Here is a 230,686-nt window from a genome sequence, read left to right on the forward strand (position 1 = left end):
CCGCTTCCATCCACGGCGCAAGCCCCGTTCGGGGGCTTCAAGCAGAGCGGGCTGGGACGCGAGGGCAGCCATTTCGGCATCGAGGAATATTTGGAGATCAAATATATTTCTTTGGGACTATAACCGGCAGCATGTTTTTTGGAAAAACGGGCGGCTTCATGGATTCTACACATTTATAGCCTATACTGGACTCTGGACTCGCGATAAAATCCGGCTGCCGAAAATCCGCGAAGGGCTTGCGGGTGCAGCCGATGGAACGCCTAGAGGGAGCGAACGATGCCAATGAAAAGATGGAACCGGATCGACGTCAAGCTTGGCGCCGTCATGCTGGGCATGTTCGTCGCCGTGCTGCTGCTGCTTGGCGTCGTGATGGGCGGATTGTTTACCAAGTTCACGACGAAACAAAGCCATCACGAAGCGGAAGAGCTTGCGGCTCACGTCGTGCACATGCTGCAAAAGCAATCGGTTGCCGCCAACGATCTGATCGGCACGATGGCCGAATTTTCGAACGTGGACATTTTTTTGCTGCGGGCGGACGGCACGTTTTCCAAGCGGGATGCCGAGTTGATTCGGCAGAGGCAATATCCGGACGGGATTTGGGACCGCCCGAATTTGCTGGCTTCCCGTCAGGTGGAAACGGAATTTTCCGCGAACGGCAAATGGCTGCTGCTGCACGGCAAACCGATGACGGACGAAAACGGCAGGTTCATCGGAGGCGTGTACGTCATCAGCTCGCTGGAGGCGATGAAGCATTCGATCCGCTCGATCCGGACGATGATTGCCCTGACCGGAGCGGGCGCGTTCCTCGTCACGCTGGGCCTTGTGTTCATGCTGTCCAGGAAGCTGTCGCGTCCCCTGCTGCAGATCGAAAGGGCGGCGCGGCGCATTGCCAGGGGAGAGCTTGAAACCCGGCTGCCGGTCACGAGGAAAGACGAGATCGGGTCGCTGATCGGGGCCATCAACGATTTGGCCGGAGAACTCCAGCGGTACAGGGATACGAGAAACGAGTTTTTTGCGAACATCTCCCATGAGCTGCGGACGCCGATTACGTACCTTGAGGGGTATGCCGACGTGCTTTCGAAGGGACTCGTTCATGGCGAAGAGGAACAGAGAAAAACGCTCGACATCATCGCCCAAGAAGCGCGCCGCCTGATGGTTCTGATCCGCGAGCTGTTCGATCTGGCGAAACTGGAAGAAGGCCGGATCGACCTTTGTCCCGAATGGGTGGAGGTCAACGGGTTGCTGGACAAAAGCGCGCTGAAGGTAAAGCTTCGGGCGGAAAGCAAGGGCATCGGCATTCATGTCCGTCATCCGCGGAAGGAGCAATATGTCTGGGCCGACGGCAACCGCATGGAGCAAATATTGATCAATCTGCTGGATAATGCCGTCTCCTTTACGACGAAAGGCGAGATTGTGCTCAGCGCCGCAAACGAAGGGAACCGGATCAGGATCGAAGTCAGCGATACCGGACCCGGCATTCCCGCGGAGGAGCTGCCCTACATTTTCGAGCGTTTTTACAGGGTCGAAAAGTCGCGTTCCCGGCAGCACGGCGGGAGCGGCCTCGGCCTTTCCATCGTGAAAAAACTGGCGGAGCTTCAGGGAGGAACGGTCGAGGTTCGCAGCACGCCTGGAACGGGAACCTCGTTCATCCTCACGTTCCCGGCCGGGGACGCCGCTGAAGGGAAAGGAAACGGAAATGGGAAAAGACCGGGTTTTGATCGTTGATGACGAATGGAACATGCGCAATCTCCTGCGCATTTATTTGGAGCAGGCGGGGTTCGGCGTCAGGGAAGCGGCAAGCGGGAGCGAAGCGCTGGACCTGCTGCGGGCCGGCGCATTCGATGCCGTCGTGCTGGACGTCATGATGCCCGACATGGACGGGTGGCAGGTATGCGAGGAGCTGCGGGGGTTTTCCATGGCGCCGGTGCTGATGCTGAGCGCGCGTTCCGATACGAAGGACATCGTGAAGGGGCTGAAAATCGGCGCGGACGATTATTTGCCGAAGCCGTTTCAGCCGGAAGAATTGACGGAACGGCTTCGCGCCTTGATCCGCAGATCGAGGCAGGCCCGGCTCCAGGCCGGGCATGTCCGAAAGCTGGAAATGCCGGGGTTGACCATCTACCCGGAAGGGCGGGAGGTGCTCGTTGGGCATATGCCGCTGGATTTGACGCAAAAGGAATTCGACATTTTGCTGCTGCTGGCGGAAAACGAACATCGCGTCTACTCGCGGGACATGCTGATCGAAAACGTGTGGGGCAACGATTATGCAGGGGATTACCGGGTTGTGGACACCCATGTCAAAAACATCCGCGAAAAGGTCCAGCGCGCCGGACTTTCCTATACGCCGATCCAGACGGTCTGGGGAGTCGGATACCGGTGGCATAGAGGCTGACGCGAGCCGTATGGCAAAATCCCGAAATGCTTATCCTGAACGCAAAAAAGGATACGCCGCCTGGCGTATCCTTTTTGATGTACCGATTATTTGCTTTCTTCTTTATTGGAAGCTTCCGCTTTTTCCAGGCTGTTCGTAATTTTCGCTTTGGCTTTGATGTCGGCGAGCCAAGTCGGAGCTTTTTGCATGAGCTGCTGGAAGATCAGCTGCTCCTTGATGTCCGCTTTTTTCTCGTCGAGCGTCGCCGCATGGGCTGCTTTATAACCTGTTCTCTTGATGATATGGTAACCGAAGTCGGTCTTGACCACGCCGCTCAGTTCGCCGTCCTTCAGCTTAAACGCCGTATCTTCGAACTCCTTGGCCATTTTGCCGCGAGGGAAGTACCCGAGATCGCCGCCTTGATCCTTGGAGCCCGGATCCGTCGATTTTTCCTTGGCCAGCTTCGCGAAATCCGCGCCGTTTTTCAGCTGCTTCAGGATGTCTTCGGCTTCTTCCTTGGTGGCTACGAGGATATGAGATGCTTTGACCTCTTCAGGCGTGTCGTAGGAAGCTTTGTTTTCTTCGAAATATTTTTTCACGTCTTCGTCGGTGACTTTGACTTCCGGCTCCAGCAGCTTGCGCAGCTTGGCCTGCATTTCCATTTGATCGTTGAAGTCCTCTTCGGACATGCCGCTTTGCATCAACGCCGATTGGAACGTTTCTTCGTCGCCGTATTGTTTTTTGATGAACTCTTTTTCTTTATCGATATCGGCTTGAGCAACCTTGAGGCCTTTTTTGGAAAGCTCCTGGTTCAGAAGCGTTTCCGAGATCAGGTTGTCCAGCGTCTGCGTGCCGCCGACTTTGACCAATGCGCCGTAAAGCTTGTCTTTCGTAATTTTTTCGCCGTTGACCGTTGCGACCGCTTCGCTGCTGCCGCCTTTGGCGAACGGCGGTTTGATCAGCACGACGACCAGCACGATCGCCAGCACCAGGGAAACGACCATCCACAATTTGTTGCCCGAGGCAGGAGCCGGCGTCGGCGGTACGGAACCCGCTTTAGGCGTTTTGGCTGCATGGGCGGAGGCCGGAGCGTCCTTCTCTGTCTTTGCCGGAGCCGGCTTTTCCGCGGCAGGCTTGTCCGAAGACAGCGCGTCCTGCCCTTGGTTTACCCCCGATTGTTCTTCAGGTGTGAGGTTTTCTTCATTCAATGTGTCTTTTTCTTTTTCCGACATTAAATCTAACTCCTCCTTTGATATAACAATAACACTTATGCGTATCACTTTACCAGATTCGGGAGCATTTATCCTTAAGAAGAAATAAATTGTGAACAAAAAATTTTAATGAGGTTTTAAGAAACGGCAAAAAAACATGGCCGTTTTCCGCCATTAGCAGCAAAAACAGCCATGTTTGCCATCCGATTTATTTTTCCCGTTCGATGGACACCGCGTGGGCGATGCACGGGATCGATTCGTTCTGCTGATAAGACAGCGGGGACAGAAGGGCCCCGGTAGCGACGACCAAAATCCGGTTCAGTTCGCCGCGGCGCATCCGGTTCAGCAAATGGCCGTAAGTGACGACCGCCGAGCATGCGCAGCCGCTCGCCCCGGCTTGCACGTTTTGGGTTTTGTAATCGTAGATCATCATGCCGCAATCCGAGTACGTCGTCTGCTCCATCGGGATGTTATGTTTTTTGAACAAATCGCAGGCGATTTCATATCCGACCTTCGACAGGTCCCCGGTAACGATAAGGTCGTAATAACCGGGTTCGATCTGAAGATCGCGGAAATGGGCTTCGATCGTGTCGACCGCGGCCGGCGCCATGGCGGCTCCCATGTTAAACGGATCCGTCATGCCCATGTCGACGACGCGTCCGATCGTAGCCGACGTGACGTACGGCCCGTTCCCTTCCCGCCCTAGCACGGCGGCGCCGGCGCCGGTAACGGTAAATTGGGCCGTCGGCGGTTTTTGCGACCCGTATTCGGTCGGATACCTGAACTGCTTTTCGACGCTTGCGTTATGGCTGCAGGTGGCGGCAAGCGTATGTTTCGCCCCGCCGGAGTTGACGACGTAAGCGGCGAGCGCCAGACTTTCCATCGACGTGGAGCAGGCGCCGAACAGCCCGAAATACGGAATCGCCAGCGTTCGGGCGGCAAAGCTGCTCGAAATGATCTGGTTCATCAGGTCGCCGCCGAAATGGAACTGGATTTGCCCTTCGGTCAATCCGGCATGCTGGATCGCCATTTTGGCCGCTTCCTCAAGGAAGGCCTTTTCGGCTTTCTCCCAGCTGTCCTGCCCGAGATACAGCTCGCTGTGGACGATATCGAAGTCCTCGGCGAGCGGGCCTTGTCCTTCAAAGGGCCCGACGGACGTCGCGGCGGAAAGGATGGAAGGCTTATTGTCAAAAACCCAGCTTTGATGGCCTTTCAGCATGTTCGGTTCAACCTCCTACGATGTTGGGATCAAAGATGATGTGGGCGATGCCGACGGCAAATGCCGCTACCGTGCCGAACACGATCACGGGCCCGGCAACCTTGAAAATGCTCCCGCCTATGCCCAGCACGATTCCGTCCCGGCGGTATTCGATGGCGGCCGAGGCCATCGCATTGGCAAAGCCGGTCACCGGCACAGCCGTGCCCGCCCCGGCCCATTGGGCGATTTTATCGTATACGCCGAGGCTTGTCAGAATGACCGAGATCAGAACCAGCACGCCGACGGTCGGGCTGCCGGCTTCCTTGATGCTGAAACCGCCGAAATGAACGAACAGCTGCTGGATGATTTGTCCCAAAAGGCAGATGAGGCCGCCAACCAGGAAAGCTCTGCATAATTTAATGAAAGCAAATTTGCTCGGCTCGCGTTTTTTGGCCAGGGCTTGATATTCCTGCATGACAGGGGTGAGCTTTTTTTTCTTTTTGCTGACCATGATCTTTTTGTCCTCCTAACGCGTTAATAACGGCTTGACGTCGGAGATGACCTGTTCAAGCTGGTTTGAGCATTGCTCATACAGCGTTTTGGCCTCCGCCCGGTCCGTGGATAATCCGAACATTTCAAGATCCGCTTGGCATTTTTTCAGATTCGCGTACAGCGATGCTTTTTGCTGCGGCTGGGGAACTTTGACCTGATCGTCGAACAAATCGACGTACAGCTGACCGTAGGCATCCACTTGTCCGATAAACACGTTGTCGAGCGAAACCCCGAGTTTTTCAAGCTCCGTATGAAGCCAGCTCCGGTTGAGCCCCCGCGTCGCGAGGGGTTCGTCCATCACCTTGCCGTCGAGAATGACGGTTTGCGGCTCGGATTCGGGCCCGACCTTAATGCCCAGATGCGTCGGCGTAAGCGGCTGGTTTTCCTTTTTGAGGAGAACGTTGATTTCACCGTTGGGTTCCATGAGGGCAAACTCGACTTCTGCCGCTTTGAAGGCATTTTTGGTCCGGAGCAGCTGCATCAGCTCCTCATTGGACAGCCGCTCTTTTTTGAGATTGTCCTCCATGATTTTGCCGTCTTTGATCAGGACGGTGCTTTTGCTGTCGATGAAATCCCGCGCCTTTTTGCTCTTGAGCTGCAAAAATTCGATGCCTAACGATACGAGCACCCAAACGGTCAATGAGATGACTCCCAAATACCAGGCTTCCTTGACGTTAAGCGAGATTGCCGCCGCCAGATCCCCGATCGTAATCCCCGTAATGTATTCGAAGAAGGAGAGCTGGGAAATCTGCCTCTTGCCGAGCAGCTTGGTTAAACCAAACAATACGATGATCGATGCCAGGGTGCGGACAATGACCTCGACCCATTCCGGCATAACATAACCCCCATTTCAGTCTGAATAACCAAATTATTTGCATCGTTCCTTCATTTTATGAATTTTTTCAATCCATGCAGGTTAGATTATGATTCGTACTTTTGCATTCGAAGGAGGTGTGACCGAGATGACAGTAGCTTCCCAGGTTAAAACGACTCTCGCTTCTCTGAAGAGCGCCCAAGCCAGCTTGGAGACGTTTGCGCTCAGCACGCAAAACCAAGAGGCCAAAAACCTGTTCACCGCTGCCGCGCAGCAAACCCAGCAAATCGTGCAGCAGGTGGAAAGCAGAGTTCAGCAGCTTGAAAACGAAGAACCGCAATACAAAGGATTCTAATCCTTTCCATCCAAAGGGTCTTGTTACATACCGGACTCGACCCCGAAACGAAGCAGCGGCCGATGGCCGTTGCTTCGTTGCATTTTAAGGGACGCTTGCGCGTGACAAAAGCATAGGGTTTGTGGATAATAATGAAGGGCTGCAGAAGCCTGATCCAAAAGACGGGAGGAAATTCGAAATATGACATTAAGGCGCGAACGGCTGCGAAAGTTGATTACCGCCGCGTTTATTTTTGCCGTTTTGTTTTTGATCGTGGCCGTTTTGATTGAGACCGGTCATATCGCATGGTTCGACGATGCCGTCATCCGGACCGTGCAGGGGTTGGAGAACGACGGACTGACGCGCGTCATGAAATGGTTTACTTTTTTAGGGTCCTCGCTGATGGCGGTCATCCTTTCCGTCTTGGCATTCTTTTTCCTGATGGTCGTCCTGAAGCACCGGCGCGAGCTGCTGATGTTTTTGACGGCGGTAGGCGGTTCCGAGCTATGGAACCTGCTTCTGAAGTATGCCATTCAACGGGACAGACCCAATACGCACCGGTTGATCGAGATTACGGGCTACAGTTTTCCGAGCGGCCATTCGATGGGAGCCTTTTCGCTGTACGGCGCGTTTGCATTTTTGGTGTGGAGGCACATCCCTTTTCTTGCTGGAAGAATCGCCATGATTGCGGCCGGGGTTGCGTTAACGCTCCTGATCGGCATCAGCCGGATCTATTTGGGGGTTCATTACCCGAGCGACGTGCTTGGAGGATATTTGGCGAGCGCGGCATGGCTGATGGTTTCGATTCTGTTGTTCGAAAAATATTGGAGGCATTCAGGAAACTTGCATGGAAAGCCGGGCCTCGCGTAATATGGAAGCATAGAGAACTTTGCAAGCCAAACATGGAGAGAAACTTTAAAGATAAAAGGAGAATGATTGCAAAGCAATGACGTCGATGAAAGAAGTGCTGCAGCTTCCTGCCGTAAAAAGAGGCGTGGTGCTCATCCTGCTCATCCTGTTCATGTACCTGTTCAGAAGCATGATGAACCTGATCCTGATCACCTTCATTCTTACATACCTCGTGAACCGGGTGCATTCTTCCGTGACCCGGCGTTACACGAACCGGATGGGGATCAGCAAAAAAATCGCGCTCATTCTGATCTACGTGCTGTTTGTGGCCGCATTGTCGATCGGGGCTTACATGTATGCGCCCAAGCTGATCGCGGAGCTCAACGGCTTGATCAACCAGGTCATTTATTTTTACAGCAATCCGTTGGTGCTGACGAACAATGAAGTCATGAATTATATTTTGGATTATATCCACAAAATCGATGTTGCGGCCTACATCAAACAGGGGTTTGACATCGTATCGAGCACCATTTCCAACGTAGGAAAGTTCAGCTTGAATTTGGCGCTTGCCATCATCATGAGCTTGTTTTTCATGCTTGAAAAGGAGAAAGTGACAAGTTTCACGGGAAAATTCAGAACAAGCAAATTATCCTATGTATACGACGAGCTGGCCTACTTCGGAAAAAAATTCACGGATTCGTTCGGCAAAGTGATCGAAGTCCAATTTTTGATATCGGTCATCAACGCGGTCTTTTCGACGTTGTTTTTATGGATCATGGGTTTTCCGAATTTGTTTGCGCTCGGGATCATGATCTTCCTGCTCGGACTCATTCCGGTCATGGGCGTGATCGTTTCGCTTATTCCGCTCTGCGCCATCGCCTTCAGCATCGGAGGGCTTCCGAAGGTCATTTACGTCTTGCTGATGGTGGCCGTTCTGCACGCGTTCGAAGCTTACGTCATGAACCCGAAGTTCATGTCCGACAAGACGCATCTTCCGATTTTTTACACGTTTGCGGTGCTGATCGTTTCCGAGCATTTCTTCGGGGTGTGGGGGCTGATCCTCGGTGTGCCGGTGTTCATGTTCCTGCTCGATCTGCTGGATGTGCCGGTCAACAACCACCTCAGGGAACCGCGAAAAACCCGGCAGAAGACGGACGCGAAAAAAAGGGGATAGCAAAACAAAAAATCCTAACGAAGTCCGTTAGGATTTTATTGTGCCGCAAAAAAGTCAAATCGCGGAGTGGGCGGCCGGCAACCGGCGTTCCTGGCTCGGATGGTACTGATGCTGCGTGAAGCGTTTCAGCATGCCCGGAAGCTTTTTCTTCAGCTGCTCCGCCTGCTGGCTCGTCATTTTGCCGTCTTTTACCGCCTTATCGATTTTGGCGCTTTGCACGGCGGCGAGCTTCTGCACGAACACTTCGGCATCCCAGTTCTTTTTCTCTTTGGCGATTTGCTGGAGCGTTTTGCCTTGCTTCCATTCCTTTTTCAAATCGGTTTCGGTCATATCCAGCAGGGTGGCTGCGTCCTTGAACAATACGAATTTGCGGCCGTGGTGCCCGTTGCGTCTGTGATGCTCCCCATCGCGTTTTTCGGTTTCCGTCCCGGGTTTCACCTCGGAGGGCGTTGTCTGCGCCTGGTCCGCCGCCGCTGTATGCCCGAAGGACAAAGCCCCTCCGGCCAAAATGCAGGAAAGGGCTCCTGCCAATATCGTTTTCCTGAACGGGTTCATCTTGTCACCTCTTTGATGTTATGGTCATTCTTTCATAAGACTCTACTTATTATGGGCCTTTTTGGAAAAAACATACTTTCTTTTTTGGAGGCAATGACCGAGGAAACGGGCTGCATCATAACCAAAAACATCGGGTAACATTTCGTATAGAGGAAAAATGAAACAGAGACCGGTTTTTTATCGTATAAATCATTCAAATTGCGGATTCAAAATGAGGAGGAGATGAAGCCGTGACATTCGGAGCGCGAATGTTAAAGACGGGAATCGCCGTCACGCTCGCATTATACATCAGCATGTGGCTGCATTTATCCTCGCCGGTCATCGCGGCTGTAGCAGCCATTTTTGCGATGCAGCCGTCCATTTACCGTTCCTGGCGTTATTTTTTGGACCAGCTCCAGACCAATACGCTGGGCGCTGTGTTGGCTCTAATTGCGGGGCTGGTGTTTTCGAACGAACCGATCGCGGTCGGACTGGTATGCATTATCGTCATCATGATTTGTTTGAAGCTCAAAATGGGGGATACGATCGGTTTGACCCTCGTCACGGTCATCGTCGTCATGGAAGCTTCCGGCCAGTGGCAATTTGCTTTGACGCGTTTTTCCCTTAGTTTGATCGGGATCGTGTCGGCGTTTTTGATCAACATCCTGCTGTTCCCGCCGAAGCCGAAAGTGCAGTTTACCGCCCAGATCCAAACGACCTTCGACCAGATGTCGCTTCTGATGCGCACGGCGATTTCCGACGAGATCAAGGAAAACATTTTCCGCGACAAAAAGCGGGCGCTCGAAGATTCCATCAAATCGTTGACGGATAAATACAAGCTGCTCGAAGAAGAGCAGAAGAAGATGAAACGGGCTTCGTTCAGCCAAAACCGCCATCTGGTGGTGTACAAGCAAATGCTGAATGCGCTGCGGAAAGGGCGGGAAGTGCTTGATGCGGTGGAGGAGCATTATTTTCAATCGGAACGTTCGGAGGAAACCGATGTTTTGTTCGATACGCAGCTTGAAAAGCTGATCAAACTCCATGAGCACGTGCTGCTGAAATTCGAGGATAATTTGAAGCCGAACAGCGTGGAGGCTAGCCTGCTGCTTCAGGAAAGCGAGGAGTTCGTCAAGGAAGTTCTGAAGTATTCCGCCGAGCAGCCGGAAAGCCGGCTGCGCCTGTCGATCGTCGCGTCGACGATGTACGATTACGGGTATCAATTGGAGCGTCTGAACCGTCTCGTGGAGCATTACCATAAATCGGACGATGAAGCGTTGTGGTTGTCATGGCTGAAAAAATAAGACGAATGCGACCTATAGGAAAGAGGCTGTCTAACGGGGAAAAAATTCCCCGAGACAAGCCTCTTTTTCAATGAAACGGCCGTTTACCCGGATTGAATCGGGAGCCGGGCGATAAATTCGGTCTGCTGCGGATTGCTGACGGCGATGATGCTGCCTTCATGCAGCTCGATGATGCTTTTGACGATGGCCAGTCCGAGGCCCGCGCCGCCCGTATCCAGCGAACGGGATTTTTCCACGCGGTAAAACCGGTCGAAAATGTACGGCAGATCCATCGAAGGGATCGGTGCGCCGAAGTTGACGATTCGCACGACGGCCAGATCGTTTTCCTTCGCGGCGTGAATTTCGATTCTTTTGCCGTCTTTGCCGTAGCGGATCGCATTGGTGATCAGGTTCTCGAAGGCCTGCATCAACTTGTCGCCGTCGCCGTGGACGATCAGCTTCTCCTGCGGCGGATACCATTCGATCTCCATCTTATGGTTCCGAACCTGCAGCGTAAATTCGGCCGTCAATTGCCCAACCAGCTGCACCAGGTCGATGGAGGTGCGGTTGAGCGGAATTTGGCCGAAGCCCATGCGGGTATAATCGAACAGGTCGTTGACGAGCCGGTTCATGCGCTTCGATTTTTCATACGCGATATTGACGTAATAACGAAGCTCGACCTCGTCTTTGTATTTATCCTCCTCGATGAGCCGCAAATAACCGATGATCGACGTCAGCGGCGTCCGCAAATCATGGGAAACGTTGGTGATCAGCTCGTTTTTCGCCTGCGTCGCCATCCGCTCCTCCTGAAGGGAGAGCTGCAGCTGCTTTGCCATCGCGTTGATCTGGTCCGCAAGCAAGCCGATCTCGTCCTTGGAGCGCACCGGGATGCGCTCGCCCAGATCACCGTCGGCCATTTTTTTCACCCCGCGGATGATGCGGGTGAACTTCCGCGTGGTTCCCCAGCTTAGCAGCATGACGTAAAAGATAAAAAGAAAAAGGACTATAACCGACTGCCAAAGCGAAAAGCCGACGTACTTGTTCAAGCCGATGATCCGAATCACGATCGGGTACAGCTGATGAAAATAGCGGTGGTATACGGCGTCCAGTACCTCTACGAGCACAAAAAGCGTGGCAAACGTCAGACCAAGGCTGAAAAAGAACAGCAGGATGATCTTCCACTGCAGTTTATTAAAGAAACTATGCATCGATTTTATAACCTACTCCCCACACGGTTTGAATCAGCTTGTAGCCGAGCTCCTTCTCCAGCTTGTCCCGCAGATTGCTGATATGAACCATGACCGTATTGTTGGATACATAATATTTTTCTTTCCAGACCCGCTGGAAAATTTCCTCTGCGCTGAACACCCGCCCCGGATGCGAAGCAAGCAGGCTCAAAATGTCGAATTCCCTTCCGGTCAGCTGGATGTCGTTGCCGTCGGCGATGACGCGGTGCGTGCTGCGGTTGATTTCGACGTCCTGGATGCGTAGGACGGCGTCATCCTGGCTGCGCGTGTCCGTGTTGTATTGAAAGGTGCGGCGCAGGAGGGTTTTGACCCGAACGGTCAATTCCAGCGGATTAAAGGGCTTGATCATATAATCGTCGGCCCCGGTCATGAGGCCGAGAATTTTGTCCATGTCCTCCGTTTTGGCGCTGAGCATCAGGATCGGGATGACGGAGGCGGTGTCCCGTACCTGCCGGCAAACCTCCAGTCCGTTCATTTTCGGCATCATGACGTCGAGGATGACCAGATCGAACGGCTCGTTCGGATCGTTCAGCAGTTTCAGCGCTTCCTCGCCGTCATGGGCGCAGCGGATGTTAAACCCTTCGTTTTTCAAATAAATAGAGATCAAATTCGCGATTTCTTTGTCGTCGTCCACGACCAATATATTCCTCATTCCATGATCCTCCAAGTCAACAATTCACGATTATTCTGCTGATGCAAACCATCTCCCGACCACGGGAATGCCGCCGCCCTCAAAGGCATAATTGAACATTTTGGCGGCGTCCTCAAACCGTTTTCCGGCATCGGGCGCTCCCATGACGACGGCGACGAACCGCTTTCCGTCCCGCTCGGCCGTTCCCGTAAAGCAGTAGCCGGCCCTTTGGGTATACCCCGTTTTAAAGCCGTCGTTGCCGCCGTAAGCAAAAGCCTCGCCCGGAAGCATGGCGTTGGTCGTATGCAGCGTCATGCGTTTCTCGGGAATATGCAGCTCCGTTTTGGCGGTGACGTCCAAAATCTCCGGATAAGTCCGGATCAGGTAACGCGTCAGGATGGCCAAATCCTTGGCCGTCATCATCGTTTCCCGTTCCGAAGCCGCCGATTTGAACGGGCGCAAATCCTGCGAAGATAACCCTGTCGCGTTGCCGAACACGGTTTGCCCCGATAATCCGATCTCCCGGGCCGTTTCGTTCATGAGCTTCACGAATTCCTGCTCGCTTCCGCTGATATGCTCCGCGAGGGCAATGGCCGCGTCGTTGGCGGAATGGATGGCCATCGCCTCGAACATCGTCCGTAGCGGAAGCGATTCCCCGGGCTTAAGTCCGACCTCCGCCCCGGTCACGTTGGCGGCATACCGGCTGGCCGTGACGGTTTCGTTCCAGGAATGGCGCCCTTCCTTGACGTTTTTCAGCACCAGCAGTTCCGTCATCATTTTCGACATGCTTGCAGGCGGCAGCGCCGCCGATGCGTTATGTTCATAATATACCTTTCCGGTCTTCACATCCATAAGCACGGACGCGGATGCGTCGATTTTGAACGTAGGAAACCGAATGGATGACGCCGAAGCGGCCAGCGCCGCCAAAAACAGCAGCGACAGCGCAAGCACGTGTTTTTTCTTTTTTCTCTTACGAATAACCTTCATTTTCACTCTACCCCGCTTAACTATGTATTTCACAAATTTATTATTTCCATCTTATCCGCGACAGTTTAAGCACCGGCTAAGAAAATCTTAAGAATTTTAAAGAATTGATTTTTGCTTCCGGGCGGATGTATGATGATGAGAATTGGTCGTTACGATGGATTGAGGTTTGGTTAAAGAGAAATGGAGGGTTTACTTTGAAAAAGACAGCATGGGGAAGACGCCCTTTCGCGGATGCGTGCCGGAGCTGGTGGCCGCCGCCCGCGGCGATCTGAAAGCGACTTTGGTCATTCAAAACGTTCGTTTGGTGAACGTCGTATCGGGCGAGATCCTTCCGGGCATGTCGATCGCGGCAAGAGGCGCCCGCATCGTATACGTAGGCCGGGACGTCAGCCACACGATCGGCGAAGAAACGAAGGTCATCGACGGCGGAGGCAGATATGCGGCGCCGGGTTTGCTTGACGGCCACTGCCATATCGAAAGCACGCAAATGACGGCGACGGAGTTTGCCCGGGCGGTGCTGCCGCTTGGCACGACCGGCGGTTTTTTCGATGCCCATGAAATTTCCAACGTGCTGGGACTGGACGGGCTACGGTTTATGCTGGAGGAAGCGAGATCCACTCCGCTTGCGGCGTATATGCAGGTCGCGTCCTGCGTTCCTTCGACGCATCCGGGCCTCGAAACGACGGGGGCTTTCATCGGGCCGGAAGAGGTTGCCGAAGCGCTGGGCTGGGGGGACGACATGATCGGCCTCGGCGAAGTGATGAATTTCCCGGGCGTCGTGTACGGCGACGATAAGATGATCGGGGAGATCCAGGCGACACTGGCCGCGGGAAAATTCGCCGACGGGCATTTCACATGGAAATCGGACGATTGGCGTCTGCCGGTATACGCGGCCAGCGGGGTGAACGGCGACCACGAATGCGTGACCGCCGAAGACGTCATCGAACGCGTCCGGCTCGGCATGTACGCGAAAATGCGCCAAGGGTCGGCTTGGCATGACGTGGCCGCAACGATCAAAGCGCATACCGAAGGCGGTTTGGACACGCGGCGGATGATCCTGGTTACCGATGACCGCAGCTCCGAGTCGCTGATGAACGAAGGTCACATGAACTTCGTCGTCCGGCATGCGATATCGCAGGGCGTCAAACCCGTGACGGCTTTCCAAATGGCCACGATCAACACGGCCGAAAGATTCGGTTTGTCACGGGACATCGGGGCGATCATTCCGGGAGCCTATGCCGACATTATCCTGCTGGACGGGAATTTGGCGGACGTCAACGTGACGATGACGATTGCCGCGGGGCAGGTCGTGGCGGAGAACGGCCGGATGACCGCGGAGTGGGAACGCTATAAGCTTCCCGCGACGGCATTTCATACCGTCAAGCTGAACCGGACGCTGACGGCAAGCGATTTTGCCATTGCGGCGCCTGTCGCCGACGGAATAGCCGTGGCCCGGGCGATCGAAGTCGTCGAAAACCATGTGGACACCCTGGAACGGCATGTAAAGATGAACGTGAAAAACGGAAAGGCGCTGCCCGACCCGAAAGACGACCTGTGCAAGATGGCGGTGTTTGAACGCCATGGCAAAGGCGGCGGGCACGCGCTGGGCATCGTGAAAGGCATCGGGTTCGTGAAGCCGGCAGCGATTGCGATGACGGTCGCCCATGACAGCCATAACTTGACGGTCATCGGCAATGACGACGAGTTGATGGCGCGCGCAGGCAACCGGGTCGCGGAAATGCAGGGCGGCGTGGTCATGTGGACCGAAGAAGGCGTAACGGAGTTTCCGCTAACGGTAGGGGGCATTATGTCGGACAAGCCGTTCGAAACGGTAGCCCGCGAGTCCGAGGCGATCAGCCAAGCGCTCCTTCAGGCGGGGTGCCCGCTGAACAATGCGTTTATGACCTTGTCTTTGCTGGCGCTGGTGGTCATCCCGGAAATTCGCTTGTCGGATAAAGGCTTGGTACGAATTTCGGCGGAAGGCATCGATATCGTGCCTTTGTTCCTGTAACCGCTGAAAGCGGAGTTGAATCGATTCCGGCCATTCAAAAAGGGGAGCCCATCGGCTCCCCTTAAACGTTTGATTTTCATGTTGGTTCTTGATAAAATAGAACATACGGCCCTACAAATGGGGCATTATGCACAGTGATTGCTTCTTCATTATAACATATGGGAAAGATATTGTCAAATATATAAAGGGGATGAAGACAGGCATGGACTTGAACGATCAGGATTGGCAGGACGAACAACGGCGGGTCGATTCGGTTACCCGGAAAATCGCCGTCCGCAAAGAAGCGCTTGAGGCCGACGTGGGCGTCGTCCGGGGCGATGTCGTCGAGCTGCGCAAGGATTTCTGGGACGAAGTCCGGGTCAATTTCAGCAGTTCCGACGATCTGGGAGAAACGTCCACCAGCTTGCGTCAGCAATCCCAAGTGTTGTCCGAGCGCGAACGGGCGCACCTGCAGGCTTCGGAAACGCTGAAGAAGCTACGGCTGCTCGTCAAATCGCCGTATTTCGGACGGATCGATTTTAAGGAAGAAGGACAAACGCGAACGGAAAAAATCTATCTCGGCATCGCCTCGTTCCTTGACGACGATCAGGAAACGTTCCTCGTGTACGACTGGCGCGCCCCGGTATCCAGCCTCTATTACGACTGGGCGCCCGGCCCGGCTTCCTACGAGACGCCAAGCGGGGAAATCAGCGGCCGAATGGAGCTTAAACGCCAGTTCGTTATCCGCGACGGACGCATTAAGGTCATGTTCGACACCGGCGTCACCATCGGAGACGAGCTGCTGCAGCAGGTGCTCAGCCATTCTTCCGACAACCAGATGAAAAGCATCGTGGCAACGATCCAGAAGGAGCAAAACGCGGTGATCCGCAACGACAAAAGCCGGATGCTTATCGTTCAGGGAGCCGCCGGAAGCGGAAAGACCTCGGCCGCGCTCCAAAGGGTCGCCTATTTATTGTATAAATACCGGGAATCGCTAAAAGCGGATCAGGTGATCCTGTTTTCCCCGAACCCGATGTTCAACAGCTACGTTTCGACCGTGCTGCCCGAACTTGGGGAGGACAACATGCTGCAGACCACCTTCCAGGCTTATCTGGAGCACCGGCTCGGCCGGGATTTCGACCTGGAGGACGTCTTTTCGCAGATGGAGACGATTTTGAAGGCCGAGGAAGGTCCGTGGCTGAAGGTCAAACGCGCGTCGATCGCATACAAATCGTCTACGGCGTTCCTCGAAACGATACAGAGATACAAGGACCGCTTGGAGCAAAGCGGCATGAAATTCAAGCCGGTCCGGTTCAAAGGCCGTCTGATCGTTTCCGAGCAGGCGATGCAGGAGAAATTTTACGGCTTTGACCCGAGCGTCCGTCTTGCCAACCGCGTGGAACTGCTCAAGGATTGGCTGCTGAAGGAGCTTGCGCAGTTCGCCAAGCAGGAACGGAAGGAGCCTTGGGTCGACGAACAAATTCAGCTGCTTGACCCCGACGAATACCAGAAGGCATATACGCGCGTCCGCCGTAAGCAAGGGGCCAAAAGCGAAACCTTCGACGACTTTGACCGCGAACGCAGCCTGCTTGCGAAAATGGTCGTCAACGAATGGCTGAAGCCGGTGCGGAAATGGATCAAACGGATGCGGTTCGTGGACGTGAAGGCGATGTATCAGGAGCTGTGCCTGAACCGGGACTTGTTTATGAGCATCAGCGCGGACGGCAAGCTCCCGGAAGAATATGAGGAAATCGGCAGGCAGACGGTCGGGGAGATGAACGAAGGAAGGCTTCCTTATGAAGACGTAACCCCGTATCTGTATTTGCAGGATCTTCTGAAGGGGTTCCAAACCAACAACGTCATCCGCCATGTTTTCATCGATGAAGTGCAGGATTACTCCCCGTTCCAGCTGGAATACGTCAAGCGGATTTTCCCGCGTGCGCGGATGACGGCGCTCGGGGACCTGAACCAGGGGATCTATGCGCATACCGATGCGCTTGAAGGCAGCTTGGAATCGCTCAAAAAGCTGTACGGGGAGGAGTCGACCGAGGTCATCTCCTTGACGCGAAGCTACCGTTCGACGCTTGAAATCGTCGATTTCACGCGGAGCATGATGCCTGGGGGCGAATCGATCATTCCTTTCAACCGGCATGGGGAAAAACCCCGGCTGCATCTGGCGGGCGGCAGGGAAGAGCTGCATCGCGCCATCGTCGAGCATATCCAAAACCTGAACAGCCAAGGCTACGAGCATACGGCGATCATATGCAAAACGGCCGAGGAATGCGAGCAGGTCTACGAGGCTTTGAAAGAGCGTCTTCCGCTGAAAAAAATCGCCAAGACGACGCCGTCGTTCGTCACCGGGACCCTCGTGATTCCGTCCTATTTGGCCAAAGGCGTGGAATTCGACGCGGTGGTCATCTATGACGCCTCGGCGGACTCCTACAGCCGGGAATCCGAGCGCAAGCTGTTTTATACCGCCTGCACGCGGGCGATGCATCAGCTCCGCATGTTCAGCCTGGGCGAGCCTTGCCGCTTTATTCAGGACGCGGACCCGGATAAATACGTCGTCGAAACATAAACAGGCTGACCGAAATGCCGCCGTCCCAGCGTTTGCCGCTTGGGGCGGCGGTTTTGCATAGTTCCGGACAAAAGAAACCACAATATAACGAGTTGTTAACCGAACATAAAAGGTGGTTTAGTCATGGAAGACAAAAAATGGGACTTGGCGGCCTTAGCCTCCATTCCTTTAATCATGACCCTCGGCAACTCCATGCTGATTCCCATTTTGCCGCAAATTTCGCAGCAGCTCCATGTCGGTCCGTTCCAGGTCAGCATGCTGATTACCGTCTACGCGGTGGTTGCCATCCTTCTGATTCCGATCGCGGGTTATCTATCCGACCGCTACGGCCGGAAAACCGTCATCATCCCCAGTTTGATCATTGCCGCCGTCGGTGGAGCGCTTTCCGGAGTGGCAGCTTGGATGACGGAGGGGCTCGCGGCTTATTGGATTATCCTTGGCGGCCGTTTCCTTCAGGGCATCGGAGCGGCCGGAGCTTTTCCGATCGTGCTGCCGCTCGTCGGAGACATGTTCAAGGAAGAGGACGACGTCAGCAAAAGCCTGGGGATCATCGAAACTTCCAATACCTTCGGCAAAGTACTGAGCCCCATCCTGGGAGCGGCTTTGGCTAGCGTGATCTGGTATTTGCCGTTTCTGAGCATCCCGGTCTTATGCGTGATTTCATTGCTGATGGTTCTGTTTTTCGTCAAACCGCCTAAAAAGAAGGATGATGATGATCATTCGATCGGCAGCTTCCTTCGCGATACGAAGGCCATTTTGCACGAAAAAGGAAGATGGCTGTACGCCATTTTTGCGGTCGGCGGCATCAGCATGTTCATTTTGTTCGGCGTCCTGTTTTATTTATCCGAAACGCTTGAAAGCAAATACGGACTGGGCGGCGTCATCAAAGGGCTGGTGCTCGCGATTCCGCTTGCGGTGCTTTGCCTTGCGTCGTTTGTGGCCGGCAAAGTCATCGGGAAAAACAAGAAGCGGATGAAATGGACGGGATTCTGCGGCATGGCCGTACTGACCATATGCCTGGTCATTACCGGCTTCAGCGCCCAAATCATCTTCGTCGTCGCGTTTTTTTCGTTATGCGGAGCCGGAATCGGCACGGTCCTGCCATGCATGGATGCGCTGATCACCGAAGGCATAGACGAGAAGCAGCGCGGAACCATCACGTCCCTCTACAGCAGCATGCGTTTCATCGGAGTGTCCTTGGGCCCGCCGGCGGTTTCCCTTCTCATGAAAACAAACCATTGGGTTTTGTTCGGCGTGATGGCTGCGGTGGGCGCGGTCGGGGGATTGCTGACGCTGTTTGCGGTCAAACCGGAGGAGAATAAGACGGATACCCCGACGGAAAGCAAATTCAAGCCACCCGCAGGCATGGCCGTAAAACGGGCCAAGGCCAGGTAAGCTCTGCGAAAAAAACGCCAAAAGATAGTCATGTCTTCAGGCGCCGCCTTATACAATATAGTGATGTCCCCGTCCCTTGCGCCATTTGTTCCGCGGCTTGGCGTTTCAAGCGGCCGTGGAACGCCGCCCTAACCTTGGCCGGGAGCCGGCCCGCGTCATGGAGGACAACCGGCGGAACTACGAAAACGCACCCGTGCAACGCGGTATCCCATGCCGATACGGACGAATGATGCATCGCTTCAGCACTCTTTCCGCGGCCCCATACGATGGTCGGGCTCCCGTCGTTCCAAGGGAGGGACATCCGGTTCGATGGGAACGGCCCCAAAATGATATTTTGGGGCTTTTTTGCGGTTACATGTTCGGATCGGGCTTATGTTCATAGATCTGCTGCCAATCATTCAAAGACGCGACCGCATTCCGGTTTCCGTCTTTTTTTTGTTTTTTCGTTTTATGCGAATGAATCAAATAAAAGAACAAAAAAATGGGTGCCAAAACAAACGTCATCTGTTATAATCAAGTAAATTCAAACATAAACAAATGAAAACAAAACAATTCGGTACGGGAGGCATCATTCATGGTTCAAAGTCTTTGGAATAACGCAGAAGCATCCAAACATAAAGCGGGCGTGGAAGAGCTCGTATACCGCTCCAACCTGATCGGCAGCGACCGGAGCGTATGCAACTGGGGAGGCGGCAATACCTCGCTGAAAACGGTGGAAAAGGATTTTCGCGGCCGCGATGTGGAGGTCATGTGGGTGAAGGGCAGCGGCTCCGACCTGGCGACGATGAAAGCCCAGCATTTTACCGGACTTCGGCTTGAGGATATCCGGCCGCTGATCGAACGCGACGAAATGCCGGACGAAGAAATGGTCGCATATTTGTCCCACTGCATGATCGACAGCAAACATCCGAGAGCTTCGATCGAAACGCTGCTGCACGCGTTCCTGCCTTACCCGCACGTGGACCATACCCATCCGGACGCCATCATCAGCCTGTGCTGCGCTGATAACGGCAAAGAAATCGCGAAAGAAATTTACGGGGATACCTTCGTGTGGGTGCCGTACATCCGTCCGGGCTTCACGTTATCGAAAATGATCGCAGAAGGCGTCAAAAACAACCCGAACGCCCAGCTCGTGCTGATGGAAAAACACGGCCTCGTCACTTGGGGCGAAACGTCGGAAGCGTGCTACAACCAAACGATCGCGATGATTCAAAAAGCCGAAAGCTACATCAACGAACGGATTCAAGAGGATCGGGTGTTTGGCGGACGCCAAGCGGAAACGCTGCCGGAAGAGGAGCGCAAAGCCATCCTCGCGGAAGTGATGCCGGTCATTCGCGGCGCGGTCAGCGACGGCAAAAAAATGATCTGCACGTACGATGACGGGGACGACGTGCTCCAGTTCGTCAACAGCAAAAACGCCAAGGAGCTTTCCCAAGTCGGCGCAGCTTGCCCGGACCATCTGGTGCATACGAAACGCGTTCCGCTGTACGTCGAATGGGCGCCGTCCACCGGGGCAGCCGGACTGAAGGAGGCCGTTCGCAGCGGAATCGAAGCCTATAAAGAGGAATATAAAGCTTATTTCGAACGGAACAAATACGAAGGCGACGTCATGTTCGAAGCGGCTCCGCGCGTAATCCTCATCCCGGGGATCGGCATGGTGAACACGGGAAAAAGCGTGGCGATGGCCGGCGTCAGCGGCGCGCTGTACCACCGCGCGATTGCCGTCATGAAAGGCGCAACGGCGCTGGGCGAGTTCGTGTCGCTGAACGAAAACGAATCCTATAACGTGGAATATTGGCCGCTTGAGCTGTATAAGCTGACGTTGGCTCCGGCCGAAGCGGAATTTTCCCGCAAAGTCGCCTTCATCACCGGGGGCGCTGGCGGCATCGGCAGCGAAACGGCGCGGCGCCTCGTTTCCGAAGGGGCTCACGTCGTTTTGGCCGACCTCAATCTTGAAGGAGCCGAGAAGGTTGCGGCCGAAATCAACGCGCAGTATGGCGAAGGACGGGCCAAAGCCGTAAAAATGGACGTCACCAGCGAAGAAATGGTGATCGCGGCGCTGGGCGAAACGGCGCTGGCATACGGCGGCGTGGATATTATCGTCAACAATGCGGGGCTGGCGACTTCGAGCCCGTTCGACGAAACGTCGCTCAAGGAATGGAACCTGAACATGAACGTGCTGGGCACGGGGTATTTCCTTGTGGCACGCGAAGCGTTCAAGCAAATGAAAGAGCAGGGGCTCGGCGGCAGCATGATTTTCGTCGGCTCGAAAAACTCCGTTTACGCAGGCAAAAACGTGACGGCCTACAGCTCGGTCAAAGCGCTTGAAGCGCATCTGGCACGCTGCATCGCCGCCGAGGGCGGGGAGCACGGCATCCGCGTCAACACGATTTTGCCGGACGCGATCCTGCAGGGCTCCGCGATCTGGAATTCGAACTGGCGCAACGAGCGCGCCGCGGCTTACGGCATCGAACCGGACCAGCTGGAAGAGCATTACCGGAAGAGAACGACGCTGCTCGTCAATATTTATCCGAAGGACGTGGCGGAAGGCATCGCCTTCTTCGCATCGTCGAAAGCCGAAAAAACGACGGGCTGCATGCTGACGATCGACGGCGGGGTGCCTGCCGCGTTCACGCGCTGATTCCCGGTTTGCGCCTGGCTCACGATTATCTTATGATCCCATGAACAACGCAATCCCCGCCATGTCCGAAAAGAGCGCCGTACACGCCTCGTCTCGGGCATGTGGGGATTGATTTTCTATCCGGGCCATGGGCCGGCTCGAATGTTGCGCTTAGCGCAAAGGAGGAGAATGCTAGGATGAAAGTGTCGCTTTTTATTACCTGCATCAGCGATGCGCTGTTTCCGCCGATCGGCGAAGCGATGACGCAGCTGCTTGCCCGATACGGCGTCAGGCTGGATTTTCCGAAGGTGCAGACCTGCTGCGGCCAGCCGGCCTTCAACAGCGGTTATTGGGACGAAGCAAGAGCTTCGGCCAAAACGATTTTGGAAGCGTTTGACGACAGCGATTTCGTGATTGCGCCTTCGGGCTCCTGCACGGGCATGATCCATCATTATTATCCGAAGCTGTTCGAAAACGACGCCGCGCTGCTTGAAAAAAGCCGCCGGCTTCAAGAAAAGACGTACGAATTTACCCAATTCCTCGTCCAGGTGCTGGGCGTGACGGATGTCGGGGCGTATTTTCCGCATAAGGTGACCTACCATCCTTCCTGCCACGGCACGCGTCTGCTGGGGATCAAGGACGAGCCGATGGAGCTGATGAGCCATGTCGAAGGCATGGAATACGTTCCGCTTCCTTATGCCGAAGACTGCTGCGGTTTTGGCGGGACGTTTGCCGTCAAGATGAGCGAAATTTCCGGGGCGATGGTCGAAGAAAAAAGCCAGCATGTTCTGGAGACGGAAGCCGAGGTGCTCGTCGGCCTGGACATGGGCTGCCTGCTGAACATCGGCGGCAACCTGAAATTCCAGGGCAAGCCGGTCCGCGTGATGCATCTGGCCGAACTGCTGTACGAAGGGGTGAGGAACCGTGAGCAAACCGCAGGGGTCTAACGTCAAGGAGCGCGCAAGAACCGCTCTTCAAGATGAATTTCTGATCGATGCCGTCAAATTTACGACGGAAAGGCTGAAAAACGGCAAAAAAGCGGCGACGGCCGAACACGGCAACTGGGAGGAGTGGCGGGAGCGCGGCCGGCAAATTCGGGCCCACACGGTTGCCCATCTGGATTATTACTTGAGCCGTTTCATCGAAAACGCCCGCGCTCAAGGCGTTCACGTGCATTTTGCGCCGGAGGGGAAGGATGCGGCACGGATCGCCATGGACATCGCGAAGCACCGGGGCGCGAAATCGGTCGTCAAATCCAAGTCGATGGTGTCCGAGGAGGTCCACATCAACGAGGCTTTCGAACAAATCGGCATCGAGTCGATCGAAAGCGATTTGGGCGAATACATCATCCAGCTGGCCAACGAACCGCCTTCCCATATCATTATCCCGGCCATTCACAAAAACCGCCGCCAAATCGCGGAGCTGCTGTCGAAGGAAGCTGGGGAGACGCTGCCGCCCGAGACGCAGGTGCTTGCAGGTTTTGCGAGACGCAAGCTGCGCGACAAATTCCTTGAGGCGGACATCGGGCTGACGGGCTGCAATTTCGGCATCGCCGAGACGGGGACGGTCGTCATTTTCGAGAATGAAGGCAATGCCCGTATGGTCAGCACGGTGCCTAAAATCCAGATCACGCTGATGGGCATGGAACGGCTGATTCCGACATGGGACGATCTGGAAGTGATGGCCACGCTGCTGCCGAGATCGGCCACCGGCCAGAAAATGACCATGTACATGTCCGGCATTACGGGACCCAAGCGGACGGAGGACGGGGACGGCCCGGAGGAGATGCATGTCATCATCGTCGACAACGGCAGGTCGCTGCAGCTCGGGGACCCGGATTTCCAGGAGCTGCTCAACTGCATCCGCTGCGGCGCCTGCTTGAACGCTTGCCCGGTGTACCGGCATATCGGAGGCCACTCTTATCCGGGAACGTACAGCGGCCCGATCGGCGCGGTGCTGACCCCGGCACTGAACAAAAATGCGGAGGAGTGGCATGACATCGCCAATGCGTCCAGCCTGTGCGGCGCCTGTTACGAAGCCTGTCCCGTCAAAATCCCGCTTCACGACATGCTCGTATACCTGCGCAACCGGAAAGTGGAGCGAGGAGTGACCGCGCCCGGCGAAAAAATGGCGATGAGAGGCTTCAAAATGCTGATGGGCAGCCACGCCTGGTTCGAGAGGGCGGTAAAAGCAGGGCAGCTGGGCCAAAAGCTGCTGGTTCGCGGTGGAGTCATCAAATCCAGGATCGGCCCGCTCGGCGGCTGGACGGCGTACCGCCATATTCCGGCGCTGCCTAAAAAATCGTTCCGGGAGCAGTGGACGAAAGTGACGGCGGAGGCCGAAAAGTCGTTCAAGCCGATGACGGATGAAATGAAGTCCCGCATGGAAAAGATCGTTCAGTCGCGGGCGAAGGGAGGGTATTAAACATGGCCAAATCCGATCCGGAATTTCTTGCCCGGTTAGACCGCGAATCGCGGGAGGCGGAAAAGCGGTTTATCGGCAACATCGCAAACAGGCTGGGAAGACCGGCCGCCGGTCCGGCTCCGGTGCATCCGTACCGGGGGGCGCCGGATTTTTGGTCCTCCTATGAGCTGGGGACCGAAGAGAAAATCGGTCGTTTTATGGACAATTGGCGGGCTGCGGGCGGTTATCCCGAGCGAATCGCGTCCATGTCGGGCGTGCCTGAGGTCATCGCCCGCATCGCCAAAGAGCGGCAGGCGCGGTCGACGATCCGGCAAAACCTGCCGGAGCTCGCAAGCCTGCAGCTGGAGAGCGTCCTGCCCGAGCTTTCGCATCACGCCTGGAACGGCCGGGATCCCGAAGGCTCCCTGAACATTTGCGAGCAGGCGGACGTGGGCATCGTCCTCGCGGATCATGCGGTGGCTTATACCGGCACGATCGTCGTTGCGTCCTCCGCGGACAAAGGCCGCTCGGTATCGCTGCTGCCGAACGTGCTTATTGCCGTGATCCCGGCGGAACGCATGTACACTCGGCTCGGCGAGGCGATGAGCCGAGTCGCAAGCATCCCGGCCGAACGTTTCCCGGCCGGAGTCCATTTTATTTCCGGACCAAGCCGATCGTCGGACATCGAAAACGACCTCACGATCGGCGTGCACGGCCCGGGCGCGGCCTATGCGCTGATCGTCGGATAGACCGGTAGCGGGACATGCGCCTGCATCCTGAGATTTGGTATAATAGGTTTTGTTTTCATGAACATTCCAAGTTGTGATTCTGGCTGGCGGGAAGGCCGGCGATGAAAGAGGGTAGCTATGTTAGTTGCGGAAAGATACGATAAAATCGTAAGCCTCGTCAACGAAAGAGGCAGCATCCGGGTATCCGAGCTCAGCGAGCTGTGCGGGGTCACGGAAGAAACGATCCGCCGCGATTTGGACCGTCTGGAGCAGCAGGGCAAGCTTCGGCGCAGCCACGGCGGGGCGGTGAGCGTCAAGGAGACGCAGGCCGAAACCCCGTATTTCGAGCGGGAAGTCATGCACCAGGAAGAGAAAAAGCGCATCGCCAGAGCGGCTGTCGCCCGGATCGAACCGCATGACCGGATCGCGCTGGACGCCAGCTCGACGGCATGGTACATGGCATCGATCCTGCCGGATGTTCCGCTGACGGTGCTGACGAATTCGATCAAGGTAGCGTTGGAACTATCGTCGAAGGAAAAAATCGAGGTGATCTCGACCGGCGGCATTTTGGCGGCAAGATCCCTTTCATATGTCGGTCCGATGGCTGAGCGCAGCCTGGAGGCCTATTACGTCGAAAAAGCGTTCGTTTCGTGCAAAGGGGTGCACCCGGAGCGGGGCATCAGCGAATCGAACGAACTGCAGGCCATGGTCAAGCATAAGCTGATCAAGCAGGCCGCCAGCGTGTATTTATTGGCCGATGCCAGCAAAATCGGCGTGCAGGCTTTTACGCATGTGGCCGGATGGGAAGAGATCGATGCGGTCATTACGGACAGCCAGATCGAAAGCGCCGATGCCAAGCTTCTGCGGGAAAAAGGGATCGAGCTGATCGTCGCGGAGTAAGCGGTTCATGGATTGCATATAAACGAAAGGCTGCGTAAAAAGCGCCTGTTGGGCGTTCTTCGCGCAGCCCGGCTTCCATCAAAAAACACGGGCATCCTTCAAATCGGATGCCCGTGTTTTTTGCGCTGCCCTAAAAAAAGGAAAGGAACGCATCGCCGTTATTCCCGTTTCGGCAGCAGCTTGACGTATTCGTCGGACAATTTCATTTGCGACAGGTTATAGTCGTAATCTGGTTTGTACTTGGCGAAATCGGCGACGGGTTCAAGCGTATCCAAATCGGTCGCGCTGCCGTCCTCGAACGTTTTGCCCGGGACGTACAAAATGTCGTCGTTAAAGAAGGAACCCGTCGGCAAATAATACCGGCTGCCGACGATGTTATGGTCGATGTTCAGCAAATCGTGGCCGAACGCGGTAAAGTTTTCTTCCTTCAGCGAGATGCCGAGGAGGTTGGCGAGCGTCGGCAAGATGTCCACCTGCCCCCCGACCTGCTTCACTTCCTGTCCCTGCACGCCGGGCACGTGGATCAGGAGCGGGATGTTGAACCGGGTGACGCGCGGATCGTATTTGATGCCAAGCGCCTGGCTGATCATCGCCGGATCGTTATCCTGCGGCTGCAGGCCGAAATGATCGCCGTAGATGACCAGGACGGTGTCGTCCCACATGCCGTTTTGCTTCAATTGATCGATCAAGGTTCCGATCGCGTAATCCGTGTAATTGACGGCAGCCAAGTAATTGCCGAGCTGCGTCCCTTTCAAGGCATCCGGGATGCCGATTTTCATTCGGTCCTCGGGCACGTTGAACGGAAAATGGCTGGACACCGTCACGAACTGCGCGTAAAAAGGTTTTTTCTCCCGATGAAGCTTGGAGAGCGTTTGGATGCCGAATTTGTACAATTCCTCGTCCGAAGCGCCAAATTCGTTAAAATGGTCGTTTTTATAATACGGCTTGTCGTAGTAATGGGTAAACTTCAAGGCCGGGTACAGCTTGTCCCGGTCCCAGAACTTGACGTCGTTCACATGGAAAGTGGCCGATTCGTAATTTCTTTTTTCGAGCAGACGCGGCATGCTTGGAAGCACGCGGTCTCCGTAACCCGTCGACATGGCCACGGCCGCCGTCGGATAAATCGAGGTGTTGCTCATGAATTCCGCATCGGAGGTGTTGCCTTGGCCGATCTGCTGGAATACCCGCGAGAAATAGAAGCCGTCCTTGGAAAGACCGTTCAGCACCGGCGTCAGCTCCTGGCCGTTCAGAGACAGATGGATCGGGAAGTTTTGGAAAGCCTCCATCTGAATGACGATGACGTTTTTGCCTTTGGCGGCCCCGAAAAATTTCGGCTGCGCTTGCGGATCGTCCTGGTATTTGAACATGGCTTCCTTCGATTCGATTTTCTTGACCGTATCCTTGATATTGCCGGAAGCGACGGCGACGGCTTCTTCCTTGGCTTTGAGCCCTGCGGCTACCTGGTAATTAAAAAAACCGAGATGCTCCGCTTGGAGCACTTCGTTCGTGATGCCCCGGTCTTTGACGATAAACCATGCCGTCGCGGCAAGGGCGACCACGCCGACGATCGCCGGCCATCTTTTGCGCAAAGGAGCGGACATGCTTGGCTTTCGTCCCATCAGCTTGCCGACGATCCAAACCAGCGTGATGACGACGATATCGGCAAAAAAGAGGTAGTTCGCCGTTTGGATGGTCGACTGCACGCTGTCCTTGATCCCGCCGACCTGCTTCAGCTCGGAAAGGGCTGTATAAGTCGGAACGGTGTTGAAATGCTGGAAGTACACCGCCGAGGCAAAAAAGATCAGCGAGCACAGCACATTGAAAATCCAGTACACGATCCCTTTCGCTTTGGAAGGGACGATGAGCTCCAGCAAGGACAGAAGAACCAGCAGCGAAGCGGCATCGGCCGCGATCCGGCTCCACATGATCTCGTGGAAGAAAAAATAGCGCAAAAGCAGAAGCTTCAGCAGCAAAAGAATGAAAATCCCGACGACGGGCGTTTTTGGTTTTGATGATCGCATGGAAAAGTCTATCATTCGGGCTCCTTTCCTGGAGTTTGTTAATTTTTTCCTGACTCCTTGTTAACCAATACTATATAAGTTTTTTTACACGATGAAAATACTAAATTAACATACAATTTACGTTCTGTTAATCAATTTTGGGACTTGGGACCACATATGCCATAAAAAAACACGTGCACCATTTCCTCGACGAGTTTGTCCAGATCCTCGCTGTTTTGCGTCGATTCGAGCATGCGCGCGGAAGAATCGTAAAGCATGTTCAAATACAAAATGACCGTTTCGACCGATATGCCTTCGGAAATCTCCCCGTTTGCTTTCGCTTTGCCGGCCAGTTCCGCCATGAGCGGCAAACTCCGCTCCTCGTAATTTTTGCGGACGAGCTCCTGGATTTCCGGGTCCTCCTGCACCAACTCCGCCAAGACGGAAGGGTGGAGGGTATGGGTGTTATTTTTCTTTTGCAAAACGATGTATTCGATCTTTTCCTTCAACGAGACGTTCGCGCGGACGACGGATTCGAATTCATCTACGGCGCTTTGGACGTAGTCCCGGAATACCTCGCGGATGAGGGCTTCCTTGCTGCCGAAATAATTGTAGATCGTTACCTGCGAAACGCCGGCTTCCCCGGCGATGTCCGCGATGCGGATTTGCTTGGGGCTGCAGGAGGCGAGCATCTTTAATGCCGTCTCTTTAATGCGGTTTTTAATCTGCTGTGCTCTGCGTTCAAAGCCGTTCACGTTTGTATCAGCTCCATTTTCCGGCTTTCGCCGCCTAATAATGAAATTATAACACATAAATATTTCATAACTCTATTGACGGGAATATCCTTCCGGCGTATGATCTGGTTATGAAATATTCGGGATACAATATTTCATAATTTTATTCCCGAGCGGGAGGCGCTGGCTATGCTTACGGTGTCACATGTAACGAAGGTATTTCCAGGGGGGAAAGGGATATTCGATATTTCTTTCACCGTGGAAAAAGGGGAAGTATTCGGCTTTCTCGGTCCGAACGGGGCCGGCAAATCCACGACGATCCGCCACATCATGGGTTTTATGAAACCGGCACAGGGAACCGTGCGGATACGGGATCTTGATACGTGGAAAGATCAAGGGAAATTTCAAAAGCTGGTCGGATATTTGCCCGGAGAAATTGCCTTTATGGAGGGCATGACGGGGAAAACCTTTCTGGATTTCATGGCGAAGCTGCGCGGCGGGGTTGATCCTAAGCGCAGGGCCGAGCTCGTGGAGCGGCTGCAGTTCGATGACCGCACGCCGATCCGGAAGATGTCCAAGGGCATGAAGCAGAAGGTAGGCATCGTGGCCGCTTTTATGCATGAACCTGAGGTGATCGTATTAGACGAACCGACCTCAGGCCTGGATCCGCTGATGCAAAGGGTGTTCATCGAGCTTGTTCTGGAGGAAAAGGCCAAAGGGACGACGTTTTTGATGTCCTCGCACAGCTTTCCGGAAATCGAGCGGACTTGCGACCGGGCGGCCATAATCAAGGACGGGAAGCTTATCGCCGTAAAAAACATCCATGAACTCCAGGCCGAGCAGCGGAAGCTATTCGAGGTCTCCTTCGAGGATGCCGGGGACCGGGATGCGTTCCTTGCCAGCGGCCTGAAAATCGAATCCTGCAAAGATAACCGGGTGCGCGTCGCGGTACAGGGGGATTATAACCGGTTCGTCCAGGAAACGGCGAAATACCGGATCCGCAGCATCGACGTGGCTTCGCAAAACCTGGAGGACATTTTTATGGATTATTACGACCGGACGGGAGGCAAATGACATGAACGCTGCGCTGTATGGGCAAATGCTCAAAAATCATCTGCAGACGATGACGAGTTACGCGTTTGGTTCGGCTTTTTATATTTTGCTTATGTTTTGGGTTTACCCGAGCATGGCCATGCAATCGGAAAACCTCAATGCGCTCATCGCGTCGATGCCGGAGGGACTAAGCAAGGCGTTCAGCCTGGAAAACGGGTTCGGCAGCGTCGAGTCGTTTATTTCCGGCGAATATTACGGGCTGCTGTTCGTGCTGATCTTGTCCATTTTCAGCATCACCACGTCCACCCAACTGATGGCCCGTCTCGTCGATCAAGGCTCGATGGCCTACCTGCTGGCCGCGCCCACGACCCGGATCAAGGTGGCTCTTACGCAGGCCGTCGTCCTGCTGACGGGATTATTCATCATTTCGCTTGTTACGACGCTTGCCGGATACGGCGGGTATGCCTGGTTTATCGGGGATGTCAGCGAGCTCGACTCCGGAAGGTTTTTGCTGCTGAATCTGGGCGCGTTCCTGCTGTTTTTTGCGGTTTGCGGCATCAGCTTTTTGGTGTCCGCGGTTGCGAATGACGAAAAAAGGGCGCTTGGCATCTCCGGGTTCATCGTATTCGGGTTTTTCAGCTTGAATTTGGCGGGCAAAATCAGCGACAAGCTTTCCTGGATGCAGCATGTTTCCTTGTTTTCTTTAATTGACACCGCGGACATCGTCAATGGAACGCTTCATTGGACGCCGGTGGTCCTTATTTTGCTGGCGGTCGGCTTCGCCGGTTTTGCGGCCGGGATCGTTTGGTTCAGAAAAAGAAATTTGCTGCTGTAATTCCGAACGGGGGATGAAGCACGGGAAAGGAGACGCGGGCGTCGGCGTCGGAGGCGTTCCATTCGGATCTTGCGATACGGTGCGCCCGCTTTCCCGTTATCCCCGATATTTTACGGCCATCTCTGCCATCATTAGCCTTTTGCACGCCCGAAACCAAACAAACGTTCTTGCTTGGTTCCGGATTCGATGGTATGATCAGGAAAGGAATCAACCATTTCTTTCTTTTGACAGGGGGATATTCGATGAATACGAAGCAGGAGAAACTGGAAGCTTTTGCCGAGCTGATCGGGTTCGCCGAATCGCTGGAGCGTTTGAGCGAAGAGCAGTGGGCGGGGCCGGTCGCGGAAGGCAAATGGTCGCCGCGCGACATCATCAGCCATATGATGCTGTGGGACAGATATTTTCTGGAAAATGCGGTACGGCCCATGGCGGAGCATCGGCCGATGACGCTGAAGCCGCTCGATTTCAACGAGTTCAACCGCGACGCCGCGGCTTACGGGCTGACCCAGAGCAAGCAGGATTTGATCCGGCAAACCGTGGAAGCGCGCAGGCAGCTGGTCGAGGTCATCGAGGGCATTCCGGAATCCGAATTCGGCCATAAACATGAAGATAAGCTGTCGGTGGACGAATATTTGCTTGATTTTTTCGAACATGACCGCCATCACATGGCTCAAATCCATACATATTTAGCGAGTTTCGCATGATGCTGTTGTTACATAGCGAGGGCTGCATCCTTGGTCTCCAATCGAGACAAACAAGGGTGCGGCCCTTTTGCCGTTTCAGGCGAACCGGCGGCAAAGATTTAGAGGGTCCGGCGGCCAAATGGCATGAAACCGGTCATGCGGAACGTAATCTAGTAGGGAAGCTTTCTTTCGGAAGGCAGAAGGAGGTTCGCTTGGTATGGATCGCGAGACATGGCTGAAAAAGGCGTCTACGCTCAAGCTGACGGAGTCGCTTCATTTATGCCGGGCGGATGCCCCGGAATGGGAGCGGTACGTTCATGTTTATTATCATCAGGCGACGATCGCCTTCCGATGCCGGGAGAAGGAAAATTTCCTCTCCGGGGGCGATGAGCCTTTTTGGCTCGTAAAAGATCAAACCGTTGTCGGCGGGTTGGCCCTGTCGCCTTGGGCATTCCGGTATTTTTTTACGGTTCCGCCTTTTGGAGGGGGGGCCGAGGTAATTCGGCTGATCGCGCAAACATTGCGGCGGCAAGGCGGCAACGGGCTGCCGATTCAGGCAATGGAGGTGCCGGACGGCGACGCCGATGATTATATTCGGGCCGGCTTTCGGCCGGACCCATGCAGATTCCGGTGGATGCGGCGTCCGACGGCCGTATTCGAAGGCGAGCATCCCGAGATGATTTGGCGCCGGGCGGAAACCGCGTGCGATTCCGGGGAAACGAGGCTGAAGCTGGAGCGCGAAGCCGGGCTGTTTTTGTTTAAGCATGCCCAGGGCGGGGAGAGCGGAGAGAGAGGCGCCGTGTCTTTTCCGGAGACGCTGCTTCGGCTTCGGGAATTTGCCGCCCAAAGCCCGGAAGCCGTGCTGGAAGCCTCGGGCGCAGCGTATGACCGTGCAACGCATGCTTTGATCGGCGTTTGTTTGATCGGGTACTCGGAGGGCTGTCCGGTGATCGAAGCGCTGGCCGTAAGGCCGGGTTTTAGAGGCAAAGGGGTTGCGACAAACATGCTGAGGCGGGCTTTGACCGTTTTGGCACATCGCGGGGAGCCGATGCTCCGCGCCCGAATCGCGCACGGCCATCCGCTCGAATCGTTATGCCATCGGTTGGGCTTTATGCCGGGCCCCCTGTTTTGGCCGGCGATGACGTTTGACCGGTAAAGCAGAAATAGCTTTTCTCCAGGGTGTGACAATAGATATAGTGTTTGATTTTCAAATTAAATACTATATATGGTGTCGGGTGGATTAGCCATCCCATTTTGCGCCTTAAGGAGGAAGTGGAAATGAATGATCTCATCCAGGATCCGGCCGAGCGTCTCTGGCGTTCCTTTGACGATATGCTGCAAGACGGCAACCCGGATTTGCTTCAGGAAAACGCGAACGTGGACGGAAAGTCGCCCATGGGGCTGATGAGCAAATTTGCCAGCGAAAGCGCCAAAATGTACGCTGCCGAACAGTTATTGTCGCCGGAGGCCAAGGAAGCGATCGAACAAAATTTGATTTACCCGCATGATCTTGATTTTTATGCCTCGGGAACGACGACCTGCTGCCAGATTCCGCTCGGCAAGCTGCTCCGGGGCGGGTTCAATACCGGCCATGGCCATATGCGCGAGCCGCAGGACATCAAAAGCGCCATGGCGCTTGCCTCGATCATTTTGCAGGCCAACCAGAATCAGCAGCACGGCGGACAAGCTTTCCCGATGTTTGACGCCGACCTTGCGCCGTACGTGCGCAAAACCTTCGAGAAAAAGCTCCGCTTGCTGCGGGAGCTGCCGCTCCAAGACGATTTCGACCGGGAGCGCGAAGCCTGGAGCATGACCGAACGGGATGTGTACCAGGCCTGCGAGGCGTTCATCCACAATGCCAATTCGATGCATTCGCGGGGCGGCGGCCAGGTTCCCTTCATATCGGTAAATTACGGGACGGACACGTCCGAATGCGGCAGAATGCTGATCAAGCAGCTGCTGCTGGCGACCCAGCGGGGTCTCGGGCACGGAGAAACGCCGATTTTTCCGATCCAGATCTTCAAGGTGAAGTCAGGAGTGAACTTTCATCCGGGAGATCCGAACTACGACTTGTACCGGCTCGCGCTGGAAACGACCGCCCGCCGGCTGTTCCCGAACTTCGCGTTTCTTGATTCGCCGTTCAACAAAGCCTACGACCGGGGAACGAAGGAAAGCGAAGTGTGCTACATGGGCTGCCGGACGCGCGTGATGGGAAACGTGAACGGGGAGGAAACCGCCATCGGCCGCGGCAATTTGTCGTTTACGTCGATCAATCTGGTCAAACTTGCCCTTTTGTCCGCAGGCCCGGAAGAGTTTGACCGCCGGCTTGACGAAGCGATGGACGTGGCGGTACGCCAGCTTCATGAGCGCTTCCGGTACCAGGCGGGCCGGCAGGCCGGGAATTTCCGTTTTTTATATTCGCAGGGCGTATGGAGGGGCGGGGAGCATCTCCAGCCTCACGACCGGCTTGGCGACGTGCTGAAGCAGGGGACGCTGAGCGTCGGTTTCATCGGCTTGGCCGAAGCTTTGACGGCGCTTTTCGGCCGCCATCACGGACAAAGCGAGGAGGTTCAGCGGCAGGGGCTTCGGATCATCCGCCGCATGCGTGAACGGATGGACCGCGAAACGAAGGACAGCGGCTTGAATTTTACGCTGATCGCGACTCCCGCGGAAGGTTTGTCGGGGAAATTCGTGAAAAAGGACCGGATCGCGTTCGGCGCCATACCCGGCGTTACCGACCGGGATTATTACACGAATTCGTTCCATATTCCCGTTTATTTTCCGATCAAGGCGGCGGATAAAATCCGCTTGGAAGCGCCGTACCACGAGCTCTGCAACGCGGGTCACATTACGTACGTCGAAGTGGACGGATCGGTCATTCACAACACGGCCGCGCTGGATCGGATCGTGCGGTGCATGGCGGACAACCGGATCGGCTACGGTTCGATCAACCACCCGGTCGACCGCTGCAAAACATGCGGATTCAGCGGCATCATCGACGATCGCTGCCCGGCATGCGACGGCGTTCAGGTTGAACGGATTCGGCGGATTACCGGCTATCTGGTAGGCGACATGGACAAATGGAATTCGGCCAAACGGGCGGAGGAAGCCGACCGCCTGAAACACGGGAGATAAGGAGCGTGACGCGAGATGGGCAAACATCCGAATGACTCCTCGGCCGTTCTTCCAAACCCGGCGGAATACGTATGGATCATGGACGTTATTCATGACAGCGTCGTGGACGGGGAGGGGCTTCGCACCGTCATTTTTTGCGCGGGCTGTCCGCACCGCTGCCCGGGCTGCCATAACCCGGAATCCTGGCGTTTGCGCAGCGGCGGGCGGTGGAGCGTTGCCGAGCTCGTACTCGAAGCCGCGGGCAACCCGCTGACGGACATCACGCTGTCGGGAGGCGACCCGTTCCTGCAGGCGCGGGGGATGAGCCTGGCCGCCCGTGAGCTGCGGCGCCAAGGGAAGCATATTTGGGCGTATACCGGCTATACGCTCGAAGAGCTGCTTGCAAGCGGCGACCGCCATAAACGGGAACTTCTTGCCTGCTGCGACGTGCTGGTCGACGGACGTTTCGACCTTCGGCAGCGGGATTTGTCCGTTCCGTTCAGAGGGAGCCGAAACCAGCGGATTTGGGAACGGAGCCGCGGAGGTTGGAAAGAGATCTACCCGCTGGATCCGCCTGCCGGGACATCCTTTATTCTGGTAACGTAACTCATTGACGCCCCCGGAAGAATGTTTTAATATTCATTCTTGAAAGCACCAGGATACTTAACTTAAACATGACACGCAGCACCTGTCTTAAACTCCGATTCGTTCGCGAGTGGCGAAATTTTAACGGCGGTTTGAACCCGCCGGTTTCGTTCGCCCCCTGTCTATCCATGACGGGGGGCTTTTGGTTGTTGCGGAAGGCTGCATCAAAGGGGGACATATGCATGAACAAATTCAAATATTCGCTGCTGATATTGATCGGGGCGATCAGCTACGGGGTGCTGTCATCCATCATGAAGCTCGGCATGAAGGAGGGCTTTACGGTCAGCCAGATGCTGGGCGGGCAATACGTGTTCGGCTGGACGTTTTTGCTCATTCTCATGCTTCTGTTTTCGCGCAAAAAACTGTCGCCGAAGCAGTGGCTGACGCTGCTGGCCGTCGGCATCACCATGAGCGGCACGTCGGTGTTTTACGGTAAAGCCGTCGAACGGCTGCCTGCCTCGATCGCCGTCGTGCTTTTATTCCAATTCACCTGGATCGGCGTGCTGCTGGAAGCCGCTGCGGACCGCCGTTTTCCGAGCAAAAGCAAGATCGCTTCCATCATCGTTCTGATCGCCGGAACGCTGCTCGCCGGCGGGGTCATCGGGTCCAGCAGCGGAGCGCTCGACATGACGGGCGTGATCTTCGGACTGCTGTCGGCCTTTACGTTTGCGCTGTACATGTTCGTCAGCGGACGCGTTGAAACGAAGGTTCCCGCCTTCAATAAAAGCTTCTTTATGACGACGGGCTCCGGCGTCATCGTTTTGTCGGTATTTTCGCCTTCGTTTTTGTGGGATGGGGCGCTGGTCGACGGGTTATGGAAATACGGCGTCGCGCTGGGCTTCCTCGGCATTTTGATCCCCGTCGTGTTTTTTGCGATCGGCATGCCGAAGGTCGGCTCGGGAACCGGAGCGATTCTTGGCGCCGCCGAGCTGCCCGCGGCCGTCGTGGCTTCGGTTCTTCTCGTGCATGAACACGTAAGCGCCCTGCAATGGTTCGGCATCGTGCTCATTTTTATCGGGATTGCCATTCCGCAAATCCGGTTTTCCAGGAAAAAAACGCCGCCTCTGTACGAAACCCAGAAATCCGCGGCGAATTTGTGAACCCGCTTGCCGAGGCCCGATTAACGGCCGCCGCGGAGGGTAATGTATAAGTGTAGACATTCTTCTTTTATTTTTGGCTCCGGCTGGTTCAGCCGCGGGCCGTTTTTTTGTATAATGAGAGAAAAAAGGAGGATGTACGGTCATTCCAAAAAAAATCATCGCATTTCCAAACTAACGGAAGGAAAAGGAGGGATCATCTAAATAAGCATTGGAGGAAGCAAATCATGGTCATTAGAGAACTGCAGCTTCATGAATCGGGTTTGATTCGGCAAATCGACAGATCGGAAACGATCGAAAGCATCTATAAAATGAAAGACGGCGTGCTGGAGGCCCTTCCTGCCGGGCATGAATGCCCGTCCTGGGACGAGGAGCACACGCGGGAAATGATCGAACGTTTTGAGACCGAGCTCTGTAGCGGAGGCGCGGCTTACGGCGCTTTTGCCGGGGACACCCTTGTCGGATTCGGCGTGCTTGGGCACCGGTTCCGCGGCGAACAATTGGACCGGCTGCAGGTGGATTTGATGTATGTCAGCCGCGCGTACCGCAGGCAAGGCATCGGAACGAAGCTGATGGAGGAGCTTGCCAACGAGGCTCGCAAGCGCGGAGCGTCCTATTTATACATTTCTTCGACGGAAACCGAATCCGCCGTTCATTTTTATATGGCCAACGGCGGCCGAATCGCCGACCAGGTGGATGAAGAACTGTTCGAACTCGAGCCCGAGGATATCCATATGCTGAAAAAGCTGTAACCGGCAGGCAAGCCGAAAAGAAACGGATGAAGGTGAAGACTTGATTGTTTATATCGGATATGCATTAGGAATACTGATTCTCGCCGGGGCCGGCTTCCTTGCCTGGAGAAATTCCAAACTTATCGCGGAGCAGAAGGAAAAGAAGGGGACCATACCTGCCGTATCGTCCTATACGGTGTTGGTGGAGCGCCAGTCTGCGGCCGGGGAAGCGGCCAACGCGGCAACGCTGCTTGAAGCGGCCTATCGCGAAGCCGAAGGAACGGTAAAAGTCCGTTTAAGCCGGGTTCACGGCACGGTCGGCGAACTGAAGCTGGACCACGCCGTGCAAATCATGGAGCATACCTGCTCCGATCTGGCGTCCAAGGCGGAGATGATCGAGGTCAGGGCAAGCCGCGATGCCGTGATGAACGACGAGGAAGGCCGGGCCTTGGACCGGCTTGAGCAGGGACTGCGGGGTTCACCCGCGAACGCGAACCGGTAAGAAGCAACCAAAAGGGGAGACCTAAAAATGCAATTCCGCCATTTTACGGACCCGTCCGCCTTCCGCGCACATGTGGAGGCGGTACTCATGGAGCAGGAAGCGGTGAACAATCTCCCTCTTGGCGTGTTGTCCAGGCTTGTCCTCGAGGAGAAGGCGGAAGGGCCGTATTTTCTTGCCTCGGTCGACGAAGGGGACAAGCCGCTGCTCGTCATGATGAAGACGCAATCCCACCTGATCCTCGGGGTGCCTGAAGGCATGCCGGCGGGAAAGCTGGAAGCTTGCTGCGCGGCTGCCGCAGAGCATCTGCACCGCCGAAAGGATGTACATATCCCAAGCATCGTAGCCGTTCGCCATGCCGCGGACGCTTTTGCGAAAGCATGGCAGCGGCAGACGGGCCTGGAATCCGTCACTTTGATGGATCAGAGGATTTATCGCTGCACCCAAGTGGAGGAGGTCCCGGACCGTCCGGGATGCTTCCGTTTGGCCGCGCCTGGGGAGGCGCCGCTGATTGCCGGATGGATCGAGGCCTTTTGCGAAGAAGCGCTGGAAAGCATCAGCCGGGATGCCGCCGAACAAATGGCCGCACGTGGGATCGCCAACAAAGCGATTTACGTTTGGGATTACGGCGGGCCGGTTTCGATGGCGCAAAAGACGCGCCCGACCGCAAACGGGGCGGTGATCAACATGGTATTCACGCCCCGCCCGCTCCGCGGCCGGGGTTATGCAAGCTCTTGCGTCGCCGCCTTGACCCGAAGCCTATTGAGCGGCCCGGGGCGGTTTGCATCGCTGTATACGGATCTAAGCAATCCGGTTTCCAACCGGATTTACATGAACATCGGGTACCGCCCGGCGGCGGATTCGGTCGTGTACGGCTTTAAGGGGACGGAGGCAGCGGATTGACAAAGGCCGAATCGGGGGCTACATATGGTAACTGCCGCTCGGTTCGTACAGCACCCATTCCAGCATGCTGATCATATCCTCCAGCCGAAGCAGCTGCGCGTTCAGCGACGCATGCGCCGGAGACCCTTGTTCGGCGGACTCGATGCGGGACATCAGCGATTTTTTTTGCAGCGTAAGTTCATTGATTTTGGATTTGATTTGATTTTCGGTTCTCATGTCGGTACCTCCAAAGATTGTCATCTAATGCCTGATTATATCACAAGAACCGTGACGGACCGGAAAAGGAAATGAATCTCGTTTGAGGAGCGTGGGAACATGAATTTGAAACAGCTGGCCGCCGAAAAAGCGGTGGAATATGTGGAAGACGGGATGCGGATCGGGCTTGGAACGGGTTCGACGGCTTATTGGGCCATCCGTAAAATCGGGGAACGCGTCCGGGCAGGGTTAAGCATTCAAGCGGTAGCCACCTCCAAGGCTTCGGAAAAGCTGGCGCAGGAAGAGGGGATTCCGCTGGTTCCTTTCGACCAAATCGCAGGGCTGGATCTGACGATCGACGGCGCCGATGAGCTCGACCGGGGGCTTCACCTGATCAAAGGCGGCGGAGGCGCCCTGCTGCGGGAAAAAATCGTTGCGTACCACAGCAAGGAATTGATTATTATCGCGGACGAGAGCAAGTTCGTGGACAAGCTCGGCAGCTTTCCGCTGCCGGTCGAAATCGTTCCTTTTGCGAATGAATGGACGATGGCTGCGCTGGAAAAGCTGGGCGCAAAGCCGATGCTCCGAACCGACGGCGAGCGCCTGTTCATCACGGACAACGGCAACTACATTGCCGATTGCCGTTTTGGCGTGATCGAACATCCGGCGGAGCTGCATGCGCAGCTGCTCGCGCTGCCTGGCGTCGTGGACAACGGCCTGTTTATCGGACTCGCAGCCCGGGCCGTGATCGGGCATCAGGACGGCACCGTAACGGTGATGACGCCCGAAAAATAGCAGGCCATTGACAATTGCGCGGGTTTCCACTATCTTTATATTAAGATAGTAGTTTTGGAGGTTTCTCGTATGGCAGACAAAATGAACAATGACGAATTGTCCCTGGAATTATTTATCGTACTCGCACGCGCTTATAATTCGGTCGTAGCCCATTCCTCGCGCGATATCCAAAGCCATGGCCTGAATACCACCGAATTTGGCGTGCTTGATCTTTTGTATCACAAAGGCCCGCAGCCTTTGCAAAAGATCGGCGAGAAAGTGCTGATTTCCAGCGGAAACATTACTTATGTAGCCGATAAGCTGCAGAAAAAAAACCTGCTTGTGCGCAGAGCCTCGCCGGATGACCGCCGCGTCATTTTCGCGGATTTGACGGACGAAGGGCGCGCTTTCTTCGGGTCGATTTTCCCAAGCCACCAAGAGGTGCTCGTCCATGCGGTCGAAGGGCTTAATGAAGACGAGAAAAAGCAGGCCGTCGAGCTTTTGAAGAAGCTGGGGCATGCTGCCGAAGAGAGCTACAAAGCCGGACGCCAAAAATCATAATCCCCTTGTCGGACGTCAAAAGACGGCCCGTCGCCGCGTATCGGACAGCGGACGGCGGGCCGTTTTTCGTTGAATGGAAAGGAAAAAACGCTGGTGATCAGCGGCTTCGAACGCCTTTACAGGTTGAAGCGCTCCAAATGTTCCCAAAGCTTTTCCTCGATTAAAACTTCTTTCTGCTTCGGACCGATCAAATCAAAATGCGGAAAAGGATTCCGGTTGTGGATGTACCGGGAGGGCAGATCATGCGCCTCGCACCATGCCCGGAGCCTTTCCAGGTCCGAGCAGCCCACTTTGGTCACGGTCGTCATGCCGGGGAAACGCGGATCGAGCCAATAATGGGTCAAAAACGCGATTTCGCCGCGGCTGACCGCCTTTTTCCACGCGTCCAGTTCCTTGCGGTTTATGCCAAAAGCCATCGTTCATCATCCCCAGCTTATCATTTGCGTCAATCCGCCGATTGGTTCATCAGCCGCTTCAGCTTGGCTTCCGTCGAGGAGCCGGCGGCAGGCGTATATACGCTGCAGCGGAGGTCGGCGCTGCCTTGCACTTGAAGCGAGGTCAGGTCAAACAGCATTTTCCCCATTTTGGCATGCCGGAATTCGATGACGACCTCGGGCGCGCTGCTGACCTGGCTATGCTTCCATAAGGGCAAAAATTCCGGATCGACCTGCTCCATTTCCTGCAAAAACTGCTCGTACCAGGCGTCTTCCACGTACTGGCCGTAATAGGAACGGAAAATCGAAAGAAATCCCATGACAAAATGCTCCCAGTTCACCGCCAGCCGCCGGAATTCCTTCCGGGTAAACAGCAGCCGGATCATGTTCCGCTGCTCGGCGGGAATGCGCTCGAAGGCAAGGAAGACGTAAGAGGCCGCCCGGTTCCAGCCGACGATCTGGCAGTGGCGGTCGGAGATGATGGTCGGGCAGTAATGCAGCTCGTCCACCATTTTTTGCAGCGCAGGGCTGATCTTGGGCTCCTCCTGCTGCGTCGTTATGGAGCTTGAGGGGGCTTCCATGGCTAAGGCGAACAGATACTTGCGTTCGTCGGGCGTCAAGCGCAGGGCGGCGGCGATGCAGTCGAGCACCGACGACGAAACGTTGATGTCCCGGCCCTGCTCCAGCCATGTATACCAGGTGCTGCTGACGCCGGCCAATTGGGCGACTTCCTCCCTGCGCAGTCCGGGGGTGCGCCGCCTTCCGCCGGCCGGCAATCCGACCGTTTCGGGCTGGATTTTGGCGCGCTGCTCGGTCAGGAAGGCCGACAGCGCCTTAAGGCGGGTATCGCGATTCATGGCGTTCCTCCTCTCTTGTTGCACGGCCAAGCGATCCAAAGTACATGCATAGTATTCATTATACTAGGATAAACAACAACTTGTAATAGGATAACACCTGTGAAAAGATATTTCCATAAAGATTGCACAGGGAGGAATCAGGATATGGAAAGAGTCGTTATTACGGGAGCAGGGCTGGTCTCGCCGCTGGGCAATGACGTGCCGTCTTTTTGGAACGGGCTGCTGCAAGGAACATCCGGGATTACCAAGGTCGATGCCTGGGATACGTCCGTTATGAAAACTTCGCTGGCGGGCGTGGTACGCGATTTTGACGCCGATGCCCGTTTCGGCAGGAAAGAAGCGCGGCGCATGGACCGCTTTTGCCAGTTTGCGCTTGCCGCCGCCGAAGATGCGATTCAGGATGCGGACCTTAAGCTTGATCAGGTGAATAAGGAACGAATGGGAGTTTATGTCGGCTCCGGCATCGGCGGCATTTCGACTTTGATGGAACAGGCGGAGGTGCTTCGTACGCGCGGCGTTTCCCGCGTCAGTCCGCTGCTGGTGCCGATGATGATCTCCAATATGGCGGCGGCGATGATCAGCATTCGCACGGGAGCGGAGGGGCCAACCCTGTCGCCCGTGACGGCTTGTTCGATCGGCAACACGGCCATCGGGGAAGCGTTCCGGCTGATTCGGGCGGGCGGAGCCGACGTAATTCTGGCCGGCGGCGCCGAGGCGGCGATTTCGGAAATTTCGATGGCCGGATTCGGCAACGCGACCGCGCTGTCCGGATGGGATGGCGATCCGGCCCGTGCCAGCAGGCCGTTCGACGCCGGGCGCGACGGGTTTGTCATGGCGGAAGGCGCCGGCATTTTGGTGCTGGAGAGCTTATCCCACGCGCAGCGGCGCGGCGCGCAAATCTATGCGGAAGTGACCGGCTACGGCGCGACCTCCGATGCCTACCATGTGGTGGCTTCCCATCCCGAGGGGAAAGGGGCTTATCTGGCGATGAAGCTTGCGCTTCAGGAGGCCGGCGTCGAGCCGGCCAACGTCGACGTCATCAGCGCGCATGCAACGAGCACGCAGGTCGGCGACCGGTCCGAGGTGGCGGCCATCAAGCGGCTGTTCGGGGAAGAGGCTCACCGGATCCCGGTAACCGCCAACAAATCGATGATCGGCCATATGTTCGGGGCCGCCGGCGGCGTGGAAGCGATCGCGCTGGTGCAAATGATCCGGGACGGCCGCATCCCGCCGACGATCAACCAGGAAACGGCCGATCCGGAATGCGATTTGGATTTCGTGCCGAACGAAGCCCGGAGGAAGGACGTGCGCGTCGGCATATCCAATTCCTTCGGTTTTGGCGGCCATAATGCCGTCATCGTGTTCGAGAAATTCGCGCCCTAAACCGAAAAGGCAGGCGCCGTTTCTACGGAGCAGCCCTAGCCGGATGTTAGGTGACCGGATTTGCATTTTTTTCTGCTGAACAGCAGCGGTTTCGCATGGAAAGGATGACGAGGTTGCCGCGATAACTTGTCCTCTTTTAACATGATATGAACAAAAAGCCGGGTAGAGCGGGCGGTCCCCTTTTCTACCCGGCTTTTTCGCGCCGAAAATCATAGCATAACGGAAACTTAGGCGGCGGCTTGGCGGCGATGGAGGCGGGCAAGCAGCAAAGACAGACACAGGGCGGTTACGAGGAAACCCGCGATCATGTCCACCACGCCATGCCAGCCGTACGCCCCCCAGAACGTGCCGCCAAGCGTCCCCCCGACGCTCGAACCCGCGTAATAAAAAAACAAATAAAGCGAAGAGGCCTGCGCTTTACCGCGTTTGGCCCGGATGCCGATCCAGGAGCTGGCGATCGAATGCGATCCGAAAAATCCGAAGGTGAACATGATGATGCCGGCGATTTTTATGACCAGCAGCGGACTAAGCGTCAGCAGCGCTCCGCACAGAAAAACGGCCAACCCCATCCATAACATAAGCGGCCTGCCGTGCGCGTCGGCCATTTTCCCCATCCAGGTGGAGCTGAAGGTTCCCGCGATATAAACGACAAAAATAAATCCGACCAGCGTCTGGCTGAGGGAATAAGGCGGAGCGATCAGTTGGTAACCGATATAATTGTATAGCGAAACGAAGCTTCCCATAAGCAAAAAGCCAAGCGCGTATAGAATGAGGAGGCCGGGATCTTTGAACTGGCTTCCAAGCGAACGAAGCAGCGATTTGAAGCGCAGCGGGCGGGCTTCAAAATGGCGAGACGGCGGAAGCAGAAACAGGAAAACCAGGCTGAATGCCAACCCGAGCAACCCGATGGCGGCGATGGCGATGCGCCAATCCCACAGATCCGTCAATGCGCCGGTAATGACGCGGCCGCCCATGCCGCCGATGGAGTTGCCGCTAATGTACAGTCCCATGACGGCCCCGAGGCTGCCAGGGGCAATCTCTTCGCCCAGATAGGCCATGGCGATGGCGGGAAGGCCGGCCAACACGGCTCCGAGTAAGATGCGGAAGACGAGCAGCGTATGAAAATTGGGCGCGAATGCAGTGGCAAGCGTCAGAACGGAAGCGGCAATCATGGCGACCGTCATTACCGGCTTGCGGCCCCAAGATTCGCTGAGGGAGCCGACGACGATCATGCTGAACGCCAGCACCAGCGTCGTCAGCGACAGAGACAGGCTGGCCCTCACCGGGGAAATGCCGAATTCCCTGGAGAACTCGGGCATCAACGGCTGGGTATAATAGAGGATGGCGAACGTGTTAAAACCTCCCGCGAAGAGGGCCAAACTCGTTTTGCGGAATGCGGACGTGCCATGCTGGATATAACTCATGCTGCAAAGCCTCTTTCCATGAAAAAAGTTGAAAACGAATCAATTGTTTTCTTAACTCAGTGTACGCCTGTTTGCAAGCTGTTTTCAATATCGGTCCAGCATCGCATTCATGCCTGAAGCTTATCGTTTTCGGGAACCGGGAGAATTTTCAGTATGTTAAAGTTGAAATTTTTGCCGCGGCGGGTTAAAGTAACTCAATGAATTGAAAGATGAAGTGGATGATGTGGAGGTTTTGAACATGCTGTTGAACATTAAATCATACATACGCAAACCGCAGGTGGCCGAGCTGTTTTCCTACGCGGTGTTTCCGGATGACCGGTCGGTCGAGGAGGCCGTCCAAGCCTATGAAAGCAATGACGCCTGGCAGCTGTACGGCTATGAAGACGGCGAACTGCTCGTCGGGATGATCGGATACGAAAAATCGGGGAATGACCTCGTGATTCGCCACATTTCCGTCATTCCCGAAAATCGGGGCCTGGGATATGGCAGAGGGATGATTTTGGAGGCCATGACGAAGGAAAAGCCGGAGCGGGTGATCGCCGAAACGGATGAGGAGGCCGTCGATTTTTACCGGAACATCGGCTTTATCGTGCACAGCTTGGGCGAGCAGTATCCCGGTACGGAGCGCTTCCGCTGCGTATTCGAGGTCGAGGATGAGCCCGAAGAAGAATAATTTGGTTCGGATGGTGTAACATAGCCGGTTCCTCTTGGGGAGCCGGTTTTTGTATTTCATGCAGGGAATCGGATGCTGCGCATTTTTTTTCGGAAACATGCAACCAATCCGCTCCGGGACGCATCATTAATGGCAAGGGGGGAGGAACACGGACTGGATATCATAGCGGGTTTAAAACGGAAGGATGAAGAAGCGCTCGTGCTGCTGATGCAGCAGTACGGCGACGATTTGCTGCGTACCGCCTGCTTGCTGCTCCGGGATCGGCAGGAAGCGGAGGAAGCGGTGCAGGACAGCTTTATCGCGGCCTTTGAACGGATCGGGCAGCTGCGCGACGATACGAAGCTCAAAAGCTGGCTGCTTCGCATCGTTGTCAACCGCTGCCGCATGAAGCAGCGAACCTGGAGTTTCCGGCATCTGTTTCCGTCCGCCTACGTGGACGGGCGGCTGGCGAAAGAAGAGGAGCCGGGGCCCGAAGAAAGGCTTGTGCAGCGGTGGAGGAGCGGCAGCCTCACGAAAGCGGTGCACCGTCTAAGCTATAAATACCGCGAGGTCATTACGCTTTATTATTTTCAGGAGATGGGCGTTGCCGAAATCGCCGATCATCTGCAGGTGAGCAAGAACACGGTCAAAGCGAGGCTTGCCCGAGGGCGCGCCTATTTAAAACAAACGTTGGAGAAGGAGGGGGAGACCGATTGGACTTGAACCGACCGGACGTAAAACGGGAGCTGGACCGGGAGCTTGCAGGCCTTCGCTTCGGCAATCGGCAAAACGTGCTCGAAAGAACGCATCCGAAATCGCTGCCCGGACGGTTAAGAGCATGGTGGAACAAGGAGCTTGAACTGCCGGTCGTCCCGATTGGCGCAGCGCTGCTGCTTTTATTGACAGCCTCCTTTTTGTATCGCGCGGCACTTTATCCGAAAGGCTCCTTGCAGGGAAGCGAAACCGCCTTCAAGCGGGAACTGGTCGAAGAGGCCGGCAGCGTATATTGGAAGGACGATCTCGAAAGGAGGCTTGCCCTGCTTGAAAATCCGGGTCAAAATTAAACATTTGGCGTATGGGGCAGCCCTGCTGCTGGCCGTCATCCTAGCCGTCGCCGTCATGGGGAAGCCGCCCCAAAACATGGCCGGGGCCGATCAAACCGGCGCGGAAGCGAAGGAGCAGGTGCTTCGTAAAATTGCGGCGGCCGGCGCGGAAGAAAAGCTGAAGCTCATAGAGGAATACATGCTGAAAGATGACAGCGCCGATTTAATCCGGGCATACGACATGTACATCGAGTCGACCGGCATGATGTACGGCGGAGGCGTGGTGGACGTCGCCAAGAAGCCTGTTTTTTCCTTGGACGAAAAGCTCCCCTACTTGGAACGGTATGCTGCGGAGGGTAAACCGGGGCCGGCGCTCGCCGCCGCGGCCAAGCTGCTGTCTTATCATTACCAGGGAGAAGGGCAGCAGGAAAAAGCGGCAGAGGTTTTGGCCGACGCCCGTAAAAGGCTGCGTTCCTCGACAGCCGTTTACGCAAGCAACGAACTTCTGCTCATGCAGGCACAGCTCGCCGCCGGGCAAAAACAATATGATACGCTGCTGAAGTTGTGCGCGGAAATAATCGACAGGAACGCAGCAAACGATGATATCCTTGTGCGCATGTCCGAGCTGCTCGCGCAGTATGCGATCGAAAAAGGGGAGGTTCCCCAAACGCTGGAGCTGCTCCGGTCGGATTTGGAACAAAAAAGCAGCCGCATGACAAGCGGGCAGGCCGTCCAAATCCAAAAAGAGGAGCTTCGGGGCATCACGGACCGTTTAAAAAAGATCGCTTCGGGCCGTCCGGCCGGCTTAACCGACGTGTCGGGCACGATTGCGAAAGCAAACGGGGAGCCTTTGGCTTACGCGGGCGTATTTTTGCGGAGAGACGATGATTTGAATCACAGCATGGCGGGTTTTGAACCCTACCAGACGATCACCAACGAAAAAGGAGAGTACGCTTTTAAAGGCGTGGTTCCCGGCCGTTATAAACTCTATCTTGGGGTGAACGCAAGCCAGTTGAACGGCTGGACGTGGCCGGAACGACGCGATGGAGGCTGGATCGACCTGAACGGGCAGCAGTTGGCGGTGGAGAACGTTACGTTTCAGCCGCTGCTCGAACTGCGGGAACCCGTGAACAATGCCATCGTCAAGGACAACAGCATTGCCTTTGCCTGGGAGCCGGTTCAGGGAGCGGCGTATTATAACCTCAGCGTCGGAATAAAGCTGAAGTCGGGTTCGACGACCCATGTCGTCCGCCGGGGAATATCGGTGCCCGAGGTCCGGATCCAGGCGGATGATCTTTATTATGAATATACGGGGATCAGCGGATTTTCCGAAGGCAGCGGCCAGCTGACGATTGATCCGTTGTCCCTGCTCGGATATGCCAATACGGACAACCAGATGACCTGGGACGTCGCGGCTTACGATGCGGAAGGCCGGATGCTGACCCGCAGCGGCGGATACCGTTTGGACGAACGCTTGACGGACCGTCTGCCGTTTTTTTATTTGAAAGCGCGGAAGATGACGGAGGCCGACAGGACGCTTCTCAGCGGGGACTTGAAAAAGGCGGAAGCGATGTATCGGTCGGATTACCGCAAAAATCCCGACGATGCCCATAGCTTGCATATGATCATCAGGCTGCTGCAGGGAACCATGATGCTGCAGGGGAAAGGAGCGGAGGAGGCGGAAGAGAGCCTGCTGGCGGAGCAAACCCGGCTTTTGCGGCAGTTGGTGAAAATGCATCCCGCTGCCTGGTACTACGACATGTTGGCCCAGCAAGCGTTCGATCAGGCCGATTGGGACGAATATCGCCGGTACGACGAACTTGCGGCGGCGCTGGATACGTCGGAGGATACCGGCTATAGGGACGGAACGCGAGCCATCGCTTTCATGAGACAACAAAAATGGGAAGAGGCAGCGGCTTCTTTTCACAAATCGCTCGAAAACGATCCGTCGCACCGGTTCATCGGCGCGTACATCGCCTTAACGATTGCCCGCGGCAGCTCGCTGGAGACAGCGACGGCCTTGGCGGAAAAGTACCCTGACCGGATGTCCTATTCCGGTCCGGTCCATTGGGATGAGCTGCTCCTTGCCATGAAACGGGAAGCGGCGGGACAAGACGGATATTTCCAGACGCTGCGGCAACGGGCCGGCCTGTACGTTCGCGGCGGGGAAGCGGGAGGGGAGCACTCAAGTTCCTCCGCCCCGGCCATGAACCGGTTTTTCGAGCAGCTGAAGCAAGTCAAATAAACCTGGCGTTTGGGCCTGCGCCGATTTTCGTGAGATCTTTTCCCTGTCCCCGGATATTGTCCCTTTCAACGCCGCTTCCCGGCACATACAATGATGAAGTACGAGGAAACGGGAAGGAGGCGAAGGTTGTGGCGATTTCATACACGGCGATCGGCGACTCGCTGACGGTCGGTTTCGGCGCGATGCCCGGAAACGGATTTGCGCCGGTATACCGGAGATTGGCGCAGCAGAAAATCGGGGAACCGGTGGTCTATGAAAATTGGGGAATCAACGGGCTGACCTCCTCGGAATTGTACGACAACGTGAGGCGCAACCCGAGGCTGCGCAGCTCGTTAAAGGACGCGCAAATCATCACGGTGTCGATCGGAGGCAACGACTTGATCCGGGCGGCAAAAAGCGCGCCTTCCCATCAGGCGGCCTCGCATTTCAACAAGGCGTTGTCGCAGTGCGAGTCCAATTTTTCCGGCATCATGCAGTCGATTTACCAGCTGAAATCCGGCAGCAGAACGCCGTACATCGTTCGGGCGGTCGGTCTCTATAACCCCTACCCCCAGGTGGGGGCAGCCACGCAATGGGTTCAGCAATTTAACGGCTACCTGGGCGGTTATTGGGGAAGCGGGTATGCCGCAGCCAACATATTTTCTTCCTTTTACGGACGGGAAAGGGAGCTTTTGTCTTTCGACCATCTTCATCCGAACGGAAGAGGCTACAAAGTGATTGCCGAACATTTGCACCGGCTTGGGTACCATCCGCTGGGCTGATGTTGCGTCCAATGAAAAACAGACCTTTCCGAGGTCTGTTTTTTGATTATTTTTTTATCATGCTAAGCACGGCCCATTTTCGTTCCTGGCGTTTCTTGTATTTCGGAAGGGAGCGGTAAATGTCGATTGCTTCCTGAAAAGCTTCCTTCGCCTCTTCCTTCCGGTCAAGCGACTTGTACATCATGCCGAGCAGGTAATAACCTTCGCAGGATGAAGAATGGATTTCCTGAAACCGACGTACGTAATCCATCGCCTTATCCCGGTCGCTGTTTTTGTAGACGTCGGCCAAACGAAGGTAAGGCTGTCCGTATTTGACGCGCGGATTCAGCTCCAGCGCTCTCAGAATGGAAGTTTCCCCCTCCGCGATTTTGCCGTGCCGCAAATAAACGGTCCCGAGGTCATCCCAAAATTCGGCCGAATCTTCCGATTGCGCTTGGATCGATTCCAGCAGTTTCAACGCCTCGCCGTCTTTTTTTCGTTCGATCAACAGCCTGGCCAGCTCATGTTTCGAAGACACGTCGCTTGGGTTCATGCCAATTTGGGTGCGGAGTTTGGAGATTTGCCCCATCCGTTTGAACGGTTTGGTCACGCTCGGAAGGATGCCGACAAAACGCCGGTCCAGCAAATAGACGATGACCAGCAGGACAAGGATGGCCAGGAAAGGGTTTCCCAGCAATCTCCATAACAGCACAAAACCTAAAATTTTGCCCATATATAACCTCCATAAGTTCGATGTCGACCGACCGTAACGCCCGGAAGCGATGTTCCGCGCGGTTTGTATTCGTCAATGGCTCCGCCAATTCTCTGATCCATAATGAGTTGTCTTCAAGGGAAAGCGGCAACTCCGGATCCAAGGCATATGTCGCTTTCATCAAAACCTGCCTTTTCAATCGAATTCGGTCGTATAACGGCTCCGTATAAAATAATAGCCTCTTTTTCCAGATTATTCTACATTTTGCGATGAAATTATCCGGGGACGGCGAATGCGAAATGCTCCCAAATGATGATTATTGCCCGAACGGACGCTTTTTTCCCGCGCAGAAATCGAATCGGCCTGTTTTCGGAACCCGCTGCGATATATACTAAACGGTGGATCATTCAATAGAGTAACAACGGGGGGCGGTTCGATTGAACGACCGATTAAGCCGGCAAATCGCGTTTATTCGCGAGGTCGACAAACTGAAGACGATTTTTCGCCAAACCTATTTGATGGATGCGGCACGGCATGAAAACGATGCGGAACATAGCTGGCATATCGCGTTGATGGCCTGGCTGCTTGAAGAGCATCGAGGGTCCGAAAAGCTCGACGTGCTGCGGGTCATGAAAATGCTGCTCATCCACGACATCGTGGAAATCGATGCAGGAGATACGTTTGCATATGATGTACAAGGGCATGAGGATCAATTCGAACGGGAGCGGCAGGCTGCAGTTCGGATTTTCGGGTTGCTGCCGCCCGACCAATCGGCCGAAATGATGGAGCTTTGGCTTGAATTCGAACGGAGGGAAACGGCTGAAGCGCGTTATGCCGCAGCGATGGACCGCATACAGCCGCTGCTGCACAATTATTATACGGAAGGCAAGGCCTGGCGCGAGCACCGGGTGACGTCCGGACGCGTGCTTGAACGGATCCGTTTTCTTGAACGGGAAATGCCGGAGCTGCATGCTTTCGTCGCCGGACTGATCCATGATGCGGTCGAGCAAGGGTATTTGCTGCCATGAATCCGAAGTCATAATTCCAGAGAACGATTCAATAGACAAAAACAAGGAAAATGTATTTGATTTCCAATATAAACAAGGGTCTTTAGAACTATTTGCGTGATAATAATGAAAAAAAACAGGCCATCCGCCGATAAAGTAGTTGAGGTGATACGGATGGCCAAAAAGGGACAGACTTTCTGTTCTTACAGTTTGGATACCAAGAAGAAGGCTGTGGACATGCGTCTTCAAGGAATGACGAAAAAAGAGGTCGCCGAAGCGTTGGGAATTGCCGACATCGGGCGTTTGAAGGTATGGATGAGGAAGTACCGAGAGCAAGGGGATTCCGGATTAATAGACCAACGGGGACGCTCCAAAGGAACGTTCCGTTATTAAACGAATGCGTTTACTTCTTGGGGAAAGAAGCCTTTATTTAAGGGCTTCTTTTTCTATGCTTCAAGCCCTGCTTTTCGCCCGGGATTCGCGAAAAGGGCATGGATCCAATTTCCGGATTCGGCGAGGAAACGTCCAAACGGGGGAATGGGAGCACACATAATTATATATACGCGCAGACCGGGCGGTCTGCAGACCAACGCGGAGGTGTTGCTGTGCAAAGCCGAAACGGCAATCATGCCAAAGGGATCGACGTATCGCATTGGCAGGGCGTCATCGATTGGAAACGGGTTAGAAGCGCAGGGTATTCTTTCGCATTTTTGAAAGCGACGGAAGGGCCGAAGCTGGTGGACGACCGGTTCAGGGTCAACTCGCAAGGCGCTCGGTCGGCCGGCTTGTTAACGGGCGCCTATCACTTTACCCGGGCCCGCAATGAGGCCGAAGTCAACGCGGAGCTGGAACATTTCGTTCAGACCGTCGAAAGCGCAGGGGGCTTAAGCTCGTTCAAGCTGCCGCTGGCCCTTGACGTCGAAACGAAAGAAGGCGGGACCCGGGCGAACATCACGGCCATCGTGCGCGAATGGGTAACCCGATTCAAGCTGCGCACCGGCAGAACGCTTATGATCTACACGTACCCCGATTTCATCGACACTTCCCTGGACGGCTCGCTGGGAAACGTTCCGCTATGGTACGCTTACTACAGCAGCGGGGTCCCTGCGGATAAAGGCGGTTTTACTTCGTGGGAGTTTATCCAATATACGAACAAAGGCCGCGTGCCGGGGATCAACGGAGATGTAGACTTGAACGAATATAAAGGAAGCGAGGCGGATCTGATGGCCGCGTACAACCGGAACGATCCGGGAAAAAGGCCGGACGCGCCGGAATGGAAGGAAGCAGGCCGGCAGTGGCTTATCAAGCATGCAGGGATCAGCCCGGAATGGCAAGCGGAAGATCCGCTCGATATCGGCACGCTGGGCGCGATTTTGGCCAAATATGCCGCGTCCGAGAATAAGTAAACAGGAGGGATAAGATAAGACAGGCATTTGCCCTTGAAATTAGGCTCCCGCGCAGCCCGAATTGGGGAGGAGTCTATGCCAAAAGCCAGGCAGGCCACATACTTTAGAGTATGTTAGATGGAAGGAGGGAATGGAATGAGCGGAGTTGTTGGCGGAGTAGGTTGTTACAATCCTTTCGCTTCTACAGGTGCCATTTTGGTTCTCTTTATTTTGCTGGTTATTATTTTGCGCTCTTGCTGGCTGTAATCGGCTTGATTTCTTCAGCGGATCGCTAATGCCGGAAAGATCGCCTGAATGCGGCTTGATGGGGAGCCTGCTTTCAGGCGATTTTACATAAGCGGCGGCATGGAAAAAAAGCGCAGGCCCCGTTTTCGTACGGGACCTGCGCTTTCGTCACGGTGAAACCTTGCGCGGAACACAGGTGAAGGACGCCCCTGTTGGCCTAACGACGTAACTTTAAGCCTGCAACGCTGGACCTGCCGTCAATCCTTGGCAGACAGGGTGATCAAATTGAGAAGAACAGTTACCGCTCCCAAAATGATGCTGCTCCACATGACATTGGACTCGACGGTGTAAACAAACGGAAAAACGATAAACCAAACGCCGGCAAGCAGGGAAATCCAGTTTTGCCAGGAGCCCCATCCGGACCCGGAAAAAGCCCACAAGGAAGCGATCAATTGAACGGCCCCGACAATGACACTCGTCCATAACGCTCCTTTGTCATCGGAATAACCCGCAATCCACGGCGCAATGATAAACCAGATCCCGATGAGGGCCACAATGGTATTATCGACGCTTCTTAGCTTCATCCAACACACCTCCGTTTATAATCGATGCCAACACGAGGGTACGTAAAAATCATATGCAGCAAAAAAGCGATCATTACAAAAGATGTAACGAAAGTCATGGCCGCGCGAAAAATTTTGGCGTTCCCGCTCGATAAACCGCGATTCGGCCGGATCCGCTCCCGCCGGAGGAGAAGGGATTTGCGGATCAAGGGAGGCGGCTCCAGCCGCCTTCCTTCCTTTGGACTTATGATTTGGCGCGCCGCCCTCCGCCTTTCGACGTCCCGCCGCGATGGCCGCCGCCGTATCCCCCATGACCGCCGTATCCGGGAGAGCCGTGATGTCCTGGGGAGCCATGATGTCCGGGAGAACCATGATACCCTGGATAACCGTGATAGCCGCCATAGTAAAACCACCATGGGAACGAGTAGGGATAAGGGTAGGGGTAATAGGGGTACGGATACGGGTAAGGATATGGATAATAGGAAGAGGATGGAGCGTAAGGGGTGTAAGACACATGCATTCCTCCTGTAAGTTTGCGATTTATTACAGCCTATGCATGGTCTGGAACCCGTGATCATCGCCCGGAAAAAATGGGCGCAGGCGGAGGTTGGCGCGGTCTGTCTGCCGGAGGGACTAACGTTTTAGCTGATTTTATTTCAATTTAATGATCGCATAAGGTTGTTTTCATGTTTCAGGACGCGCCATTCTGTATATTTATATATATAACCCCCCTTTGATATATAGTTCGGATTGGGCCCTGACGATGCGGATCGCCGGGGCCGCTTTTTTTGTGATCGACAGGCCGTTTGTCCGCAGCGAAAAAACGGATATGCCCCAGGGCATATCCGTTTTCCGTTTCGAACCTTATTTCAGGTAAGCTCTCGTTTTTAACCGGTCTTTGTGAAGAAGCGACTTATATAGTTGAGGGTGAATTTTGTACCAGCTTGCGTGCCTGAAAACCAGGGCGTAATCGTTCACCGGGGTTGTAAAGGCGTCCTGCCCTTTTTGCAAATCCTCGCGGTTGATCGCGAGGCAAACCGTTTCCTTGGTAACGTTTTTGCCGTTTGCGGGCTCCGGATTTCCGTACAAGCAGACCTCAACCGTTCCGATGCCTTTGTTCTCGAGCAAGATGCCGCTGTATGAAATCAGCGTAGCCGCCGCATCGCTCATCAATCGGTCCGGATCCGGCGATTCATGTTTGAAGTCGACCGTGACCGTCTTGTTGTTGGCTCCCTGGAGCTGGATGTCTTTGATTTGCGCCGCCGGGATGGCGCCTTCGTCTAAGGGCTTTTCAAGGACAAGCTTGATGTTCTCGCGGGTGACTTCAGCTTGGGACCAGACATCCTTTTTTTGTGCGACGCCAACCTTGGCCGGCTCGGAGTTCCTTGAACAGGAAGCCAGCAGGAAGCACGCCGCCATCATCATGCATACAACCTTAAAAGGCGATCTGGGCTTCAACTTCATCCCCCTTTCTCTAAAGCATGATACAAATGAAGTCTATCAGAACCTTGACGAGAATGGAATAGAATCCCCATTTATGACAATGATGACAAAAAGACGTTACAATTCTTTAATCTGCTTCGGGTCCGCTTTCGTCGTTCAAGCATGGAACATGCCGGGCCGCGTCGAAGTTTGCGCCGACGGTGCGGCACGGTTCACGTCCGGGTTTGGTGCTTCCGGATCCAGTCGAACATCCGGTTGATCGCGTGCATGTGCATTTCGTAAGGCATGTGATGGCCGTATCCTTCGTACCAATGCAGCTCGGCGTCTTTGCCCAGGGCCTGAAGCCGTTCGTACATCCGGATGCCGTGCCCGGGGTCCACCTGTTGATCTTCGCTTCCGTGAACGATGAGGACCGGGCAGCGGATGCGCTCTGCCATGTGGAGGGGGGAGCGTGCTTCGTAAGCCGAGGGAATTTTGCGCGGATGGCCGACGACCCGTTTTAACATCCTCCGCAAATCCACCCGCTCCTCGTACGTTTGGGCGAGATCCGAGACGCCGCCCCAGAGGACGAGCTGCGAGATGAAATCCGTGTCCGCAGCCGCGGACGCGGCGTTTACGGAGCCCCGGGAAAAACCCATGGCCGCTATCCGTGTCGGATCGACGAACGGAAGTTCGGCAAGGAGCCGGCACGCCGCAGGAACGTCCTCCAGGTCGGCGCCGCCGAATTCATCCCGCCCTTCGCCGCCTTGCGTCCCCCGGTAAACCGGGGCGAAAACGATAAAACCGCTTTGTGAAAAACGCTCGAGCCATTCGGTTTTGACCTGCCCGACCCGGCCGATGCCGCCGCGGCAATAAACAAGAACGGGCCATTTCCGTTCATGGATATCCAGCCGCTCTCGCTTGGCGTTGTTCGCGATGACGGTCATGGGAAGCCGCTTCCCGTCGTATATTTTCCGGACATGCGCTTCCAGCGTTTCCGGTTCGATTTTGTATCCATACGGAAGGGAGAGATAACCCTTTACCTTATATTCGCCGGAGCGGTATGTCATATGAATCATCATGGAGATCAGCTGCCTTTTCGTTTGCTTGTCCTTATTGCTGCATGTTCGGATTTCAAGTGCGGCCACCAAAGACTACAGGCAGTCCCAGGTATAATACACGTTCGAAAAATCCAATCGGGCCAGATCCTCGCGGCGGATAAAAAAATTGCCGACGCCGGAATCCCCCCAAGAGACATAGTACTGCTGGTCGTCCCCTTCGATGTCCAACTGAAGAAGAAGCTCCCAATCCCCTTCCGGCCTGGGATCTTCCTGCGCAAAGTAAGGGTACCCTCCGATGCGCGACCCGCTGGAATCCGCCAAATCCCAATATTTCGAGTAGGCGGTTTTGTCCCGGTCGAACGAGGGCAGATCCACCTTTTCGGAAGTCCGATCCACTAGCGGGATGTACTGCTTCTCAAGGTTTCCGGTCAGCTTGTAAGGCCCCCCCAAAACCGGACTGTACAAGTCGGGATCTTCCGGGCGGTAAGGATCGATTTCCTCCGTTTGGGCCGCTTCTTCGGCATGAAGGATGCGGTAGGATTGATCAAAAAGACCGAACGTATCGTCCTGCTTCACAAAAAAACTCGTCAATCCGCGGGTAGGGAACCCTTCCAGAGGCGGCATTTGCGCCCAATTGATTTGGGCGACGAAGAGGTAGTCGTTTCCGTCTTCAGCCCGGGGCCATGCGGATTGGGGCGGAAGCCAAGGCGTTCCTCCCACCTTGCTGTCGGTCATCCGTACGGTTTCTTTCGTGAGTTTCAGCTTCACCGACGGTTTGGCCGTTTTTTCGAGGTATTCCAAAAATTCCGGGGTCCACCCGTTGTTGCCGTCAAGAAATTGCATCTTGATTTTCCCCCTCGGTTCAATAATCATGTATCATTTTTTTCTCGCATGAGGAAACCAAACCTACGAGTATTTTAGCCGAGCGGCAGCATGGCCGCAAACGGGCGGCCGATGCGTATCCGGAACATGAATTACCCGGTTGCCGCTTCAATCTTTTCGTTGCATTTATTAAATTTGTCATTTATATTCATAGTGTAGTTACATAAAAAACGAATATTTTCCTTTTTTCTCAAAATCACAGGTTTTTCCTTCCGCTTTTCCTGCAAGAATCGCGGAAGTTCTATATGATACGACATCGTACGATAATGGCAAACCCACTGAAAAGTGGCGACGCAAAGCTACAGGGGCTAAGGCGGATCCCATCCGCTATGCCAGCCAGTTACCGAATACGACGGAGGCCTCCGTCTATTTCTTCACGCGCATAGACGGGGGCTTTTTGTGTTTTCTATTAAAGTACGGTGTTTCTTATCAGTTCTACATAAAGGGGGGGGGAGCAGTTCTCGTTAAGGTGTTGTCGTAGCCGGTGTCAGTCAGCAAGCCTCAAAACGAACGATAATACAAAGGAGATGGATGATTGTGATTCCAAACCAGGTTAGTCGATTATTGAAGGACAAAATAACGCTTGTTAAACTGCCAGAAGGTCCCGATCTCGCGCTTGTCGGTCCTGTCCGGCTCCCGGTACAATTGGAGGAGCGGGAGGTTACATTCAACTGGTATACTTGGTTAAAAACGGAGAGCGCTTCATTTCAGGTGGAAGATGTTCTCGATACCCTGCCGTTTGCAGATCTTGCCTCATACCAGCAATCATCCGTGCTTGTTTACGGTGATTTTGCCAACGCGGAGCATGCGTTGATTCGGATGCACAGCATTTGCCATACCGGGGACATCTTTGGAAGCAAACGATGCGATTGCGGGTACCAGCTGCGCCGATCCATGAACATGATCGTCGACAACGGCAGCGGGGCTCTCTTTTATTTGGCCAATCACGAAGGACGCGGAATCGGGCTTTTCTCCAAATCGTTGGCTTATCTGCTGCAGGAAGAGGGATACGATACGGTAGAAGCCAATCACGCTTTGGGCTTTCCGGATGATCTGCGGTCCTATGACGAGGCGATACAGGTTCTTCAGGCATTGCGGCAGAAACCGGTAAGCCTCATTACGAACAATCCGCGCAAATTGCAATCATTGCGGGAAAAAGGGCTTGCATCCGATCATCACGTATCGATTTGGGGCGATGTATCGAAACATAATACCCGATATTTGGCAACGAAAATCGAAAAATCGGGCCATATTTACAATCCCCTGAGCGAAACCGTCAAGCTCGGCTAAGGAGGCCCCGCATGAACCCGGATCAACATTATATGAAGCTGGCGCTGGACCTGGCGGCCACCGCAAGCGGAAAAACGAACCCCAATCCCGTCGTCGGCGCGATCATTGTGAAGGACGGACAAGTTGTCGGCGTGGGCTTTCACCGAAAAGCCGGAGAACCCCATGCGGAGGTCCATGCGTTCCGTATGGCGGAAGGACATACCAACGGTGCAACTCTTTACGTGACTCTTGAGCCCTGCTCCCATTACGGAAAAACGCCTCCATGCGCAGAGCTGGTTGCCAGCTCCGGAGTAACGCGCGTTGTGGTGGCTATGCAGGATCCGAATCCGATGGTCGCCGGACGGGGGATTCAACTGCTCCGAGATAAAGGGATTGAAGTCGAAGTGGGCGTGTTGGAAGCGGAAGCCAAAAGACTTAACGAACGATTCGTCCATAATATGACCAAACGTCGGCCGTTCATAATTTCCAAGGTCGCCATGACGCTGGACGGGAAGTTAGCTGCATCTTCGGGCCATTCGAAGTGGGTTACGGGCGAGGAAGCGCGCCAGGAGGTGCATCGGCTGCGAAATGAAGTCGATGCCATCTTGGTCGGCATCAACACGGTGCTGGCTGATAATCCCCGCCTGACTACCAGACTGCCGGAAAAGGGGAAAAACCCTGTACGGATCATCCTGGATTCCAATTTGCGGTTGCCCGAGGATGCCCATATAACCGACTGCACGGCGGCCAAGACCTGGATCGCCACGAAGGAGGATGCGGATCCGGAGAAAGTCAACAGGCTGAAGCAAAAAGGGCTGGAGATTCTTTTCGTTCCTTCGACCCGGCTCGGGCTTGACCTCCGGCGATTATCGGAAATGTTATACGAAAAGGGAATTACCGACCTGCTTGTCGAGGGCGGCAGCGAAGTCAACGCCTCATTCCTTCGCGCCAACCTCATTGACAAATGGTTGATTTATATCGCACCCAAAGTTTTGGGAGGACGCGGTTCCCTCACGCCATACGGCGGTCCGGATTTGGAAACGATGGATGAAGCGTTGAACGTGCGGATTCACTCCGTCCGGCAAATCGAAGAAGATCTTTGCATCACGGCGTATCCGAAGTACGGCTGATGTATGGAGGTCCAGGTCTCCGAACGGGTATTGGCGCTAGCGCCCCCCTTTTTTTAGGCTAGGATTTTTAATATTCAATAAATTTACTTACAATGACAATGACGAGCCGCCATGGCCGTCATTTTTTTTCTCTTCGGAATGAACGGCGGTGAGGGGGATTAAGCGGAAAATGGATCAAGACCGGAAAAATGAAGATGATCATTGCGGAAGGAACAACAACAATTTAAAAGGTGTTTTAGACATAAAATCGGGCGCCCCTTTCGGGACGCCCTTTCATGGGAGAGGAGAAACCGGACGAAGAGCTTATGGGGAAACGTAAGCTTTCCGCGGTTGTCTACGACATTCATTGATGTCGATAGTTAAAGCATTCCCCGTAATCCCCGGTTTATACATCCCTTGCCAAAAAAAATTGTCCGAGGTCTTCGTTTTTCAAATTTGGGGTGATTATGGTACGATATCGTCAGAAATGAGCAGCATTAGACAAATATTCTGATTGACGAAAATGGGTGAAGCAACATGAGAGTAGTATCGGGAAGCGCCAAAGGAAGACCGCTGAAGGCGGTTCCGGGCATGGGGACGCGTCCGACGACGGATAAGGTGAAGGAAGCGATTTTCAGCATGATCGGTCCTTTTTTTGACGGGGGAGTCGCCCTCGATTTGTTTGCGGGAACGGGGGGACTGGCCATCGAAGCGCTCAGCAGGGGCATGGAAAAGGCGATTTTTATCGACATGGACCAAAAAAGCATCGAAACGGTCCGCGCCAACCTGAAGGCGACGAAGCTGGAGGGGCAGGCCGAGGTCTACCGAAATGAGGCGGAACGCGCGCTTAAAGTGCTTGAAAAGCGGGGAGTCGTGCTGGACGTCGTGTTTTTGGACCCGCCGTACCGGATGAAAAACGGGGACAAGCTCATGGAAACGATGCATGAAAAAAACATGCTGGCAAGCGGGGCGACGATCGTTCTCGAGCATGAATCGGGTTACGAATACCCGGCAGAGTTCGGTCCGTTCGCCTGCGTCCGGCATGCGACATACGGGGAAACGGCAGTTTCCATTTACAAATACGACGGAAATAAAGCGGCCTCGCCCGAGAGCGAAGCCGCTAAGGAGGCCGAGCATGGGTTCGACGAATAAACGTATCGCAGTATATCCCGGAAGCTTCGATCCGGTGACGATGGGGCATCTGGACATTATTCAGCGCGCGGCAAGGCAATTTGACGAGCTGGTCGTGGCCGTGCTGATCAACCGGAGCAAGCAGCCGCTGTTTTCGATTGAAGAACGGATGGATTTGATCCGGCGGGTTACTACGCATCTACCCAATGTGCAGGTAGACAGCTTCCAGGACTTGACGGCCAATTACGTGCGCCTGCGGAATGCGCAGGCCATCGTGCGCGGGGTGCGCTCCGTGACGGATTTCGAATACGAGCTTCAAATGGCGTCCGCCAACCATAAGCTGAATCCGGATGCCGAAACGGTCTTCATGATGACGAATCCGAAATATTCCTATTTAAGCTCGAGCATCGTCAAAGAAATCGCCGCCTATCACGGGGACGTGAAGGATCTGGTTCCGCCCGAGGTGGAGGAAGCGCTAAAGCGGAAGCAGCGCGGTTAACCCGTATGTTTGCGGGAAGGTTGAAGCAGCTTGAACAACAGCGAGCAGGCGATCATCGCCGCCAGCAGCGCCCCTTGCCACTGCAGCAACTGCGGCACGGCTTTCCATAGGGAAAAATAGGCGCTCCAATCGGACGAGATCGCTTCGCTGCCAAGGAATGCGTGATCCGCGTTTTTCGGGAAATAGCGGACGAGCGGCCAAACGAGCCAAGCAGCCGCAAAAGCAAGCGCGCCGTGCAGCAAGCGGACAAGCGCAAAGGGAAACCAGCGCATGCCGGCTTTTCTCAGCACCGACATCGACTGCAGCAGGGCGCTGATGCCGCTGAAGCCAAGCAGGGCGGATATGACGGACCACTGCAGCCGTTCGGCGGCGAAAGCGGCCGTGCTCGCATCGTTCGTGCCGAGATGGACCTCGAACGCTCCGGACAGCCAATAAGATGGAAGGCCGGGAGGGAGTAACCGGCCGGCGATTTGGATGACGACCGCAAAAATAATGATATACCCGCCGACCATCATCAAGGTTTGAACGGCATTCGTCACCGAATCGCCCAGCAGCCTGCCGAATCCGCGGCCGTCTTTGGCATGGGCCGCTTTGGCGGCGTACAGGGAGCGGCGCAGCATGGAAGGTTTGTTTTTGCCGTCGTCCGGCTTTTCTGCAGCCTGCAAAGCGGCGTCTTTACCTGTGCCTCTGCGGCCGATCAGGAGATAGGCGAGCAGTCCGGCGAGCCAATGGACGACCAGCACGACATATCCTGCCGCAGGTTCATGCATCAGCCCGGTCGCGATGACGACCAGAATCAGCATCGGATTGCAAAAATGGGAAAGGGCGGCCAATTTGCCGGCATCCGGACCGCTGAGATCTCCTTGGTCGTACAGCTGTTTGGCGGCCTGGGCGCCTCCCGGAAAACCGGTGGTCATGCCCATGGCAAGAACCCACCCGCCGACGCCGGGAAGCTTGAACAGCCGTTTCATCAACGGCTCGAGCCATGTGCCCAAAGCGTGAATAAAACCGTAAGCAGTCAATATTTCAGACAAAACGAGAAAAGGGAGCAGCGCCGGGAAAACGATCTGCCACCATAATTTGAGACCCTGCAGGGAGGCCTGAAAGGCCGGCGATGGGGAACTGACGATGGCAGCCACCAGCGCAAGCGCCCCCGCGCCGAGCGCCAGCGTGGCGGCAGCGGGAGTGAAGCGGAGAGGGGCCTTTTTTTTCATGATTTTCACCTCTTCTGAGTAAACATAGCTAGTACCCAATCTATGCGGGTAAGACAACCATAAGACCAGGGGAGCAGGATGGAATGAGAGAAGCGAATAACATGCAGCGCACGAAAAAGCGGGAAGCGTCCCGTCTGATCCTCTATATTTTTGCGGTGGCCCTGCTGGTTTACGTCACGGTATACATGCCGACGCCGTACATCATTTATCAGCCGGGAAGCGCAGATGAGGTCAAGCCGATGCTTGCCGTGCAAAAAGGGGATCCCGACGAAAAAGGGGCTTTCATGATGACGACGGTGTCGGCGAGTTATGCCAACCTTGTCATGTTGGTGGTTTCCGCGTTTAACCCGAATGCGGAAATCGACAAAAAGGAGGCAAGGCTGGGCGACCGGAGCGAAGACGAATATGCCGCCGAGCAGGTGTATTTGATGAGCGATTCGCAATCTTCGGCGATGGAAGCGGCGTACCACGAAGCGAACGTCCCGTACAGCATCGTTCCGCAGTATTTGTTTATTTTTTCGACGCCGGAAGGGGACGAAGCCCGGAAACATTTCAAGCCGGGCGACCGCCTTTCCGAAGTCGACGGGAAGCCGGTGACCGACAATGCGACATTGACCAACCTGCTGAAAACGAAAAAGGTAGGCGACCAGGTCACGGTCAAATTGATTCGGGACGGCAAAACGCTGGAGGAAAAAGTGAAGCTGATCGAACTCAAGGACAAGGACACGAACCGGACCCGCCCGGGGCTCGGCGTAACGATCGCGACCATGCAAAAAGTCGTCTCCAAAGACCCGGGGCTCCAGGTGAATTTCCAAAATACCCGCGTCGGGGGACCGTCCGCCGGACTGATGTTCACGATGGAAATCTACAACCAGCTGACGGACGGCGATTTGACCAAAGGTTACCAGGTTGCCGGGACGGGGACGATCGACAAGGAAGGGAACGTAGGCCCGATCGGAGGCGTGCAGCATAAAATCGTCGCGGCCGACCGGAAACACGCGGAAATCTTCTTCGTTCCGAAGGACAATTACGCGGAAGCCAAAGCGAAAGCGGACAAAATAAAAACCGGCATGAAGCTTGTGCCGGTAGAGAAGCTGGAGGATGCCATCGCTTACATGGAGAACCTCCGGGTTAAATCTTAAGGCAATGCGCCCGTTTCATTCCCGGGCGTATAACGGATCGGCGCCTCCAGATAATCCCTGAACATGCTTTGCGTATCTGGATGCGGGAAGGCGTTGGCGTAGGCCGCAGAGGCGCGGAGATCGAGCGTGAGCTGAGGGTGCTCGAACGAAGACGGCTTGACGATGACCGGAAGGGCGGCCGTCTTCTTCATTTGCTTCAGCAGCCGCTGCCCCTTGCCGTTAAAGCCGAGCACGCGCAAATACCCCGGTCCCTTGGCCAGCGCCTCGGGCGACATCTCCCGCTTCGTGTGGCGCAGCAAGATCTGGGCGAGCATCCGCTGCAGCTTCGTATGCGTGTACCGTTTCGTTTTGAGCGCTTTCAGCAGCTCGTCCACGTCCGGCTCTTTCAGGCTAAAGACGGCCCTGCGCAGACGGTGCTCCAGCCCTTCCGTGACCTCGTGATACTCGGCGAGGTTTTCCGGGGAGCTGGTGAGGAGGATATGCATGAGCGCCCCGCGGAAGGAATTCCAGGTGACGGGACCCCGGCCTTCGCGGAATTCCCGGTCGAGAATGCGAAACGTGGTTTCGGGCACGTAGGGCCGGACCGCGCCCACTCCCTGCTCGAGGATCATCTTCCGCACGGCCGTCGCGCTGGCGATGGCCGCGTGGGAGGGCTGCTGATCGTGGTAATCGGCATGGATCCTCGGGATGGTGAGCGGCCGGATGGGGCTGTCCAGGCGGTTCAGCGCGATGAGATAATGCAGCCCGAGCGTATGGTTCGGCTGCTGGATGATCCGGAGAACGTCGCTTTTCTCCCGCGGGAGTCCCGCGGCCTCGGCGGCCGCCCTGCTGTAGGCGGCAGGATAATTCATTCCCTCCCCTAGATGGCATGCGATCCGCTCCCGAAGCTCTTGGCTTTCTTCCGACAACGCGCGGGCGAGGGGGAGCAGCAGATCGAGGGAGCCGCTTTCCGTCCCGAAGCAGAGGCTGTCCACGACACCCGTGGCATGAAGGAGGGAAACGGCGCCGTAAGCGAACCATTCCGCCGGCTGCACCGCATAGGCGGCAGGCAGCTCGATGACGAGATCGGCCCCCATGGCCAGCGCCATCTCGGCGCGGGCGAATTTGCTGACGATTCCCGGTTCGCCGCGCTGAAGGAAGGGGCCGCTCAGCACCGCGACGGCATGTTCCGCGCCGGAAAGCCTCTTCGCTTCGTTGTAATGATGGACATGACCGTTATGCAACGGGTTGTATTCGACGATGATTCCGACGGCAGTCAAGGCGATTTCAACTCCATCCGCGTGGTTAGATTTTTATTCAATATAACATAAAAGCCTGCCAACCCTGCAACAATAACCGTGATGGAGCCGTTCTGGATTTGGCGTTTGACCGCAACGCCAAAAAAAGCAAAGTAAAGGTCAAACTATTGACAAAGCTTCGAAGATATCGGTATAATAATTTTTGTTTGTTTGGAGTGATGTTCATGCACTTTCAATTTAGAAAAATGGCAGCCGGCAGTGAGCCGCTGCAGGTCCGACAGCAAGTGGATGTAAGCCGTTTAGTTCAAGGACTTGGCGATATAAGAGCGCCCCGGCCGCTTTTGGCGGAGCTGGAGGCCACTTATGTCGGACAGGATGCGGTGGATGTGCAAGGAAAGCTTACGATCGAGCTGGACATGGCATGCTCCCGCTGCTTGAAACCCGTGCATCAGCATCTGAACATTCCATTCCACGAGCGGTTCAAGCTTATGAAGTCGACTGAAGAGATTCAGGATGAAGATGACGATACCATTTACGTGGACGATGACACGGTGGATCTTGTTCCGTACGTGGAGGAATCATTCGTGCTTCATATTCCGATGACCGCAGTTTGCAAAGAAGATTGCAAGGGCCTGTGCCCGAATTGCGGAACGGACTTGAATGAAGGAACCTGCGACTGCGATACGGAAGCGGTCGATCCGCGGCTTGCGGCGCTAAAAGATTTTTTCAAATGAGTATGCAAGCATTACCGGAGGCTGTGGCCCCCGGTTGATTGAAATAAGGAGGTGGGAACATGGCAGTACCTCAACGGAGAACGTCCAAAACACGTCGTGACAAACGTCGTACTCACTTTAAACTGGCAGTGCCAGGCATGGTGAAATGTGAACAATGCGGAGAATTGAAGCTTGCTCACCACGTATGCAAAGTGTGCGGAACGTATAAATCTAGAGAAATCATTTCGCAGTAATGCGGCAAATCAAGTAGTACTTCATCTATGGTGAGGTGCTATTTTTTTTGTCTCCTCTTCCTTTTTGGCTTGCCATGCTATATACTGTTTTAGTACCAGGTTCTAAAACGATCGGACGAATTTGATACGGAATTCGTTTTTATAACAGGAGTTAACGCCGGATTTTACAAGATGCTAAGGAGGTGCCTCTGATCGAACGGTTGCCCAAGAAACAGCGACATCAGCAGTTATTGAAAATCATTGAAGAAAACCCGTTTGTGACGGACCGCGAATTGACCCGCGAGCTGAAGGTCAGCATCCAAACGATCCGCCTCGACCGAATGGAGCTCGGCATCCCCGAACTGAGGGAGCGCATGAAGCAGATGGCCGAGCATTCCTACGACCAGGTGCGTTCGCTTCCGCTGGATGAGGTTGTCGGCGATGTTGTGGATCTGCAGCTGGACAAGAGCGGCATCTCCATATTCGAAATCCGGGAAGAGCATGTCTTTTCACGGACGCATATTGCCCGCGGACATTACGTCTTCGCCCAGGCGAACTCATTGGCGGTAGCCCTGATCAACGACGAAATCGCGCTGACGGCCTCGGCGGACATTCGCTTTTTGCGGCAGGTGCATTTAGGCGAGAAGTGCATCGCCAAAGCTTACGTCAGATCGATGAACGGACACAGGGGAAAAGCCAAGGTCGAAGTGTTTACCTACGTCGGCGAAGAAATGGTGTTCCAAGGCAATTTCGTCATTTATCGCTCAACAGGGGAAGATCATATTGAAGGAGGAATGTAGTATGCGGATCGCCATTGACGCCATGGGAGGCGACAACGCTCCCGAATGCAACGTCGAAGGAGCTTTGGCCGCTGCTGCCGAATGGAAAGATACGGAAATCGTATTGGTGGGGGACGAATCGAAAATTCAAGCGCTGCTTCATAAAAACGGCGGCCAGCCCCCTTCCAATCTGGGCGTCCGCCATGCGGGCGAAGTGATCGGTCCGGAGGATGAGCCGGTTAAAGCGGTTCGGCGCAAAAAGGATGCTTCCATGGTCGTGGCCGGACGCATGCTCAAGGAAAAAGAAGCCGACGCGATGATTTCGGCCGGCAACACCGGCGCTCTGATGACGACGGGGCTTCTGATCGTCGGAAGGATGGAAGGCATCGAGCGGCCGGCCCTCGCGCCGATGATACCGACGCTGGACGGAGCCGGCGTCCTGGCGCTGGATTTGGGCGCCAATATGGATGCGAAGCCCGAGCATCTCGCGCAATACGCGCTGATGGGGAGCCTGTACAGGCAGAAGGTGATGGGCGTCGAACGGCCGCGCGTCGGTCTTCTGAACGTCGGCACCGAACCCGGCAAGGGGAACGAGCTGACGAAGCAGACGTTTCCGCTGCTGGAGCAGATGCCGATCCATTTCGTCGGCAACGTGGAGGCCCGCGACATCATGATGGGCACCTGCGACGTTCTCGTTTGCGACGGCTTTGCGGGCAACATTTTGCTTAAGGCCGTCGAAGGCACGGCGGGAGCGATGTTCAAACTGCTGAAGGAACAGTTCACGGCCAACCTCAAAAGCAAGCTGGGAGCCGCACTCCTCATGCCCCAAATGCGCGGGCTGAAGGAAAAGCTGGACTACAAGGAACATGGCGGCGCTCCGCTGCTCGGCTTGAGCGGGTTGATCGTGAAAAGCCACGGCTCGGCCGACGGAAACGCGATCAAAAATGCGGTCCGCCAAGCCCGGATTGCCATTCAGAACAAGCTGGTAGAAAGCATTTCAAACGAAATTAGCGGGAAGAGAGTGACGATATGAACACATTGCGGCCAGTAGGTATCATCGGCACGGGAAAGTACGTGCCCGAGAAGATTTTGACAAACGCCGACCTGGAAAAAATGGTGGACACCAACGACGAATGGATCGTATCCCGCACGGGGATCCGCGAGCGCCATATCGCGGCCGAAGACCAGGCGACGTCCGATCTTTGTTATGAAGCGGCGGTAAAAGCGCTGGAGTCTGCCGGAATGACGGCGGATCAGCTGGACCTGATCATCGTGGCGACGATCACGCCGGATACGTTCTTCCCGTCCACGGCGTGCGTTTTGCAGGATAAGCTTGGAGCGAAAAAGGCAGCCGCCTTCGATTTGTCCGCAGCCTGCTCCGGGTTCGTGTACGGGCTGGCGACGGCCAGCAATTTCATCGGCACGGGCATGTACAACAACGCCCTCGTCATCGGCGCGGACTGCCTCTCCCGGATCACCGACTATACGGATCGCAACACATGCGTCCTGTTCGGCGACGGGGCGGGCGCCGTCATTCTCGGCGAAGTTCCCGCGGGCCGCGGGTTCCAATCCTTCGACCTGGGCGCCGAAGGAGCCGGAGGCACCTTGCTTAAGCTGGAAGCGGGCGGTTCCCGATTGCCGGCATCGGTCGAAACGTTGGAAGGCAAAAAGCATTATATCTACATGAACGGCCGGGAAGTCTTCAAGTTTGCCGTCCGCGTCATGAACACCGCTACCGAGGACGTGCTGAAAAAAGCGGGCAAAACGAAAGAGGATATCGACCTGTTCGTGCCTCACCAGGCCAACATCCGCATCATCCAATCCGCGATGGAGCGCCTGGAGCTTTCGGAGGACAAGGTCGTCATTAACGTGGATAAATACGCGAACACTTCGGCGGCGTCGATTCCGCTCGCGCTCGTCGAAGCGGCAGAGCAGGGCCGGATGAAGGAAGGCGACTGCGTGCTGATGGTCGGTTTCGGGGGCGGCCTCACTTGGGGAGCTTCCGTTCTGATATGGTAATCGCCCTTGCAACGATTTAGGGGACGCCGGATGATCACGCGACCCCGTTTCATTACGTAGGCCGAAGCTGCCGCCGGCCGTTGCTTTAAGGGAAAACGCGGCCGGCGCCCGCAAGGCAACACAAGTTAGTGGGAGGAGCGCAAAAGATGGGTAAAACGGCATTTGTATTTCCTGGACAAGGAGCCCAGTCCGTCGGAATGGGCAAAGACTTTTACGAGGCGCATGCCGCCTCGCGCGAAATTATCGACAGCGCGGACCGCGCGCTGGGATTTCCGCTTTCGAAGCTCATGTTCGAAGGCCCGGACGGCGAATTGAAGAAGACGTTTAATACGCAGCCGGCTTTGCTGACGGCGAGCATCGCCGCATTAACGGCGCTCCGCGAGAAAGGAATCGAGCCCGATTACGTCGCCGGCCATAGTTTGGGCGAATACAGCGCGCTTGTCGCTGCGGGAGTTCTTGTCTTCCAAGACGCGGTGAAAATCGTGCGTGCCCGCGGAGAATTCATGGAGGCGGCCGTTCCCGGGGGACAAGGAGCCATGGCGGCCGTGCTCGGCGCGGACCGTTCGGCTCTGGAGCAGCTGTGCCGCACCGTCACGGAGGAAGGCCATCTGGTGGAAATGGCCAACATCAACTGCCCGGGACAAATCGTCGTTTCCGGCACCAAAGAAGGCGTTGCAGCCGTTGGGGAACGCGTGAAGGAAGCCGGGGGCAAACGGGCGATCCCGCTCGAAGTCAGCGGACCGTTCCATTCCTCCCTGATGAAGGAAGCGGCGCAGAAGTTGGCGGCGAAGCTTGAGGAGGCCGCGTTCAGCGAACCCGCCGTTCCGGTCGTTGCCAACGTAACGGCCCGTCCGGCCGAAAATGCTGACCGGATCCGGGAGCTTCTCGTCGAGCAGGTATATTCTCCCGTCCTTTGGGAAGACACGGTGGCTTACCTGATCGCCGAAGGCGTCGACACGTTCGTCGAGATCGGACCGGGCAACGTGCTGACGGGGCTCGTCAAAAAAATGGACAAGACCGTGAAGCTGATCAACATCAATACGCTTGAAAGTCTATCCGCAAGCTTCTAAAAATATGGGATGAAAGAAATGCCCGTATACTAAGAAGAAAGGAGAATTCGCATGTCCAAACCATTGCAGGGACAAGCCGCGCTCGTTACCGGCGCATCCCGCGGGATCGGCCGCAGCATCGCGCTTGCGCTTGCCGAAGCCGGAGCGAACGTTGCCGTCAACTATTCGGGCAGCGAAGCCGCCGCGCAGGCGGTCGTCGATGAGATCAAGCAGCTGGGCGTCGAGGCGTTCGCCGTTCAGGCCAACGTCGGGCAATCGGACCAGGCCGAGAACCTTATCAAAGAGGTAACGAACGTATTCGGCCGGATCGACATCCTGGTAAACAACGCGGGAATTACGAGAGACAACCTGATCATGCGCATGAAAGAGGAAGAATTCGACCAAGTGATCGAAACCAACCTCAAAGGCGTGTTCAACTGCCTCAAATCCGCCAGCCGTCCGATGATGAAACAGCGCTACGGCCGGATCATCAACATCTCTTCGGTCGTCGGCGTGCTCGGCAACGCGGGGCAGGCTAACTACGTGGCGGCGAAAGCCGGCGTCATCGGCCTGACCAAGTCATCGGCGCGGGAGCTTGCTTCGCGCGGCATTACGGTGAACTGCGTGGCTCCGGGATTTATCGACACCGATATGACCCGCGAGCTTTCGGATGAACTGAGAGACAAAATGATTCGGGATATTCCGCTCGCCCGTCTCGGCCGGCCGGAGGAAATTGCCAAGGTTGTGGTTTTCCTGGCCTCCGAAGGGGCATCCTATATGACAGGACAAACTCTTCATGTAGACGGCGGCATGTATATGTAACGCCCGCAAAAACAGGCTAGACGGCCAAAAAGAGAACCGTTTTCATAGCCTCTGGCATTTTGAAAACTTTTCTCGTATAATACCAAGGAGGAGGTGAACCGGATGTCCGATGTATTGGAGCGTGTAAAGCGCATCGTCGTGGATCGTTTGGGTGCTGACGAAGCTGAGGTAACACTGGAAGCATCTTTTAAAGATGATCTTGGTGCTGATTCTCTCGACGTTGTTGAACTCGTCATGGAATTGGAAGACGAATTCGATCTGGAAATCTCTGATGAAGACGCAGAGAAAATTACGACCGTAGGTGAAGTTGTAAATTACATACAATCTCATACCTAAGTCATTTGATAAGTCCCGTACTGCTATACAGGCGGGACTTCTCCTCATTTTGAAAGTGAAATGCGAATGGACATGAATATTTGCACCGGACGGGCTTCTATCGTCCGTGCAATCGATATAGAGGTGAACGTACTTGAAGCATAGAGTGGTTATAACCGGGATGGGCGTTGTGACGGCACTCGGCCATGACCTGGACACGTTTTGGAATAACTTGATGGCGGGCAAATCGGGGGTTTCGAGGATCGAATCTTTCGACGTCAGCGAATATCCTACGCAAATTGCGGCTTCGGTCAAGGATTTTAATCCCGAAGACTTCATGGACAAGAAGGAAGCCCGCAAAATGGACCGCTTCGTCCAGTTTGCGGTAGCGGCCGGAAAAGCGGCGCTTCAGCACAGCGGGCTGGACATCGCGAAGGATGCGGATGCGAATCGCGTCGGCGTGTCCATCGGGTCCGGCATCGGCGGTCTCGGAACTTGGGAAGACCAGCACAACATTCTGCTCGAAAAGGGGCCGAAACGCGTTAGCCCGTTTTTCATCCCGATGATGATCGCCAACATGGCTTCCGGCCAATTGTCCATCATGCTCGGGGCGAAGGGGCCGAATACGACGCCGGTCACGGCTTGCGCCACCGGTTCGCATGCCATCGGCGATTCGTTTAAGCTCATCCAGCGCGGCGACGCGGACGTCATGATCTGCGGCGGTGCCGAAGCGACGATCCGTCCGACGGGGATGGCCGGATTTTGCGCGATGCGCGCGATGTCCACGCGCAATGACGAGCCGGAAAAAGCGAGCCGTCCGTTTGACACGGGCCGCGACGGGTTCGTCATGGGCGAGGGGGCCGGCATTCTGGTTCTGGAATCGCTCGAGCATGCCCAAAAACGCGGCGCGCGCATTATCGCCGAGGTTGTCGGCTACGGCCTGAGCGGCGATGCTTACCACATTACCGAGCCGGATCCGGACGGGCCTGCACGCTGCATGACGATGGCGCTGCGCGACGCCGGGCTTGACCCCGAGGCGGTCGACTACATTAACGCCCACGGGACCTCAACGCCTGTCGGCGACCGTTCCGAAACGATCGCGATCAAAAAGGCGCTGGGCGACCATGCCGCCAAGGTAGCGGTCAGCTCGACGAAATCGATGACCGGCCATCTGCTGGGCGCGGCCGGCGGCGTCGAAGCGGTTATTTGCGGATTGTCGCTCGAACATCAAAAAATCGCGCCGACGATCAATTTGGAAAATCAGGATCCGGAATGCGATCTGGATTACGTTCCGAATCATGCCCGCGACGCGAAGCTGGACGTCGTCATGTCCAACTCTTTTGGTTTTGGCGGCCATAATGCCACGATCATTCTTAAAAAATTCGATGAGTAAGGGGACGATTTGTTGAGTGGAGATCTGAAGCAGTTACAGCAGAAACTTCAAATCCAATTTCACAATCGGCTGCTGCTGAAACAGGCCTTTACCCACGCTTCTTATGTCAACGAACACCGCTTCAGCCAGCAGCAGGATAACGAACGCCTTGAATTTCTGGGCGATGCCGTGCTGGAGCTGACGGTATCCGAATATCTGTACCGGCTTTTTCCGAACCGTCCCGAAGGTGAACTGACAAAGCTGCGCGCGGCCATCGTCTGCGAGCCGTCGCTCGTGAAGTTTGCGGAAAGTTTGGAATTCGGGCAGTACGTGCTGCTCGGAAAAGGGGAAGAGCTGACCGGCGGGCGCACCCGCCCGGCTTTGCTCGCGGACGTTTTCGAATCGTTTGTCGGCGCCCTTTATCTCGATCAGGGCCTGGAAGCGGCCCGTTCGTTTTTGCAGACCTACGTTTTTCCCCAAGTCGAATCCGGGGGCAATCTCCATATGAGCGATTTCAAGACGGAGCTGCAGGAATTGACGCAGCATCATAATATGGGCGCTTTGGAATACCGGATCGTAGAAGAACGGGGGCCGGCGCATGAACGTGAGTTTGTCTCCGAGGTATATATGGGAAATGAGCGCGTAGGAAGAGGAACGGGCCGCTCCAAGAAAGAAGCCGAGCAGCAGGCTGCGGCAGTCGCCCTGAAGCAGCTGAAGCTCGCGGGAACGGACGGCTCCCTGTAAGTATTCAAGGACAAACAAAGAGCAAAGAGCAGTCGCACATGATGAACGGCAGTAGCCTTCAGACTGCTTTTTGCTCTTTCTTCGTTGAAGGCCGGCCGAGCTCCCAATGAGGCGCGGGGTTATGGTATTATAAGGTTTAGAGGTGATTTGGATTATATGTTTTTGAAGCGGATTGAATTAGCGGGTTTTAAATCGTTTGCCGACAAAACCGAAATGGAATTTGTCCGCGGCATCACGGCGGTCGTAGGTCCGAACGGCAGCGGCAAAAGCAACATTTCCGACGGCATCCGCTGGGTTCTTGGGGAACAAAGCGCCAAATCGCTGCGCGGAGGCAAAATGGAGGACATTATCTTTGCGGGAAGCGACGCGCGTAAGGCGGTCAATTTCGGCGAAGTGTCGCTGACCCTCGATAATGAGGACCATGCCCTGCCTCTGGATTTTAACGAGGTAACGGTGACGCGCCGGGTACACCGGAGCGGAGACAGCGAATATTTTATCAACAGGCAATCGTGCCGGCTGAAGGACATCACCGAGTTGTTCATGGATACCGGCATCGGCAAAGAAGCGTACTCCATTATCGGACAAGGCCGGATCGAAGAAATCTTGAGTACAAGGTCCGAGGACCGCAGAGGGATTTTCGAAGAGGCTTCCGGTATCGTCAAATATAAATCGCGAAAAAAAGATGCGGTCCGCAAGCTCGATGAAACCGAGCAAAATCTGCTCCGCATTCACGACTTGGTTACGGAACTAGAAGACCAGATCGGGCCCCTCAAGGAACAGTCCGAAAAGGCCATCCACTATAAACAGCTGCGCGAGCAGCTCAAAACGAAGGAAATTTCGCTGTACGTGCACCAAATCGAGCAGATCCACGCCGCCTGGAGCGAAGCCAACGCGAAGCTGAAGGTGCTGCAGGAGGAGCAGCTTCAGCTGTCCACGGTCGTGTCCGCGCATGATGCCAAGCTGGAAAGCGACCGGGCGGCGCTGCGCAAGCTGGAGTCGGAAGTCGAAACGCTGCAAGGCGAGCTTCTGCAGTACAGCGAGGCCTATGAGAAAAGCGAAGGTTATGCGGAAGTGCTGCGGGAGCGCAAGCGGAACCTGGAAGCGAACCGGGAGCAGCTTTTGAATACGCTGAGCAGCGGAGATGAGCGTTTCGAGGACCGCAAGGCGGAAATCGAACTGCTGAAAATGAAGCTGGAAGCATCGCAGGACGAATTGAAGCAGCTGCGCGAGCAGCTTTCGAACGAAGAGTCCAAGCTGGCCGGCTTGACCGGGGGAATCAGCCAGCAGCAGGAGGAGAGCCTGAAAGGCAACTTGCTCGAGCTGATGAACCAAATGGCTCAGGCGCGCAACGAAATCCGTTATGCGGACCAGCAGCAGGAAGCTTTGGCCCGCCGCATGAGCCGCGCCGACGAGGAAACGGGCAAATGGGAAGGCAAAAAGGAAGAACTGATGGGCCGCAAGCAGCAGCTCGACCAGGCGATCGAAAAAATCGGGCAAGAGATTCGGGATCTTCGCGGCAGTTACATTACCGAAAGCGAACGGTACCAATCGCTTCAGCGGCTGCTGGATGAAAGCCAAAGCATGCTGCGGAAGTGGGAGCAGAAGCGCGAAGCGCAAATTTCGCGCCGGGACACGATGAAGGAAATGGCCGATGATTTTGACGGCTTTATGTTGGGCGTCAAGGAAGTGCTGAAGGCTGCGCGCAAATCGGTGCTGCATGGCGTACACGGGGCCGTCGCCGACCTCATCCGCGTACCGGAACGGCTGGAGCTTGCGGTTGAAACGGCGCTGGGCGCGTCGCTGCAGCATGTGGTCATGGATAACGAGGCGGTGTCCCGCCAAGCGATCGCATTCCTGAAGCAGCGGCAGCTCGGACGGGCGACGTTCCTGCCGCTCGACGTCATCCGCGCGCGGAACATTTCCTCCGGCGACCGGTCCATGATCGAAGGCGTAGAGGGATTTGTCGGCATTGCGGCGGACCTGATCCGATACGAGGACAGATATGCCCCGATCGTCGGCAGCCTGCTCGGCAATGTCATTCTGGCGGAAAGCCTGGAAGTAGCCAACAAAATCGCCGCCCGCTGCCAATACCGCTATCGGGTCGTGACGCTGGAAGGCGACGTCGTGAATGCCGGCGGTTCGATGACGGGCGGCAGCCAGCACAAGAAAAACAACAACCTGCTCGGCCGCAAACGCCAGCTCGAACAGCTGGACCAGGAAATATTGGATACGGAAAATCAGCTGCGCAAGCTGACCCAAAGCATCCAGGACGTGAAAAACCAGCTGGCCGAAACGCAGGAGAAGCTGGATAAGCTTCGCCAAACCGGCGACGAAAAGCGGATCGAAGAGCAGAACCTCTCCGGCGACCTGAAGCAGTTGGAGCATGAGCTTCGGCATGTGCTGGAGCAGGTGCAGCTGGCCGGCCAGGAGAGAACCGGCTTCAATGAAGAAAACGAACAGCTGCAGAAAGCGCGCGATGAAGCCGTCAAAAAGCTCGCGCAGCTGGAGGAGGAAGAAAAGGCGACGCATCAGGCGATCCAGGCTGCCGAATTTGCCCGCAAAGCCAGCGAATCGGCCAAGGAGGAGCTCCAGACCCAGCTGACCCAGCTCAAAGTCCGGGAAGGCAAGCTGGACCAGGAATGTTTCTCGCTTGAGGAACAGCTCCGCCGGATGCAAAACGAATTCAACTCCCACGATAAGGAGCTGCGCCAATCGAAGACGCTGCTGGCATCGATCGAGGCGGATCTCGAAAACAACGCCAAGGAATCGATCCAGCAAATCGAGGACCTGAACCGCTACAAGCTGAAGAAGGAGCAGGCATCCGAGCAGCTGGATTTCAAGCGTGCGGCCCGGATGCAGCTTTCGAAAAAGCTGGAACAGGACGAAAGCGAAACGAAGGAGCAGCGGACGCGCCTGAAGGCGGTGGAAGACCAGCTGCGGCAAACGGAAATCGGCGTGAACCGGCTTGACGTCGAATTGGAGAATATCCTCAAAAAGCTGAGCGAGGACTATGAGCTTAGCTATGAGCTGGCCAAAGCGAGATATCCGGTTCCGGAAGACGTGCCTGCCGTACAGGCCGAGGTCCGCGAATTGAAGCGCGGCATTGCGGCGCTCGGTGACGTCAACTTGGGCGCCATCGAGGAATATCAGCGCGTCAACGAACGGTATCAGTTCCTCAGCGAGCAAAAGGCCGATCTGGTCGAGGCCAAAACGACCCTGTACGAGGTCATCCGGGAAATGGACGATGAGATGTCCAAGCGGTTCAAGCAGACCTTCGATGCCATCCGGCACGAATTCGGCACGGTGTTCGTCAAGCTGTTCGGCGGCGGCCGGGCAGACCTCGTGCTGCTGGATCCCGAGCATCTGCTGGAAACGGGCATCGACATCGTAGCGCAGCCTCCGGGCAAAAAGCTGCAAAACCTGCAGCTGCTTTCCGGCGGCGAACGAGCGTTGACCGCCATGGCGCTGCTGTTTGCCATTTTGCAGGTCAAACCGGTGCCGTTTTGCGTGCTCGACGAAGTGGAAGCGGCGCTCGACGAAGCGAACGTCGTTCGTTTTGCCCAATATTTGCGCGAGTTTTCCGAACAAACGCAGTTTATCGTCGTGACGCACCGCAAAGGCACGATGGAAGAAGCCGACGTGCTGTACGGCGTAACGATGGAGGAAGGCGGGGTATCCAAGCTGGTATCCGTTCGCCTCGAAAACGATGAAGCCGAGATCGCCTGACATCAGGCAATGACGACAGAGATGGAGGAGACATATGAGCTTTTTCAAAAAGCTGAAAGAAAGCATTTCCAGCAAAACCGAGGCGGTGACAAGCAAATTCCGCGACGGCCTGGAAAAAACCCGCAAGGGATTTGTCGAGAAAGTGGCGGACCTGATGATTCGCCGCAAAAAAATCGACGAGGAATTTTACGAGGAGCTCGAAGAGATTTTGATCGGGGCCGACGTCGGCGTCAATACGGTCATGGAGCTCATCGACGATCTGCGCGCCGAGGTGAAGAAACAGCGGATCGAAGACGCGTCCGAGCTGCAGCCGATTTTGTCGCAAAAGCTGATGGAGCTGCTGCGCGGAGACGACGATAACGCCATTCGCATGAACCCGGACGGCATCACCGTCATTTTGTTCGTCGGCGTCAACGGCGTCGGCAAAACGACGACGATCGGCAAGCTGGCCCACCGTTTTAAGCAGGAAGGGAAAAAAGTGATCCTGGCCGCAGGCGACACGTTCCGTGCCGGGGCCATCGAGCAGCTTGAAGTATGGGGGGAACGCGCCGGCGTGGAAGTCATCAAGCAGCATGCCGGATCGGACCCTGCCGCCGTCATGTTCGACGCCGTACAGGCCGCCAAGCAGCGGCAGGCGGATGTCCTCATTTGCGATACGGCAGGACGTTTGCAGAACAAAACGAACCTGATGGAAGAGCTGAATAAAATTTTCCGCGTCATTCAGCGGGAAATTCCGGGAGCGCCGCATGAAGTGCTGATGGTACTGGATGCGACGACCGGGCAAAACGCGCTCAACCAAGCGAAGCTTTTCGGCGAAAAAAGCGGCGTCACCGGCTTGGTGCTGACGAAGCTGGACGGCACTGCCAAAGGCGGCATCGTCGTAGCGATTCGCCAGGAGCTGAACCTGCCGGTCAAATTCGTCGGCCTCGGCGAAAAAATGGAGGATCTGCAGCCGTTTGATTCCGAGCAGTTCGTGCATGCGCTTTTCGCAGGGCTGATTCAAGAGCAGGAGCAAGGCGACGAGACCGAAACAGCTAATGATTAAAAGTTAAGCGACATAGCCAACTAAGCTTATTAGCCAGATAGTAACATAAAAAAGGCTTTGCCATGGAAGGTCCGGGTTTCGGGGAAAACCGCTTCCGTCGCAAAGTCTTTTTTGATGCAGCGAGAAATCTTTTGATTTTATATCATTTATTTGGAATAACTTTGAACCGGACCGCCTTCTCGTTCGCCTATAAAGCATAAGACAAACGCATCATCCCGGGAAACTTTCAAATACTGAAAGTTGCGTTTTTCTATCACAAATTCATGAAATCAAAAGCTTTATACCCATGAGGAGGCAACCAGAATGAAAAAAACGACCATTGCCGTATTAACGACAGCGCTGCTGCTTGGAGGAGCCGTGAACGGATCCGTCCTGCATGCCGCAACAAACGCCCAACCTGCCCAGAATGCACCCGTTTCCGGCACCGGCTTCTCCCTGAACCCCGGAATCGAGAAACAATATGGGGGAGCGGCGTTTACGCTGGAATCGCTGAAGGCCGGTTCGAATGCAACCGAATTTTCCCTTTCGCGGATCGTTCCGGAAAACATCGACAAAGAGATCGACAAAAATATTATGGCGATGAATATTCTGGTCATCGATACCAACGGACGGATTTACGAACGGATTCAAGCCAAAGAGCAATGGCGCCAAAAGCAGGACGGCAGCTTCGACCGGGTGTATACGGAGCAGGTGGCGGCATTAAAAGGAAACCCGAAAACGCTGAAGCTCAAACCGTATGTAGGAGGCAATTACGACGACAACTCCCTTCAATCGGCACAAAAAGCGAACGTGACGGTTCCATTGAAGGGAAAATATCCGATCGTACTCGATCAAGGTAAAATCGGCACCGTGGCCATAACGAGCGTGGAATACGGAAAAGATAAGACGGTTCTGAACGTGACGGCCAAGGGAGAAGTGGCTTCCGTTCAAACGGTTCCGATCTGGCTTGTACAAAACGGAAAATCTCTTAATCAGCTGCGCAAGGAGTTGATCGGAGTTGACAAGGGCGTATATCGCTACCAATTGATATTCCCGGCAGTGGACAAAAAAGCGGCGCTTAGCGCGATGACGAAACGAATGACACCTGTTACCTTTCTGAAGGAACTGGAGATGGAAGTAAATTTGGACCAAAAATGAACCCATCCGAGGCTTGTTTCGCCCATATCCGAAAACGGCGGTCACCGGAATTCATTCCGGCGGATTGCCGTTTTCGTTTTTCGTTCACTTATAAAAAAGGGTTACACCTCGCGAAGCCGAAGCGGGAGCCGCGTTCTCTGGCGCGGCCGGCGTACAGGCACACCTGCGGGGGGATTTTCATAAGCTTTAACAGGCTTAGGCTTAGGCGAAAACCGGTACATAAAAGAATCCTTTCTTGCGGTTCGCTCGAACATGATGTTTTTGGCATCAGGCAGCTGCAGCACCTAAAGATACAGCAATATATACACATCTTTTCATCGTTTTTTTATAGCCATTTTCCCCTTTGAACCGTCCATTGGAACAGCTGAGGACGGCCGGGACCCCGCAAAAGTGGAAATGGCAGAGGAGGGAAGGTTATAATGATAAGTAAAGAAACCATGAGAGGGTTGTTTATGGCGAACACATATACCTACAGCCGGCGGGAAGAAGTGGCCAATGCCATTACCCACGGCATCGGCGCGCTGCTTAGCGTAGCCGCTTTAATCGTTCTGATCGTCTTTTCGACTATGAAGGGAACGGCTTGGCATATCGTCAGTTTTTCCGTTTACGGCACGACGATGCTGATTTTGTATTTGAATTCCACCCTGGTGCACAGCTTTAAGGAAGGAAAAATCAAAGACCTGTTCGAAATTTTCGACCACTCTTCCATCTACTTGTTTATCGCCGGCACGTACACGCCGTTTATGTTGGTGGCGATCCGCGGACCGCTGGGCTGGACCTTGTTCGGGATCGTGTGGGGGATCGCCGTGTTGGGCTGCATTTTCAAAGCTTATTTCACGAAACGCTTTTTATTTATGTCGACGATATTTTATCTGATGATGGGCTGGATGGTCGTCGTTGCCTGGGGGCCGCTTACGGCAGCCGTGGCGTCCGGCGGAATCGTTTTGCTCGCGGTCGGGGGCGTGCTTTATACGCTCGGAACGATATTTTACGTCTGGCGCGGGTTCCCGTTCCATCATGCCATTTGGCATTTATTCGTGCTAGGCGGCAGCATCGTCCACTTTTTCGCCGTGCTGGTTTATTTGCTCCCCTGGTCGTAAAACGCTTGATAGCAAGAGGTTCGAGCCGGTTGGGGGGCCGATGGGAAAAAGATCGGAGGATGACAAGGAATAATGCTTGACATCTTTCTTCGTTTTATGTATGATAATGAACGTTAATGAAGTGTAAAGTGTTTTTCCTTGACGAAGGGAGTGCCCCTAAATGAGTCAGGAGAATCGGCTCGAGAAAACGAACCGGATCAATCTGTTGTTTGACTTCTACGAACTTTTGCTGACGGAAAAGCAGCAGACGTTCCTTAAATATTACTTTCACGATGATTTTTCCCTCGGGGAAATCGCCGCCGAATTCGAGATCAGCAGGCAGGCGGTATATGAACATATCAAACGGGCCGAGCAGGTGCTGGAGCAGTATGAGGAAAAGCTCGGGCTGCTCAAGAAGCACGAACGGCGCGTACAGGATTTAGAGAAGCTGCGCGAGTTGGTGAATGCCAGCGCGATGGCGCAGAGTGATAAAACGAACATTAATGATCTAGTGGATCAATTGGAAGCATGGGAATAAATCAAATGAAGGAGGTGGCGGTTCATGGCATTTGAAGGATTGACCAGCAGGCTGCAGAACGTATTCAGCAAGCTGCGCGGCAAAGGGAAGGTCACCGAGGACGACGTAAACGAAGCGATGCGCGAAGTGCGTCTGGCCCTTTTGGAAGCGGACGTCAACTTTAAAGTCGTCAAGGATTTCGTGGCCAAGGTGAAGGAAAAAGCCGTCGGCACGGAAGTGATGCAAAGCTTCACCCCGGGCATGGTGATCATTGACATCGTCAATAAAGAGCTTACCGAGCTGATGGGCGGAAGCCAGGCGAAACTGGCGAAAGCCAACAAGCCTCCAACCGTGATCATGATGGTCGGTTTGCAGGGTGCCGGTAAAACGACGACTTCCGGCAAGCTGGCCAAAATGCTGCAAAAGCAAAACCACCGTCCGCTGCTCGTTGCAGGCGATATTTATCGCCCGGCGGCAATCAAGCAGCTCCAGGTACTGGGAGAACAGATCCAAGTGCCGGTATTTTCGCTCGGAGACAAGACAAGCCCGGTGGAAATCGCGAAGCAGGGCTTGCAGCATGCCAAGGACAACGGCCATGATTATTTGATCGTCGATACCGCCGGCCGTCTTCACGTCGACGAAGAGTTGATGGAAGAGCTGCGGCAAATCCACGCCGAAATCAAGCCGGACGAAGTGCTGCTCGTCGTCGACGCCATGACGGGGCAGGATGCCGTCAATGTGGCGGACACGTTTAACAAGCAGCTCGAACTGACGGGCGTGGTCCTGACCAAGCTGGACGGCGATACGCGCGGCGGTGCCGCGTTGTCCGTCAAGGCGGTGACCGGCTGCCCGATCAAATTCGCCGCGCTGGGCGAAAAAGTCGACGCGCTTGAGCCTTTCCATCCGGAGCGGATGGCTTCGCGGATTCTCGGCATGGGCGATATGCTGTCGCTGATCGAAAAGGCGCAGTCCAACATCGACGCCGAAAAAGCCAAGGAAATGGAGCGCAAAATGCGCAACGCCGAATTTACCTTCGACGATTTCCTGGAGCAGATGGAGCAAGTGAAGAAGCTTGGCCCGATCGACCAGATCATGGACATGATTCCCGGCATGGGCAAGCTGAAGCAGGTGAAAGACTTGAAGGTCGACGAGAAACAGATGGGCCGCATCGAAGCCATCGTGTTCTCGATGACGAAAGAAGAGAAACAGAATCCGGACATCATCAACCACAACCGCCGCAAGCGGATTGCCACGGGCAGCGGAACGTCGCTCGCCGAGGTGAACCGGCTGATCAAGCAGTTCGACGAGATGCGCCGGATGATGAAACAGTTCTCGGATATGATGGGGCCGAAAGGTCCTAAAGGCAAGGCCTTAAAACAGTTAAAAGGATTGGCCGGCAAAGGCGGACTTCGGTTCCCGTTCCGTTAATCTGAAAGATATATATTTTGTTGAAGGAGGTGAATTTCGTGGCAGTACGTATTCGTCTGAAACGCATGGGTGCTCATAAAGCTCCTTTCTACCGCATCGTGGTATCGGATTCCCGTTCCCCGCGTGACGGCCGTTTTATCGAAGAAATCGGTTACTACAACCCGGTACAACAACCGGCTGAAGTGAAAATCGATGAAGATAAAGCTCTTGCATGGCTCCAAAATGGTGCGCAAGCATCCGATACGGTTCGCAACTTGCTGAGCAAAGCGGGCGTGTTGAAGAAGTTCCATGAGCTGAAGCAACAGAAATAATGACTGATGGTGAGGGTTATCTATGGAAGAATTAGTCGGAGTCATTGCTAAGGCTTTAGTGGATCATCCCGAAGATGTGACCGTGAGAACGGTGGAGAAGGATCATCTGATTGTCTATGAACTAACCGTGCATCCGGACGATGTAGGGAAGGTCATCGGCAAGCAGGGCCGGATCGCCAAGGCGTTCCGCACGGTCGTCACTTCCGCAGCAGTCAAAATGGATAAACGCGTAACCGTGGATATTATATCTTAAAGGTACGAAGGGGGCTAGGATGCATTTCCTAGCCCTTTTTTTCGAATGATCGGATCGATATGTTTCCGGCGGAGCAAAATAGGCAGGAGAGCCGGAAATTTGCCGTTCAAGAAGGAATTATGCCTTATCCGCGGTATTATATAGGATGGAAGCAAATGCCGCCGGGCAAGCGGCGGTTATTTGTTTAAATATTCGGTTTCATTTTTCGAAGGCGCCAAAACGGCGTTTTTGGCTCCGGTCTACGGGACCGGAAACAGCAATGAATGCAGGAGGAAAGTATGCCGCAAACCATGTTAAACGTAGGCAAGATCGTAAACACCCACGGGATCAAAGGCGAGATCAAGGTATTGTCGCACACGGATTTTCCCGAAGTCCGTTTTGCCAAAGGCAGCGAGCTGTTGATCGTCCCGCCGGACGGGAAAGCGCCCTTGCCCGTCACGGTCCAATCCTCGAGATTCCATAAGAATATGTACATCGTGAAGCTGGAAGAGTACGATAATATCAACGACGTTGAAAAATTCAAGGGCAGCATGCTGAAAGTCAACGGCGAGGACTTGGTCGAGCTGCCGGAAGACGAGTTTTATTTCCATGAAATCATCGGCTGTCACGTCATGACGGATGAAGGACAGGAGCTGGGCGTCATTACGGAAATTCTTACGCCGGGAGCCAACGACGTATGGGTCGTGAAGCCGAAAGAGGGAAAAAGCATCCTGATTCCGTACATCGATGACGTCGTTCTGGACGTGAACGTCAAAGACCGGAAAGTGGTCGTTCATTTGATGGAAGGGCTGCTGTAATATGATGAAGGTCGATGTGCTGACATTGTTCCCGGAAATGATGGACGGCGTATTCCGCTCGAGCATACTCGGAAAAGCGCAGGAGAAAGGCATCGTCAGCTTGAATGCGATCAACTTCCGCGAGTATTCCAACAGCAAACACGGGACGGTGGATGATACGCCGTACGGGGGCGGGGGAGGCATGGTGCTGAAGCCGGAGCCGATTTTTTCGGCCGTGGAGGATTTGGTGTCCCGGACGTCCACGACTCCCCGCATTATTTTGATGTGCCCGCAAGGCGACACCTTTACGCAGCGCAAGGCGGAGGAGTTTGCCAAGGAGGAGCATCTTATTTTTATTTGCGGACATTACGAAGGGTATGATGAACGGATCCGCGAGCATCTGGTGACGGACGAGTTGTCAATTGGGGACTATGTGCTGACCGGCGGGGAGCTTCCGGCCATGGTAGCCATCGATTCGATCGTGCGTCTGCTGCCGGGAGTGCTGGGCAACGAAACCTCGGCCGTAACCGACTCGTTCAGCACGGGATTGCTCGAATATCCGCATTATACCCGTCCAGCAGAGTTCAGAGGCTGGAAGGTGCCCGATATACTTCTAAGCGGACACCATGCCAACATTGAGCTGTGGCGCCGCGAGCAGGCCTTGAAACGAACGCTGGAGCGCCGTCCGGACCTGCTGGACAAGGTCGAACTTACCGATCAGGACCGGCAAATCCTTAAACGGCTGCAGAACGAGCGTGAAAGCGGCCGATAGGCCGGTTTCACGCTTGCTTCATCAAAGACGGGGCTCAAATCATCTTATCTTTCGAAGGAGGATCTCCATGGATTACAAAAATTATTTCCAGGGCAATAGAGACAAACATTTGGGCGAATTGAAGGAATGGTTGTCCATTCCGAGCATTTCGGCTTTGTCCGAACATAAACCGGATGTGAAGCGTGCTGCCGAGTGGCTTGCCGAGACGATGACCCGGGCCGGGCTTGAAAACGTTACAATTCATGAAACCAAAGGACATCCGATCGTGTATGCCGATCATCTGCATGCCGAAGGCAAACCGACAGTTCTTGTATACGGCCATTATGACGTGCAGCCGGTCGATCCGCTGAACCTGTGGCAAACGCCGCCGTTCGAGCCGGATATTCGCGACGGCAAACTGTTCGCCAGAGGAGCGACGGACGATAAAGGCCAACTATTCCTACATATCAAAGCGGTCGAAGCGATCCTGGCACAGGAAAAGCAGCTGCCCGTGAACATCAAATTTTGCGTTGAAGGCGAAGAAGAAGTATCCAGCCCGAACCTGCCGACGTTCCTCGAGGAGAATCAGGATCGGTTGAAAGCGGATATGGTGCTTATTTCCGATACTTCCCTGCTCGAAAAAGGAAAACCTGCCATTTGCGTGGGCTTGCGCGGGCTTTGCTCCCTCGAAGTGGCCCTCCACACCGCCAATACCGACCTGCATTCCGGTTCGTACGGCGGGGGCGTTCCGAATGCGCTGCATGCCATGGTCAGCTTGCTGGACTCCCTGCATGACGAAAAGGGACGGGTCAGCGTCGAAGGATTTTACAAAGGCGTGCTGGAATTGACGCCGGAGGATCGCGAAGAATTCAAAAAACAAAACGTGGACGAAGAAAAGCTGAAGCAGGATCTGGGTCTGGACGCCCTGTTCGGGGAAGAAGGATTCACCTTTGCCGAAAGAACCGGAGCGCGCCCAACGCTGGAGCTGAACGGCGTTTACGGCGGCTTCCAAGGGGAAGGCAGCAAAACGGTCATTCCGAAGGAAGCGCATGCGAAAATTACCTGCCGCCTCGTTGGTCATCAGGATCCGCAGGACATTCTCGACAAAATCGAGAAACATCTTTACAGCCATGTACCGACCGGCGCTAAGATCGTCGTGACCCCAATGGAAAAAGGCAATCCGTTTACGATCGACCCTTCTACGCCCGTGCTGCAAAAAGCGGCCGACGCCTATGAGCATGTATACGGCACGCGCCCTGTCTTTACCCGCGACGGCGGTTCGATTCCGATCGTCGAAACGTTCTCGCGCGTTCTTGAAGCTCCAGTCGTGTGCATGGGCTTTGGCCTTCCGGACGAAAATCTTCATGCGCCGAACGAACATTTCAATCTTGAAAACTTCGATTTGGGTCTGCTGACCATCGTTGATTTCCTGAGAAGAGTGTAACCACGTGACAAGCAAAACAGCCTGGCCGCAAAGGAAACCTTTGCAGCCAGGCTGTTTTTCATTTGAATCACTGAAGCTTGGTTTGTCCATTCTGTCCATATTTATTTATCAGGTTTGCAACGACATGACGGATCTCCTGTAGCAGCTCAGGGCTATGTTTCAACGTCGCTTCATCACCCAACCCGACGATGAATTTCGCGAAATAAGGAAGGTCGCTGCTCGGAACGCGGCCTTCAAGCCAGCCGCTGCCGTCCTCCCGGACATGAAGCAGGCTCTCGCTCCACACCTCGGCCTCGCAGATTTGAACCCCCGCCATCGTTAGTTCGGCGTACACGGGAACTTGATCCGGGCTGGTATGTGTCGAGGGATGGTAGTTTTCCAGATGGATATGCCGTAGATTTTCGGGAGGTCTTTCCGAAGGAACGGCAGACTTGATCCGGTCGCAGCGAAACACGCGAAAACTATGGCTATTGAAACAATAGGCGGGACAGTACCAAAAACCGTTCCTCGTGTTGATGCCGATCGGCTGGATGTCGCGCTGCGATTGCTTTTGCCTGGAGGCATAATCGATCGTTAATACCTGCTGGCGAACCGCGGCGTTCAGCAGAATGCCCAGGAAAGGGGAGGACGCTTGTCTTTTTGGCGTGACAAAATCGACCCGATGTTTCATCTGATCGATCCGCTCCCGCGTGTCCTCCGGCATAAAACGGTAAAATTTTTGCAGCGCGGCAGAAGATTCCGCTTCAAACGGCAGCGAGGAATAATGGCGTAACGCATGAACGGCAAAAAACACCGACACCGCTTCCTCTTCGGTGAAAGCGATCGGAGGGAGCATTCGCTGGTTCAGCAATCGGTAGCCGCCGTGGGGACCAACCTCCGAATAAAGGGGCACGCCAAGCTCGCTCAGCTCCTGAAGGTCGCGCAATATCGTTCGGGGCGACACGTTGAATTCCGAGGCAAGCTCCTTGACGGTAAAGCTGCGTTTCCGGTTGACCGCCATCATGAGCTCCATGAGTCGTTTCGATTTGGACATAACATCTCTCCATTCGAGCAGGATCGGAAACGGCTTGTGTTATCCCGCCCTTTGCATAGTACATTTATGATTAAATCATGACAATCCTTGTCACTATTATGGGCTAAACGGAAGTCAACGTCCAGAGGGACGCTGCACCAAACCATCGTTCAAATAAACCAAAGGAGCTGGTCGATGGCGGGAATAAGGTTTCCTGCGATGCTTCTTTTTGATTCATCCGTTTCCAAAGGGAGGCTCGACCTGGTGACGGATCCAGCGGTTTATTTTTGATAAAGGTTGAAGCGAAAGCGAATTTAAAATATAATCACATTATGAAATAAAATTTTATATTTTGATCGTAATTTTGAAATATTTATTCTACTTTTCCGGGGGGACTTCATGTGAACATCATTCCGCTGCATAAGGATTGGCTGGCTGCCATGTGCGAGCTTTGGAATCGGGAGCTTGGCGGGCTTTTTCCGATGCGCGAGCAGCTCATGCGCCAAAATACGTTCCAGGATCAAAACGTTTACGCAGCCGGCTCTAAGCTGGCGGTCGATGACGAGGGCCGTCTAGCAGGTTTCGTCATTGCGAAAATATGGCAGGAAGAGCAGCGCAGCATGAAGCTTGGCGACGGCGGAGGCTGGATTCAGGCGATTCTAGTCCGCAGCGATGTCAGAGGGCAAGGCGTCGGCAGCCGTTTGCTGGAACAGGCGGAGCAGGCGCTCCGTGACGCAGGCGCCCAGCTGGCTTATGTCGGACGGGATCCTTGGCATTACTTCCCGGGGATTCCCCATGAGCTGCCCGACGCCAAAACCTGGTTTGCGCGCAAAGGCTATGAGGTGCTGTACGACGTATATGACTTGGTGAATACATCGGGCGAACACGAAGGACGCCAGCAGTATGTTGACGGGGCTTACGCCCGTCTGCTCGAAGCCGGGGACCGGGACGAAATGCTGCGCTTTTTCAAACGCTGCTTCCCCGGCCGCTGGCTTTACGAAGCGGAAACGTATTGGGAACGCGGCGGTACGGGGCGCGAGTTTGTCGGATTGTTTAAGGACGGCGAAATGATCGGCTTTTGCAGGGTCAATGACGATCAATCTCCGCTGATTGCCCAAAACACGTATTGGGCCCCGCTGTTTGAGAGCCCGCTAGGCGGCATCGGACCGCTTGGCGTGGACGACCGTTTCCGCGGAAAAGGCTACGGGCTGGCGATCGTCAAGGACGGCGTTGCCGAACTCGCAAGCCGCGGCGTCAAAAACCTGGTCATCGACTGGACCGGATTAATCGATTTTTACGCCAAGCTCGGATTTACGGTATGGAAGGGTTATGACCTTGCCAAAAAAGATTTGAAGTAATCGATTCGGGCAGGTGTCAACGCCCGGAACACAAAAAAACCTCGGCATGCCAGCCGAGGTTTTTTCGCATTAAGGCTTCGGGTCAGACCTACCCGCACGGCCGCATGGGAAAACGAAACCCGCCATTCCCAAGCAATCGAAGCGCGTGCGGGGGTGTACCCGTTTAATCGTCCGTCCATTTGGTAATCGTCGTAAAAATATCGTATTTTTCTTGGCCCTCATGTTTGCGTTTATGATGCTCTTCCACGAAACGATTGATTTTTTCGAAGAATTCCTTCGCTTCCTCTTCGGTCAGGTACACTTCGGAATGCGTCAAATTGCCATGGGGCTGATCCATGCTTTGGGCTTTCAAAAATCTTTGCTTGTTTTCTTCGTACAAATCCGAAAGGAGCTTTTGCGTTTCCGAGATAAAGATCTTTTTTGCGGCTTCGTCGGCGCCGTCGTCGCGTTTGATCCGTACCGCCCCTTTGAATGCCTCGTAATATTTGGCGTTTATGCCGTTGATTTCTTTCGTGCTTACCACGTGAATCATCCCGATGCTTTCCAGCTTTTTGGCGTGATAATAGACCTTCGCGGGCACTTCGCCCATGTCGTCGGCAATTTCTTTGATGGTCGCCGGGTGATCCATCCGCTGGAAATGGCTTAATATTTTCATTCGGTAAGGGTCGGAGTAAATCCGTATTTCCTCAATCGTGCTCAGTTCCTTCGTTTCCAATACAATCGCACCTCATTATTTCCTGCTTTTACGATCAGAGCATTTTGTCAATAAGCCTATTATATCGCCCGAAGGGATAAAGCACAAAGAATGTTTGTTTGCCTCCGGCGATTTAGATGCTCATGAAGCTTTTCTGGCTCAGAAGCAGCAGTCCGGGAACGATCATCAGCAGCCCGAACACGAGAAACACCACGTTGGCGCTCAGCAGAGTGCCCGCAAAGCCGGCGATGACGCCGCCCAAAGGGATCATGCAGGTGACGATCATGCTGGACAACGCTCCGACGCGCCCAAGCATATGCTGCGGCGTAACCTCCATCGTATACGTTGACATCGGCGTGTTGACGAACGAAATGGCGAAACCCATGCCGAAGCTGAACAGGGCGGCCGCATACAGCGGGTTATGGGCAAACAAAGGCGGAACGTACAGAAGGCTGTAGGCCGCCCCAAGCAGCAGAAAGCCAAAAACGATGAGGGAGCTTTTTTTGTAACGCGAGCCTTTTTGGCTGATCCATAAACCGCTGAGGATCATGCCGACGACGAGCGTAATGCCGAGCAGGCTGAGCCCGAAGGGTCCGGAGCGGAGCACTTCTTTCACATAGACGGGCTGCAGCACGTTCCAAGGACAAAGGCACAGGTTCACGAACGCGCCGGCCAGCATGGTCATCAGAATGAGCGGTTTTTGCTTAACGAATCGCAGGCCGGAAACAAACTGCTTCCAATAAGAGCTTTTGGCCGTTGCTGCGGCATCCCCGGTTTCTTCGTCCGCCTGTCGGGCTTCCGGCTGCGGCCGCACGAAGAAAAACAGCAGGGCTTCGATCAAAAAAGTGGCGGCATCGACGACCATCGTGCCGGAAATGCCGACCAGGGCAATGAGCCCGCCTGCGGCGGCCATCCCTCCAAGCTCGGCGGTCCGGGAGGCGGAAGAGGTCAGCGAATTTCCGGTCAAAAGCAATTCTTTGGGCAAAAGACGGGGAACAAGCGACATCTCCGCAGGCGTCGAAAAACATTCGAAAGTGGAGTTGATCAGCGTCACGGCAAATAAATGCCAAGGCTCGAGAAGGCCGGTAAAATACAGCAGCGCGGTCAACGATACCATGACTCCCCGTCCGGTGCCGGCGATGATGACGATGCGTTTTTTGGACCAGCGGTCAACCAAAACGCCCGTAAAAGGGCTAAAGGCGATCCCCGGGATAAAATTGACCGCAAACAGCGTGCCCATGAGCACTTCGGACCCTGTCAGCATGTAAACCATCCAGCTGTACGCGATGGAATCGACCGAATCCCCAAAACGCGAAATGATTTTTGCAGCCATCATGACCAGGTAAGAGCGGTGAGCGCTTAACGCCCGAATCCCCTGCCGGGGGAGCGATTGAACCAAAACCGTTTCATTCATGTCCACAACTCCATTCAAAAATTATTGACGATAAAATATTTTTAACGTTAGATTTATTTTATTTATATTCAAGATAATTTCAAGAGGTTTTTGAAAGAACGTCAAAATTTTTTTAATGATTGATTCTAAAGGCTTTGTTGGAAATCACGATGCTTAGATGAAGCGTTCGTAACACGAAAAACCCGCGTAGGTTTGGACACGAGGGGAAACCGGCCGAAGCTTGTTCAATTCATGGTTGCAAACCGGGATGCCGGTATGATACAATTAACGCTGTTGTGTGGAATACGGTGGTCCGCTGCGGATGATGAAGGAAGACGAAGGGTTTTCCGGAAGAGGCAAGAACACCTGTACGGAAGGAGGGAGTCCTAGATGAATATCCTACAAGCGATCACTCAAGAACAGCTTCGTAAAGATATCCCAAGTTTTCGTCCTGGAGACACTTTGAAAGTGTACGTAAAGGTTATCGAGGGATCTCGCGAACGTATCCAGCTGTTCGAAGGTGTTGTTATTAAACGTCGCGGTGGCGGAATCAGTGAGACTTTTACGGTTCGTAAAATTTCTTACGGTGTTGGCGTGGAAAGAACTTTCCCGATCAACTCGCCAAAAATCGATAAAATCGAAGTGGCTCGCCGTGGTAAAGTGCGTCGTGCGAAGCTTTATTATCTTCGTGAACTTCGCGGTAAAGCAGCGAGAATTAAAGAAATTCGCCGTTAATATGCGGTGCAGCGTAAAGGGCTTGATTTCAAGCCCTTTTCGTTTTAGGATAAGAAATGTTACGGCTCCGTATAGGAGCTTTTCTTTTCGGCAAAAAATGAAAATGCGGCAAGCTCATGAAAATGATGCGAGGAGAGGACGGTGACGTATGCAGCAGGACATTCAGAGCGACGGGGTGGAATTGCAGGAGCGGGATCAGAAACCACCCAAAAAAGCGAAAAATGAAGTTGTGGAATGGTTAAAAGCGATCGTCATTGCTTTAATTCTGGTAGCTCTCATCCGCTGGCTTCTCTTTAAACCGTTTATTGTGGACGGGCCTTCGATGAAGCCGAATTTCCATACGGGAGAACGGCTGATCGTCAATGAAATTTTATACGACATCCGGAAGCCGCAGCGCGGAGAAGTCATTGTGTTCCACGTTCCTTCCGAAGGCAAGGATTTCATTAAGCGGGTCATCGCCGTTGCGGGCGATACGGTGAAGGTCGAAGGGGATACGGTAACGGTAAACGGCAAGCCGGTCAACGAAACTTACATACAGGGCGCGATTGAAGAAAGCCACAAAGAGGGCAAACTGTATAACGACAAGGATTTTCCGAACACCGCGTTCCCGGACGGGAAAGTTCCGGAAGGCCATGTGTTCGTGATGGGCGACAACCGTTCCGACAGCACGGACAGCCGGATGATCGGGTACGTGCCGCTTAGCGATATCGTCGGACGCGCGGATTTGATTTTCTGGCCGATCAAGGACATCCAATTGATCAAACATTAAAACCATCTACCGGTCAAGCGGCTGGTTAAGGCAAAAATGAGGTGATGACGGTGACGATTCAATGGTTTCCAGGTCATATGACAAGAGCGCGCCGCCAAATACAGGAAAAGCTGAAGCTGATCGACGTGGTCATCGAATTGATCGATGCCCGTCTTCCGCTGTCCAGCCGCAATCCGATGATCGATGAAATATTGCAGGGCAAGCCGCGGCTGATCATTATGAACAAGGCGGATTTGGCGGATGCCGCGGTCACGAAGGAATGGCAGCTTTATTTCAAGGAGCAGGGGCATGCGGCATTTCCGGTGGACGCTTCCAGCGGAACCGGGGTCAAGGACATTCCGGGCCAGCTGAAGCTGCTTTTGAAGGAAAAAATCGACAAACAAATCGCCAAAGGCATGAATCCGCGGGCGATCCGGGCGCTGATCGTCGGCATTCCGAACGTCGGCAAATCGACGCTGATCAACCGGCTTGCCGGGCGCAGCATCGCGGCGACGGGCGACCGTCCGGGCGTAACGAAAGGTCAGCAGTGGATCAAGGTGGGCGGCGAAATCGAGCTGTTGGATACGCCGGGCATTTTATGGCCGAAATTCGAGGACCAGAACGTCGGTTACAAACTGGCCGTCACGGGAGCGATCAAAGAGGAGATCCTGAACGCCGAGGATATCGCTTTTTTCGCCGTGCAATATTTGGTCAGATACTACTGGGACGCGTTCCGGGAACGCTTTGAGCTTGACGAAAACACTCCGCATAACCCGGATGACAGCGATGAAATCGTGGCCATCATGGAAGCGGTCGGCCGCAAACGCGGCTGCTTGGTGAGCGGGGGAAGGGTCGATCTGGAGAAGGCTTCCAAGACGCTGCTGAGGGAGCTTCGCGCAGGCAAAATGGGCCGCTTTTCCCTGGAATCGCCTTATTGATCTTGATAGCATATTGAAAACGAGCCAGCCGCCGGAAGGCGGCTTTTTTGTGTTTCAAGGGGAGAGCCGGCCAGCCGGCTCTTTTTTTGCCGCGGTCGTTTCCGCGAAGCCAAGGTTTCGTTCCCGTACGCCAGGATGCCGGGCGACTTTTTCTAGCGGACTTTGAATATAAAAATATCAGCAGCGATCAAACGCCAGGAAAAAAGGGCAAGGGCTGCCGGGGATCTCAGGGGTTTACGGGAACAAGCGAAACTAAGGCGCAAGGGGAGAGGCGATTGAAGCGGAAACGGCTGGTGACGGCAGGAGCGGTTGCGGTGCTCATCGGTGCGGCAAGCTGCCTGCCGATGGAAGGGCATGCAGCTGCGGAGGGAGGGCTCGTGCAGCCTGCGCCGAGGATGACGGCGGTTCGGCCGGAAGGAGTGAACGGCCAAGCGCTCAATGCGGCAGCCAAAACGGGAGTCGGGACGGGGCCGGTTCAAAAGGAGCCCGGGGGCGGCGGCATTCCGGCGCCGCTTCGGGATACGTCTTTTCAACAAGAACATCCGGCTAAGGTTTATTACCGCGATAAGGTAATTGCGTTAATGTACCACGAGGTGACGCCCGGTCAAAAAAACAAGCAGAGCTTGAATGCCGCCAAGTTTGAACGTCAGTTGATCCTGATGAAAGAGAATGGCTTCCAATGGATCACGATGAAGCAATACGCGGATTTTGTTTTGCATGGCAAATCCGTGCCCCCGAACGCGGTGCTCATGACTTTCGATGACGGGTACGAGTCGTTTTACGAGTACGTCTACCCGCTCTTGCTCAAGTACCGGGTCCCTGCAACAAGTTTCCTGATCGTCGGCACGATCGATCATCCGCAGCATGCCGGGATTCCGAAGCTGAGCTGGAAGCAGGTGCGGGAAATGCACGCCAGCGGCATCGACTTTTACAGCCACTCCTTCGATTCGCATCAGTATGCGCCGCTGGATGCCGCTGGGAAACGGTCCAAAGCGATTTTAAGGGGGCCGGTTTACAGCAAACAGCTTGGCCGCAAGGAGACGCAAGAGGAATATGCCGCCCGGGTGCGGCGGGATCTGGAAAAAGCCAATGCTGTGCTGCGCGAGAAAATCGGCAACGACATGCATGTCATCGCCTTCCCTTACGGCGTGTTTTCGCCCTCATTGCTTCGGATATGCAAGGACCTGGATATGCGGGTATCCTTCACGGTGCTTTCGGGCATCAACCGGCCAGGGGGGCTCAACGGATACCGCGTAAATGCAGGGGGCGAGGACAATGATCCGGAACGCCTGATTGAAGTGATGAAGCGGGGGGCGGTTCCCGGGGGGGAAACAACAGCCGGCGGCAAAGAGGGGTCAGGGAAACCGGCTGCTTCGCAGCAGAAACCGCCGAACCCGCAAAGCATCCATCTGCGGATTGCCGAGGACTGAACGGAAAATAACGGGAAAGCCATGCAGCTCCGCGTCGAATCCAGTATAATGTGGAGAGCGAAGCTTGAGCGGACAGGGAACCCTGACCGCCTATGGGAGCAGGGAGGAACAGCATGACGGACTTGTTGAAGCATGAAAAAGAATATTGGGAACAATCCTATCGATATATCGCTGGCATTGATGAAGTAGGGCGCGGTTGTTTGTTCGGGGACGTGGTCGCCGCGGCCGTCATTCTTCCGGCCGGGCTGGTGCTGGAAGGCGTGGACGATTCCAAAAAGCTGAGCGAGAAAAAACGCGAGGCGCTGTACGAACAGATCCTGGATCAAGCCGTGGACGTGTCGGTAGGCTATGCGGATGCCGAGACGATCGACCGCATCAACATCAAGCAGGCGGCCAGGCTGGCGATGAAAAGGGCGGTTCTCGGATTGTCCGTGGCGCCGGACGTATTGTTCATCGACGCCGAGAAGGTGGACGTCGACCTGCCGCAGCTTTCCATGATCAAAGGGGACGCCAGCAGCCAATCCATCGCGGCGGCATCGATTGTCGCCAAAGTGACGCGGGACCGGCTTTGCAAAGGGGAATGGGAAGCGAAATATCCCGAATACGGAATCGCGATACATAAAGGTTACGCCACCAAACTTCACCGCGAGCAGATTCTTGCCCTGGGGCCGACGCCGATGCACCGGCGCAGCTTTTTGAAAAACCTGGAGGTCGTGCAGGAAACCTTGTTTTAGGGCGTTTCTTCACAGCCGGAAGGCTGGCGCCGATATATAGAAAAAAGGGTTCGTACGACTGAAGGAGGAAGAGGCGTGAATATCGGTTCGTTGATTCGCGGCATGCTCGGCGACGCCAAGACGGGGGATGCCAAGCAGCTCGAGATGAAAACAGGCCAGGTGGTCAGAGGCATGGTGCTCAGCGTCTCGGAGGACGGCCAGGAGGCCGTCGTGCAGATTCAAGGAGTCAAGGTGAGGGCGATGCTTGAGACGCCGCTGCAGGAGGGGCAGGCGACGCTCCTGCAAGTGCAGCCGCCTGCAGCCGGAGGCATGCTCGTATTGAAGCCGTTGTCCGGCTCGCCCAATGCCTCGCTGCCGGCGAAATCGGTTGCCGACGTGCTGAATGCGCTCGGGCTTGCGGACACGGAAGAAAACCGGACGATGATTCAAGCGATGCAATCAAGCGGGGTTCCGCTGACGAAGGAAAACGCGGAGCTGTTCGGCCGGATGCTGCAGCAAAAGCCGGCGTCCGTGCCAACGGCGGAATGGATTCAGGCCGCTGCGATCGCGCTGCAGCGTGGCCTGCCCGTGACCGGCGAAAGCGTCCGCGGCTTGCAGCAGGCGGTGTTTGGCGCGCCGGTTCACGAACTGCTCTCGGCGCTCGAAGCGCAGCTGGAAGGGGCGCTTGCTTCGGCCGGACAAGCGAAACCTGCGGCGGGAGCGGGGACGCCGGCGGCGCTTGATCAGGCTGCGCTGTCGTCCGGTGCTAACGGCATGGCGGCCGCCAAGGAAACGGAGCCGCAGCAAGGGATCGCTTCTCCGGCGAAAGAAGGCGCAGCCGGGCAGGAACCAGGAGCAGCTGCCGCAAAGGCGGCTGCCCTCCATGCTGCGGATCGCGGGCTGCAGCCGCTGCTGGACAAGCTGCAGCAGGTGCTGCTGCAGCTGCGCGCCGCGCCTGCCCTGGCCGGGCTCCAGGGCAGCGGCGCAGCGGCCGGCGCCGCAGGCGTGCCGGCCGGGGGAGCTGCGCCGCCGCAAGAGCCGGCGGCGCAGGCGGCCTCTGGCGGCCCGGCGGCGCCAGAGGCGAAGCCGCCCCAGACCCCCGGCGCGGAGCCGTGGGTCGGGCGGCTTCTGAAGCTGCTCGGTGCGGAGCACGAGCAGCAGGGCGTGCGCGGGGCGATGCCGCCCGCGCAAACGGCGGAAGCGGGCCCGACCGGGCCGGGGCCCGCAACGGGCGGCGGCGCGGCAGGTGCCGCCGCCGGGAACCCGCCCGCGGCGGTGCACGCGGGCGGAGCGGGCCTGCAGCAGCCTGCGGCCGCGGACGAAGGTCCGGCCGCGCAAGGGCAGCAGGCCCGCCCGGCGGCTGCCGGCATACAACCGGCAGCCGCGCAGATCCCGGCCGCGGAAACGGCCGGGGTTCGCGCCGAGCATGCCTTGCACGGCCCGGGCACGCAGCACGACACGCTGAAGGGCATTTTGCTTCAGCTGGTGAATCACGACGACACGCCGCCGCAGCTCAAAGAAGCGGCGCAGCAGCTCGTTTCGCATTTGACGGGCCAGCAGCTGCTATTGAATACGGACCGTACGGCCCCGTTCGCCCAAGTAACGCTTCTGCTGCCGCTGAACGGGCCGGACGGGCAGGAGACGGCATCCATCCAGATCCAATCCCGCCGGGGGGCCAAAGGCGAGCTGGATGCGTCCAACTGCCGTTTATGGTTCGACCTGCAGATGAAACATCTTGGACAGACGCTCGTGGACGTGCAGGTCGTCGACCGGATCGTTTCCTTAAAAGTGCATAACCGGCACGAATGGGCCGGAGAGCTGCTGGAAAACCACAGGGATGAAATTGCCGGCGCCATCGAGTCGATCGGATATCAGCTGCTGAGCTTAAAGGCGGAGCCCCTGCCCGAAAAGGAACCGGCTTCGCCGTCCGCCATGCAGGCGAAAGCGGCGGTCAGCGAATACGTGCCCCAAAGCTACAGAGGGGTGGATTACCGGGTATGAACGCAAAAGGACAAGAGCCGCCTTATACGATGAAAAAGGCGGTGGCTTTGAAATATACGCCGGATGAAGCCGCGGCGCCCGTAGTGGCGGCCAAAGGCCGGGGCAAAGTGGCCGAGGCGATTCTGGAAAAGGCCAAAGAGCACGGCGTTCCCGTCCAGGAGGATGCCGCGCTGGTGGAGGTGCTGTCCAAGCTGGACCTGGACCAGCAAATTCCTCCCGAGCTTTACCAGCTTGTGGCGGAGGTGCTGAGCTATATTTACCGTACAGAACGCTTGGCACGGGAAAAGGAGAAGGAATGGCTGAACGGATAAAAAGGGAAAAGGATAACCGCCGCGAAAAAGGAGCGGCGGCCGAGCAGGCTGCATGCGAATATCTGGCGGCCCAAGGTTATGCCATACAAGACCGCAATTGGCGCTGCCGCAGCGGGGAAATCGATATTGTCGCCGAGCTCGGGCGTTTGCTGGTCATCGTCGAGGTTCGAAGCCGGAGCGGCAGCCGTTACGGCACCGCCGCCGAATCGGTGGATTACCGCAAAATCCGGCAGGTTCGCGGCATTGCGTCAACGTACCTGCACTATAAACGGCTTGAGGATCGGGATTTGCGGTTCGACGTCATTGCCATCGAAATGGATGCGGCGCGGAACGTCGTCTCGCTTCAGCATATTGAAGGGGCTTTTTGAAGGAGGCTTATCTTCAAAATTCCAATCAGAAAACAAGGAACACCGTGCCGTGCAACATCAAATGGACTTCATCCGCTAAGCATTTTTCGAATTCGGTTCGAAGAATGGATCCCAGCCTAAAAAGACTTCCTGAAACGCATTTCAGGAAGTCTTTTTTCTACACCGGCGTTTCGGTTTGGGGCCGGTCCAGGTTCCGGTACTGGATCGCCTCCGCGACATGGGAGGAGAGGATGTTTTCCTTTCCGTCCAGATCGGCGATCGTCCGGGAAAGCTTTAAAATCCGGTCATAGGCGCGCATGCTCAGTCCCAAGGCCTCGATCGTCCGGTGAAGCATGTCGGCCGTATCCGGATCGAGCTTCGTAAACCGCCGGAGCGCTGTGCCGCTAAGCTCGCTGTTCCAGTTCATCTGGAGCATTCGGTAACGCCTTACTTGCCTTTCATGCGCTTCCAGCACTTGCGCGCGCATGTCCGCGGAGGACAGGCTGAACTTTTCTTTCGTCCATTCCCTGGGCCTCGGCACGTCGACCTGCAGATCGATCCGGTCCAGCAGCGGGCCGGAAATTTTGGAGCGGTAATGCGCGATCCTTGCCGGACTGCATGTGCACGGATGACCGGGGTGCTCGCTGCCCCAATACCCGCACGGGCAAGGGTTCATCGATGCGGCCAGCATGAATCTTGCCGGGAAGGTATGGACCGCCCTTGCCCTGCTGATCGTCACGCATTTGTCCTCCAGCGGCTGCCGCAGCACCTCCAGCACCTGCCGGTTAAACTCGGGCAGTTCGTCCAGAAACAGGATGCCGCGATGCGCCAGGCTGACCTCCCCCGGCTTCGGTATCGTTCCGCCGCCGATCAAACCGCCGGTCGAAATCGTATGATGCGGGGAACGGAACGGCCGGGTCCGCAGCAGGCCCGCCGCCGGTTCCTTCAGTTTTCCCGCGGCGCTGAAAATTTTGGTCGTCTCCAGCGCCTCCTGCTCCGTCATGGGCGGGAGAATGGTGGGCAGGCGTTTGATCAGCATCGTTTTACCCGTTCCCGGCGGACCGATCAGCATGATGTTATGCATGCCTGCCGCCGCGATCGTTAATGCCCGTTTCACGTGATGCTGTCCGAGAACGTCCGCATAATCTTCGGCTTGATGCGTTTCTTGACCGGGCGGATGGCTGTAAACAAACCGCAGGCCCGCCAAAGACGAAATCCGCAGCGGACCGTTCTTGTCCGCGGCCGCCAGCCCGGCCTCCTTTTCCCCGAGAGCGAAGAGCTCTTTCAAGTGGTTGAGTGCATAAATATTCATATTTTCGATGAGGGATGCTTCGGCGGCGTTATCCTTGGGGAGCAGGACGGCGGTAAATCCCTCGCGTTTGGCCCGGTCAACCATCGACAATACGCCCGTCACCGGCCGCAGGCTTCCGTCCAGCGCCATTTCCCCGATCATGAGGAGCTTTTCGTCTCCGGGAAGGACGAGCTGACCGCTGGTGCACAAAATGCCGAGGGCGATGGCCAGGTCGAAGGCGGAGCCTTCCTTGCGCAAATCGGCCGGCGCCAGGTTGATGGTCGTACGCTGCAAGGGGAAGGTGAACCCGCAGTTTTTGATTCCCGCCCGAACGCGTTCCACCGCCTCGCGAATGGCCGAGTCGGGCAAGCCGATGATCGACGTTTGGGGAAGACCGTTCGAAATATCGACCTCAACCTGGATCAGAACCCCATCAATTCCGTATAAACATGCACTGTACATTTTTCCGTACATACGACAAAAGCACCCTTTCCAAACAGATCGGTTCTACTGCCCAAATGCAGCGACGTGTCTGTCGAAAAAAGGTGCTTCCTTATTTTCGAACATCGATATTGATCAAATTGTAATTTTGCGGCAGGGAAAAGTCAAGGCTGCTGTTTAGGGGGACTGCGGATATCCTTCGGGAACGTCATTGCAAAAGCTGCCAAAGGATTAATATTTTCCAAATGTTGTGGTAATATAAGCCGGGAAGCGAGGGAAAAGCGCTGAGGCCTAAGGGGAGCGGCCGGCCGGTCTAAAAGTGTCGATTTTTCAGGCCCGGTTGAAGTAGACAAGCAAAATCCGGAGCCGGAGAACAACAAAACGAATGATTATGGAAAAAAATCCCAAATATTCTCTCAAACGGATTAAACCGATATCAAAAAGCTGTCGATATTCCCTCAGTTTCTTAAGGTAAGCGTTTTAAAAACGTGGTACAATAGCTTGGGTTTATATTATTTTCCAAGAGAAAAGCCCGCCTTGTAGCAGTCATGTTGATAGGAGGATTCCGTAAATGAATATCCATGAATATCAAGGAAAACAGGTATTGAAGCAGTATGGGGTTACCGTTCCGAACGGAAAGGTCGCTTATACGGTGGAAGAAGCCGTCGAAGCGGCGAAAGAGCTTGGCAGCCAGGTCACGGTCGTCAAGGCCCAAATCCATGCGGGCGGACGCGGTAAGGCAGGCGGCGTCAAGGTAGCGAAAAATCTGGACGAAGTCCGCGCCTACGCCGAAGAAATCCTCGGCAAGGTTCTCGTTACGCATCAGACAGGTCCGGAAGGGAAGGAAGTAAAACGTCTTCTCATCGAAGAAGGCTGCGATATCCGGAAGGAATATTACGTGGGCGTCGTCGTCGACCGCGCAACGGGCCGCGTCGTGATGATGGGATCGGAGGAAGGCGGCACGGAGATCGAAGAAGTGGCTGCGAAAACTCCGGAGAAAATCTTCAAGGAAGTCGTTGATCCGGCCGTAGGACTGCAGGTTTTCCAAGCCCGCAGACTTGCTTATGCCATCAACATTCCGAAAGAATTGGTAAACAAAGCCGTTCAATTTATGATGGCCCTTTATACGGCTTTCGTGGATAAAGACTGCTCGATCGCGGAGATCAACCCGCTGGTTGTGACGGGTGACGGCAACGTCATGGCGCTGGACGCCAAACTGAACTTTGACTCCAACGCATTGTTCCGCCACAAGGACATTCAGGAGCTCCGTGATCTGGACGAAGAAAACGAAAAAGAAATCGAAGCATCCAAATACGACCTGAGCTACATCGCCCTTGACGGCAACATCGGCTGCATGGTTAACGGCGCGGGCCTTGCCATGGCAACGATGGATATCATCAAATACTACGGCGGCGACCCTGCCAACTTCCTTGACGTTGGGGGCGGCGCAACCACCGAGAAAGTAACGGAGGCGTTCAAAATCATTCTCTCCGACGAGCAGGTCAAAGGCATTTTCGTCAACATTTTCGGCGGCATCATGCGTTGCGACGTCATCGCCGAAGGCGTGGTCGAAGCGGCGAAACAGCTTGGTTTGACCCGTCCGCTGGTCGTGCGCCTGGAAGGCACCAACGTGGATCTCGGCAAGAAGATTTTGGCCGAATCCGGCTTGAACATCGTTCCAGCCGATTCCATGGCCGACGGCGCGCAAAAAATCGTCTCGCTCGTAAAATAAGGACCTTTAAATAAGATTAGGGGATGTGAACGAATCGTGAGTATTTTGGTCGATAAAAATACAAAAGTGATTACCCAGGGCATCACCGGGAAAACCGCCCTTTTCCATGCAAAAGGAGCCCTTGATTACGGAACGCAAATGGTGGGGGGCACTTCCCCGGGCAAAGGCGGCACAACCGTCGACATCGAGCTTGAAAACGGAACGTCCGTCAGCCTGCCCGTGTTCAATACGGTTGCCGAAGCCAAAGCGGCTACAGGCGCCACGGCGAGCGTTATTTACGTACCGCCGGCATTTGCCGCGGACTCCATCATGGAAGCGGTTGAAGCCGAAATGGAGCTCGTCATCTGCATCACCGAAGGCATTCCGGTACTTGACATGGTCAAGGTTGCCCGTTACATGGAAGGCAAAAAGACCGTCCTGATCGGACCGAACTGCCCTGGCGTCATCACGCCCGGCGAATGCAAAATCGGCATCATGCCCGGCTACATCCATACGCCTGGCCATGTAGGCGTCGTATCCCGCAGCGGAACGTTGACGTACGAGGCCGTCCATCAGCTGACGACCCGCGGCATCGGCCAATCCACGGCGGTGGGCATCGGCGGCGATCCGGTCAAAGGCACGGAATTCATCGACGTGCTGAAGCGTTTTAACGAAGATCCGAATACTTATGCGGTCATCATGATCGGCGAAATCGGCGGCACGGCCGAAGAGGAAGCCGCGGAATGGATCCGCGACAACATGACGAAACCTGTCGTCGGCTTTATCGGCGGCGTTACCGCTCCTCCGGGAAAACGCATGGGCCATGCAGGCGCCATCATTTCCGGCGGCAAAGGCACGGCGAAAGAAAAAATCGCCAAAATGGAAGAGTGTGGCATCAAAGTCGCTCCGACGCCTTCCGAAATGGGCTCCACGCTGGTCGACGTTTTGAAGGAACGCGGCCTGCTGGATAAATGCTTGACACACTAATCTGCATTCGGGTTATTATAGGATCAAAGGTAAGCAACCTTTTATTTCCTCCAGGGGAATAAAGGGTTGCTTTTTTTGCATTTCAATTCGTTGCCTGAGGTGAATCATGATGAATAAGCGCTGGCTGCTGATCGGTCTGCATGAATTCAAAGGGCTGGGCAGAAAAAGCATCGCACGAATCCTGTCGGAAGGTATGCTGACGGAAGAGATGATCCATTTTAATAGTAGGGATTGGGAAAAATGCGGTTTTTCCGCCGGCCTGTCGGAGCGGTTGGCAAAAGAGCTCACGGCCGACTATATTTTGCGGAAACGGGAAGAAAAAGAAAGGGATGCGGGCACCCGCGTGGTCACCATTTTGGATGAGCATTATCCGGCGCTGCTGAAGGAAAGCCCCGATCCTCCGCACGTGCTTTATGGAAAAGGGGATCTCCGGCTGCTCCATGTGCCGTCGGTTGCCATGGTCGGAACTAGGGTTCCGACGGCATACGGGCGGAAAATGGGGGCGGAGCTGGCGCAGGGATTATGCGAAGCGGGACTGGCCGTCGTCAGCGGGCTCGCCAGAGGAATCGACAGCATTTGCCACGAAGCTGCGTTATTATGCGGAGGCAGGACGGTTGCGGTCATCGCGACGGGCATCGATATCGTTTATCCGCCGGAAAACAAATCGCTTTTTGCCAGAATCGGCGATCGCGGATTGATCGTGACGGAATATCCTCCCGGGACAAGACCTCATCCGGGATTGTTTCCGCAGCGGAACCGCATCATTGCCGGCTTGTCGCTGGGCACGATCGTAGTGGAGGCGGATGAACGGAGCGGATCGCTCATTACGGCGGACGCGGCGCTGGATGCGGGGCGCGACGTTTTTGCCGTGCCGGGGCAGGCGAATTCCCCGAAAAGCAAGGGGGCTTTAAACCTGATCCGGCAGGGGGCCAAAATGGCCTGCAGCGCGGACGACGTTCTCGAGGAATATGATTCATGGTTGCCAAACCGGCACGAGAATACATACAATAGGGAACGCCAGGTAAAAGAGGCCGCGAGCGGAACGGGCCATTTGACAACCGACGAGCTGCAACTATACCATATACTGGAGCAGGGGCCGTTCACGCTGGACGAACTGCTGCTACGAAGCCGATGGGATTTTGGACATTTGCATTCAGTTCTGTTATCTTTAATCATAAAAAAGCAGATTACCCAATTACCTGGTGCTATATATAAGATCATCTGAACATTGAACGTTTGAAACGCAGAAAATCAAGCGAAACTTTTGACTGTAGGAGAGGAGGATGAGCCGATGGCTGATTCACTGGTGATCGTGGAATCGCCCGCCAAGGCGAAAACGATCGGCAAATATTTAGGCAGCAAATTTATCGTAAAGGCTTCCATGGGCCATGTTCGCGATTTGCCAAAAAGCCAAATCGGAGTTGAAATAGAAAACGAGTTCAATCCGAAGTACATTACGATCCGCGGAAAAGGTTCCGTGCTCAAAGAGCTGAAGGACGCCAGCAAAAAGGTCAAAAAGGTTTATCTCGCAGCCGACCCCGATCGCGAGGGGGAAGCGATTGCCTGGCATTTGGCGCATGCGCTTGAACTGGACGATACGGAAAACTGCCGGGTCGTATTCAACGAAATTACGAAGCAGGCCGTGAAGGACGCGTTCAAAACGCCGCGCAAAATCAACATGGATTTGGTCAATGCCCAGCAGGCGAGGCGGATTTTGGACCGTCTGGTAGGCTACAAGATCAGTCCATTATTATGGAAGAAAGTCAAAAAGGGACTGTCCGCTGGGCGGGTTCAATCGGTCGCCGTCAAAATCATCCTGGACCGCGAAAACGAAATCAACGCTTTCGTTCCTGAGGAATACTGGTCCATCACCGCCAAGCTTGCCAAGGGCAGCTCGGTGTTCGAAGCGAAATTCCATCAGCTTGAAGGGCAAAAGAAGGAGCTTTCGAAGGAAGAAGACGTCCAGGAGGTTCTGAAGGCCATCAAAGGGGCTACCTTCAAGGTGGCCGAGGTCAAAGAAAAGGAACGCCAGCGGCATCCGTCGCCGCCGTTTACGACAAGCTCCCTTCAGCAGGAAGCGGCCCGCAAGCTGAACTTCCGCGCGGCCAAAACGATGTCCGTCGCCCAGCAGCTGTACGAAGGGGTCGAACTCGGCAAGGAAGGCACCGTCGGTTTGATTACTTACATGCGTACCGACTCGACGCGAATTGCCGCGTCCGCGCAGGAAGAAGCTAAAGGTTACATCGGCGAAAAATTCGGCGGCGATTTCGTGCCGGAAACCCCGCGCGAATATTCGAAAAAGGCGGCAAACGCGCAGGATGCGCACGAAGCGATCCGCCCGACCTCGGTGCTCCGCGATCCCGAATCCGTCAAGGCGTTCATGAGCCGCGACCAGTTCAGGCTGTATAAGCTGATTTGGGAGCGCTTCGTGGCGAGCCAGATGGCTTCCGCGGTTCTCGATACGCTGTCGGTGGATATCGCCGCCGGAACGGCCGTATTCCGCGCATCCGGCTCCAAGGTGCGTTTTCCGGGCTTCATGAAGGTGTATGTCGAAGGAAACGACGACGGCACGACCGAAGAAGAGAAATTCCTGCCCGAGCTGACGCCGGGAGATAAGCTGAAGAAGGAAGACATCGAGCCGAAGCAGCATTTCACACAGCCTCCGCCGCGGTATACGGAAGCGCGTCTCGTGCGCACGATGGAGGAGCTTGGAATCGGACGGCCGAGTACGTATGCCCCGACGCTGGAAACGATTCAGAAGCGGGGTTACGTGGCGATCGAAGACAAGAAATTCGTTCCCACCGAGCTGGGAGAGCTGGTCATCGAGCAAATGGAACAGTTTTTCCCTGAAATTCTCGATGCGGAGTTTACCGCTCATATGGAAGAAGATCTGGACCATGTGGAGGAAGGCGCCGAGGATTGGGTGAAGGTGCTGAAGGAATTTTACGAATCCTTCGAAAAACGCCTGGAAGTCGCCGAGGAGGAAATGAAGGAAATCGAGATCGAAGACGAGGTTTCCGACGAAATCTGCGACAAATGCGGCAGGCCGATGGTTTACAAACTGGGTCGGTTCGGAAAGTTTCTGGCATGCTCGGGATTCCCGGATTGCCGGAACACGAAACCGATCGTCAAGGATATCGGCGTGACTTGTCCGAAATGCAAGGAAGGCCACGTCGTGGAACGCCGCAGCAAAAAAGGGCGCATCTTTTACGGCTGCGACCGTTACCCGGAATGCGATTTCGTGTCCTGGGACCGCCCTTCCAGCGTTCCTTGCCCGAAATGCGGCTCGTGGATGGTGGAAAAGCGGAACAAGCAGGGAGCCCGGCTGCAATGCACCTCCTGCGATCACACCCAGGAAATCGAAGAAAACGATGAAGACACAGTCTAACAGCATGTTGTATGCATAGTAGGAGGTAATGAAATTGACCGAAGCAAAACAGGTGACCGTCATCGGCGCGGGTCTGGCAGGCAGCGAAGCTGCCTGGCAGATCGCGAGCCGGGGCGTACCCGTGAAATTATACGAAATGCGTCCCGTCGTCAAAACGCCCGCCCACCATACGGACAAGTTCGCCGAACTCGTCTGCACGAATTCCCTTCGGGCCAACGGCTTGACCAACGCGGTCGGCGTGCTTAAAGAAGAAATGCGGATGCTTGATTCGATCATTTTGAAATCGGCGGACAAAAACGCGGTTCCCGCCGGAGGCGCGTTGGCGGTGGACCGGGACGGTTTTTCCGGCGATATTACGAACATTCTGCACAACCATCCGCTGATCGAGGTCGTAAACGAAGAAATACAGCATATACCTGAAGAGGGGATCGTCGTCATCGCGACAGGCCCTCTGACATCCCCTGCTCTCTCTGCCGAAATCAAAGCGCTCATGGGCGAGGAGTATTTTTATTTTTACGATGCGGCAGCGCCGATCGTCGAAAAAGATTCCATCGATATGAGCAAAGTGTACCTGGCTTCCCGCTATGACAAAGGCGAAGCCGCCTATTTGAACTGCCCGATGACCGAAGAAGAGTTCAACGCGTTTTACGATGCGCTCGTTTCGGCAGAAGTCGCGCAGCTGAAGGAATTCGAGAAAGAAGTTTATTTCGAGGGCTGCATGCCGATCGAAGTGATGATGAAACGTGGCAAACAGACGGCTTTGTTCGGTCCGATGAAGCCCGTCGGCCTGGTGAATCCTCATACGGGCGAACTTCCGTACGCGGTCGTGCAGCTGCGCCAGGACAACGCGGCGGGAACGCTGTACAACCTCGTAGGGTTCCAGACCCACCTGAAATGGGGCGAGCAAAAACGGGTGTTCTCCATGATTCCGGGACTCGAAAATGCCGAATTCGTCCGCTATGGCGTCATGCACCGCAACACGTTCATCAATTCGCCGCGCCTGCTTAAGCCTACATATCAGCTTAAGACGAACGAGAATCTGTTTTTTGCCGGGCAAATGACCGGAGTGGAAGGATATGTCGAGTCGGCCGCATCGGGGCTTATAGCGGGCATTAACGCCGCCAGAAAGGCCAAAGGCGAGGAGCTCGTCGTTCTACCCGAAACCAGTACGATCGGCAGCATGGCGCATTACGTCACGAATGCCGATCCGAAGCATTTCCAGCCGATGAATGCGAACTTCGGTTTGCTGCCGGCACTGGGCCAAAAAATCCGCAACAAAAAAGAGAAAAACGAGGCGCTTGCCAACCGGGCGCTCGCCAGCATTGCCGAATTCGTCAAAGAATACGGCGCCTCGAAAGCAGGGGCAGGAAGCATAGAGTAGGAGGCTTGACGGACATGGAGATGTCATTTCACGCAACGACGATTTGCGCCGTGCGTCACAACGGGAAGGCGGCCATCGCCGGCGACGGGCAAGTGACGTTCGGCGAGAACATGATCATGAAGCAAACGGCCAAAAAGGTACGGCGGCTCTACAGAGGGCAGGTCGTGGCCGGCTTCGCCGGATCCGTGGCGGATGCCATTACCCTTTTCGAAAAGTTCGAAGGCAAACTGGAGGAGCATCACGGCAATCTGCAGCGCGCGGCGGTGGAGCTTGCCAAAGACTGGAGATCCGACCGCGTCCTCCGCAAGCTCGAAGCCTTGATGATCGTCATGGACAAGAGCGGCATGCTGCTGATCTCCGGAGGCGGAGAAATCATCGAGCCTGACGACGACGTCATCGCGATCGGGTCGGGGGGCAGCTTTGCGCTGTCGGCCGCCCGGGCGCTGAAACGTCATGCGCAGGATCTCGAAGCGAAAGACATCGCGCGCGAGGCGCTGAAAATCGCTTCCGAAATTTGCGTCTACACGAACGGGAATATCATCGTGGAAGAGCTGTAAGGACAGGGGGATGAACATGGTGAATCAGAACATGACGCCAAGACAGATTGTCGCCGAATTGGATAAATATATCGTCGGGCAGAAACAAGCCAAAAAATCCGTAGCCGTCGCCCTTCGCAACCGGTACCGCCGCAGTCTTCTTCCCGACGAGGACCGCGACGAAATCGTTCCGAAAAACATTTTAATGATCGGGCCGACCGGCGTGGGCAAAACGGAAATCGCCAGACGTTTGGCCAAACTCGTCAACGCGCCGTTCGTCAAAGTCGAGGCCACGAAGTTTACCGAGGTCGGCTACGTCGGCCGCGACGTGGAGTCCATGGTCCGCGATTTGATCGAAACGTCGATCCGGATGGTCAAAGGCGAGCGGATGGAAAAGGTCAAAGACCGCGCGGAGGAGCTTGCCAACGAACGCATCGTCAAAATCCTCGTGCCAAGGAACGCGAAAAACAAAAGCCAGCGCAATCCGTTCGAAATGCTGTTCGGGAACGGGAACAACGAGCCGCAGGACCAGGACGAAGACCAGGAGCTTGAAGGCTCGATCGCCGAAAGACGGCGCCAGGTCAAATTCAAGCTGCTGTCCGGCAGCATGGAGGACGACCTGATCGAAATCGACGTGGAGGATACGACGCCGACGATGATGGATATGCTTGCCGGCCAAGGCAATGATCAAATGGGCATGAACATCCAGGAAATGTTCGGCAGCCTGCTCCCAAAACGGACGAAAAAACGGAAGCTTACGATCAAGGAAGCGCGCAAGGTGCTGATTCAGGAAGAAGCGACGAAGCTGATCGACATGGACGACGTCATCGCCGAGTCGGTGTCCCGGGCAGAGCAATCCGGCATCATTTTTATCGATGAGATCGACAAGGTGGCCAGCCAGGGCAAAGGAAGCGGCCCTGACGTGTCCAGGGAAGGGGTGCAGAGGGATATCCTTCCCATCGTCGAAGGTTCCACCGTCATGACCAAATACGGCCCCGTAAAGACCGATTTCATCCTGTTTATTGCGGCCGGCGCTTTCCATATCGCCAAACCGTCCGATTTGATTCCGGAATTGCAGGGACGTTTCCCGATCCGTGTCGAATTGAACAGCCTGTCGCTGGATGATTTCGTGTCGATTTTGACGGAACCGAAAAACGCGATTACGAAGCAATACAAGGATTTGCTGAAGACGGAAAACCTCGAAATCGACTTTTCGCCCGAAGCCATCCGGGAGATTGCCAAAATTGCCGCAACCGTGAACGAAAACATGGAAAATATCGGCGCGCGCAGGCTGCACACCATCCTGGAGAAGCTGCTGGAGGATCTTTCGTTTGAAGCGCCGGAGCTGACGCTGGAGCACATGACGATCACGCCGGAGTATGTGCGGGAGAAACTCGCCGGTATCGCGCAGGACCGCGATCTCAGCCAGTATATTTTGTGATCATAGACATAGGTAACCCGATCGGAAGCCTTAAAGGCTTATATTCTGATCGGGTTTTTGTCGTTAAAACCGGTCGTTTAGTAACGGATCGGGAAAATATGAAATCTTTTTGAAAAATCATACTTTCGCAAATCGGAAAATCCGGGACTAATTCGCCTCGTTTTTGGCGAAAACTGGCGATGCGCAAGGTTGTCCTAAACCTCTAATCCCTTATATGGAGCAGAATTACAAATATTTCGACTCAAATTAAGAAAAAAGCCCCTCTTTTAGTCAAAAGATAGGGCTTTTTTCTTATTGTAATAAATCCCAATCTCTAAGAAACTTAGGATATACGACAAGTTAGTAATTTTTTCTACTTAAGTCCCAAAAATCTTGTTTATTTTGATTGGTTTTGTCGAAAAAGACAGGATTTCGGAGGACGAAGTAGAAAATTTCATATATGTAAGATCTGTAAAAAGGGGGGCAGAACATGGATTTGTTGAACAGCACCAGCTTTCGGCTTATGGAGGCTGGATTGCGTGCGGCTAACATCCGGCAAAATGTCATTTCCAACAACATCGCGAACGAGGAGACGCCTTATTTCAAGCGCTCGGACGTGTCGTTCGAAAATTTGCTGCAGCAGGAAATGAACGGCGGTGCGATGCCTCGGTTGCGCGGCAAAGTAACGGATCCCCGGCATTTTGTCATAGGACCTGCCAATTCGATCCCGGAGCCGGTCGTCACCACGGATCGCTCCACCGCGATGAACAATAACCGGAACAATGTCGATGTCGACAGCGAAATGGCGAATCTGGCGGCAAACCAAATTCAGTACAATTCTTACATCCAGCAAATCAATGAACAAATCAAAATGATGCGCGTAGCGGTAGAAGGGAGATAAGAATAGATGAATTTGAACAGCAGTTTTGGCATCAGTGCATCCGGCCTGACGGCGCAGCGCCTCAGAATGGATGTCATTTCTTCGAATATCGCCAATGCGGAAACGACCAGGGCATCCGTCGTCAACGGAAAAGCCGTGCCTTACCGGCGCAAGATGGTCGTTTTAGCGCCGAATGAGTCGAAATTCGAGAATATGCTGCAAGCACAATTGAATGGGGAGGGGAGCTCGGCTCGGGGAGTGAAGGTCAATGCGATCCAAGAGGACCAGACCCCTTTCAAGCCTGTTTATAATCCGAGCCATCCGGACGCGGATGCAGAAGGGTATGTGTACATGCCTAACGTGGACCTCACCAAGGAAATGGTGGACCTTATTTCGGCGTCGCACGCGTACAATGCGAACGTAACGGCGTTAAACGCCTCGAAAGCGATGATTATGAAGGCTTTGGAAATCGGCCGGTAGTTCCATAGAACCATAAATGCATTAAGGAGGGACATTGATGATACAGAACACCATGTTCAACACGCTCAACGTACAACCGCTTAAACTTCAGGAAAGCACCCCGGGCGGAAAAGATACGCCGGCGGAATCGCTTAGCAAGTTCGGTACATACCTGGAAAATGCCATCAGCCAAATCGCAGACCAGGAAAAAACGTCCAAGGACATGAGCACGAAGTTCATGCTCGGGCAAGTGGATGTGGACCAAGTCATGATTTCCTCGGAAAAAGCGCTGCTGAGCCTGCAGCTTGCCTCCCAAGTCCGCAATAAGGTCATCGAGGCCTATCAGGAAATCATGCGCACGCAAATCTAATCGTAAATGGCTAAGATTCGGGTAGGGTGGGTGACGTTGTGAATGAAAGAATCGCCCAATATAAGGACAGAGTCGTCCAATATTGGAATCAGTTCAGCAAGAAACAGAAAACCATTTTTATTTCAACACTCGCATTAATCGTCATTGCCATCGTGGTATTGACCATTCAGCTTTCCAAAACGGAATACGAGGTCGCCTTCAAGGATTTGAACGCCAGCGATTCCGCAGGCATCATGAATTATCTGGACACGAACAACATTCCGTACAAGCTCGGTCCCGACGGGAAAACGATCTCGGTGCCTAGCGCGCAGGCTGCCCGCATCAAGGTGGATGTCGGCTCCCAAGGCATCATCCAAAACGGTTCGATCGGATTCCGCGCTTTCGACAATTCTTCTTCGATCGGAACGACGGACAGCGAGTTTAACGTAAAGTATAACAACGCTTTGAACGGCGAAGTCGAACAGCTTCTCAAGCAAATGAACGGCATTTCCAACGCGAAGGTGCTCGTCACTCTGCCAAAGGAAAGCGTCTTTGCAGGAATGGACGACCAGGAAAAAGGCAACGCATCCGTCGTGTTGACCTTCAAACCGGGTTACCATCCGAACCAGTCGACGATCGACGGATATTTCAACCTCGTCAAAACGGCGGTGCCGAATCTTCCGATCGAAAACATCACGATGATGGAAGGCGAAAGCAACACGGAGCTTCTTCCGTCCGCCAGAGGCGGGCAAGGAACGCTGAGCAGCTCGGTGGAAGAAAACTTCGCGCTGCAGAAGAAATTCGAAAACGAGGTGCGCCAAAACGTCAAGCAGTTCCTGGGTCAATTTATGGGTCCGAACAAAGTCGACGTGCTGGTCGTGTCGAAGCTGAATTTCGACAAGGTTCAGAGCAAGGAAAACCTGGTCACGCCGGTCGATGCCGAAAACATGAAGGGCATTGAAATCAGCGTGCAGGAAATATCGAAAAACTATACGGGCAAAAGCAGCCCCGAGGGCGGCGTGGCAGGAACCGGCCAAACGCAGGTGCCGTCCTATCCGGGAGACGCGTCCTCAGGCGACGTCACTTCCGAAGATTTGTCCAAAACGATCAATTACGAAGTGAACCGGATTACGAAGGATATCGTCTCGAGTCCTTATACCGTTAAAGATTTAACCATTAATGTAGCCGTTGAACCGCCTACCGGACAAAAAACGGTGGATCAGCAAACGAAAGATGCCATTCAAAACATTTTGGTGAACATCGTCAGGGCATCCCTTGCGGATTCGGGCTCTACATATACAGACGCAGATCTGGCCAAAAAAGTTTCGGTTTATTCGCAACCTTTTGGCGAGGAACAGACCCCGGCGAAAGGCTTGCATCTTTCCAAAGGAGTTCTGTGGGGCATCGGTCTCGCCGCGCTTGCTCTGCTTGCGGGAGGCGCGTTCCTGATTTTCCGCCGTCGCAAACAGAACGAAGAACTGGAAGAGGATCTTCCGCTGCCGGCTCCGACAGAGTTTCCGTCCATCAGCTTGGAAAGCGTGACGAACGAAAGCCAGGTGCGGAAGCAGCTTGAAACGCTGGCAAAGAAAAAGCCGGAGGAATTTGTCAATCTGCTGCGTACATGGCTCGCTGACGAATAGAGGTGAAATGACTTGGTAAAACCAAACAGCCAGGGGCTCAGCGGGAGGCAAAAAGCGGCGATCCTGCTGATTACGCTCGGGCCGGAAGTCTCGGCTCAAATCTTCAAGCATTTAAGGGATGAAGAGATCGAGCAGCTAACTTTGGAAATTGCAAACGTACGGAAAGTGGACAGCGTGGAAAAAGACATGATCCTGTCGGAGTTCCATCAAATCTGTCTCGCTCAGGAATATATATCCCAAGGCGGCATCAACTACGCCAAGGAAATTTTGGAGAAGGCGCTCGGCCCGCAAAAAGCGATCGAGGTCATCAACCGCCTGACGGCGACGCTGCAGGTCAGACCTTTCGATTTTGCGCGCAAAGCGGATCCGAACCAGATTTTGAACTTCATTCAAAACGAAAACGCGCAGACGATCGCGCTTGTGCTGTCCTATCTGCAGTTCGAACAGGCGGCTGCCATCTTGTCGTCCCTGCCGCAAGAAAAGCAGGCCGACGTGGCAAGGAGAATCGCCGTCATGGACAGCACGTCGCCGGAAGTCATTGCGCAAGTGGAGCGGGTTTTGGAACAGAAGCTCTCGGCTACGGTCACGCAGGATTACACGAACGCCGGCGGCATCGAGTCGATCGTCCAAATTTTGAACGGCGTCGACCGCGGCACGGAACGGACTATCCTCGACTCCCTGGAAATCCAGGATCCGGAGCTGGCCGAAGAAATCAAAAAACGGATGTTCGTGTTCGAGGATATCGTCAACGTGGACAACCGTTCCATTCAGCGGATCATCCGCGACGTCGAAAACTCGGACCTGCAGCTTGCCCTCAAGGTGGCGAGCGAAGAGGTGCGCGACGTCATTTTCCGCAACATGTCCAAGCGGATGGCGGAGACCTTCAAAGAAGAAATGGAATACATGGGTCCGGTGCGGCTGCGTGACGTCGAAGAAGCGCAGACCCGCATCGTAAGCACGATCCGCAGACTGGAAGAAGCCGGTGAGATCATCATAGCTCGCGGCGGAGGAGATGACATTATTGTCTAATCTAATCAAATCTTCCCAATACATTCCGGTCGAAGCGCTGAAAAAGCTGGACCTCGGGCATCGTTACGTTCCGCAATCGGAAGCTTCTCCGCTGGAAGAAAAAGCGTCCGAAGAGATCAGGAAAATCGAAGCGGATGAAGAAGCGAAGCGGCTCAGCAAGGAGATGCTCGAGGATGCCCGCGAGTTCGCCGAACGGCAGCTGCGCGAGGCTTCGGAGGAAGCGGAGCGCATGCTGGCGGAAGCAAGCGGGCAGATCGACAGTTGGTGGCAGGAGCGCAGGCTTCAGGACGAACATTTGGTCGAAGCGCTCAAATCCGAAGGTTACGACACAGGGTACCGGGAAGGCTCAGAGAAGGCGATGGCGGATCTTCGGGACCAAATCGGCCGGATGATGGACGAAGCGCAGACGGTGCTGAAGCAAGCTTATTTAATGAAAGAACAGATCATTCAGGAGGCCGAGCCGTTTCTGGTCGAACTCAGCTGCGCCATCGCCGAGAAAGTGATCGACAAACAGCTGACGCTCGAACCGGACTACGTGATCGAACTGATCAAAAACAATTTATCGCGCAAACGGGAGCAGGGCGTTATCACGCTTTGCGTGGCGCCGAAACATTTCGCTTTCGTTCAGGCTGCAAGGGAAGAGCTTGCGGCCGCGATCGACTCCCAGGCGGAGCTTCAAATTTTGCCGGATTCGACGGTTCACGACCAGGGCTGCGTCATTCGCTCGTCCTTCGGCAGCATCGACGCGAGAATCGATACGCAGCTGACCGAAATCAAAAAGGAACTGATTCGGATCGCGCTGGATGACGAGGAGCGGAGCAACCAAGATGAAGATGCTTAGCAGCGAACGATACAAGGAACATCTGCGGAATTTGGACCCGGTCAGAATCAACGGCAAAGTCACCCAGGTAATCGGGTTGATGGTCGAATCGGAAGGACCGGACGCCAGCGTTGGCGATGTCTGCTACATTTATCCGACGAAAAGCTCTAAACCGCTGCAGGCCGAGGTCGTCGGCTTCCGGGACAACAAGGTGCTGCTGATGCCGCTGGGGGAGCTCCATTCCATCGGTCCGGGCTGCGACGTTGTGGGAACGGGCAAGCCGCTTAGCGTTCAGGTCGGCTCCGAGCTGCTTGGCAAAGTTCTTGACGGGCTCGGGCAACCGCTCGACGGATCGCTGATCCCGACCCGGATGCCGTACAGTTCGACGTACAACGAGCCGTCCAATCCTTTGACCCGACCAAGGGTCAAGGAACCGATCAGCATCGGAGTAAGGGCCATCGACGGATTGCTTACGATCGGCAAAGGGCAGAGGGTCGGCATTTTCGCCGGCTCCGGCGTCGGCAAAAGCACGCTGATGGGCATGATTGCCCGCAACACGGACGCGGACGTCAACGTGATCGCCTTAATCGGGGAACGGGGACGCGAGGTTTTGGACTTTATCGAAAGGGACCTGGGGCCGGAGGGGCTGCAGCGTTCGGTTGTCGTCGTCGCGACGTCGGATCAGCCGGCGCTTGTCAGGATCAAAGGCGCCCTGATCGCGACGACCATCGCGGAATATTTTCGCGACCGGGGAATGAACGTCATGCTGATGATGGACTCGGTAACCCGCTATGCCATGGCGCAGCGCGAGGTAGGCCTGGCCGTCGGCGAACCGCCGGCGATGAGAGGCTACACGCCTTCCGTCTTCGCCAGTTTGCCGAAATTGCTCGAACGGGCCGGAACGGGACCGACGGGTTCGATTACGGCCTTTTATACCGTTCTGGTCGACGGCGACGACATGAACGAACCGATTGCCGATGCGGTCCGGGGGATTTTGGACGGCCATATCGTGCTTAACCGCAACATCGCCAATAAGGGGCACTTCCCCGCCATCGACGTGCTCGCGAGCATCAGCCGGGTGATGAAGGATATCGCGCCGAAAGAGCAGATCGAAGCGGCGGACAATTTAAAAAGGCTGATGGCCGTTTATAAAGACTCGGAGGATCTGATCAACATCGGCGCCTACCAACGAGGTTCCAACGAGCAAATCGACGAGTCGATCGATTATATCCAGCAGATATGGGACTTCACCAAGCAGAAGGTGGACGAGAAAGTAACGCTGGAGCAGGTGCAGGAGCGTTTGATTTCCGAATTTTCAAGGAGATGACCTTAAGGGATGAAATTTCAGTATGCGTTCCAGAAAATCGTGGATTTGAAAACCAATGAGAAAACACAAGCTGAATGGATGCTATCCAGCGCGATCGGAAGATTGCAGGAAGAAAAGAAATCTCTTGAAGAGCTGCTTGAAAGCAGGGAACGGATGGCGAAACAGCTCCAGGAGGCTGCCGAACGGCGGGCGCCGGTAGCGAAAATACGCGAGTTCCAAATGTATGCCGACCATTTGCAGCAATGCATCGCCAAAAAATATTCCGACGTCGAGCGGGCGGACAGCAATGTCCAAATGAAAAAACATCAGCTGACCCGCAAAATGCTGGACGAACAGGTCTGGCTCAAAGCGCGGGATAAGGCTAAAAGTTCCTTCCAGCAAACCATGCTCCTGAGGGAACAGAACGAACTGGATGAAATGGCAACAGTCAGGTTCGCCATGAGAGCGAGATAGATGGAACGAATCGAAACGATGCTGTGGCCTCGGGGGTGGATTGATTGTGGCAGATAAAGATTTTGATATAGAGAAAGAGTCTGCGGGAGGGTTTGAAAAGTTTCTGTTTTTCATGATCCCGATCATTTTTACGGTCGTGCTGATCGGCGTGCTGCTCACGCTTTTTAACGTCGATGTTCGAAACAGCGTGCTGGGCATTGCGGATAAAATCCCGGTCGTCAAAAACTGGGTTCCCGATCCCGTCAAAGACCCTGAAAAAACAAAGCTTCAAAACGCGAAAGATCAGGTCAAAAGCGCTAACGCGACGATCGACGAGCTTAAAAACAAACTGGCGGCCAAAGAGGCGGATCTGCAAAAGGCCAAGGAAGAAAAAGCCGAGCAGGAACAGAAAGTGAAAAGCCTGCAGGACCAGCTGGAATCGGCGCAAAACGCGGAAACCGCAGCGCAGGGCGCAAATCCGGAAAACGCCGATCCCTATGAAAAGCAAATCAAGGATTTGGCCAAGATGTACGCCGACATGAGCCCGAGCAAAGCAGCGCCGATCATGCAAAACATGACGACCGAAGAAATGGTATTGCTCCTCAGCAGCATGAAAACCGACAGCCGGACGGCAATCCTGGCCAAGATGGACCCGAAGATTGCGGCGGATGTATCGATGAAACTGAAGGATGCCGTTTCTTCGAGCGATTTGGCGATCGCGGCGCTGCAATCCCGGATCAGCAAGGATGCGGCGGAGGAAAAAACCAGCGCGTCGAGCGGCCTGGACAAAACGCAAATCAGCCAAACCTTTGCGAGCATGCCTGCCAAAAGCGCAGCGGAGCTCCTCCTTGCAACCTACAAAATATCGCCCGACAAAGTATTGAAAATTTTGAACGAGGTGGCCGACTCGACCCGTTCCGGCATACTGGACGCGATGAACGCCAAGGATCCCAAAACGGCGGCCGTCATCTTGAACAAATTGATGATCAAGTAAGATCAGCCCTTTTCGGTTCGTGAAAGGAGGTGAAATCATATGAGTCTCGTTTTTCAAAACGTGGCCGCCGGAAACTCCCCAAGCGGAAAAACAGCGGCTGCCGGCGGTAAGCAGGCGGCGGGAACGGGGGCCGTTGCGGGCGTATTCAATCAATCGCTGGCGCAAATGATGTCGGGGGATGCCCCGCAGCCAAGCGCCGCGATCGTAAATGCGGGCACGCTGCTCGAAGGCCTCCTCCAACTGGCGGGGATGGGCGCAACCGGCGAAGAAGCCGGCGGCGATGAGCAAGGCGTTCTGGACCTGCTGCAAAGCCTGACCGCCGACATGGACAAGCTGGACGAGGCGGTTGCGGCCGATCCTGAGCTGCTTGCGGCGCTTCAAGGCTGGCTGCAGCAAGTTCAAAACCTGCTGAACCAGGCCAATTCGGCAGGGAATGCGGCGCAGGCGGAAAACGCGGATGCGCTGACGGGCCCACTTTCCGAAAGTCCGGCGACGATTCGATTTGTCGTGCAGGACGGGATGGAGCAGCTCGCCTCCCTGCTGCAAAAACGGCAAGGGGCGTCAGGCAAGGTGCAGCATCAGGCGCTTCAGCTTCTCCAGTCGTTCCAGGAGCTGATCAACAACGGGCAGGCGGCGCCATCGAAGCCGCTCGAGGCACAGACGTTTGCGGCCCAGAGCAAAAATGCCGCGCTCGAACGTCATATCGGCGCTTTGTTTAAAGGCGTACAGCCTGCAGGCAGCGAGGGCAGCGAGCAGACGGCTGCCGGGGACCGCCAAGAGCAGCCTAACGACCCGTTTGCTACGCAGCATACGGTAACGGCCGGCCAGCTGGCATTGCGACACGGCATCAACGCTTCGGCGAAAGCTGCGGCACCGGTACCGGTCGAAAAATTTTCGGAAGAGATGAGCGGATTTGTCGTCAAAAATCTGGAATTCGTCAAGCAGCAAGGAATTTCGGAGGCAAGAATCACGCTTTATCCGGAGCGCCTGGGCCAAGTGGACGTCAAGCTGACGATGCAAAACGGCCAGCTGATCGCGCAGTTTTCGACCGAGCATGCGGCCACAAAGGATCTGCTGGAACAACAGATGAGCCAGCTTCGTTCGACGCTGCAAACGCAAGGCGTGCAGGTTGAAAAGCTGGTCGTAACCCAGAACCCGTCGCCGCAATCGCAAATGTACCAGGACGGCGGACGCCAGCCGGGAGCAGGTCAGCAGCAGTCCAACCGCCGCTCCAAGGAGAAGGAAACGCCTACCGACGACGCGATCAAAATCGCGGAACTGGGGGAAGAGCTTAGCGAGTGGCTGGCAGCCCAGGAACAAACGGACGGCGGCAACATGTTTACGGCAAAAGCTTAGCCAGACGGAGGTGAAAACAAATGGCTTCGGAAATTTTCTCCACACCGAATGTATGGCCTAATTATTCGGCTGAAAACGTCGCAAGAGCGAGCAACAAAAAGCAGGAGCTGGGAAAGGACCAGTTTTTGAGCATTCTGATCAAGCAGCTGCAAAACCAGGATCCGATGCAGCCGATGGAGGACAAAGAGTTCATCGCGCAGATGGCCCAGTTTACTTCGGTAGAGCAGCTGATCAACATTTCCAAACAGCTGAATGCGATGAGCCAGTCCCTGGGCAACGTCTCCGGCCTGATCGGCAAGGAGATCAGCTGGATCGACGACGCGAACAAGGACCAGGGCGGCGAAAGCAAAAGCGAGATGAAATCGGGCGTCGTGGACTCCATCATCGTGAAAGACGGCGTTCAGTACGCGTCCGTTGGTTCGCTGGCGATCCCGTTGGACAAGGTCATTGAAATCAAAGAAGCGTCCAAAACCGAGGAACATCCGGCGCCGGATCAAACGCCTCCCGCAGATGATCCGAAAGGTGCGGAACCTGCTGGCGCTGATTCGAATACCGACGCAACCGGAAGCGGTGAATCGGCATGAATGAACGCATAACCATCGGGCAGCTGTATCCTTCCAAGATGTATCCGGCAGTCAAAAACGCCGCTCAGCGAAGCTTGCAGCGGGAAACGCCAACAACCTCGTTTGACCGGCTATTCCAACATGAGCTGCTGAAATTCAGCAACCATGCGGCCAAGCGGCTGGAGCAAAGAGGCATTGAACTGCAGGGAGACCAGTTGGCCAAAATTCAAGATGCCGTTGACAAAGCGGCGGCTAAAGGAAGCAAGGAATCGCTCATCTTGCTGCAAGACATGGCGCTGATCGTCAATGTGGCAAACCGGACGGTCGTGACGGCGATCGACGGAAATTCGATGAAGGACAACGTATTTACGCAGATCGACAGCGCGATCGTTATATCTTAATCTGGCTGGCCCGACAGGAAGCCAGTGGACCGCTGACCGACAGACGCGGTCCTTACATGACGAGGGAGGAATAAAACTATGATGAGATCCATGTATTCCGGCGTATCAGGCATGCGGGGGTTCCAGACCAAGCTTGACGTCATCGGCAACAACATCGCAAACGTGAATACGATCGGCTTCAAATCCGGACGGGTCATGTTTAAGGATGTCATAAGCCAGACCGTTGCAGGTATTACGGCCCCGGAAGACTCTGTTCATGGCGGCGTGAATGCCAAGCAAATCGGCCTTGGCGTATCCGTTGGTTCCATCGATACGATGCATCTGGGCGGCAGTGCCATGATGACGAATAATCCAACGGATTTGCGCATCGATGGGGACGGATTTTTTCTTGTGAAGCTGGATCCGGCGCAGGACCCGCCTTTTTTGACCCGGGCTGGCGATTTTCATATTGATGCTTTGCAGCAGCTCGTTACTTCGGATGGCCTGTTTGTGTGCGATACCGACGGAGCGCCGATCAAGCTGCAAAGTAACACGGTCTCTTTTTCAATCTCTCAGGATGGAACGATCATCCAGAAGCTCGATGACGGAACGACGGACAACGGAACGAAGATCGGCGTGGGCAAAGTGCCCAACCCGGAAGGCTTGGAGAAGATCGGCGGGAACCTGTTCCGGATGACGCTGAACGCCAAGGAAGACGGACTGGTCGACTTCCCGGCCGACGCCAATGACGCCACGAAGGGCACGGGCGCGGTCATCGCCGGGCAGCTTGAGATGTCCAACGTGGACCTGACGAGCGAGTTCACGGAAATGATCGTGGCTCAGCGCGGCTTCCAGGCCAACTCGCGGATTATTACAACGTCCGACGAGGTTCTTCAAGAGGTCGTCAATCTGAAACGTTAGTAAATGATCGTAGCGGGAGAGGGGCCGCCTCTCCCGAATTTCCATAGGAGGCTCTGCTATGATTTCTGTTACCCGGTTAAACGGCTCACCAATATGGCTGAACGCTTTGCTTATCGAAACAGTGGAAGAAACGCCAGACACCTATATTACGTTGGTCACAGGCAAACGCATGATCGTTTTGGAAAAAGCAGCTGAGGTCATTTCCTTGGTGAAACAATACAATCAGGAAATCGGCGTTCACAATGCCACAATCAAAGTGCAACAAATGGAGGAAAACTCATGAAAAAAATGCTGCCCTGGCTGATTACCATACTTCTGGCGATAACACTGATCGTGGTTGCTGCTGTTTTGCTAGCGCCTCAATTCGGAAAAGACTCCAATTCGAATGCTGCGGCTCCGGCGGCCGAGGGGAAAAAATTATCAGCGGATGAACTCGTGGAAATGACGTCTGAAATCAAAGATATCAAAACCAATCTTGCAGATCAGGATTATATCGTATTGATGAATTTTGCGTTCCAATTGAACGATAAGAAATCCAAAGAAGCATTCGACAAGATCAAGGAGTTTAAAATCAAACCGATTATTATCAAAACCCTTGCAGACACCAAGCCGGAAGAATTAAAGGGCTCGGACGGCAAGGACCAATTAAGCGCAAAATTGATCAATCTGATCAATAAGACCCTGACTGAAGGGAAATTGAATCAGATCGAAATCACAGATTACCTGGTAACGCCGATCTAAACGAAGGATTCTCCCTAACATGCTGTAGAGAACCCAAGACAATCCTTTAAGGGGGTGAGATGATTGGTTGACGTATTATCGCAAAATGAGATCGACGCCCTGCTTGCCGCGCTTTCGTCCGGCGAAATGGATGCGGAGGAACTGAAAAAAGAGGATAACCAGAAAAAAGTCCGGTCCTATGACTTCAAACGGGCGGTCCGCTTTTCCAAAGACCATATCCGGAGCCTCACGCGCATCCATGAAAACTTTGCCCGTTACCTGACGACGTATTTTTCGGCACAGCTGCGCACTTTCGTGCAAATTAGCGTCGTACAGGTCGAGCAGCTTCCTTATGACGAATTTATCCGGTCGATTCCTAAAATGACGATTTTGAACATTTTCGAAGCCGAGCCGTTGGAAGGAAGAATGGTGCTCGAGGTTCACCCCAACGTTGCGTACGCGATGCTGGATCGTTTGCTGGGCGGAGTAGGCAATGCGCCCACGAAGATCAATACCCTGACGGAGATTGAGACAACCATCATGGAGAGGATTTTCAGCCGGGCTTTCGACAGCCTCGCTGAGGCCTGGAAAACCGTGCTGGATATCTCGCCCCGGATGGAAGCGATGGAAACGAATCCGCAATTCATGCAAATCGTGTCTCCGAACGAAACGATCGCGCTTATATCGCTGAGCACCAAAATCGGGGATACGACGGGAATGATCAATCTCTGCATACCGCATGTCGTGCTTGAACCGATCATGTCCAAGCTTTCGGCGCACCAATGGTTCGTTTCGGAGAAAAAATCAAGCATCCCTGAAGAAGCCGAATCGCTCAAGTACCGGATCAGTCAGGCGAAGCTGAATATCGTGGCCGAACTCGGCACGAGCCACATTTCCGTATCCGAATTCCTGAGCCTCAGCGTCGGGGATGTCATCAGCCTCAACAAAGCGGTGGGCACCGGCCTGTCGATCCGGGTAGGGGACCGCCTGAAGTTCATCGGAAGCCCGGGAACGCTGAAGGATCGGGTAGCGGTTCAAATCGACGAAATTGTCAGCGAAGGAGTTGAGGAATTTGACGAGTAACGAATATTTGTCGCAAGAAGAGATAGACGCTTTGCTTAAGCAGTCCGAATCGGATTATTCCAAAGGATCGGGCACGATGACGGTGGACGATTATTTGACGCCGCTGGAACAGGACGCGCTCGGCGAGATCGGAAACATCACGTTCGGCAGCGCCGCGACGGCTCTTTCCACGCTTCTCGGCAAAAAAGTGGATATCACGACGCCGAAAGTGTCCATCATCACGCGCGAGCAGTTTGAATCCGAATTTCCCAAACCGCATGTCGCCGTTCACGTGACGTATGTCGACGGATTCGAAGGGATCAATTCGCTGGTCATCAAAACGCGCGACGCCCAAGTCATTGCCGACCTGATGCTTGGCGGCGAAGGGAACCCCGAAGATCAAGAGCTGAACGAAATACATATAAGCGCGGTTCAGGAAGCGATGAACCAGATGATGGGTTCGTCCGCAACCTCGATGTCCACGATTTTCAACCGTTTCGTGAACATCTCGCCGCCGGGGATCGATATTTTGGACGTGGCCAGCGGGGATGGCGTCAGCAGCCTTCCCGCGGACGAGACGCTCATCAAAATTTCGTTCCGGCTGACGATCGGGGACTTGATCGATTCGACCATCATGCAGCTTCTGCCGGTGCAATTCGCCAAGGATATGGTCAACATTTTGATTCACGGCGCCGATTCCGTCGAGCAGCTGATTGAGGAAACGGCCGCAGCGGCCCAGGCTCCCGAAAAGCCGGCTCCGAGCCCGCAGCCGACGCCGGCCCAGCCGCCGCAGCAGCAATCGGTGCCGCAGCAGCCGCAGGCCCCAAGCCAGCAGCCAACGGGCTATCCGGGAGAATATCCGGCCGCAGGCCAGCCGATGCCCGGCTATGAGCAGAACCCGCAGATGCCGCCGTACGGAATGCCTCAGCATTACGGCACGCCGTATAACCGGAACGTGAACGTGCAGCCCGTGCAGTTTTCGAATTTGCAATCCCCGGCCTATGGTCCGGTCGATCAAAATAATTTGAACTTATTGATGGACATTCCTCTGAAGGTCACCGTAGAATTAGGAAGGACCCAGAAGCAAATTAAGGATATCTTGGAAATGTCCCAAGGTTCCATCATCGAACTGGACAAGCTTGCGGGCGAGCCGGTGGATATTCTCGTAAACAACAAGCTGATCGCCAAAGGCGAAGTCGTTGTCATCGATGAGAACTTTGGCGTACGCGTCACAGACATTCTCAGCCAATGGGACCGAATACAAAAATTACAATAGCAAAATTTAGGGAGGATTTTTAATCAATGGCAAACCGTATTCTTATCGTGGATGATGCAGCATTTATGAGAATGATGATCCGTGATATTTTGACTAAAAATGGTTTCGAGGTCGTCGGAGAAGCGCAGGACGGGGCGCAAGCGATCGAAAAATTCAAGGAACTTCGCCCGGACCTGATTACGATGGATATCACCATGCCTGAGATGGACGGCATCGCCGCCCTGAAGGAAATCAAGAAGCTGGATCCGAGCGCGAAGGTCATCATGTGTTCCGCCATGGGCCAACAGGCGATGGTCATCGACGCGATCCAGGCCGGGGCCAAGGACTTCATCGTGAAGCCGTTCCAAACGGACCGCGTCATCGAAGCGATCAATAAAACGTTGGGCGTTTAATCTTCCATGTTCAGCGCCGATATGCAAACGCCCCAAAACCCGGGAAATTATGCGCTTAATCTGGTGTACGTCATCGTTGTTCTCGCGGTCATCGTCGCACTCATCGTGCTGTTGATCCGTTTTCTCGGAAGAAAAAACAAAACATGGTTCACCAGCCGAGCGGTTCGGACCTTGGGAGCCGTCGGACTTGGACCGAACAAATCCCTTCAGATCATTGAAATCGGCAGCAACCTGTATCTGGTCGGCGTAGGCGAGGACATTCGCCTGGTCGACAAGATTACGGATCCGGAAGAAGTGAAGCTGATCATGGAGGCCTTCGAGCAGGAAGCGGGCGCCCGGGCGGGCGCGTTTTCCCCGGTGCTTGAAAAGCTGGCCTCCAGGTTCCGCAAGCAAGGGACGTTGTCGGAAGAGATTACACTCGAGGATTCATCCTCTTTTCACGAAGTCTTCGACGAGAAGCTGCGAAAAATGTCCAGCCGAAAAGAAAAGATGGAGGAGCTTCTTCGCGAAGACAATACTACAGATCGGTTGAGGGATCCATGAAAAAGAAGGTTTTGCTAGCTTTCATCGTTTTATCGGTTATCAGTTTGCTGGCCTTGACGGCGGCATTTGCCGATCCCATTCCCAACATCGATATCCAGGTAGGCGATTCAGGAGGAAAACCGAGCACCAGCTCATTGTCGGTTTTGCTTCTGATCACTGTCATCAGCATCGCGCCGGCGCTGCTGGTGCTGATGACAAGCTTTACCCGGATCGTGGTTGTGCTGGGGTTCGTGAGAACGTCGCTTGGCACGCAGCAAATGCCGCCCAATCAGGTGCTTGTCGGCCTGGCGCTGTTTTTGACGCTGTTTGTGATGACACCAACGTTTTCATCGATCAACGACGTTGCCCTGCAGCCGTATCTGAAAGGCGAAATTACCCAAACGCAGGCGCTGGAAAAAGCGGCGGAGCCGATGAAAAAGTTTATGTTTTCGCAAACGAGGGAAAAAGATTTGCTGTTGTTCATGAAATACACCAAAACGGAAAAACCCAAAACGTACAAGGATATCCCGCTCACCGTCATGGTGCCCGCCTTTGCGATCAGCGAGCTGAAAACGGCGTTTCAAATGGGATTCATGATATTCATTCCGTTTTTGATCATCGATATCGTCGTGTCAAGCACCTTAATGGCCATGGGGATGATGATGCTCCCGCCGGTCATGATTTCGCTGCCGTTCAAAATATTGCTGTTCGTGCTGGTGGACGGATGGTACCTGGTCGTCAAGTCGCTGCTGTTGAGTTTTAATACATGATGGATGAGAAAGGCGAAGGAGGCCGGACATGAATTCTGATTTTATTATCGGCCTTGCGGGACAAGCGGTATATACCGTGCTGAAGGTAAGCGCGCCGATGCTGCTGCTGGGGCTGATCGTCGGCCTGATCGTGAGCATATTCCAGGCGACGACCCAAATCCAGGAGCAGACCCTCGCGTTCATTCCTAAAATCGTGGCGGTGCTGCTGGCGCTCCTGCTGTTCGGGCCTTGGATTTTAACGACGCTTGTCGATTTCACCTATAACATCTTCGACAACTTATATAAGTATATCGGTTAGGCGGTAGCGATCGATGAACATGCTGCTGAATAGCTTGCCGGTTTTCATGCTTATTTTTTGTCGAATCACCTCTTTTTTTGTTGTAGCGCCTGTGCTGTCTTCCAGGGGAGTCCCTAACGTTTTCAAAATTGGCATGTCCTTTTTCCTGTCCGTTCTCGTATTTCTCACGTACGGCGTCCATCATGAGCTGCCGGCCGACCTGACTTACGTGCTGCTCATCATCCGCGAAATCCTTATCGGCTTGGTGCTGGGGTTCGTCGCGTATCTGCTGTTCGTCGTCATTCAGACCGCCGGCGCGTTTATCGACATACAGATCGGATTCGGCATCGCCAACGTCATCGACCCGATGACCGGGGCATCGGCACCGGTTCTCGGAAACTTTAAATACATGTTCGCCCTTTTATTGTTTCTTGCGATGAACGGGCATCATTACTTGATCGACGGGATCATACGGAGTTACGACTGGGTTCCGCTGTCCAACGATTTTTTTATGAAGCTTTACAACGGAAGCATATCCGACTTTTTGGTTAAAACCTTCGGCCAATCGTTTGTGCTGGCCTTTCAGATGTCGGCGCCGATCGTTACCGCGTTGTTTTTGACGGACGTGGGACTCGGTTTTTTGGCCCGGACCGCTCCGCAGTTTAACGTATTCGTGATCGGGATGCAGCTTAAAGTGATTGTCGGCTTGATTGTGCTGCTGCTGATCGTGCCCAGCTTTTCGTATTTGTTCGGCGATTTGTTCGGGATCATGTTCGAATCGATGCAAAATCTGCTGGGGCTGATGGGGCGCAAGCCGGCCTAAGCAGGAATAAAGGAGCGACTGGAGTGTCCTACAGATATCGGCTCGATTTGCAGTTGTTCGCCGGCGAAAAAACCGAAAAAGCAACGCCTAAAAAACGCCAGGATACCCGTAAAAAGGGCCAAGTCGCCAAAAGCCAGGAAATTTCCGGCTCGGTGGTGCTGCTTGCCTCCTTTTTAAGCTTGTTGATGTTCGGCGGATTTTATAAGGAACGGCTGGTAGGGCTGTTCAAGGACGTGTTTTTGCACCGTCTCCAAACCGGCATTTCGATCGGAAACGTGATGAACCTGGCGATGGAGTACTCCATTCAGATTCTCATCTTGATGGCGCCGATGTTTATCATCACGATCGTGCTGGCTCTCGTCGCCAATGTGGCCCAAGTCGGATTCATGTTGACGGGCGAGATGCTCAAACCCAAATTCAGCAAGCTGGATCCGATCAAAGGGTTTAAAAATATTTTTTCGGTCAGGTCGCTTGTGGAATGCTTGAAATCGATTTTTAAAGTTACCGTGATCGGGCTGCTCGTTTACCAGACATTGTCCGGCGCCTTGCCGAAGATCGGCAGGTTGTCGGAGACGAACATCGAGCAAACCTTTCATTTTGTCGCCAGCCTGACGATGAATCTGGGGCTGAAAATCGGCGCCGTCTTGTTTGCGATGTCGATACTGGACTATTTGTACCAACGTTACGAATTCGAAAAAAGCATCCGCATGTCCAAGCAGGACATCAAGGACGAATACAAAAAAATGGAGGGAGACCCGCTGATCAAAGGGAAGATCAGGGAGCGTCAGCGCCGGATGGCGATGCAGCGCATGATGCAGGAGGTCCCCAAGGCGGATGTCGTCATTACCAACCCGACGCATTTCGCCGTCGCCCTGAAATACGAGGGTTCCAAAATGGAAGCTCCGCAAATCATCGCCAAAGGCCAGGATTACGTGGCTTTGCGGATGAAGGAAATAGCCAAAGAACACGGCGTCATAACCATGGAAAACAAACCTCTCGCCCGGGCCCTGTTCCACAGAGCGGAGATCGGGGATTCCATTCCCGCCGATTTGTTTCAGGCCGTGGCTGAAGTTTTGGCATATGTATACAAACTTAAAGGCAAGGTTAAATAAACTCAGGGATCGGAGGCAGTGAAGCCATTGAAAGCAAAGGAAATTACGGTATTACTAGGTGTCATCGGCATCGTTCTCATGATGATTCTTCCGATCCCGACATGGCTTTTGGACGTTCTGCTCGTCATCAACATCTCGCTTGCCCTGCTCATTTTGCTGGTAGCGATGAACACGAAGGAAGCGCTGCAATTTTCGATATTTCCTTCCCTTTTGCTGATCACGACGTTGTTCAGGCTTGCGCTGAACATTTCGACGACGAAACTGATCCTGTCCGAAGGGTTTGCCGGAACCGTGGTATCCACATTCGGCAGCTGGATCGCCAATGGACAAATCGCCGTCGGGTTCATCGTCTTCCTGATCCTCGTCGTCGTTCAATTTATCGTCATTACGAAAGGTTCGGAACGGGTTGCCGAGGTGGCCGCGCGTTTTACGCTTGATGCGATGCCCGGCAAGCAGATGAGCATCGATGCCGATCTGAACGCAGGGCTCATCAACGAGCAGCAGGCGCGGGAGCGCCGTCAAAAGGTCGAACGCGAAGCCGACTACTACGGAGCGATGGACGGTGCCACCAAATTCGTCAAGGGCGATGCCATCGCCAGCATCATCATTCTCATCATCAACCTGGTCGGCGGTTTCATCATCGGGATGTCGATAAACGGAATGGATTTCAAAGATGCTTTGTCCACCTATTCGGTACTGACCATCGGCGACGGCCTGGTCTCTCAAATTCCGGCGCTGCTCATTTCGACGGCATCCGGTTTGATCGTGACCCGTTCCTCATCGGAGGGCAATCTTGCCAGCGATTTGACGCAGCAGCTGATGTCTTATCCGAAACTGCTGTACATCGTAGGCGGCACGGTTGCCATGCTCGGCTTTTTTACGCCTATACATATCATTACGACATTGCCGCTGGCGGCCATCCTGCTGTATGCGGCCTACCGGATGCAGAAGAACATGGAGCGCAAGCAAATCGAAGTGGAGCAGCAGGAGGAGGAACAGCAAATCGAAGAGGTCCGAAGTCCCGAAAGTGTCATCAATTTGCTGCAGGTCGACCCGATCGAATTCGAATTCGGTTACGGCCTGATCCCGCTTGCGGACGTCCAGCAGGGCGGCGACCTGCTCGACCGGATCATCATGATCCGCAGGCAGTGCGCTTTGGAGTTAGGACTTGTCGTGCCGGTCATCCGCATTCGCGACAATATTCAACTAAAACCGAATGAATATGTCATCAAAATTAAAGGGAATAGCGTCGGCGGCGGTGAACTATTACTTAATCACTATTTGGCCATGAGTCCCGGGTATGAAGACGAAAGTATATCGGGTATTGAGACGCAGGAACCGGCCTTTGGCCTTCCGGCCCTTTGGATCGACGAGGCGACGAAAGAAAGGGCGGAATTGTCGGGGTATACCGTGGTGGATCCGCCTTCCGTCGTAGCCACGCATTTGACCGAGCTCATCAAGAAACATGCGCATGAGCTGCTTGGACGCCAGGAAACCAAAACGCTGGTCGACAATTTGCGCGAAAATTATCCGGTGCTTGTCGACGAGCTGATTCCGAACGTGCTGGCGATCGGGGACGTCCAGAAGGTGCTGGCGAAGCTGCTTCGCGAAAAAGTTTCCATCCGCGATCTCGTCACCATTTTCGAAACCTTGGCGGATTACGGGCAATACACCAAAGATCCGGACGTGCTTACGGAATACGTAAGGCAAGCCCTCTCCAGGCAGATTACCCAGCAGTTCTCCCAGGAAGGGGAGACGCTCAAAGTCATTACGGTCGGCCCGACGCTGGAGAAAAAAATCGCGGAAAGCGTGCAGCAATCCGATCAGGGCAGCTATTTGGCGCTGGATCCGGTATCGACCCAGACGGTGTTCCAAAAGCTCAGCGAGCAGGTCAACCGCCTGCTGCAATCCGGGCAGCAGCCCATTCTCCTGACGTCGCCCACGATCCGCATGTATTTGCGGCAAGTGATCGAGCGGACCATGCAGGATATTCCGGTACTATCTTACAGCGAGCTGGAGCCAAATGTTGAAATTCAAAGTGTCGGAGTGGTGAATTTATGAGAGTGAAGCGTTATCTGGTCGATACGATGCCCGAAGCGATGCTCCAGATCCGCCATGACCTCGGCAGCGACGCCGTGATCCTGAGCACGAAGGAAACGAAAATCGGCGGCTTTCTAGGCATGTTCAAACAAAAGAAAATCGAAGTCGTCGCGGCCGTCGAAGAGGAGGCGCAGAAACCTTCTAAAGCCCAGCCTTCCCCGGCCGCACCTTCCCTCGCCGTTCCGAAACAAGCGGTGCCCAAAGCTTACCAAAAAACGGCGGAAATGACTTCGGGCGCAGGGACGCCGCAGAGCCAACCGGCTGCGTTGAAAGCAGCGGATGCGGGGCATCCGGAGACGTTCGCGGAACAAGCGGCGGCAAGCGAAAGCATTGCGCCGCCTGCGGCTAAAGCCGCGGAAACGGGCAAAGACGGGCGCCCGCCGGCCGTTGGGATCATGCCATCGCCGCAGCCGGAAGCGCCGCCCCGCGTGCAGCCTGCCCTGATGCCGGAACGCGCCTTGGATGAAAAGGGAAGATCCGCGGCCGAAGACAAGCTTCTGGAGGAGCTGCGCGAAATGAAGACCTGGATGGCCAAAATCTCGCGCCAGTCCGCCATGCAGCGCACGCTTCCGGACGTGCTGGAAAAACTCCAGGACCGGTTGTTCCGGCAGGATATCGAAGCCTCGCTTATCCAGGAATGGATCGGCGATGCTTTTGAGCATTGGGAGGAGAAGGGCCGGAGCTTAAGCGACGCGGACATGGAGTCGTTTATCCGCGATCGCATCAAGGGGTTTTTGGCGGAACGTTTCGGCGGAGGCATCGCTCCCAGAACCAAAATGGTCTATGTCGCCGGCCCGACGGGGGTCGGGAAAACGACGACGATCGCCAAACTCGCTGCCGAACAACTCTTCCGCTACCATCGCAAGGTCGGATTCATTACGTCCGATACGTACCGCATTTCCGCGGTCGAGCAGCTGCGGACCTATGCATCGATCCTGAACGTTCCGCTGGAGGTGGTGCAGTCTCCGGGGGACATGCAGCGGGCCATGGAGCGTCTGGACTATTGCGATCTTATTCTGATGGATACGGCCGGGCGCAACTACCGCAACGAGCTGCTCGTTTCCGAACTGCAAAGCCTCCTGCCGCCGGTGGAACGCAGCGAGACGTACCTTGTCCTCAGCTTGACTTCCAAAAGCCAAGACATGAAAAAGATCGCCGAGCATTTTAGCAAATACGGCTTGGACAAGGTCATTTTCACCAAATTGGACGAGACCGGAAGCTACGGCCCCATCTTGAATTTGCTGAAGGAATTTCCTTTCCGCCTATCCTACATGACCAACGGACAAAACGTTCCGGATGACCTGCTCCTGCCCGGGGAAAAGCTGCTTAGCGATCTGCTGCTGGGAGAAGAAGGTGCATGACGGATCAGGCACAAACGCTGAGAAATTTGGTCATGATGCGCGAACGCGAACGCGCTGCCCTGGCGAGCGGCGAGCAGCCGCGGCAGGGAGCCAGGCTGATCACCGTGACAAGCGGAAAAGGAGGCGTCGGAAAGTCCAACTTTACGCTTAATTTCGCCTTGTCGCTGCAGTCCATGGGCAAGCGGGTGCTGGTGTTCGACGCCGATATCGGGATGGCTAACATCGACGTGCTGATGGGGATGTCCGCCAAATATAACCTGTATCATTTGCTGCGGCGCGAGAAACGGATCGATGAAATCATCGAACGAGGTCCGGGATCTCTGTCGCTGATTGCAGGGGGTTCAGGTTTGAGCGATTTGTTCTCCTTGTCGCAAAGCGATCTGAATTACTTCATGCAGCAGATCGAAACGGTTGCGGACGGGATGGATTACGTCATCTTCGATACCGGCGCCGGTTTGTCCCAGGAAAACTTCAATTTTATCCAATCTGCGGACGAATGCATCGTCGTAACGACGCCGGAGCCGACATCGATCACGGATGCCTACGCGCTGATCAAGGTAGTCAGCTCCAGGGAGCGCGGCACGTCGTTCAAGCTGATCGTCAACCGTGCAAGCGATGAAAAAGAAGCCGCTCAGACGGCGGACAAAATCAGGGTAGCGGCGCAAAAGTTTTTGAACGTGGACGTTCCGCTGCTTGGATACATAAGCGATGACTCCCATGTCGTGCAGGCAGTAAAAAAGCAAGTTCCTTTTTCCATGGCTTTTCCGGGCTGCGCAGCGGCGCGCGAAATACAGCGGATCGCCAGGCTGTACGCGTCAGTCCCTGCTTCCCCGGAACCGGGCGCCTTGACAGGAATCAAAGGATTTATGCAAAAGTGGCTTCGTCGAACAAAATGATTCTTCTGTAAAAAGGAACAAGGGGTGGAAATGGCATGGCGCCATATAAAGTCCTAGTTGTTGATGACTCGGCATTTATGCGTAAAATTTTTTCGGATCTGATCGAAAAGGATCCCGCGTTTCAGGTCGTGGACACGGCCGTAAACGGGCGTGAAGCCGTGGAGAAAGCCGTCGGGCTGAAGCCGGACATCGTGACGATGGATGTGGAAATGCCCGAAATGAACGGCCTCGAAGCCTTGAAGCTGATCATGGCCAAGCAACCGATGCCCGTCATCATGCTGTCCGGCATCAATGAAGAGGGCATGAAGGAAACGATTAAGGCGCTCGAATCCGGAGCGTTTGATTTTATACGCAAACCTTCCCTGACGTATTCCCAGGACATCGGGCAGGTCGGGGATGCGCTTCTGGAGCAGTTGAAGGCGGCCATGGCCGCCAAGGAAAGAAGGGCTGCCTTTGAAGCCGAGGAAGAGAAGCGGCGCCTCCAGAAGGAAACGCTGCGGCCGTACACCGCTCCGGGAGGAGCCGTTGCCGAGTCGAAAAAGGCTGCCTCCGGGCCGCTTAAGCGGCCGCTGCCTCCTGCCGTGAAACAAGAGCCCCCGCTTGAGAAAACCGGGCGGAGGATCAAGGAGCCGAATAAAGCGAAGCCCGAAGCGCCGCCTCCCGTCAAAGTGGCCGAGACTGCGGCAGCGCGGGAATATATCGCGGCTTCGGCCCCGCTCGAGGAACGCCGCGAAAAGCGTAACGAAAAGCGTCACGAACTGCGCGACGAAAAACGCAACGAAGTACGGCATGCCTTTAACGACATTGTCGCCATCGGATGCTCCACCGGCGGCCCGAGAGCGCTGAAAGAGGTGCTGGAGCATATCCCGGCCGATCTACCTGCTCCGGTCGTCATCGTCCAGCACATGCCGCCGAATTTTACCCGCTCCCTTGCACAGCGGTTGAATTCCTTCAGCCCGCTCGAGGTCATGGAGGCGGAGGACGGCATGAAGCTGCAAGCGGGTTCGGCCTACATCGCTCCCGGCGGGAAGCATTTAAGAATCGTCAGGGACGCCGACGGCAGCTTTATAACGTCGTTGTCCGATGACAAGCCGTTGAACGGCCACAAGCCGTCGGTGGACGTTCTTTTCGAATCGCTGCTGCCGCTTGCCTCCTTGGAGCGCCATGTGGTGCTGATGACGGGAATGGGCAGCGACGGGGCGAAAATGATGAAACGGCTCTATGATGCGGGCGTCAAAAGCACGTTTGCCGAAAGCGAAGAAACGTGCGTTGTCTACGGCATGCCGCGTTCGGCCGTCGAGCTTGATTGCGTGAGCCACGTTTTGCCCCTGCAGGACATTGCGGCCGGCGTGGTCCGTGCCGTGGGCCACGGGAAGTGAACTTATAAAGGAGGTGTCTCGCAATGGACATGAACCAATACTTATCCATGTTTATTGATGAGTCCAATGATCATCTGCAATCACTGAACGAAAATATGCTGCTTCTCGAAAGCAGCCCAAGCGATCTCTCGATCGTGCAAGTGATTTTCCGTTCGGCGCACACCTTGAAAGGGATGGCCGCGACGATGGGCTTCGAGGATCTCGCCGCGCTGACCCACCAGATGGAAAACGTGCTCGATCTGGTCCGCAACGAAAAGCTGACCATGCAGGATTTTATTTTCGATACGCTGTTCAAAGGCTTGGACGCTTTGGAATCGATGGTGCAGGACATTACCGAAGGCGGGGAAGGAAAAGCCGACGTATCCGCGATCGTGTCCGCCCTTCAGGCGATCGTCAGAGGGGAAGACCCGTCCGCCAAGCCGCAAGGGGCAAACGCGCCGAGCGAAGCCCGCGCCTCCGACGTCAATACGGCCCTTAAGCTGGACGAATTCCAGTATGCCGTTCTGAACCAATCCATCGAAGCGGGGCACCGCGTGCTTTACATCGACGTCCATATCCGCGAGAACTGCCAGCTGAAAGCGGTCAGGGCTTACATGGTGTTCGAATTGCTGGAGAGATCGGGCGAGGTCGTCAAGTCCTTTCCGTCGACCCAGGACATCGAGCAGGAAAAGTTTGATTTCAGCTTCTCCCTTTATTACATAACAACCAAAGATCCCGCCGAGCTTCAGCGGCAAATTATCGGCATTTCGGAGATCGAAAAAGCCGACGTGACGGAGCTTGACGCGGAAACGTTGCAGCAAATGAGCGAGATCGGCGCCGCTTCGCAGGAAGCTGCGGCCGCCGTCGCTGCGCCCCCGGCCGCCGAGAAGGGGCAGGAAGCTCCCCCGGCCAAATCCGAGCAGGCTTCCGAGAAGGCGGCCCCGGCAGCCAAAACCCCGGCCAAAACTGGAGGCGCCGTGCCGACCCGTACCATCCGCGTCGACATCGAGCGGCTGGATGTGCTTATGAATTTATTCAGCGAATTATTGATAGACCGCGTTCGCCTGGAACAGCTTGCCAGCGAGATCCAGAACCATGCGCTGACGGAAACGGTAGAGCATATGACCCGTGTCAGCTCCGATCTGCAGGATATCGTCATGAAGCTGCGCATGGTCCCGGTCGACACGGTCTTCAACCGCTTCCCGCGCATGGTTCGCGATTTGGCCAAATCGCTCGACAAAAAGGTCGATTTGATCATTACAGGCGCCGACACGGAGCTGGACCGGACCGTCATCGACGAGATCGGCGATCCGCTGGTGCACCTGCTGCGCAATGCCGTCGACCACGGGATTGAGCCGGTGGCCGACCGGATCAGCGCGGGCAAGCCGGAAACGGGCACCGTGCACCTGCGGGCTTTTCACAGCGGCAACCATGTTTTTATCGAAATCGAAGAAGACGGACGCGGCATTTACCGCGACAAGGTGCTGAAGACGGCGCTCAAGAAAGGCGTCGTGACGGAGGAGCAGGCGGCGGGCATGTCCGATGAGGAAGTGCATCAGCTTTTGTTCGCTCCGGGCTTCAGCACGGCCGAAAAAATTTCGGACGTTTCCGGACGCGGGGTCGGGCTTGACGTCGTCAAGGCCAAAATCACGTCGCTGGGCGGACAGGTCACGATCTATTCCACGCCGGGCAAAGGCACCAATTTCTCGGTACAGCTCCCGCTGACCTTGTCGATCATCGCGGCGATGCTGGTGAAAATGGGTTCGGAGAAATACGCGATCCCGCTGTCGTCGATCGTCGAAACCGGCATCGTCAAAAAAGGGCAGATCCGCGCCGTGCACGGCAATAAAATGGTAGAGTTCCGCGGATCGCTCATTCCGTTAATATCGCTAAGCCGCATTTTCAATATCAAGGATTTTGACGAAAACGAAGAGGAAGAGACGGAAATCATCGTGATCCATAAAGGGGAGCGCTTGGCTGCGTTGGCCATCGACCAATTTATCGGGCAAAACGAAATCGTCCTGAAAAGCCTCGGCAAATATTTGCCGCCGATCAAAGGCATTTCGGGCGCCACGATCCTGGGCGACGGGCAGGTCGCGCTCATTCTCGATCCGAACGTGTTCATCAAGTAATCCCGGCAACGTATAAAAGGAGGTTTTTTTCATGGGAGAAGAAATCAAAGTCATCGTCTTTAAACTCGGCAGCGAAGAATACGGCATCGAAGTGGACAAGGTCCAAACGATCGAGCGCATGCTTCCGATCACCCGGGTTCCCAAAACGTACGCGTTTGTCAGAGGCGTAATCAATCTTCGCGGCGTGGTCATCCCGGTCATCGATCTTCGCGGGCGTTTCGGCCTGGAAGAAACCGAATATACCGACCAGACCCGGATCATCATCGTGGCCGTAAACGAGATGGAGGTCGGCTTTATCGTCGATTCCGCCAACGACGTCATCGATCTGCACAAGGACAAAATCGAAACCCCGCCTGAGGTCGTCGGCGGCATCAAAGCGAAATATTTGGACGGCGTGGCCAAAATCGGCGACGACCGCCTGCTCATCATGCTGAATCTGTCCGAAGTGCTGAACAAAAACGAAATCATTCAATTGGAAAGTTTAGAGGAATAGTCCCGTGGAGGTCTTTAAACATTTCAAGGAGTTCAAAATGGATGTCCTGCGGGAGGTCGGGAACATCGGCGCGGGGAACGCCGCCACCGCTTTGTCCCGCCTCCTGAACAAACCCGTGGACATGGCCGTGCCCAAGGTGCAGCTGCTTCCTTTCGAAGAAATTTCGGAGAAGGTCGGAGGGGCCGAGCAGGTCGTCGTTGCCATCTTCCTCCGCGTCGAAGGGGAGGCTCCGGGGAATCTGTTTTTCATATTAAGCCCTGAGGCCGCCAAAAGCCTGCTGAATCGGCTGGTTGGCTTTCCTCCCGAAACGGACGGCATGTTCAACGAAATGGAGCAGTCCGCTCTCTGCGAAATCGGCAACATTTTGGCAGGCTCTTATTTGTCTTCGCTGGCGGATTTCACGAAACTCAGCATGTACCCCACCGTTCCGGCGCTGGCGATGGATATGGCGGGCGCGATCCTCAGCTTCGGCCTGCTGCAGTTCGGGCATATGGGGGACGATGCCCTGTTGATCGATACGACGTTCCTTGAAGGCGACCACGAGGTGGAGGGCCAGTTCTTCCTGATTCCCGATCCGGATTCATTCGCCAAGATCTTTAAATCCCTGGGAGTACCAATGGACCATGATTGAAGAGCAAAGCATTGTGAAAGTAGGCATGGCCGACCTGAACGTGGTGCAGCATTCGGGAATCATCCGGACGGTCGGCCTGGGCTCATGCGTCGGCCTTACGATGTATGATCCCCAGCTCAAATTGGCCGGCATGGCGCACGTGATGCTGCCCTCTTCGGACATCGCCCGCGAGGGGCAGCTGAACGTCGCGAAATATGCGGACACGGCGCTGCCCGCGCTGCTAGCCAAGCTCCTGGAGCTTGGCGCTTCTCCTTCGCGGATCGTCGCCAAAATGGCCGGGGGTTCGCAGATGTTCGCGTTTGCCGGCGCCGGGGACACCATGAGGATCGGACCGAGGAACGTGGAGTCCTGCAAAGCCAAATTGGCGGAGCTTCGCATCCCGCTTATAGCAGAAGACACTGGCGGCAATTACGGGCGCACCATCGAAATGGATGCCGGCACGGGCATATTGCTTATCCGCAGTGTACAAACAGGTGTAAAGGAAATGTAGCCATGAAAGGAAATCTGCGATTTAATCTGGTATTCGGCGTTATAGGATTGGTTTTGACCCTGTTGTTTTCCCTGATGAACAATAATTTGTTCATGACAAGCTTGATTCGCGCGGTGGTATCGTTTGCCGCATGGTTTGCGCTTGCGTTCGTGCTCCGGTGGGCATGGACGATGGTCAGCGTCCCGCAGGCTGAATCGGAATTCAATGACTGGAAGGCTGAAGACGCGCAGACCGGTACGCGTTTGGACTTGACGACTCCCGACGAGAGTGACGAGCTGAATGAGCTGTTGAAGCCAAAAACCGACCCGCCCCAAGGAGGGGATGCCGGTTTTACTCCACTCAATCCGCCAAAATTGGTCTCGAAAAAGGATCCTGAAGAATTGGCCAAGGCAGTTCGTCACCTGACAGAAAATTAAGGAGGGTGAGGGTAGTTGAGCGAGCGAAAAACTTCACATCTGAACCATGCCGGACTTTGGGAAGAGTGGAAAGAAAGAGGGAACCTGGAAGCTAAAAAAAGGTTGATCGAAAACTATCTGCATATCGTGGACTACGTGTCCAGCAGGCTGGCGATCGGGCTCCCGAAAAACGTTTCCAAGGACGATCTGGCCAGCAACGGCGTGATGGGCCTCATCGACGCGGTCGACAAGTTCGATTACAAGCGCGGGCTTCAGTTCGAAACGTACGCATCCTTCCGCGTCAGGGGGGCGATTCTCGATTCGCTCCGCCAGGGCGACTGGGTTCCCCGTTCCGTCCGCGAAAAGGCGAAAAAAATCGAAGATGCGTACCAGCAGCTGGAACAGAAACATCTCCGGTCCGTAACGGATGCTGAAATGAGCGATTACCTGAACGTCTCGGAAAAAGAGTTCCAACATATGCTTCAGGAAGTGGCGGTGATGTCACTTTGCTCACTTGAGGATCCGATCAGGGAGGAAGAATCCGAAACGAGATTGTCCGTCATGGTGGACGACAAAGCCAAAAACCCTGATTACAAGGTCAACGAATTTTTTTTGAAGGAATCGCTCATCAAAGGGTTGGAAAAGCTTACCGAAAAAGAGCGAACCGTTGTATCATTATTATATTACGAAGATTTATCCCTCAGCGAGATTGCCGAGGTGATGTCGCTTTCACCTTCGAGAATTTCTCAACTGCATTCCAAGGCCATTCTAAGGCTGCGCGGAACGCTCGAAAAACATCGGGAATTGCTGATGCAAAACGATTAACCGCTGTAGAAATGGAAGGGAGGAAAAGGATTGACAGCTCAATTAGGGTTGGACAGCTATCTAAACGTCACGTTTTCCGATGACAAAAGCGTCGCCTACATCCAATTCTCGAAACGTGATGAAAACTTCAAATGCACCGAAGACGATTTGATGCTGTTTTTGCGGAGCCACCAGGTTCAGTTCGGGATTGAAAAAGGGGTCATCAGCCGGATCGCGAGCCATCCCGAAGAGTATATGTTCAACCGCACGCCCGTGGCGATGGGGGAGCAGCCGGTCAGCGGCAAGGACGGATATATCGAATATGCGTTCAAGCTTCAGGACGAGCATCAGCCTCGGCCGCTGGAAACCGAGGACGGCAAGGTGGATTTCAAAGAGCTGCTGAGCCTGAACAACGTCATCAAAGGGCAGCTCATTGCCAGGAGGATCCCGCCGGAGCCGGGAAAACCCGGCACTGCGGTGACCGGGGAACCGATCCCGTTCAAGCCCGGGAAGGAAGCCTATTTTAAAGTAGGCAAAAACGTGGTTCTCGATCCTGAAGGAACATCGATGTATGCAGCCATCGACGGGCTGGTCACGACGACGGATAAAGGCAAGATCAACGTGTTCCCGGTGTATGAAGTCAACGGCGACGTGGACTACAGCGTAGGCAACATCGATTTTGTCGGCACCGTCGTCGTTCGGGGCAACGTGCTGACGGGGTTTCGGGTAAAAGCCGCCGGCGATATCCGCGTCGTGGGCGGGGTCGAAGGCGCCGAGCTGGAGGCGGAAGGATCGATCGAAATTACGAGCGGAATTATCGGGTACAACAAAGGCTTCGTCCGGGCGGGCAAAAACGTCAAAAGCTCGTTCATCCAGGACGGCAACGTCATTGCGGGCGAAGACGTCATCGTCTCCCAAAGCATCATGCATTCGAATATCCGGGCCGGCAAAAACATCATCTGCAACGGAACGAAAGGCCTGATCGTCGGCGGCAGCATCCAGGCGGGGGAACGGGTAACCGCCCGGACCATCGGCAACAGCATGTCGACGACAACCTCGATCGAAGTCGGGGTGCAGCCCGAACTCCGAAACGAACTTGCGGAACTTCGCCAGCGTTCGAGGCAGCTCATGGAAGCGCTTGACAAGGCGGACAAGGCGCTCCATCTGCTTAACCAGCTGGCATCGACGGGACAGTTGTCTTCGGACAAAATGGCGCTCCGGGTGAAGCTAAGCGCGACCAAAAAGTCGACGCAGCGGGAGCAGGAGGAAGTTAAGGGGCGAATTTTGGAGATCGAAAAAACGCTGGAAGAAACCGTCAGAGCCCGGGTGGATATCGTCAAAAGAATTTACGGCGGTTCCAAAATCGTGATCGGAAGGTATACGAGATTTATCAAGGACCCTGTCGAAAGGGTATCCTTTTATTTCCACGAGGGCGACATCACGATGGTCCCTTACGTATGACGGAGATGACGGCTTGCGGGATGCATAACAAATAGCGATTTTTGCAGGCAGGTGAATGTTCGTGAGTATGAAATCGGTAGAGATGCAAATTGCCATCCCCCGAACGACGGAAGCGGGCAGAATACAAAACGATATTCATCATCGGACCTCGCAGGAGCAAGAATTTTTGGCGGGGCAGCAGCAAAAGGAGGCCCAGGAGCTCCGGCAGAAAAGCGCGGGAGTGGACGAAACGGCGAATGCCGCGGTGCGGGACGAAGGCAAGCGCCACCCTTCGGGCCAGAAAGATTCTTCACGCCGGGCGTCCAAGCCCGAGGAGACGGGTGGGCACAAGGATGCGGAACATCCTTATAAAGGGCACCGTCTGGATGTTTCCCTTTGACGAAGAAATCGGACCCGACAGCCGGGCCGTGGCGAAAAACGTATTTAAAGGAGAAAAAAGCTTTGGAACCGTGGATGATTGTCGTTATTTTAGGCGCTGCCGCCATTGTCTATGCTCTCATGCTGCCTAAACGGCAAGTCGGGAAATCGGCGGACAAGGAGCAAATGGTCCGGGAAGTGGAAGCAACCCTGGAGCAGTACATGGCGGATATCGAAAGAGAAAACGAAGAGCTGGTGGAATTGATCGGCCAAATGAAGCAGGACATCACCTCCAAGCAGCTTGCGCATCAGGAACAGCTGAACGAGATGAGGCAGCGGTTGCTGCAGCTCGAGCAGCAAAATGCGTCGCATGAAGCGCGCCTCTCCGACATCGAGCAAAGAGACCGCCAAGCGGCGTCGGCGGTACTTGCTGAACGGGAAGGGGCGGCCGCCGCGGAGACGCAGATCCTCGGGGACCAATCCGTGCAGGATACGGCTACCGAAGAAGAGACGAAGGAGCCGTCCATCCGGGAACGTTACCCCGAGCTGTTCGAGCTTCACGCCCAAGGCAAATCGATCGAAGCCATCGCGAAGTTCACGGGCATGCAAAAAGGCGAAGTGACGCTGATTCTGCAGCTGGCGAAACGGGAGGGGTCGCTGTGATCAAAAATCGTTCCTTTATGATCGGACTCGGCAGCGGGCTGCTGGTCGGCGCTCTTCTTTTGCAGCTTATGAACGCGGGAACCGGGGCGAACGTCGTGCCGCAGGCTTCGGAGGTTGTGAAACCGACAAAAGAGCAGCTGCAGGAACAAGCCGAAGCGTTGGGGCTCAAATTGGTTGAAGCGGACGACAAGCGGATGACCGAAGAAGAATGGAAACGGCAGATGATGGACAAAAGCGCGAAACCGCAAGGAAGTCCCGTAAAAGCGCCCGAAGCCGGCCAAAAGGCCGAAGCGCCCAAGACGCCCGAAAAACCGGCAGCCCCGGCTTCGAAGGCATCCGGCCAGCCTGCCGCCAATGCAGCCGCAGACGGCATAAACAAGCCGAAAACGCCCGAGGCTCCGCTCATTTCCGTCAAAATCGCCAGCGGAAGCAATTTAACCGATGTCGCCGACAAGCTGAAAAAATCAGGGGTGATTTCGGATGCGGCCGCGTTCGTCGAAACGGGCAGGGGACGGAAAATGAGCACGAAAATCCGCTCAGGCACGTATGAATTTGCTAAAGGCGAGGAGTTTGACAGCATCATCGCCAAAATTACGACAAAACCGCCTCGCTGACGTATAAGGCGCAGCCTGACGGTTTTTTGCTGTACCCGGGGGGCTGGTGAGCCTGCCGCACCTAACGGTAACCGGCTTTGATAGGTCGTCCAAGCGAGGGCTCATAATACGCTAATGGCGCGGCTTTGCAGGACGATTCCCTCCGCGGCGAAAATCCCGCGAATAGGCGTTGCATCGGGCATTCACTTATGGTATATTAATTGACGGTGTTAAAACACACGCTGTCGGATTTCGTAAAGGGTGCTTTCCTGATGGAAAGTCTTGACGGAAAATGAAAACAGCGGAGGACACAAAAAAACCAAATTTAGGAGGTGCGTGAAGATGGCAGTCATTTCCATGAAACAGCTTCTTGAAGCTGGCGTTCACTTCGGACACCAAACTCGTCGTTGGAACCCGAAAATGGATAAATATATCTTCACCGAAAGAAACGGTATTTACATTATCGACCTGCAGAAAACTGTGAAAAAGGTCGAGGAAGCTTTTAACTTCGTTAAGAGCGTCGCTGAAGAGAACGGAACGATTCTGTTCGTCGGCACGAAAAAACAAGCTCAAGACTCCGTGAAAGAAGAAGCGGAACGTTGCGGTATGTACTACATCAACCAACGTTGGCTCGGCGGAACTTTGACTAACTTCGAAACGATCCAAAAACGTATCAACCGTTTGAAAGAGCTCGAGAAGTGGGAAGAAGACGGTACTTTTGCCGTTCTGCCTAAAAAAGAAGTCATCATTCTCCGCAAAGAGAAAGATCGTCTTGAAAAATTCCTGGGCGGGATCAAGAACATGAAAGGCCTTCCTAGCGCCCTGTTCATCATCGATCCTCGCAAAGAGCGCATCGCTGTTGCCGAAGCACGCAAATTGGGTATCCCAATCGTTGGCATCGTCGACACGAACTGCGATCCGGACGAAATCGACTACGTCATCCCTGGTAATGACGACGCGATCCGTGCCGTTAAACTGTTGACTGGCAAAATGGCCGACGCCGTGGTGGAAGCTCATCAAGGCGAAGAAACAACTGCCTAAGATCAGCAGAAGCAAGCAATTGACATGAATTAAATGAAAAGGGTGGTTGGTAGGTGTATAACCTCTCACTGCCCTTTTTTTAAGATATAAGGAAGATGGCATCGGTGAATACTCTTCTTATATCGTCCAAAAAAACAACGAATTAACTTTTGGAGGGAAAAATCCTATGGCAGTAAGTGCTAGTGCGGTAAAAGAGCTTCGTGAAAAAACAGGCGCAGGTATGCTGGATTGCAAAAAAGCGCTGGAAGAAGCAAACGGTGACATTACGAAAGCGGTCGAACTCCTTCGCGAAAAAGGCCTCGCAGCGGCAGCGAACAAAGCGGGTCGCGTAGCGACGGAAGGCGTCGTTGAATCTTACATCCACGGCGGCGGCCGCATCGGCGTCCTCGTCGAAATCAACTGCGAAACCGACTTCGTCGGCAAAACGGATCAATTCAAAGAGTTTGCGCGCGACATCGCTATGCACATCGCGGCTTCCAGCCCGCGTTACGTAGCTCGCGAAGAAGTACCGGCCGAAGAGATCGAAAAGGAAAAAGAGATCCTGAAAGCCCAAGCCCTGAATGAAGGCAAACCAGAAAAAATCGTTGAAAAAATGGTTGAAGGCCGCATCGGCAAATACTTCGAAGAGTTCTGCCTGTTGGAACAGCCGTTCATTAAAGATCCGGACAAAACCGTCGCTACGCTGCTGAAAGAAAAAATCAGCACGATCGGCGAAAACATCTCGATCCGCCGCTTCGTTCGTTACGAGCTGGGCGAAGGCATGGAGAAAAAAGTGGATAACTTCGTTGAAGAAGTTATGGCGCAAGTTAAAAACTAAGCAAGTAACATGCGCGGTTGACGCGCCTTTGATGAATATTGCGGGATGAAGAGCGGAACACGCCAGTGTTCCCTCTTTTTTCAGAGATCAGAAAAACAGCAGCTTTGCGTGGAATGCCGCCTGATCTCGTAAGAAAAACATCCGCTGCCAGGCCGCTACAGCCGGCATCGGAAGTTTTTCTTTTGAGTATGAGCATGACATCAGTTCTGGTAGCTCCGCCCCCGCGGAGCGGGAAGCAAAGTCGGTTTTCTAAACGGGCACCAGACAGGTGCTGTCTTAAAGTGGAGGGTAAACATTTTGAAAGAGCCAATTTTTAAACGAGTTGTCTTGAAAGTCAGCGGGGAATCCCTCGCGGGCCAAAACGGATATGGTATCGATGCGGCGACGATCGCATCCATCGCTGAACAAGTGAAGGAAGTTGTGGAGCTGGGCGTTCAAGTCGCGATCGTTTGCGGCGGCGGGAACATTTGGCGCGGAATCGCCGGCAGTTCCAGCGGCATCGACCGTGCAACGGCGGACTACATGGGCATGCTGGCCACGGTGATGAACTCGCTGGCGCTGCAGGACGCCTTGGAACAGATCGACGTTCCGACGCGCGTGCAAACTTCGATCGCCATGCAGCAGATCGCCGAGCCGTACATTCGCCGCAGAGCGATCCGCCATCTGGAAAAAGGACGCGTCGTCATTTTTGCGGCGGGCACAGGCAACCCGTTCTTCTCGACGGATACGACAGCCGCGCTTCGTGCAGCTGAAATTGAAGCCGAGGTCATTCTGATGGCCAAAAACAAAGTGGACGGCGTCTATTCCGCTGATCCTTTCAAAGACAGCACGGCAGAGAAGTATGAGCAGCTGACGTATTTGGACGTACTGAACAAAAACTTGGGCGTGATGGATTCCACGGCATCTTCCCTCTGCATGGACAACAACATTCCGCTTATCGTATTTGCGATTACCGAGCAAGGAAACATTAAACGGGTCGTTCAAGGCGAAAAAATCGGAACGATCGTTAAAGGGAGTGTAGATTAATGCCTCAAACAGTAAAAAAACATGCGGAAGAACGCATGGAAAAGGCGATCTCCGCTTTGAAAAGAGATTTGGCGACGCTGCGCGCTGGACGCGCCGCTCCGGCCCTTCTGGACCGGGTACAGGTTGAATACTACGGAACGATGACTCCGCTGAACCAGCTGGCCAACATCAATACGCCGGATTCCCGGACGCTGTTGATCCAGCCGTGGGATAAATCCTCGCTGGCCGACATCGAAAGAGCCATCCTGAAATCCGATCTCGGGCTGACGCCTGCAAACGACGGGAACACGATTCGTTTGGTCATTCCTCCGCTGACGGAAGAACGCCGCATGGAACTGGTGAAAATGACCAAAAAATTCGGCGAAGAAGCGAAGGTGGCCATCCGCAATATCCGCCGCGATGCGAACGACGACATTAAAAAAATGGAAAAAACCGATATATCTGAAGATGAATCCCGCCGTCACCAGGATGACATCCAGAAAACGACGGATAAATTTATCGCGGAAGTCGACAAAGTGCTCGTAGCTAAAGAAAAAGAGATCATGGAAGTATAAGAGACTTTCGGCCCCTCCTTTTATGGTGGGGTTTATGTCTTTTTTTGCAGAAACCCGCATGGAGGAACTAGAATGATCAAACGAGTTCGATCGTGGTGGACACGGGAATCCAAAGTACAGTCGCCGGAACGATCAATAGACAATGTTCCTGAGCATGTCGCCATCATCATGGACGGTAACGGACGCTGGGCGAAACGCCAAGGGCTTCCGCGTATCATCGGGCATCAAAACGGGATGAAAGCCGTCAAACGGACGACGATTGCAGCGGATAAGCTGGGGATCAAATATTTGACGCTGTATGCCTTTTCGACGGAAAATTGGAAACGTCCGAAGGACGAGGTCGATTTTCTGATGCGCTTGCCGCAGGAATTCCTGGCCCTCGAGCTGGATGAATTGGTGGAAAAAAACGTGCAGGTCCGGATGATGGGCGACCGCGAAGGACTGCCGTCCTACACCATCAGCGCGATGGAAGAAGCCGTCCGCCGCACCGAAGGCAATGACGGGCTGGTGCTGAACTTCGCGCTCAATTACGGCAGCCGGAAGGAAATTACCGACTGCATGCGCGAATTGGCGCGGAAAATCGAAGCTGGTGCGCTGAACCCGGATGACATTACGCCGGAATTGGTGGATCGGCATTTGCTTTCCAGCGGGCTGCCCGATCCGGATTTAATCATCCGTACCAGCGGGGAGATGCGGATCAGCAACTTTATGCTCTGGCAAATGGCATATAGCGAAATGTGGTTCACCGATATCTATTGGCCTGATTTTAATGAACATTATTTATACGAAGCGGTTGCCGAGTATTCGCGCAGAACGCGGAGATACGGCGGCTTGACTTAAGCCATATGGAGGATGGATTATCGTTGAAACAACGACTGATTACCGGAATCATTGCTGGAGTTGTCTTTTTGGGATTATGCCTGATCGGGGGGCTGCCGTACCATCTGATCGTGCTGGCGATGGCCATGATCGGATATTATGAATTCGTGCGCATGACCAAGGTTTCTCCTTTTGGCGGTACGGCATGGCTGGGATATCTGGGCGTGCTTTTGTTCGTTTTTCCGTGGAAACCGCTTGGCATCGATTTTTCGCTGTCATGGGATCACTTCATTTGGCTGCTTTTGTTCCTGTTCATGCTGGTCACGGTCATAACGAAGAATAAAATCGCAATACAACAGGCGGCCATGCTGTTTCTGGGCGCGGTATACATCGGGGTCGGATTTTCCTATATCGCCGGATCCCGGGGCGCGCCGGACGGGCATGGACTGTTTTGGACGTTCCTGCTGCTCGTTTCGATTTGGGCGAGCGATGCAGGAGCTTATTTCGTCGGGAAATGGATCGGCAAAAACAAGCTTTGGCCGGCCATCAGCCCGAACAAAACGATTGAAGGAGCTCTCGGCGGCGTCGTCATTTCCATGATCGCGGCTGCGGCGTTTTCCCTCTTTTCCGGGGGGATCCTGACGTTCGGACGCGCCGTGGCGATCGGACTGGCTTGCGCCGTGACGGGACAACTGGGCGATCTGATTCAATCCGCTTATAAGCGCGTATACGGCATCAAAGATTCCGGCAGTCTGCTGCCGGGGCACGGAGGCATTTTGGACCGCTGCGACAGCTGGATTATCGTCTTTCCGTTCGTACATATCGTGATGCTGATGCCTTATTAAAACGAGAGAAGGTTTCGATATGAAAAAAATTAGCGTGCTCGGCTCCACGGGCTCGATAGGAACGCAGACGCTGGATGTGGCGGCAAAGCATTCGGAGCATTTTCAAATCGAAGGTTTGGCTGCGGGAGGGAACATCGCCCTGCTGCTGGAGCAGGCGCGGCGATTCAAACCGCGGAAAGTTTCGGTGGCTACGCGCGAGCTTGCCGAACAAATCAAAGCCGAGGTTCCGGCCGGCACGGAAGTGTTTTACGGGGACCACGGGCTGATCGAAATCGCCGCCGGGACCGATGCCGATATCGTGGTCACGGCCGTCATGGGGAGCCTGGGGCTCCCTTCGACGCTTGCGGCGATCGAAGCCGGAAAAACGATCGGGCTGGCCAACAAGGAAACGCTAGTGACGGCCGGCCATATCGTGACGGCGCGCGCACGCGAAAAAGGCGTGAAGCTGCTCCCGATCGACAGCGAGCATTCCGCCATTTTCCAATGCTTGAACGGGGAAAACCCCAAGGATTTGGCATCCATTACGCTGACGGCTTCCGGCGGTTCTTTCCGGGACCGGACGCGCGATGAGCTGAAACACGTGACGGTGGAGGATGCGCTTAAGCATCCGAATTGGTCCATGGGGGCCAAAATTACGATCGATTCCGCGACGATGGTCAACAAAGGGCTGGAAGTGATCGAGGCGCACTGGCTGTTTGGCTTGCCCTACGAGCAAATCAACGTGCTTCTGCATCCCGAAAGCATCATCCATTCCTTTGTGGAGTTTCGCGACACCAGCATCATTGCCCAGCTCGGCAATCCGGACATGAGGGTTCCGATCCAGTATGCCCTTACGTACCCGGAGCGGTGGGAATCGCCGTCGCGCCCGCTCTCGCTGGCCGAGGTCGGCAAACTTCAATTCCGCGAAATGGACTTCGAACGCTTCCCTTGTTTAAGACTGGCATATGAATGTGGTAAAATGGGTGGTACAGCCACAACCGCATTTAATGCCGCCAACGAGGTGGCGGTTGCGCGGTTTTTGCGCAAAGAGATTTCATTTTTGCAAATTGAGGATATCATCGAAAGAGTGCTTGATCGGCATCACAACATTCCAGAACCAGAGCTTGCGGAAATCGAAGCGTGCGACAAGCGTACCCGGGAGGCTGCAGCCAAGCTCTGACATTCGGGGAACGCGGGCATAAACCGCAAGAATCCACTCTTCTCCCTTATCTAAAAAATGGCTCAAAAGTGATTCTCTTGTGCGGGTCCGGAGAATAATGATAATCTATATAGACTGAATCGAGACGAGCCTTAGCAGCGAGGCTGCAGGGCAGAAAGGCCGGAACGGCCGGTTACGGACCATCATTCATTCTATGGGGGTCGGCATGGCTTGCCGATTCGCGGATTATGAAGCTTCGGTCTCAGACAATAAAGGGGGATGCGACGAATTGGAAATGGTGCAGGTAGTTTTTTTGACGGTGCTCATGTTTTTCGTCATTGTCACCGTGCATGAGTGGGGGCATTATTATTTCGCCAAACGTGCAGGCATACTGGTTCGGGAGTTTGCGATCGGTTTCGGTCCGAAACTGTTTTCTTATAAACGGGGGGAAACCCAATTTACGCTTCGTCTGCTTCCGTTCGGCGGATATGCCCGGATGGCGGGCGAAGATCCGGAGCTCGTGGAGATCCACCCCGGACAAACGGTTGCCGTGCGGGTCAAGGACGGGGAAGTAAAAAAGATTTATCTGGATCAGCTGGATAACCGCAAAAACGTCATCCGCGGCGAAGTGGAGTTCATCGATTTGACCGACAGCCTGAAAATCCGCCTGAACGTGGACGGAGAAATCCAGCAATATCCGATCCATCCGCAGACGATGCTCGTCGCCAAGTCCCAGGAAACGCAAATTGCCCCAAGGGACCGGCAGTTCGCGAGCAAAACGGTCGGGCAGCGGGCGATGTCCATCTTTGCAGGCCCGCTGATGAACTTTATCCTAGCTTTCATCTTGTTCGGAGTCCATCTTCAAATGGCCGGCATTCCGGTCGAAAATCCGACGTACATCGTGATCGGGGACGTTTCGAAAGGAATGCCGGCGGATGAAGCCCATTTGAAAAAAGGCGACATCGTCGAAACGATCGACGGCGTCAGCATCGGCACGGATTATGAGAAAATGATCGATATGACGGCCAAGTCCGAAGGCAAGCCGATGAAGTGGACCATCCGCCGCGGCGACGAGGTGTTCAATGTGACGCTGACCCCTCGGGCGATGGAAGGGCAAGAGGGAGGAAAAATCGGTATCACCCCCGCACTCCCTACGCGCAAGGCCGGCATTGGAGAGACCTTTACCGGAGCAGGTTCCGCCATGGTTAATGGGACCAAAATCATTTTCCAGGGTTTCGGCAAGTTGATCAAACAGTTCAATATGAACGATATCAGCGGACCGGTAGGGACCTTTGAGATAACGGGCCAGATTGCCAAGCAAGGAATCGCCCAGCTCACGCAATGGGCTGCGATATTGAGTTTGTATCTGGGCATTTTCAATCTGCTGCCGATTCCGGCCATGGACGGAAGCCGTCTCGTGTTTCTTGGCGTGGAAGCCGTCCGCGGGAAGCCGATCGATCCGAGCCGGGAAGGCATGGTGCATTTCGTCGGGTTTGCGATGCTGTTCCTGTTAATGATTGTTGTAACTTATAATGACATCTTGCGTTTAATCAACGGATAATTGACGATACATTGGGAGGAAGTCCATTTTTATGTCAAACGATAAACAATTTGTGACCGAGATAACGCCGCAGGGGGAAGACTTCTCGCGCTGGTACATCGACGTGATTAAAAAAGCGGATCTTATGGATTACTCGCCTGTGCGCGGATGCATCGTGTTCCGCCCGGACGGTTACGAAATTTGGGAGCATATCCAACAAGAGATGGACCGGCGTTTCAAAGAAACGGGCCACCGCAACGCCTATTTCCCGCTGTTCATTCCGGAGAGCTTTTTCCAAAAAGAAAAAGAGCATGTCGAGGGCTTTAACCCGGAGCTGCCTTGGGTAACCGAAGCCGGCGGCGACAAGCTCGAGGAGCGCCTGGCGATCCGCCCGACCTCCGAAACGATGTTTGGCCACATGTATTCGAAATGGATTCAATCCTATCGCGACCTGCCCGTGCTGATCAACCAGTGGGCCAACGTGGTCAGATGGGAAAAACGCACGCTGCCTTTCTTGCGCACGAGCGAGTTTTTGTGGCAGGAAGGCCATACCGCCCATGAGACGGAAGAGGAAGCGCGCGAGGAAACGATGAAAATGCTCGAAGTATACCGCAGCTTCGTGGAGGAATTTTTAGCGATTCCGGTCATCACCGGCCAAAAAACGCCGTCCGAGAAATTTGCGGGCGCGGTCGATACGTTCTCCATCGAAGCGATGATGAAGGACGGACGCGCCGTGCAGGCGGGAACGTCGCATTATCTTGGAACGAACTTTGCGGTTGCTTTCGATATTCAATATTTGAGCCGCGAAAACAAACAGGAATACGTGCATACCACTTCTTGGGGGACGAGCACGCGCCTGATCGGTTCGATGATCATGGTGCACGGGGATGACCGGGGACTTGCGCTGCCGCCGAAAGTGGCTCCGACCCAAGTCATCATGATTCCGATCGGCCCGCCGAAAACGTGGGACGCCGTCGTGGGACGCACGGACGAGCTGTTCGCCGAGTTGAAGAAAGCCGGCATTCGCGTTCGCGTCGATGACCGGAACGACGTTCGCCCGGGCTGGAAATTTAACGAGTATGAAATGCGCGGGGTGCCGGTGCGGCTCGAGATCGGTCCGCGCGACATGGAAAACGGCGTCTGCGTGCTTGTGTCGCGAATTAGCGGTGAGAAAAAAGTGGTTCAGCAGGCCAACCTCGTGGAAGAGGTTCAAGCGATGCTGGATCAGGTGCAGCGCGAAATGTTCGAACGCGCCAAGCAGTTCATGGACGACCATTTTTATTCCGTGAACACGCTGGATGAAATGAAGGCGAGCATGGAAGAAAAACGCGGGTTTACGCTGGCCGGCTGGTGCGGATCGGAAGCATGCGAAAGCAAGGTGAAGGAAGAAACCGGCGCGACAAGCCGGAACATTCCGTTTAACCCTTCCGAAGAAAAGCATACATGCCTCGTTTGCGGACAACCGGCCAAACATACGGTCGTTTTTGCCAGAGCTTATTAAGCCGGTATCATGTGCTTTGCCGCCCAAGCCGGCGGCGGAGCGGTTGTTTCAGGAATAGACGTTGAGGAGCTTCTGCCCAGAAATAGGTCCGGTGTTCGCGAACCCGGTTGATATGACTGGATTCAGAAGCTTTTCATTTTTAGCAGTGGAGCAAGGGGGAAGAGAGCATTGGACAAGACTGGCGAAAAAAGAAAACGGTTCGAGCTTCTGATGAAGCAGGGCGAAATCCCCCCCGGATTGGTCGACCCTTATTTTTTGGACGGTTATATCGAACAGGTCGAAACGAGCCGAAGCAATAAGGAATGGATCATATCGATCGTCAAGGAAACGCTTGTGCCTGCGGAGGTATACCGTAACTTTTGCCTGAAGCTTAGGGAAAAAATGCAGCATATCGCCAAAATTACGTTTATCTTTAAATACGGTCCTGCAGTGGGTCACGGGGAAATCGTCGATACGTATTGGAATCTGTTTTTGGAATGGGTTCACAGGGAAATTCCGTCGGTCAACGGATGGATGGCGAGAGCCGGGCATGAGCTGGACGGGGACATGCTCCTCGTAACGATGTCGGATTCCACTTCGCTTGAACTGGCGCGCAAAAAACAGATCGACCAGGCCATCATCCGTTTCTATCAGCAATATTTTGCGCTCCCGCTCAGGGTAAAGGTTCAGGTCGGGGAAACGAACCGGGAGGCGTACGAAGAATTCGAGCAGAAAAAGCGGGCCGAGGAGCTTGAAGTCATCCAAAAGATGATCACGAGCATGGAAGCCGAAGCGCGCGAGATCGAAGATGACGGAGAAGAAGTCCGCCTGCAGGTCGGTTACGACATTAAGGAGCAGCCTGTGCCGATCCAGGAGATTCAGGACGAGGAGAAAAAGATTACGATCCAGGGAACCATCTTCGGCCTGGACAGCAAGGAGCTCCGCAACGGCAGCACGCTGTTTATGTTCAACCTGACGGACTTTACCGATTCGCTGCAGATGAAGATGTTTGCGAAAACCAAAGAGGATTTGAAGGTTTTGAGCCTGCTCTCCAACGGCAAATGGGTGAGAGCGCGCGGACGGGTGGAATACGACCGGTTCATGCAGGTGCCCGAGCTGGTGATGATCCCTTCCGATTTGGTCGAGGTCCAAGCACCTCCCGCACGGAAGGATACGGCTTCCGAGAAACGCGTAGAGTTTCACCTGCATTCGACCATGAGCACGATGGATGCGGTGACGCCCGTCGACCAATATATCAAAACGGCGGCCAAATGGGGGCATAAGGCGATCGCGATTACCGACCATGGGGGCGTGCAAAGCTTTCCGGACGCGGCCAAGGCGGCGAAAAAGAACGGCATCAAAATGATTTACGGCGTCGAAGCCAACGTGGTCAACGATTCCGTTCCCGTCGTCATGCAGCCGAAACCGATCGAGCTGAAGTCCGCGACGTACGTCGTATTCGATATCGAGACCACCGGCTTGTCGATCACGAACAGCAAGATTACCGAGCTTGCCGCGGTCAAAATGCATGAAGGCAAGGAAATCGGCCGGTACGCCACGTTCGTCAATCCGCATGAAAAAATTCCGTACCATATCCAGCAGCTCACGAACATTACGGATGAAATGGTTAAAGATGCGCCCGACCTGGAGCCCGTCCTGAAGGAATTCGTCGAATTCGTCGGGGACGCGGTCCTGGTTGCGCATAATGCCCGATTTGACGTGGGTTTCATCCAGGCTTCGTTAAAAGAATACGGCATGCCGCTGCTGGAAAATCCGGCGCTCGATACGCTGGAGCTTGCCCGCTTGCTGCATCCGGGAATGAAAAACCACCGGTTGAATACGCTGGCGGATAAATACAAGGTGCTCCTCGAAAGCCATCACCGGGCGATTGACGATACGGTGGCGCTGGCCGGCATTTTGAACGGATTGTTGGCCGATGCGGAGAAAATCAAAGGGCTGACAATGCTCGACCGGCTGAACGATTACGTCGGCAAGGATCTGTCCAATACCCGTCCGTTCCACTGCGGCATTTATGCGCTGAACCCGATCGGCAAAAAAAATCTGTTTAAGCTGATTTCGTTGTCGCATACCGAATATTTCATGCGGGTTCCATGCATACCGAAATCCAAGCTTGTCGAGCTTCGGGAAGGGCTGCTTGTCATCTCCGGCTGCGAAAAAGGCGAATTTTTCGAAACGGTGCTGAACAAGACGGTCGAAGAAGCGATGGAAGTGGCCGAATTTTACGACGTGCTGGAAATTCAGCCGCTGACGATGTATATGCACCTGGTCGACAAAGGGCTGGTCGGAAGCCCGGCCGAGCTGAAAGCGGCGCTGAAGACGATTTGCGATATCGGCGAAAAGATGAACAAACCCGTCATCGCCACCGGCAACGTGCATTACCTCGAGCCGCGGGACAAGCTGTACCGCGACATTACGATCCACGGCATCACGGGGTTCAGCCCGCTGAAGGATATCCGCAAGCCGGACGCGCACCTACGCACGACGGATGAAATGCTGGAAGAATTCGAGTTTCTGGGCAAAGACAAGGCCTTTGAGGTCGTCGTAAAAAACACCAACGAATTGGCCGACCGGTTCGAAGAAATCGAGCTGTTCCCGGACAAGCTTTTTACGCCGATCATCGAAGGCGCGGACGAGGAGATCCGGAATACCTGCTACGAAACGGCCCGGTCGATTTACGGGGACGACCTGCCGGAAGTCGTCGTGGCCCGGCTGGAGAAAGAGCTCGAGCCGATCATCAAATACGGCTTTTCCGCCAACTACCTGATTTCCGAACGGCTCGTAAAAAAATCGAACCGGGACGGATATCTGGTCGGCTCGCGGGGTTCCGTCGGTTCCTCCGTCGTCGCCACGTTCCTCGGCATTTCGGAGGTAAATCCGCTCCCTGCACATTATATTTGCCGGAACGAAGCCTGCAAATACAGCGAATGGTTCCTGGACGGCAGCGTGCCGAGCGGCTTCGACCTTCCGGACAAGGAATGCCCGAAATGCGGGCAGATGCTGAAGGGCGAAGGACAGGACATTCCGTTCGAAACCTTCCTTGGCTTCAAAGGCGACAAGGTTCCCGATATCGACTTGAACTTTTCGGGCGAATACCAGCCGCATGCGCATAACTACACGAAGGAAATTTTCGGCGAAAAATGCGTGTTCCGGGCGGGAACGATCGGTACCGTCGCGGAGAAAACGGCGTTCGGCTACGCGAAAAAATACGAGGAAGACCATCATAAAAGCTGGCGCGGCGCCGAGCTGAGCCGCCTTGCGGCCGGCTGTACCGGCGTGAAGCGCAGCACCGGCCAGCACCCCGGCGGGATCGTCGTCGTTCCGGATTACATGGAAGTGGAAGATATTACTCCGGTCCAATATCCGGCGGACGATACGAGCGCGGAATGGAAAACGACCCACTTCGATTACCACGCCTTTGACGCGAACCTGCTGAAGCTTGATATTCTGGGGCACGATGATCCGACCATGATGCGGATGCTGCAGGATTTGACGGGGGTCGATCCGACCACCATCCCGATGAACGATCCGAAGGTCATGAGCATGTTCAACTCGACCGAGGCGCTTGGCGTTACGCCGGAACAGATCCGGACCCCGGTGGCCACGTACGGCGTGCCGGAAATGGGTACGAAGTTCGTCCGCCAGATGCTGATCGAATCGAAGCCTTCGTCGTTTGCGGACTTGCTGCAAATTTCGGGTCTGTCCCACGGGACGGGCGTATGGCTCGGAAACGCCCAGGAGCTGATCAAAAACGGCACCTGCAACATCAAAACGGTGATCGGCTGCCGCGACGATATCATGCTCTACTTGATCTACAAAGCCGGCATGGACGCCAGCCTCGCCTTTAAAATTACGGAAAGCGTCCGTAAGGGCAAGGGGTTGACGCCGGAATGGATCGAGGAAATGAAGCGATGCAAAGTGCCGCAATGGTACATCGATTCATGCCTCAAAATCCAGTACATGTTCCCGAAGGCACACGCGGCCGCATATGTTATTTCAGCGGTCCGGACCGCGTATTTCAAACTGTATTATCCGATCGAATATTACGCCACGTATTTTTCGGTCCGTGCCGAGGATTTTGACATCGAGCTTTGCTGCCAAGGTTACGAGGCGATTTACCGCCAAATCGAAGAAATCGAGCAAAAAGGCTTCCAGGCTACGACCAAAGAGAAAAGCATGCTTCCGGTGCTTGAAATGGCGCTCGAAATGACCGCGCGCGGATTCACCTTCAAGAACCTGGATCTGTATCGCTCGGAAGCCACGCGGTTTATCGTGGACGGAGATTCCTTGATCCCGCCGTTTTCGGCGATGCAGGGGATCGGGGAAAACGCGGCGCGAAACATCGCCGCCGCCCGCGAGCAGGGCGAGTTTCTGTCGATCGAAGATTTCCAGCAGAAGTCGAAGGCAAGTAAATCCATTATCGAGCTGCTGACCCAGATGGGCTGCTTCCGCGGCCTGCCGGAAAGCAACCAGCTCTCGTTGTTCTAAAGCCCCAAACCGATATATCCGTTTTTTTATCCGCCCTTGACAACTTGACTTAGGACGCGCACCCCTTGCTGCGACTGGAAGCAGTCAAGGAGCGATACTTGTCAGTGTTGCCAGACTATGTTATAATTTTTTTGGCAATCATGGAGATAAAACCGTTGTTTAAAGAGTGGGGCGACCCACTCTTTACTCTTTGGTATATAGGATATTGAAAGTCTTGGAGGTAATAATCTTTGAGCACACCGAAGATCAAGGGAATTGTAGAAGAAATGGTCCAGCCTTACCTGGATGAGCATAACTTTGAGCTTGTCGACGTGGAATACGTGAAGGAAGGCAGCAATTACTTCCTGCGCGTCTATGTCGACAAGGAAGGCGGCATTGACATCGATGACTGCGGCATGATCAGCGAATACCTGAGCCAGAAGCTGGATGAGAACGATCCGATTCCCACCGCGTATTTTCTGGAGGTATCCTCCCCTGGCGCCGAGCGTCCGCTGAAAAAAAGCGAAGACGTGGCTAAAGCCGTCGGCAAAGATGTTTTTGTGACCGTGTACGAGGCGGTTGACGGCCAGAAGGAATTCGAAGGCCGGCTTCTTTCGTTCGAGAACGACGAGCTTGTCATCTCCGCGGGAAAGAAGCAGCACACCATCCCGTACGCAAAAGTTGCCAGCGCCAGACTGGCCATTATTTTTTAAAGTCCAGGAATGGACACCGCTTACTCGAAACGCGGATTCCTGGGTTTTACGTCGCGAAACGCAAACTTCACCTGTCATAGACGGCGAAGCCGTTTACGCTTGGGTGCATGTCATGAAAGGGGGAACTGATTTCCAATGAGTATGGATTTTATCGAAGCAATGAATGAACTGGAAAGAGAAAAGGGAATCAGCAAGGATATTCTGTTTGAAGCGATTGAAGCCGCGCTGATCTCCAGCTACAAACGCAATTTTAACACCGCGCAGAACGTGCGCGTGGATATGAACCGCAATTCGGGCGTCATCAAGGTGTATGCCCGCAAGCTGGTCGTGGAAGAGGTGCTGGATCCGCGCACCGAAATTTCCCTGCCGGCGGCTAGGGAGATCAACCCGCATTTCCAAATCGACGATATCGCGGAGATCGAGGTTACGCCTCGCGATTTCGGCCGCATCGCCGCGCAAACGGCGAAGCAGGTCGTCACTCAGCGCATCCGCGAAGCGGAGCGCGGCTTGATTTACAACGCGTTTGTGGATAAAGAAGAGGATATCGTGACCGGTACGGTGCAGCGCCAGGATCTCCGCAACTTCTATGTGGATCTGGGCAAAATCGAAGCGGTGCTTCCGCTCAGCGAGTTGATGCCGAACGAAAAGTTCAAGCACGGCGACCGGATCAAGGCATACATCACCAAGGTGGAAAACACGACGAAGGGACCACAAATCATGTTGTCCCGTACGCATCCGGGTCTCCTCAAGCGCTTGTTCGAGCTCGAAGTGCCCGAAATTTTCGACGGCGTGGTCGAAATCCGCTCCGTGGCCCGGGAAGCCGGCTTCCGTTCCAAGATCGCGGTCTACTCCCGCAACCCGGAAGTCGATCCGGTCGGCTCCTGCGTCGGGCCTAAAGGCCTCCGCGTGCAGACCATTGTCAATGAGCTGCGCGGAGAGAAAATCGACATCGTTCGCTACTCCGAACAGGTTGAGGAGTATGTGGCTAACGCGCTTAGCCCATCGAAGGTTCTGGAAGTGATCGTGTTCGAGGAAGAGAAGATGGCACGCGTCATCGTGCCTGACTACCAGCTTTCCCTGGCGATCGGCATCAAGGGCCAAAACGCCCGTTTGGCCGCCAAGCTGACAGGCTGGAAAATCGACATCAAGAGCGAAAGTCAGGCGGAACAGGAATTCGGCAGACCGAAAACTTCTTCGGTCGAAATGCATCAGGATTCCGTCTCCGTCGATTGACCGCAGAACGACATTGACGGGGGGGCTGCGCCATGATCAAGCAAAGAAAAGTGCCGCTGCGCAAATGCGTGGCGTGCCAGGAAATGATGCCGAAAAAAGAACTGATCCGCATTGTGAAGACTCCCGACGACGAGGTGCTGATCGACCTGACCGGCAAGAAGTCGGGGCGAGGGGCCTACCTCTGCGGTAAAGTTTCCTGCTTCAAGCTGGCACAAAAAAACAAGTCGCTGGACCGTGCCCTGAAGCACCACGTCAAGCCGGAAATATACGAGCAGCTTGCCGAAGATTTCATTTCGGTGGAGGACGAGTTTCTGGCGGTCAAGGAAAGCACGGCCGATGAATAAATTTTTCTCCCGACTCGGTCTTGCCATGCGTGCGGGGAAGATGCTGACAGGCGACGAGATTGTGCTGAAAGCGATACGTTCTTCGGAAGCAAAGCTAGTTATCCTTGCGGGAGACGCCTCAGCAAATACACAGAAAAAGTTCCGCGACAAATGCGGAACGTACAACATCCCTCTGGTGATCGGATTTGACCGCGAAAGTTTGGGCGCAAGCATCGGGAAACCCGAAAGAGTTGTGCTCGCAATTACGGATCAAGGATTCGCAGAAATGATCTCCAAAAGCTTGGAGATAATGTCGGAGGTGGAGTATATTGAGTAAACAAGACAGTAAAGACAAACTGCGTGTATACGAATATGCAAAATCATTAAATATGAGCAGCAAAGAAATTATTACCATTTTAAAGCGGCTGAACATTCCCGTTAACAACCATATGAGCGTGATGGAGAATGATTCGGTCGCAAAAGTGGAACAATTTTTTCGAGATATCAAATCGAATGCCGCTGCGAAAAGAGAAAGCGGGGAAACTCTTACGACAGTTAATACTTCTTCCATAAAAAACGACAATCGGGCAGAGAAAAATCAGGGGGGCCGGCCGGCAGGCCAGGGCCAATCCCAAAAACAACAGGAAAAGCAGGTAAGTATGAATAATAAATCAAATCAAACCACTCAAAACGGTTCCCAGCGAACCCAAGGCGGGCAGGACTCCCGTCAAGGCCACTCGAACCAGGGAGGCCAGAATAACGGCAGAACGCAAGGACAACATAACGGAGGCGGACGCAGCCAGGGTACAGGCAACCGCAGTCAAGGTTCTTCCCAAGGCGGACGCAATCAAAGCGCAGGCCAAGGAGGCAACCGGAGCCAAGGCGGCGGCCAGCAATCCGGCGGCCAACGCCAGAACCAAAACCAAAACCGTCCGCAGCAAACGAACCCGCGCCCAACCCAAGAGCGTGGAACTACGGATGACAACTTCTCGAGAAACGACAACCGCGGAGGAGGAGCCCGTACTCCAAATCGCGGCAAAGGCGGCGGAAACAAACGGTTTGAAGACGGGAAATCCGGCTTTAACCGGGGCAACAACCGCGGCGGGAAAAACAACAAGGGAAGATATCAGCAGAACCAGCCTCCTCGCGAGAAAATCGACAACACGCCGAAAAAAATCATCGTGCGCGGCACGATGACGGTAGGCGAAACGGCCAAACTGCTTCATAAGGACGCATCGGAAGTCATCAAGAAGCTGATGCTTATGGGCGTCATGGCTGCCATCAACCAAGAACTCGATATTGAGACGATCCAGCTTCTTGCCGGCGAATTCGGCGTAGAGGTCGAGGTCAAGATCGTCGTCGAAGACGACCGCTTCGAGACGCTGGAGGAAAATGACGATCCTGCGGATCTGAGAACCCGTCCGCCGGTCGTGACGATCATGGGTCACGTCGACCACGGCAAAACGACCTTGCTCGACGCCATCCGTTCCACGAACGTTACCGGCGGCGAAGCAGGCGGCATCACGCAGCATATCGGTGCCTACCAGGTGGAGATCAACAACAAAAAAATCACGTTCCTGGATACCCCGGGCCACGAAGCCTTTACGGCCATGCGGGCACGCGGCGCCCAAATCACGGACATCACGATTATCGTGGTGGCAGCCGACGACGGCGTCATGCCGCAAACCGTCGAAGCCATCAACCACGCCAAAGCGGCCGAACTGCCGATTATCGTAGCCGTGAACAAAATCGACAAACCGTCGGCAAACCCGGACAAAGTGAAGCAGGAGCTGACCGAATACGGTCTTGTGCCGGAAGAATGGGGCGGAGACACGATTTTCGTCAACGTTTCGGCGAAGCAAAAAATCGGCCTGGAAGATCTTCTTGAAATGATCCTGCTGGTAGCCGAGGTTAACGAATATAAAGCGAATCCGGACAAACGCGCGCGCGGTGCCGTCATCGAGGCCGAGCTGGATAAAGGCCGCGGTCCCGTAGCCCGCATTTTGGTTCAGCACGGCACGCTGAAGATCGGGGACGCTTTTGTAGCGGGCAACTGCTTCGGACGCGTTCGGGCGATGGTAAACGACAAAGGCCGCCGTCTGAAGGAAGCCGGTCCATCCACGCCGGTCGAAATTACCGGCCTGACCGAAGTTCCGCAAGCCGGCGATCCGTTCATGGTCTTCGAGGACGAGCGGAAAGCACGCTCCATCGCCGAAAAACGCGCGATCACCCAGCGCCAGTCGGATCTCGGCAGCAACGTGCGCGTGACGCTCGACGATTTGTTCCAGCACATTAAAGACGGCGAAATCAAAGACCTGAACGTCATCATCAAGGGCGACGTGCAGGGTTCGGTCGAGGCTCTGAAAGGCTCCTTGGCGAAAATCGAAGTGGAAGGCGTACGCGTGAAAATCATTCACAGCGGCGTGGGCGCCATTACCGAATCGGACATTATTCTGGCGGCCGCCTCGAACGCGATCGTGATCGGCTTCAACGTTCGTCCGGATCCTCAAGCGGGCGCAACGGCAGAGCAGGAGAAGGTCGACATTCGTCTGCACCGCGTCATCTACAACGTCATCGAAGAAATCGAGCAAGCCATGAAGGGCATGCTTGATCCGGAATATAAAGAAGTGGTCGTCGGCCATGCCGAGGTCCGCAACCTGTTTAAAATCAGCAAAGTCGGCACGATCGCCGGCTGCATGGTTACCCAGGGCAAAATCGTCCGCAACGCAGAAGTGCGCCTGATCCGTGAAGGAATCGTCGTTCACGAAGGCAAGATCGATACGCTCAAGCGCTTCAAGGACGATGCCAAGGAAGTAAATCAGGGGTATGAATGCGGAATTACCCTTCAGGGCTATAATGACCTTAAAGAAGGAGACGTTATCGAAGCATTCGTCATGGAGGCTGTCGAGCGCAAGTAGGTAAAGAGGTGAACAGCTATGGCCAAAATACGTGTAGGACGGGTTGGAGAACAGATCAAAAAGGAACTGAGCCAGCTCATCCAAAGTGAATTGAAAGACCCCCGCATCGGTTTCTTGACCGTGACCGGCGTGGACGTAACCAATGATTTATCCCAAGCGAAGGTTTACCTCAGCGTGCTGGGAGACGAAGAACAGAAAGAAAACTCGCTGAAAGCTCTGGAGAAAGCCAACGGTTTTCTCCGCTCCGAGCTCGGCAAGCGGATTCGCCTTCGTCACATTCCCGAGCTTATTTTCAAGTTCGATGAATCCATTGCTTACGGCAGCCATATCGAAAAGCTGCTGGGAGAGATCAGCAAAAACGATTCGAACTAATACAGTTTAAAGGAGAAGGCTATGCAGACCTATGAACAGTCGCTTGAGCAGGCGAAGCAGTTTCTGCTGGAGCATGATGATTATTTAGTAGTGTCGCATATTCAGCCAGATGGAGATGCAGTCAGTTCCACCGTAGCCGTGGGCTGGCTTCTCTCATGTCTGGGCAAAAAATTCACTCTGATCAATGAGGGCCCGATCCCGGAGCGGATGCGTTTCTTGCTGCTGGCAGACCAAATCGTGAACATGGAGGAGCAGCCGCTTGACCGTACCTTCAAGCATGTCGTTTGCGTGGACTGCGCCGATTTTGCCAGGGTGGGACAGACGGCCCGATATTTTGAAGAAGATGCTTTGATCCTGAATATTGACCACCATCCGACCAACAATGGTTACGGGAGCGCGGCTCTCGTGAAACCGGATGCCGCCGCGACTGCCGAGATATTGCATGACCTCGTCGACGCTTTCGGATTCAAGTGGACGACCGATATCGCATCCGCCATCTATACCGGACTTTTGACGGATACGGGCGGTTTTCGTTACTCCAATACGTCGCCGCGGGTGATGAGCATTGCTTCGGAACTGCTCGGCTACGGCGTGAACGGGCCCGAATTATGCGAAACCTTGTTGGAATCGATGACGCTGCCGCAAATGAAAGTGCTTGTGAAGGCGCTCAGCACGATGGAGATGACGCCCGACGGGAAAATTTGCTGGGTTTACGTCACTCCGGAGCATATGAAGGAAGCGGGAGCGGCAAACGAAGATTTGGAAGGGATCGTCAACTATCCCCGGAACATCCAGGGGGTCGAAGTCGGCATTTTATTTAAAGTGATCCATGACCAGGCCGTAAAAGTCAGTCTTCGTTCGGCAGGAAAAGTCGACGTTGCCGCGCTGGCCCAAAGCTTCGGGGGCGGAGGCCATGTTCGCGCCGCAGGCTGCAGGCTTGAAGCTTCCCTGGACAGCTCCATTGAACAGGTAATAGAACGGGTGAAATCATTGTTATGAATCTTGAAGGCATATTGGCCGTTCACAAGCCGGCAGGGATGACTTCCCATGATGTCGTAGCGAAGACGCGGCGCATTTTGAAGATGAAGCGGATCGGCCATACCGGCACGCTCGATCCGGAAGTGACGGGCGTACTCCCGCTCTGCCTTGGCAGGGCGACGAGAGTCGTCGAATACATGCAGGAGCTTCCGAAGGAATACGAAGCGACGTTAAGGCTTGGACTGGCCACCGACACCGAAGACCTGACCGGCAACGTGACGGAAAAGGTCGACCGGGTCACGGTCACGCCGGAAGAGGCGGAGAACGTGCTGCGGTCGTTTCGGGGCAACATCTCCCAAGTTCCGCCGATGTATTCCGCCGTTAAAGTGGACGGCAAAAGGCTTTACGAACTGGCGCGCGAAGGCAAAACGGTGGAGCGCAAAAGCCGGGAAGTGACCATTTACGAAATTGAAATGAAAGGCCATGAATGGCAGGGGCCGTATCTCGATATTTCCTTCAGGGCGCTTTGCTCCAAAGGAACGTATATCCGTACGCTTTGCGTGGATATCGGCAAGGCGCTTGGTTTGCCTGCGACGATGGTTCGGCTGACGAGAACGATGTCCGCGGGAATTCCTGCCTCGGCATGCTTGACGCTGGAAGAGGTGGAGCGCCTGATGCAGGAGGGAAGGCTGCAGGAACATCTGATTCAGATCGACCATGCCGTCAGACATTTGCCGGCGCACACCGTAGCGGACGAGAAGGCTGCCGCGGCGCTGCAGGGCCAGAGGCTCTCCGGCAGGGCCGTTTCCCCGGAAGTGCAGACTTCCGGCTGTATTCGTCTTTACGACAGCGCAGGCGTTTTTCTCGGGATCTTTGAAAAGCAGGAAGAATCAGGCGCCATTGCCCCGGTAAAGGTGTTTTTGCCGGAGGCATAAACGGCTGTAACGGATATTTCTAATCGAATTGCAGGTGAGAAGTGCTGTGAAGACTATACATTTAACCTATCCCTTGTCCGCCGGCATCCTCCGGGAGCATGCGGGTCCGCAAATCGTGGCGATCGGACAGTTCGACGGCGTGCACCAGGGGCATGCAAGCGTGATCGGTTCCGCCGTCCGGCTGGCACGGCAGGAGGGCGTTCCGAGCGCGGTCATGACCTTTCATCCCCATCCGAAGGACGTCATGAAAAAAGGCAACTACGAGGGCAGCTTGACGCCGCTGCCGGAAAAGCAGGAACTGCTCGCAGGGCTGGGCGTGGATGTCTTGTACGTCGTGGAGTTCAGCGAAGCCTTCTCCAAGCTGAGCCCGCAAGAATTCGCCGAGGGCATGCTGTTGTTGCTCGGGGTGCGGACGGCGATCGTCGGCTTCGATTTCCGGTTCGGCCACAAAGGCGCGGGGGACGCGGAAATGCTGCGCGAGCTCGGGCAAGGAAAAATGAGCGTCGAGATCATTCCGCCTTTCGAGCAAGGAGGCGGGAAGGTGAGCAGCTCGGAGATCCGCAAAGCGCTGCACGGCGGAGATCTGGAACAAGCGAACCGGCTGCTCGGGAGGCCGTACCGGCTGCGGGGCGTCGTCATCGACGGGGACAAGCGGGGCCGGACGATCGGATTTCCGACGGCCAATTTGCGCCTGCTCGACCAATACGTCGTGCCGGCCAAAGGCGTGTACGCGGTCCGTTCGTTCGTTGAAGGCGAGTGGATCCCCGGCGTGATGAATTTGGGAGTCAAACCGACGTTCCAAGAGAACGTTGCCGCGCCAAGCTTTGAGGTTCATCTCCTGGATTTTGACCGGGACATCTACGGCGAGCAGATGGTCGTAGATCTGGTGTCCTATATCCGGCCGGAACGGAAATTCCCTTCCATCCAGGAGCTGATCGCTCAAATCCGGTCCGACGCCGAAACGGCCGGAAAGATTTTGAGCCTGTCCAAATAATCGGACATGGAGAACATTTACTTTTGCCGCCCATGTATGTTATACTGATAAACGTCGCTGGGAACAGCGGCAATAACCTTGGCTTGGTTACACGATCTCACCGACGGTAACGAGGCTAACGGCGATTATTTACTTAAGGAGGTGAACAGGATGGCATTGACTCAAGAACGCAAACAACAACTGATCGAAGAGCACAAAACTCATGAATCCGATACAGGATCCCCAGAGGTGCAAATTGCTATCCTTACGGAGAACATTACGAACCTGACTGATCACTTGCGCACGCACAAGAAAGATCATCATTCCCGCCGCGGACTGCTGAAAATGGTCGGTCAACGCCGTAAGCTGTTGGCATACTTGAAAAACAAAGATGTTAAACGTTACAGCGCGCTGATTGAAAAACTCGGATTGCGTCGTTAATATCCGTATGGTCTACTTAAAGCAGCCTGGTTGTTCACCGTTGTCCTTTTCGGAGTGACAGCGGAGCAACCGGGTTGCTTTTTATGCAGGCCTTATATGAATTAACCCAAACCTGGGAATAATGTGTATTGAAAAGGAGGGATTTCATGGAAAGTCGTGTCGAAATGCAGTTGGGCGGAAGACCCCTCGTTTTGGAAACCGGTCGACTCGCCAAGCAGGCCAACGCCGCAGTGATGGTCCGTTATGGGGAAACCGCCGTGCTTTGTACTGTGACTGCTTCCAGTGAACCTAAAGATTTGGATTTTTTTCCGCTGACCGTAAACTATGAAGAAAGATTGTATGCCGTCGGCAAAATTCCGGGAGGTTTTATCAAACGCGAAGGGCGTCCGAGCGAAAAGGCGATTCTTGCCAGCCGTCTTACGGACCGTCCGATCCGTCCGCTGTTCCCTGAAGGATTCCGTAATGATGTACAAGTCCTTAATCTCGTCATGAGCGTCGATCAGGACTGCTCTCCGGAAATCGCTGCGATGATCGGTACCTCGGCCGCGCTGAGCATTTCCGACGTGCCGTTTAACGGACCGATCGGCGGAGTTATCGTTGGCCGCGTGGACGGGGAGTTCATTATCAACCCGACGATCGCCCAGCAGGAAATCAGCGACATTTACGTGGTCGTGTCAGGCACCAAAGACGCCATTATGATGGTGGAAGCCGAAGCCAACGAAGTGCCTGAAGAAGTCATGCTCGAAGCGATCATGTTCGGTCATGAGGAAATCAAAAAAATCGTTGAGGTCATCGAGGAACTGGTGGCCAAAGCCGGCAAGCCGAAGATGGAAGTTAAGCTGCACACGGTGGACGCCGAGGTCAACAAGCAGGTCCGCGAATATGCGGCAGCCCGTTTGGTCGAAGCCGTTCGCATTGCCGAAAAGCATGCCCGCCAAGATGCGATTGACGCCATTAACGATGAAACGGTGGCTTACTTTGAACAGCAATACATAGAGACGCCTGAGCTTTTGAGCGACGTCAAAGAAGTGTTGCACGATATCGTCAAGGAAGAAGTCAGACGCCTGATCACGCATGATAAGGTTCGTCCTGACGGCCGCAAGCTGGATGAAATCCGTCCGATTGAATGCGATACGGGCATTTTGCCTCGCACGCACGGAACGGGCCTGTTTACACGGGGCCAAACGCAGGCGCTTAGCGTATGTACGCTTGGTGCGCTCGGCGACGTGCAAATCCTGGACGGCATCGACCTGCAGGAATCGAAACGCTTTATGCACCATTACAACTTCCCGCCGTTCAGCGTAGGCGAAGCCCGCCCGCTCCGCGCTCCGGGACGCCGCGAAATCGGCCATGGCGCGCTTGGCGAAAGAGCGCTGTCGAAGGTCATTCCTTCCGAAACCGAGTTTCCGTACACGATCCGTCTTGTGTCCGAGGTGCTGGAATCCAACGGCTCCACTTCCCAGGCAAGCATTTGTGCAAGCACGCTGGCCATGATGGACGCGGGCGTGCCGATTAAAGCGCCGGTTGCCGGGGTGGCCATGGGTCTGATCAAAGACGGGGAACATGTCTCCATTTTGACCGATATCCAGGGCATGGAAGACCATCTGGGCGATATGGACTTCAAAGTGGCCGGAACCGCGGAAGGCGTTACCGCCATCCAAATGGACATTAAAATCGACGGCATCGACCGCCAGATTTTGCAGGACGCTTTGAAGCAAGCAAGAGAAGGCCGGATGTTCATCCTGAGCAAAATGATGGAAGCGATCCAGAAGCCAAGGGAAACGCTGTCCCCATATGCGCCTAAAATTATCGTCATGAACATCAATCCGGACAAAATCCGCGACGTCATCGGCGCAGGCGGCAAAATCATCAACAAAATCATCGAAGAAACCGGCGTGAAAATCGATATCGAACAGGATGGCCGCGTATTCATCGCTTCGTCGAACGAAGAAATGAACCAAAAAGCGCGTTCCATCATCGAAGGCATCGTCCGCGAGGTACAGGTCGGCGAAATTTACGTCGGCACCGTCAAACGGATCGAGAAATTCGGGGCATTCGTGGAGATTTTGCCGAACAAGGAAGGTCTCGTTCACATTTCCCAATTGTCCACCGAACGCGTCGCGAAGGTTGAAGACGTCGTGGCGATCGGGGATTCGATTACCGTGAAAGTGACGGAGATCGACCAGCAGGGCCGGATTAACCTGTCCCGCAAGGCAGTTTTGACTGCGGAATCCAAACCGCAAAAAGCTTAACAATCTAAACGAGACCGGGAAGGTCTTGCGAAAGAGGCAGAACGTAACCACTTCTGGCTCTTTTTTTTTTCGGGGATGGAAGGGCCCGGGTCTTCTTTTCCTCCATTCATAATCGGCTGGACTTGCTCATATGATGGGACAAAGCGGGTAAGGGAGATGAGCGGGGGTATGAATGGAAGAAAGGGCGCGGTATTGATGGCCTGTTTTGCCGTCGTCGTAGGGGTCGCGCAGACCGGCGTCGTCGGCGATTATATCAGGGAAGCCAGGCATCAGGCGGCGGAGGTTCGTGCAACGGGGGCCCCGGCGGTAGATCAGGCGCAGGATCCGCTCTACAAAGAGCTTCTGGAAAAGCGGGAGCAGACGAGGATCCAGCCCGTCGACGCGGTTGTGGACCGTGTATGGAAGGCGATTCCCGGTTATAATGGATTAGAAATCGATGTGGATGCAACCTATAAGCAGGCAAAAGCGGCGGGGACGTCCAAGCCGTTTACATACGTGTATCGCCAAATCCCTCCGAAGGTCAGCCTGGATGATTTGGGGGCGGAGCCGATTTACCGGGGAAATCCGAACAAGCCGATGGTCGCGCTGATGATCAATGTGGCTTGGGGGAATGAATTTATCGTGCCGATGCTGGATATTTTAGACGAGGAGAAGGTAAAGGCTACCTTCTTTTTTGATGGAAGCTGGCTGAAAAAAAATCCCGAGCTGGCCAAGGAAATCCAAAAACGCGGACACGAGCTTGAAAACCATGCGTACACCCATCCGAACATGAGCCAGTTGAGCGAATACCGGGCCACGTTGGAGATCAGCAAAACGCAAAAGCTCCTGAAGGAAACCCTGGGCGTCGACAATAAATGGTTTGCCCCGCCGTCGGGGGATTTTAATCAGCAAACGGTGCGTATCGCCGCAGGCCTCGGCCTGAAAACCGTCCTATGGACGCTCGATACGGTCGACTGGAGGAATCCTTCCCCGGAATCGGTCGTAAGCAAAATATCGAAGAAAGCGGAGGCAGGTTCCCTTATTTTGATGCATCCGACGTCTTCGTCATCCAAGGCGCTTCGGGGGATGATCCGGGGCATTAAAGCCAAGGGGCTGATCCCGGGAACGGTGAGCCAGACGCTTTCGCCCGAACGCATTGTTCCGCAAAGCGGTTGAGCGGGGCGTCGTTTTTTGGTAGGATAGGGGATGCGTTGAAGGCAGTGATTGATATTATTTTAGGAGGGCCTAGCCGCGTGAAAAAAATAAAGCTTACCAACGGCCTCAGAGTAGTCATGGAGAAAATCCCGACCTGTCGGTCGGTTTCTTTTGGGATCTGGGTAAAAACGGGTTCGCGTCATGAAACACCCGATAATAACGGCGTATCGCATTTTATCGAGCATATGCTCTTTAAAGGGACGGAGCGTTTCGACGCCAAAGACATAGCGGAGCAATTCGATGCCATCGGCGGCAACGTTAACGCGTTTACGTCGAAGGAGTATACATGTTATTACGCCAAAGTGCTGGATGAGCATTTGCCGATCGCCGTGGACGTCCTTTCGGACATGTTTTTCCGGTCCGTGTTGGATGAAGGCGAACTGGCCAAGGAGAAAAACGTCATTCTTGAGGAAATTTCGATGTACGAAGATACGCCGGATGATCTGGTGCATGATCTGATGGCAAAAGCCGTTTACGGGGAACATCCGCTGGCTTATCCGATTTTGGGCACGAAGCAGCAGCTTGACCCGATGGGACCGGCGGAGCTGCGGGCGTACATGGAGGAGCATTACACGGTCGAAAATACGGTCATCAGCGTGGCCGGCAACATCGATGACGGAGTCGTGGAGCTGCTGGAGCGCCATTTCGGCCATTTCGGGAACAAACGCCGGGTGAAGGAAATTGCGTCGCCGGGGTTCCACAGCGATGTTTTGTTCCATAAAAAGAAAACCGAGCAGAACCACATCTGCCTGTCACTGCCGGGATGTTCGATCCATGACCCGCTGCAGTACGCGATGATTTTGCTGAACAATACGATCGGCGGGGGCATGAGCTCGAGGCTGTTCCAGGAAATCCGCGAAAAGCGGGGGCTTGCTTATTCCGTTTATTCTTACCACAGCTCCAATGAGGACAGCGGCTTGTTTACGGTATATGCGGGCACCGCGCCGAAACAGACCAAGGACGTGCTTGATCTGACCAAAGAGGTGCTTGCGGACGTTGCGCAAAACGGCATTACGGAAGACGAGCTCCGGAAAGGCAAGGAACAGCTGAAGGGCAGCCTGATTTTGAGCCTGGAGGGAACGGGCAGCCGGATGAACCGTCTCGGCAAAAACGAATTGATGCTCGGCAAGCACTATTCCCTGGACGAAATGATTGATAAAATAGAGCATGTCGGCATGAAGGATATCGACGACGTGCTGGACAGAATGTTCGGCGTGCCTTTTGCGCTGGCCATGGTCGGAGCATCGGACAAAGCTATCGCTGGATTAAGAAGGGATGATTTGGTTGCATTACGTTCAAATTCATAAGCTTCCGGGACATGACGACGTGAAACTTCCGGAAAAAATGTCCTCGGGCGCTTCAGGTTACGACCTGCATGCCGCTGTCGAGGAACCTGTCGTACTCCATCCGGGGGAGCGCAAGCTGATTCCGACAGGATTTGCCTTAGCGATGCCGGAAGGGCTGGAAGCCCAAATCCGTCCGCGCAGCGGACTCGCCTTGAAACACGGCATCACTTGCCTCAATACGCCGGGAACGATCGACGCGGATTACCGCGGGGAAGTGAAGGTGCTGCTCATTAACTTGGGACAGGAGCCTTTTGAAATCGCCCGGAACGAACGGATCGCCCAAATGGTATTCCAGGAGGTTCCGCCGATCCGTCTCGAACAAGTGGAACGTTTGTCCGAGACCGTTCGCGGTGCCGGAGGATTCGGCCACACGGGCAAATAACAAACCAAGATCCGCCGCATGTTCGCCGAAAGCGAAGTGACGGCGGATTTTTTTTGCGTTCAATCCCGTTTTTCGGGTCCCTCCGAAAACCGCTGACCAAAAGGCCAAAGCACTGCAACCGCCCCGGGTTTCGGGGTTATTTCCTCCGCGTTCTCACCGAATGATAGGCTGCGGCATAAGATGTTCCATAACAGTGTTTTTTGAAAGGAGTGACATCCTTATGCTGACAGGAGTCCAAATCGTATTCCTAGGCGGGGATGCGCGGCAGATCGAGGTGATCCGCAAATGTTCGGAGATGGATGCCACCGTCAGCGTCGTCGGTTTTGACAATCTGAAGGAAAAACTCCAGGGAGTGACCAGGGATCATCTGACGGCTGAGCTGCTCGCTGCTGCGGATGTGCTGGTCCTTCCTGTCGTGGGCTGTGATGACAACGGCATCATCCATACGCAGTTCTCGAACGAGTCGCTAAAGCTGCAGGATGAGCATATGGCCGCGCTCCGCAGAGGGTGCAAAGTATACACCGGCATGGCCAAACCTTATCTGCGAAGCTTGTGCGCTCATCACGAGATCAAGTTGATCGAGCTGCTGGACCGGGATGAGGTCGCGATCAGCAATTCCATTCCGACATCCGAAGGCGCTCTGGTGATGGCTATTCAGAATACGGATTTTACGATACATGGATCGAACTGCATGGTGCTTGGACTGGGCAGGACCGGGTTTACGATGGCGAAAAGCCTGCAGGGTCTGGGAGCGAAAGTAAAAGTGGGAGTCCGCAGCGAAAAGGACGTCGCCCGGGCGGAGGTGATGGGCTGGGAGCCTTTTCTGACAAGGGATTTGGCGGATCACGTGCGCAACATCGACTTGATTTTTAATACGATTCCGACTATGATAGTCACAGCACAAATCCTGTCTAGAATGCCCCAAAGCGCCGTCATTGTTGACCTTGCTTCCGCTCCCGGAGGATGCGATTTCCGGTATGCGGAGAAGCGGGGGATCAAGGCGCTGCTTGCCCCCGGGCTCCCTGGAATCGTGGCTCCCAAAACGGCTGGTTCGATTATCGCGAACACGTTGGTACAGTTGATTTCGGATGAGTTCAAGACTCGGGGGGATGGACAATGAATTGGCAGGGTAAAACGGTAGGTTATGCAGTTACGGGATCACACTGCACGCTTGAGGAAATCATGCCGCAGGTGAAGCGGTTCGTGGAAGCCGGCGCGAACGTGGTGCCGATCGCGTCGGGTTCGGTGCAGGTAACGGATACACGTTTCGGAACGGCTCAAAATTGGCTTCAGCAATTAAAAGACATTACGGGCAATGACATCATTACGACGATTGTCGAAGCGGAGCCGCTGGGGCCGTCCAAATTGCTGGATGTGCTGGTCATCGCCCCTTGCACCGGAAACACGACGAGCAAGCTGGCAAACGCGATGACGGACAGTCCGGTGCTTATGGCCGCCAAGGCCCAGATGAGGAACCAGCGACCGCTTGTGCTCGCGATTTCGACCAATGACGGGCTTGGACTGAATGCGTCCAACATCGCCAAGCTTTTAATTACGAAAAACATTTATTTTGTTCCGTTTGGCCAGGATAATCCTTTTCAGAAGCCGAATTCGCTTGTGGCCCAGATGGATTTGATTCCCGAAGCCTGCTACGCAGCGCTGGAAGGAAAACAGCTTCAGCCCATGATCCTTCAACGGGTGTTCTCGGCCTAAACCGCCGAACATCCCGTATGGCTTCACCATTTTATTTCGAAGGCTGCCGCATGGCGATCCGGGGCGCTGAATCCGTCCGAAAGGATTCGTCCATGCAACGGCCGCTTGTGCCCGCATTCCTGTCGTTTGCGGTCACATTAAATCTGTAATTGTCGAACTTAAGAGAGACTATGAACTTGAAGACGCGTAATTTTGGAGGAAGCGACGGGAATTTGGCGCGCAGCCGCCCCGCTTCCTGCCCTTATCCGCCTGCGACCCATGCCGCAGGAAGCCGGACGTTTTTGCAGGGCGTTTGCGCCGTGATCTTGTCGCGGGCAACAAAACCTCCAATCGATGCAACGATAATTCCGTGAGGGTGCGACTCTAAACAGTGCTGTCCGAAAGACGAGATTGCTGCAGCCAAACGTTCCGCGCGTTCTTAGTCGTATGGAGGAATGGAAATGAGTATTTTAGTACAAAAATTTGGCGGTACGTCGCTGTCGACGCCGCAGGCAAGAGAGCTTGTCATTGGCCACGTCAAACGCGAGCTGAATGCTGGATACCAGCTCGTTGTCGTTGTGTCCGCAATGGGACGCCGAGGTGAGCCTTACGCTACGGACACGCTCCTTGACTGGGTTGCCCAGAATGGCGATGCGCTGCCTGCGCGCGAAAGGGATTTACTGCTGTGCTGCGGTGAAATCATCTCCGCGGCTACGCTTTGCAGCCTGCTCGAGTCCGAAGGCATTCGTGCAACCGTGCTGACGGGGGCGCAGGCCGGATTCGTCACGGACGATCAATTCGGCAATGCCCGGATCAAGGACGTGCGTCCGGAACGGGTGATTTCCGAGCTGGAGACGCATCAGGTGGTTATCGTGACCGGTTTTCAGGGACAGGCGGAGTCCGGCGACTTTACGACCCTGGGGAGAGGCGGAAGCGATACTTCGGCTACGGCTCTCGGCGCTGCGCTTCATGCGGAAATCGTTGACATCTATACGGACGTCAACGGCATTTTGACTGCGGACCCGAGAATCGTCGAAGACGCCAAACCGCTCCCCGTCGTAAGCTACGCTGAAATTTGCAACATGGCGCAGTACGGCGCCAAAGTGATTCACCCCCGGGCCGTTGAAATCGCCATGCAGGCCCATATCCCCGTTCGGGTGCGGTCTACGTTTTCCGAGGATGAAGGGACGCTGGTGACCCAGCCGGAGGGTTTCAAGGACGTTCAGCTGGGCTTTATGGACCGTTACGTGACCGGGATCGCCTATGTAAGCAACGTGACGCAAATTACGGTCGATTGCGAAGGCGGAGGCCATAATCTTCAGCTTCAGGTATTTAAAGCGATGGCGGAAAATTCCATCAGCGTGGACTTTATTAATGTTACCCCAACCGGGGCGGTCTATACGGTGTTTGACTTCGATTCGGATCGGGCGTTGACGGTTCTCCGGGAGCTTGGATTCGAGCCCAAGGCGTTGTCCGGCTGTGCCAAAGTTTCGGTTATCGGCGGGGGAATCAACGGTGTTCCGGGAATCATGGCCAAAATCGTCGAATCGTTAAGCGAACAGAACATTCAAATCCTGCAATCGGCCGATTCGAACACGACCATCTGGGTGCTCGTGAAAAAAGAAGACATGGTGCAGGCATTGCGTGCTCTTCATACCAAATTCGAACTTCATAGATAACTTTTACTTAAGAAGCGGCCTAGCGGTTAAGGGAGAAACGTTTTGATCAACGGATCTTCCATACCGCAGAGCCGCCTAGCCTGCATATTCATTGGAAATCTCATAAAAAACGGCTTGCAAGAGCGCGTTCCATCGTTTGAGGAGGTTATACAAGTGGATTTCGGAAGATTGATAACGGCCATGATCACGCCGTTTGACGAGCAGGGAAACATCAACTGGTCGGAAACGTCAAACATGATTGAATATTTGATCGAAGAGCAAAAATCGGATTCCCTCGTCATCTGCGGCACGACGGGCGAGTCCCCGACGTTAAGCGATGAAGAGAAGCTGGAGCTGTTTGCTTTCGCGGTGGAGCATGCCAAAGGGCGCTGCAAAATCATCGCCGGGACGGGCAGCAACAATACGGAGCATTCCGTCCAGCTGACCCGGAAGGCCGAAAAATTGGGCGTTGACGCGGCGCTGCTGGTCGTGCCTTATTACAACAAGCCGAACCAGGAAGGGTTGTACCGCCATTTCGAGGCCATCGCTCGCGGCACGAGCCTGCCGGTCATTCTTTACAATGTGCCGGGACGAACCGTAACGAGCCTTTCGGTCGAGACGACCCTCCGCCTCGCCCAGATTCCTAACGTCGTCGGCACGAAAGAATGCGCCTCTCTTGAGCAGGTGACGCTCATCGCCTCGGCCGCCCCCGAACATTTCAAGGTTTATTCGGGCGACGATTCCGTGACGCTGCCGGCCATCGCGGTTGGCGCTTACGGGATTGTGAGCGTGGCCAGCCATTTGATCGGCGCGTCCATGAAGGACATGATTCAAGCGTATTTGAACGGAGAGGCAGCCGAAGCGGCGAAGCTGCATCAGAAGTTGTTCCCTGTTTTCAAGGGGCTTTTCGAATGCCCGCATCCGGTGCCGAATCCTTCTGCATTGAAATATGCCCTGAATCTGCTCGGCCGTCCCGTTGGCGGCGTACGTTTGCCGCTCGTCGACCCCAGCGAATCCGAAGCCGCGTTTCTCCGCGATCTTGTAGCTTCTTTGCAGGCTTGATTTTTATCGACGTCAACAATACGAAAAAAACGATGACAGCGCCCGTTCGGGCGCTGTTTTTTGTGCAAATAGAGGCTTTATTTTTGGGGAACGTTAACACTTACGTGGAGGGTGACTTGTGTTTTGCGTTTTTTATCATGTATAATGAGGTCAAGTGACTGGGTGCGGTATATTTTTGAAATTAAAATACTATAAAATGGTACGACGTCCAACACCATAGGAGGTTTAGATTCATTTGTCTAAAAAAAATAATAACGATAAATTGACGATATTTGCATTGGGCGGCGTCGGTGAAATCGGGAAAAACATGTATGTCATTCAATACGCGAATGATATCGTTGTTGTTGATGCAGGCTTGAAATTTCCCGAAGAGGACATGCTGGGCATCGATATCGTCATCCCCGATATCAGCTACTTGACGGAAAACCGCGACAAAGTGAGAGGCATTTTGCTCACTCACGGACACGAGGATCACATCGGCGGTTTGCCTTACGTCCTCAAACATTTGAATGTTCCGGTATACGGAACGAAGCTGACGCTTGGACTTGTTGAGAACAAGCTGAAGGAAGCCAATCTGCTCGGCGAAACGAAACGGATTTTGATCCATGAGGATTCGGTGGTGCAGCTCGGCTCAACGCTGAAAGCGACGTTCTTCAGAACGAACCACAGCATTCCGGATTCCGTCGGCATTTGCATCGCGACGCCGGAGGGCAATGTCGTTCATACGGGCGACTTTAAATTCGACCATACGCCGGTAAACGGCCAGTATGCCAACCTGCAGCGGATGGCTGCCATTGGCGAAGAAGGCGTACTCGCGCTGCTGTCCGACAGCACCAATGCCGAAAAACCGGGCTTTACGCCATCGGAGAAAAACGTCGGCCTCGTGCTTGAGGATATTTTCCGTAAAGCGTCCCAACGCGTCGTGATCGCCACGTTTGCATCCAACGTTCACCGGATCCAGCAGGTCGTCAACGCCGCGGAATCGACGGGCCGCAAAATTACGGTGATCGGACGAAGCATGGTCAACGTCGTGTCGATCGCCGCCGAGCTCGGCTATCTCCACATGCCGGACGGCATGCTGATCGAACCGGAAGAAGTGAACAAGATGGCCGCCGACCGCGTCGTCGTATTGTGCACGGGCAGCCAAGGCGAACCGATGTCGGCGCTGACCCGCATGGCCCGTTCTACCCATCGCAAGGTCGATATTTTGCCGGGTGATACCGTTATCATCGCTGCAACGCCGGTTCCCGGCAACGAGAAATACGTCGGCCGGACGATCGACGAACTCTTCCGTTTAGGCGCCGAGGTCATTTACAGCGGCTCGAATTCCGGCGTTCACGTTTCCGGACACGGCAGCCAGGAAGAACTGAAGCTGATGCTGAACCTGATGAAACCGAAATTTTTCCTTCCGATCCACGGGGAGTACAGAATGCAGCGCAAGCATGCGCTCCTGGCGGAATCGGTGGGAGTCGATCCCGACAACATCTTTATCACCGATATCGGTGAAGTGGTGGAAATTCAGAACGGCATGGCGCGCAAAGCCGGTAAAGTCACGGCCGGCAACGTGCTCATCGACGGACTGGGCGTCGGCGACGTAGGCAACATCGTCCTGCGGGACCGCAAGCTGCTTTCCCAGGACGGCATTCTGGTCGTTGTCGTTACGCTCAGCAAACAGGACGGCACGATCATGTCCGGACCGGACATTATTTCCAGAGGTTTCGTGTATGTACGCGAATCCGAAGGCTTGCTTGACGAAGCGAACCGGATCGTCTCGAGCACGCTGCAGAAGCTGATGAGCGAGAATGTGAACGAGTGGGCTTCCCTCAAAACGGGAGTCAAGGATGCGCTGGGACGGTTCCTGTACGAACAAACCCGCCGCAGACCTATGATCTTACCGATCATTATGGAAGTGTAATGTTGCAAACATGAAGTGGCAAATGCTTGATATACCAGCACTATCTTTTACCGTGTTCGTCACTTGACCCCATATTGGCCACATTCACTCATCTGTTTTCCTCATATGCAGGCTAAGTTATGGACGAGGCTTCTCCTGCATGCCATAGGAAAAACACCGATAATCAAAGCGCAGTTTTCCGATCAACCGGAAGCTGCGCTTTTTTGCTTCGTCTTTTGAATAACCGGGATTCCAGATGGGGAACAATACGGGGGAATTTCCCATGAGGAGGATCAATAACAATGACTTTAGTTCGCGAATGTATGACAACGGATGTTCAGACATGCGCCCCGCATGATACGGCAACTGCCGCCGCAAAAATGATGCGCGATATCAATTGCGGTTCGCTTCCGGTATGCGAAGGCAAAAAAATCGTAGGCATGATCACCGACCGCGACATCGTGCTGAAATGCGTGGCCGCAGGCAAAGATCCGGACAGCGTACACTGCCACGAGTGCATGACGAAAGACGTCGTGACCTGTTCTCCCGATACCGACGCCCATGAATGCGCACGCATGATGGCCGATCACCAAATCCGCCGCATCCCGGTCGTCGAAAACGGGGAGATCGTCGGCATTTGCGCCATCGGCGACCTGGCTACCATCAACATTCATATCAATGAAGCGGGAGAAGCGCTCAGCGAAATTTCCGAACAGCAGCAGCTTCATTAAGGTTCCAGGGAGAAAGCACCCGTTCCGGCGGGTGCTTTTTTGACGCTTGGCGGAACGGGAGCTAGGCGTCCGTTTTATTTTTCAGGGGCAAAAAGGAATAATACCCGGGTTCGGCCCGCCATACTAAACAGAATGAACGCACCTTTGACGTGAAAGGATGGGGAATAAAAACATGGCGAATGAAACAGGTCATTACCGTATGGAGGAACCGGCCGCGCCGGAGCAGCAGCCGGAAAACCCAACGAAAGCAGCGATTGAGGCCGTGCAGCAGCTTGGCCAGATGAATGTACCTACCGCAAACGAATCCAACATATTTTGTTTGACCATCGTCGGTCAGATCGAGGGACATATGGTTTTGCCGCCGCAAAATAAAACGACGAAATACGAGCATATCATCCCTACGCTCGTCGCGGCCGAGCAAAACAAAAACATCGACGGGCTCCTCATTATTTTGAATACGGTCGGCGGCGACGTCGAAGCCGGGCTGGCCATTGCCGAAATGATCGCCTCGCTGACCAAACCGACGGTGACGGTCGTCGTCGGCGGAGGACACAGCATCGGCGTTCCGATCGCCGTATCATCCACGTATTCGATCATCGCCGAAAGCGCGACGATGACGATTCACCCGATCCGCTTGAACGGACTGGTCATCGGCGTCCCGCAAACGTTCGAATACATGGAAAAAATGCAGGAGCGCGTCGTTCGGTTCGTTACGTCCCATTCGCGGATCACGGAATCGCAGTTCAAGGAGCTCATGTTCCGCACCGGCGAGCTGAACCGGGACGTCGGGACGCCGGTCGGCGGGATCGATGCGGTGAAATACGGTTTGATGGACGAGGTTGGCGGCATCGGGCAGGCGATCATGAAGCTGAACCAGTTGATCGACGAACGCAAGCGAGCCGGCGAAACGGAGGGGATCACGCAATGACGCTCCATACCGTCATGCCGCTGGAAGCCGTTTGGGAAAAACAAGGGGAAGAAACGACGACGACGGAAGTGCGGTTTAAAGGGATTTTGATGGAAGTCAAGCCGCTGGATCATAACCAGGTGCAAATCGTCCGGTTGTTGGACGGGCCGCTGGATTCCTATTTGAATCCGTCATATTCCCCCGGACAGATTATCCGTTATGTCCCGGCGACATAAAGCGAAATTTGCGAAAAACAGAACATAGGTGCCCACCGGGATTATATGGTATAATGGGGTTCCGGGGGTGACATTTCTTGGCTAAACGGAGAAAAAAGAAGAAGGCCTTGCTGACCAATGTTCTGAAATACGAAATATACGGCATCATATTGATCACCCTATCCGTCATTGCCCTGTCCGGCGAAGCAGCGGTAGGGTGGTCTTTATCTAAAATGTTCGGCCTTGTGCTTGGACGGTTTTATTTCGTCATTCCTTTAATCGGCATTTATGTGGGTCTCAGCGTCATGATTCAGCGAAAATGGCCCAACCGGTGGAGCACCCGCAAAAGCGGGATCGTTTTGCTTGTGCTGGCGCTCACGCTCATGAGCAGCGTCGCCTCGCTCGAGAAGAAGCTGTCCCATGTTCCCGGCCTGAGCGCCGGACATATCATTACCCAAATACATAATGATTTGGACGGCTCGCTGTTGTCGTCCGCAGGCTCCAAAGAACGTTCCATGCTGAACAAGGATATTAGCGGAGGGTACGCCGGTGCGCTCCAATACGCCGTTTTGTTTTGGCTGTTCGGCAATACGGGAACGAAGCTGATGCTCATCGTCATGTTCATTATCAGCTTCATGCTGATCACGAACCTGTCGTACGTCGACCTGATGCGGATCTTGCGCAAACGAATGGTTCAAGCGGGAAGCAACGTGCAAAAACGGATAGCGGCACAAAAACCGCAAGCCGTCGCGTCTTCCGCCAAACCGTCGCGAAAACGGGGACATGCCCCGCTGCCGGATGAGGATGAGGAGGACGATCTCGACGATTTCGTCGAGCCGAAGGCGAAGCGGTCCGCGCCGGTATTTTTCCAGCTTTTTGGCAACAAAATCGGCAAACCTCCTGCAGGAGGGGCGGCTCCGGAACCGGACGACGATCTGGACGGAGGCGACATATTGGAGCCTGTAGGCAGGCATTCCAGCCGCGCGGCAAAGCCGATTTACGATGATGTGCCGGAGTATGGCGGAATCGATGCGGATCCTGAACCGTGGAATCGCGGAGAAGCGGAAACGTCATCGCCCATCATTCGCGACTTCTTCGAGCAGGTGAAATCCGAAGGGAGCTTGGAGGAGGAGGATTGGGAGGAACATGAACCCGTGCCGGACGGCGGCGTACAAGCCGTTTCGGGCGAAAGCGGACATGAAGCCCTGCAGCCGATCCCATCCGCCCCTGAAACGAGCGGGGAAGCCCCAGAGGAACATGGTCAAGGGCCGGCCGGTGAAGAGGCGGCAGAACCTCTTGAGACGAAACCACCCGCCCCGCCGCCGAAGCCGTACAAGCTTCCGCCGTTCCGTTTGTTGGCCAAACCGCATAACGGCGGCAAAGCCGGGGACCAGAACGACTATATGCAAACGGCCCGCAAGCTGGAGGCGACGCTCGAGAGCTTCGGCGTTCGGGCCAAGGTGCTTGAGGTCGTGCGCGGCCCGGCGGTGACGCGTTACGAAATTCAGCCGGATATCGGCGTCAAGGTCAGCCGGATCGTCAGCCTGACCGATGATATCGCGTTGGCGCTGGCGGCAAAGGACATTCGGATGGAAGCGCCGATTCCGGGCAAATCGGCCATCGGCATCGAGGTGCCGAATAACGAGGTATCTCTTGTCACGATGCGGGAAGTCATGGAAACGCCGGTGTTCCAGGACGCCCAATCCAAGCTGTCCATTGCGTTCGGCAGGGACATTTCCGGGCAGACGATTGTCGGCAATCTTGCGAAAATGCCCCATTTGCTGGTCGCGGGCGCGACCGGCTCGGGGAAATCGGTCTGCATCAACGGCATTATTACGAGCATTTTGTATAAAGCCAAACCGGATGAGGTCAAATTCCTGATGGTCGATCCGAAGATGGTCGAACTGAACGTATATAACGGCATCCCGCATTTGATGGCTCCGGTGGTGACGGATCCGAAGCGGGCTTCGCTCGCCCTGAAAAAAATCGTCGTCGAAATGGAGAAACGGTATGAGCTGTTTTCCAAATCCGGCACCCGGAACATCGAAGGTTACAACAATCTGATGAAAGACAACCTGCCAGCCGTGCTTCCTTACATCGTGGTCATCGTGGACGAGCTCGCGGACCTTATGATGGTGGCGGCGCATGACGTCGAAGAAGCGATCACAAGGCTTGCGCAAATGGCTCGCGCCGCCGGCATCCACCTGATCATCGCCACCCAGCGGCCTTCGGTGGACGTCATCACTGGGGTCATCAAGGCCAACATTCCTTCGCGGATTGCCTTCGGCGTTTCTTCCCAGGTGGATTCGCGGACGATCCTCGACATGGCCGGGGCGGAAAAGCTGCTCGGCCGGGGCGATATGCTGTTCATGCCGATGGGGTCTTCGAAACCGATTCGCGTCCAAGGCGCTTTTATGACCGACCAGGAAGTGGAAACGATCGTCAATTACGTGCGCGAGCAAGGCGAAGCCCAATACGACGAATCGATCGTCCCCGAAGTGGATGAGTCGCAGCCCGAAGCGTACGAAGAGCTGGACGAGCTGTACGACCAGGCGGTGCAGATCGTGCTGGAGGCCAAGCAGGCTTCGGTATCGCTGCTGCAGCGCAGAATGAGGGTCGGGTATACGCGTGCGGCCCGCTTGATCGATTCCATGGAATCCCGGGGCATTATCGGCCCTTATGAAGGAAGCAAACCACGCGAGGTCCTCGTGTCGCTTGAGCAGTATCAGCAGCAAAACCGGATCAGCTCATAAAGAGCCGGCGAGTCTTCCGTAAACAAAAAACGTGCCGCTGCGGTTTCATACCGCGGCAGCACGTTTTTTCTTTTTATACAGTACGACCCATAATTCCTTTTGGGGCTTAAAAATCGAAGTTGTCCGGATCCGGGCCGACCCGTCGGTTTTGGTTCAGGGCGTCGATTTTTTCCATATCCTCAGGCGAAAGCTCAAAGTCGAAAATCGAAGCATTTTCGATGATGCGATGCTCCTTGATCGATTTCGGAATCGTTACGACGCCTTTTTGCAGGTCCCAGCGCAAAATCGTTTGTGAGACGGATTTGTTATGCTTCGCTGCAATCTCTTGAAGCACAGGCTGGTTTAACAGTTCGCCCTGCATTAGCGGCGACCAGGCTTCGAGCTGGATGCCCTGCTCTTTCGTAAAGGCCAACAGCTCGTTTTGGGCCAGGTAAGGATGGAATTCCACCTGGTCGACCATCGGCTTGATTTCTGCGGCGGACAGAAGATCCTGCAGGTGGTGAACATGGAAGTTGCTGACGCCGATCGCCCGGACGCGCCCGTCCTTATACAGCTTTTCCAGGGCTCTCCACGTGTCTTTATACTTGCCTGCAACCGGCCAGTGAATAAGGTACAGGTCAAGCACGTCCAGTCCGAGTTTGGACAAGCTTGCGTCAAAGGCTGCCAACGTTTCGTCGTACCCTTGGTCCTGGTTCCATACCTTGGAGGTTACGAACAGTTCTTCTCTGGCAAGGCCGTTTTCTTTCAGCGCTTCGCGGATGGCTTGGCCGACGCCGCTTTCGTTCCCGTAAATGGCCGCCGTGTCGATGCTGCGGTATCCGTGTTTGATGGCGGCTTTTACGGCCGCGATCAGATCCGCGCCTTCCTCCACTTTAAAAACGCCGAGGCCAAGCCAAGGCATGTCTACTCCGTTAGCAAGCTTTGTCGTGCTTTGCAGATGTGCTGTCATCCTGTGTTCCTCCTCGAGTTGATCTTTCTTTATTGTGCGTTGAAACGCTTGTTTCTTTTCTTTGCAAAATATAACTCCATCCGGTAAGAATAACGGCGGCCGCAACCATCACGGCACCGACCCAGCCCGTATGGACAAGGCCGATCGAATCCATTACCCGTCCGCCCAAATATGCGCCAAGCGCGATTCCGGCGTTAAACGCGGCGATATTGATCGCCGAGGCGACGTCCACCGCTTTCGGCACATACCGTTCGGCAAGCGTCAGCACATACGACTGCAAGCCGGGTACGTTCATGAATGCAAGCAGGCCCATCAGGAAGACGGTGATCAAAGCCGCGATTTTGAACGGCGCCGTAAAGGTAAGTAGCAGCAGAACCGCAGCCTGCAGAATAAACATGACAAGCAGCGCCGACAACGGCTTGCGGTTGGCCGCTTTCCCGCCGACCATGTTGCCGATGGCGATGGCGATGCCGTACACCAGCAGAATGAGCGCCGTCGTGGATTCCGCGAACCCTGTTATTTGGTGAAGCAGAGGGGATAAATAAGTGAAGACCGCAAAAGTCCCCCCGTATCCCAGGGCCGTAATCAGAAAAGCCAGCAGCAATCTTCCGTTGGCAAACAGCTTAAGCTGCTCGCGAACCGGCGTTTTGACGCCCTTCCGAAGATGCGAAGGGACCAGCGCGAGGTTAGCGAGCAACGCGACCAAGCCGACCGCGGCGATGGAGATGAACGCGGCCCGCCATCCCAGCTGCTGCCCGAGAAACGTCCCGAGCGGCACGCCGGTAACGGTGGCGATGGTCAAGCCGGAAAAAAGGATGGCAATCGCGCTGGCGCGGCGATTTTCCGGAACGATGTCGGCGGCGATCGTCGTGCCGATGGACATGAACACGCCATGGGCAAACGCGGAGATGATCCGCCCCGCCAGCAGCATGACGATTCCGTTAGCCAATGCGGCCATGCTGTTGCCCGCGATAAACACGAGCATGATACCGATCAAAAGCTTTTTGCGCGACATCTTTATGGTCATCGAAGTCAGCACCGGCGCGCCGAAGGTGACTCCGAGGGCATACAACGTTACGGTCAAACCGGTCAGCGTAAGCGAAATATGCAGATCCTCCGCAATCAAGGGCAGCAGGCCTACGCTGATGAATTCAGTCGTTCCGATGGCAAATGCGCTGATGGCTAAAGCCAGAAGCGCAAATATGCTTTTTTTGTTTTCTTGCGGCATTCTTTTCACTCCTGTTCTAGTCATCCCGGCCGGTATATGCTATTATGAATCGGCAGTGATCTTTTGAACAGTACGTACTTCAAAGTGCTATAGGTACTAAAAAGTTCCCATGACGAAACGGAGGGAGGACCTTATGAAAAAATACAACATTTCCGTGGAAGCAACGCTTGAGGTCATCGGGGGGAAATGGAAATGCGTCATTTTATGCCATTTGACCTACGGCAAGAAGCGTACGAGCGATTTGCGCAGGCTCATGCCGGGCATCACCCAAAAAATGCTGACTCAACAGCTCCGGGAACTGGAGGAGGACGGGATCGTGAACCGCATCGTATATAATCAGGTCCCGCCAAAAGTCGAATACGAGCTCACCGAATACGGCTGGAGCTTGAAAAACATATTGGATTCCCTATGTTCTTGGGGGGAACAGCATATTATTCGCGAATACGGCGACAAATTTCTGGTTCTTGAGGATAACGTTTTGAACAGACCCGGGGAACCCGTCACGTAACCAAAAAAGCAATCGCGAATGGCCTTAAGAAAAACCGATTGGCGGCCGCAGTACATTCCAATGTATTGCCGGCCGCTTTTTTGCGTTGGAACGGCTTGAACGTAAATGCCCTGACGGTTTACATCCTTTCTTTTGTAATGTGCATAGTTCATGGTGGCTCTTGTCATAATAACCGTAGCCATCCTAGTCAAACTCACAAGAGAAAGGTAGAGCTGCGAAATGAAAAAAAAGAAATTGTGGATCATGTCAGGACTTCTGGTTCTTTTGTCAGCGGCGGTTATTGCCGGGGCGCAGCCTCTGATGGGGGACCGGGCCGCATCCGATAAAACTAAACCCGTTTCCGAAGAGGCGGTACCTACGTTCGGAACGACGGTGCTGAAATACGGATCCTCCGGCCAGGATATTTACGAACTGCAGGGACGCTTGAAATTTCTCGGTTTCTATAACGGCAACATCGACGGCCAGTTCGGCTGGGCGACGTTAAAATCCGTCAAATGGTTCCAATCCGAATTCGGCATGGAGGTCGACGGCACGGTCGGCGCCAAAACGAAGCTGAAGCTGTACAATGCGACGAAAGATTGGAGACCGTCCGAATCCGCTGCCGGTAAGAGCCAAGCGCCCGCAAACGACACCGGCGCCAACAAATCCGAACCTCTCGCTTCCGCCAACACGATGGGATTGTCCGAAAACGACCTGAAGATCATGGCCAACGCGGTGTACGGCGAATCCCGCGGCGAACCTTTCGAAGGGCAAGTGGCGGTCGCGGCGGTCATTTTGAACCGCGTGAAGTCTCCGAGCTTCCCGAATACCGTGCACGGCGTCATCTTCCAGCCCGGCGCGTTTACGGCGGTAGCCGACGGACAAATTTGGCTCACGCCGAACGAAGTGGCGCGCAAAGCCGTCCAGCAGGCCTTGAACGGATGGGATCCGACGGGGGGATGCCTGTATTATTTCAACCCGAAGACAGCGACCTCGAAGTGGATCTGGTCCCGTCCGCAGGTTAAAACCATCGGACAACATATCTTCTGCATGTAGGCCGTTTTGCCGCCCAGAAAACAGCAACCGGAGGGTTTGTCTTCGGTTGCTTCTTCACTTTGGGATGGTATAGAATGGAACATATTCATATTCGTATCGACAGACAAATTCATGGCTAAAGGAGTTTTGGACCTTGAATAAAACAGCATTCCAACATGGAAACGCAGGCAGAATGCGGATTCACGTTTTGCCGTCGAAACGCTTTAAAACGTTCGCCATCTCGCTTTACGCGGGAATCCCGCTTGCGGAGGAGACGGTAACGGGAACGGCCTTGACTCCGTTCGTGCTGAGACGGGGAACCGCTTCCTACCCGGAAACGCGGCAAATCCGCGAACAGCTGGAGCAAATGTACGGTGCCGGTTTCGGTTTTGACGTATATAAAAGAGGAAATTATCAGATCGTCCAGTTCCGCATGGACACGATCAACGATTCGTTCGTGAAAAGCCAGGAAAGCCTGCTGGAATCCTCCTTCGCTTTTCTGGGGGAAGTGGTGACGCGCCCCGTGCTGGAAGAAGGGCGTTTCCGCAGCAGCTACGTGCAGGCCGAGAAAGAAAACGTGCGGAAAAAGATGGAAGCGATCGTCAACGACAAAATCCGGTACGCGTCGGAACGCTGTATCGAAGAAATGTGCCGGAACGAGCCTTACCGTCTCCATCCGCTCGGACAACGCAAGGATTTGGAAGGCATTACGCCGCAAAGCCTTTACGATGCGTACCGCCAATGGCTGGATCACGCCAGCTTGGATCTGTACGTCGTGGGAGACACGTCGCTTGAAGAAGTCGAAAAGCTGATCGGCAAACATTTCGATTTGAGCGCTGCGGCCGAGGCGTCCTATAAACAGGAGAAGTCGGTCCGCAAAGCCGACGAAGTCCGCACGGTCGTCGAGAAAATGGAAGTCAGCCAAGGCAAACTGAACATGGGGCTCCGCACGTCCGTTACATACGCCGACGACCAATACGCCGCCGCGCTAATGTACAACGGGATTTTGGGCGGGTACCCGCACTCCAAGCTGTTTATGAACGTCCGGGAAAAAGAGAGCCTGGCGTATTATGCGTCCTCCCGTTATGACGGGCACAAAGGCATCGGAACCATCCAGTCCGGCATCGAGATTCAAAATTACGAAAAGGCGCTGGAGATCATTAAAATGCAGCTGGAAGATATGCGCGCAGGCAAAATCACCGAATTGGAAATGTCCCAAACCAAAGCGATGATCCGCAACCTTCTGCTGGAGATCGACGATTCCGCCTTCGAGATGATCGCCTACGATTTCAACCGCCAATTTTCCGGCAAGGACCGGTCGCGCGCCGAGCTGCTGCAGCAGGTGGAAGCGATCGGGATCGAAGACGTCAAGGCGGCCGCTGAAACCTTTGAGCTGGATACGATCTATTTCCTGAAGGGCCAGAAGGAGGAATAAACGGTGGAAAAACTTCAGTTCGACAACTTGCAGGAGACGCTGTACAAGGAAGTGATGGACAACGGGCTTCACGTTTACGTGCTGCCCAAACCCGGATTCCAAAAAACATACGCCACGTTTGCGACCAAATACGGCTCGGTCGACAACCATTTCCGCGTGGAAGGACAGGAAGAGGTTTCCGTGCCCGACGGCATCGCCCACTTCCTGGAGCATAAAATGTTCGAGGAGCCGGAGGGGGACATTTTTGCCACCTTCGCTTCCAACGGGGCATCCGCCAACGCGTTCACAAGCTTTGACCAGACGGTATATCTTTTTTCCGCCACCGAAAACGTCAAGACGAATCTCGAGACGCTGATCAATTTCGTGCAGCATCCTTATTTTACGGACCAAAACGTGGAGAAGGAAAAGGGCATCATCGGCCAAGAGATCAACATGTACCTCGATAACGCGGACTGGCGCGTCTATTTCGGCCTGATCGAAGCGATGTATCAGATCCATCCGGTCCATATCGACATCGCCGGCACGGTGGAATCGATCAGCACCATTACGAAAGAAACGCTTTATACGTGCTACAATGCTTTTTATCATCCAAGCAACATGCTGCTGTTCGTCGTGGGCGGCGTTGATCCGGAGGAAGTGTTTGAGCTGGTTCGTGCCAATCAGGCGGCTAAGGATTACAAACCGCAGGGGAAAATCGAACGCATTTTCGAGCCGGAAAACGTGGAGGTCGCGGAAAAACGCCGCGTCGCCAAACTGGCGGTATCCATGCCGAAATGCCTGTTCGGCTTCAAGGAAAAGACGGTCGGCTTTACCGGAGGCGAGCTGCTCCGCCGCGATTTGACGACGAAGCTGATGCTCGATTTGCTGTTTGGCACAAGCACGGAGCTTTATCAAAAGCTGTATGACGAGGAGCTCATTTCGGACAGCTTTTCGCATGAGTACAACAGCTCGCCTCAGTATGCATTTTCCGCGGTCGGCGGAGACACGCCGGATCCGGACAAATTGCTGGCGAGAGTCCGCGAGGAAGTGGACAACGTGCTGAAAAACGGGTTTAAGGAATCGGATTTCGAACGGGCCCGCAAAAAGAAAATCGGCGGATATCTCCGCATGCTCAATTCGCCGGAAAACATCGCCCATGAATTTACCCGCTACCAGTTCCGCGGCAGCGATTTTTTCTCCGTCGTCCAAGTGTATGAGTCCATTACGCTGCAGGAAGTCAACGACCGCCTGAAGGAACACGTGGATTGGAATCAGATGGCGGTATCGATCGTGGTGAATCCTTAATGGAAAGTCGGGGAGAGGAGAGCTTGGCCAAAGCGCTCGGCGACACGACGGTGCTGGTCACGGGCGCAAGCCGAGGGATCGGAGCGGCCATCGCCGAACGGTTTGCGCAGGTGGGGATGAACGTCGTCATCCATTACGGCGCTTCGCATGAAGCGGCCAATGACGTTGCCCGCCGCTGCATGCAGCACGGCGCCAAAGTGTTGACGGTTTCGGCGGACCTCAGGGACAATGGCCAGATCTCGCGCATGAAGGATAAGCTGGAAAGCCACGGGCTGATGCCCGACATTTTGATCAACAACGCCGGCATTTCGCATTACGGCATGCTTGCGGACGTGACGGAGGAGCAGTGGGATGAAGTCATGGCCGTCAATTTGAAAGGATTGTTTTTGTGCACGCAGGCGTTTATGCCGCACATGGTTTCGCAGCGTTACGGGCGGATCATCAACATGTCTTCGGTATGGGGCATTTCCGGGGCCTCCTGTGAAGTGCTGTATTCCACGACCAAAGGAGGCATCAACGCGTTTACCAAGGCATTGGCCAAAGAGCTTGCGCCTTCGGGAGTGACCGTCAACGCCGTCGCGCCCGGCGCGGTGAACACGGAGATGCTGGGGCATTTGGACCCGGAAGAGAAGCGGATGCTCGAGGAGGAAATTCCGGCAGGACGACTGGCCACCCCGGATGAAATTTCGTCCCTTGTCTATTTCCTGGCGCTGCCGGAATCCGGTTATATCAACGGCCAAGTGATCAGTCCCAACGGGGGCTGGATTACCTGAAGCTGTTAATGGCCAATGGCGTCCTTCCCTGCATAGGCAATGGTTCTTGAGGTTATATTACAACTGTTGATTTTAAATCTCATGCGCCATAGCTAAGGGAGGACTTATCAATGACCGTAATCAAAAATTTTGATACCTGGAAAAAGTTTCTGGGCGAACGCGTCATCCAAGCCGAAAAGATGGGAATGAGCGAAGAAACGATCGCCAACCTTGCGTATGAAATCGGTGATTTTCTGGATGCGAAAGTCGATCCCCAAAACTCTTCGAACCGCGCTCTTAAAGAGTTATGGGAAGTCGGCAACAAAGAGGAACGGCGCACGATTGCGCGCTTGATGATCAAACTGGCGAAGAAAAACGTCTGATCGGTTTGAAGGGTGCTTTGACGCAAACCATCGCTCATCTGAATCCTTGCCACCGAGAAGCCCCCGTAAGGGGGCTTTTTCTCTAATGGTTACAGTATTGAACTTGTTTTTCACAAGCATTTTATATATCATTAACGTGACCCGACATTACGGCATGGAAGCAACATGATCGGAAGCGGCCGAGGCTTGAGTTGAATTTGTCGAAATGTGCGGGAAAAGCTCAGATGGGGTGTCATGGTGGAAGAGAATCAAACGAAACAACCGAAACAGTGGTACATGGAATACCGCATACATAAAAACCGTCCGGGCCTGCTCGGGGATATCGCGTCCCTGCTGGGCATGCTGGAGGTAAACATATTGACGATCAACGGCGTGGAGGGGAAAACCCGGGGCATGCTGCTTGAAACCGATGACGAAGAAAAGATCCGCCTCATGGGGGCGATGCTGAAAAAAGTGGACAACATTACGGTTTGCGCGCTGCGCGAGCCCAAATTGGTCGACATTCTCGCCGTCCGGCACGGACGGTACATCGACCGGGATTCCGATGACCGCAAAACGTTTCGGTTTACCCGGGACGAACTCGGATTACTCGTCGATTTTTTGGGTGAATTATTTAAAAGGAGCGGCAATCAGGTCATCGGCCTGCGGGGCATGCCGCGCGTCGGCAAAACCGAGTCGATCATCGCGGGCAGCGTATGCGCCATGAAGCGGTGGACGTTCGTATCGTCGACGCTGCTCCGGCAGACGGTCCGAAGCCAGCTTTCCGAAGACGAGATGAATCCGGCCAACGTGTTTATCATCGACGGCATCGTCAGCACGATCCGTTCGAACGAACGCCATTATAATCTGCTGCAAAACATTATGCGGATGCCAAGCACGAAAGTGATCGAGCATCCGGATGTTTTTGTGCAGGAATCCGAATATACGTACGACGATTTCGACATTATCGTTGAATTGCGCAACAATCCGAACGAGGAAATCATATACGATACATTCACCAGTTCTTATAATGACGACATATAAACCTATATTTGGATGAGGAGGTGATGGCATGTCCGAACTTGGACAGCAATTGAGAGAAGCCAGACTGCAAAAGGGAATGAGTCTGGACGACGTGCAGGAAATGACGAAAATTAGAAAAAGATATTTGGAGGCCATCGAAGCAGGGGATTATAAGGTGTTGCCCGGGAGCTTTTATGTGAGGGCCTTCATTAAAACATACGCGGAAACGGTGGGCTTGGATCCGGATCTGCTGCTGGAGGGACATAAGCAGGAGGCGCCGGCCGAACCCGAACCGGTCATGGAGCCGGTGATCCAGAAACGGAGCAGTACCCGTTCTTCGGAGCGCAACGTCAAATGGCTTTCCACGACGCTGATGTGGATTTTTCCGATTTTGATCATCGTCGTGATCTATTGGTATGCCAGCAGCGCAACCCATCCGAAGTCCAACGGCGTCGATCCGGCCAAGGTGACCCAAAACCAGCAGGATCCTTCGAAAAACGAGGCCGCCAATACGACCACGACGCCGCCGGCCGGTCAGGACAAAGCGGGTGAAAACAAAGATAACACTGCGCAAGGCCAAAACGAAACCGGCGGAGGAACGGCCGGAGGCAATCAGCAGACGACGCCGCCGGACAACGGGACGGGAACGACGACCGATAACGGCAATACGTCGACCGATAACGGCAATGCCACGACGGACAACGGCGGCACGACGACCGACAACGGTACGGTTGCCCCTCCGGGAAATCAGGCCGTCACGGTTGAAAAGGATCGGAAGAGAGGCAAGGACACCATCTTTAAAGTGGCCGCTCCTGCCGGAACTCCGGTGACGGTCGAAATCAAAGCGTCGGGCGAAAGCTGGGTGGAGGTCTACAAAGGCCAAAACATCCATGGGGAGAAGCTTTCTTTCGGAAAAACGAAAAGCGGCGACGCCATGTCGTTCACGCTTGATTCGGCAGGCCTGTACATCAAATCCGGCTATTCGCCGGCAACGACGATCACGGTGGGCGGCCAGACGGTCACCGACGGCAAATCGGTATCCCGCATATTGCTGAATCTCGTGGATTCCGGCACCGTAAATACGACCGGAGACCAGTCTTCCGGCAGCAATGCCGGCAACGCCGACAGCGGCAATGCGGCGGACGGCGGCGATTCGAATTCCGCGTCCGGCAACGATTGATCCGAACCGCTTTCAAAACGAATAAGCCCGTATCCTCGCGGAGACAATAGAACTATTGGCATAAAGTTCATATCTCCCATGAAAGAGGTGCAGGAACGATGGCAATCAGCTGGATCGTAACCGGTATTGGCGTTATTGTCAGCCTCCTCGGGTACTATTTGACTCCCAACGCTTGGGGGTACGGCATATTGGGTTTTGGACTGGCATGGGTCGTGCTGGGGATTCTCAACATGTTCAGACAACCGGTCCCTGACCGCGACAAGGCATAGCCGCAGGAGACATTTCTTTCGGGCGCACCCCGGAAGGAATGTCTTTTTGGCATTTGACCGCGGGATGTTGGCGGGGTGTTATCCGCCGCCCGGCAAAGATTCGCATAAATACATTAGACTTGTCCGCAACATTTTCATATAATATGACATGAAGTTTTAAGAAAGGACGTGTAGCAATGGCTTCCGAAAATTCATTCGATATCGTTTCCAAGTTCGATCTGCAGGAAATGAACAATGCCATCAACCAGGCGGAACGAGAAATCGAAACCCGCTTTGACTTTAAAGGCAGCAAAAGCAGCCTGAAGCTGGAAAAGGACGCGCTCGTCATCGTTTCGGACGATGAATACAAGCTCAAGTCGGTCATTGACATTTTGCAGTCGAAAATGATCAAACGGGGCCTATCCCTGAAAAACGTGGATTACGGCAAAATCGAACCGGCTTCGATGGGAACGGTCCGCCAGCGCATCGGCTTGAAACAGGGAATCGACCAGGAGAACGCCAAAAAAATCAACGTGCTCATCCGCGATTCCAAGCTGAAGGTCAAAAGCCAAATCCAAGGCGACCAAATCCGCGTGACGGGGAAAAGCAAGGACGATCTGCAGGCTGTCATGCAGCTTTTGCGCAAGGCGGATCTTCCGCTTGATTTGCAGTTCACGAACTTCAAATAACTTCCCAGGCAGGCACGCGCCGGGGATTGGTTCCCCCGAAAGGCGCTCCCCTCAGGCTTTTGACAGGGAATAAAACGTTATATTATACTTGGGGAGAAGTGCATGTGGATGTTTTTACATAGCTGTTTCCGGTACCTCGGTGCCGATCATTTGAATTCATTCATCAAGTTTGCTTGATCCGGGGAGGGTGCACATTGAATTTGCCCAACCGTATTACCATTGCAAGAATTTGTTTGATTCCGATCATGATGGTGTTTCTTTTGGTGGATTTCAGCTTCTATCCTAAACCATTGGTCTGGAATTCTTACGAGCTGCCCTTGAATCAGCTTGTCGCTGCATTCATTTTCGTTTTGGCGGCCAGCACGGACGGTATAGACGGTTATTTGGCGCGGAAGAACAACATGGTTACGAATCTGGGTAAGCTGCTTGACCCTTTGGCGGATAAACTCCTTGTGGCAGCGGTGCTGATCTCCCTCGTCGAGATGGGGAAATGCGATTCGTGGATTGCGGTCGTCATCATCAGCCGCGAGTTCGCGGTGACCGGGCTGCGCCAGATCGCGCTTTTGGACGGATCGGTCGTAGCCGCGAGCAAATGGGGAAAAGCGAAGACGGTTGTTCAAATCGTTGCCATTATCCTGATGCTCATCAACAACTTCCCATTTGAACTGATCGGCATTCCGCTGGACACGATCGCCACTTGGGCGGCTGCGTTGATCACGATTTATTCGGGTATCGATTATTTCGTCAAAAACAAACATCTGCTTCGGCTATCCAATGCGTAAACGGCAATAGGTTCAATCCTATTGCTTTTTCTTTCATCAGACGGAAAGAACTTCCGCTGTTTCTGGTTGCCCGGAGAAGGATATATCTTTTTTATACGGCACATTCGCCGTATCGTGCCAAATTTTTTTAAGCGGGGCGTCTTGGATGCGCCGATTTCTAGGAGGAGTGACAGCATGAAAGCGGAAATTATTGCGGTAGGAACTGAACTGCTGCTGGGACAAATCTTGAATACGAACGCGCAGTATTTATCCCGGGAGCTTGCGGCCATGGGGATCGACGTTTATTTCCAAACGGTCGTCGGCGACAACATGGGGCGTCTGCAGCATGCCATCGAGCTGGCTTCGGAGCGGGCGGACATTCTGCTTCTGACCGGCGGGATCGGACCAACCCAGGATGACCTGACCAAAGATGCGCTTGCAGCCGTGCTGGGGCGCGAATTGCATATCGATGCTGCGGCGATGGAGCAGGTGGAGGAGTTTTTCGTCAGCCGCGGCCGGGACATGACGGAAAACAACCGCCGCCAGGCGCTCGTTATCGAAGGGTGCACGCCGCTTCCGAACGAAACCGGTTTGGCGGTCGGAGTGGCCATCGCCCAGGACGGCAAATTTTACATCGTTCTACCGGGTCCGCCAAAAGAAATGAAGCCGATGTTCGACCGGCAGGCGAAACCATGGCTGCAGCGGCATGCGTTGACGGATGAAATGCCGATTTATTCCCGGATGCTGAAGTTTGCCGGCATCGGCGAATCGCTGCTGGAGGATAAGCTGCTTGATCTGATCCAGGCCCAGAGCGATCCGACCATCGCCCCTTACGCCAAGGAAGGCGAGGTTTCGGTGCGGATTTCCACGAAGGCGGCAAGCGAGGCCGAGGCGGAGAAAAAGCTGGAGGCGATGGAAGCCAAAATTCAAGAGCGCCTTCCGGGGCATATATACGCAAACACGGACATGCCGATCGAACAAAAGATCGTGGAGATCATGTCGGAGCGCGGGTTGACGCTCAGCGCGGCCGAAAGCTGCACGGGCGGGTTGCTGATGGAGAGCATCACGGCGATCCCGGGCAGCTCGGCGATGTTTCTCGGCGGATTCGTATGTTATTCCAACGAGATGAAAGAGAAGCTTCTCGGTGTGCCGCGTTCTCTGCTCGAAGGGGATCAGGCTCCGGGGGCGGTCAGCCGCGAAGTGGCGGAAGCCCTTGCCGACCAGGTTCGGACGATCACAGGCAGCGATTTCGGGTTGTCGGTCACGGGGGTTGCCGGACCGGGCGATTCCGAAGGCAAACCTGCCGGCCTGGTATACGTCGGCCTTGCGGAGCGGGGAAAAGATACCGAGGTGTTTGAACTGCGGCTGGGAGGCAACCGGGAGAGCGTCCGGGTCCGTTCGGTCAAGACGCTGCTTTACCGGCTCTGGCTGAGATTAATTTCCAAGTGAGGCCTTCCCCTTCGAAGGGCAGTTGTGCTTCGGCGTTCAAAAGAGGTATAATACGAGCATACGGAAGAACCGTGCAAACAAGGATTTGCTGCGGTTCTTTTCTTTTCCGGGCCGCGGCTTCCAGCCGAAAGGAGAAATGGGCCGAAAACAAAAAAAACGAATGTATGTTCGAAAAAATGCTTGGCAAACGTTCCAAAACAAGGTATGATATCAATATAAACGGTGAAGGATGTGAGTTTATTGTCAGATCGTCGTGCTGCGCTTGAAATCGCGCTTCGTCAGATAGAGAAACAATTCGGTAAAGGGTCCATTATGAAATTGGGCGAATCGACCCACATGCAGGTGGAAGTCGTTCCCAGCGGTTCCCTGGCTTTGGATATAGCATTAGGTATCGGCGGACTTCCAAGAGGCCGCGTCATTGAAGTATACGGTCCGGAATCTTCCGGTAAAACGACGGTGGCTTTGCATGCCATCGCCGAAGTTCAAAAGGCTGGCGGACAAGCCGCGTTTATCGATGCGGAACATGCTTTGGATCCGCTTTACGCTAGCAAGTTGGGCGTAAATATTGACGAGCTTTTGTTATCCCAGCCGGATACGGGCGAGCAAGCGCTGGAAATCGCCGAAGCGCTCGTCCGCAGCGGAGCGGTAGACATTATTGTCGTAGACTCGGTTGCTGCGCTTGTTCCTAAGGCCGAGATCGAAGGCGAGATGGGCGATTCCCACGTCGGCCTGCAGGCCCGCCTGATGTCGCAGGCGCTGCGCAAGCTGTCCGGCGCGATCGCCAAATCGAAGACGATTGCCATCTTTATTAACCAGCTGCGCGAGAAAGTCGGCGTCATGTTCGGCAACCCCGAGACGACTCCAGGCGGACGAGCCCTCAAGTTCTACTCTTCGGTGCGCCTCGACGTTCGCCGCGTAGAAAGCATCAAGATGGGCAATGACGTGGTCGGGAACCGTACCCGGATCAAGGTGGTCAAGAACAAGGTGGCGCCTCCGTTCAAACAGGCGGAGATCGACATCATGTACGGTGAAGGCATTTCCAAGGAAGGAAGCATCATCGATATCGGCACGGAATTGGATATCGTCAACAAGAGCGGTGCATGGTATTCCTTCGAAGGGGAGCGCCTGGGCCAAGGCCGCGAAAATGCGAAGCAGTTTTTGAAGGAAAATACGCAAATTTGCGATACCATCGAGCAGAAGATTCGGGAAGCAAGCAATCTGACGACGGTGGTGCCTTCTCCATCAGCGACCGAGCTGGAAGCAGAGCAGCTGGAAGAGCAGGAATTGTTAGAGCTTGAATAAATAAAGTATGACTTCAATCCAAGGCGCCCTGGCGATTCGTCCAGAGCGCCTTTTCTTTGATTGCGAAACAGGGCAGGAGGAAGCGAACGTGCAGGAAGACATACGGAACCGGCAAGATCGGCCGTACCGGCAGGAGCAGCAGGATATGGCGGATATCAGCCTTTTTCCGGACGGCGTGGATTTGGTCATCACCGCGGTGGAGCGGCATCCCAAGCAAAGGGGACAATACCAAGTCTCATTCGGCGAATACATGCTGCTCATCCATGAAGACACGATGATCAAATACCGGATGCTGAAGGGCAGCATCTTTACGAAGCAGGAGCTTGAAGAAATCGTGCTGGCGAACGAAAAGCAGCGGGCGTACGTCCAGGCGCTAAAATACTTGGAACGGAAGCAGCGGACGAAAAAGGAATTGGCGGAGCGGTTGCGGCAGAAGGATTTCGGGCAAGCTGTTACGGAGCAAGCCCTCGACAGGCTGGAGCGGGAAGGCCTGATTAATGACGAGCTGTACGCCAAGCAGTGGGCCGAGCAGCGCATTTCAAGCCAGAGGAAGGGAAGGGCCTGGGTGAAGCAGGAGCTTCGCCAGAAGGGCGTCGACAGCCTTCTGATCAGCGAAGCGTTAGCCGAGGTCAGCGAAGAGCAGGAGTTCGAAAGCTGCCTGGCCGTCGGGAGGAAAAAATGGAGGCAGACCCGCGGCGAATGCATGGACAAGAAGCGAAAAACAGGCGCTTTTTTAATGCGCAGGGGATTCTCGGGGGAACTCGTTCGCAAGGTGATCAATGAATTGGTCCGCGAAGACGGGGAAGCCGACGAGAACGAAGAGCCTTTTGCGTTCGATTAAGGCAAATGTTAACATATTATGAAAGCCTCTCTCTTGACAATATCTTTTCACAAATACTAAAATGAATATGAATCTTGTATAGAAAAGAACCCTTTTTCCTTCCAAAAAAGGCTCGTTTCTGTCAGATTCAGCAACGCTAATTCATATGGATAATGCCCGTTTTTGCGGGAGATTAGAATCGTTGATTTGCGATTAGTGTAATGATGAAACATGTTGAATGGACAACTGAAGAAAATCCCAAGGAATACCTTGGAGGAACCAACGAGGAGGTGAAATTATGCCTTATCTATGGCTTTGGATCATTCTCGTTGTAGCCGGATTGTTCTTGGGGTTCGTGATTGGATATTTTATTCGCAAATCTCTTGCAGAAGCTAAAATTTCAAGTGCTGAGCATGCTGCGATGCAAATCATCGAAAATGCGAAGAAAGAAGCTGAAGCACTGAAAAAAGAAACGGTACTGGAGGCGAAGGACGAAGTCCACAAAATCCGTACCGAAGCTGAAAAAGACACTCGTGAGCGTCGAAATGAAATTCAACGGCAAGAAAGACGATTGTTGCAGAAAGAAGAGTCGCTGGATAAAAAGATTGAATCGCTGGAACGCAAAGAAGAACAAGTGGCTAACAAAGAGAAGCGCATCGAAGAAACTCAGCAGCAGATTGATTTGATTTATAAAACTCAGGTCGCTGAGTTGGAGCGGATCTCCAATCTTACGATGGAAGATGCCAGAAGCATTATTTTGAACAACGTGGAACAGGAAGTAAGGCATGAAACCGCACAAATGATCAAGGAGATCGAGCAGCAGGCCAAGGAGGAAGCGGACAAGAAGGCGCGCGAAATCGTGACTCTTGCCATCCAACGCTGCGCTGCCGACCATGTCGCGGAAACAACGGTATCTGTCGTGACATTGCCTAACGAGGAAATGAAAGGCCGGATTATCGGTCGGGAAGGCCGGAACATCCGGGCACTGGAAACCCTTACCGGTATTGATCTCATTATTGATGATACGCCTGAAGCCGTCATTCTTTCCGGATTCGATCCGATCCGCAGAGAAATTGCGCGCACTGCCTTGGAAAAACTCGTGTCGGATGGCCGAATTCATCCGGCCCGGATCGAAGAAATGGTGGAAAAATCACGCAAAGAGGTCGACGAACGGATTCGCGAATACGGCGAACAGGCGACCTTCGAGGTGGGAGTTCACGGACTGCATCCGGATTTGATCAAAATTTTGGGCCGTCTCAAATTCCGTACCAGCTACGGTCAAAACGTGCTGAAGCACTCCATGGAGGTTGCTTACCTCACGGGACTGATGGCCGGAGAGCTCGGGGAAGACATCGTGCTTGCCAAACGTGCCGGATTGTTGCATGACATCGGAAAAGCGCTGGATCATGAAGTGGAAGGATCGCACGTTGAAATCGGCGTGGAACTAGCGAAGAAATACAAAGAACATCCGGTGGTTATCAACAGTATCGCATCCCATCACGGGGACGTGGAGGCAACTTCCGTCATCGCGATGCTGGTCGGCGCGGCGGATGCACTTTCCGCGGCGAGACCGGGAGCGCGTCGCGAAACGCTTGAAACGTATATCAAACGTCTGGAGAAGCTGGAGGAAATTTCCGAATCCTTCGAGGGCGTCGAAAAATCGTTTGCGATTCAAGCCGGACGCGAGGTTCGCGTCATGGTGCAGCCTGAGAAAATCGATGATGCGGAAGCATTCCGCTTAGCACGGGACATCACGAAAACGATCGAAAATGAACTGGACTATCCGGGGCATATTAAAGTTACCGTTATTCGCGAGACCCGGGCGGTTGAATACGCAAAATAATGATGTATGGAAAAGTGGCCGCGTTAGAGGCCACTTTTCATCTTTTTAGGCCCGTTTGGAGGTCCGTACTTAAGGAGGGGAACGTTATTAACGTTTTATTTATAGGGGACATCGTCGGAAGCGTGGGCAGAAAGGCATTAAAGGATACGCTGCCTTCCCTGAAAGCGAAATATAACCCGCATGTCATTATCGTCAACGGCGAAAACGCCGCATCAGGCCGAGGAATTACCCAGTCGATCGCCAAAGATTTTTTCGAATGGGGCGTCCACGGCATCACGATGGGCAACCATACGTGGGACAACAAGGACATTTTCGATTTTATCGATGACGAACCGCGCATGATCCGTCCTGCGAATTTTCCGCCGGGAACGCCGGGACGCGGGGCTGCGGTCATTAAGGCGAACGGGAAGGAGCTTGCCATCGTCAACCTGCAGGGCCGGACGTTTTTGCCGGCGATCGACTGCCCGTTCCGTACAAGCGATGAAATCATCGATCAACTGCGCAAAAAACATAAATGCATCCTGGTTGATTTTCACGCCGAAGCGACGTCGGAGAAAATCGCGATGGGATGGCACCTGGACGGTCGCGCTTCGATTGTCGTCGGCACGCACACGCATGTGCAAAGCAATGACGATACGATTTTGCCCGGAGGCACGGCCTATTTGACCGACGCCGGCATGGTGGGCCCGAAAGACGGCATACTCGGCATGGAGCGGGAAGCCGTTTTGCGCAAATTCAAGACCCAGCTGCCGGTCCGCTTTGAGGTGGATAAAGGAAAATGGCAGTTCCACGGGCTGTTCGTGCAGCTTGACGAGTCCACGGGAAAAGCCAAAAAGATGGAAAAAATCCGGCTGCTCGAAGACGAATGGATCATGAGCTGAACCAAACCAGCCTCTAGGAAATGGGAAATGGGATGCCTGAGACTATCGATGTGTTTTTGAAGGGGAAATTGACAAAAAGAAGGAATTATTTTCCCGCTCACGAATAACATCTATTATGTGGAAGCTAACCATCAACATTCCCAGGGGAGGTTCTTACCATGGAAGTATTAAAAGTTTCAGCAAAGTCCAATCCAAATTCTGTTGCCGGTGCTCTAGCTGGCGTGCTTCGTGAACGTGGTGCTGCTGAACTGCAGGCAATCGGAGCGGGGGCGCTAAACCAAGCCATTAAAGCGGTTGCCATCGCCCGGGGATTTGTCGCGCCAAGCGGTGTTGATTTGATCTGCATTCCAGCTTTTACGGATATCGTGATCGACGGGGAAGACCGGACCGCGATAAAGCTCATTGTGGAACCGAGATGAATCCGGTCGCCGATACGTTGTTGAAACCTGTTTATTGATATAAGCTGAATGAAGCCGGGGATTTAGGAACCGACGTCCGTGGCTGGCATTCAGTTTATATGGGATAGACAGGTTTTTTTGCATTTTGGAAAAAAGATGACCCTGCGAGGCATGAGAAGGGAGTTAACAAATGTGACTTTTCCGGTGATTGATTTTCACTGCGACGTACTGAGCAAAATGAGAGAGGACTACGGATTGTCTTTTAAAGACGGGGCTCAGCTTGACGTAACGTATGACCGGATGCTGGAAGGGGAAGTCATGCTGCAATGTTTTGCCATGTATTTGCCCGAGAGCTGGGGAATTCCGCGGTATGAATTCATTTTGGATCAGATTGACGCGTTTAAAACGAGAGTGATGCGGACCGGGGAAGGCGTCCGGTGGTTAAAATGGAAGGAGGACGCGGAGGAGCTTGGCCGAACGATCAAAACGGCGGTATCGGGCGGGTCCCGTCACCTTCCGTGGGGACTGTTGTCGGTGGAAGGCGCCGACGGCTTCGAAGGCAACCTGTATTATGTCCGGATGTGTTATGAGCTTGGGGTCCGTTTTCTCGGCATCACCTGGAATTACGCCAATTGGGCGGCGGACGGCGTGCTTGAGCAAAGGAACGGCGGATTTACGGAAAAAGGCAAAAAGCTGATTGAATTGGCCAATGAAACGGGACTCCTCCTGGATGTCTCGCATTTGTCCGAAACCGGATTCTGGGAGCTCGCGGAACGGACCGCACGTCCCTTTATCGCTTCCCATTCCAACGCCAAAGCCGTCTGTGCGCATCCGCGGAATTTGAACGATGACCAGATTCGGGCGATCATCGCCATGAACGGGCGGATCGGTTTGACCTTCGTGCCGTGGTTCGTGCGCGATGGCGGCGAAGGGGCCGTCAAACCGGAGGAGCTGCTGCGCCATATCGAGCATATTTGCGCGCTTGGAGGGGATGACCACCTGATGTTCGGGTCCGATTTCGACGGGATCGACTCGTGGATCGAAGGGCTTGAGCATCCCGGAAAATACCCTGCATTCGCGGAGCTGCTGTCCCGGCATTTTCCCGAAGCCTCGGTCCGGAAATGGATGTCGGGGAATGCGCTTTCGTATTTGACGAGCCATCTGCCGGAACGGGATAACGCAAGTGCCGGATAATGGTTAACGTGTCACGCTTGCCAAATGTTGGGGATGGGCGGCGTCTGCGCATCAGGATCCAACGTCCGTCCAGCTGCCCCAAGAAGCCGGCATCCTGCCAATTGGAAGGGCTGCGGGCCCCTTCATATTTGACAATCTTGTAGCGAAACGCAAATAATCGGCGCAGAAGGTGCTTGCTTCACCGGCAGCGCCTTTTTATTTTTGGGTAAATGGAGGTATAATGGTTTGGCGTACAGATCATAGAGAAAAAATAAGGAGTGATCCACGTGAGTAAAACTGTACCTGTTGGCGTTTCCGCCAGACATATTCATTTGACCCAAGAGCACATCGAGGTGCTGTTCGGAGAAGGATATCAATTGACCGAGTTTAAACCTTTGTCCCAGCCGGGCCAATTTGCGGCCAATGAAACGGTTGCCGTGATGGGGCCGAAAGGCGGGTTCGAGAAAGTGAGAATTTTGGGCCCTGCCCGAAAAGACAGCCAGCTCGAAATTTCCCGGACCGATTCTTTTGCGATCGGCGTCAAAGCGCCTGTGCGCGAATCGGGCAACATCGAAGGAACACCCGGCATCAAAGTGAAAGGCCCTAAAGGCGAAATCGAACTGGAGCGGGGCGTGATCGTTGCAGCCCGCCATATTCACTTTCATACATCCGATGCGGAAAAATGGGGAATCGCCGACAAACAAATGTTGAAGGTTCGCGTCGGCGGCGAACGCGGTCTCGTATTCGAGAACGTCATTGCCCGCGTGTCCGATTCCTTTGCGCTGGACATGCATATCGATACCGATGAAGGAAACGCGGCCGGCGTCAAAACCGGGGATACCGCTGAAATCATTGACTAATTGCCAGCTTTACATGCATAGGGTTGATAAAACGGGAGAGCCATCTCCCGTTTTTTTATTCGCGAAGCCGTACCGCCCGTCTTGCCTACATACACCTTGGTTTTCGGCACCCGCCAGCTCGTAAAAGCTACGATTTTCTGGTTGGAGGAAAGTGGCTAACGATGGATGTTCATGCTATAATTTATTGGAATGCCTTTTAGGCTTGAAGGTTTGTCCCCAAGGGAATTGAAGGAGTGATCGAAAGCATGGCCAAGGAAACGAAGGATTACTCCAAATATTTTGATTTTTCCGACGCCAAGGTTCTGTCAGAGGATGAACACGGCAAAACCATTCGCATCAAAGGTCGGGAAATTCATATTATTTCGGAGCCTAACCATAGACAAAGCAAGAAGCGCCGCCGGGAGGAAGTCCAGGTTCTGTATGAAACGGCCGTGCCCGAGGAGCTTCGCGGGATCGGAAACGGAAAGCATTACATCGTGTATACGTACGGCTGCCAGATGAACGAGCATGATTCGGAAACGATCAAAGGCATGCTGGAGGAAATGGGATACACGCCGACGGAAGACCGCAAGGAAGCCGACATCATTTTGCTCAACACCTGCGCGATCCGCGAAAATGCGGAGGACAAGGTGTTCGGCGAACTCGGCCATCTGAAACATCTAAAAAAAGAAAAACCCGGGCTGCTGCTCGGCGTCTGCGGCTGCATGTCCCAAGAGGAAAACGTCGTCAACCGCATCATGCAAAAACACGGGTTCGTCGATATCATCTTCGGAACGCATAACTTGCACAGACTGCCTCATTTGGTGAAAGAAGCGTTATTCAGCAAGGAGATGGTCGTCGAGGTCTGGTCCAAAGAAGGCGACATCATCGAAAACCTGCCGAAAAAACGGGAAGGACTGCGCGCATGGGTCAACATCATGTACGGATGCGATAAGTTCTGCACGTACTGCATCGTGCCGATGACCCGCGGCAAGGAACGCAGCCGCCGTCCGGAGGACGTCATCGCCGAAGTGCGCGATTTGGCCCGCCAAGGCTTTAAGGAAATTACGCTGCTCGGGCAGAACGTAAACGCTTATGGCAAGGATTTCACCGATATCAGCTACAGCTTCGCCGACCTGATGGACGATATCCGCAAAATCGATATTCCGCGCATCCGGTTTACGACGTCCCATCCGCGGGATTTTGACGACCATTTGGTCGAAGTTCTCAGCAAAGGCGGCAACCTGGTGGAGCATATCCATCTGCCGGTGCAGTCGGGAAGCAACGAAATCCTCAAAATCATGGGCCGGAAATACACCCGGGAAATCTATCTGGAGCTGGTCCGGAAAATCAAAGAAGCCGTTCCGGGCGTCGTCCTGACGACGGATATCATCGTCGGGTTCCCGGGCGAAACCGAAGAGCAGTTCGAAGAGACGTTGTCGCTTGTCAATGAGGTCGGATTCGACTCCGCGTACACGTTCATTTATTCGCCGCGCGAGGGCACGCCGGCCGCCGTCATGGAGGACAACGTCCCGATGGAGGTTAAAAGCGAACGCCTGCAGCGGCTGAACCGCGCCATCGAAGTGCACAGCCGCAAGAGCCACGAAAACCTGCGCGGACAGATCGTCGAAGTTCTGGTCGAAGGCGAAAGCAAAAACAACGCTTCCGTATTGGCCGGACGGACCCGCACCAACAAGCTGGTTCATTTTGAAGGCGGCAAGGAGCTCATCGGCAGCTTCGTCAACGTCAAAATAACCGATGCGATGACCTGGTACATCAAAGGCGAAATCGTGACAGAAACAAACGAAGCTCCTGCACTCGCTCATTAAGAGTCAATTTAACGGAATAGGGGTAATGTAAGGTGACAGAAAAGGGTCGTATCAATAGTTTGGGCATGATGTCATACGATACCAGGGATTTGATCATCCGCGACGATATTATGGCAAAGGCCAAAGAACTCGCGGAACTGATCTCTGGCAGCGAAGAAGTCAAACAGTACCAGAAGGCGGAAGAAAAAATCCGCAATCATGAGCATGTGCAAAAGCTGATCGCAACGCTCAAAAAGCGGCAAAAGGAACTTGTGGCTTTCGAATCGTTCCAAAATCCGCAAATGGTTGCGAAAATCGAAAAGGAAATGGAAGAACTGCAGGACGAGATCGACAGCATCCCGCTCGTCGTCGAATTCCAGCAAAGCCAAAGCGACATCAACTACCTGCTGCAGCTGGTCATGTCGGTCATCCGGGATACCGTTTCGGAGAAAATCAACGTGGAAGCGGGATCGGACGAACCTCCTGCAAGCTGCGGGTAAGATGGATAAGAAAGGCGGCGGATCATGCATCCGCGCCTTTTTTTAGGATATAGGCTTCAAAATCGGATTTAATTAAGGCTTTATAAGCCGCAAGCGATTCTTTATGCATGAGGGAGGTGGCGGCAGGTGAATATCAGACCGACGCGGCCGGGGGAGAAGCTTCCGGCATCTTTGTTGCTGCTTGCCGATCCGGACTGGTCCCAGGTGGAGAAATATGTGGACAAATCCAGCTGGACGGTGGCCGAGGAGAATGGAAATTTGATCGGCGTATGCGGCTTGATGCCTTTGGATCAGGCTTCCGCGGAAATCATGAATTTGGCGGTCGACCCGGATTGGCAGGGGAAAGGGCTTGGCAAACGGCTGATCGCCAGCGCCTTGGAGCAGGCTCAAGGCCAAGGTTATCAAAAGGTGATCGTACGGACCGGGAATTCCAGCTTAAACCAGCTGGGATTGTATCAAAAATGCGGATTCCGGATGATTCGGATAGAGCGGGACTATTTTGTGAACAACTATCCTGAGCCAATATTTGAAAACGGCATTCCGTGCCGGGATCAAATCGTTCTGGAGCTTATGCTCCGCATGGAATAATAACGGACATTCAAGACAGCATGGGGGGAATACAGATGAACGCATTGGAGGAAATGATCGCCAGAGGCGAAAACACGTTTTGGTCTTATTTGGGCTGCGAGTTCGTATCGGCAGACGAGGAGAAAATCGTGATCGCTTTGGATGCCAAGGAACACCATACCAATTCGATGGGCATCATCCATGGAGGCGTGCTGACGTCCCTGATGGACCAGGCGATGGGGATGGCGGCAACGGCTGCGGCGGAGCAGGACAGCTGCGTCACGACAAACCTCAACGTGCATTTTATGTCTGCCATGACGACGGGAAAACTCATCGTAACGGCAAAGGTCATTCACCGCGCGGGCAGATCCATTACGACCGAAGCGCGCATCCATAACAGCGAAGGGACGCTGGGCTGTCTGGCAACGGCAACCTTTCGAATCGTGAATCGCAAGTAGGTTATCGGGCACGTAAACCCATCCATTGAACAAAAAGGGACTTGACATTTGTTATCAGTAAATCATAATGAAAGTATCAAAAAGATACTCTATGTGGTGATGATATGAACGAACATCGGAAAGAACAGGACACTTCACCTGAAGCACGGGCTTATTCGGCCAAAAAATACCGGACGCCAGACGGCGTGCCGGCGGATATCGTCATGTTCACCCTGACCAAAAGGGAACGGAAAACGGTGACCAAAACGCTGCCGATCCGCGAACTGAAGGTGATGCTGGTCAGGCGCAAATCGTGGCCGTGCGCGGGCATGTGGGCTTTGCCGGGAGGATTTTGCCGGGAAAGCGAATCGATCTATGATGCGGCCAAGCGGGAATTGAAGGAAGAAACCGGGGTAGACGGAGGGCATTTGGAATACCTCGGGGTATACAGCACGCCGGGAAGGGATCCGCGGGGCTGGATTATCAGCCATGCTTTTTTTGCTTTGGTGGAAGAATGGATGCTTGAAAGCAGGCAGGCCGCCGATGATGCGGGCGAAGTGGGGCTGTTTGGCATTGAAGAGGCGCTCAGCGACTTGGAGCTGGCATTCGACCATCGGGACATTATCCGGGACGCTTACATGCGGATTCAAAAGCAAATGCTGCATTCGACGATCGCCCGCCAGTTCCTGCCCGAACAGTTTACGCTCAGCGAGCTTTACCAGGTCATCCAGACCGTCGTGCCCGAATTCAGCGAACCGAATTTTATCCGCAAAATCACCTCTACCCGCAGCAGGCAAGGGATTTTGGAGGAAGTCCGGGACGAAAACGGCAAGCCGCTCAGTTCGAACCAATATTCGCAGCGTCCGGCACAGCTGTACCGGTTTACCGACTACGTGCCGCTGTTGTCCATCTACACGTGAGCTGCAGGAAAAGGCAAGCAGACCTCACGGCAATGGCGCTGCCCGCTGAGGGCTGCCCACGAAAATAGGGATACAAGAAAGAATCGAAGGCTTGAAGAGTCATGGACCCTGCAGGGCTGGAATACAAAGGAGGAAGCCTGCATGCAAACAGCAGGTCTGGCATTACATACAGACAAGTACCAAATCAATATGATGTATGCGCATTGGGTGAACCGGTCGCATCAGCAAAAGGCGGTTTTCGAAGCGTATTTCCGCAAACTTCCGTTCGGCAACGGGTATGCCGTCTTCGCCGGTCTGGAGAGGATCGTTCATTACATCGCGAACTTGCGTTTTTCGGACGAAGACCTTAAATATTTGTCGGAGCAGGAAGAAAACTACGACACTGCGTTTTTGGAGGAGCTGAAGCAGTTCCGGTTCTGCGGGAATATCTATTCCATGAAGGAAGGGGCGCTGGTGTTCCCGAACGAGCCGCTCATCCGGGTGGAAGGGACCATCATGGAAACCCAACTGGTGGAAACGGCGCTGCTCAACTTCATGAACTTCCAGACGCTGATCGCCACGAAGGCGTCGCGCGTGAAGCAGGTCGCGGGGGACGACATATTGCTCGAGTTCGGAACGCGGCGCGCCCAGGAAGCCGATGCAGCCGTCTGGGGCGCTCGTGCCGCATACATTGCGGGGTTCCACGCCACCTCCAACATGCTTGCAGGGCAAAAATTCGGCATCCCGACGAAAGGAACGCATGCCCATTCGTGGGTGCAAAGCTTTTCCTCCGAACTGGAGGCCTTTGACACGTACGCGAAGGTAATGCCGGACGAAGTGACGCTGCTCGTGGACACGTTCGACACGTTAAAAAGCGGTGTGCCGCATGCGATCGAGACGGCCAAAAAGCTTGAAGCCGCCGGCAAAAAAATGTCCGCGATCCGCCTCGACAGCGGGGATCTGGCCTATTTGTCGATCCAAGCCCGCAAAATGCTGGACGACGCCGGATTATCCTATATTAAAATCGTTGCCTCGAACGATCTGGACGAAAACACGATTTTGAACCTGAAGGCTCAGGGAGCCCGCATCGACACGTGGGGCGTCGGCACCCAGCTCATTACCGCCGCGGACCAGCCTGCGCTAGGGGGCGTATACAAGCTCGTGGAACGCGAAGTGAACGGAGAAATGGTCCCGACAATCAAAATCTCGGGCAACCCGGAAAAGGTGTCCACGCCGGGCAAAAAGGACGTCTACCGCATCGTGGACCGGGTCACCGGCAAAGCGACGGCGGACTACATCGTGTTCCCGGACGAAGAAAAGCCGCGCGACAGGCTGAAGCTGTTTAATCCGCAGCACCCGTATTTGCAAAAATACGTCAAAAACTACGAGGCCGTCCCGATGCTGCACCAAATTTTCGAAAACGGCAAGCTGGTGTACGAGCTCCCTTCCCTGGAGGAGATCCGCAGCTACCACCGCGCGCAAATGGAGCTGTTTTGGCCGGAATATTTGCGCAAGCTGAATCCGGAAATTTACCGCGTCAATTTGAGCGAAAAAGTCTGGGACCTGAAGCAAAAGCTGATGGCCGAATTCATGCAAACGGAAGAATAAACGGAATATTCGGATCATCAAGATTCGGCAAAGGAACGGGATCGCTCCTTGCCGAATCTTTTTTACAAACGGACAAACGATTTCTGAAGGAGGGAAAGACGAATGGAAACGTTTAAAGCCTATGTCATCCGGCGCAGCGGCGAAAGTCTGGCCGGACAAATCGAAGAAATGAGCCTGGACGGTCTTCCGGGAGGCGATGTGCTTGTGAAAGTGCATTATTCGGGAGTGAACTTCAAGGACGGACTCGCCAGCGTGCCTGAAGGGAAAGTCGTCAAGGAGTATCCGATCATTCCGGGGATCGACCTGGCCGGCGAGGTTGTCAGCTCAAGCCACCCGGATTTTCGCGAAGGAGATCCGGTTTTGTGCACCGGTTACGGTCTTGGAACCGCCCATCACGGCGGGTTCAGCGAATATGCCCGCATCCCGGCGGATTGGCTGCTTCCCCTGCCGGCGGGCTTAAGCTTGCGAGAGGCCATGGGAATCGGAACGGCCGGATTCACGGCTGCCCTGTCGGTCGATCGCCTCATGCATTGCGGGGTCACTCCGGAAGCAGGGACGGTGCTTGTCACGGGGGCAACCGGAGGCGTCGGCAGCTTTGCGGTCGATATTTTGGCGCGGTCCGGTTTTGAAGTGACGGCCAGCACCGGCAAAACCAGCCAGGAAGCATGGTTGAAACGCCTTGGCGCAGCCGATGTCATCGGCCGGGAGGACGTTGCCGGTTCGGGCGCCGGCCCGCTCGGCAAACAACGCTGGGCGGGAGCGGTGGATCCGGTAGGCGGCCCGGGACTGGAGGATATTTTAAAAAACATCCGTTACGGGGGAGCGGTCGCGCTTTCCGGATTAACGGGCGGGACGGCGTTCAACTCGACGGTGCATCCCTTTATTTTGCGCGGGGTACAGCTGCTGGGCATCGATTCGGTGTTTTGCCCGAAAGATTGGAGAACACGCGTTTGGAATAAGCTCGGTCAAGAATGGAAGCCCGAAAGGGCGTTAAGCGCGGGAATTAAGGAAGCTTCGCTTGAAGAATTGCCCGAAGTATTGCAGTCCATTTTGCAGGGAAAAGCGGTGGGAAGGACGGTCATCCGATTGGCATAATGCCGATCCGCGGGTTAACGCTTGTTAAGATTTCACAGCAGCCGATGCTGCATAAACCGTTTGAAATGATGGCATTCTAAGCCCATATTAGGCTGTCTTCCGCTTGAAGCGGTATCAGGGGAAGGGATGAATCAACATGAACAAACGGTTCGCATGGCTGCTCGCTTGCGTGCTGCTGGCTGTTACGGTCGGCTGCGACAAGCATACCGTCATCAAAAAAGAAGTCAAACTGTATAATTTCGATTCCTATTCCGAAGGCAACATCCGGGCACAATCGCAGGGCAGCGGGCTGAACGGCCAGCTTCTGAATCAGCTGCAGCTTGCTTTCGGCGAGAAGAACATTCCATTGACCCATCACACGCATGCCGAGGACGGGCGCGGCAATATCAGCTACCAGTATTTTATCCGGGGAAATCCGCAGCAGTATGTCAAACTCCATGTGTTTACCGACGAAAAGGAACGGATTGCGCGGATTCAAAATTGGTACGGCGACCAAAAACGGGTGGAAACCCCGACGTCCAGAACGCTTATTTACGGCCATAACAGGGTTGCTTTGATTTATACGTCTTCCGGAAAAAACAAGGGGCAATACGAAACGCAGGTTCATGAAATATTCAATTCACTGATCGACAGAATGGATTTTTAATCGTAAAACAAGCCGGGACGCAACGTTCCCGGCTTGTTTTTAATTTTTTTTGTATATTTCGCGCATGACATGCCGCAGCTCCGGCACGATGATCCGCTCCAAAGCGAGTTTGACGGCTCCCGTCGAACCCGGGATGGAAAACACGGCGGTGCCGCCGACCGTTCCGGCGATCGCGCGGCTTAAAATCGCGGCAGGTCCGATATCTTCCGTGAAACTGAGATACCTGAATATTTCGCCGAAGCCCGGCAGCTTCTTGTCGAGCAGCGAGGCTACCGCCTCGTACGTCGTGTCGCGCGGGGAAATGCCCGTTCCGCCCGTTAATAGGACGGCTTCCACCTCCGGATTTCCCGCAGCTTCATGAATAAGCTCCCGAATGCCTTCATAATCGTCTTTGACGATTTCGTAGCGCACGACACGGTATCCCGCATCCTCCAAAAGGGACTTCATCAGTTTTCCCCCTGCGTCCGTCTCCGGCGTGCGCGTATCGGATACGGTCACGACCATGCAGGAGACGGTGTCCGGCGCTTGACTGCGATGTTCGTCCACGGATCTCATCTTCCATTCTCCTCTCTCTTTTTTGGAATGTCTTTTTAGGATAGACCTTTCGGGACAAACTTGCAAATGGCCGCGAACGGCAAAAATTGCAAAACATTCGAAGCGGTTGCGGCCCGGCCCCGGGGTGTAGTACACTTTGCGTAAAACGCAAAATCCAATAACGCAAGGGGAAAACGAACATGCCAAATCAAACAACGACACCCATTTACATATTGTCCGGTTTTTTGGGAAGCGGGAAAACGACGTTCCTTCAGCGCCTCGTCAACCACTGGCAGGAGCGGGGATTACGTCCGGCCGTGATCATGAACGAAATCGGGGACGTCAATCTGGACGGGCTGCTGGTGGAAGAGCGGGTCCCGATGACCGAGATGCTCAGCGGCTGCATTTGCTGCTCGATCCGCGGCGATTTGAGCGTGGAGATGGCCGGCCTGATCGAAAGGGAACATCCCGACGTGATCGTCGTCGAAGCAACGGGCATCGCGAACCCGATGGAGATTTTGGACGGAGTAACCGAAGCGGCGTTATACATGAAAATCGATTTGAAAGGGGTATTGACCGTCGTCGATTCGGCTCATTTGCTGGAGCTGTACCGCGAGCAAAAAGGGAAAACCTTCAGGCTAATGCAAGAACAGATCCGCGCGGCCTCCTGCCTGATTCTGAATAAAACGGACCGCATCACGGCAGGCGAGCGCGAAGAACTGGAGTCGGTCATTTCCCGTTGGAACGGGTATGCCCCCATCCTTCCGGCCGTCCGCTGCGAGGTGGACGTTGCCGAAGTCTTGGCCTCGCTTGGCGGCAAAACGGGTCTGCTTGAATCGGACAAACCCGATGGGGCAGCTTCGATCGGTCTTGAAGCGGAGGATGACGAGCATCATTCCCATTCGGCAGCAGGGCATCATCATACGCATCACGACCATGTGATGGTGTATACCCATTATTTGCGCGGGCCGGTGGACAGCGGGGAGTTCGAACGTTTTGTGGCAGGTCTGCCGCGGGAGGTATACCGTGCCAAAGGCGTTTTGACGTTCAGCGATACGGCGAGCCGTTTCCTGTTTCAATACGCCTTCCGGGAGCCTGATTTTTTGCGGATCACGCCTCAGGGCGACGTGCCGGACGTGGTCGTTTTCATCGGCGAGCATTTCTCCAAAACTGCCATCGAAAACGGGATGCGGGCGCTGGAAGGCCAAGAGAGCCGGAACTGAAGCGACATGGCGGGGGAACCCGGGCCAGGGACTCAAAAAGAACTTGGGCTTGCTTCCTCGTTTGGCGCTAGGTATAATAGTCTGAAATATTGAACGTCAGGGATCGGGAGAGTAACGAAGGTTTACGCATGGACAGCGAACCGGGATGGGTGGAAGCCGGAACATGCCCCTTCGTGAAGCGCACCCGTGAGACGGCGAATCCAAAACCTCGTTCCGGAATCGGTGATCCTGATCGATAGGCATATAAAGTTCCGGGAGCCGCGCAAAGTGCTTGAATCGGCATCGAAGCCATTTGGCAGCGGACTTTGGGGCAAGTAGATTCGTCCGGGTAACTCCGTTACAGGTTGCGAAGGGGAACGAACCCTTGCGGCAGGGGCCGGAAGATTCGTTTACTTAGAGTGGTACCGCGGGATATTCAGCTCTCGTCTCTATTATGGAGACGGGAGCTTTTTATTTTGAGAAAAAGAAAGAAAGGTTGATCCATGATGATAACCCAATGGGCTGCAAACGCGCTGAAAAAACACGTGCCGCTGGAGGCGGACGACATATCGAAACGGCTTGAAACGCCGCCTTCCCCGGACATGGGGGATATCGCGTTCCCTTGCTTTACGCTCGCCAAGCAATTCAGAAAAGCGCCCCAGGAGATCGCACAATCGATCGCCGGGGCCTGGGACCACGCGCATATAACGGCGTCTGCCGCCGGTCCTTACGTCAATTTGACGTTCGACCGGGGGCATTACGGAAGCTTGATGATGGAAGGGCTGGAGCAGGAGAAAGTGCCGGAAACCGGAAAAGGCATCCGCGTCGTCATCGATATGTCTTCCCCCAACATCGCCAAACCGTTTGGCATCGGCCATCTCCGTTCCACGATGATCGGGGCGGCCTTATACCATATGCATAAGCTTGCGGGCTACGACGTCGTGAGCGTCAATCATCTGGGCGATTGGGGAACGCAGTTCGGCAAGCAGATCGCCGCATATAAGAGATGGGGAGACGACGAACGGTTATCCGCAGACCCGATCGGCGAATCGCTGAACTTGTACGTTCGTTTCCATGAAGAAGCGGAGCACGACGATACGTTGGAACCGGAAGCAAGGGAGTGGTTCCGCAAGCTGGAGGAGGGAGACGGCGAAGCCCGCTCGTTATGGGCCTATTTCGTGGACGTAAGCATGAAGGAATTCAGCAGAATGTACGATCGACTGAACGTCCGTTTCGATTACACGCTGGGCGAAAGCTTTTACAACGATAAAATGCCTGCGGTGGTCGATTCCTTGAAGGAAAAAGGGCTGCTGGTCGAAAGCGACGGGGCGCTGGTCGTCCGGCTGGACGAGGAGGGCATGCCGCCATGCCTCATTTTGAAAAAGGACGGCACGACCATATACCCGACGAGGGATTTGGCCACCGCCATCTACCGGCATGACGAGATGAAAGCGGACCGGCTGCTGTACGTGGTCGGGAACGAACAGAGGCTGCATTTCCAGCAGGTTTTTGCGGTGCTGCGCCGCATGGGGATGGATTGGGCGGACAGCTGCACGCACGTGCCGTTTGGCCTCATGAAATTCGAAGGCAAAAAAATGTCCACGCGCCGCGGCAAAATCGTCAAGCTGGAAAACGTGCTGGATGAAGCCGTCGAACGGGCCTTAGCCATCATCAACGAAAAAAATCCGGAGCTGGAGTCCAAGCAGCGGGTTGCGGAGGCGGTCGGGATCGGCGCGATCATTTTCGGCGACCTGAAAAACAACCGCCTGAACGAAGTGGATTTTTCGCTGGAGGACGCGCTGAATTTCGACGGGGAAACGGGGCCTTACGTGCAGTATACCTACGCTAGAACCCAGAGCGTGCTTGCCAAGGGGGCGGCTGCGTATGGCGCGGCCGAGGACGCCATGGAAGAGACCGATCCCAACGCAGGAGCCCATCTAATCGGCGACGCCGGCTGGGAGCTGCTCAAGCTGCTGACCCGGTTTCCGGAAGCATTGGAGCGGGGCGTGCGCAACCAGGAACCGTCGGTTCTCGCGCGTTATGCGCTGGATGTGGCGCAGTCCTTCAATCAATTTTATAATAAGGAAAGAATTGTCACCGATGACGCCCGGGTTCGAATGGCAAGATTGCGGCTGACGCGGCTGGCCGGCCGGACGATCGCCCGGACAATGGGGCTGTTGGGCATCCAGACGCCTGAACGGATGTAAATTCAAGAAATACCGTGGGAGGGGATCTTGGCTTTGGCATTAACAAGTGCTTCGGAAAATTATTCCGGCAGCCTGATCGAAATTCGCAACGCCTCTAAAACGTTCGGCAGGCGCAAGGTATTGCAAGACATATCGCTTGAAATAATGCAGGGGGAAGGCATCGCGCTGATCGGCAGAAACGGTTCCGGGAAAAGCACGCTGCTGCGGCTGTTGGCGGGGCTTGCCCAACCGACGTCGGGAACGCGCGAGGTCCGTCATGGGCGGAACGGGTCCGTCGGTTACGTGCCGGAGCGGTTTCCTCCGCTCCCTTTTACGCCTTGGGAGTATCTGACAAACGTCGCGGCCGTCCGGGGCATGGATAAACACGCGGCGGAGGATGAAATCTACGATTTGCTGCGGCAGCTGGACATGGAGCATGCCCTGCACGTCAAGATGAACCGGTTCTCCAAAGGCATGCTGCAAAAAATCAACTTGATCCAGGGGATGCTCGGCCATCCCGACCTGCTGCTGCTGGACGAGCCCCTTTCGGGGCTGGACGTCAAAGCGCAGGAGAATCTCCTCCAAATCCTGCTGATGCGAAAACGCGAAGGCTCTGCCATCGTCATGTCGGTCCATGAATCGAAATTGATCGAACGGGCGGCGGACCGGGTGCTGTTGATTCGGGACGGGCGAATCGCGGAGGAAACCCGGGAAAAACGCCCGGCATTTCAAGAGATCGCGCGCATCGTGGCGCTTGTGCCGGATCCCGGCGCGTTGGCGCGGATCGCCGCCCTTGGCGGCGTGGTCGGCATCTCGCCCGCTTCGGAGGCATGCCTGCTCGAGACGGAACCCGGAGCGGTTGACCAAGTACTGCGCCTGATTTTGGACTGCGGGGGTTCGGTCATATCGGTCACGCCGGCCGGGGGGATGGATGATCGCCTGGAGAATCGGCTGAAATCGGCTGTGAACTAGGGAGGAGAGAAGAAGTTGCTGGCATTATCCCGTTTTATGCTGAAAAGCTATACAAGGAAACATGCTTATTTTGCGCCGCTGGCGGCAACCTTGATCGCGATGTTTTTGCTGTATTCCTACAAACCGAATCCGGTGATGGACAGCTATGCCGTCACTTCCGTGTTTTTGTTCGTCGGCTCGGCTTGGATCGCGTTGACGTTCCTGAACCATGGAACCCCGCAGCAGGAGCAGCTGCATATCATCCACGCCGGCAGCATGAAAAGATACCTGCTCAGCCAAATGCTGGCTTTGCTCGTTCCGGTGGCGTTGTGCACGGTTCTGTTTGTGCTCTACCCGCTTGCCGCGCAAATGTTCGACAGGCCCGTCAGGATGGGAGAGCTATTCCTTGCGGCGGCGGCCCATCTGATCATGGGGATGCTGGGCACCGCGCTGGCGATGTTTTTCCAGTCGGCATGGATGCCGAACGGCACGAGAGCGACGGCGCTGCTGCTGGTCCTGGTCGTCGCGTCGCTCGGGGCGAAGTCCATCGTCGGCTTGCTGCCGGAGCAGCTGGGGTGGCTGCGCTGGTTTTTCCCTCCCGTTTCGCTGATGCTCGACAGGCTGTTGGACAGCGGCGTGGCGCCGCTCCATAAACTGTGGGGAATTTTAGGCTACGGTTTGGTTTATGCGCTCCTGCTGGGGCTGGTTTACATGCTTGTTTCGGTGCGGAGGGACGCCCGTACCTAAAAACTGCGGATCCGGCGGTTGATGAATGAAGGCATATCCTTTACCATGAAGGTATGACGAAACCATCAGGGCATGATACATGACAGGATAGGGAGGAGGGCATGATGAAGCAGACACGGCTATTGGACAGCGAGCATTCCAAGGAACTATTTGCTTATTTCGGCTTGGCGGTCTATTATTCGCAGGCGCTCGAGCAGCAGCTGGTCAACCTGCTTATGCTGATGAAGGTCTCGCAAGGCAAGGTTCCGACGGAAGAGGATCTCGCCGAATTGTACCATCAGAAGCTGAGCAACTCGCTTGGCCAGCTCGTCAATGAAATCCAGCATCACTTCCCTTTCTCGCCGGATGAAACGACGCTGTTGAAAGACGTATGGAAGCAGCGGAATTACATCGTCCACGACTATTTCAAGGAACGCATCCAGGAAACCTTCAGCCCGGGAGGGCGGTCGAAAATGATCCGCGAACTGACCGCTTTTAAAGCACAAGCCCAGGAGCTCGAACGCAAACTTCAAAAATATACGAGCGAATTGTACGCCAAGCTGGGACTGGATCAGGAACCGGAAAAAAACGGGGCGAACGCTTAAGATCATCCAGATTGGCTTCGCTCGTTTTTTGCCAAATATATGAAACCTTTGCCGGATGCTTTCCGTCTGAGAGGATGGAGGTGATCTTGAATGAACAAGTTTAAAAGAATAGCGGCGGCACTGATGGCCTTCTGCTGCCTTGCAGCCGCATCGTCCGCATACGCTTTTTCGGATATTAAGGACGCCGAACAGGAGAAGATCGCTGCGTCCCTGCAGTCGCAAGGCATCATCAGCGGCGTGTCCGCGGACCGGTTCGCGCCGGCCGAGCCGCTAACGGCGGCTCAAGGCATCCAGCTCCTCGTCAAGGCGATGAAACTCCAGGGGAAGGTAGACGGCCCGCCCCCGCCCGCGAACGTACCGGCCAAAGCCTGGTATGCCCAGGCGGCGCGCATTGCGGCGGACAACGGGATATCGGTCGGACAAATCCGCGACTGGAACATGAAGCTGACGAAAGAGCAGTTTGCCGGCATGCTTCATCAAGCGGTAAAGGCTACGGGGGAATATTCGACGATCGAGATGTACGTGTTTGTTAAGGACGACGGGGAAATGTCTTCCGAATACAAAAGCGCTTTGCAGTTTTTGCTGCTCACCCGGATCGCCGAACTCGACGCCCAAGACCGATTCCATCCGAAGCAGTATATTACGCGCATGGAGGCCGCCGAAATGATATACAATGCGCTGAAATTCATCCAAAGCCATCAGAATCAGGACCCCGGAGCGTCCGAAGCCGACGTTTCGGTCCGTATCGAAAAAGTGAACGACAAGGTCAACAAAATCGTATTGTCCAAAGCGGACATGCCGAATCCGGGGTACGGGCTTGTCGTCGACCGTATCGAGTTTCTTCCGGGGAAAAAGGCCGTGGCGTATTATCATTTGACGTCGCCCGAACCTGGAAAAATGTATCCGCAGGTCATTTCGACCGCCACGGCGTCGTTTTATTTGGACAGCAGCCTTGAAATCAGCGTGAAAACAACGCCCGGGCATGACCAGGGATCGATTTCCGTTCCCGGCCCCGGCAAAACGATAAAATAAATGATCGGGTTAGACCCTTCTCCGGGATCCGGGGAACGGGTCTTTTTTTGTTTCGGCCGGAACGATTTTTCATCCTTTCTATGAAAAGGAGTCCCCGCAACCGTAAAATGTATAAGATTTCGTTGACGAGGCAAATAGATTCTCCCGCATGCAAACGATTACAATAACAGCGAGGGGGGAAACGTATGGCGCAGCTCGCAAGCGTAAACAAAGTGAAACACGTCAAGAAAAGGCGGGGAGTCGCTTACCGGTTGGCCAAGCAGTGGGATATCCAGCTGATGGTCGTGCCGGCGCTCGTATTGATTTTCATTTTTTCTTACATACCGATGTACGGGGTATTGATGGCATTTCAGGATTACAGCATTTTCGACGGCTTTTGGGCAAGTCCATGGGTAGGGTTCAAGCATTTTAACATGTTTTTTCACTCCCCCGAGTTTTGGCCGATCATCCGCAACACGATCATCATCAGCCTGCTGAAATTTTGCATCGGGTTCCCGGCGCCGATATTTTTGGCGCTTTTGCTGAACGAAGTCCGGCACATGGCCTTTAAACGGGTCGTGCAAACCGTCAGCTATCTGCCGCATTTTTTGTCCTGGGTCATCGTGGCCGGGTTCGCCATGTCGATCCTGTCGACGGATAACGGCAGCTTGAACATTTTGCTGCAAAAGCTGCATTTGATCAAGGAGCCCATCGGATTCCTCGGCAAAGCCGAATACTTCTGGAGCATCCTTGTCACGACCAACGTGTGGAAGGAAATCGGATTCGGATCCATCGTATATTTGGCGGCCATCGCGGGCATCAATCCGAGTTTGTACGAGGCGGCTGCCATGGACGGAGCGGGACGGATCAAGCAGCTGTTCATGATTACCCTCCCTTCGATCATGCCCGTCATTTCCATCTTCATGATTTTGGCGATCGGCAATCTGCTCAGCGCAGGTTTTGAAGACATCCTCCTGCTCGGATCGAATCCGGTGCTGCGGGACGTGGCCAACGTCATCGACACTTACGTCTACAGGGTGGGCATTACGAACCAACGCTTCTCCTACGCGACCGCGGTCGGCCTGTTCAAAGCCGTCATCAGCGTCGGCCTGCTGGCGTTCGCCAACAGCTTCGCGCGCCGATCCGGCAACAGCCTGTGGTAAGAGGCATCGCTTGAAAGACTTGGGAGAAGACAGGGAGGCTGCAATCGAATGTACAAAAAAAGCATCGGGGACAGGATCTTCAGCATGTTCGTCTACGGATTCCTCACGCTGCTCGGCTTCAGCACCTTCTATCCGTTCTGGAACGGGCTTGTGATTTCGCTGAACGACGGCATGGATACCGCCCTTGGCGGCGTGACGTTTTGGCCGCGCAAATGGTCCCTCGAAAATTATTACGTCGTGTTCCGGGATGACCGGATCTTGAACGCTTTTATGATCAGCGTGATGAGAACGGTGGTAGGCACCATCCTTTCCGTCCTGTGCACCGCGATATTCGCTTACGGCATGACCAAAAAGGAGCTGATCGGCCGCAAATTTTACATGCTGATGTGCATCGTCACGATGTATTTCGGCGGCGGGCTGATCCCGACGTTCCTCGTGGTCCGCGGCCTCGGCTTGATGGATTCCTTCTGGGTGTTCATCATTCCGAGCCTGATCAGCGTCTGGAACATGATCATTTTCCGCACCTTTTTCATGGGGCTACCGGACGGGCTGCAGGAATCGGCGAAAATCGACGGCTGCGGCAACTGGTCCACGTTCTTCCGCATCGTGCTGCCGCTTTCCGGTCCGGTCATCGCGACGCTGGGGCTTTTTACGGCGGTGGCGCATTGGAACGAGTGGTTCCTGCCGAGCATTTATATCACGAAAGAAAAGCTGCTGCCGATCCAGTCCATGCTGCAGCAGATTCTGAGCACCAACATCATGACCGAGCAGATGTCCAAACTGGATTCCGCGGCGCAAAGCCGCATGTCGGCCATGAAAAGCGTGACGACCAAATCGCTGTCGATGGCGACGATGATGGTGGCGACGCTGCCGATTATCGCGGTCTACCCGTTCGTCCAGAAGTATTTCGTCAAAGGCGTGCTGGTAGGATCGCTAAAAGAATAGGGTTCAGAGCTATGCGCTTTAACCATCAGGGTTTCAGCCTAAATCCTGACATAAATCGATCTTTGGAAAAGGGGTTATATCGTATGAAAAGCTTTAGAAGATCGCTGATCGTGACGCTTGTCTTTTTATGCACCGCGGCCACGGCCCTTGCGGGATGCGGCAGCGGCAACAGCGGCAAGGCGGCGGAAGGAACCGGCAACAGCAATACGAAAGCCGAAGAGAAAACGGACAACAAGGAAAGCGCGGGCACGGGCAAATTCGAGCTCGGCAGCGAACCTCTCGAATTCAGCTTCTACGGCCACTACGACTGGTACACGATGCCGTCATGGGGCGCGGACGAAGCCAGCAAATGGATTCAGGACAACAAAAAAGTAAAGGTCACGGCCATCAACTCCGGCGGCAACGCGGCCCAGAAGCTGAACACGATGATCGCCTCCAAGGAGCTTCCGGACGTCATTTGGACGGACCGCGGCACCGACGTGGAACGTCTGCGGGCGGCAGGTATGCTCGTATCCTACGACGAATATCTCGACAAGTACCCGAACCTGAAAAAATGGGCCGGCGATTCCACGCTCAACATGCTTCGCTCGAGCGACGGCAAGCTGTACCAGTTCCCGAACTGGTATACTTCCCAGCCGGCAGGCAACGCGGGATATTTGATGAACAGCAAAATTTACCAAGACCTCGGTTCGCCAAAACTCGAAACGACCGACGACCTGTACAACTATTTGAAGGCGGTCAAAGCCAAGTATCCGAACGTCGTTCCGTTCGAGCCGGATCTCGCGAAAGACGGCCAGGGGCTGGACATTCTGTACAGCGCGTTCGCCGAAGACCATCCTCCGGTATTCCTGCGGGAAAGAGCCGTTCCAAACGGCGACAAGCTGACCTCCATCTTCCAGGATCCGACGTACCGCGAGTCGATGCAGTTCGCCTCGAAGCTGTTCCGCGAGAAGCTGATGGCCCAGGACGCGCTGACGCAAACGAAAGACCAGGTGCTCGAAAAAGCGTACACGGGGCGTTTTGCGATCGCCGCAGGCGCAAGCCCGACGGAATACGGCAGCAAAGGCGACGTGGAGCTGAAGAAAAAAGATCCGACCGCCGGATACGAGATGATTTGGCCGGTGCATAAGGAAGGGCTCGACAAAAACAAAATTTGGACGGGAAGTTATAACCAGCTCGGCTGGAACGTGGCTTTGATCACGAAATCCGCCAAAGATCCGGAAAAAATCTTCGCGTTCCTCGATTGGCTGACAGGGGAAGAAGGAAGCCGCGTCATCATGTGGGGACCGGAAGGCATCCTGTGGAAAGGAACCGATGAAGAAGGATATCCGATCTTTACCGACACGTACATCAACGACGTGGAAAGACGCAGCAAGATCATGGACGCTACCGTCAACCTGCAGTGGAACGGCAACACGGTGTATATCGACAAATCCAAGATGAAGTTCGAAAAAACGCTGCCGCCTGAAAAGCAAAACTGGGAGAGCCGCTACCAGTCGTCCATCACGTGGAAAACGCAATATAACGCCACCGCATTCGTCAATTTGAACCCGATGCCGGACACGGAAGAAGGCATCATCCAACAAAGCGTGGACGAAATCTTCTCCGAATCGAGAGCGAAGGCGCTGTACGCCCAAAGCGACGAAGAGGTTTTGGCCATTTTGGACAAAGCCGAAAAAGATGCGATGGCCGTCGGTTACGACAAGCTGCTCGCGTTCAAAACGCAAAAATGGCAGGAGAACCTGAAAAAAATCGGCGGGTAACCGCAAAAAAATGGTATAATTGTCATATATAACGATACTGAACTATCGATTAGCTATCGTGCGCGCTAGGCCGTCCCTCGGGGCGGCTCATGCGTTTATGCGGCGAATTCCATGTACAGCGTTCGGCTGTGAACTATTCGGTCAGGAGATGATTTCATGTATAAAGCTTTAATCGTCGATGATGAAATCCTCGATTTGGAAGGGATGAGGACCTTCATACCTTGGACTGAGCTTGGCCTGGAAGTCGTGGATGCCGTGCATAACGGCTTTGAAGCCTTGAGCGTCATGGAAAGAGAAAGCATCGATGTCCTTGTCACGGACGTACATATGCCGGGCATGTCGGGCCTGGACCTTGTCAGAAAAGCAAAAGAGTTATACGGCCGCATCAAAGTCATTTTTGTAAGCGGATACCAGGATTTTAACTACGTCAAGCAGGCGATTTCGCTCCATGCCTACAACTATGTCCTGAAACCGATGGACGACACGGAGTTGACCGAAGCCTTAAAAAAAATCGTGCTGGAGCTTGACGCGGAAAGACAGCGGGAAAAAACGGAGCAGGCTTACCGGCAAACCGCCAAAAACGAATACCTCCTGCAGCTTCTCGAGGGGAACTTCACGGAAGAGGCGGAAACGATCCTGCTTGAGCATTACGGCCTCAAACACGCAAGCTGGCCCGCCCGGGCCGCCGCGCTTGAAATCGACGATCTGGGCTGGAAGCTGGAGGCGCTGCCGGAGCATGTGAAGCAGGAATGGTTCAACCGATTTTACGAATCGGCGCTGCCGATTTTTGAAGCCGCAGGCATCCGCCATATCGGGCGTACCTCCAAGCAGCGGATTTTTCTGCTGGCCGAATGCGGGGCACAAGAACCGGATCTGGAGCAGGTCATTCGGCAGCTTCATGCGCTTCAACCTTATTCCGTGACCATCGGATTAGGGAACCGGGCGGATGGCCTTCCGGGGCTTAGGGCTTCTTACGGAGAGGCGCTCACCGCGCTGGATTACAAGCTGATCGTCGGCAAAGGAAAAGTGATTCCGCATGAAAAACTGGAAGCCGAAAGGGGCGGGGAGATCCAGGCGGCGGACCTGCCGCTCGAACCGCTTTTAAACGCCGTGCTGCATTACGACCTGGTGAAAATCAGCGATGAAGTGGACGGTTTGTTTGCGGCGGCGGCCGGAATGCGCTCCAAAGTCCAAATCCAGTATTTCGTGATGAACATTTGGCTGAGACTGGAAAGCCAGCTCAAATCGCTCAGCGACAACATGTTTCAGACACTTCAGCACGACGGGCTGCCCAGTCCCGATATGATGCTGAAATACGAAACGCTTCACGATATCCGATCCTGGTTAAGGTACCGGTTGTTCAGCGCCGCCGAAATCATCCAGAACAAAAGGCAGAAAAAAAGCGCCAAGCTGGTCGAAGAGATGATCCGTTACGTCCGGGAACAGCTGCATGATAACGTCACGCTCAAAGAAGTGGCCGACTATCTGTCCTTTTCGCCGAATTATCTGGGTTCGCTGTTCAAGGAGGTTACGGGGACGAATTTCAGCGAATACGTGATTATGATGCGCATGGAGAAGGCGGGAGAGCTGCTCAAGGATCCCCGGATTAAAATCTATGAGGTCGCCGACAAGGTCGGGTACCGGTATATGCCGTATTTCAGCCGCCAGTTTAAAGAAGTGTTCGGCATGACGCCGGGCGAATTCAGGAGAAAGATGTAACGTATGAAAAACCAAAACCGGTTGGATTCCAAGCAACGCATGTTCATGCCCTTCGGCATGAAGCTGTTTTTCTCTTATATGATTCTGATCATCGTCCCCATCTTTATTTTCGGGTATATTGCCAATACCATCCTGGTCGACCTTTACGGCAAACAGATGAATACCAACTTAACCGGCACGATGGCGCAGATCCGCGACAACATCAATTACAAGCTGGAGGACACCCAGCGGTTGTCCGATACGCTGTATTTCGACGAAAGCTTGCCGCTGGAGATTATGAGCTACGAGGAAGGGTGGGTCAGCTACCAAACGACGACCAAACTGCTGATTCCGAAATTCCGCCAGACCGTGGATTCGACCAACCGCAAAATATGGATGAGCATTTATTTGAAAAACGAGACGCTGCCGGAAATCTACAACAACGACCTGTCCGCCGCCGATCCGCTCGCCAAAGGGAAACATTGGGATTTGTTTCATCTGCGCCGGATCATGGACAAACCCTGGTATGCGGAGTTTCCGAAGGAGGATTACGGCAAAACGGTCGTATGGCAGCAAGTCGAAGACGACGGCAGGTTCGGCCGGATCAGCCTGCTGCGGCGGCTCGTGGATACGCGCAATCCGCTGGATCTGGAGACGATCGGTTTCATGCGGATCAGCGTGTACCTTTCGGAAATTTTCCAGAGCGTGGACATCAACAAATTCGGGAGCGGCAGCATGCTGCTTATTCTCGACGAAAACAACCGCATCATTTACGGTTCGGGCGAAAACGTCCCCGACATGCATTCCGATTACGAGTTGATGGACGTATCCAGGTTTACGGTGCTTAGCGAAAGCCTGCCCAAGCTGAACTGGAAAATGACGGCGCTAGTCCCCGACACGATCATTCAGCAGGAGACCCGGAAAATCAATTTGCTCACGATCGTCATCTGTTTGGCAAGTTTCGTCGTGGTGCTCCTTTTCGCTCTGGGCGTCTCCCGCTTTTTTTCCAAACGGGTGTCCAAAGTCGTGTCCATTTTAAACCTGTTTCAGCAGGGGGATTTTCATAAGCGCTTTCATTATAAAGGCAACGACGAATTTACGATGATCGCCGCCTCGCTGAACAGGCTGGGAGAGCAGACGGAACGGCTGATTCAGGAGGTCTACCTGACCAACCTGAAAAAAAAGCAGGCGGAGCTTGAGACGCTGCAGGCTCAAATCAATCCGCATTTTTTGTACAATACGCTTTCTTCGATCAGCCGGCTGGCCAAATTCGGACAGGTGGACAAGCAGCATCAGATGGTGATGAACTTGGCGAAATTCTACAGGCTATCGTTAAACGACGGGCAGACGATCATCGCCATTCATAAGGAGCTGGAGCAAACGCAGGCGTATTTGGACATCCAACAGGTAAAATACGGGGAACGCATGGAAGTGGAGTTTGACATCGAGCCTAGAATCGTCAATTATATGACGGTCAAGCTGATCCTGCAGCCGTTTTTGGAAAACGCGCTGCAGCACGCCTGGCGCGGAGACCACATTTATATCCGCGTGAGCGGCCGGATGGAGGAAGAGACGGATTCGATTGTATTCGAAATCATGGATGACGGCAGCGGCATGCCCAGGGAGATGCTGAAGCAGGTCGTCTCCGCGATGAACGCACCCGGTGCGCCGGGAAGCCACGGAAGGGGAAGAGGATACGGAATCCGCAACGTAAACGAACGGATCAAGCTGTATTTCGGCAAAGATTACGGCGTACAGCTGTACAGCACCCCGGGCATCGGCACGACCGTCCATATTCGCATTCCGCTGGAGCGCACGGCCTACCAGGGGAAGGAAACGCTGGATTCGAAATGGACGGGATAAAGGAAGCCCCCGCGTTAGCCGAAAAATTTCGGCAGGCGGGGGCTTTTTGGCGTGGCGCAAGGCCAGGTTAACCCGGGCTGCGTGAAAGCGGGATCGCGCCACCGCGGCCGCTTGATCATGAACGACCCAGCGTGCTTGCTGCCAAGCTTCCGGAATGCGGGATTATCCCCTATCGTCCGAAGAAAGATCCAGCCAGGCGAGCTCCTCGCGCGTCAGCTTGATGCGGGAACCTTCGTCGCAGGAACGCAGCTCTTCTTCGGATTGGGCGCCGATCAGCGCGCAGGTCGGGAAAGGCTGGTTCAGCACGTACGCAAGCGCGATCTGGATCGGAGTGGCGTTTTTCTCCGCGGCAAGCCGTTTGGCGCGCTCCAGCCGCTCCCAGTTGGCATCGCTGTAAAAGACCCGGACCAGGTCGGCGTTATCGCGGTTTTCGGGCGTGAACCTTCCCGTAAAGAAACCTCTGGCCTGGGAAGACCAGGAGAACAAAGGAAACTGCTCCGCTTCATGCCATTGGCAGGTTTCTTCGTCCGCCGATACGCAGCCGGGCCAAAACGGTTCGTTCGCTTTCGCGAGGCTCAGGTTCGGGCTGCTGAAGGAGAAGCCGGTCAACCCCTTTTCCGCCGCATAAGCGTTGGCGTCGCGGATCCGCTCCCATGTCCAGTTGGACACGCCGATGGCGCGTACGGTCCCGTTTTTGACGTATTCGTTCAAGATTTCGATGACTTCGCCCGCAGGCACGTTCGGATCGTCCCGGTGCAGGGCATACATGTCGATATAGTCGGTTTGCAGGCGCGACAAGCTGGCGGTGAGGTCATGTTTGATCGCCTCCCGGCTGACGCGGGGTCCGTGCTGGTCGTGATGCGCGCCTTTCGTCAAAATGACCCACTCGTCCCGGTTGTTTCTTTCCTTCAAATACCGCCCGATCACTTCTTCGCTTTGTCCCCCGCAATAAATATGCGCCGAATCGACGGAATTGCCTCCGGCGGCGAAGAAGGCGTCCATGTTGGCCGCCGCCTTTTCGTAATTTTCGTGATAAAAGTAGTCCGAACCTTTCATCAGCCGCGAAACTTTTTTATCCAAGCCTTGCACCGAAATGTATTCCATGGCAAGTGACCTCCCTGAAGGATTGTATGATGATTTCACCCTTATATCCCTAGACGGAAATATCCAAGACAACGAATTCCTGTTGCAGCAGTTGGTCTTCTAGATAACGTGGCCGGCAATCACAGTTCGACCCGGACATGCTCCCTTGCCGACCGCAGGCAGGCATCGATAACCCGCATATTCCGGATGGCATCTTCCGGCTCGAAGCGGAGGGGGCGCCGGTGAATGATGGCAGTCGCCAAGTGGTCGGCCTGGAGCGCATAGGCGTTCACCTTCGGCACTTCGATTTCTTTGCGCTCCCCGAGCGCCGTCAAGAAAAAGTTGTCGCTTCCGACGAAAGCGGAAGGGAGCTCGATGATGCCTTCGGTTCCCAAAATCTCGAGCGGATTCCGGAAAGCCGCCCACATGCCGCAATCAAACGTCAGGGCTACCGATCCTTCGAACTCCAGAAGCCCCGAAGCCATCATGTCGACGTCATCATGCTCCGCGGAGAAAAAGGCGTTTACCGTTGCCGCGACCGGTTCTTTGCCGAGGAGCATCCGGGCCGCATGGATCGGATAGCAGCCGACGTCGTAAATCGACCCGCCGCCCCATTCCTTTTTGTAACGGACGTTGCCCTTGTCGCCCGCGTTATTGAACGTAAACGCGCCGCGGATTCCGCGGATGTCGCCGATCGCCCCGGAAGAGATCAAATCCCGGATCATATCGTAGCGGGGATGGTAACGGTACATAAACGCTTCCGACAAGTATACGCCGGCGGCTGCCGCCGCTTCCGCCATTTCCACGGCTTCGGCTTCGGTCAGGGCCAGCGGTTTTTCGCATAAAATGTGTTTGCCGGCCTCAGCCGCGCGGATCGTCCATTCTTTGTGAAGATGGTTCGGCAGCGGTATGTAAACGACATCGATGGAAGGGTCTTCGAGCAGCTCCTCATAACTTCCGTAGGCCACCGGGATGTTTAGTTGTTCCGCCGTTTGTTTGGCTTTATCGAGATCGCGGCTTGCGATGGCATGCACCTCGTTCAGTTCGGACTCTTGCACGCCCGGTATGACGGAACGTTTGGCAATGCCGGCACAGCCGAGAATCCCCCATTTTAATGTTTTCGGACTCATCGGGATCATCAACTCCTTTATGGTTCGGAAAGCCCCGCAAACGGCGATGAAAACGGTTTACCTGATTTGCGGTTGAAGGCTTTATAATATGATATTGCCATTATAAAATAGCGAATTTAAAATTAATATAATACGATTTTGCAATCGATTATAAATATATTGTCATTTATGGAGATGAGACCGTGCAAAGGCAAATTCACCTGCTGACGCTGCCCGACATGCCGTTTTTTTGCTTTCCGGAATCGGTGGGCCATTACCGGCAAGAACCGGAACACAGCGTTTTTCGGGAGGCGGGGGCGTTAAACAATTTTAATATCCATTACGTCGCCGCAGGCAAAGGGTACGTTGAGATCGACGGGGAGACCCACGAGCTGGGGCCGGGGGAGGCCGTGCTCTATTTCCCGATGCAGCGCCAGCGGTATTACAGCAGCAAGGAGGAGCCGTGGGACGTGCGCTGGATCCATTTTTACGGGACGGGACTCCAGGAATATTTGATCGGCAGAGGTTTTCATGAGAGTCCGTTGTGGACCGTCCGCAACCGGCAAGCGTTCGAGCAGGCCCACGAGGCGCTGCTTCATGAAGCCGAAACCTACCGGATGCTGCATTCTTCCCATCTATCCACGCTGACGTATGCGCTGCTGACCGAATTTATCGCGCATGCGGCCGCATTAACCCGGGGCAATTCGAAAACGTCGGGCAACCGGATCCTGGAATTGCTGCCCGTCATGCAGCAGGAGGCCGCGCAGCCGTTTATCCTGGAGGAATGGGCGGGGAGGCTTGGCGTCAGCAGCTATTATTTCTGCAAGCTGTTCCGCAGCGTCACGGAAATGACTCCGATGGAATTCGTGACGAGATGCCGGCTGCAGATGGCCAAACAGTGGCTGCTGGAGAGGAAGGAGACGACGATCGGCCAAATCGCCAAAGATGCCGGGTATCCGAGCGTCAGTTACTTCAACAAACGGTTTATGGAGCATGAGGGCATGACCCCGACGGCGTATCGGCGGTTGTACGGGGTGTTGTCATGAAGCGGGGCAAGCGAACCATCAATTCATGGATTATGACCGGCCGTCGTTCGTCAAGAAGACCGATAGCTCGTTTGCCATGGCTGGGAATCATGATAAGAGAATATGGAGGGAAACCATGATGAAAGCGATCGTCTTTGGCGCAACAGGCGGTACGGGATTGCAAGTCGTCAAGCAGCTGCTGGATCTGGACTATCAAGTGACGGCGGTTGTGCGGGAGCCTTCCCGGTTTACGGAGAACGGCAAAAAGCTGCATATCGTTCAAGGAGATGTTTTGAATCCGTCGTCTTTGCTGAAACCGATGGAAGGAGCGGACGTTGTTCTATCCGCGCTGGGGGTAAATCACCGCAAACCGTCAAACGTGTATTCCGAAGGAACCCGTAATATCATGAACGCGATGCGTCATGCTGGAACAAAGCGGATCGTTTGTTTGTCGGCGTCTACGCTCGCCCTTCCTCCGGAAACGCCGTTGTTATCCCGCATCATTACGGAACAAATCGTGATGCGTTTGTTTAAAAATCTGTATGAGGACATGGCTCGCATGGAGCACGAGATCAAAAACTCAGGGCTGGATTGGACCATTATTCGACCGCCAAGATTAGTGGATGGTCCCCCGAGGGGACATTACAGAGTGGCCGTAAACGAACCCATGAAAAAGCCCAAGGGACTCCAAGGACTTACGCGTGGAGATTTGGCATCGTGCATGATCGAGCAGGTACATCATCCCAACTCCATTCGCGGCATCGTGGAAGTGACCTATTAACAGCCAAATGGCAATCCATCAATAAAACGGCAGCCCGTTCAAAAAGAACGGGCTGCCGTAGGATAGAGTCACATTCTAAGCAGACGATGGTCGGTAAGAACTAACGGACTTCCATCCGTTAAGCCGGAGAAATGGTTGCGGGCTGTGCCTCGACGGCGCCTCCCGAAGCCCCCTGCTGCAGCTGATACATTTGATAATATCGGCCGCCAAGCAGCATCAGCTCGTCATGCGTGCCGCGTTCGACGATTTCCCCGCGGTGCAGAACGAGGATCTGATCGGCGCTGCGGATGGTTGACAGGCGGTGCGCGATAATGAACGTCGTCCGGCCTTTTTTCAGCACCTCCAGCGCGGATTGGATCAGGCTTTCGGTTTCGGTATCGATGTTGGCCGTCGCTTCGTCCAGAATAAGGATCGCCGGGTCGTAGGCAAGCGCGCGCGCAAAAGAGATCAACTGCCGCTGCCCCGCGGACAACGTGCTGCCTTTTTCGATCACCGGCTCGTCGAAGCCTTGCGGCAAATGGGCAAGAATCCGTTCGGCGCCCACGTCTCGCAGCGCCTTTTCGATTTGCTCGCGCGATATTTTCTCGTCCCCGAGGCTGACGTTCGAAGCGATGGTACCCGTGAACAGGTACGGATCCTGGAGCACGATCCCCATATGATGCCGGATCCACTGCTTCGGCAACTCCTTGACGTCCTGGCCGTCGATCGTAATCGTCCCTTTTTGCGGGTCGTAAAAACGGAACAGGAGGTTGATGATCGAGCTTTTGCCGGAGCCGGTATGGCCCACGAGCGCAACCGTCTGGCCTTGCTTCGCTTCGAAGCTGATGTTTTTCAGCACGTAGTTTTCTTTTTTATAGGCAAACGATACGTTTTTGAACTCCACGTCGCCTTTGTAACGCGGCATCGTGCCGTCCGTTACGTCCTCGCCCGGCTCATCCATCAGCGTGAAGACCCGCCCGGCGGATACCATGGAGGAATCGAGCGCCGCGAGCTGGTTCACCATGCCGGTAATCGGCTGGAACAAGCGGCCGAGCACGTCGACGAAGGCGTAGAGGACGCCCAGCGATACGGCCGTTCCGCCCGACAGCGAACCGAATCCGAAGTAGGCGAGGATGACCGCAAACGAAAAGCTGCGGAGCACGTTCACCAGGTTATGCGACGTAAAAGCGTTCAGGTTCAGCATTTTGTTCTGGTGTTTCATGTAATCGTCGTTTAACGCTTCGAATTCCTCGCGGGTTTGCTTGTGTCTGCGGAAGACGCGGATAATGGACATCCCTTGGATCGATTCGTTGATGATGGCGTTGATTTCGCTCAGGCGAGACCGGATGATCGTATTGTATTTGGTCGCAAGCTTCCGGTACAGCACGATCCAGGCGATCAGGAGCGGAATGATGAACAGGCAGACGAGACCAAGCCGCACGTCCAGCAGGAAAAGCGCGATGTAAACGCCCGTAATATAAATGACGCCGGAGCTGAAATTGGCGAGCACGGCCACGAACAGGTCCTTTACCGCTTCGGTATCGTTCGTGATCCGGGAGACGACTTTGCCGGCAGGCAGCGTGTCGAAAAAATAGACCGGCAAACGCTGCATATGGGCATAAACGTCGTTCCTGAGCTTTTGAATGACCTTGTTGGCGGATGCTTGCAGCCAGTACGTTTTGCCGAATTCCGTAAAGATGCTGATGACCAAAAAGACGCAGTACAAGCCCACCAGCTTCAATATTCCGGGGATTTCAGGCTTGTAAAAGGAATACAGCTCGGCGGCCGACAGCTTTTCCGCCGGATATTGCGCCACCTTGTCGCCGTATTTGATGGTCATCAGGCCGTCCGCAAAGGTTCGTTCGCCTTCCGGGGAAGCCACGGGCTGGTTGATGAAATAAAAGCTGCGTCCGGACTGCAGCAGGCGCACCTCGGCGCCCTTCGTTTCGCCCGGCTCGAAGCGGTCGCCCCGCTTGTAATAATGCCCTTTATATTCGGCCGCTTGCTCGGCCGACGCCGTTTCGTAATAGGGACGTTCGATGCCCAGCATATGATCGTCGATCATGCTTTTGGCGATGAAAGGTCCGGCCAGTTCCGCCCCGACGCCGATGGCAAGGGCGATAAATGCGGCGATGAAAATGCCTTTGGCGGTCAGCGCGTATTGGAACAAACGCCTTCCGGTCCCGGGATTAGGAGTCATATGATGCTTCCTCCTCGTTCGTCAGATTGTTTTCGACCTGCTGCCGTTCGAACTGCTCGCGGTACCACCCGCCGCGTTCCAGCAGCTCGGCATGGGTTCCTTCTTCGATGATGCGTCCTTCGTCCAGCACGATGATCCAATCCGCATGTTCGATCGCGGAAAGGCGGTGGGTCGAAATCAGCGTGGTTTTTCCGGCGCGATGTTCGCGGATGTTATCCACGATGCGCGCTTCCGTGCGGGCGTCGACGGCGGAGAGGGCGTCGTCCAGGATCAGGATTTCCGGGTCGGAGATAAAAGCCCGGGCCAAAGATACGCGCTGTTTTTGTCCTCCCGAAAGCGAAACGCCTTTTTCGCCGACTAGGGTGTCGAGACCGTCGGAGAGCGTGTGCAGGTCCTTATCGAATGCGGCCGTGGCGATGGCGTTCATGATGGTGCCGTCATCCGCCTGATGTTTGCCGAATTGGATGTTTTCGCGGACCGATTTGGAGAACAGGATCTGCTCCTGCGGCACGTAGCCGATCCAGCCGTGAAGCTGGTCTTTGGCGATTTGCTCGATCGGCGTATCCGAGATGAGGATTTCGCCGGTTCCGGTCGGATACTCGTGCAAGAGCTGCTTCAGCAGCGTCGATTTGCCGCTTCCCGTCCGCCCGACGACGCCGAGCGTTTGCCCGCGCCGGATCGAAAGGTTGATATGCTTCAGATTATCCACCGTCGAGGTGGGATAACGGAACGTCACGTCCTTGAACGCAATGGTGTCCGGCGAATCGACGCGAACCGGCTGAGGGACGTCCTGCACGTCGGGAACGACCGACAGCGTTTCGTCGACGCGGTCCAGCGACGCGCTTCCCCGCTGCATGATGTTAATCAATTCGCCGATGGCGAACATCGGCCAAATCATCATCCCGAGGTACATATTAAACGATACGAGGTCGCCGAGGGTGATCTGGTTTTTGAATACGAGATAAATGCCGAAAGCAAGCCCGATCACGTAGCTGAGCCCGACGCACAGCCGGATGGTAGGCTCGAACAAGGCGTCCAGCTTGGCGACGCGCATATTTTTGCGGTAGACGTCATCGGCGATCACCTGGAAACGGCGTTCGTCCGATCTTTCCTGAACGTAAGCACGGATGACGCGCACGCCGGCCACCGACTCCAGCACCTGGTCGTTCATGTCGCCGAAAGCGTCTTGGGCTTCCGTGTAACGTTCATGAATGACTTTGCCGTATATTTTCATCGCAATCGCAATGAACGGCAGCGGCAGGATGGCGGCGAGCGTCAGCTTCCAGCTGATCAGGAAGCCCATGGCAAACAGGATCACGGCGAGATACGCCGTCGAGTCGGTCATGACGAGCATGCCGAACCCGGCCGTATTGGCGACGGCGCGCAGGTCGTTGGTCGCCCGGGCCATCAGGTCGCCGGTACGGTTCCGTTCGAAAAACGGCGGCGTCATGCGCAGCAGCTGGTTCATGTAACGGGAGCGCAGGATGCGCTCCACCAGATTGGCGCCCCCAAACAGCTTGTGCATCCATATGTACGTGAAGATGTAGATCAGGATCAGGGTCACGATGATCAGCGAGATGTATTTCGCGAGCGATGCCCAGGTGATGGAGCCGCGCACGATTTCATCGATGGCGCTTCCCAGCAGCCGGGGCGGAAACAGCTCGCCGATGCCGCAAATGATCAGCATGAACAGGCCGATTAAGTAGCGTTTTTTTTCTTGGCGGAAAAACCAGCCCAGTTTCTTTAATACAGAGAACAAATCTTTCACTTCCCTTCCTACGTTTCTCTTTGTGCCGGTAAGTCAACTGCCGGAGAACAAGGACATTAAAAAAAGGCATACTGCCCGTAAACGGACGATATGCCTTTGCGATCCAAACATCTATCATGCGTACGGTTGACGGTAGACGCAAGCCGAGCATGAGGAATGGCTGATATTCGTTGGCTCCTTGAAACCTGTTTCCAAATTTCAACAATCAGTTCCACCAGCTGGGCTGCGACGGTATTCAATTGTCGGTTGATTCCGTTGATGATCGATGAAATTGAACACGTTCGCCCACCCTTTCTTCGGTCAGGATTTGACGGCGCCTGGGGCGGGAAGCCCGGGTACCCGTCATACCTTCTGGTAATAAATTGAATTTCAGACCTCGTATGCTGAGAATTTTATCACCCTCCTCGAACGTCTGTCAATTTATATTTTCCTAAGTCGCCATATTCAAGTTATGATATATTGGAGATAGGCAATGACGTTGCCTAGCCACAACAACGAAGGGAATGAAGCAGATGGAACTTCGAATCAGCAACGACGCGGCAAAATGGTACATCAAGGAACTGGAGCTGCAGCCCGGCAGCGCGCTTCGCTTCTTTCCCCGCTATAGCTCTGGAGGGGGCCTTCATCCCGGCTTTTCGCTGGGCATCTCGGTCGAAGGGCCCGAGCGTCCGCTGCTCAAGCAAGAGGTCGAAGGGATCACCTTTTTTATAGAAGAGCAGGACGGTTGGTATTTGGAAGGTTATGATCTGGTCGTTCGGTACTTGGAATCCCTGGATGACATTGATTATGTTTACGAAGCGAATCAAGATCGTACGCCTTCAAGCGCCGGGTAATCAGCAAATTGGGATTTGCGGAAGGAGGGAGAAGCTTGTCTCATTTGGACCGTGATTTCCGCCAATACATTAAAAAAACGTCCAAAATTACCGTGCAGGTAGCGATCCTCGTCAGAAACAAAGCCGGGGAGATGCTGTTGCAGCAGCGGGCGGGGGCTGAGGAATGGGGGCTTCCCCTCGGGTCCATGACACCTGGAGAATCGCTGGAGGATGCGGCCCGCCGGGAGCTGTGGGAGGAGACGTCCCTGACGGCCAAAGAGGTCAGGCTGGCGCAAATGTTTTCCGGCCCGGAATTCAAAAAGGTCGCCAAAAACGGGGATGAGGAATTTTTGGTCATTGCGCTGTACGAAGCCGACGGGCTTCAAAGCGAGCTTGATTTTAAGGCCGAGGTGAACAAGGCGCTCCGTTTTTTCGGAGAGCCGCTGCCGGCCCTCGATGCGCTTACCTTAACTCTCCTCGAGCACTGCCGCGGATAACGAATGCCGCGCATGAAAAAACTCCTTTCCGGCCGGAAAGGAGTTTCTTGCTGACCGCGCCCGAAAGGGCGCCGGGGATCAAATATGGTGCGAAAACGGATCGGATTCCACCGCGAACTGGAAATCGTCGATGTCATATACCGTGACCGGTACCGCGGCGTCGATGATGCGGTGAATCAGCTCGGGCTGATCCGTCAGCAGCGGCACCTGCTCCCGCTGGGAAACGAGCAGCAGCTCCGTTTCGACCGGATCGAAAAATTCCCCGTACGGAGCGGTATCCATGGCGTTGACCACGGTGATCCGCGCCGTTTCGCCGATCAGGATGGAAGAGCTTTTGGCCCAAGGCGCGTTGAGCCCTTTTTGGATCTTTTTCTTGTTTAACGGCTCTTCGAGATAATCGACGAGTTCCCTGATTTTTTCTTTCACGTGTTTGTCGTCGTCGCTGTTGCTCATGAGCGGCTCGTCGCTGGAAATGAATTCGTACAGCTCGAGCAAACTGGTATACGGTACCATATATTCAACCGGCACGGGAGTCAGCAGCAGTTCTCCGTAAATCGCCAGCATGACAGCTTCCGTAACGAATTGTCTTGACATTTGGGTCCTCCTGAAGGTCCTGCCGCAGCGGCAAGGGCTATGGTTTCGATAGATTTGGGCGCAAGAAAACGTTTCTTGCAACTTAAGGATATATAATCATTGTAAAGGGGAAATGTCAACCGGTGAACGGCCCGCCTCTTCCGGTCAGCCCAGGGAATCCGCGCAAAAACCTATCATACAAGCCTGAAAAGGGGAGTGTACAATCACTTGAATCATTGGAAATCTTATTATCGATTCGTCAAACCTTATACGAAATGGATTGTTTTAACGTTGATCATCGGGATGGTCAAATTCGGGATCCCGCTTACGCTGCCGATGATTTTGAAATACGTCGTGGACGATTTGCTTCTCAATCCCCAAAAGACGCTGGAGGAGCAGGTCACGCAGCTGTTTCTGATTTTGGGCGGCGCTCTGGTATTGTTTATCGTCGTGCGCGGACCCGTCGAATATTTGCGGCAGTATTTTGCCCAGTTCATCACAAGCAGGGTATTGTTCGACATGCGGAACAAGCTGTATGCCCATCTTCAGCGGCTTTCCTTGCGCTATTACCAAAACACGAAGGTCGGCGAAGCGATATCCAGGTTCATTAACGACGTCGAACAAACGAAAAACATCGTGGAAGTCGGCATGATGAATATTTGGCTGGACATGTTCACGCTGCTGTTCGTGCTTGGGGCGATGTTCTATCTGAATCCGGTGCTTACGCTGGTGGCGATTGCGATCTTGCCGCTGTACGGCATCGCGGTCAACATTTTATACAAGCGGCTCAAAAAGCTGACCAAAGACCGCTCGCAGGCACTGGCCGGCATACAGGCCTATTTGCATGAACGGATCCAGGGAATCTCCGTAATCCGCAGCTTTACGCTCGAACGCCATGACCATCGGCAGTTTACCGAAATCAACCGGAACTTTTTGAATAAAGCGATGGCCCAAACGCGCTGGAATGCGCTGACGTTTGCCGTGATCAATACGTTGACCGACATCGCGCCGCTGCTCGTCATCGGCTACGGAGGCTACCGCGTCATCCACCATAGCTTGACCATCGGCACCTTCGTCGCCTTTTTCGGTTATCTGGACAAGCTGTACGCGCCCCTCAAACGGCTGATCAACTCATCCACCGTGCTTACCCAAGCTTCCGCTTCGCTGGAGCGGGTGATGGAGCTGATGGACGAGCCGTACGACATCGTCGATGCCGAGGATGCGAAAAAATTGGATGCCCCGGCGCGTTCGATTACGTTTGACGGGGTCTGGTTCAAATATAACGAGCAGGGCGATTGGGTGCTCAAAGACGTCAACCTGGAGATTCGCCACG

The 230,686-nt window shown here is 54.5% G+C and carries 226 protein-coding genes and 1 riboswitch (2 of these 227 only partly in view); of the genes, 192 read left to right on the plus strand and 34 right to left on the minus strand.

The annotated features are described in order from the left end of the window. The 3 genes from AC27KL_RS07310 to AC27KL_RS07320 all read left to right on the plus strand — a co-directional run. Positions 1 to 123, plus strand: the final stretch of a protein-coding gene (locus AC27KL_RS07310) for an NAD-dependent succinate-semialdehyde dehydrogenase (RefSeq protein WP_487169303.1). The gene continues 1,302 nt to the left of window position 1, outside the view; the window shows 123 of its 1,425 coding nt (coding positions 1,303-1,425); the start codon falls outside the window, past its left edge; the stop codon is at positions 121 to 123. A gap of 159 nt (positions 124 to 282) precedes the next feature. Beyond that, positions 283 to 1,725 carry a sensor histidine kinase gene (locus AC27KL_RS07315; protein WP_487169304.1) on the plus strand — a complete coding sequence of 481 codons (1,443 nt, stop codon included), beginning with the start codon at positions 283 to 285 and terminating at the stop codon, positions 1,723 to 1,725. After that, positions 1,697 to 2,392, plus strand: a complete 696-nt coding sequence (locus AC27KL_RS07320) for a response regulator transcription factor (protein ID WP_487169305.1) — start codon at positions 1,697 to 1,699, stop codon at positions 2,390 to 2,392. The genes AC27KL_RS07315 and AC27KL_RS07320 overlap by 29 nt, the downstream gene beginning before the upstream one ends. Before the next feature lie 86 nt (positions 2,393 to 2,478). Here AC27KL_RS07320 and AC27KL_RS07325 read toward each other — a convergent pair whose 3' ends face one another. The 4 genes from AC27KL_RS07325 to AC27KL_RS07340 form a co-directional block, all read right to left on the minus strand. Further along, entirely contained in the window at positions 2,479 to 3,603 is a 1,125-nt protein-coding gene (locus tag AC27KL_RS07325; protein ID WP_487169306.1) for a peptidylprolyl isomerase, read from the minus strand. Between the two features lie 187 nt (positions 3,604 to 3,790). Next, positions 3,791 to 4,801: a stage V sporulation protein AD gene (gene spoVAD / locus AC27KL_RS07330; RefSeq protein WP_212950861.1), complete on the minus strand. Its 1,011-nt coding sequence runs from the start codon at positions 4,799 to 4,801 to the stop codon at positions 3,791 to 3,793. Between the two features lie 7 nt (positions 4,802 to 4,808). Then, positions 4,809 to 5,291, minus strand: coding sequence for a stage V sporulation protein AC (gene spoVAC / locus AC27KL_RS07335; protein WP_339321448.1), 483 nt, complete (start codon positions 5,289 to 5,291; stop codon positions 4,809 to 4,811). Positions 5,292 to 5,306: 15 nt separating this feature from the next. Then, positions 5,307 to 6,167, minus strand: a complete 861-nt coding sequence (locus AC27KL_RS07340) for a DUF421 domain-containing protein (RefSeq protein WP_339321447.1) — start codon at positions 6,165 to 6,167, stop codon at positions 5,307 to 5,309. 127 nt (positions 6,168 to 6,294) lie between these two features. On the opposite strand from AC27KL_RS07340, the gene AC27KL_RS07345 reads away from it, so the two are divergent. The 3 genes from AC27KL_RS07345 (at position 6,295) to AC27KL_RS07355 (ending at position 8,503) form a co-directional block, all read left to right on the plus strand. Beyond that, positions 6,295 to 6,501, plus strand: coding sequence for a DUF1657 domain-containing protein (locus tag AC27KL_RS07345; protein ID WP_036711707.1), 207 nt, complete (start codon positions 6,295 to 6,297; stop codon positions 6,499 to 6,501). 180 nt (positions 6,502 to 6,681) lie between these two features. Next, positions 6,682 to 7,350, plus strand: a complete 669-nt coding sequence (locus AC27KL_RS07350; RefSeq protein WP_487169307.1) for a phosphatase PAP2 family protein — start codon at positions 6,682 to 6,684, stop codon at positions 7,348 to 7,350. A 76-nt stretch (positions 7,351 to 7,426) separates the two neighbouring features. Next, positions 7,427 to 8,503 (plus strand): AI-2E family transporter, encoded by a 1,077-nt coding sequence (locus AC27KL_RS07355; RefSeq protein ID WP_339321445.1) that lies wholly within the window; start codon positions 7,427 to 7,429, stop codon positions 8,501 to 8,503. A 54-nt stretch (positions 8,504 to 8,557) separates the two neighbouring features. Here the strand turns inward: AC27KL_RS07355 and AC27KL_RS07360 are convergent, their stop codons facing one another. Further along, complete coding sequence (locus tag AC27KL_RS07360) at positions 8,558 to 9,058, minus strand: hypothetical protein (protein ID WP_339321444.1); 501 nt, start codon at positions 9,056 to 9,058, stop codon at positions 8,558 to 8,560. Between the two features lie 230 nt (positions 9,059 to 9,288). Here AC27KL_RS07360 and AC27KL_RS07365 point away from each other — a divergent pair, with 230 nt between their 5' ends. Beyond that, a complete protein-coding gene (locus AC27KL_RS07365) occupies positions 9,289 to 10,338 on the plus strand; it encodes an aromatic acid exporter family protein (protein ID WP_339321443.1) in 1,050 nt (349 codons plus the stop codon). An 83-nt stretch (positions 10,339 to 10,421) separates the two neighbouring features. On the opposite strand, the gene AC27KL_RS07370 is transcribed toward AC27KL_RS07365, so the two are convergent. Genes AC27KL_RS07370 through AC27KL_RS07380 form a run of 3 tightly spaced genes read right to left on the minus strand, consistent with a single transcriptional unit; the run spans position 10,422 to position 13,182 of the window. Further along, the gene (locus AC27KL_RS07370; RefSeq protein ID WP_487169308.1) at positions 10,422 to 11,525 is read right to left on the minus strand and encodes a sensor histidine kinase; all 1,104 of its coding nucleotides are present in this window, start codon (positions 11,523 to 11,525) and stop codon (positions 10,422 to 10,424) included. Continuing rightward, the gene (locus tag AC27KL_RS07375; protein ID WP_339321441.1) at positions 11,518 to 12,216 is read right to left on the minus strand and encodes a response regulator transcription factor; all 699 of its coding nucleotides are present in this window, start codon (positions 12,214 to 12,216) and stop codon (positions 11,518 to 11,520) included. The genes AC27KL_RS07370 and AC27KL_RS07375 overlap by 8 nt, the downstream gene beginning before the upstream one ends. Positions 12,217 to 12,246: 30 nt before the next feature. After that, the gene (locus AC27KL_RS07380) at positions 12,247 to 13,182 is read right to left on the minus strand and encodes a D-alanyl-D-alanine carboxypeptidase family protein (RefSeq protein WP_487169309.1); all 936 of its coding nucleotides are present in this window, start codon (positions 13,180 to 13,182) and stop codon (positions 12,247 to 12,249) included. 208 nt (positions 13,183 to 13,390) lie between these two features. On the opposite strand from AC27KL_RS07380, the gene AC27KL_RS07385 reads away from it, so the two are divergent. The 8 genes from AC27KL_RS07385 to AC27KL_RS07420 all read left to right on the plus strand — a co-directional run bounded on the left by AC27KL_RS07385 (position 13,391) and on the right by AC27KL_RS07420 (position 25,796). Continuing rightward, positions 13,391 to 15,193 (plus strand): adenine deaminase, encoded by a 1,803-nt coding sequence (locus AC27KL_RS07385; protein WP_487169310.1) that lies wholly within the window; start codon positions 13,391 to 13,393, stop codon positions 15,191 to 15,193. A gap of 202 nt (positions 15,194 to 15,395) precedes the next feature. After that, positions 15,396 to 17,750: an RNA polymerase recycling motor HelD gene (helD, locus tag AC27KL_RS07390; RefSeq protein WP_487169311.1), complete on the plus strand. Its 2,355-nt coding sequence runs from the start codon at positions 15,396 to 15,398 to the stop codon at positions 17,748 to 17,750. A 123-nt stretch (positions 17,751 to 17,873) separates the two neighbouring features. Continuing rightward, positions 17,874 to 19,145, plus strand: a complete 1,272-nt coding sequence (gene bcbE, locus AC27KL_RS07395; protein ID WP_487169312.1) for a bacillibactin exporter BcbE — start codon at positions 17,874 to 17,876, stop codon at positions 19,143 to 19,145. A 574-nt stretch (positions 19,146 to 19,719) separates the two neighbouring features. Next, positions 19,720 to 21,786: a bifunctional aldolase/short-chain dehydrogenase gene (locus AC27KL_RS07400; protein ID WP_487169313.1), complete on the plus strand. Its 2,067-nt coding sequence runs from the start codon at positions 19,720 to 19,722 to the stop codon at positions 21,784 to 21,786. A 176-nt stretch (positions 21,787 to 21,962) separates the two neighbouring features. After that, positions 21,963 to 22,712 carry a (Fe-S)-binding protein gene (locus tag AC27KL_RS07405; protein ID WP_487169314.1) on the plus strand — a complete coding sequence of 250 codons (750 nt, stop codon included), beginning with the start codon at positions 21,963 to 21,965 and terminating at the stop codon, positions 22,710 to 22,712. Continuing rightward, positions 22,690 to 24,189: a LutB/LldF family L-lactate oxidation iron-sulfur protein gene (locus tag AC27KL_RS07410; protein ID WP_487169315.1), complete on the plus strand. Its 1,500-nt coding sequence runs from the start codon at positions 22,690 to 22,692 to the stop codon at positions 24,187 to 24,189. Before AC27KL_RS07405 ends, AC27KL_RS07410 begins: the two co-directional genes overlap by 23 nt. A gap of 2 nt (positions 24,190 to 24,191) precedes the next feature. Next, entirely contained in the window at positions 24,192 to 24,917 is a 726-nt protein-coding gene (locus AC27KL_RS07415; RefSeq protein WP_339321433.1) for a LutC/YkgG family protein, read from the plus strand. Between the two features lie 117 nt (positions 24,918 to 25,034). After that, entirely contained in the window at positions 25,035 to 25,796 is a 762-nt protein-coding gene (locus AC27KL_RS07420) for a DeoR/GlpR family DNA-binding transcription regulator (RefSeq protein ID WP_339321432.1), read from the plus strand. Between the two features lie 158 nt (positions 25,797 to 25,954). On the opposite strand, the gene AC27KL_RS07425 is transcribed toward AC27KL_RS07420, so the two are convergent. Together AC27KL_RS07425 and AC27KL_RS07430 are read right to left on the minus strand one after the other, a co-directional pair. Continuing rightward, positions 25,955 to 27,817 carry an LTA synthase family protein gene (locus tag AC27KL_RS07425; RefSeq protein ID WP_487169316.1) on the minus strand — a complete coding sequence of 621 codons (1,863 nt, stop codon included), beginning with the start codon at positions 27,815 to 27,817 and terminating at the stop codon, positions 25,955 to 25,957. A 131-nt stretch (positions 27,818 to 27,948) separates the two neighbouring features. After that, the gene (locus AC27KL_RS07430; protein WP_487169317.1) at positions 27,949 to 28,551 is read right to left on the minus strand and encodes a TetR/AcrR family transcriptional regulator; all 603 of its coding nucleotides are present in this window, start codon (positions 28,549 to 28,551) and stop codon (positions 27,949 to 27,951) included. 168 nt (positions 28,552 to 28,719) lie between these two features. On the opposite strand from AC27KL_RS07430, the gene AC27KL_RS07435 reads away from it, so the two are divergent. The 10 genes from AC27KL_RS07435 (at position 28,720) to AC27KL_RS07480 (ending at position 38,090) form a co-directional block, all read left to right on the plus strand. Next, on the plus strand, positions 28,720 to 29,604 hold the full coding sequence (locus tag AC27KL_RS07435) for an ABC transporter ATP-binding protein (RefSeq protein ID WP_487169318.1): 885 nt from the start codon (positions 28,720 to 28,722) through the stop codon (positions 29,602 to 29,604). A gap of 1 nt (position 29,605) precedes the next feature. Further along, positions 29,606 to 30,418, plus strand: coding sequence for an ABC transporter permease subunit (locus AC27KL_RS07440; protein ID WP_339321428.1), 813 nt, complete (start codon positions 29,606 to 29,608; stop codon positions 30,416 to 30,418). A 242-nt stretch (positions 30,419 to 30,660) separates the two neighbouring features. Next, positions 30,661 to 31,122 carry a DinB family protein gene (locus tag AC27KL_RS07445; RefSeq protein WP_487169319.1) on the plus strand — a complete coding sequence of 154 codons (462 nt, stop codon included), beginning with the start codon at positions 30,661 to 30,663 and terminating at the stop codon, positions 31,120 to 31,122. A gap of 196 nt (positions 31,123 to 31,318) precedes the next feature. Beyond that, positions 31,319 to 32,257: a GNAT family N-acetyltransferase gene (locus AC27KL_RS07450; protein WP_339321426.1), complete on the plus strand. Its 939-nt coding sequence runs from the start codon at positions 31,319 to 31,321 to the stop codon at positions 32,255 to 32,257. A gap of 116 nt (positions 32,258 to 32,373) precedes the next feature. Beyond that, the gene (locus AC27KL_RS07455; protein ID WP_487169320.1) at positions 32,374 to 34,236 is read left to right on the plus strand and encodes an anaerobic ribonucleoside triphosphate reductase; all 1,863 of its coding nucleotides are present in this window, start codon (positions 32,374 to 32,376) and stop codon (positions 34,234 to 34,236) included. Positions 34,237 to 34,251: 15 nt separating this feature from the next. Continuing rightward, complete coding sequence (gene nrdG / locus AC27KL_RS07460; RefSeq protein WP_487169321.1) at positions 34,252 to 34,821, plus strand: anaerobic ribonucleoside-triphosphate reductase activating protein; 570 nt, start codon at positions 34,252 to 34,254, stop codon at positions 34,819 to 34,821. 221 nt (positions 34,822 to 35,042) lie between these two features. Next, a complete protein-coding gene (locus AC27KL_RS07465; protein WP_487169322.1) occupies positions 35,043 to 35,960 on the plus strand; it encodes an EamA family transporter in 918 nt (305 codons plus the stop codon). Positions 35,961 to 36,184: 224 nt separating this feature from the next. Continuing rightward, on the plus strand, positions 36,185 to 36,709 hold the full coding sequence (locus AC27KL_RS07470; RefSeq protein ID WP_487169323.1) for a GNAT family N-acetyltransferase: 525 nt from the start codon (positions 36,185 to 36,187) through the stop codon (positions 36,707 to 36,709). Between the two features lie 40 nt (positions 36,710 to 36,749). Continuing rightward, the gene (locus tag AC27KL_RS07475) at positions 36,750 to 37,190 is read left to right on the plus strand and encodes a hypothetical protein (RefSeq protein ID WP_339321422.1); all 441 of its coding nucleotides are present in this window, start codon (positions 36,750 to 36,752) and stop codon (positions 37,188 to 37,190) included. A gap of 27 nt (positions 37,191 to 37,217) precedes the next feature. After that, positions 37,218 to 38,090 carry a GNAT family N-acetyltransferase gene (locus tag AC27KL_RS07480; protein WP_487169324.1) on the plus strand — a complete coding sequence of 291 codons (873 nt, stop codon included), beginning with the start codon at positions 37,218 to 37,220 and terminating at the stop codon, positions 38,088 to 38,090. A gap of 18 nt (positions 38,091 to 38,108) precedes the next feature. Here AC27KL_RS07480 and AC27KL_RS07485 read toward each other — a convergent pair whose 3' ends face one another. Continuing rightward, positions 38,109 to 38,306, minus strand: coding sequence for a hypothetical protein (locus AC27KL_RS07485; RefSeq protein ID WP_339321420.1), 198 nt, complete (start codon positions 38,304 to 38,306; stop codon positions 38,109 to 38,111). Positions 38,307 to 38,405: 99 nt separating this feature from the next. Between AC27KL_RS07485 and rpiA the strand changes: the two genes are divergently transcribed. Next, the gene (gene rpiA, locus AC27KL_RS07490; RefSeq protein WP_487169325.1) at positions 38,406 to 39,080 is read left to right on the plus strand and encodes a ribose-5-phosphate isomerase RpiA; all 675 of its coding nucleotides are present in this window, start codon (positions 38,406 to 38,408) and stop codon (positions 39,078 to 39,080) included. Positions 39,081 to 39,149: 69 nt separating this feature from the next. Beyond that, positions 39,150 to 39,620 carry a MarR family winged helix-turn-helix transcriptional regulator gene (locus tag AC27KL_RS07495; RefSeq protein ID WP_339321418.1) on the plus strand — a complete coding sequence of 157 codons (471 nt, stop codon included), beginning with the start codon at positions 39,150 to 39,152 and terminating at the stop codon, positions 39,618 to 39,620. 116 nt (positions 39,621 to 39,736) lie between these two features. Here AC27KL_RS07495 and AC27KL_RS07500 read toward each other — a convergent pair whose 3' ends face one another. Both AC27KL_RS07500 and AC27KL_RS07505 read right to left on the minus strand, forming a co-directional pair. After that, on the minus strand, positions 39,737 to 40,036 hold the full coding sequence (locus tag AC27KL_RS07500; protein WP_339321417.1) for a hypothetical protein: 300 nt from the start codon (positions 40,034 to 40,036) through the stop codon (positions 39,737 to 39,739). A 29-nt stretch (positions 40,037 to 40,065) separates the two neighbouring features. Beyond that, a complete protein-coding gene (locus tag AC27KL_RS07505; RefSeq protein WP_036711756.1) occupies positions 40,066 to 40,911 on the minus strand; it encodes a helix-turn-helix transcriptional regulator in 846 nt (281 codons plus the stop codon). A 144-nt stretch (positions 40,912 to 41,055) separates the two neighbouring features. On the opposite strand from AC27KL_RS07505, the gene fabF (AC27KL_RS07510) reads away from it, so the two are divergent. Continuing rightward, on the plus strand, positions 41,056 to 42,294 hold the full coding sequence (gene fabF, locus AC27KL_RS07510; protein WP_487169326.1) for a beta-ketoacyl-ACP synthase II: 1,239 nt from the start codon (positions 41,056 to 41,058) through the stop codon (positions 42,292 to 42,294). A gap of 227 nt (positions 42,295 to 42,521) precedes the next feature. Here fabF (AC27KL_RS07510) and AC27KL_RS07515 read toward each other — a convergent pair whose 3' ends face one another. Then, complete coding sequence (locus AC27KL_RS07515; RefSeq protein ID WP_487169327.1) at positions 42,522 to 43,718, minus strand: MFS transporter; 1,197 nt, start codon at positions 43,716 to 43,718, stop codon at positions 42,522 to 42,524. 238 nt (positions 43,719 to 43,956) lie between these two features. Here AC27KL_RS07515 and AC27KL_RS07520 point away from each other — a divergent pair, with 238 nt between their 5' ends. From AC27KL_RS07520 to AC27KL_RS07540, 5 genes are all read left to right on the plus strand, one after another. Next, on the plus strand, positions 43,957 to 44,391 hold the full coding sequence (locus tag AC27KL_RS07520; RefSeq protein WP_339321413.1) for a GNAT family N-acetyltransferase: 435 nt from the start codon (positions 43,957 to 43,959) through the stop codon (positions 44,389 to 44,391). Between the two features lie 129 nt (positions 44,392 to 44,520). Further along, on the plus strand, positions 44,521 to 45,093 hold the full coding sequence (locus AC27KL_RS07525) for an RNA polymerase sigma factor (RefSeq protein WP_487169328.1): 573 nt from the start codon (positions 44,521 to 44,523) through the stop codon (positions 45,091 to 45,093). Continuing rightward, entirely contained in the window at positions 45,084 to 45,434 is a 351-nt protein-coding gene (locus AC27KL_RS07530) for a hypothetical protein (RefSeq protein ID WP_487169329.1), read from the plus strand. Before AC27KL_RS07525 ends, AC27KL_RS07530 begins: the two co-directional genes overlap by 10 nt. Further along, positions 45,412 to 47,658 carry a hypothetical protein gene (locus AC27KL_RS07535; RefSeq protein ID WP_487169330.1) on the plus strand — a complete coding sequence of 749 codons (2,247 nt, stop codon included), beginning with the start codon at positions 45,412 to 45,414 and terminating at the stop codon, positions 47,656 to 47,658. The genes AC27KL_RS07530 and AC27KL_RS07535 overlap by 23 nt, the downstream gene beginning before the upstream one ends. 128 nt (positions 47,659 to 47,786) lie before the next feature. Then, positions 47,787 to 48,419 carry an SGNH/GDSL hydrolase family protein gene (locus tag AC27KL_RS07540; RefSeq protein WP_339321410.1) on the plus strand — a complete coding sequence of 211 codons (633 nt, stop codon included), beginning with the start codon at positions 47,787 to 47,789 and terminating at the stop codon, positions 48,417 to 48,419. Positions 48,420 to 48,465: 46 nt separating this feature from the next. On the opposite strand, the gene AC27KL_RS07545 is transcribed toward AC27KL_RS07540, so the two are convergent. Next, positions 48,466 to 49,131 carry a tetratricopeptide repeat protein gene (locus tag AC27KL_RS07545; RefSeq protein ID WP_487169331.1) on the minus strand — a complete coding sequence of 222 codons (666 nt, stop codon included), beginning with the start codon at positions 49,129 to 49,131 and terminating at the stop codon, positions 48,466 to 48,468. 416 nt (positions 49,132 to 49,547) lie between these two features. Between AC27KL_RS07545 and AC27KL_RS07550 the strand changes: the two genes are divergently transcribed. From AC27KL_RS07550 to AC27KL_RS07565, 4 genes are all read left to right on the plus strand, one after another. Beyond that, a complete protein-coding gene (locus tag AC27KL_RS07550) occupies positions 49,548 to 50,138 on the plus strand; it encodes an HD domain-containing protein (RefSeq protein WP_487169332.1) in 591 nt (196 codons plus the stop codon). Positions 50,139 to 50,291: 153 nt separating this feature from the next. Beyond that, a complete protein-coding gene (locus AC27KL_RS07555; protein WP_036711774.1) occupies positions 50,292 to 50,510 on the plus strand; it encodes a helix-turn-helix domain-containing protein in 219 nt (72 codons plus the stop codon). Between the two features lie 212 nt (positions 50,511 to 50,722). Further along, the gene (locus AC27KL_RS07560) at positions 50,723 to 51,523 is read left to right on the plus strand and encodes a glycoside hydrolase family 25 protein (protein WP_487169333.1); all 801 of its coding nucleotides are present in this window, start codon (positions 50,723 to 50,725) and stop codon (positions 51,521 to 51,523) included. 135 nt (positions 51,524 to 51,658) lie between these two features. After that, on the plus strand, positions 51,659 to 51,769 hold the full coding sequence (locus AC27KL_RS07565; RefSeq protein ID WP_197069988.1) for a sporulation protein YjcZ: 111 nt from the start codon (positions 51,659 to 51,661) through the stop codon (positions 51,767 to 51,769). Between the two features lie 236 nt (positions 51,770 to 52,005). Here the strand turns inward: AC27KL_RS07565 and AC27KL_RS07570 are convergent, their stop codons facing one another. From AC27KL_RS07570 to AC27KL_RS07590, 5 genes are all read right to left on the minus strand, one after another. Next, complete coding sequence (locus AC27KL_RS07570; RefSeq protein ID WP_036711775.1) at positions 52,006 to 52,332, minus strand: SPW repeat protein; 327 nt, start codon at positions 52,330 to 52,332, stop codon at positions 52,006 to 52,008. Positions 52,333 to 52,347: 15 nt separating this feature from the next. Beyond that, the gene (locus AC27KL_RS07575; RefSeq protein WP_487169334.1) at positions 52,348 to 52,713 is read right to left on the minus strand and encodes a hypothetical protein; all 366 of its coding nucleotides are present in this window, start codon (positions 52,711 to 52,713) and stop codon (positions 52,348 to 52,350) included. A 462-nt stretch (positions 52,714 to 53,175) separates the two neighbouring features. Further along, a complete protein-coding gene (locus tag AC27KL_RS07580; protein WP_339321404.1) occupies positions 53,176 to 53,769 on the minus strand; it encodes a hypothetical protein in 594 nt (197 codons plus the stop codon). 197 nt (positions 53,770 to 53,966) lie between these two features. Further along, positions 53,967 to 54,815, minus strand: a complete 849-nt coding sequence (locus tag AC27KL_RS07585) for an alpha/beta hydrolase family protein (protein WP_487169335.1) — start codon at positions 54,813 to 54,815, stop codon at positions 53,967 to 53,969. Between the two features lie 72 nt (positions 54,816 to 54,887). Then, entirely contained in the window at positions 54,888 to 55,637 is a 750-nt protein-coding gene (locus AC27KL_RS07590) for a YwqG family protein (RefSeq protein ID WP_487169336.1), read from the minus strand. 297 nt (positions 55,638 to 55,934) lie between these two features. Further along, positions 55,935 to 56,024: riboswitch (cyclic di-GMP riboswitch) on the plus strand. A 186-nt stretch (positions 56,025 to 56,210) separates the two neighbouring features. On the opposite strand from AC27KL_RS07590, the gene AC27KL_RS07595 reads away from it, so the two are divergent. The 4 genes from AC27KL_RS07595 (at position 56,211) to coaD (ending at position 59,684) form a co-directional block, all read left to right on the plus strand. Then, positions 56,211 to 56,966, plus strand: a complete 756-nt coding sequence (locus AC27KL_RS07595; protein ID WP_339325192.1) for a GTP cyclohydrolase II — start codon at positions 56,211 to 56,213, stop codon at positions 56,964 to 56,966. 11 nt (positions 56,967 to 56,977) lie between these two features. Beyond that, positions 56,978 to 58,075, plus strand: a complete 1,098-nt coding sequence (gene ribD / locus AC27KL_RS07600) for a bifunctional diaminohydroxyphosphoribosylaminopyrimidine deaminase/5-amino-6-(5-phosphoribosylamino)uracil reductase RibD (RefSeq protein ID WP_487169337.1) — start codon at positions 56,978 to 56,980, stop codon at positions 58,073 to 58,075. Between the two features lie 516 nt (positions 58,076 to 58,591). Continuing rightward, the gene (gene rsmD / locus AC27KL_RS07605; RefSeq protein WP_487169338.1) at positions 58,592 to 59,206 is read left to right on the plus strand and encodes a 16S rRNA (guanine(966)-N(2))-methyltransferase RsmD; all 615 of its coding nucleotides are present in this window, start codon (positions 58,592 to 58,594) and stop codon (positions 59,204 to 59,206) included. Next, complete coding sequence (coaD, locus tag AC27KL_RS07610) at positions 59,190 to 59,684, plus strand: pantetheine-phosphate adenylyltransferase (RefSeq protein WP_036714462.1); 495 nt, start codon at positions 59,190 to 59,192, stop codon at positions 59,682 to 59,684. The genes rsmD and coaD overlap by 17 nt, the downstream gene beginning before the upstream one ends. On the opposite strand, the gene AC27KL_RS07615 is transcribed toward coaD, so the two are convergent. Further along, on the minus strand, positions 59,681 to 60,898 hold the full coding sequence (locus AC27KL_RS07615) for a nucleoside recognition domain-containing protein (protein WP_487169339.1): 1,218 nt from the start codon (positions 60,896 to 60,898) through the stop codon (positions 59,681 to 59,683). The two genes, coaD and AC27KL_RS07615, sit on opposite strands and share 4 nt — an antisense overlap. 101 nt (positions 60,899 to 60,999) lie before the next feature. Here AC27KL_RS07615 and AC27KL_RS07620 point away from each other — a divergent pair, with 101 nt between their 5' ends. Continuing rightward, a complete protein-coding gene (locus AC27KL_RS07620; RefSeq protein WP_445164813.1) occupies positions 61,000 to 62,040 on the plus strand; it encodes a SepM family pheromone-processing serine protease in 1,041 nt (346 codons plus the stop codon). Here the strand turns inward: AC27KL_RS07620 and AC27KL_RS07625 are convergent. After that, entirely contained in the window at positions 62,037 to 63,299 is a 1,263-nt protein-coding gene (locus tag AC27KL_RS07625; RefSeq protein WP_487169340.1) for a nucleotidyltransferase, read from the minus strand. The two genes, AC27KL_RS07620 and AC27KL_RS07625, sit on opposite strands and share 4 nt — an antisense overlap. 203 nt (positions 63,300 to 63,502) lie before the next feature. Between AC27KL_RS07625 and AC27KL_RS07630 the strand changes: the two genes are divergently transcribed. The 21 genes from AC27KL_RS07630 to AC27KL_RS07730 all read left to right on the plus strand — a co-directional run bounded on the left by AC27KL_RS07630 (position 63,503) and on the right by AC27KL_RS07730 (position 83,791). Next, entirely contained in the window at positions 63,503 to 64,012 is a 510-nt protein-coding gene (locus AC27KL_RS07630) for a YceD family protein (protein ID WP_339321358.1), read from the plus strand. A 59-nt stretch (positions 64,013 to 64,071) separates the two neighbouring features. Continuing rightward, entirely contained in the window at positions 64,072 to 64,245 is a 174-nt protein-coding gene (rpmF, locus tag AC27KL_RS07635; RefSeq protein WP_036645943.1) for a 50S ribosomal protein L32, read from the plus strand. Positions 64,246 to 64,445: 200 nt separating this feature from the next. Continuing rightward, positions 64,446 to 65,024: a transcription factor FapR gene (gene fapR / locus AC27KL_RS07640; RefSeq protein WP_036714465.1), complete on the plus strand. Its 579-nt coding sequence runs from the start codon at positions 64,446 to 64,448 to the stop codon at positions 65,022 to 65,024. 1 nt (position 65,025) lies between these two features. Continuing rightward, the gene (gene plsX, locus AC27KL_RS07645) at positions 65,026 to 66,036 is read left to right on the plus strand and encodes a phosphate acyltransferase PlsX (protein ID WP_487169341.1); all 1,011 of its coding nucleotides are present in this window, start codon (positions 65,026 to 65,028) and stop codon (positions 66,034 to 66,036) included. After that, positions 66,033 to 67,022 (plus strand): beta-ketoacyl-ACP synthase III, encoded by a 990-nt coding sequence (locus AC27KL_RS07650; protein WP_339321356.1) that lies wholly within the window; start codon positions 66,033 to 66,035, stop codon positions 67,020 to 67,022. The genes plsX and AC27KL_RS07650 overlap by 4 nt, the downstream gene beginning before the upstream one ends. Positions 67,023 to 67,168: 146 nt before the next feature. Then, a complete protein-coding gene (gene fabD / locus AC27KL_RS07655) occupies positions 67,169 to 68,092 on the plus strand; it encodes an ACP S-malonyltransferase (RefSeq protein ID WP_487169342.1) in 924 nt (307 codons plus the stop codon). Between the two features lie 51 nt (positions 68,093 to 68,143). Beyond that, positions 68,144 to 68,893, plus strand: coding sequence for a 3-oxoacyl-[acyl-carrier-protein] reductase (gene fabG, locus AC27KL_RS07660; RefSeq protein ID WP_212948892.1), 750 nt, complete (start codon positions 68,144 to 68,146; stop codon positions 68,891 to 68,893). 102 nt (positions 68,894 to 68,995) lie between these two features. Continuing rightward, complete coding sequence (gene acpP, locus AC27KL_RS07665; protein WP_019638123.1) at positions 68,996 to 69,229, plus strand: acyl carrier protein; 234 nt, start codon at positions 68,996 to 68,998, stop codon at positions 69,227 to 69,229. Between the two features lie 133 nt (positions 69,230 to 69,362). Further along, a complete protein-coding gene (gene fabF, locus AC27KL_RS07670) occupies positions 69,363 to 70,601 on the plus strand; it encodes a beta-ketoacyl-ACP synthase II (RefSeq protein WP_339321354.1) in 1,239 nt (412 codons plus the stop codon). Between the two features lie 12 nt (positions 70,602 to 70,613). Next, positions 70,614 to 71,324: a ribonuclease III gene (gene rnc, locus AC27KL_RS07675; protein ID WP_036714478.1), complete on the plus strand. Its 711-nt coding sequence runs from the start codon at positions 70,614 to 70,616 to the stop codon at positions 71,322 to 71,324. Positions 71,325 to 71,480: 156 nt separating this feature from the next. Further along, positions 71,481 to 75,050: a chromosome segregation protein SMC gene (smc, locus tag AC27KL_RS07680; protein WP_487169343.1), complete on the plus strand. Its 3,570-nt coding sequence runs from the start codon at positions 71,481 to 71,483 to the stop codon at positions 75,048 to 75,050. A 34-nt stretch (positions 75,051 to 75,084) separates the two neighbouring features. Beyond that, the gene (ftsY, locus tag AC27KL_RS07685; protein ID WP_487169344.1) at positions 75,085 to 76,095 is read left to right on the plus strand and encodes a signal recognition particle-docking protein FtsY; all 1,011 of its coding nucleotides are present in this window, start codon (positions 75,085 to 75,087) and stop codon (positions 76,093 to 76,095) included. Positions 76,096 to 76,398: 303 nt separating this feature from the next. Beyond that, positions 76,399 to 77,232, plus strand: coding sequence for a hypothetical protein (locus AC27KL_RS07690; RefSeq protein WP_487169345.1), 834 nt, complete (start codon positions 76,399 to 76,401; stop codon positions 77,230 to 77,232). A 452-nt stretch (positions 77,233 to 77,684) separates the two neighbouring features. Continuing rightward, positions 77,685 to 78,332: a PAQR family membrane homeostasis protein TrhA gene (gene trhA, locus AC27KL_RS07695; RefSeq protein ID WP_036714503.1), complete on the plus strand. Its 648-nt coding sequence runs from the start codon at positions 77,685 to 77,687 to the stop codon at positions 78,330 to 78,332. Between the two features lie 160 nt (positions 78,333 to 78,492). Beyond that, positions 78,493 to 78,849, plus strand: a complete 357-nt coding sequence (locus AC27KL_RS07700; protein ID WP_036714481.1) for a putative DNA-binding protein — start codon at positions 78,493 to 78,495, stop codon at positions 78,847 to 78,849. Positions 78,850 to 78,873: 24 nt separating this feature from the next. Next, positions 78,874 to 80,256, plus strand: coding sequence for a signal recognition particle protein (ffh, locus tag AC27KL_RS07705; RefSeq protein WP_339321349.1), 1,383 nt, complete (start codon positions 78,874 to 78,876; stop codon positions 80,254 to 80,256). A 38-nt stretch (positions 80,257 to 80,294) separates the two neighbouring features. Next, positions 80,295 to 80,567, plus strand: coding sequence for a 30S ribosomal protein S16 (rpsP, locus tag AC27KL_RS07710; RefSeq protein ID WP_036714483.1), 273 nt, complete (start codon positions 80,295 to 80,297; stop codon positions 80,565 to 80,567). 22 nt (positions 80,568 to 80,589) lie between these two features. Then, positions 80,590 to 80,820 carry a KH domain-containing protein gene (locus AC27KL_RS07715; RefSeq protein ID WP_036714484.1) on the plus strand — a complete coding sequence of 77 codons (231 nt, stop codon included), beginning with the start codon at positions 80,590 to 80,592 and terminating at the stop codon, positions 80,818 to 80,820. A 278-nt stretch (positions 80,821 to 81,098) separates the two neighbouring features. After that, positions 81,099 to 81,617 (plus strand): ribosome maturation factor RimM, encoded by a 519-nt coding sequence (rimM, locus tag AC27KL_RS07720; RefSeq protein ID WP_212948898.1) that lies wholly within the window; start codon positions 81,099 to 81,101, stop codon positions 81,615 to 81,617. Positions 81,618 to 81,621: 4 nt separating this feature from the next. After that, positions 81,622 to 82,368, plus strand: coding sequence for a tRNA (guanosine(37)-N1)-methyltransferase TrmD (gene trmD / locus AC27KL_RS07725; RefSeq protein ID WP_339325188.1), 747 nt, complete (start codon positions 81,622 to 81,624; stop codon positions 82,366 to 82,368). Positions 82,369 to 82,435: 67 nt separating this feature from the next. Next, complete coding sequence (locus AC27KL_RS07730) at positions 82,436 to 83,791, plus strand: dipeptidase (RefSeq protein WP_487169346.1); 1,356 nt, start codon at positions 82,436 to 82,438, stop codon at positions 83,789 to 83,791. Positions 83,792 to 83,858: 67 nt separating this feature from the next. Here the strand turns inward: AC27KL_RS07730 and AC27KL_RS07735 are convergent, their stop codons facing one another. After that, on the minus strand, positions 83,859 to 84,824 hold the full coding sequence (locus tag AC27KL_RS07735; protein ID WP_487169347.1) for a helix-turn-helix transcriptional regulator: 966 nt from the start codon (positions 84,822 to 84,824) through the stop codon (positions 83,859 to 83,861). 380 nt (positions 84,825 to 85,204) lie between these two features. Here AC27KL_RS07735 and AC27KL_RS07740 point away from each other — a divergent pair, with 380 nt between their 5' ends. Further along, positions 85,205 to 86,161, plus strand: a complete 957-nt coding sequence (locus AC27KL_RS07740; RefSeq protein ID WP_339321346.1) for a GNAT family N-acetyltransferase — start codon at positions 85,205 to 85,207, stop codon at positions 86,159 to 86,161. A gap of 163 nt (positions 86,162 to 86,324) precedes the next feature. On the opposite strand, the gene AC27KL_RS07745 is transcribed toward AC27KL_RS07740, so the two are convergent. Further along, positions 86,325 to 86,876, minus strand: a complete 552-nt coding sequence (locus tag AC27KL_RS07745; protein ID WP_212948901.1) for a winged helix-turn-helix domain-containing protein — start codon at positions 86,874 to 86,876, stop codon at positions 86,325 to 86,327. Between the two features lie 112 nt (positions 86,877 to 86,988). Continuing rightward, positions 86,989 to 88,269 (minus strand): MFS transporter, encoded by a 1,281-nt coding sequence (locus tag AC27KL_RS07750; RefSeq protein ID WP_487169348.1) that lies wholly within the window; start codon positions 88,267 to 88,269, stop codon positions 86,989 to 86,991. Between the two features lie 369 nt (positions 88,270 to 88,638). Here AC27KL_RS07750 and rplS point away from each other — a divergent pair, with 369 nt between their 5' ends. From rplS to AC27KL_RS07790, 8 genes are all read left to right on the plus strand, one after another. After that, complete coding sequence (gene rplS, locus AC27KL_RS07755) at positions 88,639 to 88,983, plus strand: 50S ribosomal protein L19 (protein ID WP_036714491.1); 345 nt, start codon at positions 88,639 to 88,641, stop codon at positions 88,981 to 88,983. A 148-nt stretch (positions 88,984 to 89,131) separates the two neighbouring features. Then, entirely contained in the window at positions 89,132 to 89,752 is a 621-nt protein-coding gene (lepB, locus tag AC27KL_RS07760; RefSeq protein WP_212948905.1) for a signal peptidase I, read from the plus strand. Positions 89,753 to 89,802: 50 nt separating this feature from the next. Next, on the plus strand, positions 89,803 to 90,669 hold the full coding sequence (ylqF, locus tag AC27KL_RS07765; RefSeq protein ID WP_487169349.1) for a ribosome biogenesis GTPase YlqF: 867 nt from the start codon (positions 89,803 to 89,805) through the stop codon (positions 90,667 to 90,669). Positions 90,670 to 90,944: 275 nt separating this feature from the next. Beyond that, entirely contained in the window at positions 90,945 to 92,099 is a 1,155-nt protein-coding gene (locus tag AC27KL_RS07770) for a polysaccharide deacetylase family protein (RefSeq protein WP_487169350.1), read from the plus strand. A 113-nt stretch (positions 92,100 to 92,212) separates the two neighbouring features. Then, positions 92,213 to 92,833 (plus strand): ribonuclease HII, encoded by a 621-nt coding sequence (locus AC27KL_RS07775; RefSeq protein ID WP_487169351.1) that lies wholly within the window; start codon positions 92,213 to 92,215, stop codon positions 92,831 to 92,833. A gap of 75 nt (positions 92,834 to 92,908) precedes the next feature. Then, positions 92,909 to 94,813, plus strand: coding sequence for a hypothetical protein (locus tag AC27KL_RS07780; RefSeq protein WP_487169352.1), 1,905 nt, complete (start codon positions 92,909 to 92,911; stop codon positions 94,811 to 94,813). Then, positions 94,810 to 95,124 carry an EscU/YscU/HrcU family type III secretion system export apparatus switch protein gene (locus AC27KL_RS07785; protein WP_487169353.1) on the plus strand — a complete coding sequence of 105 codons (315 nt, stop codon included), beginning with the start codon at positions 94,810 to 94,812 and terminating at the stop codon, positions 95,122 to 95,124. The genes AC27KL_RS07780 and AC27KL_RS07785 overlap by 4 nt, the downstream gene beginning before the upstream one ends. Further along, complete coding sequence (locus AC27KL_RS07790; RefSeq protein ID WP_487169354.1) at positions 95,109 to 95,492, plus strand: YraN family protein; 384 nt, start codon at positions 95,109 to 95,111, stop codon at positions 95,490 to 95,492. Before AC27KL_RS07785 ends, AC27KL_RS07790 begins: the two co-directional genes overlap by 16 nt. A 157-nt stretch (positions 95,493 to 95,649) precedes the next feature. Here the strand turns inward: AC27KL_RS07790 and AC27KL_RS07795 are convergent, their stop codons facing one another. After that, positions 95,650 to 97,236: a YifB family Mg chelatase-like AAA ATPase gene (locus tag AC27KL_RS07795; RefSeq protein WP_487169355.1), complete on the minus strand. Its 1,587-nt coding sequence runs from the start codon at positions 97,234 to 97,236 to the stop codon at positions 95,650 to 95,652. Between the two features lie 538 nt (positions 97,237 to 97,774). Between AC27KL_RS07795 and sucC the strand changes: the two genes are divergently transcribed. From sucC to AC27KL_RS08180, 77 genes are all read left to right on the plus strand, one after another. Beyond that, positions 97,775 to 98,935 (plus strand): ADP-forming succinate--CoA ligase subunit beta, encoded by a 1,161-nt coding sequence (gene sucC / locus AC27KL_RS07800; protein WP_036706887.1) that lies wholly within the window; start codon positions 97,775 to 97,777, stop codon positions 98,933 to 98,935. A 36-nt stretch (positions 98,936 to 98,971) separates the two neighbouring features. Then, positions 98,972 to 99,901 carry a succinate--CoA ligase subunit alpha gene (sucD, locus tag AC27KL_RS07805; RefSeq protein WP_212948912.1) on the plus strand — a complete coding sequence of 310 codons (930 nt, stop codon included), beginning with the start codon at positions 98,972 to 98,974 and terminating at the stop codon, positions 99,899 to 99,901. A 109-nt stretch (positions 99,902 to 100,010) separates the two neighbouring features. Next, complete coding sequence (gene dprA, locus AC27KL_RS07810) at positions 100,011 to 101,126, plus strand: DNA-processing protein DprA (RefSeq protein ID WP_487169356.1); 1,116 nt, start codon at positions 100,011 to 100,013, stop codon at positions 101,124 to 101,126. 66 nt (positions 101,127 to 101,192) lie between these two features. Further along, positions 101,193 to 103,289 carry a type I DNA topoisomerase gene (gene topA, locus AC27KL_RS07815; RefSeq protein WP_339321335.1) on the plus strand — a complete coding sequence of 699 codons (2,097 nt, stop codon included), beginning with the start codon at positions 101,193 to 101,195 and terminating at the stop codon, positions 103,287 to 103,289. Positions 103,290 to 103,323: 34 nt separating this feature from the next. Beyond that, the gene (trmFO, locus tag AC27KL_RS07820) at positions 103,324 to 104,670 is read left to right on the plus strand and encodes an FADH(2)-oxidizing methylenetetrahydrofolate--tRNA-(uracil(54)-C(5))-methyltransferase TrmFO (RefSeq protein WP_339321334.1); all 1,347 of its coding nucleotides are present in this window, start codon (positions 103,324 to 103,326) and stop codon (positions 104,668 to 104,670) included. Positions 104,671 to 104,684: 14 nt separating this feature from the next. After that, positions 104,685 to 105,227, plus strand: a complete 543-nt coding sequence (gene hslV / locus AC27KL_RS07825; RefSeq protein WP_212948919.1) for an ATP-dependent protease subunit HslV — start codon at positions 104,685 to 104,687, stop codon at positions 105,225 to 105,227. 16 nt (positions 105,228 to 105,243) lie between these two features. Next, positions 105,244 to 106,647, plus strand: a complete 1,404-nt coding sequence (hslU, locus tag AC27KL_RS07830; protein WP_487169357.1) for an ATP-dependent protease ATPase subunit HslU — start codon at positions 105,244 to 105,246, stop codon at positions 106,645 to 106,647. Between the two features lie 469 nt (positions 106,648 to 107,116). Beyond that, a complete protein-coding gene (gene flgB, locus AC27KL_RS07835; protein WP_339321332.1) occupies positions 107,117 to 107,527 on the plus strand; it encodes a flagellar basal body rod protein FlgB in 411 nt (136 codons plus the stop codon). A gap of 6 nt (positions 107,528 to 107,533) precedes the next feature. Continuing rightward, positions 107,534 to 107,986: a flagellar basal body rod protein FlgC gene (gene flgC, locus AC27KL_RS07840; protein ID WP_339321331.1), complete on the plus strand. Its 453-nt coding sequence runs from the start codon at positions 107,534 to 107,536 to the stop codon at positions 107,984 to 107,986. A gap of 37 nt (positions 107,987 to 108,023) precedes the next feature. After that, on the plus strand, positions 108,024 to 108,335 hold the full coding sequence (gene fliE, locus AC27KL_RS07845; RefSeq protein ID WP_339321330.1) for a flagellar hook-basal body complex protein FliE: 312 nt from the start codon (positions 108,024 to 108,026) through the stop codon (positions 108,333 to 108,335). Positions 108,336 to 108,373: 38 nt separating this feature from the next. Next, on the plus strand, positions 108,374 to 109,954 hold the full coding sequence (gene fliF, locus AC27KL_RS07850; RefSeq protein ID WP_339321329.1) for a flagellar basal-body MS-ring/collar protein FliF: 1,581 nt from the start codon (positions 108,374 to 108,376) through the stop codon (positions 109,952 to 109,954). 12 nt (positions 109,955 to 109,966) lie between these two features. Continuing rightward, complete coding sequence (gene fliG / locus AC27KL_RS07855) at positions 109,967 to 110,983, plus strand: flagellar motor switch protein FliG (protein ID WP_036706899.1); 1,017 nt, start codon at positions 109,967 to 109,969, stop codon at positions 110,981 to 110,983. Then, positions 110,976 to 111,824 (plus strand): FliH/SctL family protein, encoded by an 849-nt coding sequence (locus AC27KL_RS07860; protein ID WP_487169358.1) that lies wholly within the window; start codon positions 110,976 to 110,978, stop codon positions 111,822 to 111,824. Before fliG ends, AC27KL_RS07860 begins: the two co-directional genes overlap by 8 nt. Further along, positions 111,811 to 113,130, plus strand: coding sequence for a flagellar protein export ATPase FliI (fliI, locus tag AC27KL_RS07865; RefSeq protein WP_212948921.1), 1,320 nt, complete (start codon positions 111,811 to 111,813; stop codon positions 113,128 to 113,130). The genes AC27KL_RS07860 and fliI overlap by 14 nt, the downstream gene beginning before the upstream one ends. A 9-nt stretch (positions 113,131 to 113,139) precedes the next feature. After that, a complete protein-coding gene (gene fliJ / locus AC27KL_RS07870; RefSeq protein ID WP_036706910.1) occupies positions 113,140 to 113,583 on the plus strand; it encodes a flagellar export protein FliJ in 444 nt (147 codons plus the stop codon). 46 nt (positions 113,584 to 113,629) lie between these two features. Further along, entirely contained in the window at positions 113,630 to 114,556 is a 927-nt protein-coding gene (locus tag AC27KL_RS07875) for a MotE family protein (RefSeq protein WP_487169359.1), read from the plus strand. 39 nt (positions 114,557 to 114,595) lie between these two features. Then, on the plus strand, positions 114,596 to 115,912 hold the full coding sequence (locus AC27KL_RS07880) for a flagellar hook-length control protein FliK (protein ID WP_487169360.1): 1,317 nt from the start codon (positions 114,596 to 114,598) through the stop codon (positions 115,910 to 115,912). Between the two features lie 20 nt (positions 115,913 to 115,932). Beyond that, positions 115,933 to 116,496 (plus strand): flagellar hook capping FlgD N-terminal domain-containing protein, encoded by a 564-nt coding sequence (locus AC27KL_RS07885; protein ID WP_487169361.1) that lies wholly within the window; start codon positions 115,933 to 115,935, stop codon positions 116,494 to 116,496. Next, positions 116,493 to 116,876, plus strand: a complete 384-nt coding sequence (locus tag AC27KL_RS07890; protein ID WP_339321324.1) for a TIGR02530 family flagellar biosynthesis protein — start codon at positions 116,493 to 116,495, stop codon at positions 116,874 to 116,876. The genes AC27KL_RS07885 and AC27KL_RS07890 overlap by 4 nt, the downstream gene beginning before the upstream one ends. A 78-nt stretch (positions 116,877 to 116,954) precedes the next feature. Continuing rightward, positions 116,955 to 117,776 (plus strand): flagellar hook-basal body complex protein, encoded by an 822-nt coding sequence (locus AC27KL_RS07895; protein WP_212948925.1) that lies wholly within the window; start codon positions 116,955 to 116,957, stop codon positions 117,774 to 117,776. 58 nt (positions 117,777 to 117,834) lie between these two features. Next, positions 117,835 to 118,059, plus strand: coding sequence for a flagellar FlbD family protein (locus AC27KL_RS07900; RefSeq protein WP_036706922.1), 225 nt, complete (start codon positions 117,835 to 117,837; stop codon positions 118,057 to 118,059). After that, on the plus strand, positions 118,056 to 118,517 hold the full coding sequence (locus AC27KL_RS07905; protein WP_339321323.1) for a flagellar basal body-associated FliL family protein: 462 nt from the start codon (positions 118,056 to 118,058) through the stop codon (positions 118,515 to 118,517). Before AC27KL_RS07900 ends, AC27KL_RS07905 begins: the two co-directional genes overlap by 4 nt. A gap of 63 nt (positions 118,518 to 118,580) precedes the next feature. Beyond that, positions 118,581 to 119,579, plus strand: coding sequence for a flagellar motor switch protein FliM (gene fliM, locus AC27KL_RS07910; protein WP_339321322.1), 999 nt, complete (start codon positions 118,581 to 118,583; stop codon positions 119,577 to 119,579). Beyond that, positions 119,569 to 120,834 carry a flagellar motor switch phosphatase FliY gene (gene fliY / locus AC27KL_RS07915; RefSeq protein WP_487169362.1) on the plus strand — a complete coding sequence of 422 codons (1,266 nt, stop codon included), beginning with the start codon at positions 119,569 to 119,571 and terminating at the stop codon, positions 120,832 to 120,834. Before fliM ends, fliY begins: the two co-directional genes overlap by 11 nt. 26 nt (positions 120,835 to 120,860) lie before the next feature. After that, on the plus strand, positions 120,861 to 121,226 hold the full coding sequence (locus AC27KL_RS07920) for a response regulator (protein WP_212948929.1): 366 nt from the start codon (positions 120,861 to 120,863) through the stop codon (positions 121,224 to 121,226). Positions 121,227 to 121,232: 6 nt separating this feature from the next. Beyond that, on the plus strand, positions 121,233 to 121,769 hold the full coding sequence (locus AC27KL_RS07925; protein WP_487169363.1) for a flagellar biosynthetic protein FliO: 537 nt from the start codon (positions 121,233 to 121,235) through the stop codon (positions 121,767 to 121,769). Then, a complete protein-coding gene (gene fliP, locus AC27KL_RS07930) occupies positions 121,766 to 122,518 on the plus strand; it encodes a flagellar type III secretion system pore protein FliP (protein WP_036706929.1) in 753 nt (250 codons plus the stop codon). Before AC27KL_RS07925 ends, fliP begins: the two co-directional genes overlap by 4 nt. 28 nt (positions 122,519 to 122,546) lie before the next feature. Beyond that, positions 122,547 to 122,816 carry a flagellar biosynthesis protein FliQ gene (gene fliQ, locus AC27KL_RS07935; protein WP_212948930.1) on the plus strand — a complete coding sequence of 90 codons (270 nt, stop codon included), beginning with the start codon at positions 122,547 to 122,549 and terminating at the stop codon, positions 122,814 to 122,816. A gap of 13 nt (positions 122,817 to 122,829) precedes the next feature. After that, positions 122,830 to 123,618 (plus strand): flagellar biosynthetic protein FliR, encoded by a 789-nt coding sequence (gene fliR / locus AC27KL_RS07940; RefSeq protein ID WP_212948932.1) that lies wholly within the window; start codon positions 122,830 to 122,832, stop codon positions 123,616 to 123,618. A gap of 23 nt (positions 123,619 to 123,641) precedes the next feature. Next, positions 123,642 to 124,730 carry a flagellar biosynthesis protein FlhB gene (flhB, locus tag AC27KL_RS07945; protein WP_212948934.1) on the plus strand — a complete coding sequence of 363 codons (1,089 nt, stop codon included), beginning with the start codon at positions 123,642 to 123,644 and terminating at the stop codon, positions 124,728 to 124,730. A 27-nt stretch (positions 124,731 to 124,757) separates the two neighbouring features. After that, a complete protein-coding gene (flhA, locus tag AC27KL_RS07950; protein ID WP_036706939.1) occupies positions 124,758 to 126,791 on the plus strand; it encodes a flagellar biosynthesis protein FlhA in 2,034 nt (677 codons plus the stop codon). Continuing rightward, positions 126,788 to 128,191: a flagellar biosynthesis GTPase FlhF gene (flhF, locus tag AC27KL_RS07955; RefSeq protein WP_487169364.1), complete on the plus strand. Its 1,404-nt coding sequence runs from the start codon at positions 126,788 to 126,790 to the stop codon at positions 128,189 to 128,191. Before flhA ends, flhF begins: the two co-directional genes overlap by 4 nt. After that, on the plus strand, positions 128,188 to 129,087 hold the full coding sequence (locus AC27KL_RS07960; RefSeq protein ID WP_487169365.1) for a MinD/ParA family protein: 900 nt from the start codon (positions 128,188 to 128,190) through the stop codon (positions 129,085 to 129,087). Before flhF ends, AC27KL_RS07960 begins: the two co-directional genes overlap by 4 nt. Positions 129,088 to 129,122: 35 nt before the next feature. Beyond that, on the plus strand, positions 129,123 to 130,466 hold the full coding sequence (locus tag AC27KL_RS07965) for a protein-glutamate methylesterase/protein-glutamine glutaminase (protein ID WP_487169366.1): 1,344 nt from the start codon (positions 129,123 to 129,125) through the stop codon (positions 130,464 to 130,466). Between the two features lie 23 nt (positions 130,467 to 130,489). Next, positions 130,490 to 132,577: a chemotaxis protein CheW gene (locus tag AC27KL_RS07970; RefSeq protein ID WP_487169367.1), complete on the plus strand. Its 2,088-nt coding sequence runs from the start codon at positions 130,490 to 130,492 to the stop codon at positions 132,575 to 132,577. Between the two features lie 31 nt (positions 132,578 to 132,608). Beyond that, entirely contained in the window at positions 132,609 to 133,070 is a 462-nt protein-coding gene (locus AC27KL_RS07975) for a chemotaxis protein CheW (protein ID WP_036706945.1), read from the plus strand. A 37-nt stretch (positions 133,071 to 133,107) separates the two neighbouring features. After that, the gene (locus AC27KL_RS07980) at positions 133,108 to 133,701 is read left to right on the plus strand and encodes a chemotaxis protein CheC (RefSeq protein ID WP_445164812.1); all 594 of its coding nucleotides are present in this window, start codon (positions 133,108 to 133,110) and stop codon (positions 133,699 to 133,701) included. Further along, the gene (locus AC27KL_RS07985) at positions 133,694 to 134,191 is read left to right on the plus strand and encodes a chemotaxis protein CheD (protein ID WP_487169368.1); all 498 of its coding nucleotides are present in this window, start codon (positions 133,694 to 133,696) and stop codon (positions 134,189 to 134,191) included. Before AC27KL_RS07980 ends, AC27KL_RS07985 begins: the two co-directional genes overlap by 8 nt. 2 nt (positions 134,192 to 134,193) lie before the next feature. Then, positions 134,194 to 134,607 (plus strand): hypothetical protein, encoded by a 414-nt coding sequence (locus AC27KL_RS07990; protein ID WP_339321310.1) that lies wholly within the window; start codon positions 134,194 to 134,196, stop codon positions 134,605 to 134,607. A 15-nt stretch (positions 134,608 to 134,622) separates the two neighbouring features. After that, complete coding sequence (locus AC27KL_RS07995) at positions 134,623 to 135,411, plus strand: FliA/WhiG family RNA polymerase sigma factor (RefSeq protein WP_036706949.1); 789 nt, start codon at positions 134,623 to 134,625, stop codon at positions 135,409 to 135,411. A 30-nt stretch (positions 135,412 to 135,441) separates the two neighbouring features. Beyond that, a complete protein-coding gene (locus AC27KL_RS08000) occupies positions 135,442 to 136,851 on the plus strand; it encodes a flagellar assembly protein A (protein WP_487169369.1) in 1,410 nt (469 codons plus the stop codon). A 67-nt stretch (positions 136,852 to 136,918) separates the two neighbouring features. Then, a complete protein-coding gene (locus AC27KL_RS08005; protein ID WP_339325187.1) occupies positions 136,919 to 137,230 on the plus strand; it encodes a hypothetical protein in 312 nt (103 codons plus the stop codon). A 62-nt stretch (positions 137,231 to 137,292) separates the two neighbouring features. Next, positions 137,293 to 137,871 carry a hypothetical protein gene (locus tag AC27KL_RS08010; RefSeq protein ID WP_487169370.1) on the plus strand — a complete coding sequence of 193 codons (579 nt, stop codon included), beginning with the start codon at positions 137,293 to 137,295 and terminating at the stop codon, positions 137,869 to 137,871. Beyond that, positions 137,868 to 138,485 (plus strand): hypothetical protein, encoded by a 618-nt coding sequence (locus AC27KL_RS08015; protein ID WP_487169371.1) that lies wholly within the window; start codon positions 137,868 to 137,870, stop codon positions 138,483 to 138,485. Before AC27KL_RS08010 ends, AC27KL_RS08015 begins: the two co-directional genes overlap by 4 nt. A 321-nt stretch (positions 138,486 to 138,806) precedes the next feature. Beyond that, positions 138,807 to 139,505 (plus strand): 30S ribosomal protein S2, encoded by a 699-nt coding sequence (rpsB, locus tag AC27KL_RS08020; protein ID WP_036706955.1) that lies wholly within the window; start codon positions 138,807 to 138,809, stop codon positions 139,503 to 139,505. A 166-nt stretch (positions 139,506 to 139,671) separates the two neighbouring features. Next, on the plus strand, positions 139,672 to 140,322 hold the full coding sequence (tsf, locus tag AC27KL_RS08025; protein ID WP_036706956.1) for a translation elongation factor Ts: 651 nt from the start codon (positions 139,672 to 139,674) through the stop codon (positions 140,320 to 140,322). A gap of 297 nt (positions 140,323 to 140,619) precedes the next feature. After that, the gene (pyrH, locus tag AC27KL_RS08030; protein WP_036706960.1) at positions 140,620 to 141,348 is read left to right on the plus strand and encodes a UMP kinase; all 729 of its coding nucleotides are present in this window, start codon (positions 140,620 to 140,622) and stop codon (positions 141,346 to 141,348) included. Further along, positions 141,348 to 141,902 (plus strand): ribosome recycling factor, encoded by a 555-nt coding sequence (gene frr / locus AC27KL_RS08035; RefSeq protein ID WP_036706962.1) that lies wholly within the window; start codon positions 141,348 to 141,350, stop codon positions 141,900 to 141,902. Before pyrH ends, frr begins: the two co-directional genes overlap by 1 nt. 72 nt (positions 141,903 to 141,974) lie before the next feature. Beyond that, positions 141,975 to 142,742, plus strand: coding sequence for an undecaprenyl pyrophosphate synthase (uppS, locus tag AC27KL_RS08040; protein WP_339321306.1), 768 nt, complete (start codon positions 141,975 to 141,977; stop codon positions 142,740 to 142,742). Positions 142,743 to 142,765: 23 nt separating this feature from the next. Next, on the plus strand, positions 142,766 to 143,566 hold the full coding sequence (locus tag AC27KL_RS08045; RefSeq protein ID WP_487169372.1) for a phosphatidate cytidylyltransferase: 801 nt from the start codon (positions 142,766 to 142,768) through the stop codon (positions 143,564 to 143,566). Positions 143,567 to 143,585: 19 nt separating this feature from the next. Next, entirely contained in the window at positions 143,586 to 144,725 is a 1,140-nt protein-coding gene (locus AC27KL_RS08050; RefSeq protein WP_487169373.1) for a 1-deoxy-D-xylulose-5-phosphate reductoisomerase, read from the plus strand. A gap of 268 nt (positions 144,726 to 144,993) precedes the next feature. After that, positions 144,994 to 146,265, plus strand: coding sequence for an RIP metalloprotease RseP (rseP, locus tag AC27KL_RS08055; RefSeq protein WP_487169430.1), 1,272 nt, complete (start codon positions 144,994 to 144,996; stop codon positions 146,263 to 146,265). A 31-nt stretch (positions 146,266 to 146,296) separates the two neighbouring features. Further along, on the plus strand, positions 146,297 to 147,745 hold the full coding sequence (gene proS / locus AC27KL_RS08060; RefSeq protein WP_487169374.1) for a proline--tRNA ligase: 1,449 nt from the start codon (positions 146,297 to 146,299) through the stop codon (positions 147,743 to 147,745). Positions 147,746 to 147,913: 168 nt separating this feature from the next. Continuing rightward, a complete protein-coding gene (locus tag AC27KL_RS08065) occupies positions 147,914 to 152,230 on the plus strand; it encodes a PolC-type DNA polymerase III (RefSeq protein ID WP_487169375.1) in 4,317 nt (1,438 codons plus the stop codon). Positions 152,231 to 152,460: 230 nt separating this feature from the next. After that, on the plus strand, positions 152,461 to 152,922 hold the full coding sequence (rimP, locus tag AC27KL_RS08070) for a ribosome maturation factor RimP (RefSeq protein WP_036706972.1): 462 nt from the start codon (positions 152,461 to 152,463) through the stop codon (positions 152,920 to 152,922). Between the two features lie 135 nt (positions 152,923 to 153,057). Continuing rightward, the gene (gene nusA, locus AC27KL_RS08075; RefSeq protein ID WP_036706975.1) at positions 153,058 to 154,155 is read left to right on the plus strand and encodes a transcription termination factor NusA; all 1,098 of its coding nucleotides are present in this window, start codon (positions 153,058 to 153,060) and stop codon (positions 154,153 to 154,155) included. 35 nt (positions 154,156 to 154,190) lie between these two features. After that, on the plus strand, positions 154,191 to 154,499 hold the full coding sequence (gene rnpM, locus AC27KL_RS08080; RefSeq protein ID WP_036707201.1) for an RNase P modulator RnpM: 309 nt from the start codon (positions 154,191 to 154,193) through the stop codon (positions 154,497 to 154,499). Then, a complete protein-coding gene (locus tag AC27KL_RS08085; RefSeq protein WP_036706976.1) occupies positions 154,492 to 154,815 on the plus strand; it encodes a YlxQ family RNA-binding protein in 324 nt (107 codons plus the stop codon). The genes rnpM and AC27KL_RS08085 overlap by 8 nt, the downstream gene beginning before the upstream one ends. Next, positions 154,808 to 157,396: a translation initiation factor IF-2 gene (gene infB, locus AC27KL_RS08090; RefSeq protein WP_487169376.1), complete on the plus strand. Its 2,589-nt coding sequence runs from the start codon at positions 154,808 to 154,810 to the stop codon at positions 157,394 to 157,396. The genes AC27KL_RS08085 and infB overlap by 8 nt, the downstream gene beginning before the upstream one ends. A gap of 18 nt (positions 157,397 to 157,414) precedes the next feature. Next, a complete protein-coding gene (gene rbfA, locus AC27KL_RS08095; protein WP_036706978.1) occupies positions 157,415 to 157,768 on the plus strand; it encodes a 30S ribosome-binding factor RbfA in 354 nt (117 codons plus the stop codon). 21 nt (positions 157,769 to 157,789) lie between these two features. Beyond that, positions 157,790 to 158,767, plus strand: a complete 978-nt coding sequence (locus tag AC27KL_RS08100) for a DHH family phosphoesterase (protein WP_487169377.1) — start codon at positions 157,790 to 157,792, stop codon at positions 158,765 to 158,767. Further along, positions 158,764 to 159,681, plus strand: coding sequence for a tRNA pseudouridine(55) synthase TruB (truB, locus tag AC27KL_RS08105; protein ID WP_487169378.1), 918 nt, complete (start codon positions 158,764 to 158,766; stop codon positions 159,679 to 159,681). The genes AC27KL_RS08100 and truB overlap by 4 nt, the downstream gene beginning before the upstream one ends. Positions 159,682 to 159,727: 46 nt before the next feature. Then, positions 159,728 to 160,675 carry a bifunctional riboflavin kinase/FAD synthetase gene (locus tag AC27KL_RS08110; RefSeq protein ID WP_487169379.1) on the plus strand — a complete coding sequence of 316 codons (948 nt, stop codon included), beginning with the start codon at positions 159,728 to 159,730 and terminating at the stop codon, positions 160,673 to 160,675. Positions 160,676 to 160,825: 150 nt separating this feature from the next. After that, positions 160,826 to 161,095, plus strand: coding sequence for a 30S ribosomal protein S15 (gene rpsO / locus AC27KL_RS08115; RefSeq protein WP_036706983.1), 270 nt, complete (start codon positions 160,826 to 160,828; stop codon positions 161,093 to 161,095). A gap of 146 nt (positions 161,096 to 161,241) precedes the next feature. Next, positions 161,242 to 163,347, plus strand: coding sequence for a polyribonucleotide nucleotidyltransferase (gene pnp / locus AC27KL_RS08120; protein ID WP_212948960.1), 2,106 nt, complete (start codon positions 161,242 to 161,244; stop codon positions 163,345 to 163,347). 168 nt (positions 163,348 to 163,515) lie between these two features. After that, positions 163,516 to 164,502: a polysaccharide deacetylase family protein gene (locus AC27KL_RS08125; RefSeq protein ID WP_487169380.1), complete on the plus strand. Its 987-nt coding sequence runs from the start codon at positions 163,516 to 163,518 to the stop codon at positions 164,500 to 164,502. A 116-nt stretch (positions 164,503 to 164,618) separates the two neighbouring features. After that, positions 164,619 to 165,848 carry a M16 family metallopeptidase gene (locus AC27KL_RS08130; protein ID WP_373316216.1) on the plus strand — a complete coding sequence of 410 codons (1,230 nt, stop codon included), beginning with the start codon at positions 164,619 to 164,621 and terminating at the stop codon, positions 165,846 to 165,848. Next, entirely contained in the window at positions 165,817 to 166,269 is a 453-nt protein-coding gene (dut, locus tag AC27KL_RS08135) for a dUTP diphosphatase (protein ID WP_212948966.1), read from the plus strand. The genes AC27KL_RS08130 and dut overlap by 32 nt, the downstream gene beginning before the upstream one ends. Positions 166,270 to 166,489: 220 nt before the next feature. After that, positions 166,490 to 167,389 carry a dipicolinate synthase subunit DpsA gene (dpsA, locus tag AC27KL_RS08140; protein WP_339321294.1) on the plus strand — a complete coding sequence of 300 codons (900 nt, stop codon included), beginning with the start codon at positions 166,490 to 166,492 and terminating at the stop codon, positions 167,387 to 167,389. Further along, positions 167,386 to 167,982: a dipicolinate synthase subunit B gene (locus AC27KL_RS08145; protein WP_036706994.1), complete on the plus strand. Its 597-nt coding sequence runs from the start codon at positions 167,386 to 167,388 to the stop codon at positions 167,980 to 167,982. Before dpsA ends, AC27KL_RS08145 begins: the two co-directional genes overlap by 4 nt. Positions 167,983 to 168,422: 440 nt before the next feature. Next, complete coding sequence (gene dapG / locus AC27KL_RS08150; protein WP_487169381.1) at positions 168,423 to 169,640, plus strand: aspartate kinase; 1,218 nt, start codon at positions 168,423 to 168,425, stop codon at positions 169,638 to 169,640. 153 nt (positions 169,641 to 169,793) lie between these two features. Next, positions 169,794 to 170,681, plus strand: coding sequence for a 4-hydroxy-tetrahydrodipicolinate synthase (gene dapA, locus AC27KL_RS08155; protein ID WP_036707000.1), 888 nt, complete (start codon positions 169,794 to 169,796; stop codon positions 170,679 to 170,681). A gap of 235 nt (positions 170,682 to 170,916) precedes the next feature. Next, positions 170,917 to 172,596 (plus strand): ribonuclease J, encoded by a 1,680-nt coding sequence (locus AC27KL_RS08160; RefSeq protein WP_212948975.1) that lies wholly within the window; start codon positions 170,917 to 170,919, stop codon positions 172,594 to 172,596. A 281-nt stretch (positions 172,597 to 172,877) separates the two neighbouring features. Continuing rightward, positions 172,878 to 173,306 (plus strand): CBS domain-containing protein, encoded by a 429-nt coding sequence (locus tag AC27KL_RS08165; RefSeq protein WP_339321291.1) that lies wholly within the window; start codon positions 172,878 to 172,880, stop codon positions 173,304 to 173,306. A gap of 172 nt (positions 173,307 to 173,478) precedes the next feature. Further along, positions 173,479 to 174,234, plus strand: coding sequence for a ClpP family protease (locus AC27KL_RS08170; protein ID WP_445164692.1), 756 nt, complete (start codon positions 173,479 to 173,481; stop codon positions 174,232 to 174,234). Continuing rightward, positions 174,231 to 174,449, plus strand: coding sequence for a YlzJ-like family protein (locus AC27KL_RS08175; RefSeq protein WP_036707005.1), 219 nt, complete (start codon positions 174,231 to 174,233; stop codon positions 174,447 to 174,449). Before AC27KL_RS08170 ends, AC27KL_RS08175 begins: the two co-directional genes overlap by 4 nt. 77 nt (positions 174,450 to 174,526) lie before the next feature. Next, entirely contained in the window at positions 174,527 to 177,181 is a 2,655-nt protein-coding gene (locus AC27KL_RS08180) for an FtsK/SpoIIIE family DNA translocase (RefSeq protein WP_487169382.1), read from the plus strand. Between the two features lie 106 nt (positions 177,182 to 177,287). Here AC27KL_RS08180 and AC27KL_RS08185 read toward each other — a convergent pair whose 3' ends face one another. Continuing rightward, positions 177,288 to 178,130: an aldo/keto reductase gene (locus AC27KL_RS08185; RefSeq protein ID WP_487169383.1), complete on the minus strand. Its 843-nt coding sequence runs from the start codon at positions 178,128 to 178,130 to the stop codon at positions 177,288 to 177,290. Beyond that, positions 178,093 to 179,358 (minus strand): MFS transporter, encoded by a 1,266-nt coding sequence (locus tag AC27KL_RS08190; protein WP_487169384.1) that lies wholly within the window; start codon positions 179,356 to 179,358, stop codon positions 178,093 to 178,095. Before AC27KL_RS08190 ends, AC27KL_RS08185 begins: the two co-directional genes overlap by 38 nt. Before the next feature lie 133 nt (positions 179,359 to 179,491). On the opposite strand from AC27KL_RS08190, the gene AC27KL_RS08195 reads away from it, so the two are divergent. From AC27KL_RS08195 to AC27KL_RS08325, 27 genes are all read left to right on the plus strand, one after another. Further along, positions 179,492 to 179,866, plus strand: coding sequence for a winged helix-turn-helix transcriptional regulator (locus AC27KL_RS08195; protein WP_339321286.1), 375 nt, complete (start codon positions 179,492 to 179,494; stop codon positions 179,864 to 179,866). Positions 179,867 to 180,085: 219 nt separating this feature from the next. Continuing rightward, a complete protein-coding gene (sleB, locus tag AC27KL_RS08200; protein ID WP_339321285.1) occupies positions 180,086 to 180,901 on the plus strand; it encodes a spore cortex-lytic enzyme in 816 nt (271 codons plus the stop codon). A gap of 133 nt (positions 180,902 to 181,034) precedes the next feature. Beyond that, positions 181,035 to 182,315 (plus strand): EF-P 5-aminopentanol modification-associated protein YfmF, encoded by a 1,281-nt coding sequence (yfmF, locus tag AC27KL_RS08205; protein ID WP_487169385.1) that lies wholly within the window; start codon positions 181,035 to 181,037, stop codon positions 182,313 to 182,315. A gap of 3 nt (positions 182,316 to 182,318) precedes the next feature. Further along, the gene (yfmH, locus tag AC27KL_RS08210) at positions 182,319 to 183,599 is read left to right on the plus strand and encodes an EF-P 5-aminopentanol modification-associated protein YfmH (protein ID WP_487169386.1); all 1,281 of its coding nucleotides are present in this window, start codon (positions 182,319 to 182,321) and stop codon (positions 183,597 to 183,599) included. Next, positions 183,599 to 184,372, plus strand: a complete 774-nt coding sequence (ymfI, locus tag AC27KL_RS08215; RefSeq protein ID WP_487169387.1) for an elongation factor P 5-aminopentanone reductase — start codon at positions 183,599 to 183,601, stop codon at positions 184,370 to 184,372. The genes yfmH and ymfI overlap by 1 nt, the downstream gene beginning before the upstream one ends. A gap of 110 nt (positions 184,373 to 184,482) precedes the next feature. Then, positions 184,483 to 184,734 (plus strand): DUF3243 domain-containing protein, encoded by a 252-nt coding sequence (locus AC27KL_RS08220; protein ID WP_036707022.1) that lies wholly within the window; start codon positions 184,483 to 184,485, stop codon positions 184,732 to 184,734. 234 nt (positions 184,735 to 184,968) lie between these two features. Beyond that, on the plus strand, positions 184,969 to 185,757 hold the full coding sequence (locus tag AC27KL_RS08225; RefSeq protein ID WP_339321282.1) for a DUF3388 domain-containing protein: 789 nt from the start codon (positions 184,969 to 184,971) through the stop codon (positions 185,755 to 185,757). A gap of 28 nt (positions 185,758 to 185,785) precedes the next feature. Then, complete coding sequence (locus AC27KL_RS08230; RefSeq protein WP_487169388.1) at positions 185,786 to 186,916, plus strand: RodZ domain-containing protein; 1,131 nt, start codon at positions 185,786 to 185,788, stop codon at positions 186,914 to 186,916. Positions 186,917 to 187,014: 98 nt separating this feature from the next. Next, positions 187,015 to 187,185 carry a hypothetical protein gene (locus AC27KL_RS08235; RefSeq protein ID WP_197069909.1) on the plus strand — a complete coding sequence of 57 codons (171 nt, stop codon included), beginning with the start codon at positions 187,015 to 187,017 and terminating at the stop codon, positions 187,183 to 187,185. 176 nt (positions 187,186 to 187,361) lie between these two features. Further along, positions 187,362 to 187,853, plus strand: a complete 492-nt coding sequence (locus AC27KL_RS08240; protein ID WP_036707032.1) for a YajQ family cyclic di-GMP-binding protein — start codon at positions 187,362 to 187,364, stop codon at positions 187,851 to 187,853. Positions 187,854 to 188,047: 194 nt separating this feature from the next. Next, positions 188,048 to 188,635 (plus strand): CDP-diacylglycerol--glycerol-3-phosphate 3-phosphatidyltransferase, encoded by a 588-nt coding sequence (gene pgsA / locus AC27KL_RS08245; RefSeq protein ID WP_036707035.1) that lies wholly within the window; start codon positions 188,048 to 188,050, stop codon positions 188,633 to 188,635. 174 nt (positions 188,636 to 188,809) lie between these two features. Further along, on the plus strand, positions 188,810 to 190,063 hold the full coding sequence (locus tag AC27KL_RS08250) for a competence/damage-inducible protein A (protein ID WP_487169389.1): 1,254 nt from the start codon (positions 188,810 to 188,812) through the stop codon (positions 190,061 to 190,063). A 240-nt stretch (positions 190,064 to 190,303) separates the two neighbouring features. Further along, positions 190,304 to 191,365, plus strand: coding sequence for a recombinase RecA (gene recA, locus AC27KL_RS08255; protein WP_339321279.1), 1,062 nt, complete (start codon positions 190,304 to 190,306; stop codon positions 191,363 to 191,365). Between the two features lie 145 nt (positions 191,366 to 191,510). Further along, on the plus strand, positions 191,511 to 192,206 hold the full coding sequence (locus AC27KL_RS08260) for a regulatory protein RecX (RefSeq protein WP_339325184.1): 696 nt from the start codon (positions 191,511 to 191,513) through the stop codon (positions 192,204 to 192,206). A gap of 277 nt (positions 192,207 to 192,483) precedes the next feature. Then, entirely contained in the window at positions 192,484 to 194,028 is a 1,545-nt protein-coding gene (gene rny / locus AC27KL_RS08265) for a ribonuclease Y (RefSeq protein ID WP_036707039.1), read from the plus strand. Between the two features lie 86 nt (positions 194,029 to 194,114). After that, positions 194,115 to 194,909: a TIGR00282 family metallophosphoesterase gene (locus AC27KL_RS08270; RefSeq protein ID WP_487169431.1), complete on the plus strand. Its 795-nt coding sequence runs from the start codon at positions 194,115 to 194,117 to the stop codon at positions 194,907 to 194,909. Positions 194,910 to 195,067: 158 nt separating this feature from the next. After that, the gene (locus AC27KL_RS08275; protein ID WP_006286829.1) at positions 195,068 to 195,328 is read left to right on the plus strand and encodes a stage V sporulation protein S; all 261 of its coding nucleotides are present in this window, start codon (positions 195,068 to 195,070) and stop codon (positions 195,326 to 195,328) included. 150 nt (positions 195,329 to 195,478) lie between these two features. Next, positions 195,479 to 196,501 (plus strand): dipeptidase, encoded by a 1,023-nt coding sequence (locus tag AC27KL_RS08280; protein ID WP_487169390.1) that lies wholly within the window; start codon positions 195,479 to 195,481, stop codon positions 196,499 to 196,501. Positions 196,502 to 196,767: 266 nt separating this feature from the next. Next, positions 196,768 to 197,340, plus strand: a complete 573-nt coding sequence (gene pduL / locus AC27KL_RS08285) for a phosphate propanoyltransferase (protein ID WP_212948991.1) — start codon at positions 196,768 to 196,770, stop codon at positions 197,338 to 197,340. 245 nt (positions 197,341 to 197,585) lie between these two features. Further along, positions 197,586 to 199,148 (plus strand): tRNA (N6-isopentenyl adenosine(37)-C2)-methylthiotransferase MiaB, encoded by a 1,563-nt coding sequence (gene miaB, locus AC27KL_RS08290; RefSeq protein ID WP_339321277.1) that lies wholly within the window; start codon positions 197,586 to 197,588, stop codon positions 199,146 to 199,148. Positions 199,149 to 199,213: 65 nt separating this feature from the next. Continuing rightward, the gene (locus AC27KL_RS08295; RefSeq protein WP_052146784.1) at positions 199,214 to 199,627 is read left to right on the plus strand and encodes a YlbF/YmcA family competence regulator; all 414 of its coding nucleotides are present in this window, start codon (positions 199,214 to 199,216) and stop codon (positions 199,625 to 199,627) included. Positions 199,628 to 199,753: 126 nt separating this feature from the next. Beyond that, positions 199,754 to 200,215 carry a GNAT family N-acetyltransferase gene (locus AC27KL_RS08300; protein ID WP_339321276.1) on the plus strand — a complete coding sequence of 154 codons (462 nt, stop codon included), beginning with the start codon at positions 199,754 to 199,756 and terminating at the stop codon, positions 200,213 to 200,215. 35 nt (positions 200,216 to 200,250) lie between these two features. Next, entirely contained in the window at positions 200,251 to 200,652 is a 402-nt protein-coding gene (locus AC27KL_RS08305; protein ID WP_487169391.1) for a PaaI family thioesterase, read from the plus strand. Between the two features lie 104 nt (positions 200,653 to 200,756). Further along, positions 200,757 to 201,551, plus strand: a complete 795-nt coding sequence (locus AC27KL_RS08310; RefSeq protein ID WP_036707046.1) for an NUDIX hydrolase — start codon at positions 200,757 to 200,759, stop codon at positions 201,549 to 201,551. 141 nt (positions 201,552 to 201,692) lie between these two features. Continuing rightward, positions 201,693 to 203,138 (plus strand): nicotinate phosphoribosyltransferase, encoded by a 1,446-nt coding sequence (locus tag AC27KL_RS08315; protein ID WP_487169392.1) that lies wholly within the window; start codon positions 201,693 to 201,695, stop codon positions 203,136 to 203,138. Between the two features lie 102 nt (positions 203,139 to 203,240). Then, on the plus strand, positions 203,241 to 204,233 hold the full coding sequence (locus tag AC27KL_RS08320) for an acrylyl-CoA reductase family protein (RefSeq protein WP_487169393.1): 993 nt from the start codon (positions 203,241 to 203,243) through the stop codon (positions 204,231 to 204,233). A 136-nt stretch (positions 204,234 to 204,369) separates the two neighbouring features. After that, positions 204,370 to 204,879: a hypothetical protein gene (locus AC27KL_RS08325; protein WP_339321273.1), complete on the plus strand. Its 510-nt coding sequence runs from the start codon at positions 204,370 to 204,372 to the stop codon at positions 204,877 to 204,879. 39 nt (positions 204,880 to 204,918) lie between these two features. Here the strand turns inward: AC27KL_RS08325 and AC27KL_RS08330 are convergent, their stop codons facing one another. After that, a complete protein-coding gene (locus AC27KL_RS08330; RefSeq protein ID WP_339321272.1) occupies positions 204,919 to 205,434 on the minus strand; it encodes a MogA/MoaB family molybdenum cofactor biosynthesis protein in 516 nt (171 codons plus the stop codon). Positions 205,435 to 205,613: 179 nt separating this feature from the next. Here AC27KL_RS08330 and AC27KL_RS08335 point away from each other — a divergent pair, with 179 nt between their 5' ends. From AC27KL_RS08335 to AC27KL_RS08385, 11 genes are all read left to right on the plus strand, one after another. Further along, a complete protein-coding gene (locus AC27KL_RS08335) occupies positions 205,614 to 206,636 on the plus strand; it encodes a CobW family GTP-binding protein (RefSeq protein WP_487169394.1) in 1,023 nt (340 codons plus the stop codon). 485 nt (positions 206,637 to 207,121) lie between these two features. Next, on the plus strand, positions 207,122 to 208,822 hold the full coding sequence (argS, locus tag AC27KL_RS08340) for an arginine--tRNA ligase (protein ID WP_487169432.1): 1,701 nt from the start codon (positions 207,122 to 207,124) through the stop codon (positions 208,820 to 208,822). 33 nt (positions 208,823 to 208,855) lie between these two features. Further along, positions 208,856 to 209,773 carry an ATP-binding cassette domain-containing protein gene (locus AC27KL_RS08345; RefSeq protein ID WP_487169395.1) on the plus strand — a complete coding sequence of 306 codons (918 nt, stop codon included), beginning with the start codon at positions 208,856 to 208,858 and terminating at the stop codon, positions 209,771 to 209,773. A 15-nt stretch (positions 209,774 to 209,788) separates the two neighbouring features. After that, the gene (locus AC27KL_RS08350) at positions 209,789 to 210,499 is read left to right on the plus strand and encodes a hypothetical protein (protein ID WP_487169396.1); all 711 of its coding nucleotides are present in this window, start codon (positions 209,789 to 209,791) and stop codon (positions 210,497 to 210,499) included. 104 nt (positions 210,500 to 210,603) lie between these two features. After that, the gene (locus AC27KL_RS08355) at positions 210,604 to 211,083 is read left to right on the plus strand and encodes a hypothetical protein (protein ID WP_487169397.1); all 480 of its coding nucleotides are present in this window, start codon (positions 210,604 to 210,606) and stop codon (positions 211,081 to 211,083) included. Between the two features lie 90 nt (positions 211,084 to 211,173). Further along, on the plus strand, positions 211,174 to 212,115 hold the full coding sequence (locus AC27KL_RS08360; protein ID WP_487169398.1) for a protease complex subunit PrcB family protein: 942 nt from the start codon (positions 211,174 to 211,176) through the stop codon (positions 212,113 to 212,115). Between the two features lie 278 nt (positions 212,116 to 212,393). Next, on the plus strand, positions 212,394 to 213,257 hold the full coding sequence (locus AC27KL_RS08365) for an ABC transporter permease (RefSeq protein ID WP_445164810.1): 864 nt from the start codon (positions 212,394 to 212,396) through the stop codon (positions 213,255 to 213,257). 48 nt (positions 213,258 to 213,305) lie between these two features. Continuing rightward, positions 213,306 to 214,202: a carbohydrate ABC transporter permease gene (locus tag AC27KL_RS08370; protein ID WP_487169399.1), complete on the plus strand. Its 897-nt coding sequence runs from the start codon at positions 213,306 to 213,308 to the stop codon at positions 214,200 to 214,202. Positions 214,203 to 214,285: 83 nt separating this feature from the next. After that, entirely contained in the window at positions 214,286 to 215,965 is a 1,680-nt protein-coding gene (locus tag AC27KL_RS08375; RefSeq protein WP_487169400.1) for an extracellular solute-binding protein, read from the plus strand. A gap of 156 nt (positions 215,966 to 216,121) precedes the next feature. Next, positions 216,122 to 217,684, plus strand: coding sequence for a response regulator transcription factor (locus AC27KL_RS08380; protein WP_487169401.1), 1,563 nt, complete (start codon positions 216,122 to 216,124; stop codon positions 217,682 to 217,684). A 3-nt stretch (positions 217,685 to 217,687) separates the two neighbouring features. Then, positions 217,688 to 219,526, plus strand: a complete 1,839-nt coding sequence (locus AC27KL_RS08385) for a cache domain-containing sensor histidine kinase (protein WP_487169402.1) — start codon at positions 217,688 to 217,690, stop codon at positions 219,524 to 219,526. A 162-nt stretch (positions 219,527 to 219,688) separates the two neighbouring features. On the opposite strand, the gene AC27KL_RS08390 is transcribed toward AC27KL_RS08385, so the two are convergent. Both AC27KL_RS08390 and AC27KL_RS08395 read right to left on the minus strand, forming a co-directional pair. Further along, entirely contained in the window at positions 219,689 to 220,630 is a 942-nt protein-coding gene (locus AC27KL_RS08390; RefSeq protein ID WP_212949015.1) for an aldo/keto reductase, read from the minus strand. Between the two features lie 119 nt (positions 220,631 to 220,749). Then, positions 220,750 to 221,739 (minus strand): Gfo/Idh/MocA family protein, encoded by a 990-nt coding sequence (locus AC27KL_RS08395; RefSeq protein ID WP_036707071.1) that lies wholly within the window; start codon positions 221,737 to 221,739, stop codon positions 220,750 to 220,752. A gap of 182 nt (positions 221,740 to 221,921) precedes the next feature. On the opposite strand from AC27KL_RS08395, the gene AC27KL_RS08400 reads away from it, so the two are divergent. After that, complete coding sequence (locus tag AC27KL_RS08400; protein ID WP_340998327.1) at positions 221,922 to 222,764, plus strand: helix-turn-helix transcriptional regulator; 843 nt, start codon at positions 221,922 to 221,924, stop codon at positions 222,762 to 222,764. Positions 222,765 to 222,879: 115 nt separating this feature from the next. Continuing rightward, positions 222,880 to 223,524: an NAD(P)-dependent oxidoreductase gene (locus AC27KL_RS08405; protein ID WP_487169403.1), complete on the plus strand. Its 645-nt coding sequence runs from the start codon at positions 222,880 to 222,882 to the stop codon at positions 223,522 to 223,524. Between the two features lie 118 nt (positions 223,525 to 223,642). Here AC27KL_RS08405 and AC27KL_RS08410 read toward each other — a convergent pair whose 3' ends face one another. Together AC27KL_RS08410 and AC27KL_RS08415 are read right to left on the minus strand one after the other, a co-directional pair. Continuing rightward, on the minus strand, positions 223,643 to 225,703 hold the full coding sequence (locus AC27KL_RS08410) for an ABC transporter ATP-binding protein (protein WP_487169404.1): 2,061 nt from the start codon (positions 225,701 to 225,703) through the stop codon (positions 223,643 to 223,645). After that, entirely contained in the window at positions 225,693 to 227,462 is a 1,770-nt protein-coding gene (locus AC27KL_RS08415; RefSeq protein ID WP_212949022.1) for an ABC transporter ATP-binding protein, read from the minus strand. The genes AC27KL_RS08410 and AC27KL_RS08415 overlap by 11 nt, the downstream gene beginning before the upstream one ends. A gap of 521 nt (positions 227,463 to 227,983) precedes the next feature. Here AC27KL_RS08415 and AC27KL_RS08420 point away from each other — a divergent pair. Both AC27KL_RS08420 and AC27KL_RS08425 read left to right on the plus strand, forming a co-directional pair. Next, positions 227,984 to 228,304 carry a HesB/YadR/YfhF family protein gene (locus AC27KL_RS08420; protein ID WP_036707077.1) on the plus strand — a complete coding sequence of 107 codons (321 nt, stop codon included), beginning with the start codon at positions 227,984 to 227,986 and terminating at the stop codon, positions 228,302 to 228,304. A 35-nt stretch (positions 228,305 to 228,339) separates the two neighbouring features. Continuing rightward, entirely contained in the window at positions 228,340 to 228,780 is a 441-nt protein-coding gene (locus tag AC27KL_RS08425) for an NUDIX domain-containing protein (RefSeq protein WP_036707081.1), read from the plus strand. Positions 228,781 to 228,858: 78 nt separating this feature from the next. On the opposite strand, the gene AC27KL_RS08430 is transcribed toward AC27KL_RS08425, so the two are convergent. Continuing rightward, positions 228,859 to 229,374 (minus strand): ADP-heptose synthase, encoded by a 516-nt coding sequence (locus AC27KL_RS08430; RefSeq protein ID WP_212949024.1) that lies wholly within the window; start codon positions 229,372 to 229,374, stop codon positions 228,859 to 228,861. Positions 229,375 to 229,581: 207 nt separating this feature from the next. On the opposite strand from AC27KL_RS08430, the gene AC27KL_RS08435 reads away from it, so the two are divergent. After that, on the plus strand, positions 229,582 to 230,686 hold the 5' portion of the coding sequence (locus tag AC27KL_RS08435) for an ABC transporter ATP-binding protein (protein WP_487169405.1). Its footprint extends 644 nt past the window's final position; 1,105 of the gene's 1,749 nt are visible here — the first part of the coding sequence; the start codon lies at positions 229,582 to 229,584; the stop codon falls past the right edge of the window.

The organism is Paenibacillus sp. YAE3, assembly GCF_057546105.1.

Bases quoted from the DNA above. Each gene is read 5' to 3' on its own strand.
- AC27KL_RS08420 (WP_036707077.1), top strand. From the start codon at position 227,984: ATGGAACTTCGAATCAGCAACGACGCGGCAAAATGGTACATCAAGGAA.
- AC27KL_RS07505 (WP_036711756.1), bottom strand. From the start codon at position 40,911: ATGAATCGCGATACCCGCCTTAAGGCGCTGTCGGCCTTCCTGACCGAG.
- AC27KL_RS08315 (WP_487169392.1), top strand. From the start codon at position 201,693: ATGCAAACAGCAGGTCTGGCATTACATACAGACAAGTACCAAATCAAT.
- topA (WP_339321335.1), top strand. From the start codon at position 101,193: ATGGCTGATTCACTGGTGATCGTGGAATCGCCCGCCAAGGCGAAAACG.
- AC27KL_RS07965 (WP_487169366.1), top strand. From the start codon at position 129,123: ATGGCGCCATATAAAGTCCTAGTTGTTGATGACTCGGCATTTATGCGT.
- AC27KL_RS08385 (WP_487169402.1), top strand. From the start codon at position 217,688: ATGAAAAACCAAAACCGGTTGGATTCCAAGCAACGCATGTTCATGCCC.
- fliE (WP_339321330.1), top strand. From the start codon at position 108,024: ATGATACAGAACACCATGTTCAACACGCTCAACGTACAACCGCTTAAA.
- spoVAC (WP_339321448.1), bottom strand. From the start codon at position 5,291: ATGGTCAGCAAAAAGAAAAAAAAGCTCACCCCTGTCATGCAGGAATAT.
- AC27KL_RS07500 (WP_339321417.1), bottom strand. From the start codon at position 40,036: ATGGCTTTTGGCATAAACCGCAAGGAACTGGACGCGTGGAAAAAGGCG.
- AC27KL_RS08225 (WP_339321282.1), top strand. From the start codon at position 184,969: ATGGTGGAAGAGAATCAAACGAAACAACCGAAACAGTGGTACATGGAA.
- bcbE (WP_487169312.1), top strand. From the start codon at position 17,874: ATGGAAGACAAAAAATGGGACTTGGCGGCCTTAGCCTCCATTCCTTTA.
- AC27KL_RS08355 (WP_487169397.1), top strand. From the start codon at position 210,604: ATGAAGCAGACACGGCTATTGGACAGCGAGCATTCCAAGGAACTATTT.
- AC27KL_RS07345 (WP_036711707.1), top strand. From the start codon at position 6,295: ATGACAGTAGCTTCCCAGGTTAAAACGACTCTCGCTTCTCTGAAGAGC.
- nusA (WP_036706975.1), top strand. From the start codon at position 153,058: ATGAGTATGGATTTTATCGAAGCAATGAATGAACTGGAAAGAGAAAAG.
- AC27KL_RS07990 (WP_339321310.1), top strand. From the start codon at position 134,194: ATGAAAGGAAATCTGCGATTTAATCTGGTATTCGGCGTTATAGGATTG.
- spoVAD (WP_212950861.1), bottom strand. From the start codon at position 4,801: ATGCTGAAAGGCCATCAAAGCTGGGTTTTTGACAATAAGCCTTCCATC.
- AC27KL_RS08375 (WP_487169400.1), top strand. From the start codon at position 214,286: ATGAAAAGCTTTAGAAGATCGCTGATCGTGACGCTTGTCTTTTTATGC.
- AC27KL_RS07970 (WP_487169367.1), top strand. From the start codon at position 130,490: ATGGACATGAACCAATACTTATCCATGTTTATTGATGAGTCCAATGAT.
- pnp (WP_212948960.1), top strand. From the start codon at position 161,242: ATGGAAAGTCGTGTCGAAATGCAGTTGGGCGGAAGACCCCTCGTTTTG.
- AC27KL_RS07565 (WP_197069988.1), top strand. From the start codon at position 51,659: ATGAGCGGAGTTGTTGGCGGAGTAGGTTGTTACAATCCTTTCGCTTCT.
- sucC (WP_036706887.1), top strand. From the start codon at position 97,775: ATGAATATCCATGAATATCAAGGAAAACAGGTATTGAAGCAGTATGGG.
- AC27KL_RS08310 (WP_036707046.1), top strand. From the start codon at position 200,757: ATGAACGAACATCGGAAAGAACAGGACACTTCACCTGAAGCACGGGCT.
- dpsA (WP_339321294.1), top strand. From the start codon at position 166,490: ATGCTGACAGGAGTCCAAATCGTATTCCTAGGCGGGGATGCGCGGCAG.
- flgC (WP_339321331.1), top strand. From the start codon at position 107,534: ATGAATTTGAACAGCAGTTTTGGCATCAGTGCATCCGGCCTGACGGCG.
- AC27KL_RS08050 (WP_487169373.1), top strand. From the start codon at position 143,586: ATGAAAAAAATTAGCGTGCTCGGCTCCACGGGCTCGATAGGAACGCAG.
- rsmD (WP_487169338.1), top strand. From the start codon at position 58,592: ATGAGAGTAGTATCGGGAAGCGCCAAAGGAAGACCGCTGAAGGCGGTT.
- AC27KL_RS07895 (WP_212948925.1), top strand. From the start codon at position 116,955: ATGATGAGATCCATGTATTCCGGCGTATCAGGCATGCGGGGGTTCCAG.
- hslV (WP_212948919.1), top strand. From the start codon at position 104,685: ATGGAGATGTCATTTCACGCAACGACGATTTGCGCCGTGCGTCACAAC.
- AC27KL_RS07555 (WP_036711774.1), top strand. From the start codon at position 50,292: ATGGCCAAAAAGGGACAGACTTTCTGTTCTTACAGTTTGGATACCAAG.
- AC27KL_RS08230 (WP_487169388.1), top strand. From the start codon at position 185,786: ATGTCCGAACTTGGACAGCAATTGAGAGAAGCCAGACTGCAAAAGGGA.
- rpsB (WP_036706955.1), top strand. From the start codon at position 138,807: ATGGCAGTCATTTCCATGAAACAGCTTCTTGAAGCTGGCGTTCACTTC.
- AC27KL_RS08175 (WP_036707005.1), top strand. From the start codon at position 174,231: ATGACGCTCCATACCGTCATGCCGCTGGAAGCCGTTTGGGAAAAACAA.
- AC27KL_RS07545 (WP_487169331.1), bottom strand. From the start codon at position 49,131: ATGGGCAAAATTTTAGGTTTTGTGCTGTTATGGAGATTGCTGGGAAAC.
- AC27KL_RS08360 (WP_487169398.1), top strand. From the start codon at position 211,174: ATGAACAAGTTTAAAAGAATAGCGGCGGCACTGATGGCCTTCTGCTGC.
- AC27KL_RS07700 (WP_036714481.1), top strand. From the start codon at position 78,493: ATGAGTCAGGAGAATCGGCTCGAGAAAACGAACCGGATCAATCTGTTG.
- nrdG (WP_487169321.1), top strand. From the start codon at position 34,252: ATGGGCAAACATCCGAATGACTCCTCGGCCGTTCTTCCAAACCCGGCG.
- AC27KL_RS07735 (WP_487169347.1), bottom strand. From the start codon at position 84,824: ATGTCCAAATCGAAACGACTCATGGAGCTCATGATGGCGGTCAACCGG.
- AC27KL_RS07975 (WP_036706945.1), top strand. From the start codon at position 132,609: ATGGGAGAAGAAATCAAAGTCATCGTCTTTAAACTCGGCAGCGAAGAA.
- ffh (WP_339321349.1), top strand. From the start codon at position 78,874: ATGGCATTTGAAGGATTGACCAGCAGGCTGCAGAACGTATTCAGCAAG.
- AC27KL_RS07400 (WP_487169313.1), top strand. From the start codon at position 19,720: ATGGTTCAAAGTCTTTGGAATAACGCAGAAGCATCCAAACATAAAGCG.
- AC27KL_RS08220 (WP_036707022.1), top strand. From the start codon at position 184,483: ATGACCGTAATCAAAAATTTTGATACCTGGAAAAAGTTTCTGGGCGAA.
- AC27KL_RS07750 (WP_487169348.1), bottom strand. From the start codon at position 88,269: ATGAATGAAACGGTTTTGGTTCAATCGCTCCCCCGGCAGGGGATTCGG.
- AC27KL_RS08250 (WP_487169389.1), top strand. From the start codon at position 188,810: ATGAAAGCGGAAATTATTGCGGTAGGAACTGAACTGCTGCTGGGACAA.
- rpiA (WP_487169325.1), top strand. From the start codon at position 38,406: ATGAATTTGAAACAGCTGGCCGCCGAAAAAGCGGTGGAATATGTGGAA.
- plsX (WP_487169341.1), top strand. From the start codon at position 65,026: ATGCGGATCGCCATTGACGCCATGGGAGGCGACAACGCTCCCGAATGC.
- AC27KL_RS08240 (WP_036707032.1), top strand. From the start codon at position 187,362: ATGGCTTCCGAAAATTCATTCGATATCGTTTCCAAGTTCGATCTGCAG.
- AC27KL_RS07405 (WP_487169314.1), top strand. From the start codon at position 21,963: ATGAAAGTGTCGCTTTTTATTACCTGCATCAGCGATGCGCTGTTTCCG.
- AC27KL_RS07985 (WP_487169368.1), top strand. From the start codon at position 133,694: ATGATTGAAGAGCAAAGCATTGTGAAAGTAGGCATGGCCGACCTGAAC.
- AC27KL_RS07790 (WP_487169354.1), top strand. From the start codon at position 95,109: ATGGCTGAACGGATAAAAAGGGAAAAGGATAACCGCCGCGAAAAAGGA.
- rny (WP_036707039.1), top strand. From the start codon at position 192,484: ATGCCTTATCTATGGCTTTGGATCATTCTCGTTGTAGCCGGATTGTTC.
- AC27KL_RS07585 (WP_487169335.1), bottom strand. From the start codon at position 54,815: ATGATGATTCATATGACATACCGCTCCGGCGAATATAAGGTAAAGGGT.
- fliR (WP_212948932.1), top strand. From the start codon at position 122,830: ATGAACATGCTGCTGAATAGCTTGCCGGTTTTCATGCTTATTTTTTGT.
- AC27KL_RS07715 (WP_036714484.1), top strand. From the start codon at position 80,590: ATGGAAGAATTAGTCGGAGTCATTGCTAAGGCTTTAGTGGATCATCCC.
- AC27KL_RS07575 (WP_487169334.1), bottom strand. From the start codon at position 52,713: ATGGCGGCTATCACGGTTATCCAGGGTATCATGGTTCTCCCGGACATC.
- AC27KL_RS07590 (WP_487169336.1), bottom strand. From the start codon at position 55,637: ATGCAATTTCTTGACGGCAACAACGGGTGGACCCCGGAATTTTTGGAA.
- rpmF (WP_036645943.1), top strand. From the start codon at position 64,072: ATGGCAGTACCTCAACGGAGAACGTCCAAAACACGTCGTGACAAACGT.
- lepB (WP_212948905.1), top strand. From the start codon at position 89,132: ATGCAGCAGGACATTCAGAGCGACGGGGTGGAATTGCAGGAGCGGGAT.
- AC27KL_RS08165 (WP_339321291.1), top strand. From the start codon at position 172,878: ATGACTTTAGTTCGCGAATGTATGACAACGGATGTTCAGACATGCGCC.
- AC27KL_RS07440 (WP_339321428.1), top strand. From the start codon at position 29,606: ATGAACGCTGCGCTGTATGGGCAAATGCTCAAAAATCATCTGCAGACG.
- AC27KL_RS08085 (WP_036706976.1), top strand. From the start codon at position 154,492: ATGAATAAATTTTTCTCCCGACTCGGTCTTGCCATGCGTGCGGGGAAG.
- AC27KL_RS08170 (WP_445164692.1), top strand. From the start codon at position 173,479: ATGGCGAATGAAACAGGTCATTACCGTATGGAGGAACCGGCCGCGCCG.
- rpsO (WP_036706983.1), top strand. From the start codon at position 160,826: ATGGCATTGACTCAAGAACGCAAACAACAACTGATCGAAGAGCACAAA.
- sleB (WP_339321285.1), top strand. From the start codon at position 180,086: ATGAAAAAAAAGAAATTGTGGATCATGTCAGGACTTCTGGTTCTTTTG.
- AC27KL_RS07350 (WP_487169307.1), top strand. From the start codon at position 6,682: ATGACATTAAGGCGCGAACGGCTGCGAAAGTTGATTACCGCCGCGTTT.
- AC27KL_RS07445 (WP_487169319.1), top strand. From the start codon at position 30,661: ATGAATACGAAGCAGGAGAAACTGGAAGCTTTTGCCGAGCTGATCGGG.
- AC27KL_RS08365 (WP_445164810.1), top strand. From the start codon at position 212,394: ATGGTCGTGCCGGCGCTCGTATTGATTTTCATTTTTTCTTACATACCG.
- AC27KL_RS07380 (WP_487169309.1), bottom strand. From the start codon at position 13,182: ATGAAGGTTATTCGTAAGAGAAAAAAGAAAAAACACGTGCTTGCGCTG.
- AC27KL_RS08145 (WP_036706994.1), top strand. From the start codon at position 167,386: ATGAATTGGCAGGGTAAAACGGTAGGTTATGCAGTTACGGGATCACAC.
- AC27KL_RS07730 (WP_487169346.1), top strand. From the start codon at position 82,436: ATGGATTACAAAAATTATTTCCAGGGCAATAGAGACAAACATTTGGGC.
- fliP (WP_036706929.1), top strand. From the start codon at position 121,766: ATGAAAAAGAAGGTTTTGCTAGCTTTCATCGTTTTATCGGTTATCAGT.
- AC27KL_RS07775 (WP_487169351.1), top strand. From the start codon at position 92,213: ATGACGGACTTGTTGAAGCATGAAAAAGAATATTGGGAACAATCCTAT.
- AC27KL_RS07375 (WP_339321441.1), bottom strand. From the start codon at position 12,216: ATGAGGAATATATTGGTCGTGGACGACGACAAAGAAATCGCGAATTTG.
- rimM (WP_212948898.1), top strand. From the start codon at position 81,099: ATGCCGCAAACCATGTTAAACGTAGGCAAGATCGTAAACACCCACGGG.
- AC27KL_RS08305 (WP_487169391.1), top strand. From the start codon at position 200,251: ATGAACGCATTGGAGGAAATGATCGCCAGAGGCGAAAACACGTTTTGG.
- AC27KL_RS07435 (WP_487169318.1), top strand. From the start codon at position 28,720: ATGCTTACGGTGTCACATGTAACGAAGGTATTTCCAGGGGGGAAAGGG.
- ymfI (WP_487169387.1), top strand. From the start codon at position 183,599: ATGGAAAGTCGGGGAGAGGAGAGCTTGGCCAAAGCGCTCGGCGACACG.
- fliI (WP_212948921.1), top strand. From the start codon at position 111,811: ATGAAGATGCTTAGCAGCGAACGATACAAGGAACATCTGCGGAATTTG.
- miaB (WP_339321277.1), top strand. From the start codon at position 197,586: ATGGCCAAGGAAACGAAGGATTACTCCAAATATTTTGATTTTTCCGAC.
- AC27KL_RS07340 (WP_339321447.1), bottom strand. From the start codon at position 6,167: ATGCCGGAATGGGTCGAGGTCATTGTCCGCACCCTGGCATCGATCATC.
- AC27KL_RS07370 (WP_487169308.1), bottom strand. From the start codon at position 11,525: ATGCATAGTTTCTTTAATAAACTGCAGTGGAAGATCATCCTGCTGTTC.
- AC27KL_RS08335 (WP_487169394.1), top strand. From the start codon at position 205,614: ATGCCAAATCAAACAACGACACCCATTTACATATTGTCCGGTTTTTTG.
- AC27KL_RS08185 (WP_487169383.1), bottom strand. From the start codon at position 178,130: ATGACAGCACATCTGCAAAGCACGACAAAGCTTGCTAACGGAGTAGAC.
- AC27KL_RS07890 (WP_339321324.1), top strand. From the start codon at position 116,493: ATGAATGAACGCATAACCATCGGGCAGCTGTATCCTTCCAAGATGTAT.
- AC27KL_RS07470 (WP_487169323.1), top strand. From the start codon at position 36,185: ATGGTCATTAGAGAACTGCAGCTTCATGAATCGGGTTTGATTCGGCAA.
- proS (WP_487169374.1), top strand. From the start codon at position 146,297: ATGTCAAACGATAAACAATTTGTGACCGAGATAACGCCGCAGGGGGAA.
- dut (WP_212948966.1), top strand. From the start codon at position 165,817: ATGATTTGGTTGCATTACGTTCAAATTCATAAGCTTCCGGGACATGAC.
- smc (WP_487169343.1), top strand. From the start codon at position 71,481: ATGTTTTTGAAGCGGATTGAATTAGCGGGTTTTAAATCGTTTGCCGAC.
- AC27KL_RS08380 (WP_487169401.1), top strand. From the start codon at position 216,122: ATGTATAAAGCTTTAATCGTCGATGATGAAATCCTCGATTTGGAAGGG.
- ftsY (WP_487169344.1), top strand. From the start codon at position 75,085: ATGAGCTTTTTCAAAAAGCTGAAAGAAAGCATTTCCAGCAAAACCGAG.
- AC27KL_RS08195 (WP_339321286.1), top strand. From the start codon at position 179,492: ATGAAAAAATACAACATTTCCGTGGAAGCAACGCTTGAGGTCATCGGG.
- AC27KL_RS08330 (WP_339321272.1), bottom strand. From the start codon at position 205,434: ATGAGATCCGTGGACGAACATCGCAGTCAAGCGCCGGACACCGTCTCC.
- trmD (WP_339325188.1), top strand. From the start codon at position 81,622: ATGAAGGTCGATGTGCTGACATTGTTCCCGGAAATGATGGACGGCGTA.
- AC27KL_RS08125 (WP_487169380.1), top strand. From the start codon at position 163,516: ATGAATGGAAGAAAGGGCGCGGTATTGATGGCCTGTTTTGCCGTCGTC.
- tsf (WP_036706956.1), top strand. From the start codon at position 139,672: ATGGCAGTAAGTGCTAGTGCGGTAAAAGAGCTTCGTGAAAAAACAGGC.
- fliQ (WP_212948930.1), top strand. From the start codon at position 122,547: ATGAATTCTGATTTTATTATCGGCCTTGCGGGACAAGCGGTATATACC.
- rplS (WP_036714491.1), top strand. From the start codon at position 88,639: ATGAATATCCTACAAGCGATCACTCAAGAACAGCTTCGTAAAGATATC.
- AC27KL_RS08325 (WP_339321273.1), top strand. From the start codon at position 204,370: ATGAACAAACGGTTCGCATGGCTGCTCGCTTGCGTGCTGCTGGCTGTT.
- dapG (WP_487169381.1), top strand. From the start codon at position 168,423: ATGAGTATTTTAGTACAAAAATTTGGCGGTACGTCGCTGTCGACGCCG.
- AC27KL_RS07515 (WP_487169327.1), bottom strand. From the start codon at position 43,718: ATGAGTTATATCCAGCATGGCACGTCCGCATTCCGCAAAACGAGTTTG.
- AC27KL_RS08275 (WP_006286829.1), top strand. From the start codon at position 195,068: ATGGAAGTATTAAAAGTTTCAGCAAAGTCCAATCCAAATTCTGTTGCC.
- AC27KL_RS08370 (WP_487169399.1), top strand. From the start codon at position 213,306: ATGTACAAAAAAAGCATCGGGGACAGGATCTTCAGCATGTTCGTCTAC.
- hslU (WP_487169357.1), top strand. From the start codon at position 105,244: ATGGTGAATCAGAACATGACGCCAAGACAGATTGTCGCCGAATTGGAT.
- truB (WP_487169378.1), top strand. From the start codon at position 158,764: ATGAATCTTGAAGGCATATTGGCCGTTCACAAGCCGGCAGGGATGACT.
- AC27KL_RS07360 (WP_339321444.1), bottom strand. From the start codon at position 9,058: ATGAACCCGTTCAGGAAAACGATATTGGCAGGAGCCCTTTCCTGCATT.
- acpP (WP_019638123.1), top strand. From the start codon at position 68,996: ATGTCCGATGTATTGGAGCGTGTAAAGCGCATCGTCGTGGATCGTTTG.
- AC27KL_RS08235 (WP_197069909.1), top strand. From the start codon at position 187,015: ATGGCAATCAGCTGGATCGTAACCGGTATTGGCGTTATTGTCAGCCTC.
- AC27KL_RS07885 (WP_487169361.1), top strand. From the start codon at position 115,933: ATGGCTTCGGAAATTTTCTCCACACCGAATGTATGGCCTAATTATTCG.
- AC27KL_RS07980 (WP_445164812.1), top strand. From the start codon at position 133,108: ATGGATGTCCTGCGGGAGGTCGGGAACATCGGCGCGGGGAACGCCGCC.
- argS (WP_487169432.1), top strand. From the start codon at position 207,122: ATGATAACCCAATGGGCTGCAAACGCGCTGAAAAAACACGTGCCGCTG.
- AC27KL_RS07920 (WP_212948929.1), top strand. From the start codon at position 120,861: ATGGCAAACCGTATTCTTATCGTGGATGATGCAGCATTTATGAGAATG.
- AC27KL_RS07385 (WP_487169310.1), top strand. From the start codon at position 13,391: ATGGGGAAGACGCCCTTTCGCGGATGCGTGCCGGAGCTGGTGGCCGCC.
- AC27KL_RS07480 (WP_487169324.1), top strand. From the start codon at position 37,218: ATGCAATTCCGCCATTTTACGGACCCGTCCGCCTTCCGCGCACATGTG.
- dprA (WP_487169356.1), top strand. From the start codon at position 100,011: ATGAATAAGCGCTGGCTGCTGATCGGTCTGCATGAATTCAAAGGGCTG.
- AC27KL_RS07785 (WP_487169353.1), top strand. From the start codon at position 94,810: ATGAACGCAAAAGGACAAGAGCCGCCTTATACGATGAAAAAGGCGGTG.
- rbfA (WP_036706978.1), top strand. From the start codon at position 157,415: ATGGCCAAAATACGTGTAGGACGGGTTGGAGAACAGATCAAAAAGGAA.
- AC27KL_RS08295 (WP_052146784.1), top strand. From the start codon at position 199,214: ATGATGTCATACGATACCAGGGATTTGATCATCCGCGACGATATTATG.
- flhF (WP_487169364.1), top strand. From the start codon at position 126,788: ATGAGAGTGAAGCGTTATCTGGTCGATACGATGCCCGAAGCGATGCTC.
- AC27KL_RS07485 (WP_339321420.1), bottom strand. From the start codon at position 38,306: ATGAGAACCGAAAATCAAATCAAATCCAAAATCAATGAACTTACGCTG.
- AC27KL_RS08405 (WP_487169403.1), top strand. From the start codon at position 222,880: ATGATGAAAGCGATCGTCTTTGGCGCAACAGGCGGTACGGGATTGCAA.
- AC27KL_RS07690 (WP_487169345.1), top strand. From the start codon at position 76,399: ATGAAAAAAACGACCATTGCCGTATTAACGACAGCGCTGCTGCTTGGA.
- AC27KL_RS07795 (WP_487169355.1), bottom strand. From the start codon at position 97,236: ATGTACGGAAAAATGTACAGTGCATGTTTATACGGAATTGATGGGGTT.
- AC27KL_RS07420 (WP_339321432.1), top strand. From the start codon at position 25,035: ATGTTAGTTGCGGAAAGATACGATAAAATCGTAAGCCTCGTCAACGAA.
- AC27KL_RS07905 (WP_339321323.1), top strand. From the start codon at position 118,056: ATGAAAAAAATGCTGCCCTGGCTGATTACCATACTTCTGGCGATAACA.
- coaD (WP_036714462.1), top strand. From the start codon at position 59,190: ATGGGTTCGACGAATAAACGTATCGCAGTATATCCCGGAAGCTTCGAT.
- uppS (WP_339321306.1), top strand. From the start codon at position 141,975: ATGATCAAACGAGTTCGATCGTGGTGGACACGGGAATCCAAAGTACAG.
- AC27KL_RS07630 (WP_339321358.1), top strand. From the start codon at position 63,503: ATGCACTTTCAATTTAGAAAAATGGCAGCCGGCAGTGAGCCGCTGCAG.
- AC27KL_RS07315 (WP_487169304.1), top strand. From the start codon at position 283: ATGAAAAGATGGAACCGGATCGACGTCAAGCTTGGCGCCGTCATGCTG.
- AC27KL_RS07355 (WP_339321445.1), top strand. From the start codon at position 7,427: ATGACGTCGATGAAAGAAGTGCTGCAGCTTCCTGCCGTAAAAAGAGGC.
- AC27KL_RS08280 (WP_487169390.1), top strand. From the start codon at position 195,479: ATGAGAAGGGAGTTAACAAATGTGACTTTTCCGGTGATTGATTTTCAC.
- AC27KL_RS07325 (WP_487169306.1), bottom strand. From the start codon at position 3,603: ATGTCGGAAAAAGAAAAAGACACATTGAATGAAGAAAACCTCACACCT.
- AC27KL_RS08005 (WP_339325187.1), top strand. From the start codon at position 136,919: ATGAAATCGGTAGAGATGCAAATTGCCATCCCCCGAACGACGGAAGCG.
- fabD (WP_487169342.1), top strand. From the start codon at position 67,169: ATGGGTAAAACGGCATTTGTATTTCCTGGACAAGGAGCCCAGTCCGTC.
- AC27KL_RS07465 (WP_487169322.1), top strand. From the start codon at position 35,043: ATGAACAAATTCAAATATTCGCTGCTGATATTGATCGGGGCGATCAGC.
- AC27KL_RS07495 (WP_339321418.1), top strand. From the start codon at position 39,150: ATGGCAGACAAAATGAACAATGACGAATTGTCCCTGGAATTATTTATC.
- AC27KL_RS08190 (WP_487169384.1), bottom strand. From the start codon at position 179,358: ATGCCGCAAGAAAACAAAAAAAGCATATTTGCGCTTCTGGCTTTAGCC.
- AC27KL_RS07880 (WP_487169360.1), top strand. From the start codon at position 114,596: ATGAGTCTCGTTTTTCAAAACGTGGCCGCCGGAAACTCCCCAAGCGGA.
- frr (WP_036706962.1), top strand. From the start codon at position 141,348: ATGCCTCAAACAGTAAAAAAACATGCGGAAGAACGCATGGAAAAGGCG.
- AC27KL_RS08390 (WP_212949015.1), bottom strand. From the start codon at position 220,630: ATGGAATACATTTCGGTGCAAGGCTTGGATAAAAAAGTTTCGCGGCTG.
- AC27KL_RS08130 (WP_373316216.1), top strand. From the start codon at position 164,619: ATGGAGAAAATCCCGACCTGTCGGTCGGTTTCTTTTGGGATCTGGGTA.
- trhA (WP_036714503.1), top strand. From the start codon at position 77,685: ATGGCGAACACATATACCTACAGCCGGCGGGAAGAAGTGGCCAATGCC.
- AC27KL_RS08260 (WP_339325184.1), top strand. From the start codon at position 191,511: ATGGCGGATATCAGCCTTTTTCCGGACGGCGTGGATTTGGTCATCACC.
- AC27KL_RS07520 (WP_339321413.1), top strand. From the start codon at position 43,957: ATGCTGTTGAACATTAAATCATACATACGCAAACCGCAGGTGGCCGAG.
- flgB (WP_339321332.1), top strand. From the start codon at position 107,117: ATGGATTTGTTGAACAGCACCAGCTTTCGGCTTATGGAGGCTGGATTG.
- fliJ (WP_036706910.1), top strand. From the start codon at position 113,140: ATGAAATTTCAGTATGCGTTCCAGAAAATCGTGGATTTGAAAACCAAT.
- AC27KL_RS07525 (WP_487169328.1), top strand. From the start codon at position 44,521: ATGGCAAGGGGGGAGGAACACGGACTGGATATCATAGCGGGTTTAAAA.
- fabG (WP_212948892.1), top strand. From the start codon at position 68,144: ATGTCCAAACCATTGCAGGGACAAGCCGCGCTCGTTACCGGCGCATCC.
- AC27KL_RS07960 (WP_487169365.1), top strand. From the start codon at position 128,188: ATGACGGATCAGGCACAAACGCTGAGAAATTTGGTCATGATGCGCGAA.
- AC27KL_RS08395 (WP_036707071.1), bottom strand. From the start codon at position 221,739: ATGAGTCCGAAAACATTAAAATGGGGGATTCTCGGCTGTGCCGGCATT.
- AC27KL_RS08410 (WP_487169404.1), bottom strand. From the start codon at position 225,703: ATGACTCCTAATCCCGGGACCGGAAGGCGTTTGTTCCAATACGCGCTG.
- AC27KL_RS07925 (WP_487169363.1), top strand. From the start codon at position 121,233: ATGTTCAGCGCCGATATGCAAACGCCCCAAAACCCGGGAAATTATGCG.
- AC27KL_RS07450 (WP_339321426.1), top strand. From the start codon at position 31,319: ATGGATCGCGAGACATGGCTGAAAAAGGCGTCTACGCTCAAGCTGACG.
- AC27KL_RS07570 (WP_036711775.1), bottom strand. From the start codon at position 52,332: ATGAAGCTAAGAAGCGTCGATAATACCATTGTGGCCCTCATCGGGATC.
- AC27KL_RS08100 (WP_487169377.1), top strand. From the start codon at position 157,790: ATGCAGACCTATGAACAGTCGCTTGAGCAGGCGAAGCAGTTTCTGCTG.
- AC27KL_RS07615 (WP_487169339.1), bottom strand. From the start codon at position 60,898: ATGAAAAAAAAGGCCCCTCTCCGCTTCACTCCCGCTGCCGCCACGCTG.
- AC27KL_RS07900 (WP_036706922.1), top strand. From the start codon at position 117,835: ATGATTTCTGTTACCCGGTTAAACGGCTCACCAATATGGCTGAACGCT.
- ribD (WP_487169337.1), top strand. From the start codon at position 56,978: ATGAACCCGGATCAACATTATATGAAGCTGGCGCTGGACCTGGCGGCC.
- AC27KL_RS07320 (WP_487169305.1), top strand. From the start codon at position 1,697: ATGGGAAAAGACCGGGTTTTGATCGTTGATGACGAATGGAACATGCGC.
- AC27KL_RS08320 (WP_487169393.1), top strand. From the start codon at position 203,241: ATGGAAACGTTTAAAGCCTATGTCATCCGGCGCAGCGGCGAAAGTCTG.
- AC27KL_RS07415 (WP_339321433.1), top strand. From the start codon at position 24,192: ATGGCCAAATCCGATCCGGAATTTCTTGCCCGGTTAGACCGCGAATCG.
- fabF (WP_487169326.1), top strand. From the start codon at position 41,056: ATGGAAAGAGTCGTTATTACGGGAGCAGGGCTGGTCTCGCCGCTGGGC.
- AC27KL_RS07650 (WP_339321356.1), top strand. From the start codon at position 66,033: ATGAACACATTGCGGCCAGTAGGTATCATCGGCACGGGAAAGTACGTG.
- AC27KL_RS07425 (WP_487169316.1), bottom strand. From the start codon at position 27,817: ATGCGATCATCAAAACCAAAAACGCCCGTCGTCGGGATTTTCATTCTT.
- AC27KL_RS07620 (WP_445164813.1), top strand. From the start codon at position 61,000: ATGCAGCGCACGAAAAAGCGGGAAGCGTCCCGTCTGATCCTCTATATT.
- AC27KL_RS08430 (WP_212949024.1), bottom strand. From the start codon at position 229,374: ATGTCAAGACAATTCGTTACGGAAGCTGTCATGCTGGCGATTTACGGA.
- helD (WP_487169311.1), top strand. From the start codon at position 15,396: ATGGACTTGAACGATCAGGATTGGCAGGACGAACAACGGCGGGTCGAT.